The sequence below is a fragment of the Dyadobacter subterraneus genome, from assembly GCF_015221875.1.
Lineage (GTDB): Bacteria > Bacteroidota > Bacteroidia > Cytophagales > Spirosomataceae > Dyadobacter > Dyadobacter subterraneus.
This window is the reverse complement of the sequence record NZ_JACYGY010000001.1, coordinates 2,018,499-2,249,184: the sequence shown is the minus strand read 5'-3', so window position 1 is coordinate 2,249,184 and position 230,686 is coordinate 2,018,499. Positions and strand designations below refer to the sequence as shown.

At 41.1% G+C, this 230,686-nt stretch carries 200 protein-coding genes and 2 pseudogenes (1 of these 202 running past the window's edge); 109 read left to right on the top strand and 93 right to left on the bottom strand.

Translation table 11 applies throughout. The features are described 5' to 3' along the window. The 3 genes in view from IEE83_RS09315 to IEE83_RS09305 are tightly spaced (at most 41 nt apart) and all read left to right on the top strand, a layout consistent with a single transcriptional unit that may run on beyond the window. Positions 1–239 carry the final stretch of an NmrA family NAD(P)-binding protein gene (locus IEE83_RS09315; RefSeq protein WP_194120316.1) on the top strand. 742 nt of this gene lie to the left of the window's left edge, so only the last 239 of its 981 coding nucleotides appear in the window; its start codon lies off the left edge, out of view; its stop codon occupies positions 237–239. Positions 240–280: 41 nt separating this feature from the next. Then, on the top strand, positions 281–691 hold the full coding sequence (locus tag IEE83_RS09310) for a DUF2147 domain-containing protein (RefSeq protein ID WP_194120315.1): 411 nt from the start codon (positions 281–283) through the stop codon (positions 689–691). 31 nt (positions 692–722) lie between these two features. Further along, a complete protein-coding gene (locus tag IEE83_RS09305) occupies positions 723–1,643 on the top strand; it encodes a helix-turn-helix domain-containing protein (RefSeq protein WP_194120314.1) in 921 nt (306 codons plus the stop codon). A gap of 269 nt (positions 1,644–1,912) precedes the next feature. Here the strand turns inward: IEE83_RS09305 and IEE83_RS09300 are convergent, their stop codons facing one another. Further along, a complete protein-coding gene (locus IEE83_RS09300; RefSeq protein WP_194120313.1) occupies positions 1,913–3,325 on the bottom strand; it encodes a T9SS type A sorting domain-containing protein in 1,413 nt (470 codons plus the stop codon). Between the two features lie 434 nt (positions 3,326–3,759). Between IEE83_RS09300 and IEE83_RS33420 the strand changes: the two are divergent. Further along, positions 3,760–4,140, top strand: a pseudogene (locus IEE83_RS33420) (recombinase family protein). A gap of 398 nt (positions 4,141–4,538) precedes the next feature. Then, positions 4,539–4,808: a winged helix-turn-helix transcriptional regulator gene (locus tag IEE83_RS33555; RefSeq protein ID WP_369009344.1), complete on the top strand. Its 270-nt coding sequence runs from the start codon at positions 4,539–4,541 to the stop codon at positions 4,806–4,808. 14 nt (positions 4,809–4,822) lie between these two features. Here the strand turns inward: IEE83_RS33555 and IEE83_RS09285 are convergent, their stop codons facing one another. Both IEE83_RS09285 and IEE83_RS09280 read right to left on the bottom strand, forming a co-directional pair. Further along, positions 4,823–5,326 (bottom strand): nuclear transport factor 2 family protein, encoded by a 504-nt coding sequence (locus IEE83_RS09285; protein WP_228101745.1) that lies wholly within the window; start codon positions 5,324–5,326, stop codon positions 4,823–4,825. Positions 5,327–5,469: 143 nt separating this feature from the next. Then, positions 5,470–6,483 carry a Rossmann-fold NAD(P)-binding domain-containing protein gene (locus IEE83_RS09280; protein ID WP_194120312.1) on the bottom strand — a complete coding sequence of 338 codons (1,014 nt, stop codon included), beginning with the start codon at positions 6,481–6,483 and terminating at the stop codon, positions 5,470–5,472. A gap of 167 nt (positions 6,484–6,650) precedes the next feature. Here IEE83_RS09280 and IEE83_RS09275 point away from each other — a divergent pair, with 167 nt between their 5' ends. From IEE83_RS09275 to traK, 15 genes are all read left to right on the top strand, one after another. Then, positions 6,651–7,013: a winged helix-turn-helix transcriptional regulator gene (locus IEE83_RS09275; RefSeq protein ID WP_194120311.1), complete on the top strand. Its 363-nt coding sequence runs from the start codon at positions 6,651–6,653 to the stop codon at positions 7,011–7,013. Between the two features lie 289 nt (positions 7,014–7,302). Further along, on the top strand, positions 7,303–8,094 hold the full coding sequence (locus tag IEE83_RS09270) for a penicillin-binding transpeptidase domain-containing protein (RefSeq protein ID WP_194120310.1): 792 nt from the start codon (positions 7,303–7,305) through the stop codon (positions 8,092–8,094). A gap of 102 nt (positions 8,095–8,196) precedes the next feature. Continuing rightward, positions 8,197–8,376: a hypothetical protein gene (locus tag IEE83_RS09265; RefSeq protein WP_194120309.1), complete on the top strand. Its 180-nt coding sequence runs from the start codon at positions 8,197–8,199 to the stop codon at positions 8,374–8,376. 175 nt (positions 8,377–8,551) lie between these two features. Further along, positions 8,552–8,845 (top strand): HU family DNA-binding protein, encoded by a 294-nt coding sequence (locus IEE83_RS09260; RefSeq protein ID WP_194120308.1) that lies wholly within the window; start codon positions 8,552–8,554, stop codon positions 8,843–8,845. Between the two features lie 410 nt (positions 8,846–9,255). Continuing rightward, complete coding sequence (locus IEE83_RS09255) at positions 9,256–9,783, top strand: hypothetical protein (protein WP_194120307.1); 528 nt, start codon at positions 9,256–9,258, stop codon at positions 9,781–9,783. 154 nt (positions 9,784–9,937) lie between these two features. Next, complete coding sequence (locus IEE83_RS09250) at positions 9,938–10,201, top strand: DUF4134 domain-containing protein (RefSeq protein WP_228102014.1); 264 nt, start codon at positions 9,938–9,940, stop codon at positions 10,199–10,201. Positions 10,202–10,301: 100 nt separating this feature from the next. Further along, positions 10,302–11,507, top strand: coding sequence for a DUF4133 domain-containing protein (locus tag IEE83_RS32895; RefSeq protein ID WP_228101744.1), 1,206 nt, complete (start codon positions 10,302–10,304; stop codon positions 11,505–11,507). A 46-nt stretch (positions 11,508–11,553) separates the two neighbouring features. Then, positions 11,554–14,025 carry a TraG family conjugative transposon ATPase gene (locus IEE83_RS09240; RefSeq protein WP_194120305.1) on the top strand — a complete coding sequence of 824 codons (2,472 nt, stop codon included), beginning with the start codon at positions 11,554–11,556 and terminating at the stop codon, positions 14,023–14,025. 12 nt (positions 14,026–14,037) lie between these two features. Then, a complete protein-coding gene (locus tag IEE83_RS09235; RefSeq protein WP_194120304.1) occupies positions 14,038–14,715 on the top strand; it encodes a conjugal transfer protein TraI in 678 nt (225 codons plus the stop codon). A 13-nt stretch (positions 14,716–14,728) separates the two neighbouring features. Beyond that, complete coding sequence (locus IEE83_RS09230) at positions 14,729–15,367, top strand: hypothetical protein (protein ID WP_194120303.1); 639 nt, start codon at positions 14,729–14,731, stop codon at positions 15,365–15,367. A gap of 6 nt (positions 15,368–15,373) precedes the next feature. Then, the gene (locus tag IEE83_RS09225) at positions 15,374–16,000 is read left to right on the top strand and encodes a TerB family tellurite resistance protein (RefSeq protein WP_194120302.1); all 627 of its coding nucleotides are present in this window, start codon (positions 15,374–15,376) and stop codon (positions 15,998–16,000) included. Between the two features lie 13 nt (positions 16,001–16,013). Continuing rightward, a complete protein-coding gene (gene traJ, locus IEE83_RS09220) occupies positions 16,014–16,946 on the top strand; it encodes a conjugative transposon protein TraJ (RefSeq protein ID WP_194120301.1) in 933 nt (310 codons plus the stop codon). Between the two features lie 536 nt (positions 16,947–17,482). Continuing rightward, the gene (locus IEE83_RS09215) at positions 17,483–19,396 is read left to right on the top strand and encodes a reverse transcriptase domain-containing protein (RefSeq protein ID WP_194120300.1); all 1,914 of its coding nucleotides are present in this window, start codon (positions 17,483–17,485) and stop codon (positions 19,394–19,396) included. Then, positions 19,374–19,604: a TraJ family protein gene (locus IEE83_RS09210; RefSeq protein ID WP_194120299.1), complete on the top strand. Its 231-nt coding sequence runs from the start codon at positions 19,374–19,376 to the stop codon at positions 19,602–19,604. Before IEE83_RS09215 ends, IEE83_RS09210 begins: the two co-directional genes overlap by 23 nt. 45 nt (positions 19,605–19,649) lie before the next feature. Then, complete coding sequence (gene traK / locus IEE83_RS09205) at positions 19,650–20,267, top strand: conjugative transposon protein TraK (protein WP_194120298.1); 618 nt, start codon at positions 19,650–19,652, stop codon at positions 20,265–20,267. Positions 20,268–20,282: 15 nt separating this feature from the next. Here traK and IEE83_RS09200 read toward each other — a convergent pair whose 3' ends face one another. Next, positions 20,283–20,540 (bottom strand): hypothetical protein, encoded by a 258-nt coding sequence (locus IEE83_RS09200; protein WP_194120297.1) that lies wholly within the window; start codon positions 20,538–20,540, stop codon positions 20,283–20,285. 161 nt (positions 20,541–20,701) lie between these two features. Here IEE83_RS09200 and traM point away from each other — a divergent pair, with 161 nt between their 5' ends. The 8 genes from traM (at position 20,702) to mobC (ending at position 29,484) form a co-directional block, all read left to right on the top strand. Beyond that, a complete protein-coding gene (gene traM / locus IEE83_RS09195) occupies positions 20,702–22,030 on the top strand; it encodes a conjugative transposon protein TraM (protein ID WP_194120296.1) in 1,329 nt (442 codons plus the stop codon). Between the two features lie 34 nt (positions 22,031–22,064). Continuing rightward, entirely contained in the window at positions 22,065–22,901 is an 837-nt protein-coding gene (gene traN, locus IEE83_RS09190; RefSeq protein ID WP_194120295.1) for a conjugative transposon protein TraN, read from the top strand. Positions 22,902–22,940: 39 nt separating this feature from the next. Next, on the top strand, positions 22,941–23,702 hold the full coding sequence (locus IEE83_RS09185; protein ID WP_194120294.1) for a hypothetical protein: 762 nt from the start codon (positions 22,941–22,943) through the stop codon (positions 23,700–23,702). 33 nt (positions 23,703–23,735) lie between these two features. Continuing rightward, complete coding sequence (locus IEE83_RS09180; RefSeq protein ID WP_194120293.1) at positions 23,736–24,806, top strand: hypothetical protein; 1,071 nt, start codon at positions 23,736–23,738, stop codon at positions 24,804–24,806. A gap of 177 nt (positions 24,807–24,983) precedes the next feature. Further along, positions 24,984–25,784: a hypothetical protein gene (locus IEE83_RS09175; protein ID WP_194120292.1), complete on the top strand. Its 801-nt coding sequence runs from the start codon at positions 24,984–24,986 to the stop codon at positions 25,782–25,784. Continuing rightward, a complete protein-coding gene (locus tag IEE83_RS09170) occupies positions 25,784–26,215 on the top strand; it encodes a hypothetical protein (RefSeq protein WP_194120291.1) in 432 nt (143 codons plus the stop codon). Before IEE83_RS09175 ends, IEE83_RS09170 begins: the two co-directional genes overlap by 1 nt. Continuing rightward, complete coding sequence (locus IEE83_RS09165; RefSeq protein ID WP_194120290.1) at positions 26,196–27,470, top strand: relaxase/mobilization nuclease domain-containing protein; 1,275 nt, start codon at positions 26,196–26,198, stop codon at positions 27,468–27,470. The genes IEE83_RS09170 and IEE83_RS09165 overlap by 20 nt, the downstream gene beginning before the upstream one ends. A gap of 25 nt (positions 27,471–27,495) precedes the next feature. After that, entirely contained in the window at positions 27,496–29,484 is a 1,989-nt protein-coding gene (gene mobC, locus IEE83_RS09160; protein ID WP_194120289.1) for a conjugal transfer protein MobC, read from the top strand. A 94-nt stretch (positions 29,485–29,578) separates the two neighbouring features. Here mobC and IEE83_RS09155 read toward each other — a convergent pair whose 3' ends face one another. Together IEE83_RS09155 and IEE83_RS09150 are read right to left on the bottom strand one after the other, a co-directional pair. Next, positions 29,579–29,962 (bottom strand): DUF779 domain-containing protein, encoded by a 384-nt coding sequence (locus IEE83_RS09155; RefSeq protein WP_194120288.1) that lies wholly within the window; start codon positions 29,960–29,962, stop codon positions 29,579–29,581. A 90-nt stretch (positions 29,963–30,052) separates the two neighbouring features. Further along, on the bottom strand, positions 30,053–31,594 hold the full coding sequence (locus tag IEE83_RS09150; protein ID WP_194120287.1) for an aldehyde dehydrogenase family protein: 1,542 nt from the start codon (positions 31,592–31,594) through the stop codon (positions 30,053–30,055). A 274-nt stretch (positions 31,595–31,868) separates the two neighbouring features. Here IEE83_RS09150 and IEE83_RS09145 point away from each other — a divergent pair, with 274 nt between their 5' ends. Then, complete coding sequence (locus IEE83_RS09145) at positions 31,869–32,753, top strand: AraC family transcriptional regulator (RefSeq protein ID WP_228101743.1); 885 nt, start codon at positions 31,869–31,871, stop codon at positions 32,751–32,753. Between the two features lie 110 nt (positions 32,754–32,863). Here the strand turns inward: IEE83_RS09145 and IEE83_RS09140 are convergent, their stop codons facing one another. Then, positions 32,864–33,262: a response regulator gene (locus IEE83_RS09140; protein ID WP_194120285.1), complete on the bottom strand. Its 399-nt coding sequence runs from the start codon at positions 33,260–33,262 to the stop codon at positions 32,864–32,866. Positions 33,263–33,374: 112 nt separating this feature from the next. Between IEE83_RS09140 and IEE83_RS09135 the strand changes: the two genes are divergently transcribed. Beyond that, positions 33,375–33,758: a response regulator gene (locus IEE83_RS09135; protein WP_194120284.1), complete on the top strand. Its 384-nt coding sequence runs from the start codon at positions 33,375–33,377 to the stop codon at positions 33,756–33,758. Positions 33,759–33,960: 202 nt separating this feature from the next. On the opposite strand, the gene IEE83_RS09130 is transcribed toward IEE83_RS09135, so the two are convergent. From IEE83_RS09130 to IEE83_RS09105, 6 genes are all read right to left on the bottom strand, one after another. Next, positions 33,961–34,455, bottom strand: a complete 495-nt coding sequence (locus tag IEE83_RS09130; protein ID WP_194120283.1) for a hypothetical protein — start codon at positions 34,453–34,455, stop codon at positions 33,961–33,963. Positions 34,456–34,497: 42 nt separating this feature from the next. Further along, positions 34,498–37,467 carry a DEAD/DEAH box helicase gene (locus IEE83_RS09125; protein WP_194120282.1) on the bottom strand — a complete coding sequence of 990 codons (2,970 nt, stop codon included), beginning with the start codon at positions 37,465–37,467 and terminating at the stop codon, positions 34,498–34,500. Between the two features lie 71 nt (positions 37,468–37,538). Further along, complete coding sequence (locus IEE83_RS09120; protein ID WP_194120281.1) at positions 37,539–38,786, bottom strand: type II toxin-antitoxin system HipA family toxin; 1,248 nt, start codon at positions 38,784–38,786, stop codon at positions 37,539–37,541. Between the two features lie 4 nt (positions 38,787–38,790). Further along, positions 38,791–39,087: a helix-turn-helix domain-containing protein gene (locus IEE83_RS09115; protein WP_194120280.1), complete on the bottom strand. Its 297-nt coding sequence runs from the start codon at positions 39,085–39,087 to the stop codon at positions 38,791–38,793. A 599-nt stretch (positions 39,088–39,686) separates the two neighbouring features. Beyond that, complete coding sequence (locus IEE83_RS09110; RefSeq protein WP_194120279.1) at positions 39,687–40,004, bottom strand: hypothetical protein; 318 nt, start codon at positions 40,002–40,004, stop codon at positions 39,687–39,689. Next, positions 40,001–40,297, bottom strand: coding sequence for a hypothetical protein (locus tag IEE83_RS09105; protein WP_194120278.1), 297 nt, complete (start codon positions 40,295–40,297; stop codon positions 40,001–40,003). Before IEE83_RS09105 ends, IEE83_RS09110 begins: the two co-directional genes overlap by 4 nt. Positions 40,298–40,731: 434 nt before the next feature. Here IEE83_RS09105 and IEE83_RS09100 point away from each other — a divergent pair, with 434 nt between their 5' ends. From IEE83_RS09100 to IEE83_RS09075, 6 genes are all read left to right on the top strand, one after another. After that, positions 40,732–40,980, top strand: coding sequence for a hypothetical protein (locus IEE83_RS09100; RefSeq protein ID WP_194120277.1), 249 nt, complete (start codon positions 40,732–40,734; stop codon positions 40,978–40,980). A gap of 1,292 nt (positions 40,981–42,272) precedes the next feature. Next, positions 42,273–43,280 carry a S1 family peptidase gene (locus IEE83_RS09095; RefSeq protein WP_194120276.1) on the top strand — a complete coding sequence of 336 codons (1,008 nt, stop codon included), beginning with the start codon at positions 42,273–42,275 and terminating at the stop codon, positions 43,278–43,280. Between the two features lie 198 nt (positions 43,281–43,478). Beyond that, entirely contained in the window at positions 43,479–43,694 is a 216-nt protein-coding gene (locus IEE83_RS09090) for a hypothetical protein (protein WP_194120275.1), read from the top strand. A 618-nt stretch (positions 43,695–44,312) separates the two neighbouring features. Next, entirely contained in the window at positions 44,313–44,621 is a 309-nt protein-coding gene (gene tnpA / locus IEE83_RS09085) for an IS66 family insertion sequence element accessory protein TnpA (RefSeq protein ID WP_194120274.1), read from the top strand. A 1-nt stretch (position 44,622) separates the two neighbouring features. Beyond that, on the top strand, positions 44,623–44,964 hold the full coding sequence (gene tnpB, locus IEE83_RS09080; protein WP_194120273.1) for an IS66 family insertion sequence element accessory protein TnpB: 342 nt from the start codon (positions 44,623–44,625) through the stop codon (positions 44,962–44,964). An 81-nt stretch (positions 44,965–45,045) separates the two neighbouring features. Continuing rightward, complete coding sequence (locus tag IEE83_RS09075; protein WP_228101742.1) at positions 45,046–46,074, top strand: IS66 family transposase; 1,029 nt, start codon at positions 45,046–45,048, stop codon at positions 46,072–46,074. 143 nt (positions 46,075–46,217) lie between these two features. Here IEE83_RS09075 and IEE83_RS09070 read toward each other — a convergent pair whose 3' ends face one another. Genes IEE83_RS09070 through IEE83_RS09060 form a run of 3 tightly spaced genes read right to left on the bottom strand, consistent with a single transcriptional unit; the run spans position 46,218 to position 48,623 of the window. Continuing rightward, entirely contained in the window at positions 46,218–47,375 is a 1,158-nt protein-coding gene (locus IEE83_RS09070; protein ID WP_194120272.1) for a serine hydrolase domain-containing protein, read from the bottom strand. Continuing rightward, the gene (locus tag IEE83_RS09065) at positions 47,368–48,132 is read right to left on the bottom strand and encodes a hypothetical protein (protein WP_194120271.1); all 765 of its coding nucleotides are present in this window, start codon (positions 48,130–48,132) and stop codon (positions 47,368–47,370) included. Before IEE83_RS09065 ends, IEE83_RS09070 begins: the two co-directional genes overlap by 8 nt. Beyond that, on the bottom strand, positions 48,129–48,623 hold the full coding sequence (locus IEE83_RS09060; protein ID WP_194120270.1) for a MarR family winged helix-turn-helix transcriptional regulator: 495 nt from the start codon (positions 48,621–48,623) through the stop codon (positions 48,129–48,131). Before IEE83_RS09060 ends, IEE83_RS09065 begins: the two co-directional genes overlap by 4 nt. Before the next feature lie 420 nt (positions 48,624–49,043). Between IEE83_RS09060 and IEE83_RS09055 the strand changes: the two genes are divergently transcribed. The 9 genes from IEE83_RS09055 (at position 49,044) to IEE83_RS09020 (ending at position 61,291) form a co-directional block, all read left to right on the top strand. Further along, entirely contained in the window at positions 49,044–49,910 is an 867-nt protein-coding gene (locus IEE83_RS09055) for a helix-turn-helix domain-containing protein (protein WP_194120269.1), read from the top strand. A gap of 71 nt (positions 49,911–49,981) precedes the next feature. Then, positions 49,982–51,079 carry a hypothetical protein gene (locus IEE83_RS09050; protein WP_228101741.1) on the top strand — a complete coding sequence of 366 codons (1,098 nt, stop codon included), beginning with the start codon at positions 49,982–49,984 and terminating at the stop codon, positions 51,077–51,079. A 410-nt stretch (positions 51,080–51,489) separates the two neighbouring features. After that, a complete protein-coding gene (locus IEE83_RS09045) occupies positions 51,490–52,962 on the top strand; it encodes a serine hydrolase (protein WP_194120267.1) in 1,473 nt (490 codons plus the stop codon). Between the two features lie 327 nt (positions 52,963–53,289). Beyond that, positions 53,290–53,835 carry a hypothetical protein gene (locus IEE83_RS09040; RefSeq protein ID WP_194120266.1) on the top strand — a complete coding sequence of 182 codons (546 nt, stop codon included), beginning with the start codon at positions 53,290–53,292 and terminating at the stop codon, positions 53,833–53,835. A gap of 92 nt (positions 53,836–53,927) precedes the next feature. Next, a complete protein-coding gene (gene bla, locus IEE83_RS09035) occupies positions 53,928–54,794 on the top strand; it encodes a subclass B3 metallo-beta-lactamase (RefSeq protein ID WP_194120265.1) in 867 nt (288 codons plus the stop codon). A gap of 158 nt (positions 54,795–54,952) precedes the next feature. After that, complete coding sequence (locus tag IEE83_RS09030) at positions 54,953–55,681, top strand: hypothetical protein (RefSeq protein WP_194120264.1); 729 nt, start codon at positions 54,953–54,955, stop codon at positions 55,679–55,681. 104 nt (positions 55,682–55,785) lie between these two features. Next, positions 55,786–56,244 (top strand): serine hydrolase domain-containing protein, encoded by a 459-nt coding sequence (locus IEE83_RS33270; RefSeq protein ID WP_262893221.1) that lies wholly within the window; start codon positions 55,786–55,788, stop codon positions 56,242–56,244. After that, positions 56,220–56,885 carry a serine hydrolase domain-containing protein gene (locus IEE83_RS33265; protein ID WP_310588575.1) on the top strand — a complete coding sequence of 222 codons (666 nt, stop codon included), beginning with the start codon at positions 56,220–56,222 and terminating at the stop codon, positions 56,883–56,885. The genes IEE83_RS33270 and IEE83_RS33265 overlap by 25 nt, the downstream gene beginning before the upstream one ends. A gap of 1,004 nt (positions 56,886–57,889) precedes the next feature. Next, entirely contained in the window at positions 57,890–61,291 is a 3,402-nt protein-coding gene (locus IEE83_RS09020) for an ABC transporter permease (RefSeq protein WP_194120263.1), read from the top strand. A 1,556-nt stretch (positions 61,292–62,847) separates the two neighbouring features. Here IEE83_RS09020 and IEE83_RS32890 read toward each other — a convergent pair. Next, positions 62,848–63,063, bottom strand: coding sequence for a hypothetical protein (locus IEE83_RS32890; protein ID WP_228101740.1), 216 nt, complete (start codon positions 63,061–63,063; stop codon positions 62,848–62,850). Between the two features lie 463 nt (positions 63,064–63,526). Here IEE83_RS32890 and IEE83_RS09015 point away from each other — a divergent pair, with 463 nt between their 5' ends. Beyond that, positions 63,527–63,862, top strand: a complete 336-nt coding sequence (locus IEE83_RS09015; protein WP_194120262.1) for a DNA-directed RNA polymerase subunit alpha C-terminal domain-containing protein — start codon at positions 63,527–63,529, stop codon at positions 63,860–63,862. Between the two features lie 698 nt (positions 63,863–64,560). On the opposite strand, the gene IEE83_RS09010 is transcribed toward IEE83_RS09015, so the two are convergent. Beyond that, positions 64,561–68,862, bottom strand: coding sequence for a T9SS type A sorting domain-containing protein (locus IEE83_RS09010; RefSeq protein ID WP_194120261.1), 4,302 nt, complete (start codon positions 68,860–68,862; stop codon positions 64,561–64,563). 492 nt (positions 68,863–69,354) lie between these two features. Here IEE83_RS09010 and IEE83_RS09005 point away from each other — a divergent pair, with 492 nt between their 5' ends. From IEE83_RS09005 to IEE83_RS08985, 5 genes are all read left to right on the top strand, one after another. Continuing rightward, entirely contained in the window at positions 69,355–69,651 is a 297-nt protein-coding gene (locus IEE83_RS09005) for a hypothetical protein (protein WP_194120260.1), read from the top strand. 216 nt (positions 69,652–69,867) lie between these two features. Continuing rightward, positions 69,868–70,329: a hypothetical protein gene (locus tag IEE83_RS09000; protein WP_194120259.1), complete on the top strand. Its 462-nt coding sequence runs from the start codon at positions 69,868–69,870 to the stop codon at positions 70,327–70,329. A 651-nt stretch (positions 70,330–70,980) separates the two neighbouring features. After that, complete coding sequence (locus IEE83_RS08995) at positions 70,981–71,856, top strand: helix-turn-helix domain-containing protein (protein ID WP_194120258.1); 876 nt, start codon at positions 70,981–70,983, stop codon at positions 71,854–71,856. 63 nt (positions 71,857–71,919) lie between these two features. Further along, a complete protein-coding gene (locus IEE83_RS08990) occupies positions 71,920–73,041 on the top strand; it encodes an aldo/keto reductase (RefSeq protein WP_194120257.1) in 1,122 nt (373 codons plus the stop codon). 289 nt (positions 73,042–73,330) lie between these two features. Then, positions 73,331–74,173 (top strand): SDR family oxidoreductase, encoded by an 843-nt coding sequence (locus IEE83_RS08985; protein ID WP_194120256.1) that lies wholly within the window; start codon positions 73,331–73,333, stop codon positions 74,171–74,173. Positions 74,174–74,610: 437 nt separating this feature from the next. On the opposite strand, the gene IEE83_RS08980 is transcribed toward IEE83_RS08985, so the two are convergent. The 8 genes from IEE83_RS08980 to IEE83_RS08945 are packed head-to-tail and all read right to left on the bottom strand — an operon-like array spanning position 74,611 to position 81,012. Next, positions 74,611–75,027 carry a (R)-mandelonitrile lyase gene (locus tag IEE83_RS08980; protein WP_194120255.1) on the bottom strand — a complete coding sequence of 139 codons (417 nt, stop codon included), beginning with the start codon at positions 75,025–75,027 and terminating at the stop codon, positions 74,611–74,613. A gap of 41 nt (positions 75,028–75,068) precedes the next feature. Beyond that, entirely contained in the window at positions 75,069–75,575 is a 507-nt protein-coding gene (locus IEE83_RS08975) for a cupin domain-containing protein (RefSeq protein WP_194120254.1), read from the bottom strand. Positions 75,576–75,606: 31 nt separating this feature from the next. Next, entirely contained in the window at positions 75,607–77,871 is a 2,265-nt protein-coding gene (locus IEE83_RS08970; RefSeq protein ID WP_310588489.1) for a xanthine dehydrogenase family protein molybdopterin-binding subunit, read from the bottom strand. 15 nt (positions 77,872–77,886) lie between these two features. After that, entirely contained in the window at positions 77,887–78,870 is a 984-nt protein-coding gene (locus IEE83_RS08965; protein ID WP_194120252.1) for an FAD binding domain-containing protein, read from the bottom strand. Beyond that, complete coding sequence (locus IEE83_RS08960) at positions 78,867–79,505, bottom strand: (2Fe-2S)-binding protein (RefSeq protein ID WP_194120251.1); 639 nt, start codon at positions 79,503–79,505, stop codon at positions 78,867–78,869. Before IEE83_RS08960 ends, IEE83_RS08965 begins: the two co-directional genes overlap by 4 nt. 32 nt (positions 79,506–79,537) lie before the next feature. Then, positions 79,538–80,116 carry a DapH/DapD/GlmU-related protein gene (locus IEE83_RS08955; RefSeq protein WP_194120250.1) on the bottom strand — a complete coding sequence of 193 codons (579 nt, stop codon included), beginning with the start codon at positions 80,114–80,116 and terminating at the stop codon, positions 79,538–79,540. Between the two features lie 11 nt (positions 80,117–80,127). Continuing rightward, positions 80,128–80,610 (bottom strand): cyclophilin-like fold protein, encoded by a 483-nt coding sequence (locus IEE83_RS08950; RefSeq protein WP_228101738.1) that lies wholly within the window; start codon positions 80,608–80,610, stop codon positions 80,128–80,130. A 21-nt stretch (positions 80,611–80,631) separates the two neighbouring features. Beyond that, a complete protein-coding gene (locus tag IEE83_RS08945; RefSeq protein ID WP_228101737.1) occupies positions 80,632–81,012 on the bottom strand; it encodes a putative quinol monooxygenase in 381 nt (126 codons plus the stop codon). A 949-nt stretch (positions 81,013–81,961) separates the two neighbouring features. Between IEE83_RS08945 and IEE83_RS33415 the strand changes: the two genes are divergently transcribed. Beyond that, on the top strand, positions 81,962–82,051 hold the full coding sequence (locus tag IEE83_RS33415) for a helix-turn-helix domain-containing protein (protein ID WP_310588488.1): 90 nt from the start codon (positions 81,962–81,964) through the stop codon (positions 82,049–82,051). Positions 82,052–82,894: 843 nt separating this feature from the next. On the opposite strand, the gene IEE83_RS08935 is transcribed toward IEE83_RS33415, so the two are convergent. Continuing rightward, positions 82,895–87,151, bottom strand: coding sequence for a DUF8693 domain-containing protein (locus IEE83_RS08935; RefSeq protein ID WP_194120248.1), 4,257 nt, complete (start codon positions 87,149–87,151; stop codon positions 82,895–82,897). A gap of 665 nt (positions 87,152–87,816) precedes the next feature. Between IEE83_RS08935 and IEE83_RS08930 the strand changes: the two genes are divergently transcribed. Both IEE83_RS08930 and IEE83_RS08925 read left to right on the top strand, forming a co-directional pair. Then, positions 87,817–91,047 carry a histidine kinase dimerization/phosphoacceptor domain -containing protein gene (locus IEE83_RS08930; protein ID WP_194120247.1) on the top strand — a complete coding sequence of 1,077 codons (3,231 nt, stop codon included), beginning with the start codon at positions 87,817–87,819 and terminating at the stop codon, positions 91,045–91,047. 14 nt (positions 91,048–91,061) lie between these two features. Next, positions 91,062–91,802: a LytR/AlgR family response regulator transcription factor gene (locus IEE83_RS08925; RefSeq protein WP_194120246.1), complete on the top strand. Its 741-nt coding sequence runs from the start codon at positions 91,062–91,064 to the stop codon at positions 91,800–91,802. 1,543 nt (positions 91,803–93,345) lie between these two features. On the opposite strand, the gene IEE83_RS08920 is transcribed toward IEE83_RS08925, so the two are convergent. Beyond that, positions 93,346–93,633, bottom strand: coding sequence for a hypothetical protein (locus tag IEE83_RS08920; RefSeq protein WP_194120245.1), 288 nt, complete (start codon positions 93,631–93,633; stop codon positions 93,346–93,348). A 251-nt stretch (positions 93,634–93,884) separates the two neighbouring features. After that, positions 93,885–96,308: an ABC transporter permease gene (locus IEE83_RS08915; protein ID WP_194120244.1), complete on the bottom strand. Its 2,424-nt coding sequence runs from the start codon at positions 96,306–96,308 to the stop codon at positions 93,885–93,887. Between the two features lie 446 nt (positions 96,309–96,754). Here IEE83_RS08915 and IEE83_RS08910 point away from each other — a divergent pair, with 446 nt between their 5' ends. Genes IEE83_RS08910 through IEE83_RS08900 form a run of 3 tightly spaced genes read left to right on the top strand, consistent with a single transcriptional unit; the run spans position 96,755 to position 98,291 of the window. Continuing rightward, complete coding sequence (locus IEE83_RS08910; RefSeq protein WP_194120243.1) at positions 96,755–96,973, top strand: helix-turn-helix domain-containing protein; 219 nt, start codon at positions 96,755–96,757, stop codon at positions 96,971–96,973. Beyond that, complete coding sequence (locus IEE83_RS08905) at positions 96,973–97,302, top strand: HipA N-terminal domain-containing protein (protein ID WP_194120242.1); 330 nt, start codon at positions 96,973–96,975, stop codon at positions 97,300–97,302. Before IEE83_RS08910 ends, IEE83_RS08905 begins: the two co-directional genes overlap by 1 nt. Continuing rightward, positions 97,299–98,291, top strand: coding sequence for a type II toxin-antitoxin system HipA family toxin (locus tag IEE83_RS08900; RefSeq protein ID WP_194120241.1), 993 nt, complete (start codon positions 97,299–97,301; stop codon positions 98,289–98,291). Before IEE83_RS08905 ends, IEE83_RS08900 begins: the two co-directional genes overlap by 4 nt. A gap of 1,064 nt (positions 98,292–99,355) precedes the next feature. Here the strand turns inward: IEE83_RS08900 and IEE83_RS08895 are convergent. The 4 genes from IEE83_RS08895 to IEE83_RS08880 are packed head-to-tail and all read right to left on the bottom strand — an operon-like array spanning position 99,356 to position 106,462. Then, positions 99,356–100,900, bottom strand: a complete 1,545-nt coding sequence (locus IEE83_RS08895; RefSeq protein WP_194120240.1) for an alkaline phosphatase family protein — start codon at positions 100,898–100,900, stop codon at positions 99,356–99,358. Positions 100,901–100,937: 37 nt separating this feature from the next. Further along, positions 100,938–101,798 (bottom strand): glycerophosphodiester phosphodiesterase, encoded by an 861-nt coding sequence (locus IEE83_RS08890; RefSeq protein ID WP_194120239.1) that lies wholly within the window; start codon positions 101,796–101,798, stop codon positions 100,938–100,940. An 18-nt stretch (positions 101,799–101,816) separates the two neighbouring features. Then, complete coding sequence (locus IEE83_RS08885) at positions 101,817–103,295, bottom strand: SusD/RagB family nutrient-binding outer membrane lipoprotein (RefSeq protein ID WP_194120238.1); 1,479 nt, start codon at positions 103,293–103,295, stop codon at positions 101,817–101,819. An 11-nt stretch (positions 103,296–103,306) separates the two neighbouring features. Then, positions 103,307–106,462, bottom strand: a complete 3,156-nt coding sequence (locus tag IEE83_RS08880; protein ID WP_194120237.1) for a SusC/RagA family TonB-linked outer membrane protein — start codon at positions 106,460–106,462, stop codon at positions 103,307–103,309. Positions 106,463–107,092: 630 nt separating this feature from the next. On the opposite strand from IEE83_RS08880, the gene IEE83_RS08875 reads away from it, so the two are divergent. Further along, positions 107,093–107,440 (top strand): DEAD/DEAH box helicase family protein, encoded by a 348-nt coding sequence (locus IEE83_RS08875; protein ID WP_194120236.1) that lies wholly within the window; start codon positions 107,093–107,095, stop codon positions 107,438–107,440. Between the two features lie 389 nt (positions 107,441–107,829). Here the strand turns inward: IEE83_RS08875 and IEE83_RS08870 are convergent, their stop codons facing one another. Continuing rightward, the gene (locus IEE83_RS08870; protein ID WP_194120235.1) at positions 107,830–107,997 is read right to left on the bottom strand and encodes a hypothetical protein; all 168 of its coding nucleotides are present in this window, start codon (positions 107,995–107,997) and stop codon (positions 107,830–107,832) included. A 263-nt stretch (positions 107,998–108,260) separates the two neighbouring features. Here IEE83_RS08870 and IEE83_RS08865 point away from each other — a divergent pair, with 263 nt between their 5' ends. Next, positions 108,261–109,352, top strand: a complete 1,092-nt coding sequence (locus IEE83_RS08865) for an NAD(P)-binding domain-containing protein (RefSeq protein ID WP_194120234.1) — start codon at positions 108,261–108,263, stop codon at positions 109,350–109,352. A 233-nt stretch (positions 109,353–109,585) separates the two neighbouring features. Here IEE83_RS08865 and IEE83_RS08860 read toward each other — a convergent pair whose 3' ends face one another. The 5 genes from IEE83_RS08860 to IEE83_RS08840 form a co-directional block, all read right to left on the bottom strand. After that, complete coding sequence (locus tag IEE83_RS08860; RefSeq protein WP_194120233.1) at positions 109,586–112,006, bottom strand: GAF domain-containing protein; 2,421 nt, start codon at positions 112,004–112,006, stop codon at positions 109,586–109,588. 159 nt (positions 112,007–112,165) lie between these two features. After that, complete coding sequence (locus IEE83_RS08855) at positions 112,166–112,513, bottom strand: LytR/AlgR family response regulator transcription factor (protein WP_194120232.1); 348 nt, start codon at positions 112,511–112,513, stop codon at positions 112,166–112,168. Beyond that, complete coding sequence (locus tag IEE83_RS08850; protein ID WP_194120231.1) at positions 112,510–113,535, bottom strand: sensor histidine kinase; 1,026 nt, start codon at positions 113,533–113,535, stop codon at positions 112,510–112,512. The genes IEE83_RS08855 and IEE83_RS08850 overlap by 4 nt, the downstream gene beginning before the upstream one ends. 176 nt (positions 113,536–113,711) lie before the next feature. Then, positions 113,712–114,398: a DUF4397 domain-containing protein gene (locus IEE83_RS08845; RefSeq protein ID WP_194120230.1), complete on the bottom strand. Its 687-nt coding sequence runs from the start codon at positions 114,396–114,398 to the stop codon at positions 113,712–113,714. A gap of 102 nt (positions 114,399–114,500) precedes the next feature. After that, on the bottom strand, positions 114,501–114,947 hold the full coding sequence (locus tag IEE83_RS08840; protein ID WP_194120229.1) for a DUF2141 domain-containing protein: 447 nt from the start codon (positions 114,945–114,947) through the stop codon (positions 114,501–114,503). 376 nt (positions 114,948–115,323) lie between these two features. Here IEE83_RS08840 and IEE83_RS08835 point away from each other — a divergent pair, with 376 nt between their 5' ends. Both IEE83_RS08835 and IEE83_RS08830 read left to right on the top strand, forming a co-directional pair. Then, on the top strand, positions 115,324–116,322 hold the full coding sequence (locus tag IEE83_RS08835) for a lipid A deacylase LpxR family protein (protein WP_194120228.1): 999 nt from the start codon (positions 115,324–115,326) through the stop codon (positions 116,320–116,322). A 127-nt stretch (positions 116,323–116,449) separates the two neighbouring features. After that, positions 116,450–116,875, top strand: coding sequence for an ester cyclase (locus tag IEE83_RS08830; protein ID WP_194120227.1), 426 nt, complete (start codon positions 116,450–116,452; stop codon positions 116,873–116,875). A gap of 67 nt (positions 116,876–116,942) precedes the next feature. Here IEE83_RS08830 and IEE83_RS08825 read toward each other — a convergent pair whose 3' ends face one another. The 5 genes from IEE83_RS08825 to IEE83_RS08805 all read right to left on the bottom strand — a co-directional run bounded on the left by IEE83_RS08825 (position 116,943) and on the right by IEE83_RS08805 (position 124,523). Further along, positions 116,943–117,710, bottom strand: coding sequence for a LytR/AlgR family response regulator transcription factor (locus tag IEE83_RS08825; RefSeq protein WP_194120226.1), 768 nt, complete (start codon positions 117,708–117,710; stop codon positions 116,943–116,945). After that, positions 117,685–118,731, bottom strand: a complete 1,047-nt coding sequence (locus IEE83_RS08820) for a sensor histidine kinase (RefSeq protein ID WP_194120225.1) — start codon at positions 118,729–118,731, stop codon at positions 117,685–117,687. Before IEE83_RS08820 ends, IEE83_RS08825 begins: the two co-directional genes overlap by 26 nt. A 243-nt stretch (positions 118,732–118,974) precedes the next feature. Next, positions 118,975–122,103 (bottom strand): efflux RND transporter permease subunit, encoded by a 3,129-nt coding sequence (locus IEE83_RS08815; protein ID WP_194120224.1) that lies wholly within the window; start codon positions 122,101–122,103, stop codon positions 118,975–118,977. A gap of 10 nt (positions 122,104–122,113) precedes the next feature. Next, positions 122,114–123,175 carry an efflux RND transporter periplasmic adaptor subunit gene (locus IEE83_RS08810; RefSeq protein ID WP_194120223.1) on the bottom strand — a complete coding sequence of 354 codons (1,062 nt, stop codon included), beginning with the start codon at positions 123,173–123,175 and terminating at the stop codon, positions 122,114–122,116. A gap of 7 nt (positions 123,176–123,182) precedes the next feature. Further along, positions 123,183–124,523, bottom strand: a complete 1,341-nt coding sequence (locus IEE83_RS08805; protein WP_194120222.1) for a TolC family protein — start codon at positions 124,521–124,523, stop codon at positions 123,183–123,185. A gap of 409 nt (positions 124,524–124,932) precedes the next feature. Between IEE83_RS08805 and IEE83_RS08800 the strand changes: the two genes are divergently transcribed. The 3 genes from IEE83_RS08800 (at position 124,933) to IEE83_RS08790 (ending at position 126,647) form a co-directional block, all read left to right on the top strand. Further along, positions 124,933–125,520, top strand: coding sequence for a porin family protein (locus IEE83_RS08800; protein WP_194120221.1), 588 nt, complete (start codon positions 124,933–124,935; stop codon positions 125,518–125,520). A 123-nt stretch (positions 125,521–125,643) separates the two neighbouring features. Then, complete coding sequence (locus IEE83_RS08795) at positions 125,644–126,174, top strand: Crp/Fnr family transcriptional regulator (protein WP_194120220.1); 531 nt, start codon at positions 125,644–125,646, stop codon at positions 126,172–126,174. 131 nt (positions 126,175–126,305) lie between these two features. Beyond that, entirely contained in the window at positions 126,306–126,647 is a 342-nt protein-coding gene (locus IEE83_RS08790) for a hypothetical protein (RefSeq protein WP_194120219.1), read from the top strand. Between the two features lie 25 nt (positions 126,648–126,672). Here the strand turns inward: IEE83_RS08790 and IEE83_RS08785 are convergent, their stop codons facing one another. From IEE83_RS08785 to IEE83_RS08775, 3 genes are all read right to left on the bottom strand, one after another. Next, positions 126,673–126,876 (bottom strand): hypothetical protein, encoded by a 204-nt coding sequence (locus IEE83_RS08785; RefSeq protein ID WP_194120218.1) that lies wholly within the window; start codon positions 126,874–126,876, stop codon positions 126,673–126,675. Between the two features lie 527 nt (positions 126,877–127,403). Then, complete coding sequence (locus tag IEE83_RS08780) at positions 127,404–130,049, bottom strand: ABC transporter permease (RefSeq protein ID WP_194120217.1); 2,646 nt, start codon at positions 130,047–130,049, stop codon at positions 127,404–127,406. Between the two features lie 15 nt (positions 130,050–130,064). Continuing rightward, on the bottom strand, positions 130,065–130,400 hold the full coding sequence (locus tag IEE83_RS08775; RefSeq protein ID WP_194120216.1) for a PadR family transcriptional regulator: 336 nt from the start codon (positions 130,398–130,400) through the stop codon (positions 130,065–130,067). Between the two features lie 529 nt (positions 130,401–130,929). On the opposite strand from IEE83_RS08775, the gene IEE83_RS08770 reads away from it, so the two are divergent. The 8 genes from IEE83_RS08770 (at position 130,930) to IEE83_RS08735 (ending at position 138,786) form a co-directional block, all read left to right on the top strand. Further along, positions 130,930–131,988 (top strand): sensor histidine kinase, encoded by a 1,059-nt coding sequence (locus tag IEE83_RS08770; protein WP_194120215.1) that lies wholly within the window; start codon positions 130,930–130,932, stop codon positions 131,986–131,988. Continuing rightward, positions 131,985–132,677 carry a LytR/AlgR family response regulator transcription factor gene (locus tag IEE83_RS08765; protein WP_194120214.1) on the top strand — a complete coding sequence of 231 codons (693 nt, stop codon included), beginning with the start codon at positions 131,985–131,987 and terminating at the stop codon, positions 132,675–132,677. Before IEE83_RS08770 ends, IEE83_RS08765 begins: the two co-directional genes overlap by 4 nt. Positions 132,678–132,697: 20 nt before the next feature. After that, a complete protein-coding gene (locus IEE83_RS08760; RefSeq protein WP_194120213.1) occupies positions 132,698–134,440 on the top strand; it encodes a CocE/NonD family hydrolase in 1,743 nt (580 codons plus the stop codon). 261 nt (positions 134,441–134,701) lie between these two features. Then, the gene (locus IEE83_RS08755) at positions 134,702–135,496 is read left to right on the top strand and encodes an SDR family NAD(P)-dependent oxidoreductase (RefSeq protein WP_194120212.1); all 795 of its coding nucleotides are present in this window, start codon (positions 134,702–134,704) and stop codon (positions 135,494–135,496) included. A 16-nt stretch (positions 135,497–135,512) separates the two neighbouring features. After that, positions 135,513–136,427, top strand: coding sequence for a helix-turn-helix domain-containing protein (locus IEE83_RS08750; protein ID WP_194120211.1), 915 nt, complete (start codon positions 135,513–135,515; stop codon positions 136,425–136,427). 594 nt (positions 136,428–137,021) lie between these two features. Beyond that, on the top strand, positions 137,022–137,585 hold the full coding sequence (locus IEE83_RS08745) for a Crp/Fnr family transcriptional regulator (RefSeq protein ID WP_194120210.1): 564 nt from the start codon (positions 137,022–137,024) through the stop codon (positions 137,583–137,585). A 151-nt stretch (positions 137,586–137,736) separates the two neighbouring features. Further along, the gene (locus IEE83_RS08740) at positions 137,737–138,411 is read left to right on the top strand and encodes a type 1 glutamine amidotransferase domain-containing protein (RefSeq protein ID WP_194120209.1); all 675 of its coding nucleotides are present in this window, start codon (positions 137,737–137,739) and stop codon (positions 138,409–138,411) included. A 66-nt stretch (positions 138,412–138,477) separates the two neighbouring features. Then, entirely contained in the window at positions 138,478–138,786 is a 309-nt protein-coding gene (locus tag IEE83_RS08735) for a putative quinol monooxygenase (protein ID WP_194120208.1), read from the top strand. A 910-nt stretch (positions 138,787–139,696) separates the two neighbouring features. On the opposite strand, the gene IEE83_RS08730 is transcribed toward IEE83_RS08735, so the two are convergent. Further along, positions 139,697–139,975, bottom strand: coding sequence for a hypothetical protein (locus IEE83_RS08730; RefSeq protein WP_194120207.1), 279 nt, complete (start codon positions 139,973–139,975; stop codon positions 139,697–139,699). A 343-nt stretch (positions 139,976–140,318) separates the two neighbouring features. On the opposite strand from IEE83_RS08730, the gene IEE83_RS08725 reads away from it, so the two are divergent. From IEE83_RS08725 to IEE83_RS08675, 11 genes are all read left to right on the top strand, one after another. Then, on the top strand, positions 140,319–141,116 hold the full coding sequence (locus tag IEE83_RS08725; RefSeq protein WP_228101736.1) for a YoaK family protein: 798 nt from the start codon (positions 140,319–140,321) through the stop codon (positions 141,114–141,116). A gap of 957 nt (positions 141,117–142,073) precedes the next feature. Next, entirely contained in the window at positions 142,074–142,856 is a 783-nt protein-coding gene (locus tag IEE83_RS08720; protein ID WP_194120206.1) for an SDR family oxidoreductase, read from the top strand. Between the two features lie 10 nt (positions 142,857–142,866). After that, the gene (locus IEE83_RS08715; protein ID WP_194120205.1) at positions 142,867–143,301 is read left to right on the top strand and encodes a DUF2147 domain-containing protein; all 435 of its coding nucleotides are present in this window, start codon (positions 142,867–142,869) and stop codon (positions 143,299–143,301) included. Further along, positions 143,283–143,516 (top strand): hypothetical protein, encoded by a 234-nt coding sequence (locus IEE83_RS08710; protein WP_194120204.1) that lies wholly within the window; start codon positions 143,283–143,285, stop codon positions 143,514–143,516. Before IEE83_RS08715 ends, IEE83_RS08710 begins: the two co-directional genes overlap by 19 nt. Positions 143,517–143,519: 3 nt before the next feature. Then, complete coding sequence (locus IEE83_RS08705) at positions 143,520–143,876, top strand: hypothetical protein (RefSeq protein WP_194120203.1); 357 nt, start codon at positions 143,520–143,522, stop codon at positions 143,874–143,876. An 8-nt stretch (positions 143,877–143,884) separates the two neighbouring features. Beyond that, entirely contained in the window at positions 143,885–144,793 is a 909-nt protein-coding gene (locus IEE83_RS08700) for a helix-turn-helix domain-containing protein (RefSeq protein ID WP_194120202.1), read from the top strand. 568 nt (positions 144,794–145,361) lie between these two features. Beyond that, a complete protein-coding gene (locus IEE83_RS08695) occupies positions 145,362–146,000 on the top strand; it encodes a Crp/Fnr family transcriptional regulator (RefSeq protein WP_310588486.1) in 639 nt (212 codons plus the stop codon). A gap of 34 nt (positions 146,001–146,034) precedes the next feature. After that, the gene (locus IEE83_RS08690; RefSeq protein WP_228101735.1) at positions 146,035–146,937 is read left to right on the top strand and encodes an SDR family oxidoreductase; all 903 of its coding nucleotides are present in this window, start codon (positions 146,035–146,037) and stop codon (positions 146,935–146,937) included. 715 nt (positions 146,938–147,652) lie between these two features. Further along, on the top strand, positions 147,653–147,988 hold the full coding sequence (locus IEE83_RS08685) for an ArsR/SmtB family transcription factor (protein ID WP_194120201.1): 336 nt from the start codon (positions 147,653–147,655) through the stop codon (positions 147,986–147,988). A gap of 212 nt (positions 147,989–148,200) precedes the next feature. Further along, positions 148,201–148,449 carry an acyl carrier protein gene (gene acpP / locus IEE83_RS08680; RefSeq protein ID WP_194120200.1) on the top strand — a complete coding sequence of 83 codons (249 nt, stop codon included), beginning with the start codon at positions 148,201–148,203 and terminating at the stop codon, positions 148,447–148,449. 425 nt (positions 148,450–148,874) lie between these two features. Further along, the gene (locus IEE83_RS08675; RefSeq protein WP_194120199.1) at positions 148,875–149,111 is read left to right on the top strand and encodes a hypothetical protein; all 237 of its coding nucleotides are present in this window, start codon (positions 148,875–148,877) and stop codon (positions 149,109–149,111) included. A gap of 143 nt (positions 149,112–149,254) precedes the next feature. On the opposite strand, the gene IEE83_RS08670 is transcribed toward IEE83_RS08675, so the two are convergent. After that, positions 149,255–150,352, bottom strand: coding sequence for a Gfo/Idh/MocA family protein (locus IEE83_RS08670; RefSeq protein WP_194120198.1), 1,098 nt, complete (start codon positions 150,350–150,352; stop codon positions 149,255–149,257). Between the two features lie 84 nt (positions 150,353–150,436). Here IEE83_RS08670 and IEE83_RS08665 point away from each other — a divergent pair, with 84 nt between their 5' ends. After that, a complete protein-coding gene (locus tag IEE83_RS08665) occupies positions 150,437–150,586 on the top strand; it encodes a hypothetical protein (protein WP_194120197.1) in 150 nt (49 codons plus the stop codon). 740 nt (positions 150,587–151,326) lie between these two features. On the opposite strand, the gene IEE83_RS08660 is transcribed toward IEE83_RS08665, so the two are convergent. From IEE83_RS08660 to IEE83_RS08640, 5 genes are all read right to left on the bottom strand, one after another. Further along, on the bottom strand, positions 151,327–152,478 hold the full coding sequence (locus IEE83_RS08660; protein WP_228101734.1) for a cation:proton antiporter domain-containing protein: 1,152 nt from the start codon (positions 152,476–152,478) through the stop codon (positions 151,327–151,329). 36 nt (positions 152,479–152,514) lie between these two features. After that, positions 152,515–152,796 (bottom strand): hypothetical protein, encoded by a 282-nt coding sequence (locus tag IEE83_RS08655; RefSeq protein WP_194120196.1) that lies wholly within the window; start codon positions 152,794–152,796, stop codon positions 152,515–152,517. A gap of 73 nt (positions 152,797–152,869) precedes the next feature. After that, complete coding sequence (locus IEE83_RS08650; RefSeq protein ID WP_194120195.1) at positions 152,870–153,319, bottom strand: Hsp20/alpha crystallin family protein; 450 nt, start codon at positions 153,317–153,319, stop codon at positions 152,870–152,872. A gap of 1,019 nt (positions 153,320–154,338) precedes the next feature. Beyond that, positions 154,339–154,686 (bottom strand): helix-turn-helix domain-containing protein, encoded by a 348-nt coding sequence (locus IEE83_RS08645; RefSeq protein WP_194120194.1) that lies wholly within the window; start codon positions 154,684–154,686, stop codon positions 154,339–154,341. Between the two features lie 803 nt (positions 154,687–155,489). Beyond that, a complete protein-coding gene (locus tag IEE83_RS08640; protein WP_194120193.1) occupies positions 155,490–155,915 on the bottom strand; it encodes a hypothetical protein in 426 nt (141 codons plus the stop codon). A gap of 252 nt (positions 155,916–156,167) precedes the next feature. Between IEE83_RS08640 and IEE83_RS08635 the strand changes: the two genes are divergently transcribed. From IEE83_RS08635 to IEE83_RS08620, 4 genes are all read left to right on the top strand, one after another. Further along, on the top strand, positions 156,168–157,259 hold the full coding sequence (locus IEE83_RS08635; protein ID WP_194120192.1) for a hypothetical protein: 1,092 nt from the start codon (positions 156,168–156,170) through the stop codon (positions 157,257–157,259). Positions 157,260–157,688: 429 nt separating this feature from the next. Continuing rightward, positions 157,689–158,114 (top strand): hypothetical protein, encoded by a 426-nt coding sequence (locus IEE83_RS08630; RefSeq protein WP_194120191.1) that lies wholly within the window; start codon positions 157,689–157,691, stop codon positions 158,112–158,114. Between the two features lie 194 nt (positions 158,115–158,308). Continuing rightward, positions 158,309–158,824 carry a DUF4304 domain-containing protein gene (locus IEE83_RS08625; protein WP_194120190.1) on the top strand — a complete coding sequence of 172 codons (516 nt, stop codon included), beginning with the start codon at positions 158,309–158,311 and terminating at the stop codon, positions 158,822–158,824. A gap of 536 nt (positions 158,825–159,360) precedes the next feature. Next, positions 159,361–159,675, top strand: coding sequence for a ribonuclease E inhibitor RraB (locus IEE83_RS08620; protein WP_194120189.1), 315 nt, complete (start codon positions 159,361–159,363; stop codon positions 159,673–159,675). 359 nt (positions 159,676–160,034) lie between these two features. Here the strand turns inward: IEE83_RS08620 and IEE83_RS08615 are convergent, their stop codons facing one another. Beyond that, on the bottom strand, positions 160,035–160,508 hold the full coding sequence (locus IEE83_RS08615) for a helix-turn-helix domain-containing protein (RefSeq protein ID WP_194120151.1): 474 nt from the start codon (positions 160,506–160,508) through the stop codon (positions 160,035–160,037). A gap of 56 nt (positions 160,509–160,564) precedes the next feature. Between IEE83_RS08615 and IEE83_RS08610 the strand changes: the two genes are divergently transcribed. From IEE83_RS08610 to IEE83_RS08595, 4 genes are all read left to right on the top strand, one after another. Further along, on the top strand, positions 160,565–162,232 hold the full coding sequence (locus tag IEE83_RS08610; protein WP_194120152.1) for an ISL3 family transposase: 1,668 nt from the start codon (positions 160,565–160,567) through the stop codon (positions 162,230–162,232). Positions 162,233–162,407: 175 nt separating this feature from the next. Further along, positions 162,408–163,169, top strand: a complete 762-nt coding sequence (locus IEE83_RS08605; RefSeq protein WP_194120188.1) for a hypothetical protein — start codon at positions 162,408–162,410, stop codon at positions 163,167–163,169. A gap of 274 nt (positions 163,170–163,443) precedes the next feature. Then, entirely contained in the window at positions 163,444–163,980 is a 537-nt protein-coding gene (locus IEE83_RS08600) for a hypothetical protein (protein ID WP_194120187.1), read from the top strand. 171 nt (positions 163,981–164,151) lie between these two features. After that, positions 164,152–164,859 carry a hypothetical protein gene (locus tag IEE83_RS08595; protein WP_194120186.1) on the top strand — a complete coding sequence of 236 codons (708 nt, stop codon included), beginning with the start codon at positions 164,152–164,154 and terminating at the stop codon, positions 164,857–164,859. Positions 164,860–165,003: 144 nt separating this feature from the next. Here the strand turns inward: IEE83_RS08595 and IEE83_RS08590 are convergent, their stop codons facing one another. Beyond that, positions 165,004–165,591 (bottom strand): FEKKY domain-containing protein, encoded by a 588-nt coding sequence (locus IEE83_RS08590; RefSeq protein ID WP_194120185.1) that lies wholly within the window; start codon positions 165,589–165,591, stop codon positions 165,004–165,006. 196 nt (positions 165,592–165,787) lie between these two features. Between IEE83_RS08590 and IEE83_RS08585 the strand changes: the two genes are divergently transcribed. After that, a complete protein-coding gene (locus tag IEE83_RS08585; protein ID WP_194120184.1) occupies positions 165,788–166,045 on the top strand; it encodes a hypothetical protein in 258 nt (85 codons plus the stop codon). Positions 166,046–166,369: 324 nt separating this feature from the next. Here IEE83_RS08585 and IEE83_RS08580 read toward each other — a convergent pair whose 3' ends face one another. The 5 genes from IEE83_RS08580 to IEE83_RS08560 form a co-directional block, all read right to left on the bottom strand. Beyond that, the gene (locus IEE83_RS08580; protein WP_310588574.1) at positions 166,370–167,155 is read right to left on the bottom strand and encodes a serine hydrolase domain-containing protein; all 786 of its coding nucleotides are present in this window, start codon (positions 167,153–167,155) and stop codon (positions 166,370–166,372) included. After that, positions 167,143–167,769: a hypothetical protein gene (locus IEE83_RS08575; RefSeq protein ID WP_194120183.1), complete on the bottom strand. Its 627-nt coding sequence runs from the start codon at positions 167,767–167,769 to the stop codon at positions 167,143–167,145. The genes IEE83_RS08580 and IEE83_RS08575 overlap by 13 nt, the downstream gene beginning before the upstream one ends. Before the next feature lie 526 nt (positions 167,770–168,295). Beyond that, complete coding sequence (locus tag IEE83_RS08570) at positions 168,296–169,231, bottom strand: polysaccharide deacetylase family protein (RefSeq protein ID WP_194120182.1); 936 nt, start codon at positions 169,229–169,231, stop codon at positions 168,296–168,298. Positions 169,232–169,480: 249 nt separating this feature from the next. After that, positions 169,481–171,811, bottom strand: coding sequence for an ABC transporter permease (locus IEE83_RS08565; protein ID WP_194120181.1), 2,331 nt, complete (start codon positions 171,809–171,811; stop codon positions 169,481–169,483). 1,011 nt (positions 171,812–172,822) lie between these two features. After that, the gene (locus IEE83_RS08560) at positions 172,823–173,389 is read right to left on the bottom strand and encodes a recombinase family protein (RefSeq protein WP_194120180.1); all 567 of its coding nucleotides are present in this window, start codon (positions 173,387–173,389) and stop codon (positions 172,823–172,825) included. 437 nt (positions 173,390–173,826) lie between these two features. Between IEE83_RS08560 and IEE83_RS08555 the strand changes: the two genes are divergently transcribed. Continuing rightward, positions 173,827–175,164: a C10 family peptidase gene (locus IEE83_RS08555; RefSeq protein WP_194120179.1), complete on the top strand. Its 1,338-nt coding sequence runs from the start codon at positions 173,827–173,829 to the stop codon at positions 175,162–175,164. Between the two features lie 5 nt (positions 175,165–175,169). Continuing rightward, positions 175,170–175,622 (top strand): hypothetical protein, encoded by a 453-nt coding sequence (locus tag IEE83_RS08550; RefSeq protein WP_194120178.1) that lies wholly within the window; start codon positions 175,170–175,172, stop codon positions 175,620–175,622. A 714-nt stretch (positions 175,623–176,336) separates the two neighbouring features. Here the strand turns inward: IEE83_RS08550 and IEE83_RS08545 are convergent. The 3 genes from IEE83_RS08545 to IEE83_RS08535 all read right to left on the bottom strand — a co-directional run bounded on the left by IEE83_RS08545 (position 176,337) and on the right by IEE83_RS08535 (position 180,258). Further along, entirely contained in the window at positions 176,337–177,269 is a 933-nt protein-coding gene (locus IEE83_RS08545; protein ID WP_228101733.1) for a virulence RhuM family protein/type II toxin-antitoxin system death-on-curing family toxin, read from the bottom strand. Positions 177,270–177,523: 254 nt separating this feature from the next. Continuing rightward, on the bottom strand, positions 177,524–178,744 hold the full coding sequence (locus tag IEE83_RS08540; protein WP_194120177.1) for a site-specific integrase: 1,221 nt from the start codon (positions 178,742–178,744) through the stop codon (positions 177,524–177,526). Positions 178,745–179,034: 290 nt separating this feature from the next. Beyond that, on the bottom strand, positions 179,035–180,258 hold the full coding sequence (locus IEE83_RS08535) for a site-specific integrase (protein WP_194120176.1): 1,224 nt from the start codon (positions 180,256–180,258) through the stop codon (positions 179,035–179,037). Positions 180,259–181,793: 1,535 nt separating this feature from the next. Between IEE83_RS08535 and IEE83_RS32885 the strand changes: the two genes are divergently transcribed. From IEE83_RS32885 to IEE83_RS08520, 4 genes are all read left to right on the top strand, one after another. Continuing rightward, positions 181,794–181,982, top strand: coding sequence for a hypothetical protein (locus IEE83_RS32885; RefSeq protein WP_228101732.1), 189 nt, complete (start codon positions 181,794–181,796; stop codon positions 181,980–181,982). Positions 181,983–182,005: 23 nt separating this feature from the next. Then, positions 182,006–182,893, top strand: a complete 888-nt coding sequence (locus IEE83_RS08530) for an NAD(P)-binding domain-containing protein (protein WP_228101731.1) — start codon at positions 182,006–182,008, stop codon at positions 182,891–182,893. Between the two features lie 855 nt (positions 182,894–183,748). Then, positions 183,749–184,024: a hypothetical protein gene (locus IEE83_RS08525; protein WP_194120175.1), complete on the top strand. Its 276-nt coding sequence runs from the start codon at positions 183,749–183,751 to the stop codon at positions 184,022–184,024. Positions 184,025–184,169: 145 nt separating this feature from the next. After that, positions 184,170–185,210: an aldo/keto reductase gene (locus tag IEE83_RS08520; protein ID WP_194120174.1), complete on the top strand. Its 1,041-nt coding sequence runs from the start codon at positions 184,170–184,172 to the stop codon at positions 185,208–185,210. A 129-nt stretch (positions 185,211–185,339) separates the two neighbouring features. On the opposite strand, the gene IEE83_RS08515 is transcribed toward IEE83_RS08520, so the two are convergent. The 14 genes from IEE83_RS08515 to IEE83_RS08450 all read right to left on the bottom strand — a co-directional run bounded on the left by IEE83_RS08515 (position 185,340) and on the right by IEE83_RS08450 (position 197,282). Continuing rightward, on the bottom strand, positions 185,340–186,242 hold the full coding sequence (locus IEE83_RS08515; protein WP_194120173.1) for an NmrA family NAD(P)-binding protein: 903 nt from the start codon (positions 186,240–186,242) through the stop codon (positions 185,340–185,342). 89 nt (positions 186,243–186,331) lie between these two features. Continuing rightward, positions 186,332–186,607: a UBP-type zinc finger domain-containing protein gene (locus IEE83_RS08510; protein WP_194120172.1), complete on the bottom strand. Its 276-nt coding sequence runs from the start codon at positions 186,605–186,607 to the stop codon at positions 186,332–186,334. A 29-nt stretch (positions 186,608–186,636) separates the two neighbouring features. After that, a complete protein-coding gene (locus IEE83_RS08505; protein ID WP_194120171.1) occupies positions 186,637–188,298 on the bottom strand; it encodes an FAD-dependent oxidoreductase in 1,662 nt (553 codons plus the stop codon). Between the two features lie 6 nt (positions 188,299–188,304). Beyond that, the gene (locus IEE83_RS08500) at positions 188,305–189,720 is read right to left on the bottom strand and encodes a sensor histidine kinase (RefSeq protein WP_194120170.1); all 1,416 of its coding nucleotides are present in this window, start codon (positions 189,718–189,720) and stop codon (positions 188,305–188,307) included. A gap of 27 nt (positions 189,721–189,747) precedes the next feature. Next, positions 189,748–190,314, bottom strand: coding sequence for an antibiotic biosynthesis monooxygenase (locus IEE83_RS08495; RefSeq protein ID WP_194120169.1), 567 nt, complete (start codon positions 190,312–190,314; stop codon positions 189,748–189,750). A 19-nt stretch (positions 190,315–190,333) separates the two neighbouring features. Then, positions 190,334–190,804: a hypothetical protein gene (locus IEE83_RS08490; RefSeq protein WP_194120168.1), complete on the bottom strand. Its 471-nt coding sequence runs from the start codon at positions 190,802–190,804 to the stop codon at positions 190,334–190,336. Between the two features lie 101 nt (positions 190,805–190,905). Continuing rightward, positions 190,906–191,886, bottom strand: coding sequence for a quinone oxidoreductase family protein (locus IEE83_RS08485; RefSeq protein ID WP_194120167.1), 981 nt, complete (start codon positions 191,884–191,886; stop codon positions 190,906–190,908). Between the two features lie 62 nt (positions 191,887–191,948). Then, a complete protein-coding gene (locus IEE83_RS08480; protein ID WP_194120166.1) occupies positions 191,949–192,575 on the bottom strand; it encodes a cysteine hydrolase family protein in 627 nt (208 codons plus the stop codon). Between the two features lie 30 nt (positions 192,576–192,605). Then, positions 192,606–193,037 (bottom strand): OsmC family peroxiredoxin, encoded by a 432-nt coding sequence (locus tag IEE83_RS08475; RefSeq protein ID WP_194120165.1) that lies wholly within the window; start codon positions 193,035–193,037, stop codon positions 192,606–192,608. Positions 193,038–193,073: 36 nt separating this feature from the next. Next, positions 193,074–193,928, bottom strand: a complete 855-nt coding sequence (locus IEE83_RS08470; protein ID WP_194120164.1) for an enoyl-CoA hydratase/isomerase family protein — start codon at positions 193,926–193,928, stop codon at positions 193,074–193,076. Positions 193,929–193,974: 46 nt separating this feature from the next. Beyond that, positions 193,975–194,712: an SDR family oxidoreductase gene (locus IEE83_RS08465; protein WP_194120163.1), complete on the bottom strand. Its 738-nt coding sequence runs from the start codon at positions 194,710–194,712 to the stop codon at positions 193,975–193,977. Between the two features lie 173 nt (positions 194,713–194,885). Next, on the bottom strand, positions 194,886–195,689 hold the full coding sequence (locus IEE83_RS08460; RefSeq protein ID WP_194120162.1) for an alpha/beta hydrolase: 804 nt from the start codon (positions 195,687–195,689) through the stop codon (positions 194,886–194,888). A gap of 13 nt (positions 195,690–195,702) precedes the next feature. After that, entirely contained in the window at positions 195,703–196,443 is a 741-nt protein-coding gene (locus IEE83_RS08455; protein ID WP_194120161.1) for an SDR family oxidoreductase, read from the bottom strand. Positions 196,444–196,694: 251 nt separating this feature from the next. Continuing rightward, entirely contained in the window at positions 196,695–197,282 is a 588-nt protein-coding gene (locus IEE83_RS08450; protein WP_194120160.1) for a TetR/AcrR family transcriptional regulator, read from the bottom strand. Between the two features lie 575 nt (positions 197,283–197,857). Here IEE83_RS08450 and IEE83_RS08445 point away from each other — a divergent pair. The 7 genes from IEE83_RS08445 (at position 197,858) to IEE83_RS08415 (ending at position 210,252) form a co-directional block, all read left to right on the top strand. Beyond that, a complete protein-coding gene (locus IEE83_RS08445; RefSeq protein ID WP_194120159.1) occupies positions 197,858–199,363 on the top strand; it encodes a caspase family protein in 1,506 nt (501 codons plus the stop codon). Positions 199,364–199,745: 382 nt separating this feature from the next. Beyond that, positions 199,746–200,798, top strand: a complete 1,053-nt coding sequence (locus IEE83_RS08440; protein ID WP_194120158.1) for a hypothetical protein — start codon at positions 199,746–199,748, stop codon at positions 200,796–200,798. Positions 200,799–201,212: 414 nt separating this feature from the next. Continuing rightward, positions 201,213–202,892 carry a hypothetical protein gene (locus IEE83_RS08435; protein ID WP_194120157.1) on the top strand — a complete coding sequence of 560 codons (1,680 nt, stop codon included), beginning with the start codon at positions 201,213–201,215 and terminating at the stop codon, positions 202,890–202,892. Between the two features lie 21 nt (positions 202,893–202,913). Further along, positions 202,914–204,269, top strand: a complete 1,356-nt coding sequence (locus tag IEE83_RS08430) for a toll/interleukin-1 receptor domain-containing protein (RefSeq protein ID WP_194120156.1) — start codon at positions 202,914–202,916, stop codon at positions 204,267–204,269. A gap of 222 nt (positions 204,270–204,491) precedes the next feature. Then, positions 204,492–206,243: a CHAT domain-containing protein gene (locus IEE83_RS08425; RefSeq protein WP_194120155.1), complete on the top strand. Its 1,752-nt coding sequence runs from the start codon at positions 204,492–204,494 to the stop codon at positions 206,241–206,243. A gap of 155 nt (positions 206,244–206,398) precedes the next feature. Beyond that, on the top strand, positions 206,399–208,549 hold the full coding sequence (locus IEE83_RS08420; RefSeq protein ID WP_194120154.1) for a hypothetical protein: 2,151 nt from the start codon (positions 206,399–206,401) through the stop codon (positions 208,547–208,549). Continuing rightward, a complete protein-coding gene (locus IEE83_RS08415) occupies positions 208,534–210,252 on the top strand; it encodes a hypothetical protein (RefSeq protein WP_194120153.1) in 1,719 nt (572 codons plus the stop codon). The genes IEE83_RS08420 and IEE83_RS08415 overlap by 16 nt, the downstream gene beginning before the upstream one ends. 148 nt (positions 210,253–210,400) lie before the next feature. Here the strand turns inward: IEE83_RS08415 and IEE83_RS08410 are convergent, their stop codons facing one another. After that, complete coding sequence (locus IEE83_RS08410; RefSeq protein WP_194120152.1) at positions 210,401–212,068, bottom strand: ISL3 family transposase; 1,668 nt, start codon at positions 212,066–212,068, stop codon at positions 210,401–210,403. A 56-nt stretch (positions 212,069–212,124) separates the two neighbouring features. Between IEE83_RS08410 and IEE83_RS08405 the strand changes: the two genes are divergently transcribed. Then, complete coding sequence (locus IEE83_RS08405) at positions 212,125–212,598, top strand: helix-turn-helix domain-containing protein (RefSeq protein ID WP_194120151.1); 474 nt, start codon at positions 212,125–212,127, stop codon at positions 212,596–212,598. Between the two features lie 116 nt (positions 212,599–212,714). Here the strand turns inward: IEE83_RS08405 and istB are convergent, their stop codons facing one another. The 14 genes and pseudogenes from istB to IEE83_RS08335 all read right to left on the bottom strand — a co-directional run bounded on the left by istB (position 212,715) and on the right by IEE83_RS08335 (position 228,991). Then, positions 212,715–213,431: an IS21-like element helper ATPase IstB gene (istB, locus tag IEE83_RS08400; RefSeq protein WP_137344268.1), complete on the bottom strand. Its 717-nt coding sequence runs from the start codon at positions 213,429–213,431 to the stop codon at positions 212,715–212,717. After that, positions 213,421–215,016, bottom strand: a complete 1,596-nt coding sequence (istA, locus tag IEE83_RS08395; protein WP_228101730.1) for an IS21 family transposase — start codon at positions 215,014–215,016, stop codon at positions 213,421–213,423. Before istA ends, istB begins: the two co-directional genes overlap by 11 nt. Before the next feature lie 323 nt (positions 215,017–215,339). Then, on the bottom strand, positions 215,340–215,873 hold the full coding sequence (locus IEE83_RS08390) for a restriction endonuclease (protein WP_194120150.1): 534 nt from the start codon (positions 215,871–215,873) through the stop codon (positions 215,340–215,342). 1 nt (position 215,874) lies between these two features. Next, positions 215,875–216,771 carry a toll/interleukin-1 receptor domain-containing protein gene (locus IEE83_RS08385; protein ID WP_194120149.1) on the bottom strand — a complete coding sequence of 299 codons (897 nt, stop codon included), beginning with the start codon at positions 216,769–216,771 and terminating at the stop codon, positions 215,875–215,877. Between the two features lie 235 nt (positions 216,772–217,006). After that, a complete protein-coding gene (locus IEE83_RS08380; RefSeq protein ID WP_194120148.1) occupies positions 217,007–218,785 on the bottom strand; it encodes an ATP-binding protein in 1,779 nt (592 codons plus the stop codon). Then, the gene (locus IEE83_RS08375; RefSeq protein WP_194120147.1) at positions 218,772–220,184 is read right to left on the bottom strand and encodes an SIR2 family protein; all 1,413 of its coding nucleotides are present in this window, start codon (positions 220,182–220,184) and stop codon (positions 218,772–218,774) included. The genes IEE83_RS08380 and IEE83_RS08375 overlap by 14 nt, the downstream gene beginning before the upstream one ends. Positions 220,185–220,272: 88 nt before the next feature. After that, on the bottom strand, positions 220,273–221,286 hold the full coding sequence (locus IEE83_RS08370) for a nucleotidyl transferase AbiEii/AbiGii toxin family protein (RefSeq protein ID WP_194120146.1): 1,014 nt from the start codon (positions 221,284–221,286) through the stop codon (positions 220,273–220,275). Beyond that, positions 221,279–221,890, bottom strand: a complete 612-nt coding sequence (locus IEE83_RS08365) for a DUF6088 family protein (protein WP_228101729.1) — start codon at positions 221,888–221,890, stop codon at positions 221,279–221,281. Before IEE83_RS08365 ends, IEE83_RS08370 begins: the two co-directional genes overlap by 8 nt. Before the next feature lie 90 nt (positions 221,891–221,980). Then, complete coding sequence (locus IEE83_RS08360; protein ID WP_194120145.1) at positions 221,981–224,053, bottom strand: alpha/beta fold hydrolase; 2,073 nt, start codon at positions 224,051–224,053, stop codon at positions 221,981–221,983. Positions 224,054–224,094: 41 nt separating this feature from the next. Continuing rightward, positions 224,095–224,442, bottom strand: a complete 348-nt coding sequence (locus IEE83_RS08355; protein ID WP_194120144.1) for a hypothetical protein — start codon at positions 224,440–224,442, stop codon at positions 224,095–224,097. A gap of 179 nt (positions 224,443–224,621) precedes the next feature. Then, positions 224,622–227,399, bottom strand: coding sequence for a tetratricopeptide repeat protein (locus IEE83_RS08350; protein WP_194120143.1), 2,778 nt, complete (start codon positions 227,397–227,399; stop codon positions 224,622–224,624). 433 nt (positions 227,400–227,832) lie between these two features. Continuing rightward, a complete protein-coding gene (locus tag IEE83_RS08345) occupies positions 227,833–228,042 on the bottom strand; it encodes a recombinase family protein (RefSeq protein ID WP_194120142.1) in 210 nt (69 codons plus the stop codon). A gap of 12 nt (positions 228,043–228,054) precedes the next feature. Further along, positions 228,055–228,273 (bottom strand): annotated as a pseudogene (locus IEE83_RS08340) (recombinase family protein); the annotation flags it as partial. 112 nt (positions 228,274–228,385) lie between these two features. Beyond that, complete coding sequence (locus IEE83_RS08335) at positions 228,386–228,991, bottom strand: master DNA invertase Mpi family serine-type recombinase (RefSeq protein ID WP_194120140.1); 606 nt, start codon at positions 228,989–228,991, stop codon at positions 228,386–228,388. Positions 228,992–229,402: 411 nt separating this feature from the next. On the opposite strand from IEE83_RS08335, the gene IEE83_RS08330 reads away from it, so the two are divergent. Together IEE83_RS08330 and IEE83_RS08325 are read left to right on the top strand one after the other, a co-directional pair. Beyond that, positions 229,403–229,819, top strand: coding sequence for a winged helix-turn-helix transcriptional regulator (locus IEE83_RS08330; protein WP_194120139.1), 417 nt, complete (start codon positions 229,403–229,405; stop codon positions 229,817–229,819). 101 nt (positions 229,820–229,920) lie between these two features. Next, positions 229,921–230,667, top strand: coding sequence for an SDR family oxidoreductase (locus tag IEE83_RS08325; protein WP_194120138.1), 747 nt, complete (start codon positions 229,921–229,923; stop codon positions 230,665–230,667). The last annotated feature ends 19 nt before the right edge of the window (positions 230,668–230,686 follow it).

The following is a 230,686-nucleotide window of genomic DNA, read 5'->3' as shown; positions in this document are numbered from 1 at the left end:
GTAACGCCATCGGAAAGCCGTACTTAAAATGGGTGCTTATTAGCGACAAACAAATGAGCGACGCATTCAAAAAAATAGGGGCATCAGAAAAAATCGCCAAAGAATTTACAGAAATGAATGTTGCGATGCATGATGGCAGTTTGTTTGAGGATTACTTCAAAAGCAGACCAGCCATTTTTGGCAGGGTGAAAATTAAAGATTTTGCGAAAGAATTCGCCTTAAAATACAAAGAGCAATGAGACATCTATTTCTATCAATTCTATTCTTTAATTTTTCAACAATGTTATTTTCACAATCAAAAGCCGATGATATCGTTGGTGTATGGTATAGCCCTGTAAAAGAGGGCAGTGTGCAGATATTTAAGAGCGGTAAAAACTATTACGGCAAACTAATCTATTTAAAACATTCTGTCGATAATGATGGAAAACCCGTTTTAGATGTAAATAATCCTGACAAAGAAAAGCGGAAAATGCCATTGGTAGGAATCTTTTTGTTAACAGAAATTATATTTAATGATAAGAAGAACAGCTGGAAGGGAAAGCTTTATGATTATGATGGGAAAAAGGGAAATACCTATGATTCTTATCTTACCGTCACCAAAAATGGCGACCTAAATATCAAAGGCTTTTGGGGACTTTCTTTCTTCGGATTAAATCCCGGACTTACTTTGGAAAGAGTTGATGTGGAATAATCTTATTTTTAGATCTTTTAAACTAATCGGAATGAACCTGCAGCAGCCCTATAGAATAAAAACCATTAAAGAATATCATAAAATACTAGGTGTAAGCAATCCTGTAAATCCTATGATTAGTGTTATAGATCTAGCTGAATTAACACCTTATAAAAGTGAGGAAAGTATCAAGGTGATCTTTGATTTTTATATCATCTCACTCAAAAAGGTGAAGGTCGGAGATGTACAGTATGGTTACGGCCAGCAACAGTATGATTTCGATGAAGGCATTTTGTTCTTTATAGCACCTAATCAGATATTTTCATTTAAAGCGGATAATGATTTTAAGAGTGCAGGAAGTATGTTGCTCATTCATCCGGATTTCCTATGGGGAAATACATTAGCTAAAACCATCAAAAAATTTGATTTCTTCAATTATGCGATAAACGAAGCTCTTTTTGTGTCCGAAAAAGAAGAGCTTATATTGAACAGTTTTATCAAAAATATTGAGCAGGAATATCATGCACACATAGATAAATTTAGTGAGTCGATTATCATTTCTCAAATTGAATCACTCCTCAATTATTCAAATCGGTTTTATATGCGTCAGTTTCTCACGCGTAAAATATCGGGAAATCAGATACTGGATAAACTGGAAAAAATTCTTGACGACTATTTTAATAATGAAGCCATTATCAATAAAGGATTGCCTACGGTACAGTACATTGCGGGACTTCTCAATTGTTCTCCAAACTATTTGAGTGGAGTTTTGAAAACCCTTACCGGTCAGAATACCCAGCAGCACATTCATGAAAAGCTCATTGAAAAAGCAAAAGAAAAACTTTCGACGACTACGCTTACTATAGGCGAAATTGCTTTTGAGCTAGGATTCGAGTACCCACAGTCTTTCAGCAAATTATTTAAAAGCAAAACCGATCTTACTCCGGTTGAGTTCCGGGCGTCTTTCAATTAATTATAAATTATCAATTACTTTATGATCGATTTTTTAACATTATTGAAATCAAGAAATGAGTGCTTATTTTATTTTGGACTATTATGTCTGTTAAGTGCAGTTTTTATACTGACGAGTTCGAAATACACTATCCAAATAAATTAAAGAAAATTTCAACCACTCCATAATTCTGTCTTTCGTCATTTAGTATAATGAGGACGGTTAAAAAAAATCCATAGTATTCTGAAAGGCCTAATAATTATCTCTTAGGCCTTTCAGAATAATAATGATTAAAACTTGACAAATTTACTGGATATAATACCAACTTCGGTATGCAGGCGGATAAAATAAGTCCCCATCAATAAGTTATTTACAGGGACAATAACATTAATTTCGTTTTCCCGGATGGCAAGCTGACGTAAGAGTGTACCATTTGCGTCTAACAAATCCACCCTGCTGGTTTTTCCAGATAAAGGAATGGTTACTGTTTCCACCGCAGGATTTGGGTAAAGATAGGGACTTAATTCTGTAGGAGGCCCGAACCTTAGGGACTTGATACCATATTTTGTAGTTTTTCCATCGTAATCAATCTGGACAAGTCTATAATAGTTTGTACCGTTTAATGGCCGATTATCGTACCAGGTATAATCTCGCCTCACCGATGAAGATCCGTTTGCTTCAATAAATCCGATCATTTTAAAGTTTTTTGCATCGGTTGAATGCTCTATCTCAAAATGGCTGTTGTCTGTTTCGGTTGCAGTTGACCATTCCAGCTTAACAGCTCCCCCTTCTACCTTTGCAAAATAACGTGCCAATGAAACCGGCAAGGCCCCCATGTTAAAAAAGGTTATCTCTCCTGAACCAAACCCCTGGGTGAAGTTATATGGTGTATTGCCAGAAGTTGTATTATTCCATTTTGCCGGATTTGTAATATCGTCTAGCCAAACTTCTTTTGTCCCGCTTGTTAAAGTAGGGTTATAGATAGTATTGGTATAACGAGTATTGTTATTTGGGTTGGTCAAAAACCCAAGTGAACAATTGGTATTTAAACTTGTGGGTAATTCACAATATGCTGGAAAAAAGTTCGTTGGTTCAATACTGTCAGGATTTGTAAACCAGCCATTTGCCACATTTGTAGAAGAGGACCATCTTAGGTTATTAAAGGCATAGATAAATGTTGGATTGCTTTGTGTGCCCTGGTATATTAATATTTGATCGCCAGTCCCTGCTGGCCATGGATTAGCAGTAAGATTGATATTAGTCCATGTGCTCGGCAGTATGGACAGTTCTGCTGAGGGAAGTGCAATACCATCACCTTTTACCCCCGATACGACCCTTGCTGCGAGGTCAATTTTAAATGTGATTACCGTACCCGCAGGTATAATTGCAGAAGGTTTCCATTGAAAGGTCCCTTCGTTGGTGTAAGTTCCTGCTAATGGTGGATTAGCGAGCGAACCTACGAAATGAGCCGAAGTTGAGCCAAATGCATTCACCCATCCGCGGTCAGTAAAATATATTACCTCATCTTTAGCAATGCTGCTTAATGCAACCACTGCGAAACTCCGTTTTGTAGATGTAGGGTCATCAAAATCACCGTTCATTCCGATAACCGCAAGATCACCCTGAGAAAGGGCTGCATTCGCATTTGATATTTTTATAAGAAAGAGGGCTGCTAATAGCACTAGGCAATAGAATTTTTTCATAAAGTACATCGTTTTAGTAGAACTTATTTTACATGAGACCTAATTTAGTTCTATAATGAGAAAGTGACTGAATTATACTTATTACAATTATTTTATTTATTCTAAAATATCTTTTTTTAATCCAAGCTCATCAATCAAATTTTGCATCTCTCTTAAATTTTAAGCAATGCGTCGCTTAAATTTGAATTCCTATATGGCTTAACATGTACAAAATTAAAATTAGGATATGCCAGGGTGGATAAGACATATGTTTTTAAATAATCTGTCTTCCAGGTATTTCCAGCTAATACCCCTTACCATGAATATTCGTTTTTCTCAGCTCTGGATCCCGGCTTAATTTCTTTTGAAGTTTTGACACAAACATCTAGAATTGCTCCATAAAAATTTTGGTGAACTGATCCCGAGAGAAACGCTGATGCAGGAAGTCTGGATCAATGAAGGGGTCTTCACCGGTCGCAGCGGGGTTAAAGTATACAAAATTGAAAATCGGATATGCACGGGTATCTACCCAGGATCAAAATTTGAAAATGCAGCTAGATGCTTTGCAAAAAGCCGGGTGTTAAAAAGTATTTCAAGAAAGGGCTTCTGGTATAAAATCCGATAGACCACAACTTGCTGCTATGCGACAAATTCTTCGCAAAGGCGATGTGATTTATATTTATAAGCTAGACCGTTAGGGACGCTCCTTAAAACATCTTTTGGAAATGACCTCTGATTTTGAAAAGCGGGGAATCGGCCTTGTTTCCATAAATGATCATATCGATACAACAACTGCCCAAGGTAGGCTCATCTTTAATTTTTGCATCCCTCACTGAATTTGAAAGAGAACTGATCAGGGAGCGGACTAAATCGAGACTAGAAGCAGCCCGTGCACGTGTGGCCGAAAAGGTGAAAGTAGCCGTGGGCTTTCAAAAGAGGCTGAGAAAAAAGCTACGTTAGCACAAACGTTGTACAATGAACGCAAGTTGGGTGTGCATGAAATCGCCGCTGATCTGGAAATCTCGAAAATGACGTTGTACAAATATCTCAGACATCGTGGAATCTTAATTAATAGCAAAACATGGTTAATAACTGTTTAGTTAAGTGTAACCGAACAGTTATTAATCCGGCAAAGAAACTGAAAACGATACTGTAAAATACCTTATCCGGTTGTTAACGAACTAAAAAGTGGTATCCTGAAAGTAACAATGAAAAATAATTTAGATCATGCTCAATGCCCTGCTATAGAAACGATAGCTATGTTCGGAGAACGGTGGACAGTGCTTATTTTGCAAGTGCTTTCCAAGCATGCAGGCGTTTTGGGGAAATTAATGTCCGGGTGCCCTCTATCTCGAGAAAAGTATTAACTGAAGAACTAAGAGAACTTGAAGCTGATGGGTTAATTAGTACGAAACAGTTCGATGATTTTCCCCCTCAGATAGAGTATGCCCTCACCGAATACGAGGAAAAACTTTGCCCATTGCTATCTTATATAGCAGCATAGAACAAAGAAAAAGTTTAGGATTTCTTTTCTATGACAAAAGCTTTCAATTCTGCAATCTTTCCATTTTCGAAGCGCCAGATGTCGCAATAATCATAGTGGTTATAGGTTCCATTTGCAGCCTTCAAGGTAATTTCCCCCGTCACGGTTACATAATCACCTTCCTCAATGGTCATTTCGACGGTAAATACGGGCGGTTCGAAATAGAATTCCTGCATATACGCTCGTACTTTATCTTTACCCTCAAGGATACGTTCGCCTACAAAAAACCATTTGGTATTCTGTGTACAATAGGCTAGAAAACTTTCATAGTTTCCCTTTTTAACGAATTCGTTGGCTTTGTGTAATATCGTTGCGTTTTCCATTTTTGTTCGTTTTTTGATCTGAATCGATTTAGTAGTGCTTGCATCCGGTGTGCTTCCATATGATTCTATCGGTAAGCGCTCTTCGTTATAAATTACCTTCTCAGCACCGGAGTTATAACGATCAATGGGTGGTATATTGCCGTCCCATTTTCTCATCTTTTGAGAATTTAGAACAGGCTGAAATGTGTTTAGATTAGGAAGGTAACTTATCGGGTGTGCCATGATTTCGCTACCAACTGACAGTAAGATGGAAGTTGCTAATGTTAGTTTTTTCACGTTATTATTTTAATGATTAAGTTCTACAAACTTTCCAGCGTTTCTTCAATTATTTCGATGTCAAATTCTTTTAATCGTTTGCTGATATGATCAGTTGTGACAATCGTTTCCGGAAGATACAAACCGCCGATCTTTTGTTCAGATTGTCCATTCAGGCCCAATATCTTTTCTGTGATTAAATATACGCCCACAGCTGTGAGATGGGAATTTCCTTTTGTGCCGGATACGATCGTGCTGAGTTTTCTTTTTTCGCCGGATGGTAGGGTGCCAATAATAGTAATGTATAAGTCATGGGAAGCTTCCAGTCCCTTACTGGTCCCTATAGATTCCCCTGTAATAAAGTCGAACCGAATATTTTTCGCACCCGTAAAAGCGGCTATACTCGGAACATCCAGCGTGCTGAGTGGGTAACCTATTGCTGATGAATGATTGTACAAATCAATAGTTCTCGGGTTTTCTTTTGCCTGTAGTGATAGCCAATTTCCCCCCTTGCGAATGAGCGCCTCACCAACAAAACCACTAACTTCGTTTGCAACCAGCGGCCCTACGCTATCCTTTGGGTCATATAATCCTGCAAGTTCGATAGTTTCTATTTTACTGAATTTATTCGCTTGTTGTCTGACCATAAGGGTTAATATTCCCGCTTGCCAATGACCTGCGTATACAACAGGTGCAACAATCGTTTTGTGAAGGCCCAAAAATGCTGTGGGCGAGATTTGATCCGCTAATTCGCTTACCGCAATACATGCAATACCATTTAAGATAGCAGTTTCTCTCAATATATTACTGTGATCATCCACCGCTGATATAATCAGGTCAATTTTCTTAAAATCACTTAGTTCGAAGCCTTCTTCGAGATTGACATAAGCAGTTTCTGAATGATTTAATTCCTTAGCCAAAGGTATTCCGTTCTGTGGATTTCTACCTGCAAGAACAAGTTCAATATTCTTATCAGCTTGTCTGATTAGTCGTGCGATGTTACTTCCAACCATTCCATAACCGCCCACAATTAAGATTCGTTTTTCCTGTGATTCCATATTAAAATTTTTAAATTATGTAACTTCTATTTTGCAATCTTACACCAAGAGCGATTTTGCTTTCAGACGTGCCCCAGTCAACTCTTGTCTTTAGGACAAAGGTAAGGCTGCACATAAACTTTTGTATATTGCCCGCTAATTGTTAGGTACTATAAATAATGTAAGTAATGGGCGAGATCAAACAAACATCAACCAACTTCTCAAACAAGCTTGCGCTGAGCGATGAATGTTCGGAAGCATATGCATCAAATATCATCGGCGGACAATGGACATTGGTAATATGTTCGTGGCTGTTAAGTGGGAAACTAAGATTTGGAGAACTAAAGAAAAAATTACCTGGTATTACCGAAAGGATGTTGACCTTGCAGCTGCGTAAGCTCGAAGAGAATAAAATAATCATAAGGACTGTTTATGCAGAAGTACCACCGCGGGTAGAGTATGAGCTTACAGAAATTGGATACGCCTTAAAACCGGTCATCAAGGAGTTGGAAGATTGGGGGGGGCGTCATAAAAAGTTGACGAGTATATAACTTGAAATTTATTGACCAATCCTATTATTTCCTGTCAGCTAATGTGGCACTTATTCTAATTATTTCAAAAACTACATTATTGGTTATGCCAGTATGAAAAAGTTTACCGCCCCACAGATTAAACCAAATATAATAAGGACTTCAATATCGAAACTTAATATTGCGAGTTGAAGATTTGGTAAATAATATCAGTTGCAGAAATAAATTATCATATACATCTGTTTGACAAATACATTTACAATATGAAAGTGACTAAGTTTTTATTCTACTTTCTAATTATTTATCAGCCATGAACATTCGATTGCTTATCATATGCTGCGTCTTTGCAATGGATGCTCCGGCACAAAATCTGGAAACTCCTTTTCAAACATGCCATGTCAATGGAAGCACTACCATTTACGATTATAACAGCCATAAATGGACTGTCACGGATGAAGTTGATTCGCATCGAGGTAGTCAGCCGGCTTCCACTTTTAAAATAATCAATCTATTAATTGCGCTCGAAACAGGTATAATTAAAGATGAAAACGCCATCATCAAGTGGCCCGGCACAACGGATACCACCTTATATGGCTATCGTCCGGATATTTACCGGGACATTTCTGTAAAGGAAGCATTTGAATTATCCGCCGGATGGGCCTTCATTGAGCTGGCTAAACAAGTGGGCCGTAAAAAATATAAAACATATCTACAAAGATCAAACTATGGGAATGGAGACCTCTCAGAAAAAGGTGATGATTTCTGGAATTTTGGAAATTTCCATGTATCACCTCGCAACCAGATCGAGTTTTTGATCAGTGTATATGACAATAAGACTATTTTTTCAAAACAGAATATCGCTATTTTAAAAAAAGTGATGGTTACAGAGAAAACGACCGACCATACGCTCAGGTCTAAAACAGGATGGACCCGGGTGGAAGGAAATGATATTGGCTGGTGGGTTGGTTATCTGGAATCAAAAGGAAATGTATATTTTTTTGCTACCCGGATTACCAAACAACGATCGGTACCAAACCCTGGCTTTGGAGAATGTCGTAAGACAATTACCAGAGAATTTTTAAGGCAAATAAATGCTTTGTAACTATGGAAACTTTACTGAAAAGAATGATTGTAAGATTGATGATAATATCAATTTAGTATTCAGTACATATGAAATTGAAAAATCTGCGTTGCTTATATAGTAATGTTTTTTGTATTCTTTCTATCCTGTAAAAAAGAAGAAGAGCTGCCAATTCCTTCAAAAGTTCTTGCGCTTTCCATCAAACCTTCACAAGTCAATCTGGCAAAGGATGAGCCCTTCGGCAAGCGATTAGAACTTACCTTTCATAACAATGAGCCCGCAGAAAACCTGTCGGTCATATAAAGCTGTGAAAACCCCAGGATTGCCGATGTAAATATAGATGGTGTAGTGTGCCAAAAGGTGCAGGTGAAACCTATATAGATGCCCGGTAGCCTACTGCCTTCTTTACTTTAAACCGTTTCTATTTCACTTATCCAAACTCTGTTATAATTTTGCGGGCTGATAACCAATTTAAATTATGACAAAGGCAGACACCGTTCAAAAAATTACAGAAAAAACAGGTATCGAAAAAGAGGCTGTTGAAAAAATATTGGAATCGTTTTTTGTAACGATTAAAGACTCAATGACAGGCGGCGAAAATATCTATTTCCGCGGCTTTGGAAGTTTTACCAATAAAAAAAGAGCCCAAAAAACGGCAAGAAATATTTCAAAGAATACTTCGATGACTGTACCCGCGCAAATAATTCCTCATTTTAAACCTTCCGAAGAGTTTGTAAAGCTGGTTAAAGAAGCAGGTCTTACAAAAGTTTAACGTTATAGATACAAAACTTAAAAAAGGAAGCCTTGGCGGTAACGTTCAGGGCTTTTTTTGATAAAAAGTCAATGGTATAATACTGATAACGAATAACTTATTTAAAAATACTAAGGTAGCAAAAAGGTATTTAAGAAGTTGTACCCTTTTGCTACCTTAGGTCTGTTTCGGACTATTCTAACCACCCGTAGTGCTGCTGCCGGCGTCCCAATTTTACATTTTCCCTCAGGCCGTAAGCCAAGATTCTGGAAGGGTACAACATAAGTTGGACTTTATTGCTACCCTATCTGCCTATTTACTTTGTGACATCATTACAACAAGCCGCGCCGCTTTCCGGGCCAATTGCCTTGACCTAAGAAAGGAAACCAGCGGCGCAGGCAGGTCAGACCATCCAGTAAACCAGATGTATTATGTTCACTACAAATCCATGGGTAACCTACATTTCAGTAGCCGGCCCGCTGCTTGCCGGCTACTACCTTTTAATCGGGATAATTTTTTACCGGCACAGTCTGAAAGCCAGAGTCCATAGCTGGCGAAGCCCGCCAGTCTCAGTCAGCGAATTTACACAAGCCGGACAGGCCGAGGATCACAGCCAAAAGCGCAGCCAGCAGCCGGAAAGTGAACTGACTGGTCTGAACGAATATCAACAGGAAGATGATTACCCTTTGGAGGCTTCATGGGAAAACGAACCGATGATGCTTCAGCTCGAAGAGCTCTCGCTTCATTTAAAACAAACGATCCGGGAAGTTTATGAAAAAGATTATGACAAGGAGGAATTCATACTTCTTACCCAGATGACATTAAAAGAATATCCCGCCATATATGGCACACCGTTCCAGCTTTCGATTAACCATTTAATTGAAGCGGAACTGGAAAAATACGGCTCCATCCACCTGGACAGTGAAGACAGGATGAGGATTTGGAATCAGGCGGACTGATGGAGCAGTTGCTCAAGACTTGCTTCCCGCGCCATGCGGGAAGCTCTCTTAGGGCTCTTGTGAAATAGCATTTCATGTTCAACTTAAACAGATAGAGGAGATGAGAATCAGGAGTATATTTAAAAGCAGACAGTGGCTGCTTACCGGGAGCATTATGCTTGGCGCAATCATTTCAAAGGCGCAGGATGGAGCTGCCGGGATTTCTGAAGCCGACAGTCAGGTTAGGTCTTACTTTGAGCCGGGAACCAACCTGATGTATGCGATCGGTGCTGTTTTGGGCCTTGTGGGCGCTGTCAAGGTATTTCAAAAGTGGAATGCGGGTGATCAGGATACAAATAAGGTCGCCGCAGCATGGTTTGGAAGCTGCATCTTTCTGGTTGTGGTTGCCACTGTGCTTCAATCTTTTTTCGGCGTGTAGATCCGCCTATCCGCCGTTTTTAAAATCCATACGGGTCTGAGCTGCGCTTAGTGGATGCAGAAGATCAAAAGGCTTGTAAGAAACAGCTTTAATGGCTACTATGGCCAAAGCAAACCATCAATGGCCGCAGCAACACTTTTATAATGCAGCCGGCAACAGGCTTAATCCTGCCGGCTGTAATTTAAACCCACACACCGCAGTACATTCTAAATTAAAGACTATGGAAGAGCTACTAGTGGCAGATTGCCATCCTTACCTTTACCTTGATAATCCGGAAATACTTTTAAAGGATTCACAGGTCTTCTACCGGCCTGGCAGTTTGAATAACAAAGTAAAAAAAGCCTGTGGAAGAATCAGGAAAATGATCGCTTCGGGCCTCTCATCAGATGAGGTTATCGATCAGAGCGTCGAGCTGATCACAGCCGAACTCAGGCCTTCACGCTTTGGCTATGTTTGCGCGGTCATAGCCAGCGAGTTTCCAAAAACTTTTTTAGGATGGGTCAAGGCCAATGCACTGAAAGATCAGGTGCTCGATGTTGTAAGCGGCTGTGAGCCTATGTTCACCCTTCTTAGGTTTAGTGCCCGCACCGCTGAGCAGCACAGCATCTACATGACAGTTACAAACTTTATCGGCCATTATCTAAAAAGAAAAAGGGAAGAATCGGATCGTGAGCTGCTATCCGCTGAAATGAATAAACCAGCCGCTCGGGGTTTAGTTGCTGCCTCAGATGCAAACGCTTTTCAAGTGGAGCCAGCTGTCGTAAAAAGCGGGCTTTTTAAAACGGATGCTTTAATTATCCGGCCAGTTCTCAAAGAAGTGTCCCCGGCTGCGGCCGTGGCCCTACCTTGCCCGGTAGAAGGCCCCCCCGCGCCAGCACGGACAGTAGATTATTTCAAAAGCGAGCTGCTGGAGGATTCAGCCGGCATGCTCTATCAGTTGAAAGCGCCGCAGCGCGTTTCAGCTGATAATACAGAAACCCTAAAACAAACACACCTGATGGCCAGTAAACAATATTCAATCAACAAGGGAATCAACAAAAGCCTTGTCTTTAAAGGTCTTAGGGCACAATACATTGGCTACATGGGGCTTGGGCTTTTAATTGATCTTCTTTTTTACGCTGTGCTTTATATGCTTAGGGTCAATACCTACACTACGCTGCTTCTGACAGTCACACTGGGCGCTTTAATTACCGCTATCGTCTATCATCTGAATGCCACATACGGCGAGCATGGGCTGAGCAAGACCCTTGCTAAAAGAAAAACACCAAAAATAATCCGGTCATTTTCCAGAAGAATATTCAGGTAACAAGACCGCGCAAGGAACCTGTCTGAATCCTAAGTCCAATAACAAAATGGAAAAGCTACTCGAAGATTTGCTGCCGATCCTGGAAGTATCCGGTGGATGCCTGCTTTCCAAGCAGGGTGATGTAACCCTTGGATTTCAGCTTCAGCTGCCCGAGATTTTCACCCTCTCAGAGCAGCAGTATGAAGCCTTTCATCAAAGCTGGGTAAAGGCCCTAAAAATGCTTCCGGTCGGAAGTGTGTTTCACAAACAGGACTACTTTTTAAAAAGCACCTACAAGGCTGATTTCAGTAGGGACGACACCAGTTTTCTGACCCATTGCTCCGAGCGATTCTTTAACGAGCGGCCCTTTCTTGATCACCGCTGCTATGTATTTATCACCAAAAAGCCCACTGACAGAAAACCTTCCAGTTCAATTCTCTCAAATCTTTTACGGCCAAGCCTTTTTCCCAAAGAAAGCCTCGATGAGCAGGCCCTGCAGGAATTTCGCGGCAGCGCCGGCCAGTTCAAAAGGATCATGGAGGATTCAGGGTTTGTCAAGATGCGTCCGCTGGAAGATCAGGAGCTTTTAAGCACAGCGGCCAAACAGGGGCTTTTGGAACAGTACCTTTATTTATCCGAGAACAGCGGATCTAAGCTGATGCGCGACATTCATTTTGATAAAGGTATCAGGATCGGGGACCAGTACTGTCAGCTATTTACGCTGGCTGACGCGGCGGATCTACCCGGGGTTTGCAGCGCTTCGATCCCTTACGAGAAATATTCCAGTGAGCGCACCAAGTTTAGCACCGGATTTGCAAGCAGTCTTGGCCAGCTCTTATCCTGCAACCACATTTATAACCAGTTCATTTTTATCGAGGATCCTGATAAAGCCTTAAAGCGGCTGGAAAGCAAAAGGCTTCGGCTGCAATCACTGTCGCTGCACGCGCGCGAGAACCACCTGGCACTTGATGCGACCAATGAATTTTTAAATGAAGCGATCAAAGAGCAGCGAATGCCGGTGAAAGCACATTTTAATCTGATGGTATGGAGCGATGATCTTTCACAGATGAAGGAAATCAAAAACATGACCACATCGGCCCTTGCCCAGATTGATGCTGCCGCCCGGCAGGAGATCACCGGAGCTGCCCAGATCTTCTGGGGTGCGATGCCTGGCAACCAGGCTGATTTTCCCATGAACGAGACCTTTGATACCTTCACAGAACAGGCCGCCTGTTTTCTGAATCTGGAAACCAGCTACCGCTCTTCTCTGAGCCCGGTCGGCATCAGGCTTGGTGACCGGCTGAGCGGAAGGCCCATGCACGTGGATATTTCCGATGAACCGATCCAGATGGGGATCTGCACGAATAGAAACAAGTTTATTTTAGGACCATCCGGCTCTGGCAAAAGCTTTTTTACCAACCATATGGTCAGAAGCTACTTTGAGACAGGCGCCCATATCGTGCTGGTCGATGTGGGTCACAGCTACAAGGGACTTTGTGATATGGTGGGCGGTTACTATTTTACCTATGAAGAAAAAAGCCCCATCGAGTTTAATCCGTTCTACGTGCCGAAGGGAGAGCAGCTTGACACCGAAAAAAAAGAAAGTATCAAAACCCTTCTTTTGTCTCTTTGGAAAAAAGACGATGAGACCTTTACGCGCAGTGAGTATGTGGCTCTTTCCAATGCACTGACCCTGTATTTTTCACACCTGGATCAAAACCCGGACATCTTTGCCTGTTTTAACAGTTTCTATGAATTTTTAAAATTGGATTTTACCCGCATCATCCAGGCTGATAATGTAAAAGAAAAGGACTTTGACATCCACAACTTTCTGTACGTTTTGATGCCCTATTACCGTGGCGGAGAGTTTGACTACCTTTTGAACGCGAAAAGGAATCTGGATCTTCTGCACCAGCGCTTTATTGTCTTTGAGCTCGATAATGTGAAGGAGCACCCCATCCTTTTTCCCATCGTCACCATCATCATCATGGAGCTTTTTATCAGCAAGATGAGAAAGCTCGAAGGGACAAGAAAGGTCCTTCTGATCGAAGAAGCCTGGAAAGCAATCGCTAAAGAAGGAATGGACGAATACATAAAATACATCTTTAAAACGGTAAGAAAATATTTTGGAGAGGCCATCGTGGTTACCCAGGAGATTGAAGATATTATCTCCTCCCCTGTGGTCAAACAGGCGATTATCAACAACTCAGACTGCAAGATTCTTTTGGACCAGTCCAAGTACCAAAACAAGTTTGACCAGATCCAGGACCTATTAGGGCTGACTGAGAAGGAAAAGGCCCAGGTGCTTTCCGTCAATAAGGCCAACGATCCGCTAAGAAAGTATAAGGAAGTTTTCATCAGTCTGGGCGGTGTTCTTTCCAAAGTATACCGCACTGAGGTGAGCCCTGAGGAGTATTTATCCTACACCACAGAGCAGACAGAAAAAGTCAAGGTTAACCAGTATGCCAGAAAATACGGGAGCATAAAAAAAGGCATTCAGGTGCTGGCTCAGGAAATGCTGGCCGCGGCACGCCAATAAAAATTTTCAACCATGTTAAAAAAAATCCTATTGCTGCTGATGGTCTCTTTTGCCACCATCGCCCCGGCAGGCAGCGCACAGGCCGCTATTCCCTGGGCACAGATTATTAAAGAAGCGATCAAAAGGGTCGTTAAAGCGGTTGATCTTCTGATTCAAAGAAGACAAAATGCGGTCATTAAACTCCAGAATGCCCAGAAAGAACTTGAAAATACGATGGCTAAATTAAAGCTCGATCAGATCACAGACTGGGTCAAAAAGCAGCGGGATCTATATAAGGAGTATTACGACGAGCTTAAAAAAGTAAAGGCGGTAATCGCTTACTATTTCAGGGTTAAAGAGATCGCCCAAAAGCAGGTTTTGATCCTGGATGAATACCAGAAGGCCTGGAATCTGTTTCAAAAAGACAAGCACTTTTCGGCCGCCGAGCTTTATTACATGCAGAAGGTCTATGAAGGGATGCTGGATGAAACTTCTAAAAATGCAGATCTTCTCAACCTGGTAGTCAAATCGTTTTCCACCCAGATGTCCGATGCGAAAAGGCTGGAAATTATCGGCCGGGCAGCTACCCAGGTCGATAAAGTGTATGATGAGCTCAGCAGCTTTAACCATGAAAACAAAGTTCTGAGCCTTTCGCGTGCGAATAGCGAGTTTGACGCAAAGCTCGTCAAGGAGCTTTACGGAATCCAGTAAAAAAGCAGAAGCGATGAAAAAGACCTTCTTAACCATTTTGATTCTGGTGCTTACGACAAACCTATCTTTTTGCCAGAAGCTAAAAGAATGGATTCAGCAAAGCAAAACCCAGAAAGAGTATCTGATCGAGCAGATCGCCCAGCTTAAAATTTATCTGGAGCTCACAGAGAAAGGCTATAAGATTGCCAAGGAAGGGCTCACTACAATTGGTGAGATCAAAAGCGACGAATTCAAACTTCATAAAAACCACTTCGATTCGCTTCTGGTTGTCAATCCAAGGATTGGATCATCCAGCCGGCTGAAGCAGATCACTGACCTTCATGGCCAGGTCAATAAGACCTGCGCGCTGCTGCCAGCCCAGCTTGCGCCTTCTTTTAACGCAGCTCAGATGGATTATATCAAAAGCGTTTTAAAACTGGTTTATGATGACTGCCAGTCGGTGCTATCGAGTCTTTTTCTTGTGATCCGTGATGGCAATCTTTCCATGACAGATGATGAGCGCATAGCGCGCATTGAGCTCTGCCTCAGGCAGATGAAGAATAATTACAGCTTTGTAAAAAACTTCGATCAAAGAACAAGGCTTCTGGCTTTACAGATCCAAAGCGAGCAGGCCCAGATCAACACGGACAAAAGCATTCACGGTTTAAAGTAGGAAACAATGAAAAAACTGATTCTTCTTTTCTTTTTGTCTGCGCTTGCACCGGCTGCAAAAGCGCAGACTGCCGAGGTCACACAGCTGATCCTGAACATTGAAAAATTAAACCAGCTTCGAAAAATCTTAAAAGAACTTAAAGCGGGTTATGAGATCCTTTTTAACGGGTACAACACCATCAAGGATCTTTCCGAAGGAAATTTCAAGCTGCATGAAGCGTTTCTGGACGGGCTCTTACAAGTGAGCCCGGCTGTTAAAAACTATGCACGCGTTAAAGATATCGTCCAGGCGCAGCTTGCGATCATCAAGGAAGCCGGCCAGGCAAGGCAGCGCTTACTTTCTTCGGGTCAGTTTTCAAAAGATGAGCTTGATTACGCCGGCAAAGTCTATGATCAGCTCTCAGCCGCCAGTCTGAAAAATCTAGACGCACTTACCACGGTTGTGACCGCTAAAAAGCTGCGGGCCTCAGATGATGAAAGGCTTAGGATCATTGATAAGCTTTATGAAGAAATTACAGATCAGCTTTCCTTTCTCAGACACTTTAACGGAAGCGCCTCCGTGCTGGCAGCGCAGAGAGAAAACGAGCTTTCCGATACAAAAATGCTACAAGAGCTCTACGAGCTTCAACCCTAAACAGCTAAACCCAATGAAAATAAGGTTTTTAAGGGTCACATGCTATGTGACCGTAGCGGCGCTCTTGCCCAGCCTGAGCCAGGCACAGGGATTCTCAGAGCAGGTCCGCGGGCTGAACGGGGTCCTTGATACGCTGTATTCGGAGATGCTTCCGCTCTGCGCAAAGCTTATAAGCGTCGGCCGCGGCATCGCAGGCTTTGCAGCCATCTTCTACATCGCATCGCGGGTCTGGCGGCATCTGGCCAACGCTGAGCCCATCGACTTTTACCCGCTTTTCCGCCCCTTTGTGCTGGGCTTTGCCATCTTTATTTTCCCTTCTGTGATCGCGCTTATGAATGCGGTGCTTTCCCCCACAGTGCGCGGCACCGCAGGCATGGTCCAGGATTCAGACAAAGCCATTGCGCTGCTACTGAAAAAGAAAGAGGATGCGGTCAAATCTTCAAAGTTCTGGGAGATGTATGTGGGTGATGATCTGAAAGGGTCCCGCGAGAAGTGGCTCAAATACACCTACGGGGACAGCTACTCAGAAGGCTTCACAGACGGGATCTCCAATGACATCAAATTCTACATGGCCAAACAAAGCTACAATTTCAGAAACTCGGTCAAGGCAGCGCTCAGCGAGGTGCTGCGGGTGGTTTTCGAATCAGCGGCCCTTTGCATTAACACAATACGCACCTTTCATCTGATCGTTTTGGCTGTGATCGGTCCAATCGCTTTTGGCATCGCTGTCTTTGACGGGTTTCAGCATACGCTGACTGCGTGGATCGCACGCTATATCAACATTTACCTTTGGCTTCCGGTTGCCAACATCTTTGGTGCGATCATTGGCAAGATCCAGGAGAAGATGATCGCCTTGGACATCCGGCAGGTGCAGGAAAATGGCGATACCTTTTTTAACGCGCACGATATGGCGTATCTGATCTGTGCGCCCGTAAAGGTTGTATAATAAATGTGTCTTTGGCAAGACACTAGGCAAGTATTCCGATAGCCTATCATCAGCCAACTTATCTGAAAGGGAAACTGGACAGGGAGTGTAGCATGTTGGAAAAGCCATAAGTCAGAAAGTTATCATTCTGCGACTGAATGGCAAGATGAAATGATAGATATGAGGATAAAGTCCGAATTGATTGAATGGCAGTCCGAGCGGTCGGCGTAGGGACTCTGACGTAAGGTAACTAAACTCGTCAGATTACGATACTCCGCTAACGAAAATTAGTAGCAGGAGCAGGAATAAATCGTAGCGCGACCATGGTAAATGGTAAAGGACGGAAACCATATCCGACAATCTATCGAGCCATAGTTATTATACAGCTAAACGGGGATTACCTAAGTCGGAACGCCGCAAGGCTATGAGGTTGAGCCTCTGAATATCCGATACGGTAACGGAGCTTCCGTAGTAGTCCGAGCAAGGGAAAGCCGTGCACATGGCGAAGGGAAGCAGTTAAAGGTTTAATACAATTAAAGAACAATGTGAGAGACATTATGAGAAATTCTGAAAAAGTATTAAACGGTCTATCAAAGCATAGTCCGCAATTAGATTACCGGTATGAAAGGCTGTACAAGAATTTGTTCAACGAAGAAATGTTCTACACTGCCTACCAACGCATTTACGCAAAGGAGGGCAATATGACAGAAGGTTCCGACGGAAAAACAATAGACGGTATGAGCTTAAATCGTATCTCTGATTTAATCGACTTGCTTCGAACAGAAAGCTATCAGCCCCAACCTGCAAGGAGGGTGTACATTCCAAAGAAAAACGGAAAAATGCGCCCTCTTGGAATTCCTTCTTTTGACGATAAATTGGTACAGGAGGTGGTGCGTATGATGCTTGAAGCCATCTATGAAGGACAGTTTCTGGATTGTTCTCATGGTTTTAGGCCATACAGAAGTTGCCATACTGCACTGGTTAAGATTCAAAAGACCTTTACAGGCGCTAAATGGTTTGTTGAAGGAGATATTAAAGGGTTCTTTGATGAGATAAACCACCAAATATTGATTGGGATACTCAAAGAACGTATCGCCGACGACAGATTCCTGCGCCTAATATGGAAGTTCCTAAAAGCAGGCTATGTTGAAGACTGGACTTTTCACAACTCCTATAGCGGAACACCGCAGGGAGGTATTGTCAGTCCTATTTTGGCGAACATCTATCTGGACAGACTGGACAGGTACATGGTTAAATATGCCAAGAACTTTGACAGGGGAACAAAGCGAAAACCTCATGCAACGAGGTCCACTTTCGAAGTCAATAAGGCGCGGCTATTGCGAAAACTTAGAAAGGTAGAAGATGAAAACGAACGTGATGAATTAGTAAAACAAATCAAAGCTATTGACAAAGAGAGACTAACCATTCCCAGTTGCGATGAAATGGACGATGGGTACAAAAGGATAAAATATGTGAGATATGCGGATGACTTCCTAATCGGAATTATCGGGAGTAAAGAAGATAGTAAAAGGATTAAAGAAGACATCAGGATTTTTCTTGAAACTGAATTGAAACTGGAGCTGTCCGAAGAAAAAACCGTCATAACGCATACGGAAAAACCCGCCAAATTTCTTGGATATGAAATCCTGGTACGCAGATCCAATGCAGCAAAAAGGGACAAATTAAATAGGCTAGTCAGATTCCTGAACGGTACGCTGCAGCTCAGCATCTCAATGGAAACCATTAAGAAGAAACTACTCGACTTCGGAATACTTGAGGTCAAAATGACCCCGAAAGGAAAAGAGTGGTGGAAGCCCAGGGAACATACCAAAATGCTCAATAGCGATGATTTGGAGATCCTTAAAATGTATAATTACACACTAAGAGGGTTCTATAATTACTATTCTGTAGCAAACAACAGTGCTATATTGAATTCTTACGGATACATCATGGAATACAGCATGTATAGAACATTTGCCTGCAAATACAGGAGTAGTGTCCGTAAAATTCTTCGCCAATATGAAAAAAATGGCGTGTTCACTGTGAGCTACACCAATAAAAAGGGAGACGTACGTAACCAATCTTTTTACAAAGGTGGCTATAAAAGAAAGCTACCTTCTGCGGATGTGAATTTGGACAACTCCAAACCAGTCTACTACTCAGGCAGAACCAGTCTCATTGACAGACTTAAAGCCCAAAAGTGTGAGATATGTGGAGCAACAGAGACATTGGATATGCACCACGTCAGAAAACTCAAAGATTTGGACGGCAAAGGATTTGCCGACAAAATGATGATGGCTAGACGTAGAAAAACCATTGCGCTCTGCAGGAGTTGTCATCTGAAAACGCACGCAGGTTCGATAGACCGATCCTTTAATGGAGAGCCGGATACGCTGAGAGGTGTACGTCCGGTTCGGGGGCGAGCATTTGAAAACCTGCCATCGAAAAATGGTAAGGCGTCGGGTGCTTAGCCTACTTTTGATTATTGGTATAGTCGGCTACTTCTCAGTCCCTTCTGTGGCAGGCTACATCATTCAGGCCGGCGGCCAGAACACGCTGCTTCACAAGGTCACAACCCTTTTTGCCAATACAGCCCTGAGCGTGGGCAACTACGCTTTTCCGGCCGCAGGCGGTTTCGGGCGGCTGCCGGCGGCGCCCGATAAAACTTCGGTGAAATAGGCCGGTTTCTAAAACAGACAAGCTGTCTACTAATCATAGCACACCATGTTTCAAAAAGCAAAAAATATCGATGCGGCATTCAAACATATCCGCTCATTCACTTTTGTTGCCCTTATCAGCTCGGCTTTCTTCTGCTGCTTTACGCTTTACAAAAGTCTTAAAAGCGTTGAAGCAGCACAGTCCAGGGTCTATATCTTAGAATCGGGAAAAATCCTTGAAGCCTACGCCTCCCCCAGAGGTGAGAATGTTGAAGTGGAAGCCCGTGATCACATCGCGAGTTTCCACAGGCTTTTTTTTACGCTCGATCCTGATGACAAGTCCATTCAGTCAGCTCTTGCCAAGGCTTTGTATCTGGCCGACGGCTCAGCCAAAAAGCAGTATGATGATCTTCGCGAGTCGGGATATTATACCGGGATAATTTCAGGAAACATCAGCCAGCAGATCCAGATCGACAGCATCACAGTGAAGACCAGCACTTACCCTTACAGTTTTCAGTGCAGCGCTGTGCAGCGCATCATCCGGCCCACCAGTATTGTCACCAGAAAACTGCTCACCGAAGGGACGCTTCGCACCGTATCCAGATCCGATAACAACCCGCACGGCTTTCTGATTGAAAAATGGATCACCTTGGAAAACAAAGATATCGGCGTACAAAACCGCTGAGCCTGTCAGATACATTTAACCACTTAAAGATAACTGCTTATGTTTTACAGATTTAATGCGCACCGCCAAAGACCCCTTCAAGATCAAAGAAGCGGCCTGGCCACACAGATCTTTCAAAAACTTACCTTTCTCCAGCGCCGCTGGACCAGGGTGATGGCTCAGGCAGCCCAAAAGCTCTCCTTTGGATGGCTCAAAGCGCTCTGTTTGACTGTGATCGCTGTGAGCAGCGGCTACTGCATCTATCTTCTTTTCGACGGGTTTCACAGCATGCATGAACCTTTGGAATCTGGCAGAAGCCAGATCTTTCTCTTTGATCCATACGGGCTCAAAGCTCAGCTTCGGGCCCGATCACATCTGGACCATTACCTGGATAGCCTTGAAAAAGCACTAATAAAAGACAGTTTGAATCAAATAAACCCTAGCCAAAAATAAAGATGCAAGCCAAAACACATTCAGCAGCATTTCTTCAAAACAGAAAGCTCTACACCTTTCTGCCCCTTTTAGTGCTTCCTTTTGTGACACTGATCTACTGGGCTGTGGGAATTAAAATGATCTACAAACACCAGTCGGCCAAGGCTGGCCCACAGGGCCTTAACACAAGCCTTCCGGATCCGAAGCTCAAAGATGAGACTTCCTTTAGTAAACTGAGCTACTATAAAAAAGCGGCCGATGATTCAGCCAAAATCCGTGAACAGCTAAAAAAAGATCCCTACAGAAGCGGGGAACTGGCCCGGACCGACAAAGCAGTTCAAGCACTTACCATGCAGGGACTTGGCGCGCCTGAGGGCGCTGGGAAAGACCAAAAATACATCACTTATAAAGGAAGGACCTACTCTGGCAGCCGGCAGAGCCAAATCATCCAAAAACTTAAAACACTTGATTCTGTGCTGGCATCGGTAGATGGGCCTAAATTCGAGCCGCCAATCTTAAAAGAAGAAAGGTCAAAGAAGACCCTGGCACCCCTTTCACAGCCAGAGCCCGAAAAGCCTTATGATCTTCTTACAAGCCTTGACAGCCAGCAGCGGGCTGAGCCCGCAGATCCTGAGCTTGCCGAGTTAAACGGCATGCTTGAAAAGATCCTTGATATCCAGCACCCACAGCGGGTTGCTGATAAACTGCGCGCTGCCGGCGAAGATCAAAGAAGCGGTTCTTATCCTGTAAAAAGCTTCCCTGAGAAAACGGTGGTCAGCGGCTTTGAGAGCATCAGCGCCGATTCTTTAAACAGCACGGCTGATCAGATCAGCACTTTAGCCAACGGATTTTTCTCCCTGGATGAGTCAGTCAGTCCCAGCGAGAACAATGCCATTAAAGCGGTGGTGCACCAGGAGCAGTCCCTGGTAACGGGCTCAGTGATCAAGCTCAGGCTTACTGCCGATATCTACGTGGCTGGCACACTGATTCCCAAAGACACTTTTATCTACGGAACCGTTACTGTAAACGGCGAGCGGCTTTTGGTTGAGATTTCCTCCATACGGCTGAACATCTCGCTTTTCCCGGTCAAACTTTCAGTCTATGATCTTGATGGGCAGCCAGGCATTTATATTCCCGGCTCTATCTCGCGCAGTGTGGCCAAACAATCTGTAAGCCAGGACATTCAGGGAATTTCCTTGGGCTCAATTGATCCTTCGTTTGGCGCGCAGGCGGCCAGCGCTGGTATCCAGGCTGCTAAAACGCTGCTTGGCAAGAAGGCAAAGCTTGTGCAGGTATCGGTCAAAGCGGGTTACCAGATTCTTTTAAAAGACGGAAATTCTAAACCCATATAAGAAAATACATCAAGCTCAAAACAAAACCATGCTTATGAAAAACAGTTTAGCAAAAGCCGCCGGCCTATGTCTTCTGGCAATCAGCAGCGCTGCATCTGCCCAGGATGTTCAACTTTTTAGCATCGCGCCCTTTCCGATTGAGATCACCTACAATAAAACGGTCAACCTTATTTTTCCTTTTGCTGTAAAAAGTGTCGATAAGGGCAGCCGTGATATTTTGGCCCAGAAAGCCAAGGGGGTTGAAAACATTCTCCAGCTTAAGGCGGCGCGAAAAGATTTTGAGCAGACCAACCTGACAGCGATCACCTCGGATGGCAAGCTTTACTCTTTTGTGGTCAGTTACCAGCAGCAGCCGCTGAGACTAAATATCGAGCTGATCCAAACCGATTCAAGATCTTCTCAAACGCGGGCGCTTCTATCGGATCAAAGAAATGAAGCGTTTCTAAAAAACCTTGCAAGCCGCGCTGCGATCGAGCAAAGCCATCTTTACCATATCAAAGATTCTGCCCATAAAGCCCGGCTTGTTTTAAGCGGATTATACACCGCAGATGATGTACTGTTTTACCGGCTCAGCATTGATAACCGCTCCAATATCAGCTATGAGATTGAAAGCCTTCGCTTTTTTATCAGTGACAAAAAACAGGTAAAAAGAGCCGCCGCACAGCAGACTGAAATTATCCCCTTGTATGTGCATGACCATACCGGTAAGATACAGGCAAGGCAGTCCAGCCAGCTTGTTTTTGCCCTTCCCAAATTTACAACCTCTGATGCCAAGCAGCTCACCATTGAGCTCATGGAAAAAAACGGCGGCCGTCATCTTCGCCTGGCCGTTCAAAACAGCACGATCGTCAATGCAAAACCGATCCTTTGACCCCGGTAAAATGCCACTATATACCAATCATAAGAAATCATGAACGAGAAAAATTTCGAATATCTTACAGATCAGCTCAAATTCACCGGCTTTGATAAGGATTTAAACCGGCAGCTGAAAGAAAACATGGCCCAGGGCTCAGAAGAGTTCCGCCTGGAGCATACCACAGCATACGGACAAGATCAGCTGAGCTTTTCACTGCATTTTAAAAAATCAGCCCAAGGTGTTTTGTATTTTTTTAACAGCTATACCGCCTCGCTTAAAAAGCATAATCAGCCGCCTGAGCGCAAGCAGACCTTTTATGTGCATAAACAGGCATCAACCATCACGCAGAAGGAGGCATTTAATCTTTTGGACGGAAGAGCCGTAAATAAGGACATGCTCATTAGCAAGGAGGGAAAAAAATTTACCGCCTGGATCCAGCTTGATTTCAAAGAGACTGCTGTGAATGGAAATTTCAAATTCAAGCACTTTTCACAGGGTTATGGTTTTGACCTTGAAAAATCGCTTGAAAAGTTTCCGATCCGCGAGCTTTCTGATAAGGATGAGAAGACTCGGCTGATCGAATCACTTCAGAAAGGGAATCTGCAGTTGGTCACCCTCGCTGGCGGCAGTGGTGATCAAAAAGTGTTTGTGCAAGCCAATCCACAGTTTAAATCCGTTACCGCTTTTGATCAAAACCAGCACAGGCTGACACTTGACTGGCCCAAACAGACCGAAAACCAGACTCAGCAGCAGTCCAGCGGCGCGGATGACCTGAGCGAAGCGCCCCAAAAGAGCAGGGCTCAAAGACGGCTTTGAGCCCGGACTGTACCAACCAAAACAGACGAACCTATGGATACTAATATCAACCGGGTGGCTACTGAGCTTAACGAGTGGAAGGCCCGGGAAGAGCGTTTTGAAAAAATATTCTCCCCTTCTATCTTAAAAGACCCGGCCTTTTTAAGAGAGAAGTTAAGCTTTTACAATCATGTGCAAGCCAAATACGGTCAAAGTGCAAACGACGAGGAAAAAATCACGCTACGGATCCTGGCCGGCCAGCGCATGGAGCTGCGCGATCAGCTGTATCCAAGCCTTCTAAGAAAGCTTTATCATTTTATCACCAGGCCTTTCGAGGAGAAAAGAATCCAGCAGCAGGCAACACAGAAGCAGCAGGGTAATCTTAGAGCGCTGGGGGATTTAATGAAAAAGCACGGATTCGATCCGGCGCCAGACAAGCTTTTTGCCCATGTCAACCAGGGGCAAAAAAGCTTTACTATACCCATCTCGCATTTTGTAAGCGAATCCGAAAAGATCAATTATAACCTTTCTTTCAGTAAACAGCACGATGGCACCTACCGCTTTGATCACTACCAGGCATCGCTTCAAAGTGCGAAAGATTCAAGGCAGGTAGTTTCTCAGGTTTTTAAAACCGATGCCAAGGATGCCATCCGCGCCGAGCAGGCCCAGCATCTTTTGGCAGGAAGGGCGCTTATGAGAGAAGGTTTTGATCATAGTGGAGCGCCTAAGCCCAAATGGATCCAGCTTGATTTCACAGACAAGGATCCGTCAGGAAATCACAAAATCAAACAGTTTTTACATAGCTACGGTTTTGAGCTTGAAAAAGCCACCGAAAGATTGCTTCAAAATCAACACATCTCACAGGAAAACAAACAAAACTTTCTTGAAGCTCTTCAAAGGGGCGAAAGACAGCCCCTTACCATCACGCGCGGAAATGACTCTGTCAAACTTTTTGTTGAGGCCAACCCACAGTTCAAAACGGTTAACATCTTTGATGAGCATGCAAAAAAAATCAGCATTGGTGAGGCCCTGGGTGAGAAAGCTATAAAAGAACAGATCCGTGCGCTGGCGCCCAAGCAGCAGCTCAGCAGTCACAGATCCAAAAAGAACGGGGTCAGCATATAGCCCCGCAGGCCTCTAATAAGAAAACGCGCTTTGCTCTGAAACCGGCCATTTCCCCCTGCGTTTTTTTTAAGTATCCGGGCAGGCTGCCCTAAAGACGCGAAACACATTACCGTGGCCTAAAACCCAGCCGGCCCTGCCATTTTATCATTTTAATATTTCACGCCAACAGTCTGCGCAATGAACCAACGAAACTTAGACTATCTACAAAACCAGTTAAAATACACGGGTTTTGGAGAAAACCTCACTGACCAGCTTAAAGAAAACCTGGCCAAAGAAAATAGCAGGTTTGTGCTGGTCCACAAAGCACAGTATGGAAAAGATGAGCTGACCGCGGCTCTTCAATTCAGCAGATCGATGCAAAGTGAGCTTTATTTTTTTAACAGTTATAAAGCATCATTAGCCAAAAGCGGTCAAGGCGGCGGCCCTTCACAGAGGTTTTACATTGGAAAAGAGGGTTCCAATATTACCCTGAAAGAGGCCTATAATCTTTTGGACGGGCGCTCAGTGCATAAGGATATGACAACGCGGCAGGGAAGACTCTACCAGGCCTGGCTGCAGCTGGACTTTAAAAATACGCTACCCAACGGAAATTTTAAAATGCTTCAGTTTGGCAGAAATTATGGTTTTGATCTTTTCGAGTCTTTAAAAAAGCTTCCCATCCAGGAAATCCATGTGCAGGCTGACCGGGTCAAAATTCTGGACTCTTTAAAAAAGGGTAACCGCCAGCAGGTGACGCTTTCCGGGCCCTCGGATGGTCAGAAGGTCTTTATTGAGGCCAATCCTCAGTTTAAAGCCATCATCCTGTATGACAGCTCTTATCACCGCATGCGGCAATCACCCCAAGCCCCTGCAGTATCTGAGGAAAGATCGCAGGCGGTTAAGCAGGATGATAAGACGCAAAAAAACAGCGCTGATAGAACGCAGCGGTATGAGCAGAACGAAACTAAGAGCACCAAGGCAAAAGGGCTGTCCAGATAATGACCGCCGATCAACCCATGACAAGCAACAGCATATTGATGGAAGAAAATGCAAAAAAGACTCAGAAAATAATTTGTTTTCTTTCCAAGGTTGATTCACAGCTGCTAGAGAAAGAAGTACAACAAAGCACCGCCAGAAGCAGAAGTGAATTTATAAGAAACAAGCTGCTTGATAGAGCAGTTACTTTAAAATACCGTAACGTCTCCTTGGATGATTGTACAGAGCAGCTTGCGCAGTTGAAAGAAGAGCTAAAAACGGCCTGTTACAGCTTTGAGATGGCTGCACAGAAACTTCATCAAATGCCGCGAAGTACAGATGCTGCCCACTGGTTGATCAGCTTTGAGCTTGAACGTCGAAACCTTTTAAAACAGGCCGAAAAGATCAGTACATATCTTGAAAAGTTCAGCAGTTATGATTGGAAGAATCAGTAAGACAAGGCATTTAAAAAAGACCGTGCTTTACCATGAGAAAAAAGTAGAGGCTAAAACTGCGGTGCTGGTTGATGCAGGCTTTTACCTGGTAGATCCGGTCCGCCTGAGCCTGCAGCAGAAACTGGCAAGGTTCACCGATCGCAACCTTCTCAATGAAAGAAGCAAAGTGAATATGATTACATTTTCACTGAGCTTTAATCCGGCTGACAGGCCCTCAGATTTGCAGCTAGGACGAATTGCTTCTTTGTTTTTAAAAGAAGTGGGCCTTGACAAGCAGCCCTACCTGGTCTATGAGCATTTTGATACTGCCCAACAGCACATACATATTATATCAACCATGATCAGAGCTGATGGCATCCGCTTTGACGATAAGAAGCTATCGATAGGACATTTTGTGAAGTCATTAAGAACTATCGAAGCAGCTTTTAACCTAACAAGTAGCCATGCATACGCGGTAAAACCAGAAATGAATTCTGCCGGAGCAAATTTAGATCAGGGAGGTTTTCGTATCAGACAAATCAAAGCGGCTATCAACGAAGTTTTGCAGCATTACAGTTTTAGCAGCTTTTCAGAGTACAATGCCATTTTAAAACAGTTTAACGTAGCGGCTCTCCGCGGCAGTGAAGGCTCGAGGCTATTTAAATTAGGAGGCCTTCTTTACAACACCGTCGATAAGCGCGGTAAACGAAGCTGCCGCGCGATCAAAGCCAGTAATGTAGATGCACGCGCGACCTTGAAAGCACTTAAGGCTGAATATTTTTTTCTAAGGCCTGCCCAGCTTAAAAATATGAGCAGGCTAAAAAATACGGTTGATCTGGCGCTTATTGAAAACAGGGGAGCTGCACTTGATACCACCGCTGAAAAGCTTGCCTTGCAGGGCGTAAAAATGCATGTGAGCAGGCAGGATAAAGATGACGAGCTTGTTTTGACCTATCTGGATAACCGCTCAAAGTGCGCCTTTGACTCAGAAATGCTCGGCGAAAATTATAGTTTGAAGGCGCTTTTCGCAAGAAGCAAAGGATATGATCAAAAAGTGCTCACCGCAGCTACCGCGAGAAATCTGGCAGGCGATTCTGCTGACCTCGCTGCTGAATGGCAAAGCCGGGCCAAGGACTTTCCATCTTATTTGGAGGTTGGTTTAAAAGGCGGAGTTAATATGATGCTTGAAGATTTATTGGCCGCTTCGGCCGGATACGACCCTGTTCCCTACGCGCTTAGAAAGCCGGCAAAAAAAAGAAAACAAAGAAGGCTATAACATCACACATAAAACGATATAACCAATGCAGACCTCAGAAAATCAGCAGGCGCTGGGAAGGATTCTTGATATGACAAGGCTAATCAGTATTCTTCTGTTATCACTTCATTTCTACTACCAGTTTTACAGCGTCTTTCAGATCTGGAAGCTTGTCAGCCCCTTCTCTGACAGAATTCTTGATAATATTGTAAGGACCCGTCTTTTCGAAGGGTTCAACAAAGCCAAGTATTTTGCCCTTGGCTTTCTTTTAATTTCACTCCTGGGCGTCAAAGGCAAAAAAATGGAGAAGCTGCAAATTAAAAACGGCCTTCTTCTGGCTTTGGGCGGACTGTGCCTTTTCTTTGGCAGCAACCTGGCGCTCCATCTAAGCATCAGGCCGGTGGGGCTGTGCGTACTTTACATGGCTGTGACCATAGCCGGCTACACGCTCACACTTAGCGGCAGCACACTGATTTCAAGGGTGATATCAGATAAGCTCTCATCAGATATTTTCAACAGTGAAAACGAAACTTTCCCCCAGCAGCAGAAGCGCCTTGAAAACGAATTTTCCATTAATTTGCCTACCCGGTTTCAGCTGAAAAGTAAATTCTTTTCAGGCTGGATCAATATCATTAACCCGTTCCGGGGTCTTTTGGTGCTGGGCTCGCCAGGCGCCGGAAAATCCTATTTTGTCATTCGACACGGCATCACCCAGCACATTGCCAAGAACTTCACCATGTTTGTCTATGATTTCAAATACCCGGATCTGACCCTGATCGCCTATAACCACTGGCTCAAAAAGAAGGACAGCTACCCCACCGTCCCATCCTTTTTCTATATTGATTTTGATGAGCTGAGCTATTCGCACCGCTGTAACCCGCTGGACCCGGAAGCCATGCTTGACATTACCGATGCGGCAGAGTCGGCCCGTACGATTCTAATGGGTCTAAACCGGGAATGGATCAAAAAACAGGGGGACTTTTTTGTTGAATCCCCTATCAACTTTATGACCGCGGTAATCTGGTTTCTTAGAAAATACCAGGATGGCGCCTTCTGCACGCTTCCGCATGTCTTAGAGCTGATGCAGCTTGATTACGACAGTCTTTTTTCGATCCTTCTGACTGAGAAGGAAATCGATGTTTTGATTAATCCTTTTATGACCGCTTATCTGAATGATGCCATGGAGCAGCTTGAAGGTCAGATCGGATCTGCCAAGATCGCCCTGGCAAGACTATCCTCACCCAACCTTTATTACGTACTTTCAGGAAATGATTTCAAACTTGATCTGAATAACCCAAAGGAGCCAAAAATCATTTGCATGGGCAATAACCCGCAGAAAATCATGACCTATGGTGCGGTGCTGTCTTTGTATGTGAACCGGCTGATCAAAATTGTCAACCAGAAAGGAAAGCTTAAAAGCAGTTTAATCTTTGATGAGTTTCCCACCTTATATCTGAGCAACATCGATACGCTTATGGCCACAGCGCGCTCCAGCCAGGTGGCCACTACGCTAGCGATTCAGGATTTTAGCCAGCTAAAAAAAGATTATGGAAGAGAGCAGGCCGATGTGATCATGAATATTGCCGGAAATATCATTAGCGGCCAGGTCACAGGCGATACGGCCAAGCAGCTCTCTGAGCGCTTTGGCAAGATCATGCAGGACCGTTCGAGCCTTTCGATCAACCGCTCAGACACGTCGGTCAGTAGGTCCAAGCAGCTTGAACTTGCTATTCCGGCTTCGAAGATCTCAACTTTGAGCTCGGGTGAGTTTGTCGGGATCGTGGCAGATGATCCAACGGAAAAAATCAATCTGAAAGCCTTTCACAGCCAGATTCAAAATGATCATAAAGCGCTTAAAAAAGAGATTGATCAGTATGTTGCGCTTCCCAAGGTACGCCAGGTGAACTCCTCGATAGTCAATCAAAACTACCAAAATATCAAAGAGGATGTGCAGAATATTTATGATCAAAAGATGAGTCAGATCCTAAGTGATCCGGCCCTTTCGCACCTATTGGTCAATAAGAAAAAGCGGTAGCTTTAAAAAATAAACCTGCCAAAGAATAACATCCCTTTGGCAGGCTCAACTGGTTAATTAAATAACAAATTATCTTTCTATACTCGTTGACACCTCATTCAACTGCAACACCACTTCTGAGCTCACTTAAATTCTCTTCTTCCGCTGCGGTGTACATTCGTGAATGCGTAATAAAGCGGATGCCCATCGGGATTTCCAAGGAAAAACTTGATCCGCGCCCCGGGGTCACACCAATGGTCAGCTGGGTATGTTTCCAGTATTCAAACTGATCACGGCTCATAAAAAATTCGCAGCCTGCAATTTCTCCCAGCAAAACATCACTTTCCCCGGTTTTAAATTCGCCCTTTTCAAAGCACATCGGCTGAGAGCCGTCACAGCACCCGCCGCTTTGATGGAACATCAATTCTCCGTAACGCTCTTTTAATTGATCCACAACCTTCACAGCTTCAGCGGTTATAAGCACACGGGGCGTTTTCATGTCTGTTGATTTTAGGTAATTAATGTAACAAAAGCTGCTGCTCACAACCGGGCGCCTCTGGCCCGCCGTGAGCAGCGTTATAAATCAGTATCAGAAAAAGCCCAGCGCGTTACGGTCGTAAGAGATCAGCATATTTTTTGTCTGACGGTAGTAGCCCAGCATCATTTTATGGTTCTCACGGCCAAAACCAGATTTTTTATAGCCGCCAAAAGGCGCGTGGGCCGGATACGCATGATAGTTATTGACCCACACACGGCCAGCCTGGATCGCCCTTGGTACCTGGTAAATTTCATGCGCATCACGGGTCCAGACGCCGGCTCCCAAACCATACATGGTATCATTGGCAATCTGGATGGCTTCTTCCACCGTTTTAAAGGTGGTCACGCAAGCCACCGGGCCAAAGATTTCTTCCTGGAAGATGCGCATCTTGTTATGCCCTTTAAAAAGCGTCGGTTTGATATAATAACCACCTGAAATCCCGTTTTCAAAAGTCTGCGCTTCACCGCCTGTTAATACTTCGGCCCCCTCCTCCTTACCGATTTTTAGATACGAGAGGATCTTTTCATACTGATCATTCGAGGCCTGGGCACCCATCATCGTATTGCTGTCCAGCGGGTGGCCCATCCGGATCGCTTTGGTGCGCTCAATGACGCGGCTCATGAATTTGTCATAAATACTTTCCTGCACAAGGATTCTTGACGGGCAGGTGCATACCTCTCCCTGATTCAGAGCGAACATCACGGCGCCTTCCACAGCCTTGTCAAAAAAAGCATCATCCTGGTCAGCTACAGAAGCAAAGAAAATATTTGGAGACTTTCCGCCAAGCTCCATGGTCACAGGGATCAGGTTTTCAGAAGCATACTGCATGATAAGCCGCCCTGTTGTCGTCTCCCCAGTGAAAGATACCTTGGCCACTCTTGGCGAGGAGGCAAGCGGTTTTCCAGCTTCTGTTCCAAATCCGGTAACAATATTTAATACACCTGCCGGCAAAATGTCGCCGATCAGTTCCATCAGACACATGATCGAGGTTGGCGTCTGCTCAGCTGGTTTTACCACCACACAGCAGCCCGAAGCCAGTGCAGGTGCGATTTTCCAGGTCGCCATCAGTAGTGGAAAATTCCATGGTATAATCTGGCCCACCACACCAAGCGGTTCGTGCAAAACAATTGAGACCGTATTTTCATCGTGTTCGGAAATTCCGCCTTCTTCGGCTCGTATCACCCCGGCAAAATACCGGAAGTGATCTACGCACAGCGGAAGATCAGCTGCCCTGGTCTCACGGATCGCTTTTCCGTTATCGATTGCTTCTACCACTGCCAGATATTCTAAATTATCTTCAATGACCTGGGCAATTTTAAGCATCAGATTACTTCTGTATGTGGCCGAGGTCTTGCCCCAGGTTTTAAAAGCTTCATGCGCAGCATCCAAAGCAAGCTCGATGTCATCTTTCCCTGATCGGGCTGCTTTGGTAAATACTTTTCCGTCAATGGGCGAAATGTTTTCAAAATATTCTCCTTTAACCGGAGCCACGAACTTGCCACCAATAAAATTTTCATACTGGGCTTTGAATTCAGGTCTTTTGGCAATGGTTGAACTCACTTCTGATTTTTTTTCTACTTCCAGGGTTTCCATAGACTTATCAATTTTGTTTCGTGAATTAATAGCACAAACTTAACTGGTAGCCCGGTTGCACACTGGCACTATTGATTCAAATAATAGGATAATATTCTCAAAAAAAATAAAATAATCCATAACTTTATAAAGCTTTCAGGCGTTACTATTTTAGCGCCTGCTTCGCAACCGCAACGTGAAAGCCAAGCCATCCTGACCCAGTTCATACTTTACTGCCGCTGTTATGCCACAAGGATTTAAGTTAAACCAAATTGCTGTTTCCGCTCAAAAGTCAATGAAGACACTTGTTGAAAACAGGCGCGCTTTTACGCTTCAAAACTGTGAGCTGAATCTGTTTGAAACGCAGCAAGCCTCGTCGCTGGTGCCTTTGCGCTTTTCTGATTTTGTGGTCACCAGCATGCTTAAAGGAAAAAAAGTGATGCACTTATTTGATCAGCCCGGCTTTGATTATCTTCCGGGAGAAACAGTGCTGGTGCCCGCGCACGTGACAATGAAAATTGATTTTCCCGAGGCCACAGAGCTGAATCCCACGCAGTGTATTGCACTCGCACTTGATCAGACCAAGATCCAGCAGATTGTTGACCGGCTTAACGAGCAGTATCCACGCCAGGGGCGGGATCAGTACTGGCAGCTGCACCATAACCAGTATCATTTTCTTAACAATGTCGACCTTGCCCAAAGCATCAATAAACTGATTCATATCTGTTCAGGCAATGCGCTTGGAAAAGATATCCTCGCTGATCTGACATTGCAGGAGCTTGTGGTGCACATCATTCAAACCCAGCATCTTTACTCCGCGCAGCAGGGTATTTATGAGCAGCATGACAGCCCTTTGGCCTATGTGCTTCACTACATCAGAACCAATATCGGTGAGAAAATCCAGGTCGAGGACCTAAGCCAGAAAGCCTGCATGAGCCGCGCCTCATTTTACCGCGCTTTTAAGCGGGAATTCAGCATCAGCCCGGTTGAATTTATTTTGAAAGAAAAAATAAAAAAGGCAAAGTCCCTGCTCTCGGATTCAAAGGCCACGATCTCGGATGTCTGTTACCAGCTTGGTTTTTCAGACCTGAATTACTTCGGGCGGCAGTTTAAAAAATCAGAAGGCATCTCCCCTTCCCAGTACCGGCATGTCTCGGGGACGCACGAGGAAAAATCTTAGTTTTTTAACGCAGTGCTGGGGAGTAACTACACAGATTGCCAGGAGTTATCGATTGCATATTTACATGTTGGCGTTAAAGACTTAGTGATATGCGGAAATCCACTAGACTTTTATTTGAAGAACTTAAGGAAGATTTTTTTTGCGATATCAATCAGGGCAATAAAGGAATTGGGTTTGGTAAAATAATCTGTTGCGCCGGCCTCAATTGCTTTCTTTTTTAAGTCAGGATTATTGGAAGTGGAAAGCATCACTGCGGGTACGTCGGGTATCTGACGATCGTCCCGGATCGCTTTGATTGTTTCAATGCCGTTCATCTTGGGCATATTCATGTCCACAACCACAACCGTATCATCCAGATCATCGGAATTTTTAATATTGTCGATCAGCTCTTTGCCGTTCTGCGCCTCTACAACCTTGATATTGGGATCTGCCTCCTGCAAGGCTTCTTTGAATAACATTCTGTCGTCCTCATCATCGTCGGCCAGATGAACAGTTTTGTTATCATCCATATTGTATAAAATCTTCTACATTATTAAATTTATCAACAAAAGTACGAAAATATTTTTTGTGGAATGATATTTTGAATATTTAGAAAAACTCCAAATTAATCAAGTCTGCGATATGAAAAACCGAGCATTTCTTCTGATCGATGATGACCAGGATGATCATATCATCTTTGCGGACGCTTTACGCATCGCCGATCCGGATGCAACCTGTGATTATGCATTCAACTGCCCTGATGCAATTGACTTTTTAAAAAAGCAGGTAATAAGCATTCCGGACTATATTTTCATGGACTGGAGCATGCCATATATGGATGCGATTGAATGCATTCAGGCGCTTCGTCAGATACCGGGAATCGATAAAACGCCTATATATATACTTTCAGGTTCAAGGCCCAGTTTTGAGATTCAAGATAAAGTGGGACTGATGATCCAGAAAGTTTTGGTTAAACAAAATTCTATTGAGCAGCTTGCAGTTGAAATACAGGAGGCAATCGCTTGAATTTAATTCCTGTTAGTCGTAAGGCTGGCACGGGTTCGATTCCGTTCCCGGTACAAATGGCACTGACGATAAATCAGGGCCATTTTTTGTTTTAGCATCCGGTTAAAATTGAAAATAAGGCACATTTTGGTTCGACTCCGGCTAAGGTCTTTGCAAATTAATACAGTTAAAGACTTTTAAACTTCTGCACTTTGAAAACAACTTACCACCTGCCCTTTTCTTTCAAAAATTCGATCCCTTTAAAAACTGCAACTTTCGCCTTTTCTATTTTATCAAATGCTTTTTTACCAAACGTATCGCCAATTTTGACCTTGTATTTACTTGTTTTTTTATCTTGAAAAATGAGTAGCAGACGCTCCTCTATTTTCAAATAGTGAGTCCCGTTCTTACTCTTCTTCCATTGCTTTTTTGTCCAATTCAGTAGTCTGCTTGATCTATTTCTTATCTCTTTCTCTCGTCTTGCTGGATTTACGTAATCCTCGGTCATTTTTTCAGCACAACTACAGCCAACTCGGAATTCGCTGCTCATTTCAGAATGTTCGACGACATGGACATACCTGATTTTTTCATTACCACACATCATACAGGTTTCATAATTAGTGTCGCTCTCCGACTGGTCATCTTCACGAATGTCGATTACATCCAGCAATATCCATCCTTTTCTTGGTATACCCGGCTGCTTCCAGTAGTTAGCCATAAATGAATTTTAAGGATTCTGTGATTTTGATATTACTAGCAATCATATCAACTGCTCTTCCAGCCCATCTCTCCAGATAATAAAGCCTTTTCGATCATCAGAATAATCATGAAGAACCCGGCTGAAATTGAATGGAACTGATTTCAAGAATTCCTGCCTGCCCTCGTTACGAATTTTACCTAAATCCTGCTCTATGGCTTGAAGGCTATTTTTAAGCTCTTTTATGTCCTTCGGAACGTGCCATAGATAAGTTGCTTCCTGAGTATCGAGGGTCTCTAGAATTACATGATATTGCTGGTCACCTGATAAAAGAAAAACAAATGCGAACGGACTCAAGACAAAACGGACCTTCAATACACTCCCTTCGTGTTGCTCCGATAAATATCGAAGATGCTTTTGATGTCGGAAGTTACCTTTTAGTAGTACATCATTCAATAATTCCTCACCGGATGGGTAAAGTGACTTGTTGTCTTGCTCGGATTTTATCTCCTGTTGAAGTTCAGGCTGACCGCGTATTAGACCATTTTTCCGAAAAAAGGTTTTTTCTACAAAACGGAAACGCACACCCTCTATAACTTCTCTGTTAAGTTTGTTTATATCATCTGATTTGGCCGATTGGGCGATGATCACTGCATTGTCGATGATGAGATTAATGTTGACAGAAATACTTTTCGATTTTAATATCTTTTCAAAGTATGGTTTCAATACCTCGAACTCGGGACGGATATTTAAATTCTCAATGTCAAATAATATGGTCTTCTCTAAATGTGGCAGCTGAAAATAAAACTGGACACTTCCGTATAGGAAATCAAGTGTATCAATCGGTACTTTGACATTTTTCTCAATTGTTTTTTCCTCATTAGACGTAATAGCAAAATCCCTTTCTTCTGGCAGGTCGAATAGTGTCCGCTGCATTTCCAGTTTTCTGTAATGAATATTCCTTTTCAGAAACATTCGGTTCAGGTAATCAATCTTAATGTCGCGGTAATCATAAATAATAGGTGTAATTTCTGAGCGTTGAACGCGGCCTATATACTGAACCAGTTTACCTTCAAAGGAAAAAGGATAAATCAAAAACAAACATTGGGTATCATGCAGATCGGTTCCCTCTCCGAAGTACTGTCCGGTTGTCAGCAGTACCTGGTAATTTTCTGATTTCAACTCTTTCCATTTTGCTATGCGACTGCTTTCCGTATCATCACCACTTAGGGTAATGGTTTCGAAAGATTTTTTCAAGAGCTGAAACATGGAATCAATATGATCCTTTCGCTCTGTAAGTATTACAACCTTTTTTCCATTATCAAGTTCTCTGGTCACATCGGCCAGGATCAGCTTATTTCTTGCCGAATCATGCACTAGCATTTTTGACAATGTCTCGAAATGATCCGTCTTTGGATTGTAAGGCAGGTCCAGGCCCGTATTGCGAATAATGATTTCAGGATGCTTTCTGGTGCTGATATCACCAGTTTTAATTTCTGAAATAACATCTCCTAAATGTATGAATATCAGTTTCCCATCAGTGTATTTTCTAAATGGCGTAGCAGTCAGGCCGTAGCAATAATAGGAATTTAGCTTACTAAGTGAATTGTAAAATGTCTCCGCTGGAATATGGTGGCATTCATCCACAATAATAAGACCGAAAGCGTTCTGTAATTCCGTGGTATCGATTTTTGACAAACTTTGAATGGTTGCAATGGTTATTTTTGTGCCAATCCTTACTTTACCCTGGCCAATTTTTCCAATTTCTCTTTGCGCAATACCCATAAAAGCTTCAATTCTTTCAGCCCACTGCTCAGCCAGTTGTTTTCGGTGAACAACTATCAGGGTGGGTTGTCGTTTGTCAGCTACTATTTTCAAGGCGATTACTGTTTTACCCGAGCCGGCAGGCGCAACAATCACCCCGATATCCTTTTTGCTGGATGCATGTATGGATGAAATCTGATATTCTCTGACAGCAGCGTTAAAAGAAAACCCTATACTGTTATGGAGTTTTCTTTTGTCAAGAAACTTGTAGGTGATTTTATTATCCAGACAAAAGCGCAGCAATTTACCTGTGAATCCCCGGGGCAAAATTAATTGATTATCCGATTCCTCTATAAAGTTGAAGTATCGTTTTGTTTGGAAGGTCGTTTTCCCGCTGTTCTTTTTAATAGCAAATTCTGTGTTAAAAATGTTTAGCTCTTCTGTTAAAAAATTGCTCAGTTGTACAGTCACGCCGCCACTATTTAAACGAAGTTTGCTGTCTAATGATACGGTTAATTCTCCGTGCTGGCCAGTCTCTTCATAATTACTCCCTGTAACTTTTAAATGGATTTCGTCCAGCCTTTCGGTGGGTACACGCTTGATGCCTTTTAAAAATCCCCACTGATCTGTGTAAGGAATCAATGTGTCCGGATTGATAAAACAACTGTTTCCTTTTTGAAAGGAAGGTTGAAACAATGGAAGAGCAATTAGATTTCCCAAGCCTTTTCCGGTTAACTTGTCCTGATTTGGAAATAGCCTGTCGAAACTTGAATTTTTATCAAAGATCGAAAACGTGCCGGATTCTGTTAACAAGGACATTATAACCTTCCGGCTTTTATGAGCGGGATACGGCTGGTCAAAGAAAATCCAGACATGGCCACCATTTCCGGATCGGGATCGTTCTAAATATGCAGGAATAGAAGAATCGGTGCAGACTTTGATAAACATCCTACTCTGTTCTATCCAATCCATTTCGTCAAAGTCTGCTGCAATAAACCAGGAAGAGTTATTTGTTAGTAGTGGATATAGTCCGATCAGCTGTTGTCCGTTGATATGTTTTGACAGCTCTGCATCCGTCAGTTTAACAGGAGATTTATCAGGATAATCTTGAAAAGTACCTCCATTTCTTTTGTAAGCACGGAACAAATATGGATCATAGCTGTACTTAGGCGCATACCCCTTTTTGCCATCTTTTTCCCAGTACGTGGCAAATACGTCATCGCGTCCTTTGAAAAGCGACTTGAATATATCCAGCTTTTGTTGAACCATATTCATCTTCCTTTTTGTATTACAACGTCTTTTTACAGTGAAGCCAATATTCTCGTTACAAATACCAAATGTTACAACCGGAAAGCGGGTGCCATCATTGTCTGTTCAGCTCTTGAAATCCCAATTTCACCTGCCAGTTTTTGCCATTGTGAAACGGATGATTTGACCTGATCTATGATTTGGTCCATCTGTTTTTCTCCCAGCCGAAAATACACCCCAACTTGTTTTGCTATCTCAATATCAAGTTGATTGTCTTCCATGTCAATGTTGATTGCCAGACCATCTTTATCTATGAATGGATTAATGTCAAAAGCGGGAGACAGACGCCACCCTTTGGAAGTCAGAATGAATCCGTGATTTCTCAGGTGATCATCGGTATTGGATATTGTTATATTAAACACCATTCGCCGCCAGAGCTGACTAAGATCTTCGTCTACACTACTTCCGGAAAATTGTATAAATTCAACCATATCCAGATACGACGGTGCATCGTCCCGGATAAGTTCTTCATTTTTTCCAGTCATTGTCATGGCAGAGGCAAAGTGGACTCGCGCCTGTCTGTCACGGTCAAAACGTTTGGTGAAAAAAGTATGGTACTTGCCGGCTACATGCTCCAATTTACTTTCCGCCATCTCTATACCTGCATGAACCGCCAGCTGGTAAGCGAGATATTCCCATGCAGCTTTGTCGGTGCTGTCATTTTTTGAAGGAAATTTGGCAATCCAGGGCTGTCCCAATTCATCAACAATATTAGCCTTGGGCCTGGCTCCTCCCAAAGAAGATCCTGGAGCCATCAGCATAGCCAGCCATTTCCTGACCTCTGCGGTGTCTTCGTTGGACTCAATCAGGGATGCTCCGTGTTGCAATTCACGTATAGTGGTCCAGGGAGGAGTGGGAGACACAGGATCGTTGTCAAGAAAAGATCCTTGTGGATCAAGTTTAAAACGCAAAGCTCCCATGCGGCTTTCATCATGAACGCCCAGAAGAAAATCAATGTCATACAATGTCTTCGATGGATTACCTTTTTCTTTGGCCTGAATAGAGGCTCTTCTTTTCATCAGGGTACGTCCCCAGGTATCTGGCATTGAATCCAGAAATACGCCGAAATTTTCTTTCTGATTTGGATATTGAGCACCGCCAAACCAGGCAATGTCCGGGTCCAAAAGAAGTTGCTCAGTTGATTTGATCCAATCAGGATCGTATGTGAAACTAAATGATTTTCTTCCTTTTGCTCGCTGGGCAGCCAGTATACCGATGCATTTTGGACCAGATATTCCTACCCAGTCAGCATAAACCCAAATGTCTGTCTTATCTGCCATATTATTATGATTTGCCGATCAATTCCAAATCTTGCAATTTTCTTCCAAAAGTATCGTCAGCGGCTAGTTTCAAAAAATCATCCTGTAATCCGAGAACTCTCAGTACATTGAAATATGCACCTAATGATACACTTGGATTTCCTTTTTCAATATGATATAATGTGGTCCTGTCAATACCAGCTCTTTCAGCTACCTGTATCGTCGTAAGTTTGCGTCTCTTCCGTGCCAGTTTGATATTCTCACCCAGCTGTTCAAGGATTTTTGTAAATTTGGGAAGAAGAATCTGTTTTCTATTGCTCATAAATGTTGTTTATAATCAACAATAATAAATAATTTGTTGATTATAAACAACATTTACTGAGATTATTTAATATTTATTAACCACCCAAAACGTCAACGTCTGTAAATTGAAATAATACACTTGATTAAATGTCTTTTCGAACAAGGGAAAAATCATCTTTACCATTTAAAAGATACCAGCTACAATCGTAACTGATATCAATTGTTTATGTTATCAGCTTAACTATTTTTTCTAAATCTTCTAAAAAGTGTTTCGACAACTGTTCGGGAAGGGGTACAAAAGCTTCTCAACGCAAGTTGACGGGCTTTTGTGCTTTTAGAAGCACAATAAATTACAATTAAAGGCATCTATCCTACTATTTTATTACCATTTGGGTTCGACTTTGGTTTTGGGAACCAAGCCGGAGTCGAATCGGTGCACATCTCTTGCAAAAAGAGCAATCTCTCGCTTATTCCACCTACCCCTTCTGTTTCCCATCCTTGTCTTCGAAATATAATGCCTTCACATAGGGATCATTTCTTATCTAAATAGATTGCAACTCCCAAAGACTCACAACTGTGTCTGATCGACGGAAGCAAAATACGTTTTGCCACGTTCAGTTACTGAGAAAATGGGCCGTTCGCTCTGACCACCAGCCCCACTACCGTCAGATTCCGTTCGATAATCAAGGCCCAAATAATTTCCCGGACTATGGCTTGGTCACCGAAAATGATCTCACCGTCATAGATAGTATTCGGTTCCGCTTTGAATCCAAAATTTTTTTCGATTAAGACTTGTGAGAACTGCCTTACAAAATTTATAAAGTTATAAGTGCCCGGGGACTTCGCAAATATCCGCACCATCATATCCCTAATCTCCTCGCTTGTAAGAGTCAACTTCGGCAGAGGACCAGTCATTGTTTTACTCATATTGATCATATCGGGTTAGTTTTAAACCACTCGGTAACATAGATTCCATATTCAATAAACGACAGGTTGCCCCGATCCCAATTATTGACAGCGCACAGATTTGGAAGTTCAGCAAGAAATCGCCGAAAACGTCCATGAATAAAAGCCCCACTAGCGATACTCTTACGCCGGGAATTAACAACTAGAAAACTTCTGATTTTTTCGATCAGCGTCTCGACAGAGTTACCGTGACTGGCGATGTCAGTCCCTGCCAGATCAGATATAAAAATCTGGTAGCGGTACTGCTCACTATCCAAGATCATGAGTTTTTTGTCTTTGTTATGGTGCCCTTTGAGTGCGACCCAGAGCTATATTGAGCTCGGCTTTTCGGATACTGATTTTTAACATGAGATAAATACGTCAATGGGACCGGCGTCCAAGTGCATATGGAGAACGCCAGTGATTGAGATTTTTGACAGGTTCATTGAGTCATATCTTGAACTTTTATAAACGATAGTTTGCTGAAAAGGGGATCATTTGCCGAGTGGGAACAGTTCAAACTCATTTATACCAAAATACCGATGGTATTCGCTAATGACCAACCGGAAACCCGACCGCGGAAAAGGAGATTTCCCTGCGAATTTCTGACGGATCTGAAAATTCCACTTATGTTCTCCAAATCGTCCAAACCGGTAAACTAAAAGTAATCAGTGAAGTCCGCGATCTCACTTTTTCAAGAAAAACGAAGCGACTTGAAATGAGCTTGCAAGTTGAAATTTTGTATACCAATCCCAGCATTACCACGCTCATGTTTACAAATCTTGCAACCGGCGCATCTGCGCTAACCAACGCCGATGCAGCCTGCCTCAATTCCTGTAAAAGTACCGCTCCAAATCAGCTAATTTTTTCGCTCGGCTCGCCGAGCGAGCACGATTTGACCCCGGGCACTTACAGCATTGCTTTTAATGGTTTAGAATTCCCTCAAAAGCTTATTGTCACAGAATAACACAAGAAATTTATAGAAATCGTCTCTGACTTTCGCCATGTTGCCGAAACAAATTAGAGTATAGGGTTAACTAAAAAAATGCGGCAGCGAACTCTGCCGTACTTTCTTTTAATCTAACCCATTATCATAAAATTACTTATACAACAAAGAAATGGTGTTCCAACTAATGCGTAAGTTTTAGGGTCTTATTGAGAAATGGACTTTCACTTATGAGACAAGCACTTACTATTCTGGTACTGTTGCATTTGCAGCTAGGCTGCAAAAAAGGCACTGACATCAAGCCAGGTGAAATTGAAGCTACTATAAAAGGGTATGTGATCTCCGATAACTGGGACAAAGGCCGTAGTAGTGAGGGGTTTGAAATTAAAATTAGCGCTGATAGCTATTTAATTAGAACTCAATTCCATCCGATTACGAAAACCCAAACTCATGTCCGGTATCAGTCTGGATACGCTACGAATCAGCCAGTCCAGATAGTGCAATTAAGCCACGAATCGGATTAAAATTCTGTCTATTCGAAAGAAATTATAATTAGAATATTGCGAATTATAAGTTGAAAGGGTTAATCCTCTAGTTCAGAGCACTTAGACTCTTCATAAATAAGGAAAAGCGGCATTCCCATCCTGGTACCTGATGAATGATTGGCTAAGTCAGTTTGCGTCTAAGGTTGACTTTTCGTGGTAGCTGATTGCTTTTACAGGCATAATGTCTATATGATAAGCTTTCAGACCATCAAGGCGGCCTTAATGAATCCTGTTCAATCATTAAGGAGCGAGGTAACCAGCTAGGGGATTAGGTTCTTACAACCGGGATGAAGGCCTAGAAAATCCTTTACACGAAAGTCGTGACGGTTTTTCGCCGTTCTTTTAATTTAATCCGTTTTAAGCAATCGAATTGTATAAATAGTAAATAGCAAATGGGAACATGTTCTTCTTGATACTTACTGAATATTTATTAAAAACCAGACCATGCCGGAACAAAGCAGTATAGAGGAAATCTTTTTCAGATATCTCTTGCAATATCAATTTGAAAAAACTGCTTAGCCTATTCCATGGCAATAGGTATACATCTATATCTGAAGCCCCCTTCTGTTATAAGTAATTCAAGTCTATGGTTTTTTGACGTCTACAAAAGACAAACCTTTTTTATTCTTTGAATTTCAGGAAGCTGCCAGGATTTACTATGAGAAAAGCGAACAGCATTTTTGTGAAACCAAAATTCACGAAAAAGACAGGCGGAATTTGAGAGTCAACCATATCAAATACTTTTACCATTTCTAAGCTTATTAAATTATGCAAGCAAAAACAGTATTATCAGTTTTATTAGTAATCTTTGGAACATCATTCCAATCATGCAAACGAAATAATTCAATTGTTCCAAGAAGTGATCTGCACGTCCCCAAAATTGAGGAAATACTAAAAGGTAACGACCAAAATCTGGTCAACCTACTCAATAAGGTAAGGGGAAGCGTTGGAAGACGAGGCGCAGGGTCAAAAACCATATGGAGTAGAAAAAACGATTATGGCTTAGGTTTGTATATAAGTGCTAATCATGTTTATAACATATCTGGATGGAATTCCCGAAATGCCCAATTCTTTGATTTATCATCGGAAAACCTTGGCATTTTCGAAACTTCACAAATTCCTCCAGTTAACGGAAGCATAGCCTTAGGCAATACGCTGATAGCAGATTTTCCTCTCATGCATTTTAATATTTCTTCTGGTGCCACCAATAAGACCCTATTACCTATAGAGGACTTTTATTTGGGCATCATCGATAATCAAAGGGCTGAGCAAGGACCGTTACCCAAATATCCTGAACTTATTAAAACCTCTGCAACATTACAGCTATATGATCCCGAAAACCGTACAAAAGCAAATCAAACATGGAATACCTCTATTGCAGGTGAAAAAGTAATTGCAGTTGGCTATCCTCAGGATAAGACCAACTATCCCAATGGGGCAGCTGCTTATGGTAAAATATTATCAGATACAGAAGCTACGCAAGCCATCCAAAAATTGAAGAGTGCCGGAGATGCCGAAGGAGATATTGCTTATAATTCGAGCGCCGAATTTTTTGTAGAAGCGCAAGCAATAGCTGGTATGAGCGGAGGGGGCGTATTTAACTCAGATGGGCAATTATTAGGGATCATGGTAAGAGCGAGCGATAATGAAAATGCCCCTAAGATCATCAGAGTAGTTAAAATGTCTTATATTAAATCTACAATGAAAGATTTTTACAATAGCTTATCTGAAACAGACAAGAGCAAAATAAGGCCGTTTATAAATGGTGAAATATGATCAGGCATGAGATTAAATAAGATGAATTTTGGCATATGTTGTTCTTTAGAACGAGAGCATCAAAAAGTGTGGAAACCTCATGCCGCCTGCTGGATGGTATCAGGATCCTTGGGTTAGATTACATGTAATAGCCAATACTAGTGTTAAGTTAACTGTGATATGACGTATAAAGACTGTATCTTAGTCAAAAAATGGCTCATGATACGGTATCATATAAAACTGACCAAGACAGAAGTTGAAGAGTTAATGCAGGTTATCAATAAAGGCTCTCATAGCACACAGACTTTTAGAGCAGCGTATGTTCTCTTGAATAGCGATGAAGGAGAATATTCTCAAAAAGTAACTAATGAACAAATCAGTAATGTGTTGCGTATTGGAATGAAAACAATTGACAGGATAAAAAGAAGTTTGTAGAGGATGGTTTTGAAGCAACTTTGGAACGCCGGAAGACTACCCGTATATATGAGCCCAAAATAGAGGAAGAAATAGAAGCAAAACTGGTGTCACTCAGTTGCAGCGGCCCACCAACAGGTTTTGCTAAATGGTCTTTACGGCTTTTATCGGATAAAATGGTGGAATTAAAATTTGCTCCGGAATATCCAGTAAGTCTTCTAAAAAGTGTTTCGACAACTGTTCGGGAGGGGTCTCGTAAACGTGATTGCCGTGAACCCAATGCTACTCGAACCAAGCCTTACCAGTAAAATTCTTTAGATCACAAATTCTTCTTAAGATATTGATGTAGGTTTAAATCAGCGATTAAACGCAAATCGGGCAGTAAATCGTTCGAGATTTGTAAAGTTGCCACCACAATCGTTCGCAAGTTGCTAAACACTTGCGAACGATTTCAAATTATTCTATTACATGTTATTTTCATATCGTGATGTACATTAGTGATATTTCTAAAACCAGAATGGTTGCAACAGGAATTATTTACAGAATTAATCTTATTACATCTCACCACTACTCTGTTTCTTTGTATGCGTCCGATAAAACCATATTTTAACAGATCCGCATAGTTCGTAATCTTGTTTCATGAAAAATGAGACAGAAAAAATGCGTGAGCTGTACGATCAGTGGCAGACGCAAGGCATAAGCAAACAGGCTTTTTGTAATCAAAATGGTATGGGATACCATAAATTCAATTACTGGGTGAAAAAATTCCGGCGGAACGATGTGACCGCCGCAATTCCAATCCGTGGGTTCAGCCAGATACCAGTTCAACAAGCGGATTTAATTGAGCAAAACCAACAGGCACTGGCCGCCATTACTTTTCCATCCGGAGCGCGTATAGAGCTGTTCGGATCTCTTGACGCATCTTTTATCAAGAAGCTCATTCTTTAATATGCTGGCTTTACCTCATAGTTGCCGGTACTTTTTGTACCGGAGCCCGACGGATATGCGTTTTGGCATCTATAGCCTGGCTGGCTTGGTCAGAAATGAACTGGGCTTTGATCCGTCAAGTGGTGATGTTTTCGTTTTTCTGGGTAAACGGCTTAATCAGATTCGTTTGCTCCAGTGGGATCGGGACGGGTTTGCGATGTATATCAAAAAGCTGGAACAAGGCACTTTCGAATGGCCAAAGGGTGAAGATATATCCATCACCAGCCAGCAGTTGACACTTCTTCTGCAAGGTGTAATGCTGGATTCGGTCCGCCTCAGAAAACGGTATCAGCACGTAAATTAGGCCAATAAAATATGTAGAAAACTCTATTAAAAAGTGCCATATAACGTTGTATGGCTAGTTTTTATTCCTTATCTTCGAGGTATGAAAGACGCAGCAACGGACTATAAATTACTTTATGAACAGGCACTTGCTGCGCATCAAAAGGTAGTCGCTGAAAAGGATGAACAAATCCAGGCGCTGAACTTTGAGCTTGATAAATATAAGCGGTATATATTCGGAAAAAAGAATGAGAAATTGGCCAGCGTACACACGGACGTAAACCAGATTGATCTCTTTGAGCTGGGAACAAGTCAGCAGCAGCAAGAAGAACTTTCACAGCAAGCGGCTGACATTGTGAAAGAAAAAGCTCCTGCTAAAAAACGCGAAAAGGGGACTGGAAGAATGATACTTCCTGAGAATCTGCGCCGTGAGATCATCATTATTGAACCTACCGAAGACGTTACCGGCTGCACTGTAATTGGAGAAGAAGTCACAGAGGTTTTGGATCTGATTCCTGCTGAGTTCTACCGTACGACGGACCGTGTAAAGCGTTATATCCGTTACAAATATGCCCGTGCTAATGGTGAAGGCATCATAACGGCATCACTTCCCGACCGTGTGATCGAAAAAGGCATTCCTTCCGAAGCAGTTATTGCTCAAATGGTGGTGGATAAATATGTTTTCGGTCTTCCGCTTCACCGGCAGATTGACAAGTACAGACGGTTAGGAGTAAATGTTCCTGCATCCACAGCCTCTGACTGGATCATGAAAGGCTGGCAGCACCTGACCCCTTTATGGGAGCTTTTAAAACTCCTGGTTCTGAATCAAAAGTATTTACAGTTGGATGAGACGCCGTTGAAAGTGCTTGATAGAGACCATAAAAATGGGATCCATCAAGGCTATGTATGGATATATAATGCCCCGTGTGATAAGTTGACGCTGTTTGATTACCGGAAAGGCCGCGACCAAAGCGGCCCTAAACAAATGCTGGAAGGGTATGCCGGTATACTTCAGGTTGATGGATACTCTGTCTACGAAAAGCTTTTTGGCGATCATCCTGACTGCTACCAAACAACTGGGAGAAGTTCAGAAATCTCGAAAATTAACCCAGAATTACTTTTACCAAATTAGCAAGACGGGTATTGTCGGAGCGATACGTTTCTTTGCGGTATTAAGCAAGTATATGGAAAGTTTAAGAGAAAGGGAACTTAAACCATCCCGTAACAGGCGAAGACCCTTCTATAATGGCTATACGTATCGGTGCATAGTGAGCGTTAGTTAGATCCATTTGTACTTTTACTGATGATGCTATTTGATAACTCATTCAATTTGCTTTGGGAATCGGCTGTCACAATATTAGTTACTATAAATATGCCAATTTTTTGATCCGGATATAGCGCAATCCAGGAAGAATGGCCAAAGGTGCCTCCGTTATGGTATAACATTTTGTTCTCTTTGTCATAATTATACGTATTCCAGGCATACGCTCTTCCATACTGGACATCGCCAGCCAACCGATCCATTGCCTGTTTAACGACTTTGTCATTACTCTCCAAATACATCTTCATATAATTAAGCATGGCACTTGTTGAAGATTTTAAGCCTCCTGCATAATTGTAATACCCATTTATTATGGGCATAGGCGCTCCCTCATTATTTTTTCCGACAGACACATTAGAATTTCCATCATTTTTCAACTTCGAAAAAGTGTTTTGTTCACCCGAACGGGAAAAGATATATTTTTGAAATAGTTCATGGAACGACGATTTGTAAACATGCTCTAGAATATACCCGGTCAACTGGATCCCAACACCTGAGTACTGATAATTTTTACCCGAATTGTTAGTTAGTTTGACATTTTTTAATTGTTTAAAAAAGTCTTCTTTTCTAAAAAGTCTAAAGCAATCTAATTGTTCATCTGTTGTTTGCGCACTGTCATTACAGTTGATAGTCGGGGGAAGTCCTGATGTATGGGTAATTAGATGACGAAATGTTATCGGCTTGTTACCGCTTAAAATCAGGTTTGGATAGTTATCATCAAGATAAGATCTTATATCATCATCGAGGTTGATTTTATGGTCATATACAGCTTGGGAAAGCAACAATCCGGTATAGGTTTTGGTTATCGAGCCTATTTCATATATCGTATTACTGTCTGGTGTTTTACCATTACCTATTTTGCCATAATGAAATTGGTGTATTTTACCTCCTATATACATAGCGCCCGACACCACTGTGTAACCAGTGGATTTCATCAACTTAGCCACTTCCTGAGTTATTATTCTTTCTATTGAATCCTGAGTAGGATTTCGTCGTTCAGAAATTGGATACGGCGTTTCACCAAATACACATGGTATGGAGAGCGACAGGCAAGCAAAAAAAAACAGAGTCTTAACTTTTATAATTGATGTAAATGATCTTTCGCTATTCATAAATTACATAATTTACTTTATCAACGCCTGTATTACCTGTCTTTTCGTTGTAAGCGTACAAGATCAGTTCGTAGTTTCCTGCTGCATTTAGAAGGTAATCGCCCTCAAATAGATTTGTCGATATCAATGACATTTTAATGTCTTTGATATGTTTTCCATCTCTTTTTAGTATGCCGATCACTTCAATCTCATCGGAGTTCCAAACGCCCCCTTTTTCAACAACGCATCCGCACATCATCACAACGTTAGCCTGAATTTGGAAGGGCCTGTCTTTAACGGTGTTCAGGGGGATGTACTGGTGGGTACGCGGTTTTAAAATATCAAAGATGAATCCCGGAATTTCCAGGATGATTCCATCTCCTAAAATATCCCGACCGGGAATCAGCCATAATTCAGTACTAACTTTTGCTTGTGCCTGCTTGTGATTAAATGGAGAGACCACCTCAATGCTAACGAATACGGGTTCGTCAATATCAATTTTGGCTAGGAAACCTGCTGTTTGGGCATCAACGACTATACCTCTTCCTGTTTTAGGATTTTTCATGATCAGATCTGTATTACCCGTACTGCTGGTTGTTTTACCTTCAGCCAAAATCTCCTGATTTATCTTATTTCTGATAATTACATAAGCCCCGCCAATAGAGCTGCCAATAAATTTTGCATCTCTCGCTTTTGCCCTTACTATTATTTTTGTTTCGGTGGCAGAAACAATGTTACAATAGAAAAGAAATGCCGTAACAAAAATCAGGACCTTCATTTGATATTTGTTTTTAAGAATTCTTCCTTGAACCTATTATTAAAAGACTTGTTTTTCAATTCCATATCTATGCTGTCCAGGTAGTGAAGGATACCCAGATCATCAGCTAACATTTTTAAGATCGCTCTTTCGCAACTTTGCCAGATCTGCTCTAACTGCGGCAACATTTTCATTGCTTTGTCTGATAGTGAAACCATCTGCTTTCGCTTGTCTTCACTGTCCTTTTTAACATGCAGATAGCCTTTTTCTGCCATCTTTTTGACAATAATCGCTACCGAAGGATGCGTATATCCCAAGCACTCGGCAATAGCTGCAATGGGTATTTCTTCCGCGTTTTGCAACAGCATAAATATAAGGTACCAATTTGGCTCGATATCTATACCGAGTTCTTTATAAAATCTTCGCACATCATGGGATATGCGATCACTGATCCTTTTCAATCTGCTATCGAGTGCCTTGTACCCCAGATCTTTGATAAAGTCAGAATTCATTTAATGTTTATTTTGTGACCACAAATATATATAAAAAAACAAAGTCAACTATATAGTTAACTTTGTTTTTTTATGATATGGTAAATCTCTCTTACATCAAACCTGGAGGCAGAGATAATGTTACATATTCCGGAGCCATGGTCAACGCGTTCCTAAAAAGAATTCAGCGCGTTACGCTACACTTTGACCATGCTAACTTGCTGATTTAAATACTTAGATTTGATGATTATAAACACAAATCATTGGTCTAATTCGCATGAAACAGCATGGTCAAGCATGCAGAAATGTCCAGGTTGATTGTTTCCATGGAACTTTGTAGTAAGGTAGAGTTGATTAAATTTGTTCGAGTCTACAAATATAGAGAAACTGAGAATTCGTATTTTTATCAGTATAATTTGAACTACTATAGATTTTAAAAAAATGGGATCAATCCGACCAATTAGAACATATCATTTTCTACCTTATAAATATGGTTTAGAATTGTTATTGGATATCGGGCATATTGAAACGTTGAAACATTATGTGTTAGACAGCACATTACATCAAGTTAGTTTTTACGAGATCATTTTTATCCAGGAGGGATCGGGAACGTTTACCCTGGATGAAAACAAAATGTCGATAGCCCCGCGGGCAATCATTTTCATCAGCCCCGGGCAAGTTCGCCGATGGGAAATTGAGGAGAAGGTAAAAGGCTACACCCTATTCTTTGACAAAGATTTTCTCCATCTATTTTTTTCGGATGAACTATTTCTGTACCGGCTTCAATACTTTCATCAGTATCTACATCCTGCCGAAATGCATATAGCTGAAAGATCATTCGGGAAATGTCTGGCACTTTTACAGGAAATTGAGCAGGAGTTTGAACAGATCCAGAATGATAGCAATCATTTGATCAGATCAATTCTGTATCAGCTTCTTATTGTGCTCAACCGCTATTATGCGGATGTTTACGATGTTCAGCGCGATACGTATATTCAACCCGATTTCTATAGATTCCGGTCTTTACTGGAAAAAAGATTTTTACAGGACCAGACTGTTGAAACCTATAGCAAAATGCTCAACGTCAGCCCGGGATATCTTAATAAAATTTGCAGGCAATTCAGCGGGTCATCAGCGAAGCAAATGATCCATAACAAGTTGATTTCAGAAATAAAGAAAGAACTGCGTCAAAACAAATCTGCAAAGGAGATCTGCTACCAATTTGGATTCTCTGATCCATCTAATTTTAATCGTTTCTTCAAAAAGTTCACCCAAGTAACGCCTCATCTGTACCGGAAAAAAATATAAATGACAATTTTAAATACAAAATGACCTTTTTGCACGGTATGAATATTCCCAATTTTACAAAAAAAAGGAATATGATAAAATTCACTGCACTTTGTCTTTTATTCGTAGTTTTAAACCTGCTTCGGGTAAAGGCAGAACAATTATATGTAAATCCCCAGGCAGGTAAAGACACCAATTCCGGATTAAAGGCCCAGCCGTTAAAGACACTGGCTGAGGCAGCCAGGCGCGTCAACCAAAACAAAGCGCAGGAAGAAACAACGATCATTCTTTCAGAAGGTGTTCATCTGCTCACACAAACCGTCCTTTTTAACAATGATAAATATAGCCTTAATAACCGTCTCATCATCCGCGCGGAAGGGATGCCTGATGATACGGGCTGGACCCCTCGTAAAATGCCGGTCGTCATAACCGTCGTCCCCCTTGAGCCTGGTGTTGGCGGAGAAGAAGCAAAAGGTATACAACCCGAGGTAAGCCATGTTACTATTGAAGGGCTACGGTTTACAGGCAGTCCAGATTATACTTATCTCGATGAAAATAATTTACGGCGATCTTACCCGATATGGCGCGATGGAAAAAAGCTGGATGATTTGCTTGTAACACAATGTCTGTTCGCTGGAAACGTAGATGTATTACCGTTACATGTCGGAGTTATAGCCAATGGCTATGGTCTGGTTATCGATCATTGTGTTTTTTTCAATTGTAAAATTCCGGTTGTTTTTTGGAAAAACGATGGAAAGACAGGCGGCCGTGGCGCAATGAGATATTCATTGGTATACGGTGGTTATTTCTGTGGTGTTTGGACCACACAAGGTACCAATGGGGATGAGTTCGACTTTCATCATAATATCATAGCTAATACGAGTACGATATGGATAAGAGAAAAAGGAAGCACGCGCCGGTATAAAGCTTCTAATTGCATTTTTGTCAATTATGATAAATTGGCAGGATATGGAAGTGGCCCATTGAGCGGAAATGATGCCACTTCAACAGATTTTTTGGAAATGAAAAACATACAAATAACTGGAACTGTAACCATCGAAAAGGATCAGAGTAAACGCAATTACCTTCAATTAGCAGAAGGTTCGATAGGTTCAGGCCTAAAAGCAGGGCTTTTCAAAAAATCAAATATTTTTCAACCTCCAAAGGCTGGAAATGACCAGTTTGAGTAGATCTAAATCCAGTTGTATACAGGGCCTTACAGTCATATATGCGCTTCAAAATATCGATAGGAAACGTAATAAGCATAACCTATACAAAGTGAAACAAACAACTCCAAAGGCAGGGGGTGCAATATTCAAACTTAACGTAGCAGCTACCAGACCACAAATTGATTGGAATTTAAAAATAATAAACCCAATTTAATCATTCAATACTATGAAAAAAATCATGGTCAATTGTGCGACGCTTTTATCATTCAGCATCACAACCCGGGCACAAGCAGTTCTGGACAAAAACCATGACGCATCAGATAAAAATGGTGAAGCATTCAATTAACAATACAACAAATACAAGAGATAGATTCATTTTCATTTCTCTGAATGTCAAAACATTGACAGTTAGCAGCAATCAAGTTTAAAATATGAAACATCAATCTAGTAAAGCTTTCTTTTTGTTGCTCCTATTAATGCTTTTGTGTGTTACACTTAAGTCACAGACAAAGAGCAAGTATTCAGATGGGGTTAAAAATAAAATAGCACAAGTTGAAAATAATTTAGCCAGTTGGGTAGAAATAGAAAATACGCCTAAATGGAATTTGCAAGAACGTATGAACTTCTATAAAATAAAAGGGTTAAGCATTGCCGTCATAAAAGATTGTAGACTTGAATGGGCTAAGGGTTATGGCTGGGCTGATTCAGCAGAAAACAGGCCGGTCACCCCTTTTACTCTCTTTCAGGCGGCTTCAATGAGTAAATCTCTCAATGCATTAGGCATGTTGAAGTTAGCAAAAGACAAGAACATCGACTTAAACAGCGATATAAATAGCTATCTACGTTCTTGGAAATTCCCTTATGATTCAGTATCAAGGGGCAAGAAGATCTCTATTTTGAATCTACTAAGCCATACAGGCGGTATAAATATTAGTGGCTTCGATGGCTATGCGAAGACAGATTCAGTACCAAATATCATCCAGATCTTAAGCGGAAGTAAGCCTGCAAACAGCGATGTGGTAAGGTCTGTTTTCGAACCTAGTTCAAAATACAAGTACTCAGGTGGTGGAACAGTCATCTCCCAATTAATTATTGAGGATGTATCCGGCAAAAATTATGCTGATTACATGGAAAGCAATATTTTGAGACCTATTGGGATGCAAAATAGCTTTTACACGAATACAATATCAAAAAGCAAATTAAAGCAGTTAGCTACAGGTTATAATGGAGACCAGGAGGTAACGATGAAATATCATATTTATCCGGAAAAAGCAGCAGCCGGATTATGGACGAATCCGACCGAATTATCAAAATATGTTATAGAAATCCAAAGATCATTAATAGGCAAATCAAATAAGTTACTTACACCAAAAATGACGAAACTTATGCTTACGCCTTATCTGGATAATTCCTCAGCATTAGGTGTTTTTATTGAGGATAAAGATGGCACCAAGTATTTCAGGCATGGTGGCGTGAATGAAGGTTTTACAAGCCTGTATTTTGGTAGCGTAGAAAATGGAAATGGCGCAATAGTCATGTGCAATTCTACCGATAAGACGATTCTCTATGAAATCATCAATAGCATTGCAATAGTTTATAAATGGAAAAATTACTATAAGCCCGTATTGAAAAAAGTTATAAAAATTGACAGTAGTGAATTAACGAAATATACTGGCAAATATACTTCCAATGATCGGGAGTACATCATTTCGCAAGACAACGGAAATTTATTTTTAGAGTTAATGGGACAAAAGTGGCAAGTTTATTTTACTTCCGACACTGATTTTTTTATGTACCAGGCTCCTGGAATTAGCCATCAATTTATTCAAAGCAATAACAGAATTAAAGGATTTCAAATTAAACTTGAAGGAGGCAAAGATATTTTCGTCAAAAAAGTGGTATAAATACTATAAAGGTATCGTTGGGCCTATTAAACTGCTCACCAGTTATTGAAGCTTATTTCGTTAACTTATAATATTTGCTACTGAGTAGTCGCCATAATGAGACTGTGCCCATTTTTTAACACCAAATGATTATCTATCAAAAAAAACTATTAACGAACATTATCAGTAGTACCGGAACTACGGCCAAAACGGTTAACACACCTAGGATGTTACCGTATATGCTGATCATTTTATCAACTTTGCGGCCTGTTCAAAAGATAAGGGCGGTGGACAAAACCCCTCGGGTGATATTATCGCTTTGAGCGTTATAAATAAAAATATAAAATCATGATATTACTTAAATCTATTATAATCACAGGCTTATTTCTTGGTCCTGGTTATCTATCAAATGATCACAGGCATCAAAAGAATGATATCCATTCCCACCTAGTGGAAGGGCATTTCACTGCAAGTGACCGAAAAGAATCAATTTCTGTGATCAAACCCAAGCTCAATGCTGACGGAACCGGGTGCGATGGAAAATGTGTACTTAGGCTACGTTTTTCAGACGAACATACACCTCCAATTGAGATTGAAGATTGTATTGGCGGGACACCCGTCAATCTGGGAGATCTCGATGGTGATGGGAAAGATGAAATCGGCATACTCCGGGAATGGTTTCATAGTTGCTGGCACAATTACAACGTGTACACTTTTAAACATGGGCAATGGGAGTTTGCAGTTCCGCCTATACCTACACATTGCAATCAATGGGAAAGCGGGCTAAATCCTATTGTAAAAGATCTGGAAAAGAAAGGGTATTCTAAAATCAACTACAGTGTTATGATCAAATCCAACATTATAACTGAAAGTAAAATCTTAAAAGTTAAATAATTTAGCCCATGAGCTGTATTTACTGAATGTTCAGGAATTCATTGATTTCGGGTTAGTCCTGGCAAAATATTTTAGACCTCTAAATTCCCATTATGAAAAAGTGCCTGTTACTCCTGTTGATTTTACATAGTTACTCCCTGGTACAGGCACAAAAAGTAGTAGAACCATCTACAAAGACGCACCCCGAATGGTCGAGGCCTTTTCCACCGTTTCAAATTGTGGGTAACCTGTATTATGTAGGTACTGCCGATCTGGCTTGCTTTCTTATCGTAACGCCTAAAGGCAATATCCTGATCAACACCGGGTTGGCATCGTCTGCGCAACTGATCAAAGCAAATATTAAAACCCTGGGCTTTAAACTTTCAGACACAAAAATACTGCTGACCACCCAAGCGCACTTCGACCACCTTGGGGCGATGGCAGCAATTAAAAAAGTCACAGGTGCTAAAATGATGGTAGACTACGCCGACGCGCTGGTTGTAGCCGATGGTGGCCTTTCTGATTATGATCTTGATGGAAAGGTTCGTGTATTTGAACCAGTAAAAGTTGACCGCCTATTACACAATTCGGATAGTATTAAGCTGGGCGGCATGAAATTAACGATCCTCCATCATCCCGGGCATACTAAAGGATCCTGCAGTTATCTATTTGATGTGAATGACAAAACGCGAAAGTACAGGGTATTGATTGCCAATATGCCTACCATAGTTACGGAGAAGAAATTCCCGGATGTACATACTTATCCAGATATCGCTAAAGATTACTCGTATACACTGGATGCGATGAGGCACCTGAAGTTTGATATTTGGCTGTCATCACATGGCATACAGTTCGATCTGTTAGCAAAGCACCGGCCCGGCAGTGCTTACAACCCGGCTGCCTTCATGGATAAAAAAAATTATGAAGAGCAAATTGAAGATCTGCAAAAGGAATATGATCAGAAAGCCGGCCAGCTATGATATTGAAATCTTTCATGTGATACAATTCAGGGAATAAAATGCCTCTACGCTTATGGCGCAACCTTAGAAAACGTGGTAAAAAAACTTTACCACAACAGAAATTGCGACAATGGAAAAATGCAACGGGCGCAGAGATAGGAATTTTAAATAACTTTTTGATGAAAAAACGAATCAGATTTATTTACATGTTCTCTTTGATGTTGTTACCCTGCTCGCTACTTGGGCAGACGCGGCAAACCATCGAACTCGCGAACCTGTACAACAGCGCGAATCCTAGGGCTGCCAACAGAGACGTCCAAATTGTTTCGAGTGATACAGGAGCTTACCTAAAGATATTGGAAAGTAAAAAGGAAGGTATTGTGTGGCTACCATTCAAGGACTTTAAAAACGGTACAATTGAAATTAAAATGCGGGGAAAGGATGTTTTTCAGCGGAGTTTCATTGGGATCGCCTTTCACGGCGTCAATGATACCACTTATGACGCCGTCTATTGCCGTCCCTTCAATTTTTTTGCGGCTGATTCTGTCAGGCGAATTCATGCCGTGCAATATATTTCACAGCCTAATTTTACCTGGGAAAAATTAAGAAAGGAAAAAAATGGGGTCTTTGAGAAAGAGATCATCGATCCGCCCCACCCCAACGATTGGTTTACCATGAAACTTGTGGTTGACAACAGAACTGTTAAAGCGTACATTAATAATGCATCCCAAGCTTCACTAACAGTTGAGAAACTCAATGATCGTACATCAGGAAAAATAGGGCTTTTTACAGCAGATAGCAGCGGCGGAGATTTCAAAACAATTAAAATAAACCATAGAAATTTGCCAAAAAAAATATTTCCGGTCTATAAAAAAGCAACCAAAAGACGGGTTGAAGTGCTAAATTGAACTTTTGTGCTTCTATCAAAATTTATATATTCACTGAACTAAGGGCATCAAATCCCGCCTTTGAGCAATAACTGCCCGTCACAGACAATTCTAAAGAACACTTTATGAGAAGAACATTTTTACTGATTACAATTGGACTGTTATTATTTAATCTCACATTTGGTCAATCAGCACAATATAAGCAACTTGACAGCTTAGTTAACTCTCTTTTTAAGCAGAAAATGTTCAATGGAAATGTGCTGATTGCAGACAAAGGGAAAATCATATTTGAAAAGAGTTATGGCCTTGCTAATGAGAAAACCGAGCAAAAAATTAATGACCATACCATATTTGAGTTGGCATCTGTTTCCAAACAATTTACTGCTATGGGAATTGTTTTGTTGGAAAAACAAGGAAAACTGAACTATGACGACAAAATTTCAAAATATACTCCCGAACTAGCTTTTTACGGAAACATCAGCATAAGAAATTTACTAAATCACACTGGCGGGCTTCCCGACTATATAGAATTTTTTGAACAAAAGTGGGATAAAAAAAAATTGCTACCAATCAGGATATTGTAAATGTCTTCGCGAAATACAAACCGGAAGTTATTTTTCAACCCGGCGAAAAATACGAGTACAGTGATACAGGTTACACTTTATTAGCGTTGATAATAGAAAAAGTATCAGGTAGAACATTTGGACAATTTTTGAGTGAAAACATCTTTCAACCATTAAAAATGAAAAATACGTTTATCTACAGAAGTAGATTTGAACCAAAAAAAATAAATAATTATGCTCTTGGTTATGTTACAGATAGCTCAGGACACAAAGTGCTTCCCAATACTTTTGGGAAAGAATTTTACACTTATTATCTGGATGGAATCGTGGGCGACGGAACAGTAAACGCTACAACAGCGGATCTGTTAAAATGGGACAGAGCCCTTTATACCGATAAATTGATAGATTCAAAAGAAAAAGAACTAATATTTAATTCTGTAAAAACCAACGATGGAAAAGAGAGTAATTATGGATTTGGGTGGTTCGTAGGGAATTCGAAAGAATATGGCAAAATCGTTTATCATTCTGGAGGTTGGCCAGGTTATTCCACTTATATAGAAAGGCATTTGGACAATGACAAAACTATAATAATCCTGCAAAATCATTCTAACGCGAAAATAAATTCATTTTTACAAAAAGCAAGAACGATATTGTATAATTAATCTTAAAAAAGTATACATTCAGTGATTGAATTCGTATGGTTACGAATCGTTACGGAGAACCGCATATTAAAGTTGGGCCGAGTATTAGTCTTGGCTATGCTAACATCTCTAAATGTAGCAATTCAATAATTTTTCATGAACGGTATTGTTTAGTAATGCAATTAAATTTAGATTTTTATACAAACATTTATATTTAAATCATTGTTTTTGCATACAAAAAAGTTTTAAAAAATAGGTGCCTTATTCGGGGAGTTCGAATTTCAAAACCACTCTAAAATATTGCAAACGTTGATTTTAGCACTAGGTGCAAATTCCAGCGAGATCACGTCAACGACGATTTACTTGGTCCCACTGAGATTCGAACCGCATAAAATTGTATGAGCATCATTTAAATATTTAGCTCTTTAAATACGTCAATGCACAACCAATTTAGATATTTTTTGTAAATCATCGAGGAATTGGTTCGACATCTGTTCTGGAAGGGGTATAGAAGCCCACAGCGAACAGCTAAGGGGTATTTCGGTTTTCTTCCTTTTGGAAAGTGCTTTTTTAGCTTTACCAAGCATGTTTTGTTCGATTCCGATTCAGCACTTTACGAGTAATCTAAATTCTGATCAAAAACTTCCCACGGCACAAAATGAAAGATGCGGACGCGCGGGAATATTTGAAAATCTGATCAATCGGATGGTATCAAAGCCACCCCATACTTGTAAGATGATTATCAATTCAAAGCCTAATTGAATGTGATGATTCTCCGAAATACCACCGACTTCGGGCACTCGTAAACCGCCGATTCATTGGTGGGTAAACTAAAAAGATTTGTCAGTTTCCATAAGCATTGAATAAGTCATCTATTCTGGCCCTAGATTCAATTCCGGTGAAACATTTTACCCACTATATAATTTTTCTATATATCAATATTCTATAAATTTGAAACAGCGTTTGATTATCCTAATTACTTGAATTCATATATATTCCATACCAGCCTGTTTAACCTGGCCTCCATGGGGACCCTATTCTCTGGGCTGACCCTTGCGCTGCTTTTAGTATTTGCAAAAAGGAATGGGCAAACATCCAACCTGTTTTTAAGTTTGGCCTTAGTCGTGATCGTACTGAAGACTGGCGGGCTTACGCCTATTTTTTTACCCGCGCTAGGTCCAGTGTTGTATTTTTATGTACAACAGCTAATATCCCCAGACCGGCGGTTTCGCTGGAAAGATATGTTGCACTTTTGCCCTTTGCTTGTCGCATATTTGATGCCGGCTTGGCTGGTCTTAATTTCCGTTATAATCTATTTGTACCTGTCGCATCGGTTGATACAAGATTTCTATAGTCGCCAGCGGCCGGTGCTGATGGACAGGACTCGTTCCACTTTCAGACGGCAGGACAACGCACTGCTCTTGCTCGGCTTATTTTATGTGTTATCGCTGTTTAGTGGCACCTTTTATTTTACAGTTGCCCTTGTACTGATCGGAATGGCCGCAGAAGCGATACTAAAACCGGACGGCAGTGTACAACTGGCCATTCCGATAACTGACAGATCGGATGAAAGGGAGAAGGGGCGAAGAATAAAGGAGGCAGTGGTTGCAAACCGCCTTTACGAGGATGCCGAACTGACATTGACCACATTGGCGGTGAAACTGAAGATTCATCCACATGACCTGTCCCGAATCATTAATATGGGGCTGGAAATGAATTTCAGCGATTTTATTAATGAATTTCGGGTTCGTGAAATTGCTCAAAAAATGCAGGACCCGGCTTATGACCGGCTCACGCTGCTGGGTATTGCCTATGAGTCGGGGTTTAATTCTAAAACGACTTTCAACCGGGTTTTCAAAGAGATGACTGGCAGAACCCCAGCGGAATACAAGAATAGCTTAAAAAAAGAGGTGCCAATTGATAAGTTGGCACCCCGGGTAAGAATACTGCCGGTAATATTGCGTTCGGGAAGCCCGCCAAATTGGGCTTCTGAAAAATCAAACCGCAATTATATGTTTAGAAATTATTTAAATGTCGCCTTAAGGAACCTTTGGAGACAAAAAGCCTATTCTGCTATAAACATAGCCGGATTAGCACTGGGTTTGGCGGTTTGTTTCCTTATTTCACTTTTTGTAATTGATGAATTAAGCTATGATAAGTTTAATTTAAAGGCAGACAGGATTTTCCGTGTTAATGCTGACTTCAATGTGAACGGAACTCAATTTAATGCCAGACAGACGCCCCCAGCGATGGCTTCCATATTGCTTAAGGACTATCCACAAATTGAAAATGCGGTTCGCATTAAAAGTAATGGGAAAATATTAGTTAAAAAAGGGAATGAAATCTTGAGCGAGGCTAATTGCTTTTATGCAGAGAATGCATTGTTTGATGTATTTACATTACCCATGATTGCTGGAGATCCTAAAAGTGCTTTGTCACATAATAATTCACTGGTGATTTCAGAGAATATTGCAAGAAAATATTTTAATAGTATAGATGTGATAGGTAAAACTATGCATATGGCTAATGCACAAGACTATGAAATCACGGGGGTAATTGAAAACACACCTGTACAATCCCATTTGCATTTTGATTTTATTAAATCAATAAATGAATTACCAGATAGCAATTTCCCTGACTGGTCCAATATAAGTTACGTTACTTACTTGTTATCACGGCCTGGTGTTACTCAAAATGCATTAGACAATTACCTCAGAGAAGTGACAAAGAAACATGCGGAACCTATTTTGTTAAGAGATCTTCATAGTTCATTTTCGGAACTTGAAAAGAACGGTGGGCATTTCAGGTTTGTAACGATCCCCTTGACAAAAATTCATCTATACTCTACATTAACGGATGAACAAGAGCCATCGGGTAATGCAGAATACGTCTATATATTTACTGCAATTGCCATTTTAATATTATTGATCGCTTGTGTCAATTTTATGAACCTTTCAACAGCCCAATCTGCGGGTCGCGCAAGAGAAGTAGGGGTTAGAAAGGTTCTGGGATCTAACAAAACCCAATTAATTCGGCAATTTTTAATTGAATCAATTACAACAAGCTGTTTAGCAGTAGTTATTGCTATTATTATAGCTATTCTTTTGCTTCCGTATTTCAATGATATGTCTGGTAAGCAAATCACGTTGGGCTGGCTACCTAAAATATGGTTTATACCGGCACTAATATCAATTATATTGATAATTGGTGTTATTTCTGGTTTATATCCGGCATTTTTCTTATCCGCCTTTCAACCCATTAAAGTTTTAAAGGGTAAACTGGCGATCGGCTTTAAAGGCAGTATGCTTCGTAACGGTTTGGTTATTTTTCAGTTTTCAACTGTAATAATTCTAATAGTTGGTACGCTTGTCATATACGAACAATTAAAATACATTAGCAATAAAAAGTTAGGCTATAACCGCCATCAGGTGTTGATATTAAAAAACACAAGCGCATTATTCCCGAATGCAAAATCTTTTTTAAAAGATGTGATAAAAATGCCGGGTATTAAGTCAGGGACAATGACCTCTTGTCTTCCTACATCTATTAATAATTACACTCAAGTTTACGGAAAGGATGCGGCTTTAAGTAAAGACCAAACAATGGCATTGGCCACTTGGTCTGTTGATGAAGATTATATCCCGACATTAGGGATGCAAATGGCTGATGGAAGAAACTTTTCCAAACAGATGTTGACAGACTCCTCAGCTGTTATTATCAATGAAACAGCTGCAAAATTGCTTAAATACCGACAACCATTAAATAAGTTCATTTATGGACCAGGTGGGGTCCCTTTCCATATTATTGGTGTAGTTAAGGATTTCAATGCTGGCTCGTTACGTAGTAAAATATCCCCCCTGGTATTTAGAAATGTATTAGATAATGGAGCTATGGCTTTTCGAGTCGAAACACAAAACCTCTCAACGCTTATTTCTGAAATAAGAACATTATATCATACAAAATACGCAAATATGGCCGGCCAGCCATTTTCTTATTCCTTCATGGATGAGGAATACAACCACCTCTATCAGTCTGAGCAAAATATTGGAAGAATATTTATTTCATTTTCCTTTTTTTCAATACTTATCGCCTGTCTTGGCCTATTTGGTTTAGTTGCCTATGCGGCTGAACAACGCATAAAGGAAATTGGCATTCGAAAGGTACTGGGTGCCAGTATAGCTAACTTAATACTGATGCTTTCCAATGATTTTTTGAAGTTGATCGGTATTGCTGCCCTTATTTCTTTTCCGATTGCCTGGTGGGGAATAAACCTATGGCTTCAAGACTTTGCATATAGGACAAGTATTAGCTGGTGGATATTTGGCTTAGCGGGATTTTTAGCTGTAACCATAGCAATGATTACCATAAGTTATCAAGCATTAAAAGTCGCTTTAGCAAATCCCGTAAAAAGTTTACGATCGGAATAATTCTTCTCTAGGTAAAGCTCGCAATCAATCGTGACGTTATAATTTTCAGCAATCTAAGGTATAACTTAAAAGCCAATATTTTAGATGGTAAAATGTAAAGTGTAGACGAATTCCGAAACCGTTTTCACAAACACCGACAATACATAATGGGAGAAAAATTCATTATTCTCCAGACCTTGCCAAGCTGCTGCCTGTGCAAAATCTGAGCGAAATGTTAAATGATCTTTTAGCATTTTGAGTTTGTAAGACAGGATTTAGCTGAGAGCTGGAGAATTCGGACGGTATGACCATCGGATTCCGTGGCAGATTTGACCAACTGGAAATTCCGGCGTACTTGGGTTCTTCTTCAATTTTTGTGAAGTTTTTAATGCCTGCGGAACCGGTTATAATTGAATAGCCCAACGAGTTGCCATAATTTCCATGAAATGGGGGGCAAACGGCAGGAATTTTCCAGCTCTACTCGCGAGGGATGTGATTGCCTCGAAATCGAATATATCGAAGCATACAAGGTACCCCGCGTGTTTTTCAAAAAGTAAAATGTGATTTGCATAAATAAGAGATGGGAATGAATCCATATTCATACATACTACTATTGTGTTTTCTACTTGCTGTAATTCCTCATTGATCAAGCTTCTATCTTTTGAAATAATGTCATACTTTGCCTTATTTGTTATAGCCTCTTTGCATGTCTTTCCTTGAATGTACGCACTTTCAATCGCTTTGCCAAAGTCAGAATGTATCGACTCTATATTACCTTGGCGACATACTGATGTTAATTTTTTACTTTTAACCTACACGACGATCGCAGTTTCGTGATAGATAGCCAGTATATCTATATCACTGACAGTTGTTCTCTTGTCACGAGTGGTTTTTTTATTCCTCGATATGTAAGGTGATCAGAGTAAACATTTCTAAATAACTCAAAAACAATTTTTTCGTCGGCCTTTCCCCGGTTATTCAGGCTGGTAGCCTTGTAGTCAACGTTAGATATCATCTGGTAGAATGGCGACTGATACATAGACTCAGCTAAGAAGTATGGTATTGGTATGAAGTATGTACCGTCCGGTAGGTGAACAATTGGCTTGACAAAAAATTCATTTTCGTCGTCAATCAAATTGAAATTTTCATTTATTTTTTTGCCTAATCGGCCAGTAAACAATTTAGTAATTTTTCGATAGTTTGGATTTGTAGAATGAAGCTCTGCTTCGCTGAATATGAAAGGATTCTGATAGATATGGGTGCCGTTTAATATATATCTACGCTTCCTCTTTTCTCTTCTGATTTTATAATCTATTCGTGCTTTAACAAACTTAAAATATTCTTAAAACTCATTTAGTCCTACTTCTGTGTGTTTCTCAATCCATTGCCTATCATATTCATATTTCCTAGGGAGCATTCTTGTGAACTGAAAATCATATGCGGAGGTAGATGTGTAGAAGTATGCTTCACGAAATGCGTTTCCGGTGAAAGCTTGTTTATCCGCCGATGTATGTATAGATTGGTGTAGGTCATCTAAAAGTATTGTCAATTCATTGGTTGTAGTTGTATCTATGAACTTAGCGTTTGCTGAATGGCTTGATACTTTTTAGCCATTTGCCTACCAGCATTGCAGCTTCATAGTAGTTTAGAGCCTCTTTCGGTCTCTCCTTTCCAAGAGCCCCAAGCGTTCCCGCAAAATCTCGTAAAATAAGCTCTGTTACTACGGTCCTAAAGTTATTGGCCGTAGCACAAATCTCGATCTTATCTATTAAGCGTTGCTCGATTTCTGTCATTACAATGCTTCTCTTCCAAACTCATTTTTCTTATTTGTTCTGGCTTCCTTGTAAATTATCGAATCAGAATTTGACGTGTATGAGATCGCAATAAATTGTTTAATAGTAATTGCATTCTTATTCAGTGGTAACGTTGCGTCATGATTGGTTGTTTCCAACCAAGTTAGCGGTCCATTCTCTTCTAAGTGGTATTCGAACTGGTCTTCTCCTACTCTATAATAATGAAGCTCTTGGTCTGCGTCTTTCTGTCTAGTAGGACGACGCGCCTTGCCGACTCAGGAAACAGCACTACATTGGACTTTTTGCCATTTTGCTGAACCGAAGGATATATAATACAACGAGATTCGTCTGGAGGTTCAAAGCATCGCTGAAAGTGAGCTTGAACGCATTCTGGAAGATCCCGCACTGACTCATCTAATTATTCAAAAAAACAAATCCAGATATTAACCAAAACAACCATGTCATGAAATACAAAGAGGAACAAATCATCGAAGCCATCGCGCTTTTAGAAGCATTCACGACCGATCATAATCCGTTAATTGTCAAAGCTCAAACACTTATAGAGCGTTCGTTTTTTCACTCTCCTCATCTTGTTATTAAGGAACGTTACCATGAGGATACATATTTCGATCTTAGTTTGCGCGCAATTAAGGCGCTACAAGAATCAAATTTGAAAACGCCCCAGGATTTGGTAGCATTTTGTAATGCCAAGGGGCTTGAGGGCCTGGCCAGACTTAGCAAGGTAGGGCATAAAAGTTACACGGAAATAAAGGAGTTTTTATTCGTTATCTGCGTTTAACAAGTCAAAATTGCTACTTGTTTCCTGTTTGATAAATTGAAGGTGGATTTATTTTGATTTTTAACGCTGTAAGAAATCAATTTTTTAGCTTTGGTGAGCAGTCACCCTCCATCCTGAGCAGACATAAGATGAGTATTTTTGATTTCTTTAAAAAGCGTGAGCTAGAGCGGATCGCTCAACTAGAAAAGCTTTTCGAGTCTTACAGTCCTATCATCGACATTGATAATGAGATGGTTTCTCGTAGAAAAGATCTGTCGGATATGATCTCGAAACGAGAAGAATTAAGTGCTAACTATAATTGGGGACATGAAACGTCTACCCGGCTGAAAAAAAATCGGTCTTATCGAATCCAAGCTTGATCTTATTGAATATGGTATTTATGAGCCTGTATACGATTTTGAGAAATCTGACGAGTATCGTCAGGAGCAAAAACGCGTTATCGATCAACAGAATCTGCTGATCAAAGACACGAATAGAGATCAAAAAAACGGAGCGAAAATCAAATCTCGCTCCGTTTTTCGTTTCAAGCTAATTAACCATTATGACTTTTCGCTCTTTTGTATATATGAACTTTTTCAAAGCATAACAAACTAACATTCAAATGGCTATAAAATCCAAACTAGTTCACATGAATGGCTGCAATTCAAACGCTAATCCATTGTCATTGATGGCAAACCGCTGCGAGCACCGGCTACCTGTTACAACTTCACGACCCTAATCACCTTTGTCATTCCTTTTTCCTCTATTTTCAATAGATAAATACTGGAAGCGTAGCCTGAGAAGTCTACTACTGCTTCCTTCCCATAAGAGGCGAATTGCTGAATCTGAGTTCCGGCCGAAGTATATAGCTTAATTGATCGTTTTGCAACCGAGACAAATTGGACCCGGAGCTGACTTTGTACCGGATTGGGGCCGATCTTAATTTCTTCTGTCAATGTATTTTCAAATCCTAATATAAGTGCTACACTTACCGATGATGGTTCGACGATTTTACCTGCTCCGCACACATTAGAAACCGATAGAAGCTTATAGGTTTGGATATTGACATTGGACAGATACAACGTATCCGCCGGGGTGAGTGAACTTTTCTGATGAGAGCCCAAATCGTTGGAATAGGTATACGTCCAGCTACCAGTCCCTTCCAGTTTGACGACAATTTTTGCCATTCCGTCTTTATCGGCAGTAACTGTATTGCTTAAGAACGAGGCTGTTGGTTTTGCAGAGAAAACAATGGGCCAGGCATTGTCAGAAGAACTTGTATTTGCATCCGTTGCCACTACACGGAAACGATAAGTGTTAGATGCTGCTAACCCGGTTGGCACAATCACTTTCAAGGGAGACTCTTGCCCTATTGACACAATACCTTCGATAACCTTACCCTGATTATCATAAAGCTTGGCCACAAATCGATTACCAGCCGTGAATGTTCCGGTTTTGGTAAAGTAGACCTGCACGGTATCTGCCTCACACGTCACATAGGCCCTGCTTCCAACTACCGAGTTAATTTTAACGGACCGCACTGATGCCGGGTTGACGATTACCGTGGCACTTCCAGAAAACGGTACTGGCCCACAGAAACTCTCTACAGTTTTGATTGTGTAAGTTGTGGTCGCGTCCGGGGAAACAGTAATGTAATTGCTGCGCAATTCTGAAAAATAAAGCTCCTGCGAAGCTCCATTTGAAAGCGTTAAAGTGACAGGCTTCCCGCCAATTTCCTTCGGCCGTACTTCGATATTGGTTGTTTCACCTGCATTAATAGTCGTTGTTCCAATAATTTCCAAAGCGGGCGCCTTGTCCAAATAAATGGGTTCAGAATTGGCAACTTCTTTAACTCCTGTGATATAACACGTCAAAACATAAGCTCCGGGTGCCAGATTTGATGGAATTGGTAAGTTGACGGAGCCTGACTTATTGGATACAAAACTCAAATCCACTTTCTGGTTATTTGCTGCGGAGAGATAAAAACCAATCTTCTGCGCCGATTCCAGGTCCCCTTCCACTGAGTACGTGGCGGTAATTGATCCGCCAATACACCTCGTGTTCGTTTCAGCGGTCATTCTTTTAACCAAAGGGGTCACTTTGGCGGCGACACTCCCCGAAAACGTTCCATAACCGCACTGGTTTCTTACCGACTCTATCTGATAAACCCCACTACGAACAAACTGATATCCCTCCTCATAACTAGAACTATTAACTTCAGTCTCACTGAATCCTGTGGTTGAAACAACATAGGGCTCACCACCTGTCAGATTGTAGACCAAAGTAACATAACTCCCGGCAGGAATTCCTTCGGCAGGGTTTGGAGAATCCTTTCCCAAGGCAATCGTTCCTGTTGGTTTAGCAATTATCCGCAAGTTGTAGCTTCGTGAATAATTTCGATCATCGGATATTACGCGTACCTCATAATTACCTGTTGCAAGCTCAGGGATTCTGACGCGGAACTCACCAGCCGTATATTCGACGCTGGAAATTGTTTGGAAATTTCCGTTGGCTTTGGAAAGCTGTAGGTTGAATTTTGTGCCCGATGGAGGTATCCCACCGGTAACACCAAACCGTGCGATCATTTCTTCGCCAACGCAAAAGCTGCGTGTATTAACAAAATCGATAAGATTTATTTCATATCCTTTCCACAAAACATATGCGGTGTTGTTGAACTCTGTTGTGCCACATATATTGGTGGCTGATTTCAAAGTATATGGAGTTACTACCGATTTAGGAGGATCTATATAATTATTCTGACTAAGATCTAATCTTGTGAACGAATAATTCTTACCACCTCCCGAGAAATTAACAGTGATTGGAACATACTGGTAAAATGAATTGCTTTTGATTCCCCACAGGTCTGCATTAGGTCTGTCATAAGAATTGACCAAATATGGATTTTCTGCACTGTTGGCATTATTGCCGTCTGTCACAAGATAAGGTTTTACTTCCCTGTATACTAGCACAGTACTTTCGTCCCTGACTACCGGGCTCGTTGAAATCACTCCTATCCTATGAAATTCAGATGCCTGTTTATCCGTAAGTAGAAGTTTATACCTACCCGGCTTTTTAACCGTCAGCAAAGGGGCATTAGGATTGTCGGTTAGGTAAATTTTAAATTCGTTATTATCCGCAAATTGCCCCAGGGTCTCAAAGTACACTTCTACATCTCCGTTATCACATATCACTCTTTTATCAGAAGAAGGGATGACTGTGATCACCGGTGCAATACTGGTATAGTTTTCAACGGTTAGATTGACTGGTGGAATGGATTCAGCATTGTAGCACACATTACGAATAGATTTGGGTTGATAATTCCCAGTCTTGTCTACAAATATATCCATGACCATATCGTTCCCTCCCCAATCCTCATTGTCGTTTTGATCTGAGATCCAAAACGTGTCCCCTCCAGTGATCCGCACGTCGTAGGTATACTTCTGTGCATATGGTAAGGTTGTTGGCATGTAAAAATTATACTTTACCCTGGGAATTCCGTAAATGGGAAAACCATACACCTCCTTGGAAGAATAAGTCGGGTTCATCGATTTGGCCCTGAATTTTTTAATACTGAAATATCCTTCCTCCACCCATTCTTTTGGAGAAGCAGGTATAAAAAACTCAATAGAATCGCCCACAATCTTCGCATCAAACTGATAAACTTTATCATTTTGAGTAATGCCTTCAATGATAAACTTTGTTTCAGCAGGCAACGTAACATTGGATTGGAAAGGCAACCTTACTTTCTGATTTTCGCATTTGTAAAACGTTCTGTTGTCAAACCTGTTGTTTTCGGTAATGGGCAGATAAATTCCCGGCTCGACAGTTGCAGTCACACTTTGTTTTGGAACATCTGTGGTAGTCCCACACGCAGATTTCAGGGATTTGATGGAATAAGTCTCTGTTTTTAGAGGTTTTACGTTTGTATAGATGTAATCGCTGTACTGCGAATAAGCAACGTCGCCATTACTAAGCTCCAAAGCAAAAGGTCCCGGGCCTGAAACTGAAAATGCCAACCCAAATTCATCTCCCATCGAAATAGTTTTACTTTGACTCGTTATGGTCGCAACTGGCTTTCTATATATTGTAGTGTAGCCAAGAAATGGACTCACTAGATTCGGCGACTCTACAATTATTGCCATCCTGTAAATTAAGTCTGCATTTTGTGTAACACTCTCTGGAATAGTCGCCACCAATATGCCATCTGATTTACGAGTTGCAACTAGTTCAAAATTAGGATAACCGACTATGTTCTCTTTGTTTAGCTGTTGAAAACGGAGCCGGAACTTTGCTGAAGCCGGAATCGCCCCGCTGTTCGTTGCATAACTTATTTCGATCTCTCTTCCTGCACAAACCGCGGTATTATTTATTTTAAGAGGAATTATCGAGATCGGGTTGAGTTTATATGTTATTTTCTCCGGAGAAGGAACCTGAACTCCGCAGCCGTTTTCGGCTTTTACGATAAAAATTTCACCTTTTGCCGAAGCAGAATAATTCTGGTAAATATAGGATCTCGCTGGAACTTCAAACCTCGAACTGTCATTCATCGTGACGCTTACCGGCACATTGGACGTAGTACTGAACATGGCTGTGATTCTGCTACCAGGGTTTAACGTGTCACCAACCTGCCCAGGCATAGTCATGGAGATTGACCCCCGATTATAAAATCGGTACCCATAAGCAACGTTGCTGGTCACCGTGGGACTTGAGGCAGAAATTCTGAAATCTATCGAAGTAATCGTTGCTAAATTGTCATTGTTTATCGTAAAAAGGAAATATCCAGTTTCATATACAGCTGGATAGCTGGCGATAACCCGCCTTGTTGCTGCTTCAACAAATTCGACAGCGAACCTATTATTTTCATTGAAACTACCAGTGAAGTGTCCGGGAATCTTCATTTCCTTATGAGTACAAACAGCTTCAATACCTGATATTTGGATCGTTGGTGTATCCGTGCCCTGAGCTCTTACAAACTGAAAACCGATAAAAAAAACAATACTTAGTAAACTTTTAAAATTCATATTTTAGAATAGCGATTGATTTCAATTTGTCTAACAAAGGTCACAACTAATATTTTTACTCACAACTTACCGACAAAACATCGTGACAAAGTAATGTTTTCCAAACTAAGATCTTAGCTAGCGCCCTGTCCGAGCGGATGGCCTCGGTATGCAAAAACCGTGTAGTCCAACACCATACACTGGTAATAAATGACTCTAAATTACTGAAACCTCATATCCTCGTTTCGAATGCTGCGCTGCTAAACAATTACGTGATTTAATGTGCTCACGAAAGCCCATTTTATCCAAAATCTGACGCAAAAATACCATTCCGACCCAAGGCGTAACTTCCATATTAGTAAATGATAGTGAGTAATCCATACCTATATTTTTTCCAACGCTGACAAGGCGAGATTTGACGCTTTAACTTCTGTCTCCTCGTCCATTAATCGGTTTGTTTCAAAATGCAATAACCTTACTCATCTAGGCAATTTCAATCAGGAGCTATCGACTATGGCGTTGATTGAGGTAGATAGCATCTACCGCGAAGTGATGGATAAAGTGTATGAAAATTTACCTTGGTGCGGACCTGAATTTACGGAAGAAGGTATAAAAGTAATTGCATTGTTCTATGGTTATTTCCGATCAATATATAGCTTTCCTACAGAAAAGATTGGAAATGACTTTTTTTTCAACGCAAGGAAGGCATTGAACAAGCTATCAGAAGATATTCCGATTCATATCCGAAAGTTTCACATTAAAACAGGAATTGCTGAGAATCGCTGGGTTAAAGTTGTCATTTTACTTTAATAGATCAAGTTTCTCATTGAGTTTAAATGTACGATTATATCTTTACAGCAACGTTTATAGAAAAAAGCAACCAGTTCATTCGTATTCCTTATAGAAGCTGATAACATGTTGTTTTAATTTATATCTACTTCGAAAATTAAGCTGCTTCTTATTGGGACAAACGTAGCTCTTGGTGTCAGGACCCTAATGCGAGTAAAAAAGGAGGTCCTTAAAGGCATGGTATCAGGACATACACAGGCAATAGATTCCGCACCTGTAAAAGCGAATGCATCAATGGAAAACCTGGAATTGAAAAAGCCAGTTCAATCTGTTGAAAAATACTTTACGATTGTAGCTGCTGAAAATCAACCGGATATAAACAATGAAAAATCTATCGCTTCTAAATTGATAACAGCGCCTGAGCATCAGCTCAAAAGGTTAAAAAAACATCAGGATAACCTGCGTGACAATTCTGTTGGTACGATCGGAGCATCGCATGAAAAAGCAGAACTGCTCAGTAACAAGACGCATTACAATTCGCATGATCCGGATGCACGTATCTCCATTAAACCCGGTAAGGCAAGAAAACTCAATTACCACTACAGCATGTCAGTGGACACTACTCAGGGCGTTAGCAGCCACATACAAGCGGATTTTGCCGATTGCCGTAACAGCCAAGTATCTCCCAGGTTTGGTTAGCAGAGTGCAAGACAGGCTGGTGAAAAAAGGAATGATTTATTGGCGGACGCGGGTTACTCTAACGGATGCAATTACCAGTTTTTGGAACAGCATTCGGGGCTTTAATTATATTGGGATGTTTTCGTACGTAGAACCTTTGTATGTATGTATAAGTGAGCTTGGCAATAAGGTTAAGGTGCACGATTTAGACTATATTAAACTTTAAGACCCGTTCATCAGCTCCAACCGTGCATTGATGTATTCAATCTAGATTACGTTTTAATCGCCGAATTTCAGACAGCTAAAAGCGGTTACAAAAATAGACTTTACTACGATCCGGATCGAGGGGACCCAAAACGAAAAATGAATGCCTCTTTCCAAGTTGTTCATCGCGTTTGACAGATCTGGCAAAGAGCTGTTACTGCACCAATACCTTACATGTATTATTCCCCACAACCGAGATCCATCATGTTATTATAAGTCGAACTTTGCCTTTATGGAATTAAAATATTAGGGTTCGACAATGCCCGCGGTTAGTAATTTGTAATATGCAGGATAAGTATTCGGAAATTGATAGTGATAATATCGAGAAGGAAGAGAACATCACAGCAGCATCAAATGATGTTGTAAATAAATACTAGATAATATCTTTGTTTTTCTTAGTTTTGCAGTATGAGCATTCAAGAGAACAACCTCGTACCGGTATCTACTAGTGAACTTACACTGAAAGGGTTTAAAGTTTACAAGACAGATAGCAGATTAGGTGGTTACAGTTACAGCCGGAAAGATTTTTATAAAATCAATATTACAACTGGCAGGTTTCTGTTCAATTATGCTGACAGGAGCATTGAAACAGAGGATACTTTCCTGTTTTTCGGAAACCCACGTATCCCTTATTCATGCGAACCAAGATCAGAAAATCATTCTGGCTATACCTGTCTTTTTACTGAGGATTTCATAAACCCGAATCAACGTTCGGAAAGCTTGATGCAATCGCCGCTTTTTAGATTAGGCGGAACACCGATTTTTGGCGTCAATGAAGACCAAAAAATTAAGCTGACAGGGCTGTTCGAGGAAATGATCAAAGAGCAGGAAACAGAATATGCTTTTAAGGATGAATTGATTAGAAATTACATGAGCTTGATCATCCATGAGGCGTTGAAAATGCAGCCTTCCGAAAATAACATTAAACATAATAATGCGTCGAGCAGGATCACATCTGTATTTCTTGAATTATTAGAGCGCCAATTTCCTGTCGAAAGTACGGACCGGCCACTGATGCTGAGAACAGCTCAGGACTATGCCGGATACCTATCCGTGCATATCAATTATCTGAACAGCGCGGTCAAAGAAATAACCGGAAAGTCAACATCCACTCTAATCAGTGACAGGGTTGTTGCTGAAGCAAAAGCCCTGCTGCAACATACCGACTGGAATATAACCGAGATAGCCTATGCACTTGGGTTTGAATATCCAACCTATTTTAATAACTTCTTCAAAAAGAAAACCGGAAGCATTCCAAAGGCTGTAAGAGCCGGCCACCTTTGATTTTCATACTTTTTACTTTGTTTTTCTTTATTTCTGGACTTCGGTTATCATGACCTTTGTGTCATGATAACAAGGCGTAATTTCTTAACAAACACAGCACTCACGGGATCGGCCATAGTACTGGCTCCCATTTCTGCTGCATTTGCCACCGGCAAATCAAATCCAGATAGAAAATCAACATACAAAGTAGAACCAAAGATGAAGACTCGCAAACTAGGAAACCTTGAAGTTTCAGAACTCGGCCTGGGCTGTATGAATATGGCAGGAAATTATAACCCACCCGCCGACCATCAACAATCTATAAAAACGATTAGAACAGCATTTGAGAATGGTGTTCGCTTCTTTGATACTGCGGAAGTTTATGGTCCTTACACCGATGAATCGCTTGTTGGAGAAGCGCTTCAACCTTTTCGTAATCAGGTAAAGATTGCCACCAAATTCGGATTTGCAATTGATGGAACCATTGCACTCGACAGCCGGCCAGAGAGAATTAAAAAGGTCGTTGAAGAATCTTTAAAGCGCCTGCGTACAGACTATATTGATTTATATTATCAGCACCGCGTTGATCCAAACGTACCTATAGAAGATGTAGCCGGTACGATCAAAGACCTCATTCAGCAAGGCAAGGTTTTACACTTTGGCCTTTCGGAAGCAAGCCCTAGAACAATTCGTCATGCCAATGCCGTGCAGTCCGTGAGTGCTGTGCAGTCAGAGTATTCGATGTGGACACGCAATGTTGAGTTAAATGGTGTGCTTAAAACCTGTGAAGAGTTAGGAATTGGCTTTGTTCCCTGGTCGCCATTAGGATCGGGATTTTTAACCGGCAAATATGATACGACAACTTACTTTGATAAGGAAACAGATTTCCGTGCAGGTTTTCCACGCTATTCAAAAGAGTTCTTGCCAATGAATATGCCTTTAATCGAATGGCTTAAGGGTTATGCTGCCACAAAAAATGCCACCCCATCACAGGTTGCGCTTGCATGGTTACTGGCAAAAAGCCCAAGCATTGTACCCATTCCTGGTACGCGTACCCAGGACCACTTATTAGAAGATCTAGGTGCTCAAAACCTTGTTCTGACCCAAAAGGATGTTCAAGATATCGATACCATGTTATCTAAGTTCCCCATTTTCGGCGAACGTATGGGTGAAGCCCACATGAGCTCGATTGACTATACATTATAAAACAGGCAAAGATTCTATGAAAAACACAACCGAAGAAAACGGCCGACTAACATTGCCATACTGGGCGTGAGCGCAATACTAGCCGGTTCTATGATATCCTGGATGGAAGGAGTTGCTAAGATGTTTTTCATAACAAACACATCAAGCAAGACCTGGAACAATATGCAGCCCATTTTGCAAAAGTTTAAGGCACATAGGTCACAACTTATGGTGAGAAGGTTATCAATTACTCATTTTTTATCTGGCTGCTAGTTGCTGCCAATAAATTTATTTTAAATAAGACCGAATCATGGATAAACAAAAAAAAGTGTGGCTTATCACCGGCGCCGGGCGCGGGTTGAGCCTCGATATCGCAAAAGCAGCACTTGCAGCAGGTCATCAAGTGGTTGCAACAGGACGCAATATGCAAAAAGTATCTCTGGCCATCGGCCATTACGATGACCTGCTTGTTGTTAAACTTGACATCACCAGTGAATCAGATGCAGTAGCAGCAATCAATGCGGCGGTTGAAAGGTTTGGCAAACTGGATGTACTTGTCAATAACGCGGCTAATTTCAATGCTGGCTATTTTGAGGAGCTTTCAATGCAGGAAATTGAATCGCAGGTTTCAACAAGCCTTTTTGGTCCAATGAAAGTCACGCGCGCTGCCCTTCCCGTGATGCGTAAACAGGGAAGCGGTCACATCATTTCAATCTCATCAACGGCAGGTCTGGTAGGCGGCGAATTCTGTGCGGCTTATGCAGCTTCCAAGTTTGGTATCGAAGGTTGGATGCAATCTTTGCAAGTTGAAATTGCACCGTTCGGTTTAACTACTTCAGTTGTTAATCCAGGATTTTACCGTACCGAACTGCTTACAGAGAAATCAACACAATATACTGAAAATGAGATAGCCGACTATCACGAGCGCCGCGTGGAGCAGATGAAATTCTGGAAAGGCGCAAACGGCCTGCAGCCAGGTGATCCTGCAAAACTGGCCAAGGCGATCATTACTATTGCCGGTGCGCCGCAGCCGCCCCTTCGCTTCCTCGGCGGCGCAGATGCCGTAGGCACAGCAGAGCAGATCATTTCAACATTACAACAGCAGACCAACGCTTATCGTGAATTGTCAAGTTCGTTGGCATATGATCAGTAAATGGTTAAATCAGAAAAGCAATAAGATCAATAGCAGTCAGCCTATGAAGTAAATGGTTTGGCTGCTATTTTGTTTTATATTGTTCTTGCGAAAAGGATCTCAACTATCACAAGCACTTACAATTCAAAAAGTATCGTTTCCCGCCAACTCTTTGATAGTGTTTTGCAACTTGATTAAGTCAAAGTTCAGATTAAGGCTCCCGAAAGTGATTCTATTGTGAAATTTAGCCTATTCACGCGAATAAGTGGGAATGTATGTCCAGCCGTTTAGTTTACATTTTAATGACCGTATAATCTTGTAAAATGATTATAGATTTCTTCTATTACAAAGAACTGCTGATCTGGAGTTTCAGGAGTTTGACAAAATTTAATAGTTTAATACTACCTTATTAAAACGCAGCCGGTGACATCGAAACATTCTAAGTTGATCTGCTTCCTTCAGTTTTCATGGCTCTTCACAACTTCGTCATAGTCAGCAGCTCCAACTTTTTCCATCCAATCAACAACCTTGCCATCCAGCAGTTCGTGAATTGCAATATGCGTCATTGCGACCGTAGCGGTTGCACCATGCCAACGCTTTTCCCCAGCTGAAAACCAAATGATATCTCCGGGAAAAACATGTTCAACTCTACCTCCCTTTCTTTGCACCAAGCCCACGCCAGAAGCCACAATTTGCGTTTGACCCAGCGGATGTGTATGCCAGGCAGTTCGTGCGCCGGGCTCCAAAGTGACACTTGCTGCCTGCGGCCGCCTGAATTCGTTGGGTTGAAACAAAGCGTCGATGCCTACCTTCCCTGTGAACCAATTATCTGGCCCGACAACAGATGGATGAGAGCCTATCCTTGTAAGTTTCATAGTGATCTTTCTTTACAAATTTGACTTACAGGTCCGGGACGTTATTTTAATGCATTGTATTCTTTATCAGTTACTGGTAGCAGCCATTCAACAATTCCCTTTTGTGTATTGGGAATAATGTACATTTGATGCAAGCTGCTGTCAGGGCTTGCCCCATGCCAGTGCTCTACATTAGGTGGGCACTTCACCACGTCGCCTTTCCTCATGATCTCTATTGGTTTTCCTTTCTGCTGATGATATCCAACGCCAGCTGTTATAATAAGGATCTGGCCTCCCGGGTGTTTGTGCCAGTTTGATCTCGCGCCGGGTTCGAAAAGCACATTTCCAATCAATGTATTATACGTAGAATCGCTATCTACTAATCTGGTGGAAAAAGACTTACCCGTAAAATTATTAGCAGGACCTTGCTCACCTTTTGGAAAAATAGCTTGTTGGGTAAGCTCATCTGACTTGGCCTTCGATTGTGAAAAACCATCAAGGGATATCAAAAAGGCAGCAGTAACCGCCAGTGTCAGCCTAATCGTCAACTTATATACTATCTGGCTCATTTGACTTACTAGTTAGATTATTAAGTAATTTTTAAAGAAGCTTATCCGGTGTAATGGGTAAGTCCCGCACGCGTTTCCCAGTCGCATTAAAAACTGCATTGGCTATCGCGGGAGCCACACCAATGATGGCAATTTCTCCAAGCCCTTTACTGCCTACCGGATCGGCCAATAGATCGGGTTTGTTTACAAAATAGACATCTATGTCAGGAACATCGGCATGAACAGGGACGTGATAATCGCCGAAATCCTTGGTTACATATCGACCGTACCGGTGATCCATTACCGCATCTTCTGTCAATGCCATACCGATCCCGCCCGTCGCCCCGCCAATCATTTGGCTTTCCGCTGTTTTAGGACTTACAATCGATCCGGCATCTGCGCAGCAAACTATTTTCTTCACCCGCACCTGTCCGGTAAAAGGATGCACATGAACCATCGCGAAGTGCATAGAAAAGGCATTCATCGAATATTTTTTGCCATTTTCGCTTGGTTTTGATTCCTGTGTAGTTTCGATTTTTTCAACATTGTTATGTTTAAATAAATCAGCAAGTTTGACTTTTACAGAAGACTTTGCTGTAAGCAGGATCTCTGTTTTTTCAAACATGATATCATCCGGTTTGGCAGCGCCGAAATCCGAACTGCTTTTTGCTGCTGCCATTGTAATTAGTTGTTCTTTCAAAGCATTACAAGCAGCCTGGACAGCAGGCCCGACGCTATTAACCGTGGAAGATCCGCCTTGCAAACCCGCATTTGGGAATTCAGAACTGCCCAGGTGAAATGTTATTTTTTCCGGTGCAATCCCGGTGGTATTGGCTGCGACCTGCACCATTGCTGTCGCAGTCCCAGGGCCTATATCCGTGATGGCACAATGCATCACAAGATTCCCTTCCATATCCAGTTCTGCCCGCACGGTTGCCGGGCCACGGTTTGCTCCGAAAGTCCCTGTTCCCATGCCATATCCTACCAGCCACTCTCCTTCACGCACCGAACCAGGCTTTAATTTCCGGTTCTCCCACCCTATCCGCTTTTTGCCTTCCTCATAACATTCACGCATATATTTGGTCGACCAAGGCATATTCTTGTCCGGATCGGTCTCGGTATAGTTGGCAATCCTGAATTCAATCGGATCCATTTCAATGGCGTGCGCCATTTCGTCCATGGCCGATTCCAGTGCAAAAGCCCCGGTCGCTTCGCCCGGCCCGCGCATCCAGATTGGCGTCGCAACATTCAGCGGCAGGAGCCGGTAACGCGTGCTAACATTTGGCGAAGCGTACATCATCCTAGTCTGCATGAGCGTCGATTCTGTAAACTCTTCATAGGTCGAAGTCTGACCAATCGAATGATGGTTGATCGCAACCAGTTTGCCATCTTTGGCCGCTCCCATCTGTATTTTTTGCCACGTGCGTGGCCTGTAACCTACCATGGTAAACATCTGCTCGCGGGTCAGCACCAGTTTCACAGGTCGCTTCACCTGTTTGGCTGCAATGATGGCAGCCGATTCATGCGGCCAGCTATGCAACCCGTTTCCAAAAGCACCGCCTACAAACGTTGCAATGACCTTAACGTTCTCTTCAGGCACATTCCACTCTTTGGCAAAAGTCTTCTGTGTTGTCTTTGTCCCCTGCACTTTATCGTAAATGGTCAGCCGGTCGTCTGCTTCCCAATGCGCAGTAATCGCCTGCAATTCCATCGGGTTGTGCATTTCAGTCGGCAGCACATATTCAGCTTCTATTTTGAATGGTGCAGTTTCGTAGGCATTCGTTTGTCCACGGTTGTAATCGGCTGTCGGGGATTTGGGATTTTTCTTAGCGGCAGCAGCGGTCACAGCATTTTTAGCATTCGCTTCAAAGTCTGTTTGATGCTGCTGCTTATCATATTGCACTTTGACCAGTGACGCGCCATACTGTGCTTTTTCAAGGCTGGTTGCGACCACAATCACAATCGGCTGGTCATTGGAATAGACTTTATTGTCAAAAAACACACGCAGTGGCTGTCCGCCGGTTGCAGGCTCCGAAGGATGCTCACCCTTAGGCGCATATCCCGGTACTTTAATCACATTCAAATGTGAAATAACAGCTAAAACGCCCGGGGCACGCTCAGCTGCTTTTGAATCAATACTTTTGATTGTGCCTTTGGCAATCCGGCTTCCTACGAGCACACCATAAGCCATGTTGGGCAAAACATATTCTGCTGAGTATTTGGCGGCACCCGTAACTTTCAAACGGCCATCGACCCTTTCAAGCGGTTTGTATTCTTTTTTATCAAAAAATGCTTCGTTCATAATTTTTTCTTTCAAGGATTGATGATTTGCCTACACAATGCCCGCAGCATTTTTTAATGCTTCCACAATCACATTCGAGCCCAGCTGTAATTTGAAGGCATTGTGTTTATAGGCCTTCGCCCCTTGCATGGCAATTTCAGCCGCCCGCCTGAATGTTTCTTCGTTGGCCGGTCTTCCGGCAAGTGCTTTTTCAGCCTCCTTCAGTCGCCAGGGTTTGTGAGCCACACCGCCCATGGCAAGCCTGGCTTCTTTGATGGTTTTACCATCCATATCTAGCGCCGCCGCTACCGAAACCAACGCGAAAGCATAAGAAGCACGGTCGCGAACCTTGAAATAATGGGTGTTTTTGCTGAATGCATTATCGGGAATTTCAACTGAAATAATCAGCTCGTCTTTTTGCATCGTATTGTCTTTTTCGGGCTGACTGCCGGGTAGGCGGTGAAAGTCTTCAAATGGGATGCGCCTTTCTCCCTTCGGTCCTGAAACGACAACAGTGGCGTCCAGTGCCACCAAAGCCACGCACATATCACTCGGGTGCACAGCAATGCATTGTTCACTCGTCCCAAAAATTCCATGCATCCGGTTCACACCTTCCAAAGCACCACAGCCGCTGCCGGGCTCTCGCTTATTACAGGGAAGCGCCGTGTCATAAAAATAAGAACACCTTGTGCGCTGCATGATATTACCTCCGACGGTTGCCATATTTCTGATTTGTGCAGATGCCCCGGCATTTAATGCCTTTGAAAGCAACGGATGTTTTTCCAGGATCAGTTTGTCATCGGCCACCTGGCTATTGAGCGCCAGTGCTCCAATGATGACCTTACCGTTCTGCTGCTTGATGTTTCTGAGTGGAAGGGCGTTAATGTCAACCAGTTTTGTGGGAGCCATTACGTTGCGTTTCATCAGATCAACCAGGTTCGTACCTCCCGCTATGATTTTGGCATTGGCATTGTTGGCCAGCGCGCTTACCGCCGCTTTCGTTGTTGATGCGCGTTCGTATTGAAACTGTATCATGATTGTTGCCCTCCGTTTTTAACTTCCTGAATCGCCTTCACAATGTTGGGATATGCCCCGCAGCGACAGATGTTGCCGCTCATAAATTCCTTGATATCCTCTTTGCTATTTGCATGACCTTCGTTAATGCAGGCAATCCCGGACATAATCTGGCCGGGCGTGCAGTAACCGCATTGGAAACCGTCGTGTTTGATAAATGCCTTTTGCATTGGGTGCAGCTCGTCGCCTTTGGCAATCCCTTCAATGGTAGTAACCTGTTTGCCTTCTTGCATTATCGCCAGGCTCAGGCAGGATAGCACGCGCTGGCCGTCCACATGCACCGTGCATGCACCGCATTGCCCATAATCGCATCCTTTTTTGGTCCCGGTCAAATCCAGTTGCTCACGAAGTACATCCAAAAGCGTCGAACGTGGTTCCACGGATAACTGCTTTTTCACACCATTGACGGTCAGGTTTACAGGAGTTGTTTCAAATGCCGTACTGATTTTTTCTCCCAAATTATACTCCGCTGCTTTGGCAACCGTAGCGGGAGCGACGGCAATGGCAGTCAAAATAGAAGACGTTTTCAAAAAGTCCCGTCGGGATTCGTGACTATCTACCCTTTCAGGCTTATCTCTTGATTTATATTTGTCCATGGTGATGTATTTTAATAACAGGGATTTCCTTATTACTGAATCTGCTTTACAACTTTCGCAGGAATTCCTGCAACGACGGTATTGGGTGCTACGTCGCGGCTTACTACCGCACCGGCTGCTACCACTGCATTCTCTCCAATGGTAACCCCTGGCAGTATCGTTGCACCTGCCCCGATCCACGCATTTCTTTTGATAAGAATCGAGCCAAGCAGCAATGTCTTCCGGTCTGCGGGATTTAGCGGATGATTTTCGGATGTAAGGTTGACCCTAGGGCCGATTTGTACGTCATCTTCAATGGTGATCCCGCCAATATCCAAAAATGAGCAGGCATGGTTGATAAAAATGTTTTTACCAAGGCGAATCGACTGGCCGAAATTGGTATAAAAGGGAGGAAATATGGTTGTAGAATCGTCTATCTCAGTTCCTATGATCTCCCCTAACCACTTACGGACATCATCCAGACCATTTGCTTCGGCATTCATTTGAACACAAAGCCTGATGGTCCGGGAAACCACTTCACCAAACTTTCCGTATTCGGGATCATCTTTCCGGATTGGTTTGCCAGCCTGTATCCGTTCGAAAATATCTGCTTCTATTAATTGATTATTCATAACTTCTTTTTTTACTCCAACTCAAATGTCACTGTCACATTCCCGGCACCGGCAGCCGATGCCGCTAATGCTGCTTCAAGCCCGGAAGGATCTGCTATTCTCCCTAGTCTGGTGTACGAATACGATGTTGCAAAGCTTTTGTAGAACAGTACAAGCACATTGGAACTGTAAATCATTAAATCACCGGTATTTATCGTTCCTGGATTTGAGGCATTGGTTGGCAGGTTTGCAGGGAAATTATAAAGCTTCTCGTTTCCGTTTAGCTCGCTCATGGAAATCGTCAACGGCAGCCTTGCTTTAAAAGCAGTGACTGTGGCATTGTCAAGGAGCATGGCATGAAACGTTTTTGAGCCAATCTTGATTTTTAGCCGGTTGCTCATTGTATCAATGGTATTTTCATTGTTGTTCTCCAAATTCGGACTGGCAATGGTCGGCTCATCTGTTTTACAGGCTATACTTCCTATTACTAAAAAAAGTCCAAACAGCAGTATCATTAAATTTTTCATTTTTATATCCTATTCCAGTTTTTTAAAAATTGCTGACATCGTTTTAGGATCAAGGGCATACATATCAACCAGCTTTAAGGCCTTTACCATTTTGAGGGTAGTTGTCTTGTAATGTTGAAAATGCGGGGTCTTTAGATGCGCCTGATAGGCTGAGCTGTCGGCGTAGATCTCTACGATCCTGATCTGGGTTGGCTCTTGCTTGATACTCATTGGAAAAATGGCCACCACGCCTTTCTCTTTTTCGACAGATGCTGCCGCCTCTTTTTTCAGAATGGCATTATAGTCGGCCCAGTATTCCGGCAGGATTTCGATTTCAGAGATCCGTACCATCATCGTTTGTGCATTCGTCATCGTCGCGCTAAAAAGCAGTATGCCAAGTATAATTTTCATGATTGTATGTTTGCCGGTCATTTTGTATAGCAAAGGTCGATCCAGGACAGCTTCCATTTTTATACAGATTACTGGTTTATTTACCACTTTTACGGATTTGGCCTTCAATAAGAATATATTGGTTATGGCGTGACTATATTTGAAATCAAATTGTTGAGATATGGAAAAAGTAGAAAGGATAGATACGGTAAAGCAGTACAATAATTGGACTGGGGCCGACACGATGCACCCTTTGGTAAGTGTGATCAATTTCAATGAAATACCAACCGTGCAGCATTTCAGGCGTTACATGGGTGTCTATGCCGTGTTCTTAAAAAATATCAAGTGTGGCAACATAACATATGGTTGCCAGCTTTTATGATTATGAAGACGGCACCTTGGTTTTTGTAGCACCCGAACAAGTTTACGGTATTGACAGCAAGGGAGTTGCTACTAAACCATCGGGCTATGCGCTCATTTTCCACCCCGATCTGATCGCAGGCACCCACCTGGGCAAAATGATTAAAGAATATTCATTCTTTTCTTACGAGGTCAGCGAAGCCTTGCATTTATCGAAAAAAGAGAAGGAAACAATTGTCGATTCCTTCGAAAGGATAAAAACGGAAATATACCAGAATATTGATAAGCACAGTAAAACGCTGATTGTTTCCAATATCGAATTGTTTCTTAATTACTGCATGCGGTTTTACGACAGGCAGTTCATCACACGTGTTAATGCCAATAAAGATATTTTAGCACGGTTTGAAGATCTGCTAAATGATTATTTCAGTTCAGGAAAAGTGCAAACATTAGGTCTGCCGAGCGTGTGCTACTGTGCAGAAAGGCTTTATTTATCGCCTAACTATTTTGGCGATCCAATTAAAAAAGAAACCGGAAATACCGCTTTGGATTTAATACAATTAAGAGTCATCGAGGAAGCAAAAGTGAAAATTTTTGAGGCTACATCTCAATGGGCGAAATTGCCTACCAACTGGGATTTAAATATCAACAACACTTTACACGGCTCTTCAAAAAAATGACCGGAGTTACTTCCAAATGAATATCGGAGCTTAAATTAGAAAAATCCGGGTATCTGAGAAAACGTATTTGAATATGATCAATCAATAACTGTAGAATTACAGTTCAACGGATACTGCTCTCACCTTTCAGGTTAATAGCACATCGCTAGTTATCCCAACAAAACGGTCAATCTAACAAAATCTGTCGTGTACGTTGAAACAATGACGACCATTTGTAGGTATTTACAGTTTTATTAAGCAGAGTACAGATTAAGGTGTCCGATGGAGGCTATATTGTAAAATTTAGCTCATTTACAGCCATTAAGAGGGAATGTACGTCTCTTGCATAGTTTACTTTAAACCGCGATTTAAGTGTACCACAAAGGATGATTACGTTGATTCGCCATTTGTTTCACCACTCATCTGGCCTTTCAATGCTTTAAAATCTAAACAACCATCTTAGCAATTTTCTGTAAGTCTTCTAAAAATTGGTTCGACAACTGTTCGGGAAGGGGTACATAAGCTTCTCAACCCAAGTTGACGGGCTTTTGTTCATTCAGAAGAAAATAAGCTACGATTAAAGGCAGCTATCATACTATTTTATTACCATTTGGGTTGAACTTTGGCTTTGGGACGACACCGGTACAAATATCGAGTCATGTTTATGATGATTTAAGACTTTTATATTGTTTGATAAACAGTGAATAAGGAGGTAATATGCAACTCCATCATTTATTAGAACGCAGCATATATTGCCAGGGGAAGGTTATTAATTAATTTAAAAATGAACGACTTTACACTCCTGGCTTATTGACGGGAACTTAAGAGCATCTATTGAAAAAATAGGAAAGTTTCTTAAACCGAAGTTTAAGTTTGTAACAATCTTACTGTAAAATCACTTTACGTGTGATAACCTCGCCTTCGGTCCAGACCTGTATCAGCACAATACCGGAAGGTCCACCGGAAAGATCCAGTGTTGTTGATTCAGACGACCTGGCTATCACCTGGCCAGAAAGGCTCATAACCGTAACCCGCTGAATTGGGCTATCCGTTATGATATGGGCGGTACGTGAAGCATCAGCCCAAATGACCAGTTCGTCGCTGGTTTTAGAGACTTTGCAGGCGCTTATATGTGAATATTCCATTGTGCCGTCCAGGTCGACCTGCCGTAGGCGGTAGTAGTTGATACCGCCTTTTGGCGAATTGTCATCAAACATGTAGCTTCTTATTCCCATTGCCGTGCCATTGCCTTTAAGGAAACCTATCTCTTCCCATTGTCGCGCATTTATGCTGCGTTCGATGTAAAATCCTGAGTTATTAGTTTCGCTGGTGGTTTGCCAATCAAGTCTTACTGTTCTTCTGAAAGCACGGGTCGTGAAATTGATCAACGTTACAGGAAGTGGGTCGAAGTACCGAAGTTTTACCGTATTTTCTGTGTAAATAATCTGCCATTTTTCAGATTGTCCGGAAACCATACCGAAGGTGCCCGATATCGAAGTGGCACTCAGGAGAATAATTTCATCATTTTTATCAGGCACATAGGCTGAACTAAGATTTAATGTTCCTCCGAGTGTTGCTGTACCGTTCACAATAATCTGATCAAAGTTTACCCCGGGAGTGCCAGGCCCGCTAATTTCAAAATCCATTATACTGCTGGTGAAATCCTGATCTCCGGTAAATGTGATGATGCCTGGAGAATAACCTGGCGACAATGTTCCGCCAGCATGCTGTAGGGCATTGCCGGCAACTGCGCCAGTCCCTTTGAGAATGCCTCCGTCACTATTGGAAAAAATACCGGTGCCCTGCTGTGTGATCAAATCTGCAATGGCTGTTGTTTGTCCGATGGTGACCGTTCCATGATTTGTAAAAGTTTTTTCTTCTGCGAAAATTCCTTGCGCAGCATTGTTCACCATAATCTGACCGGCTGAATTATTATCAAAAGTTGCCTGATTACGAATGCCGTAAGTTCCCAGGCTAGCCTGATCCCCAAGAATGATCGATGCAAAATTGCTGAAAGTGCCATTGAAATTTCGCAGCGCTGCCAGGGCTGTACGATCGATTTTAATTTGGCCGCCCTCATTGTTTTTAAAGATTGTTTCGTTGAAAATACCATGAACACCGACTGCCGCGCTGGCGCCAATTGTTAAGGCACCTGCATTTTCAAAGCTACCAATGGAATAATTGTAAAGACCGGTATCACTGCTTCTATCAATATGTATTTGAGAGCCGGCGTTATTCTTAAAAGTTCCCCGGTTTACCAATCCGTAAACTCCGACATCATAAGCGTCACCAATTGAAATGCTCCCATCATTTGTGAAATCCGCTTCGAAATTGATCAGACCAATATTGGTTGACCGGTTGATGCGGATATCACCGCCTGCATTATTGGCAAATTTTGACCAATTATAAATGCCATGAGTTCCGGATGACGTATTGGCTCCAATGACGATAGAGGCCGAGTTGGAGACAAATCCCCCGTTGAATACATAGATCGCGTACTGACCCGCTCTGTCAATATTAATATTACCATCATTGTTGAGTTTTCCCTGCGCCACAATTCCCCAATTTCCGGTAGCACTTTTATCGCCTATTGTCAGGTCTGCCGTGTTGTTGAAAGTTCCACTCTGGACATTTAATCCAATGTAGGCGGTGCGGTTGATATGAATATCGCCGCCAGCCAGATTATTGAAAGTTCCGAGCAATGTAATGCCGTCCTTTCCCAGCGCCGCTTGTCCGCCGATTGTGATCCTTGCTGAATTATTAAATGTTCCGGCACTCCGTATTCCAATTTCATTAGCACGATCTATCTGAATATGACCACCGGTTTTATTATCAAACCAAGCAGTAATAATCCCGTTAAGGCCGGGACTTTCGATTGATCCTACAACGATATCTCCTGTATTCGTAAAATTTTGAGCAACCATTGCCGACTCGGTGGTACGATCAATATATATAGCTCCACCTGTATAGTTGAAAAATGACGGTATGGGAACAGCATTTGACGTTCTGTCGCAGATCAGGCCATTCACACCCGCGGAGCCAATATTTCCGATCCTGATCGTCCCGTAATTGTCGAAGTTGCCTGATCTTTGTGCAAAGCCAAAATTGCTAACCCGATTAATCAGGATTTCTCCCCGGTTGATGAAATTAGCGCTGCTTGTCATCCCCGAGCTGCCAATTGATGCATTCGAACCAAGCAAAATGGAGCCATCGTTTGTAAAAACACCTGCCGCATGGTACAACCCGTACAGAGTGGACTGATCAATTGCAATCATACCCTGTGTTTTATTATTAAATTCTGACTGATTTTCGATCCCGGCATTTCCCGGGCTTACATGAGCCCCCAGCGTAATTGCAGCAAGGTTATTAAAAGTTGCGGCTATGGATTTAGTGGCATCGGCATTGTTCGTTAAAGCGCTCAATGAGGAGCGGTCAATCTGTATACTGCCTTCATTATTATTGAAAATTGCATCGTTCCAGATTCCGTGATATCCAACACTAGCATCGGCACCGATGATAATGGAAGCCTGGTTGGTAAATGTGCCGGTGGCATTGTACAATCCGGTATCTGTCACGTCATCTATCTTAATTTCTGCGCCCGGTTTGTTATTGAAAACACCTTGATTGACAACGCCGTACATTCCTGCGGAGGTAGCGCTGACAAGTTTTCCTGAATTATTGATAGTTCCCAGATTATTGAGTGCTGCGGTGTAATCAAATGTAAACGGTGTAGAATATGCTGACAGATATGAAAGCGTCAGACTAGCATCTGCTTCTATATTCAACGTTGCACCTTGCTGCACCTCTACGGATTTTGCCAGTGCCGCAATCCCGTTGCCGATGGAAGCTGCCACTCCTGTACTCGCAATAATTGTCGTCGAATAGGTGTTAGGAATACCATTTGACCAGTTTCCAGCATCATTCCAGTTACCGCTGATTGCACCTGTCCAGGTAGTCAATGTTTCAGGTGCTTCGGAGCGAAAAGTATTATAAGTAAATGGAACAATGTATGGGCAATTTCCGCTCGAAAGACTGACTTTCGCATAAAGTGTTTGAATTCCCGGCGGTAAAGATTCGTCATGGACAAATATATTTTGACTGTTTAAAGTTCCGGCGGAGAGTGTGCCCTGAGCATCTTTGAATATGCCTTGAATATTCGCGGTAAATCCGTCAGGATAAGTAAAAATGGGTGCCGGAGTGTTTCCTATGATGATCTGGTTATTGGAAACACTCCCGCTCACTGCAAAATATTCGAGCACCCCGTTATTGGTAAAAGAACCTTTATTTACCAGTTTGTTTGTGATCTGAACCAAGCCGTTATTAGTCGTGGTTTTTGCTGTTTCATTATAAAATTGTCCCCTCAGCAAGAGTATTTTTCCGCAGGATTCAATTGTCAGGTCTGCCCTGTTTTCAATACCGTTTTCGCCTACATCAGCGTTTGTGCCGATTGTAATGGTACCAGCTGTCGCGAAGGTATGGCTATTGTTGACAATGGCCCTGAGCGAAGAACGGTCAATGCTGATCGTTCCTCCCGGGCTGTTAATGAAATTTCCATCGTTCCATATTCCATGAAACCCGACTTCCGCCTGCGCGCCGATAACGATATTTCCTTTATTAGTAAAGTTGCCGGCGGAAACAAACAGCCCTGTGTCGGTAGAGCGATTAATGCTGATCAAACCTGACGCCTGATTGGTGAAATTGCCCTGACTATTAATTCCATACCATCCAAGTGCGGTGTTTGGACTGATTATAATTGATCCGCTATTTACAATTTCTCCTAAATTGACGAGTGATGTGCCGAAATAATTAGAGTTAGGAGAGCCTATTGAACCATCCAAGGTCAGACTGGCTGTTTCCTGAATGGTCAGCAAGGCTGATTCCTGTACAGCTATGGCTTTTATATTTACCGAGACGCCAGCGGCAATAACCGGATTATGACGGCTGGCAGCAATGGCTACTTCCTGACCGGGATAGGGCAATCCGTAAGACCAGTTTCCCGCATTATTCCAGTCTGAGTTGATAGCGCCGGTCCATGTAGTTTCTGCAAAAGTTTGGGTTACACCCGAAAACATTATTGTTGTTAAAAACAGAAACCGGCAGAGCATGTTATAAATGCGGGAAGGAAATATATTTGTTTTCATTTTTTTGATTAAGGTTCTGGTATTAAAGTCATTTCGCAGACCGGTTATGTCAAACTTAAGTTTTCAGCATGATGCAGTTGTTTCCTGTTTTATAAAAATTAAGAGTGTCAGGCCCGATACGCGAAACTCGGCCATCATTCATTGATCACGGGATCTTGATTTGTTTGACATTAAACCGCTACCGAAAGTGGTACAAGGCGCCCAAAAGATCAAAAAAAAGGGATGAAGGCCGGGAAATCAGGGACGAAGACCGGAATGTTAGGGAAGTTGTAGAATAAAAATTTTCGTTGGCAGTAGTTGATTTCCAACTGGAATTTAAACATCTCGCCGGTAAATCTATCTGTAACTGCTTTTGATAATTGTAATTACTGATAAAAAACGGTGGTAAAGTGCGTTTCTATCCTCTGAGACAAATGTAACCGGTGAATAAATTTTGTCATTTTGTACGAGCCGAAATCAACTTTATTATTACTTTGAACTAAAATTCACAGCTTCGGTTCCACTCTTTTTACATCGAAAAAATGTTGAACAATTAGGAAGGCAACGATTGTGAGTAGTCTTCTTTCCTCATCTTCAAAGGTCAAACCAAACTATTTGAATGTAGATGAAGACCCCATTTATTCTGACAGGTTATTAATAGTTTCCATGCCTAAAATTCAGGTGGAATGACACGTGGACTTTTCATTCACTGTATGCTGACATTGGTACTTGCATTTGCCTGGACTCTTTCGCAGGCGCAGCAGGTAGCAGTAAATAAGGGGCCCAAATTTACGATTTCTAAGTCTATTTTGTCTGTCGAAGACGGACTTGCATCTCATGAGGTTTTTTGTGGCATACAGGATGATGCTGGTTTTTTATGGTTTGGCACACGCAACGGACTTAGCCGGTTTGATGGTGAAAATTGTCTTCTATTTACCCATCAAAGGCAAAAGCTGCAAGATAATAAAGTGGTGTGCATGGCGAAAGACGATGCAAATCACATTTTTGTTGGATATGGAAGCACCGGTTTTAAACTTACGACGAATGGGAAAATTGATGTGATAGATGCAAGTACACATCAAATAAAGACTCTGGCGGCAGCATTTCCCAAAATGCCTTTCAGAGAGCAAGACGTTTACTGGTTATCGAATGATGGTACTGGGGAAATTGGATTTTTAACTGCAAACCCTTTCAGATATTGGAAGTATTCCTCAAAAAAAGGTTTTAATCTTCGCTGCGAAATGAAAGATTGGGACAGTCCGGATGTAGTGTCTTCACTGGATTACAGGACAACGGGACCCTTTTGTATGTTTGGTGAAGGTAAAGCACTATTAAAGATTTTTAACCAATTCAAACAGTATCTGGTTACAAAAGATACGGTGACAGCTTTTACACAAAAGGATGCACTCAGATCGCTACCGATCGGTTTCAGTAGCCAACATGAACTTCTCCTGACGTACATGACCACAGCTGAGCCCAATAAATTCAAGATTGGAAAGCTAACAGCAAATGGCTTGCAGGAAATTACATCTCATAATAACAGATTTAATACAGACCAGCTAAGAGGGAAATACTGGCAACAGGCAACAAATACAATGGATGGAAAATCCAGTGTATTCTATGCAACACGTGACGGCATCTACCTTTGGACTGAAAAAGCATTTTTAAAAATTATTGAAAAATCGGCACACAAGGCTTTTGAAAATTTAACTGTATATCAGCTTCTTACCGATAATCTTAAAAATCTTTGGCTTTGTACTTCCATTGGTGTTTTGAAATTCAAAATTGAAACAAATCGCTTTGCGCAATATTTCACCGTTAACCAGCAGAAAATTGAAGCTAACAATCAGGTCAGGGGAATTTATGCTGACGACAGCGGTAAAGTGATGGCTAACGTATGGTCACACACTTTTCTTGAAAACCATGGAAAAATGCAAAACGTAAGCAATACAAAACATGAGATAAATTACGGATTTGTGAAACATGGACCTCTTTTATATCTGGGTGGTTATGAATTATTCGCTTATGATCCGTTGAAAAACAGCACGCAGGCGATTCCAAAAACGCGGGGCTCAGAAATATGGTCTATTTTTTCTTTGAACGACACATTATTATTATTGGGAAGGTCGGACAGACTTTCTCTTTTCAATTCCAAAAGTGGGAAATCTGACTCAGTCCCATACACCGGTAAAAACAGTTCTGTGGCAAAATTTGTTTACCGCTTTTTCCGGGGAAAAGACAAGAGAATTTGGGCTGTTGCGGAAAATGGGCTGTTTAATATCAATGGGGCACTTCCTGCTAAAAACAGTAAGTCAGCTACCGCTGATAGTAAGCGCTCGCTTCTTGGTTCACAATGGTCTGCCAGTAAAATCCAGTCTAAATTCATCGACAGGCTGAGCCTTCTGGACGCCTATGAGGATTCCAGTGGTATTTTCTGGCTGGCGACCCATGGTGATGGACTTTACCGCTGGGACAGGGCTGATAATTCTTTCAGACAATTTAATATGACCGCCGGTTTGCCATCTGATATACTTTATCGTATTGAGCCCGGCAGCGCGGGTGATCTTTGGATTAGCTCAGATTACGGATTAATTCGGTTCGATACCAAAACTTTCGGAGTACGCACGTACACGACAGCCGACGGGATTTCCAACAATGAATTTAACAGAACATCTTCTTTCAAAGCGGTTGACGGAAGGCTATTTTTTGGTGGACTGGACGGTGTGAATGCATTTTATCCAAAAGATTTTGCTGCTGATACTAATGCCGTGGATATTCCTCTGCGAGTAATTTCTTTCAGCCAATTTGTGGATGGTAAAAATGGCCTTGTCAATAAAACACTCGAACTGCTCCACACCAATCAAATTACGCTGTCACCGGATGATAAATTCTTTACACTTGAATTTCAACTGCTGGATTTTGCAAAAGAAAAAATGCACCGTTACGCATATAAAATAGAGGGAGTGGATAAAGAATGGATATTTATCAATGAAAACTCGCTGCGAATCAGTGGATTGCCTTATGGGAATTTTATTTTGCACGTGAAATCACAAAACCGTGAAGGCGTCTGGAGTCGTAGTGAATTAGCAATTCCAATAACTGTTTTGAAACCGTTCTATTTTCAGTGGTGGTTTCTTTTATTCGCGGCCCTGTTAATTGTTATGGCTGTTTATTTTTTGTTGCAAATCAGGCTAAGGCAACTCGCCGTTGATAAAAGGAAATTGGAACAGGTCGTGAGTGAAAGGACAGCCCAGTTGAAAAGATCACTTTCCGATCAGTCTGGTCTTCTCGCTGAGAAGGACGTACTGATGAAAGAAATTCATCACCGTGTAAAAAATAATTTACAGGTTATATCCGGCCTTTTGGAGCTGCAGGGCAAAATGCTTAGTGATCAAACCGCAAAGAATGCGCTTCGGGAAGGTCAGAACCGGGTAAGAAGTATGGCGCTGATACATCAGAATTCATATCAGTTTGATAACCTGAGTACCATTGATTTGAAAAGGTTTGTGACCGACCTTTGCAGCCAGATAGAAAGTGTATTTCAGAAGCAAAATCGAATAAAAACCAGCATTATTGTACCTGAACTGCATTTGGATATTGACACAGCTGTCCCGCTGGGTTTGATCATGAATGAATTATTTTCAAATTCTTTCAAATATGCCTTTAAGGACACACTGTCGGGAGAGATCTCGTTGGTTGTTGTTTGTAAGGATCAGGGCAAATTTCAAATGCAGTATCGCGATAACGGGCCCGGGCTGCCTGCTGGCTTCGACCTGACAAATGCCGCTAGCCTTGGCATGCGGCTGATTCATGATCTGACCAGACAAATTGGCGGCACTCTACGGTACGAAAATAAGGGGGGAGCATTGTTTACTATCAATTTTACCAACCGGGAAATCCGGAAAAATCAGGATTAGAAGATCCTAAACGTATGAAATCTTTGGAAATAGGCGTTGTAGAAGATGAATTGGTGATTGCAAGAACCATCATAAATACACTGGGCGAACTGGGATATTCGCACTGTGGTCCTGTCATAAACTATACTGAGGCAATCCAGATGATAGAGGAGAATAAACCTGATCTGGTACTGCTGGACATTCAGCTCGCAGGGAAAAAAGACGGAATAGATGTGGCTCAGAAACTGAATGAATTATATGATGTTCCGTTCATCTTCCTGACTGCTAACAGTGATATTGAAACAATAGACCGCGCAAAAAAAGTTAAACCGTATGCTTATATCGTTAAACCATTTACCAAGGAGGAATTATATGCAACGATAGAAATTGCATTTAATAATTTTAATGATAAAAGGTTAGAAAGGAAGACCGACAAATTCGAAGAAAAACCTTCGAAAGACTTCCTTTTTGTTAAAGTGGGGTACGTTTTTAAAAAAATATTTTTGAGCGAGTTGTTATTTATGGAAAGTGATGCCAATTATGTGACCCTGCACCTTAAATCAGACAAAAAAGTGATCGCCCGCTCGACACTTAGTGACTTTATGGAGCAAGTTGGCCAAAAAATATTCGTCCGCGTGCACCGAAGTTACTGTGTAAATATCAATTTAATTGAGGACATTTTTCCAACCGAATTAAGTATTCAAGGTATGCAAATACCGATTGGGAAGTCCTATAAGGAGGAGCTTTTCAAGAGTTTGGGGATAGACCAGGTTTAATCACTGCGTTACTAATGAATGTACCAGTCCGTCTGGGATTAATTGCCAATTCCAGCAATCTGGATGAAAGAAAAAAAAAAACTGCCAACTATTAATTTCCAGGTTTTTTATCTGGATTATTAGTGATCCAACTGAGATCGAACCTCATAAAAATCCTAGAAGCATTACCCCTACTATTTAGTTATGTAAATATATCAAAGCACAAATAATTTAGAAATGCTCTGTAAATCATCTAAAATTGTTTGACATCTGTTCGGGTCCGGGTAGCTGCCGATTTAATGGAATCCGTACCGATTGGATGAATATCCAGTTGTCTTCAATCCTACCTAGTTAAGCCTTAAAAAGTAATCAAGTAGGTGTCGCTCGGCCCTTATTGTCTTTGAAGCCAAGTTGGTATTTAAATGCGGCTTTATGCGAGTTTCCCGACAATGCAATGCTAGCACCAGATTGTAACTTTGCAGTGTCACAGCATCCGCGAGAAGCAGCGACTGCTTAGCGGTGGTTGCGCGGGACCGGTCCCATTCACATTCAACTGACTTGAAATTAAATGCCACTCATTGATCTTATAACTTAATTCGTAGCCCAGCTACACGCTCCGCTGCCTCGACCGCCTGCCACTTCATCAACCAGGGCAGAAAGCATTTGGGGTGTTGTCTGACAAACTTTTCTTAGAAAACCTTCCCTCGTTTTTAGGAGGTTTTTTTAGGCTATTATCAACTTTGTCCACTTACCGTTTTCTTTTCTTTTGTAAAGCACTAAATTTGAACATCAGGTATCGAAACCTGATGTGAGAAATATTGCAAAAGAGTACTGGAAATTCCGGTGCTCTTTTCTGTTTACTTGTCACATCTATGGCTTGACAAACTTAGGGTCTGGCTATTGAATTTGTAGGGCTTACCATACAAAAGTATAGAGTTAGTGTTTTAAACAACACCGAAAATTTCGGTGCTTTTTTTATAATTACCTTCTGAATATGAGACACTTGACAAATGCAATCTGGCATTTTACATTTGGATCCGTTTTCTTACTGGCAATAACGTCAAGCTTAAATGGCGCTGGAATTTCCGGCGCCATTTTTGTGTCCAACTTATTAAACGGTCTTGACAAAAAATATTTAGAGTTTTTAATTTTATGCGCTTATGTTTCAAATTACGCACAAAAGTGATAAATGGCACCGGAAGGTCTGGTGCCATTTATTTTTTAAATTAAACATTGGCAGATACACCGGTTCGACAGTGAAGATCAATACGCCTGTTGCACTCACCTGGTCAGTAAGTGGGGAAATGATTTGAGGAATTAAGGGCAGATTCGTGACCAATCCATCAATGCTATTTTCAAAGTGATATTTGACCGATCAATGGCATTAGTCCGTCGAATATCTTGCATAGGGAGCGTCATAACGTCAAGCAGTTATAACCCAAATTGATCAAGGACAAGCGCAATCAGAGGCAGACTTGAAGTATTAAAAATCAGTAGTTAACAAGTAATTTTAATTAACCGATACCCTCAGTCAGTTGCAGTTGCATCTAATGCCTAAAATCACTCAGTCACCTTGACCAAGTTTAATCGCTTTTATGGTAACGGGAGCGCCGTTAAAGACAAAATAAATGCTCTTTAAGCCAAACGCTGCATGATTGGCAACATTCAAAACCATTTTATCACTGTATTTACCTGAAAACCTTCCTAAAAAAATTCCATTTACAGCATTGGCACGTACTTCAATCTTGCCGGAATGAAGCATATTCCCATTCTGGTCCGGTACACTAAGGATTTCGATTTTTTTAATGTTTGTCAGATCGATTCTTTCAATTTTAAAAAAGCCCCGATTCATTAATCAACGCACTAGTATTGTCATCGCTAAATCTTACTTTATGCGTCTGATCCGCCTGAGACACCGGCAAAAGCGGATTTCGCAGTATAACAGTGATAGGCTCCAACTTCTTAAAATAGTTCGTAATTCAAAAAATCTCAATAACGACAGTTTAAACGAACCTATCATTAGAAAATATCTGTGTTAAACCAGTGTATAATAAATCTAAAATTCACAATTCTAATGAGGGAAACATAAGTAAAACTTCAAACCTATTCGCTACGTAAGTTCTTGACGGGATTCGTCAGCGCCGCTTTGACACTTTGAAAACTTACGGTTAGTAGGGCAATTCCAATTGCCAGTACACCAGCAACCAAAAATGTCCATAACTCGATGTCAGTTTTATATGCAAAGTCCTGTAACCACCAGGTCATAGCGTACCAACCAAGGGGCGAAGCTAATAGAATAGCCAGACCCACCGGCCTGAGAATATCCCTTGACAATAGCATGGCGACGCTGACAACGCTGGCGCCCAGCACTTTTCGAATACCAATTTCCTTTGTGCGATTTTTAGCTGTGAACATCGCCAAACCCAAAAGACCTAAACAGGCAATACTAATTGCTACCAGCGCAAACCAACTAAACAGATCAGCTATCCGTTCATCGGATTCGTACTGCCTTTGAAAATGATCATCCAGGTAAAAAAATTCAAATGCATTGCCGGGAAATGCTTCCTGATAGTCTTCTTGAATCATTGCTATTGATTTCCCCATATGATTGCTTCGCAATGCAATCGTCAGAAAGCTACTATTCCAGGGTATATGCTGAAAAATAATGGGACGATTTGCCGCTTTCAGGGATTGCTGATGGAAGTCATTGACGACTCCGACAATTTTCTTAGGTATCACGTTGCCAATTTCCTGATTAATTGCCTGTTCAGCGGATGCAAAGCCAAAAGCCTTTAAAGCACTTTTGTTAACAATAACCGATTCGTTATCAAGCACTAAATCCTTACTGAAATTTCGTCCCGCCACCAGCCTAATATTATAGGTCGGTATAAAATCTTCATCGACAGCCAGTATACTGCATAGTTTAAATTCGGCGGCAGGCTGATGGAACCGTTGCCATTCTACTGTCCAGAAAATTTCCTGTCCCGGAACTTCGGAGGAAGCAGTTACCTGGCGTACACCGGTATGAGATAACATCCGGTCCTTAAAAAAGCGAATGTCATTGGTAAAGCTGTCTGTTCGTAATATTTTGGGGGCTTTGACAATAAGCTGCTGGTTGATGTTCATCCCCAAATCCTGCTGCTGCATGAAAGTAAGCTGCTGATTAATGACAAGTGTGGCAATAATTAGGAAAATCGAAGCTGTAAACTGAAACACTACCAAGGATTTACGGAACGATTCGCCACCAGTTTGCTTTGGCAGATACCCTTTTAAAATTGCAATCGGTTTAAACGAGGAAAGAACAAAAGCAGGGTAAAATGCGGGAAGAAAAAACCCGAGAAAAATAACGGTTAAGGATACGATCCAAAATAAGGAATTCAGAAGCATGGAAAAGCCATTGGTAGTCCGAATCCAATCAGAAAAGATTACCAATGCGAGTAAAAAAACACCAATTCCGATGAATACTGATAACAAGTTAAAACCCAGAGACTCAACAAAGAATTGCTGAATCAATTGCCGTTTTTCACAGCCCAGTGATTTGCGTAGACCTACCTCCTTAGCCCGTTCGATACCTCTGGCCATAGATAGGTTTATATAATTTAGCCAGCCTATGGCTAAAATCAGAAAAGCAACCAGAATAAGCACATAAACGATACCAATTTTTCCGTTTGGTTCTATTTCTGATGCTGTTTGAGAGTAAAGGTGAATGGAACGAAGGGGTTGTAAAACGAACGTTTGTCTGACCTTATACTTCTTCAGCTGTTTACCAATATGTTTTTCGATTATACCAGACAGCCTACTCTCCAATGCTTTTGGCAAGGTACCTGGTTTAAGTAGAACATAGGTATAGAAATTGGTCCAGTACCAGCCTCCATTGGCAAACTGTTGATTTTTAAGCAGATTCTGGATGGCAAAAACAAAATCGAAATGGATATGACTGTTCACTGGAATATCAGCAAACACCCCTTCCACGATGTAGTCTCCTCCCTGCCAATCTGAACTTAACGAAAGCGTTTTGCCAACCGGATTTTGCCGGCCAAAATACTTCTGGGCCATTGTTTCTGAAATTACAACGGATTCAGGCCGACGCAGCACCTGATTAGCAGCACCTTGAAGCAACGGGAATGAAAATACATCGAATAAAGAAGAGTCGGCATAATATGCCTTTTTCTCGTGGTGGCTGACCAGTTCTCCCGATGGTTTCCGGTAACTGATCATACCATCTGCCCGGTGCAGCCGAACGAAATTTTCAACCTCAGGAAAGGTTTCTTTTATGGCCGGAGCTTCGGCATGGTAGCTAATTACACTGCTGTTGGTCAGAACGCCCTGTTTATAATCATCGAGTCGAATCCGATAAATGTTATCTGCACTGGTATGAAACTGATCGTAGCTAAACTCAGAGAATACATATTGAGTAATCAAGAGAAAAGCAGCTATACTAACAGCCAACCCAAAAATCATAATGAACGAAATTGCCTTGTTCTTCAACATATTACGCCAGGCAACTTTAATGTAATTTTGTATCATAGCAACATGATTTTAACCAGACAATAAGCTTGTGTTCTATCTAAATCACAAAAACTTAAATATACAACTTATTAATTAGTTAATAAACTAATTAATAAGTTGACTTAAATGTTGCTACATAGTTACCAAATTAAAAATTTACATTTTTTGCTTTTAAAAATCTGTACTTTGACCTTCAAAGACACCTTGTGCATCGTTCCTTAAAAAGCTTGCAGTAGTTTAATTACGGCTCATCTATCAACGGAGATGAGTTCTTTACTAAGCAGTGAAGCCCTATTCCGACAAGGAGCTCAAATTAAAAAGGGAATTATAATACCCTTTTAATAGCAGTTTCATGAAATAAAAGTATTTTTCCGCTATTTCGGAATTTTATTGCCGCTTTTGTTGTATTAGCTACTAATATAATATATATTTTACATAAAGCGGCAGTTTAATTCCCATTATTTATGGATACAGAAGCGCAGCAAAAAGAGACTATTGGAAGGATTATTCAAAAAAGACGTAAATCCAGACATATCATCCAGGGAGACTTGGCCGATATTGCCGGAATTTCGCCCAGAACCCTGCGTAACATAGAAAAAGGCTTGGCCAATCCTGAACTTGAAACCCTCATGCGCATTTGTAATGTTCTTGGAATGGTCATTAAATTAGAAATAGTTAAGTGATGGGAAGAAAGGCCGAAATCTACAATAACGCAGTACTGGCTGGCATTCTTGAGAGAACAGACTCTCAGCAATATGTTTTTACATATGACAACGCCTACTTCGAGGATTCTAGCCAATTCGCTATTAGTCTATCGCTACCAAAAACACATCAACAATATTATTCTGATGTTCTCTTTCCTTTCTTCTACGGATTGCTTTCCGAAGGGGTCAACAAACAGACTCAATGCCGCCTGCTACGTATCGATGAAAATGACCATTTTGGTCTTTTATTAGCAACTGCAAAATCAGATACAATAGGATCAATAACCGTTAACGAAATTTTATCATGAATTGCTCTGGATGTTTTAAAGAGGTAGCCGTGGAGGGGTACTGTAAAAAGTGCCTTAAAGAATTATTTGACGGCGAGAAGGTGAGTCACATCCTGCCATTCCATTCTCCTTACACGGAAGATTCAGAACTTTTCAACGATTTGACCAAAAAAATGTCGATCTCAGGAGTTCAGGTGAAATACTCAATGAAACTGGAAAAAACCCAACTGGTTCTCACGGACACAGGGGGGCAATTTTTGCTGAAGCCTATTCCAATAGGTCAGTTTAAAAATATGGATCAAGCCCCTGCCAACGAGCATTTGACGATGCAACTAGCAAGGCAACTTTTCAGGATCGCAGTCCCGCCCAATGCGATGATTTATTTCAGAGATCGAACACCAGCTTACCTGGTAAAAAGATTTGACGTTAAGCAGGACGGCAGCAAGTTCCAACAAGAAGACTTCGCACAAATTGCCCAAGTTACAGAGATTACACATGGAAGAAATTTCAAATATGATCTTTCCTATGAAGAAATAGGCGCATTAATGAAAATCCACGTTTCATTATATCCGGTAGAAATTGAAAAATTCTTCAGATTGATACTGTTCAACTATATCTTTTCAAACGGTGATGCACACGTCAAGAATTTTTCTGTTATTCAAATTGAAACAGGTGACTACGTTTTAACACCGGCCTACGATTTGCTTTGCACCCGCATACATTCGCCCAGTGAGTCAGACATGGCGCTCATGCTTTTGAAAGATCGCTTTTCGGACGCCTATGATGCCCAGGGCTTTTATACTTATAATGACTTTTTACAGTTTGGGAAGGTATTAGGAATCAAAGAGAGCCGGATTATTAAAATTATTTCGGAGTTTAACCAAAAAGAAGAAAAAATCGATTTCCTAATTGATAGTTCTTATTTAAACGAACGAATAAAGGATGAATACAAATCATATTATAAAGACAAAATTAAACGAATTAATATGGAATGGCCGCGAAGATCATGATATCGTAAAAACCCGCGCGTGGGAAAATAAGATTGGAGGCGGCGCGCAAATCAAATCCTGGCACAGTTCATCATACCCTCCCCAATCCTTCTACCAAAGACAATTAAAAATTAGGCTTAAAATGCGGATCCCATAAATCATAGTACAATTAAACGTGTGTCACAACGAAGCAAACGGTACCATAGGTGTAATAGGCAACACTATATCTGATAGTTGAGCTTTTTAGGAATTACTCAGAAAGTGAATTTGAAAAGGGGCCGGGAGATTTTTAGCCCCTTTTCGTTTTGCGTCGTTTGTGAGTTTTTGTCTTTACTGTTTATATTATTTTAATAAACAGATAACTGTATCTGAAACATCTGACCTAATAATTTGAAATTAGGCTTAATAATTCCTATTTAGCACACTAATAATCAATTTCTTAGCCGTCTCCATCTCCACAGGTTTACTTATAGCAGCAAAAAGGGTCAGACTTTCAAGCGTTACATTGCTTATGATTGTACCCCCAGATTTTGTTTTCTGAATATCATTGTTTTCTAAAAAAAGTAAAAGCAAGCAGCTGCAATTCTCTTATTCCCATCAGCAAAGGATGGTTCTTGTGTTGGGATGCCCTTCGAATACAATTTTTAATGATCGTAATCGTCAAGCAACCCATGACCTTTGGCGAATTGGTCGAGCAATTTCAGACCTGCATAGCCCATTTCAATTGGCCAGCCTAATATCCAGATTCCATCCCTCAATTAAGTATTGTATTGAACTTTCATCCTAAAAAACATTGCACCAGCAATTATACGCTTGTATATACGCAATATTGACGTTTTGGATTTTGCAGGTATTGTCAGAATGAGCGCTCTGATTTATCCAGGCCAGATTCGGCCACTGACAATGTTATATCCAAAAGCCTAAAAAACTGTCTCTTGATAAGCTCGTACCGTATCATTCCTTCGTTTGATTATTTGCTTTATAAAGGGTGTCTGCTACATTAGGTTCTTGCAATTTGCACCACTATAAAAGGTTTTTCACCTGACTTATAAAGAAGTTAGCTGAAAAACCTTTTATTCTACCAATCACTTATTAGTTCTCTCTACCTTACTGAAATTAAAATACCGGTACTGATCCATTGTAGACATACCAGCAGAAAGTTTGTAAGTACCCCAGGGATATTGCACTGTTGTTTCGATTTTATCCTGCTTAAACTTACCAGCAGGCTTTGCCGTTTTGGCTAAAAATTCTGTCATAATTCTTCCATCCATTTTTGATGGCACCGGCAGATTATATATTCCCAGCACGGTTGGCGTAATATCAATATTGGAAGTTGGCAATGCGCCGGTGTAACCCTTTTTGAAATCCGGGCCAAAAACCATTAAAGTTATATTGATTTCATAAGGACTTGATCCGCCATGACCTGCGACACCCATTGAAAAATCAGTTCCTGCATAACCTTTATCGTTACGTTCATCATTCCAGTTGTTTGCAACCAGAATATCGCCCGATCGTTTTGGATGGTTATAATGAATGGCTTCAAAGGATAGCGTTCCTTCCACCCAGCCCTGCATACTATCTTTTTTCTTAGGTTTGGTAAACACGGCACCGATCCACTCCTGTTTGTGAAGTGCTTCTACAATTTGTTTGATCTTGTCTTCATTATGGTCTTTCACATAAACTGCGCCTTCTGCTAAAACCACGTCGTCAGAGTCCTTATCTTTTTTCAAACCTTCTTTTATCAGAAATTCCCCCAGGCTTTGTTTGCCCTTGTGGGTTACAAATCCGTGATCGGTCGAAATAATGATATTGAAACTGCCAGTCAGATTTCTGGTTTTTAATGAGTCAAGTACCCGTCCAAACTGCTGGTCTACAAATGCCAGTGCCGAAACAGCCTGTGAAGAGCCAATTCCATATTTATGAGCAGAACCATCCGGATCAGAAAGCCAGGCAGCACTCACCAGCGGACCATCATTTTTTAAACCAAAACTGATCAGCGCATCAGTAACCCACTTATGTTTGGCAAAACCACCGTTTGCTGATTTTTCGGGAAGCTCACCAATGGCTGCTATAACTTCGGGTTTAAATGATTCGGGCAAAATTAAATCAGGATTGATTATCGCACCTTTGCCAACTTTATGATTTTGCAAAAAAGCCTGACCCGTAGTACCCGAGCTAAAAACCATCATTTTTTCACCAGCTGATTCGAGCACTTCCCCTAACGAAACTGCGGTCAGCAACTGATTGGATTCTGTGGCCTGCACTTTCATCAGATCTTCATAGGTGGTTCCGATGGCCTTTGAGCTGACCGCAGGAAAATATATCCCATTGCCCAGCAGACCATGCGTTCCAGGATAAGAACCTGTTGCGTATGAGGCTGAGTTAACCCGGGTCACGGTTGGGAAAACACTATGATGATGGGCGCCAACCGAAGATTTTTGTTTGAACGCAAATAAATTCGGCATAAGTTCGGCCGTGATGTAATCCGGCCTTAAACCATCAAAAAAGAAAATCAGCGTTTTGTTTTTGGCAGGTTTATTTGTCTGTCCATAGGCACCTGAAAACACCAGGTTTGCTGCAATAAATATGAAGCAAAAATTTACCGATAACTTTAAAAAATATTTCTTCATTTCGGATCAATTTCTTCTAAAAGTAATCATTTAATTATTAATTCTTGTATACCGGTTTCAGGGTTTTGATACCCAGCTTTTGAGTTTCCGGCAGCAAAGCACCCACATTGTTTACCAAAATAAAATCTACGCCTTGCTTATACAAATCGGCAAGCTCCTGAGCCTTTTCAGCATAGAAAAAATTAATTTTGACATGATTATCTTTCAGCGATTTCATCAAAACACTCCTGTCTTCCCCGGCCTCCGGACGCAGAAGCTGGATAAACTCGGCTTTCATTTTAATGGTCGCCTCAACATATTTAGCAGTATTTTTCCGGTAGCTATTTTCACCGTTACAGATCATTACTTCCGGAACCTGCATTTTTGCCGCTTTGCCAGCTTTTTCAGAACAGGTCAGAAATGCCTGATGCAGCCTTCCTGATTTTTTAAGCATCGCAGCTGCGGCTTTTCCAACCGCCTGATCTCCTTTCAAATGACAGTTAAGCCAGACATTCTCAGGCAGCACCGCCAATGCCTCTTCAAAGGTAGGAATTAGTGTCCCTTTAAATTTCTCAGACTTTTTTACACCGGCATCAAGTGAACGTAGATAATTATACGTCAAATCCGCAACATTTCCGGTCCCCGTGGTGGTGCGGTCAACATTATCGTCGTGCATAAGTACCATCACACTGTCTTTGGTGAGCTGAATGTCAAACTCAATCATTTGGGCACCCAGTCTTGCAGCCTCCTGTAAAGAAGGTAATGTATTTTCAGGATGCGTGTCCATGCAACCACGGTGTGCACATAGCCCGCGCTCCGGCATTTTTACTTTTGAGTGCTGGGCCTGAACATTTGACAACAACACTAAATTCAAGGTTAATAAACCTACAATCCAGCAAGCTTTTATCGTTATTTTCATTTGATCAACTTTTAAAAATTATTTATCCCACCAAACTTTAATATCACTGTTATCACCACCCATAGAAGTCACTGCGGTTTTCAACGCCTCCGGATTAAGCGACTGCAGATAAGTTGGATAAGGCACACGGGACGGAAATTTATTTTCTGCCGGAATCCCTGCGCCACGAGGCAAAACCGGATATCCGGTTCTTCTCTTTTCAAACCACGACTGGTAGTCGACAAAGAAATAAGCGTAGTATTTTTGCAGCATGATCTGTTCAAGCTGATTTTCTGCCGGGGCATTTGCGTCATAGAGAACGCCCGGCTGTTTTGTAAAACCGGAAGGCATACTTGCTCCCCATTGGATCATGGATGCCGAGATACCCGTTTCATAATGTTTCTCAGGCGTTGATCCGGTCGTAAATCCTTTCAGCGCAAGCTCTGCTTTGATAAATTCAACCTCTGCCAAAGTCATCATCACACCCAGCTGCGGTAATGTCTTCAAACCATCCGAATAACTTGAATTACTGCCCACCGGATATTCCAGCGTTGTTGGGTAACCGCTCTCAATTCCCTGGTAAACGTTTTCAGTTCCGGAGTTCACCTGCGTGGCCCACACCGCTCTTCTGGGATCATTGATCTGATTCATTTTGCCGATGAAGAATTTGGTAAAATAATTACCATCGCGCCAGTCTACCTGACGGGCATTGTAGAATGGATTGAAAAAGGGAAAGGTGCCTGGATATCTGAAAATCGCCTCATCGCTGTTTGCAGTAAAAACAGGATTTGCAGCCGGATCCGCAAGAATTGCTGTGATCTGTTCTTTTGCGTTCACCTCACCATCCCTTTTTAAAACCCGCATCAATAACCGTAAGCGCAACGAATTACAAAACTTTTTCCATTTTAAAATACCCGGGTTTTTCCCGCCTGAAAGCGCATTTGCACTGTATAACATGTCACCTGCATAGGTCAGTGCTTTGGTATCATCCAGCAGGCTGTTGGCCGTCTGGAGATCTTTCAGGATTTGAATATAAATATCCTTCTGTTTGTCAAACGTAGGTTTGAAATTTCCTTCAAGCGCCTTGGTCGCCTGTGAATAAGGCACATCCCCATACAGATCCGTCAGAATAGAATAACTCCAGCTTTTGTAGATCAGAGAAATGGCTTTGTAGTTGTTCTCATTCAACCTATCTGCAATGACATAAATATCCTGAATGTCACTTAAATAGGTATAAAAATTTGTCCATACGCCAGTTCCTGGGTTTACCAGATACCGGTGCAACCCACCTCCGCCGGCACTTGCGCGTGGCGCATCGACCTGCATCAGCTCATGCGTAAAATTACGGCTTGCGTTAACAGTGCTGTTAATGATTTTATATTGAAGCTGCCCCAGCATAACGCCCGGAGTAATTTCCTTTGGACGGTTTGGATCTGTATTGAGCTCCTCAAAACCATCGTTACATGCCATTAGCAGCCCTGCCAAAAGCAAAATTGGAATATATATCTTTTTGAACATTTCTATGATAGTTAAAATTTAAGGGTAAGGTTCATACCCATCGTTCTTGTCGATGGAAACTGGGCAAGTTCAACGCCTGGCGTGAGTGTCCCGTTGTTCAGATTTCCGCCCTCGGGATCAAATCCTGGAAATTTGGTGAAGTTGAAAAGGTCTCTTCCAAAAAGCGCCAGGCTGGTCTGGCGTACGCCAATCCTGTTAAGCAATGCCGCAGGCAAATTAAATTCAACCCGGGCTTCTCTGATTTTCAGGAATGAAGCGTCAAAAATATTGGTTTCTGCATTGGCAATCTGGTAGTAATTGTCGTAGTATGAGCTGGCAGCGACTTTCACGGTGTTAGGAGTAAAACTTCCATCAGGCTGTTTTACGACACCCTGACCAACAATTCCGTCTTCCCGGCCCGGCAGGGTAACTTTTGTTTTCCCAAGTGTATTATTTTTATGGTTGGTCTGAGAAAACATACTGCCACCTTTCTGGCCGTCAAGCAGAATACTGACACGTATATTTTTGATCGTAAACTCATTGGAAATACTCGCCTTCCAATCTGCAAAGGCATTTCCCCATTTTTTAGTAGTCGGGTCCAGTGCTGCCGGCAATCCTACCGACGAGTAAATGATCTGTCCATCAGCAGCGCGCTGGAAACCGCGTCCATACATATCGCCCATCAAACCACCCACCCGGGCTTCAACTGAAACGTTGGAATCATGTGCATATATTACCTGATTGGTGATTCCGGAAGCAAGTTCCCGGACAAAACTTCTGTTTCTTGACCAAAGCAGTGTGGTGTTCCAGCTGAAATTCTTTTTTGTGACAGGTTTACCAGTCAGTTTTACTTCAACACCACGACTATTGATAAGTCCAGCATTGATCAGCGCATTGGCATATCCCGAAACCGGATCAAGCGGAATGGCAAGAATCTGGTTACGGCTGTTGTTGTTGTAGTAAGCCACGTCCAGTCCTACCAGATTTTTCAACAAACGCAGATCAAGACCGAATTCATAACTTGCTGTGATTTCAGGCTTTAAATCTGCATTAAAAAGTGTGGACGAATTCGTGAAACTATTGCCATATACCCTGTCATAATAACGGGCAGTCTGGTAAGGCCGTGTATCATTTCCAACCTGTGCCCATGAAGCCCTCACTTTGGCAAAGGAAACCGCGGCTGGAAGCTTGAAGATTTCATTCAATAAAAAACTGGAACTTAACGATGGGTAAAAGAAGGAATTATTCCCGTAAGGCAGCGTACTCGACCAGTCGTTACGGCCAGTTACATCCAGAAATATCTTTTCATCATAAGAAAACTGCGTGGCGGCATACATACTGTTGATCGCTTTTTTCGTTTTCAAAGGGTCTGCCACAGCCTGATCCAAACTGTTGGATATCTGGTAGATACCCGGCTGCGCAAGCTGATCGGCATAAAGTCCTGCAAAGTCATAGGACTGGCGCATCGCATTGGCTCCTACCGAAGCAGTGACATCAATCAGACCGGCTATTTTGTCTTTGTAATTTAAAAGAAAATCCGTGTTGGATTCATAATTGAACACATTTTGTTCGCGGTACATCCCTCTTGGATAACGCGTCATGCTGAAAGGACGCTGCTGAGAGCGGAACTCATAGGCCATATCCAGACCGGTACGCACAAGAAAATCCCATTTGCTTGAAATTTCATAGGCGGCCGAAATATTTCCAATCACACCATGTTTGTTCATTTTGTTAAGCATCTCATACATGCCCAGATAGGGATTGTCCGGCGTTGGATTAAAGGGATTTCTTTGCTGAATATTTTCCTTCCCTGCCACCCAGTAAGGTTTAAACCATTCTGGTTTTATATTCGGCGCTGTCCCCAAAATCAAAAAGTACATCAGCGACTGGTTGTTGTAACCAGCCATCGGAAGGTTATCGCTTTTCTTATTGGTATAGTTAACTTTCCCATTAATTTTCAGACGTTCTGAAATTTTTTGACTCAAAGAAAGTGCAACATTCAAACGCTCAAAACCCGTGTTAGGAATGATCCATTTGTTTTTCATATGCGTTAAAGACAGCCTTGCAGAGCCCTTTTCTGTTCCGCCTTCCAGCGAAACGCTGTTTGAAAATGTAGTTCCGGTCTGGAAAAAACCTGAGATGTAGTCTTTGTTGGCAACCCAAGGCGTGCGAACCGTAGGTTTTCCGTCCGGCGCGTCAGGGTTGTATTGAAAATAGGACTGACCGTCAAATTTCGGTCCCCATGCTCTTCCTGCTGCAACGGTTGTCGCCGTGTTAGGGCCATCTTCACTATCCAGGTAAGAAAAATATTTATTTGTCCGGCCTTCTCCGTATTCAAACTGGTAATCGGGGTAGCGGTTTATCTGTTCAATACTAAAATTTGAGTTAACTGTTACGCCGATTCCTTTGTCTTTACGGACACCTGACTTTGTTGTAATAATAATGGCACCACCAGCAGCGCGGCTTCCGTAAAGTGCTGTTGCCCCTGGCCCTTTCAGCACGGTAACCTTCTCAATATCATCCGGATTGATATCAGACAAACTTGATCCGTAATCCACCGGGCTGTCTGCTGAAAGATGGGAATTAAATCCTGTTCCTGTAATTTTGCTGCTCACCGGCACACCATCAACCACGATCAGAGCCTGGTTATTGTCCAGATTAAGAGAAGATTCACCGCGCAAAGTGATACGCGCAGATCCCATCGGCCCCGCACCTGCACCCTGGATATTTAGGCCCGCTACTTTCCCGGAAAGTGTGTTGACCCAGTTATTGGATTTTGCATCTTTCACCGCATTTTCATTGATTGTCTGAGCAGCAAAGCCCAGCGATTTTTCTTCTCTCTTGATACCAAGCGCAGTCACCACAACCTCGTTTAACATTTTGGTATCTTCAAGCAAAACGATGTTAATAACGCTTTGTTTTCCGATCATTTTTTCCTGGGAAATAAAGCCGATTGCAGAGAAAATAACAGCTTGACCCGGTGAAGGTGCGTCCAGTGCATACCTGCCCTGAGCATCTGTTGTAGTTCCGGAGCTGGTTCCTTTGATCAATACATTTACCCCCGGAATGGGGTCTCCGGACTGAGCGGTTACGCTACCGGAAATACGGATCAGTTGACCATTTGAAACGAAGGGCACAAATAGGCCCAACAGCAAGGCAAAAAATGCCGGCAGTAGTCGTTTTTTCATATTTATGAGTGGTTCTTTAAAACAGCACCAGTAAGGGCTGTTATGCAACAGGTTGTTTGATAGGCAAAGGTAGCCGCTCAGTAAAAAGGTGGTATTACCTGTGGGTTAAGGAATTATTATATTGGTGTGAGTAGCCGGTTGGTTCTCTTGGGAATATTAACTGCGCGTTAAGTACTGTCAACGCTGCCAGAATACACGAATAGTACTTTTTTAAAGTTTGACCTTGGTAAAATATAATTTTGGAGGTTTGCTAAATGACAACCGTGGCGTTTTTTGCTCTATTTTTTAGCTTAAAAACACTATTTTCAAAACATACCAATAAGAAATTAAAATGGGTTCACGTTAGGTTCCCACCTAAAATCTATTGTGACGCTGATAACGCCCGTCCAACGCTGTACGTTTGCAGGCCAACACCGGTTGAGCGTAACAGTGCAGAAAATTCTAAACCTAAAGCTGCTGGAAAGGTGATAGAATATTGTAGAAATTATCTAAGTTTTCGAAAAGAACGGAGTCCAAGTATCCAAGCGGAATATTAATAAATCATTGCCTTTTTTTAAGGCGTTAGGAATGTCCTTCTTTTAAATTCATATTTATTTCAAAAAGTGAAATATACTTACCCAAATGAGCAGTATGTCAAGCTATGGCTTCGAAGTCCAAGTAAATGGCGAACAGTTGTGCAGAGCAGGAATTGATTCCGGTCGCCACGTCGTTACGTGCATACTCGATGCACTGCGCCGGCTAAACGAACCGGATGAACTACGTCTTTCAGTCTCCGGACTTAATTCGGTTACGGATGAATATCCTGAGTGGGTAAATCAGAAATTGAAGGATGGGGACACTATTACAATCAAAGTAATAACCCAAGATTTTGAAACCCCGCACAGGATACGGCCAGCCATTTCAAAAGAGAAGATGCTCGAAAACAAGTTACAATATTATTATCAATTAAGGGAGGAATTGAAAGGACATCTAGGGTGAAATCGTGGATTAGGCGAAGGGTTACCGATAGATTTCAATACATTCCAGATTAGAAAAACAGGCCGCAGATCCGGTAAGCGAGAAAGATTTATAATCTCAGCTTCTAATCAGATTCTCAGATATAACACCATTTAGATTGGACAGCGGTAGCCGTTTGATTACATGTCAGTACTTCTAATTTCAAGAACAAATCATTGTGATTAAAATTTATTAGATTAAAAAGATTATTGCAAATGGCAGTTACTTGGAATTGCACATTAAAGCCCTCCAGAAATGAACCATAATCAAAAAGTAATATTTTTGTCAACAAAAAATTAATTGTGACCTTATGCCTTTGGGCTGCGGTGGCCTCCTGCAGCGGCCTTAGCAATAGATCCGATCATCACGCATTATGCGGAAGTAAAAGATCCAAGTCCTGACACGGTCTTCTCAATCTCCAATGAGAAATTGTGAGTCCTGGCTGTAATAACATTGCAGGAAACACCATCAGATACAGATCTGGCTTCATTTTCCAGCGGAATATCTTTTTTATATAAGTGCCAATTTTTTCTTCCCATGAAAATCCTTCTGGAATCAGCATCAGCGGGCTTGTGGGTGATTCGCTGCTTATAAAGTAACAGCCCTACAACAAGCTAATCTGAGGTAATGTCAGCATTGGAGTCACTTTTCAATAAAGATAAAACCACCGTTTTTAAACGCCACAAACCCTGCGAAGGTCAAAGTCAAACTACTTTATATTGTCAAGTAGGCAAAATATATGCGCATTCATTGCTGGATATTAGCTTTGTCATCAGAACAGCTCAGAGAAAAGGAAGTATAAATGCCAGATAAAATCCGATACAAGACAAAGATTGCAGTCATAGGTGCTGGTCAGGCCGGCCTATCCGCAGCTTATCACTTAAAGAAATTGGGGCTAGCAATAGGACCTGATTTCATCATCCTTGATGCCGCGCCTTCCGCAGGCGGCGCTTGGCAATACCGTTGGCCCTCGCTAACGCTGAGCACCGTAAACAAAGTACATGATCTTCCGGGTATGTCTTTTGAGGAAACCCTCGAGAAAGCCGATAAGACCGTGCAGGCCAGCATTGCTGAACCACATTATTATGAGCTATACGAGCAAAAATTTGGCATTGAGGTCTACCGCCCAGTGAAAGTAGAAAATGTTTACCTGCGCAACGACCGGTTTTATATAGACACTTCCGAAACGCTATTTTCTGCAATGGGAATCATCAACGCAACCGGAACCTGGGAAAATCCTTATATTCCAAGCTACCCCGGAGCTGATCTGTTTCATGGCGAACAGTTACATACGAAGGATTTCAAAACTGCGGATTACTTCAAGGGCAAGCATGTTGTGGTGGTGGGCGCGGGTATATCTGCTATCCAACTGCTCGACCAGATTTCAAAAGTGACCACAACGACCTGGGTGACCCGCCGCCCACCCGTGTTTAGAGAACTTCCTTTCGACGAAGCCGCTGGTCATAACGCTGTGAGTTTAGTAGATGAAAGGGTAAGAAATGGTTTGCCGCCATTATCGGTCGTTTCCGTTACAGGACTTCCCCTTTCACCAGAAGTCATAGACATGAAAAAGAGAGGCGTAATTAACCGCTTTCCCATGTTCAGCGAAATCACAAGGGACGGAGTAAAATGGGAAGATGGCAGAGAGCAAAAGGCCGATATAATTCTATGGAACACCGGTTTTAAAGGAGCGCTGCAGCATTTGGATGCGGTTTTACCCAGAGAGCAGAGCGGTGGGATTATAATGGCTGGCAGATTAGCGACCATGGTTGCAAAAGAGCCACGCATCCATTTGCCCGGATACGGCCCGTCGGCTTCCACTATTGGAGCAAACCGCGCGGGATCAGTTGCGGTGCGGGAGCTGATGACTACGTTAGGTTTGGCTGTAAAATAGCAGTCAATGTTCCGCAGTGGATTTTTCACGGTGAGATTGATGACATAATCAACCCATGGCCGGATAGAAGCGTGATTAAAGCATCACGCTGGAGCGCTGCAAAAAAAATAGGAAGTACGCGGGCTTATAACATAATATTACGGAGAATGTATTTGCTGAGCTGGATTTGCTCCATGGTTATTTTCAATTAAAAAATAAGGTTTAGTAACAGGCCGACACCTGAGCGGATCCTGTCAATTTTGCCGATTAGCCGGATTCACCCCTACCCGTAGCGCTTTAAGACCTGAAACACCTTGAAGCTCCTCGAGCACTAAAAATTCTAGATCTTCTGCAAGAATATTTTGCGCCTGCAAAAATCGGATATAATCCAGATGATCCCTGACCGAGTTTTCCTGAAAGTAAACAAGTGCGATTTTCCCCGGTTGCGTCAGGCGCTCGCCAGTACCGCTGATATGAACTTTATCAATCCGCTTTTTGATAACCTGATACCGAATGTTATAAGCACCTTCAACGTCAAAACGTCTTTCATCGTCCCGGAAGCTAATATCTATCGTTCCCGAATTGACGAAAATGAGCTGGGTTGTATGAAGTTGTACCGGCATAAATGGCAATAACTCTCTTGTCAATTTAATGATTGAAGCCATGGAGCTGATCTGCCAGATCCTGATGTTCTTGAGATAAACAGAACTAAATTTTTTGTCCGGATCTATGGACTGACCCGTATAAATGTCATATTCGACGCCGTCCGTCCTGAATTTTTCGAAATAGACCGGATACAGGGGCTGAACTTGAGTTTGGAACTGATCCAGCGCATCGTTAATGGTCGAATTGATCATATTCATTGATTCCTCCAAATCCCGCCGGTTTGCAAAGGCCGTGCCTGTGTCGGGGTCAATCGTCTCAAAATAACGCTGGATAGACAAACTTACGTGGCGCTGCTTTGGAGATATGTTATCTTTTGTTTTTGACTTCTCCTCACTTCCCAGCAGAAAGTGATGTAAAAAAGGATGAAGATCAGCTTCCAGAAATTCGGCAACCTTCATCTCATCCAGCTTCCCGCTTTCATTTGTGATTTCTGATAAAATATTCTGGCATTTATAGGCCATTTCCTGGCCCAATAACAAATTAATTTCCTGCGAAATAGTTTTTAAAAGATCAACGATCGAGGCAAACTGGAATTTTAAATCCTTTCTTAACGAATCGTTCCTCAGCAAAGTAGAATCCCGAATATCAACAGCCCCATAGACCGGATAGACATTCTTGAATACTATTTTCCCAATGGCCGCGGGTCTCTCCTGACTGTTATCGCGGATAAAATGCCAGGCCGCTTCGCGAAATTTCCACTGAACAGACTGTTGGATCGACGTGAATTTTTCCTGTATTACGGTTTCTATATTCTTATTAAAATGATCTATGGCATTCTGGAAAAATTTTGAGATCAACGGTTTTGCCAGGTTTATTTGTGATAACGCCTTTTCATCTGGCACTAGCTCCTGAGTTGAATAAATTTCAAATAAACCAACCACTTCTAAACCGTTGTAAACCGGCTGCATCGAGTAAAAGTGTATTCCTGCACTTTTAATCGCATCAACAAATCGGGTCAGCTGCTCATCTGTCGGGCTCCCTGTTGAAAATATCGCTTCGGGGTATTGTTCAAAATGTGTTGCAAACAACAAGTAGATATCAGTCAGATAATCTTCGGGCAAATCAACCGATACCAGTTTGCTGTGAAAAATAGTTTTCCGGTCCACAGTAAGCTTATTGTTCACGCGAAGCTGCGGGATAAAACCAAATTCAAGTCCGGGATTTGCACCAATAGTTCTGAGTGAGTCTGTCAAATGCCGAAAAAAAGTTTCATAATACAATGTATCAACTTGATCCACCTTATCCATCTTAATCGAAATATCCTTTATTTGTTCAAGTGCGTATTCAAGGGTGACATCGGTCAAAGTAATGATGGAAATTCCCTCAAAACGAAACTGGTTTACAGGAAGCAGCTTAAAAAGCTGCCTGAAATCGCCATTTCCTACCAAAAGCTCTTTCACTGTCTGCTCATTTATTTCCGGAAGTGTTCCCGCAGCAAAAACATCCGTAAAACGATGATCGATATTGATTCGAAAGTACTGCGGCAGCCGCGTTTTATACTCCGTGATACTGATTATCAGGGGCCGGTAAGCCTGTGTATAAATTCCGTACAACCGCTCAAGAATCAGTGCATACATGGGAAGCACCTTATCGTACTCCGACAATCCCGCCGAATCTTTGGTTATCATCTCACTTCTCAGCTCTTCTGTTTCAGGATCCAACACCATCTGATAAAATCTGTCTGTCCCATAAAACATAACCGGACTCAGCGGCTGTCCAATAGCCCAAAAAATACTCTCCTCCTGCTCAAGATTTGGACTCAAAAGCTGAAAAACTACGTCCAGCTGATCCAAATATTCGGAAGCCTGCTCTATCGTCTCTACTTCTGAAAAGCCTTTCTGTGATGTCAATATTTCAAGGGCATTTTCAAGAAAAGTCAGCCTTGGCCCATGCTCAGCCCGAACCGCTTCTTGTACAAAACCAATAAATTTCCGAAAGCTCACTGAGCTTGACAACACGTTTATATCGGTACCGGAAGCTTTTGTCAGATCCAGAATAATGGCTTTCATTTTAAATCTTAATCAAAAGGGAAAGTTATTTTGTTCAAAGATGTATTATTTTGAAATAAAAAAATACATCTTTCTTAGCATTAGAAGTTCTCTTTATTAACATTCCATTAGGTCTTTTTTTCGGACAGCTTTTCCCATTTGTTATTTATAAGACTTAATTCACATATATTTAGTTAAAACCCGCAGAAGCATTTGGCAAGTGAATGGTTTAAGAATATAGTCAACCTGACTTCCCGGAAAAGGATTGAAAGCCTGCTCGTCATAAGCAGTACAAAAAATGACCGGCACAGCCGCCTTTAAGGTTGCCAGGATGTCAAAACATTTGCCATCACCCAATTGAATATCGCTCAGAATCAGGTCGGGAAGCGTGGCAGTTTTAAAATAGGCGATTCCATCACTGACACTATGAATCTGCGAAATACAAACCGATGCCCCGACAAGCTTTCTGATATTTCTTTCAAGCTCGTCTGCCAGAAGCCTCTCATCCTCTATGATCACAATATTCATTCAGACAATAATTTTAAACTTACTGAAAATTTATTTTCTGTCATTTCAATAATCACCTCACTTCCCGACATAAGCTTATAACGCTGTGAAAGGTTGGCCAGCCCGCTGTTGGTCGAATCTGTTTTTATCAATTTCTTCTGCAGATTATTTGATACCACAATCCATTCCTTTTGCTGCTCTACCAGCACATGAAGCGGTGCATGTTCAGTCAGCTCGTTATGCTTGATGGCGTTTTCCAACAAGGGCTGAAGAGAAAACGAAGGCAGGTAATAATGCTGCAGACTTTGCTCGGGCAAATCAATTACACAGAAAAGCGCAGCGCCAAATCTTATTTTCTGCATTTGCAGATAGTCTTCAAAAATCATCAGCTCCTGATCGAGTCTTAATATACTGGCAGCGCGGTTGAAGATAGAGGCACGAAGAAAGCCCGCCAGATGAACCAGATAAGTATCTCCCGAATCCAAATTCTTATTGTAGAGCACCTTGACTGTATTAAGGGCATTGAAAAGAAAGTGCGGATGAATCTGCTGTTTCAGCAGCAGGTTCGCAGCCTCGGTGTGTGCTGCCTTAAGTTCAGTCAGTTCCAGATCCAATTGCATCTTCTGGGAATGCATCAATATGGTGTCATGAAGCACCAAAACAACCGAGTTAATAACAATGCTGCCTGCTGCAAACACCGCCATCAATGTCCAGTCATCGTATATCCAAGGCTTTGTAGAAAATAGAGAAATGGTTGCCGGCCAGACTATGAGATATATGACTGCGCTTGCCAAATAGGTAGATAAAAAACGGAAGCGTTTGAACTTACCCGGATTTATGTCTTTTTGCTTTGATAGAATGACCATAACTTTCACGTGAACAAATCCTATCAATGCGATGGTAAATGCGGTCAGCACCGTGTACAAAACGGCTTCCCTATATCTTTTTTCATGCAGCAGAATCAGACAGGCAATTCCACTCATTAACAGCGCAAGCATCCAGCTCAGACGGTTCAGGCTTTTTGACAGAACCTTATTTTTCATAGTATTTTGACTATATTTTTCTGATGAGCTCCTGATTGCCTTTCGAAAACAAGATCCCGCTTATTGAGAATATTAAATAGTTTTTACCAACTAAAAAATGTCTTCATAGTATCTAAAAGCCGAAGAAAAAGGGAGAAAAAGCAACAAATATACGCGGCATGTTCTCCCTTCATTTCCTAGTTGTGGATAACCTGGTGCACTTCAATATCTGAAGAATTTGAGCCTGTAAAGTAGATTGTGTAAATTTTACCAGCTTTCAGATCCGGAATCTGATAGTCCCCGATCTTACCTTTTTTGACAAAGTCATATACTTTGAAGGAAAAGGTCCCAGGCGTCACATTCAGGTATTTACTTTCAATATCGCGTGTCAGTGTATTAATCAGATCATCATCTGACGAGTTCTTAACCGTCAGCAGCGATGGCGCCTCGTTGCTGAAATGGATGAATTTAATTCTGGCCATTCCACTTGCGGGAGAAGAAAGATCATCCTCATATTGTTTGACACGTTCATCGCTACCTTCACCGGCCAGATAAATTGTGTAACTGTCCCCATCCGATAGATAAGCCCAGCCGGTAGCAGTCAAAGCCGAAGACGACACATTTTTAAACTCAGCCACCAGGTTCTTACCCGAATTGGTACTTATGTAGTCCGAAGCTTCGGTAAAATTAAGACCTTGGTTTACCAGCGCATTGTCGACCAAAAAAAAGCGCTGGGCAGCCGAGTTAGGTGATGCATTCACAACTTTAATTTTGGCCATACCCGAGGCGTCGACATCGTTTTCGTCACAAGACCACAGTAATACAGATAATAGGGAAAGACCGGCTAGGCCAAAAAGTCCGCGAAAAAGTGATTTAGTTTTCATAAAATAAATGATTGGGGTGATCAATTGATTGGTTTATTGATGTGTACTGACTAAGACACAAGATGCAGTGAGACTGCCGGGTAAGAAATTTATTACTTTGAACTACATGTATTTTACCCGGATAGCGAACTGATTGTCCTGATTTTTTAGCTGCATTTTGAAGTCATCAAAAGATGGTTTTTTTAGCTTTTCCATAAAGAAATTTGAAAACCCAAAACCTTCTCTGGGCATACGGACCATATTTTTATCCATTATGCCATTTCCGTTCTCATCATCTAACAGTGTTACGCCGTAGGTTCCGGCTTCCAGCGTGCAGTGGATCACCAACTTTCCTTTGTCGAGCCCTTTTTTGTCTACTTTAATTTGTTTATACGGCTGCTCTTTCTGATAGCTCTGTTCATCTTTAAAAACATTCAGCACGATCTGCCCTTTTTCCGAGCGGATATCGGAAATTGTCACCTGCGTGTTTTGCGTTTGAGCATTAGCGCCGTTTAACATGAAACAAAAGGCCATAAACAGGTTGATAAAAAAAACATTTCTCTTTTTCATACGATACATTTTTTAGAAGTTGAATTGATATTTACCAAACGAAGGTATGTGGCCAGTTTTAATGGTTTTCTTAAAAAGGCTCCCAAACGGGCATTTTTGAGCCGGAAATGACCATAGATTATCTGAATTTTGCCCCGAAAAGTCAATGATAATCTTAGCTAAATGTGCTGATTTGATTCCGAGAAAATCGCATCGAAAATTCACAAACCGAAATGTCCGGTTCATCCACAAAAATTTAAAGCGACAAGCCGAAAGGGTTGATATTTGATCGGATAATATTCTGATCAATTAAAAAAGCAATCCGCCGCCCAAAAGGATGCTGGACTAGGCATAATGCCAAAACAAAATAACAGTCGTACACCGACTGTAAGCCGCCATGAATAAAATAGCTTTTTACATTGCATTCTCATTGCTCTTTGTTTACACGAACCAGATTAGCGCCCAGCCAACAACCCCTACCCGACTACTGAGTATCTATGAGGACAACGACTATCTGAATCTTGCCGGAAAAGGTACAGACAGGGCATACACCAATGGCCTGAGAGTGGAGTTCTTTTATGAGACGAAAAAGCCTTTCCTCTTGCATTTGGATGACTGGCTGCCAAAGGCAGGAATCAACAGTATAGATACCTACGGATGGGCCTTAATGCAAATGATGTTTACACCCATGGATCTGTCCAATCCTAATTATCAGGCTGGAGACTACCCTTATAGTGGAATGCTACTGCTGACACATTCAATGATTTCTTACAATAAAACAAAAAGATATAATTTTCGAACCCAGATGCTGGCCGGCATACGTGGCCCCGCAGCACTTGCTGAGCAGTCCCAAATCCTGATACATCGCCTTACCGGTGATCAGAAACCAAAAGGTTGGCAAAACCAGTTAGATACTAAACTTTTATTAAATCTCAGCTTTACGGCAGAAAAGCAGCTGGCCAATATAAACACCCTGGCAGAAATTATCGCAGGGGCCAGCCTATCGGCCGGCACTGTTACCAATTCAGTAAGCGTTTATCCGCTAATCAGGCTAGGAAAGATGGCTCGCTACTTTAATGGGTTTTTCAGCCAGTACAGCGGCGGTTATGCAACAGGTAGGAAGCTGCAGTTTTATCTTTTTACCAAACCCATAATCAGCCTGGTCGCATCCAATGCGCTGATGCATGGCCAAATCGGGCGCTCACCAGGAACGCTTTGGAAAGACCATCCCCCTTTCACTGCACCTGGGAACCATTTTACTGCCGAACTTCAATATGGCTTTGTTTTTGTTATAGGGAAAACCAGCCTTTCTTACACACAAAAACCAACGACCGCTTACAGCAGGGGAATGTACAGTCATAATACGGGAAACATTTCCCTTCGCATAAGCTGGTGATGTTTTGCTGGCTAAAATTCCGGCTCCTAGATGATTTTGCCCGCTTCACGGTCCTTTTGCTTTGGAATGAGGTCTACAAGTTTCAAATTTGTTGTAAACCCAGGCTTTGGGATCAAATATCAAAAGAATGTCAAGGGAGCCTGCCCATGAAAAAGAATTAGGTATGAAAAAAGAAACGGATCTTAATAAGGCCTGTGTTACAGACTTTATAGACCAAGTATGGAACCAACGATCGTTTGAAAATCTCTCAAACCTGATCACAGATAATTTTGTAGACCATTCACAGCCCTATACGTGTGTAAAAAACGTAGAGGGGCTTGTTCTTTACATGACGCATCTGGAAAAATACATGAATCATTATTCGATAATTAAAGAAATTACCTGTGTTGGTGAGCTGGTCATCGCCCGGATAACGATGCAAACAAGCCTGGCGGACGGATCAGAAAAAGCGCACAAGCTTGAGACTTTTGATCTGTTAAGAACGTTCCGCGTCATCAATTCCCAAATTGCAGAACACTGGGAAATCATTTTAGACTTTCAACAAGATAGTTGAATGACAATCCGCTCTAACAAGCGTGCCTGGTAGTACCCTTGACAAATGTAAATCATGCACTTTAAATTTATCCCGTTTTTGACAACCATTCCAAAAATTGGGGTGCTTTCGCCTTACTGACGATTACTTTGTCTTTCAATGGCAACGTCAGATTCAAGAGCAGTTTTCTGGAAAAAAAGCTGGATGCGTCCACAACGGCACTTCTTGAAATCAAAAACTGCCGGTTAGCCCTGAAAAAATAACTACCGGCGATACGTTCAAGTTCATCGAGCGGCTTATTGGGATAATATGTTTTCCCATCGTGTGTGACTAATTTGGTAACTTCTCCCTCCAAAAAAAACAAGGCAATCTGCTCCATGCTGACCGGAATGATCTTATCCTGGTGGTAAACAATGACCGACGCCGCTTTGGCAGAAGGCCTGTCGGTAAGCATCTGCATCATCTGATGATACTGCTGACTTTGATCGGTCAAAAAAACCTGCTTCAATTGACTATACTTATTTAATGCCTGCTGAAGCATTGCACCGGTAAAGGGCTTGAGAATGTAATCGATCCCGTTGACCTTGAATGCTTCCAGCGCATACTCGTCATAAGCCGTGCAAAATATCGTGGGAACCGGTTTACTTAAAGCCGCTAAAATCTCAAAACTAAGCCCGTCTCCCAGCTGGATATCACTGATGATCAGATCCGGTGGCAGCGATGAATTAAAGTGGGCTATCCCATCACTGACGCTGTGAATCTGGGTAATGACAGCGGCAGGCCCCATCAGTTTTCTGATATTTTTTTCAAGGTCATCTGCGACCAGTCTCTCATCTTCTATGATTACTATGTTCATCAGATAATAATTTTATACTCACTGAAAATTGGTTTTCTTTTTCTTCAATATCAACCTGATCGCCCGACAAAAGTCGGTAACGTTCGGCAAGGTTTGCAAGTCCGCTGTTGGTAGAATCTGTTTTAATGGATTTTCGCTGCAGGTTATTTGCGATGACAATCCGGTCGTTGTGCTGGGCGATGGTTACAAAAAGCGGACACTGCTCAGTAAGCTCATTGTGTTTGATGGCGTTTTCCAGCAAAGGCTGAAGTGAAAAAGATGGCAGATAAAAGTTGGTAAGACTTTGCTCCGGCAAATTGATCTTGCATTGTAACCCAGCGCCAAACCTTATCTTTTGCATCTGCAGGTAATCATCCAAAATCACCAGCTCCTGGTCAAGCCTTGCAACCTTGGCTGTGTGGGTATAAACTGAGGCCCGAAGAAACCGGGCCAGATGTACCAGATAAGTATCACCGGATTCCAGGTCCGTATGATAGAGTGCTTTAACCGTATTGAGTGCATTAAAAAGAAAATGGGGATGAATCTGCTGTTTTAAAAGCAGATTGGCCGCTTCTGCATGGCTGGCCTGCAACCTTGAAAATTCCATGTCAGCATGCACCTTTACAGTATATAAAAGTACCGTATTATGAAGCATAAGCAGCAGCGCATTCAAAAGCAAACTTCCTGAAATGAATGTAACAACCAGCAGCGAGTCGTAATATACCCAAATTCCGTGTGTAAATTTATAAATGACAACCGGCCAGATGACCAGGTATACAAAAGCACTTCCCAAAAAGGAAAAAAGGTAGCGGTAGAGCTTAAACCGGTAAGAATTCAGTTCATATTTTTTGACCAGAACTACCAATAGATAAATATTGAAATAAGCAATGGATGTAACTGTAAAAGCGGTCATCCCCGTATAGAGCATAATCTGATCCCCCCTTTTATCATGCAGCTGGATCAGAAAAACAATCCCGCTCATCAGCAAAGCAACCATCCAACTCAAACGGCTCAGACTTTTTATCGGTATTTTTATATTCATCCTATCATTTGAATAATTTTAAACGGGATCACTCGCTGTACGGGCTCTGGGATACCCCAAATTAGCTTGGATATCATCGTATTTCCAGAAAGTAAATAAAATGGATATATTCTCTAAAACCTAAAACGTTTGTGAAGTACGGTTAGTGGACAGACTGATTTTTATATCAAAATTTTTTGAAGTTCCCCACAGCTTCGGAGTTCACCTGTAACACTACGACCGAAGTGTTACAGGTGGAAACATTTAAGCATTGTACATTACAAGTGCTTGACTTTCAGGCGGTGTTTTCTTACCAAATTTTATAATGAGCTTGTCAATGATCAAATACATGGACGGCACCACAAAAAGGGTCAGAAGCATGGAGCTGGTCAGGCCGCCAATGATAACCCAGGCCATTCCATTTTTAATTTCCGATCCAGCGCCACTGGCCAGGGCGATCGGAAGCATCCCCAGTATCATGGCAAGCGTCGTCATTAAGATCGGACGGAGTCTTTCTTTGCCGGCTTCTATAAGCGCATCGTGGGCGCTATACCCTTGGCTTTTGAGCTCATTGGTGAAATCTACGATCAAAATCGCATTTTTTGATACCAAACCCAGCAGCATAATCACCCCGATGATCGAAAAAACATTCAGCGTCTCCATGGCCAGAGCAAGTGCCAGAAAGGCGCCGATTAAAGCAACCGGTATAGAGAAAAGCACCACAAAGGGATAAACCATGCTTTCATAAAGTGCCACCATAATCAGGTACACTAAAAGAACAGCGGTGATCAGGGCAAGTCCCAGGCTTCCGAAAGCGTCTCCCTGGTTTTTGGTATCGCCAAGAAATTCAATCGTTACACCATCAGGAAGTTTGATTCCCTTTGTTTTTAATGCGATCTCTTCGGAAACAGAACCAACAGGCCGGCCCACCACATTGGCATTTACTGTGATTGCATTTAAACGGTTATTACGTTGTAAGACGCTCTCTCCCAGCGCATCGCCAACTGTTGCAAACTGGCTGAGCACAAAACTTTGCCCGTCACCGTTGGTAAATGATAGATTTTTGACATTGGCGATCTGCGAGCGATTGTACGAATCCAGCCCAATTTTGATATCATACTCATTACCAGACTGTTTGAACTTACTTTTATCGTTACCGCTGAAAGCATTTTGAAGTGCTGCACCAACCTGGCTGGCATCAAGTCCCAGCAGTGTCATTTTCTCACGGTTAAGCTTTACGTCCACCTCCTGCTTTTGATCTTTCACCGAAAGTGCAACAAACTGGGTTCCCGGAATGCTTGTGATAGTATCCTTAAATTGTGTGGCGACTTTTCTGACATTAGCCAGGTTAATTCCTTTGATGGCCACTTGGATCGGCGCTGAACTGTTGCCCGATATGCTCATGGGTGTAACAGAAACCTTGATGCCAGCGATAGCCGCACTGATTTGTTTCTGCATTTTTAATCCAAATGCATCAGGATTAAAATCTCTTTCCTTTTTATCAACCAAACTTACGGTGAGCTCCGCCAAATTGCTATTATTGGCAGCACCTGAAACACTTCCTGTCACAAACCCAATACTGGAAAAAACATTGAGTACTTCCGGCTCTTTCATAATCATTTTTTCAACGTGCTGAATGACCATGTTTGTCTGATAAATGGTAGCAGACGGGTCAAGTTCAACTTTCATAATTACTTCACCCTGGTCGGCCGCAGGAATAAAGGTTGCACCGATGAACCCTTTGGCAACAAGCATGAGCGATCCAACGATAAGAATCAGCACAGCAGATAAAATATAGCGTTTTTTTCTCAGCGCTTTTTCAAGAAGATATCCATAGTCTGCTTTGAGCTGATCGATAAAACTTTCGAAGCCAAGATTGATCCTTCCCCACCAGGTTGTGGAATTCATCTCTTCAATTTTTCCAAAACGGCTTGCAAGAAGCGGCGTCACGGTGAAGGAAACAAAAAGACTCATCAGCGTAGAGATAACCACGACAAGCGAAAACTCCTGAAGGATCGAGCCAATGATGCCGCCCGAAAGGGCCAGTGGAAGAAATACTACCACATCGACAAGGGTAATGGCCAGGGCAGTAAAACCGATTTCACTCCGACCTTCGAGCGCTGCAGCTGCGCGGTCTTTACCCATCTCCAGATGCCGGTAAATATTTTCTAAAACCACAATAGAATCATCCACCAAAATTCCAACGACCAGCGACATTGCCATCAAAGTCATCAGATTCAGCGAAAAGCCCAGAAAATACATGGCAATAAACGTAGGGATGATTGAGCATGGAAGTGCGATCAAAACAAACATGGAGCTTCTGAAACTATGCAGAAAAGCTAGCATCACAAAGCCCACAATGATGATCGCGAGCACCAGGTCTTCCATCACCGCGTGGGCCGATGAGAGCGTATAAGTGCTTTGATCACTGGATACATCAAATTTGACAGCCTGGGATTTATACTGTGATTCCAGCGAAATAAATTTTTCTTTCACAAGCCTGCTCACATCAACCGCGTTGGCATCCGACTGCTTGACAAGCTGTATGCCAATGGAAGGAATGCCGTTAATGTGGTTGATCGCGATTGTTTTGGCGGTGCCATCCACCACTTCGGCAACATTTCCAAGGTAAATCACGCCACCAACACGCTGGTCCCGGGCTATGATCAGTTTCCGGATCTGCTCAACGGATGCCACATTAGCATCATAACGGATCGAAAACTGCTGGTTTTTTGTCTCGATCTGCCCGGCAGGAAACGACTGGTTCGCCTTGGCAACTGCCATGGTTATCTGGTCGATGCTCAGATTATAACCCTTTAATTTGGCCTGATCGATATTGACCTGTATCTGACGCTCGTTTCCGCCGATGATATTTACCTGGCCTACTCCCTCAATATTCTGAAGCAGCGGGCGCACCTGCAGATCGATCAGATCATACAGTTCCCGTGGCGCTAGTTTTGAAGTAACCCCGGCTTTGATCACAGGCGTTTCTTCAAGACTGACTTTATTGACAAGTGGTTTATCAATGTCATCCGGCAGCTCATTTTGGGCCTGATCTGCTTTTCGCTGGATATCACGTTCAGCCTTATCGACATCGGCGTTACTTTTCAGCGTCACCGTTATTTGTGAGACGCCTTCCTGGGACGTGGAACTGATCTGGTCCAGACCTTCAATTGAAGCAAAGGCATCTTCCAGTTTTTTGGTGACCGAGCTCTCTACCTCGGCGGCAGACGCCCCTGGGTAAATCGTACTGACACTGACTACATTGACCTGAATTTTGGGCAGTAGATTGTAGTTAAGAAGAAAATAACTCTGCACGCCAAAAAGTATGAGTACTGTAAAGATTACAACGATTAACAAGGGCCGTTTGACGGCGATTTCAGATACTGACATATGCCTTTGATTAATTGGATAAACTGACTTCTGTTCCGTTTTTCAGATTGATTTGTCCGGATGTAACCACCCGGTCGTCCGCTTTCAACCCGCTGGTAATTTCAATGAGGCCGCCGATTTCCATGCCGGATTGTACTGGTGTAAGCACTACCCGGTTATCCTTCCCGATCACATACACCGAAGCATTTTTCACGCTCTCGGTGAGCGCCTCACGGGGAATTACAATTACATTTTGTTTTGATTTCACAGAGAAATCTGCGTAAACAAAAGTGCCTGACCGAAGCAGGGTTTTGGCTGTATTGTCAACGATAATTTCTGTCATATAGTTATGGGTAATATCTGCCTGCGGACTGATGAAAGTCACCCTACCGTTAAATACCGCGCCAGCATATACGTCGGTTGTGATTTTTACTGTTTGCCCGGCTTTTACCTGATATACCTCCGCTTCTGTCAGATTAACCTGCACTTTGGTTCGCGAGAGATTTACGATGGTTGCTATCTCTGAACCCGCATTGGCAAATACACCTGCTTCCATGCTTTTTGCTGAAATGGTGCCACTGGTTGGCGCCTTGATAGAAGCGTCACTGATTTGTTTTTTGAATTGATACACCTGCACCAGCGCATCATTATAATCCTGGCGGAGCTGGTCAAGTTTTTCTTTGGTCGCAGCCTTTCCCTGGTAAAGTTCTGTGTAAGTCTGGACGTCTGATTTCAGTTTGGCAAGATTGCTTTCTGCTTTTTGAAGGTCCAACTCTGCGGCTCTGTGATCGATTATGGCCAAAACCTGCCCCTGACGCACCTGGTCGCCAAGCTCAAAACGAACATCCTTCAAAATTCCGCTGGCGGTTGTGATCACTTTTGATTCTTTAAAGGGCGCTAGATTTCCCGTCTTGACGATACTGACCTCGAGCAACTGCTGCTTGGCTTCGGCATATTTAACCGGGATTCTCACTGCCGTTTTTCTCTCGGGCTTGTTATTTTTATCGAGGGTCCTTTTGTTAGCGGTCAGTTTGTAAGCGATCAAAAGGATCACGCCCAAAAGCACTATGGAGATGATGTATTTTCGTTTCATGTTGTTATTAAAGCGAGTGGTGAAAAGTTGTCAAAGTTCCGTTGGCTTTTTCCAGGTCGATTTTGGCGATCAGGTAATTATATAATGAGCTCAGATAATTGCTTTGCGCTTCTTTTAATGAGTATTGCGAATTAAGCCAGTCAGTCAGCCCGGTTACGCCTTTCTGGTATTGCAGGTCGGTACTTTTAAAAACCGATTCTGCCAGAGCGATATTTCGTTTGTCGTTATCCAGACTAGCTGTGGCCTTGATGAGCTTGGTACGCGCATTTTCATACTCCAGATTGAAGTTCTGCTGGTCTATTTTTAAATTTTCCCTTGCGTTCACCTGTTTGATGCGGGCCTGATTATACTGGGCATTGCGTTTAAATCCATCGAAAACAGGAATGGAAAGCTTGATACCTAAGGCGGCGTAATCGCTGATCGACGAAAAAGATTCGCCCAGATTATCGCCAAAACCTATACCGCCGTATTTGGCGTAAGCGCTCAGTTTAGGAACAGCCGTTGCCCTGATTCTGGCCTGGTCAATATCCAGAAGTGCGATATTGATTTCAGAAAGCTTAAAATCGATCCGATTGGCTGCGCTGAACGACGGAAAGCTTCCGACACTTAACTGTGTTTGAGCAACAACTGGATCATCCAGATCGAAATCTTGGATTCTGACCGAATCGTCCAGCTGATAACCCATCGCGTTTTTCAATTGATTATATGCCAGTTCAAGATCACTTTCGCCCGCCAGAACATCAGAATAGATATTGTTGTAATTGACCTGCACTTTATTAACATCCGCCTCCATGGCCACACCTTTTTCCAGTTGCAATTTTGAAATGGCAAGCTGCTGTTTGTAAGATTCCAGATTCGCTTTTAGAAGTGCCAACTGCTGGCGGTAGACCAATATCTGATAATAGGCATTACTGATATTGTAGATAAGTATCTCCTGATTCTGCTCACCGCTGAGCTGCGCTTGTTTCAGGGAAATTTTATTGGCTTTAAGTCCTGTTAGTAAAGACTTATCAAAAATCGTCTGCTCCGCCTGGGCAAAGTGATTGCTGCTAAAACGCTTGGTAAAAGCTACCTTCACGTCGGTCGGGCCGAACACACCTGCTGGTATCACCTGCTGCTGTACCTTGATGTTATCATCGATTGTGCTGGTAATATTAACCGCCGGAAGATAAGCGGACAGCGCCTCCTTTGCCTTATAAGTGGCCGCATCCACATCATTTTTATAGACCAGAACGCTGCGGTGATGCATCAGGCCGTAATCGATGCACTGCTTTAAAGTCAATTGCTGCTGGGCCCAGCTGAGCAAAGGAAAAATGGCAAAAACAAGTATATAAAAAGACTGCTTCATAGGAATATAGAGCACATCATGTGCATGTTTAATTCCTTCAAAATTGCGTTAATACCAGTCAAGCTTGTCACAATTCGTGACCGAAGCGGGCAAATTAGGCTGGGAAACGCATATAGGAGAGTTGGTTTTACCGTTCACCAAAAAGCACAACACACATTTCGATAATTCAGCCGTACCGTCAAGGATTTTAAATCCACGAAGATAAAAAAGATCATCAGTCGGCGCCGGATGCGAAAAAATACAAAATTGACAACGACCATTTAATTTCAGGTCATTTAATTCCGCCTCGCTTTTGACTTTGCCCGTTTCCCCTTCCTTTTCTTTTTGCCAGTCCCAAGTAGTTGCAATCTTTGACCCAACAAAAATCAGGCAGGGGCCTGAAACTTTACATTTTAAAATTAAACTGATCATGAAAAAATTACTCTTTCTTACACTGATGTTTGCATCTGCAAGTAGCTTCGCACAGAGCCAAAAACAAAGCATAATGAAAAGAATTCAGGTAGGGATTACTGCCGGAGGAGATTACAGTGACTTTATGAATGCTGACTTTGATACTGAAGGGTTGCCTGGTTTTCATGCGGGGCTGATCTTGGGTTTTAAAATCAATGACAAACTATCTGTTCAGGAAGAAATTTTATTTTCCCAGCAGGGGGCCAAATTGAAAGGGGACTTCCTTGGCAAACAAGATTTGAAATTATACTATACCAGCATACCTATTCTATTGAAATACCGGACCAGTTCAGGGTTCTACGTTGAAGCAGGTCCTCAGGCCAGTTTTAAAATCAAAGAGGATGTTGTGGGAATTACAGATGGCGACTTTGCCGAAAAGCTGGATTTTGGTGCAGCGGGTGGGCTGGGCTTTCAGTCGAAGAGCGGTTTTGGTATTGGAGCTAGGTATGTCTACGGGTTTTCTCCTGTTGGCGCATTTAAGAGCTCTGTCGTAAAGAAGGATTTCACCAATGCAACTGCCCAGGTAAGTGTCTTTTATATTTTTTGATGACACAACGCAGTAAGCACGTTGAGGCCCTGAGTGATAACGGCTAATAATTTTCACAGAGGCCTTTTATTTGTATATTTGACAATGACCAATGTCAAACTGCTCGAGTTTATTAGAAAATTAATGCCTGACTCCGGGGATGGTTTACCGCTGCTTGCAAGCATTTTTGAAGGTGAGACCCTTAAAAAAGGAGAGGTTGTTTTGAAGGAAGGTGAAATTTGCACTGCGTTTTATTTCGTTGAAAGTGGCCATCTGCGTACATGCTATCAAAATGATGGCACTGAAATTAATCTATACTTTCACCTGGAAGGTTCCATTACCTCGGATCATCGAAATGCGAAGAATAGTATTCCTTCAAAATTCACCATCAAAGCGGGTGAGAAAAGTAAAATTTGGATATTGAACCGAAAAAAGCTGGAAGAGCTTTGTTATGCGAACGATCAAATTATGATTTTCGGAAGAAATCTGGTGAGTCATATAGGACTGAATTTGCACGACAATGATGTTTTATCTAAAATGTACTCTCCGGCGGAACATTACGCCTATATTCAGAAAAACAATCCCGATCTTTTACAACGGGTTTCTATTTCCAACCTTGCGTCCTATCTAGGGATAGACCGTAGAACGCTTACGCGGATCAGGGGAAAACGATAATATTGGGACTTTTGTCTCAGGATGAACTCGTCCCAATCTGCTAATTTTGAATTTATCAGGTAACAGCGCTAAGTCTCCCCTCAAAATAGAGACCCTGATAAACCATGTTCGAAACCATAAGCAGCAGATAAATGGATTATCCTTCAAATGAAAACCCGCTTAAGACCCGGTGGTATCACTATATAGCCGCCTTCTTCGCAGGCGTATTTTTAGTGAATATCATCCCACATTATATTCACGGCATAACCGGAAAGCCATTTCCAACACCCTTTGCCGATCCTCCCGGCAAAGGTTTATCATCTTCTGTTCTTAATGTTTTATGGGCAACGATTAATTTTTTGATCAGTTTTTCAATTTTTTATCTTGGCAAAATCAGCAAACGTTCAAAATGGATTTGGATCGCTATTTTTGCTGGTGGCATTGTCATGTCTTTTTATCTGGCTCATTATTTTGGTTCTCAGACAACCCTATGATCAGACAATTAGTTTATGTAACAATTTACCTGGCACAAGCAGGTTCCCTTTGCTCATATCCTTCATAACTGGCCCTGCCCAGATAATACGATAGCTGAAAATAAGACCCGTTCGGTGTTATTTCGTATAGCGCCAGCCCGACTTCCATGTCTTTTTTATTGATGATCGCTTTAAGTTCGCCCTGTAAAGCGCCGCTCACCGAAACTGCTTTTTCCAAGGGGCGGCTCATAAAGAAAAGCCCGTTGCTTCTGTCGACTTGCTTTCTGACAATTGGGTCTGGATAATAATCATTGTTGAATGATTATGATTCGCCCAAATCGACTTTCTGGAATAGAATACCTGGCTTCAAAGGTCTTTTTGCGGTGAATACAGGCACTGTGGCCGGAATGCTGTCAAGTAAAACCGGACTTTTGGGTTCTATCTTTTCCAAAGAAGATGCATGTTTTTAGATGCTAGCGCGATTTTCCTCGAAGATACTTTCAATGTCAACCAGCTAAATTTATTCTTCCTAAGTCTAATAATAACAGATAATAACGGTTCGAAACCATACGGTTTTAGCTGATTAAATAAGCCCAGAACCGATCTCCACGCAGTTTTTGCTACACCGTCTTGGTGCACTGACTTCTCTTTTTATCTTCCCGCGCCTCCCGCAATGCGCTTTCAAATCACCGGATTTTCCTCTCAAAACTTGGTGCAAACGGCCTGGTTAACAATGAAGGAAAGCCTTCGCAGTTGCCTTGGTTTCTTTCCTGGTGCTTACTCGCTGCGAAGGCTATTGACCGGGTTTGCCAAAGCGGCTTTTACACTTTGGAAGCTTATCGTTAATAAAGAAATCATAATAACAATCATGGCCGAAAAGGCAAACAACCACCCGTTCAGCGCAATCCGGTATGGATAATTTTCCAGCCATTTATTTGCTGCCAGCCAGGCAAGGGGTATTGCCAATAGTAAGGCGATCAGGACAAGTTTTAAAAAATCCCTTGACAAACTGGCCACAATACCAGCAACTGAGGCGCCCAATACTTTACGGATACCGATTTCCTTTGTCCGGGTCTCAGCAGAGAGCACCGACAATCCCAGCAGACCAATACAGGATATGAAAATGGTTAAAATAGCTCCGAACAACAATATTTGTTTCCATTTCCCTTCCGCTTCATAACTCTTTAGATTTTCCTGGTCTTTAAAACCATAAGAATAAGAATCGAGCGGAAACATGTTTTTAAAAGTTTCTGCAATGTATTTTAAACTACTGGTTTCACTGCCGGGTTTAATTTTGATATAGAACATCCCATAGTCGCTGCCCGGATTCATTGTAAATAGTTGGGGTTCGATTTTTTCGGTAAGGGGTTTAAAATGATAGTCTTTCACCACCCCAACTACCCTGTATTTTTCATGGGTATCAAAAAAAGCAATTTCCTGACCGACCGGCTCCTTCCAGCCGGCCTGTTTCACAAATGCTTCATTGACTAAAACCGAATGGGTTGAATCGGAAGGATAACTGCGGGAGAAATTTCGTCCTTTCAAAACAGGAATTTTTAGTAATGGGATAAACGAGGCGTCGATCGTTTCATACGTAATATTTACCTTTTGATCTTGATTTACCTTTACGGTATTGCCCGAATAACCATTGTTCTTAAATGCGACACCAGTAATATTTGAATTCTTCATTAATTGTTCCTTAAATAATGCTGCCTGATCGTGTTTAGTGCTCCATTTCTCAATGGTTATTAAATCACTGTCATCATAACCCAGCTTTTCGCTGGTCAGAAAATCGAATTGTGAAAAAATTACAAACGTTGAAATAATTAGAAATGAGGCCAGGCCAAACTGTAAAACGACCAGAGACTTTTGAAGGTAGTTTTTCCCGTTCAAAGTAAACCTGGCATTAAGCGCACGAACAGGGTTATAGTCCGAGATAATTAGTGCGGGATAAAATCCTGCGAGCAGTACCGTACTGATAAAAAGAATAATATACCCGGCTATGAGTTTAAAATCAACAAGGTAAGAAAGCGCCAGCGCCTTGCCGGATAACTGGTTAAAAACCGGAAGAACTACTTGCACCAGCAAAATTGCAAGTACAAAAGCGGCCAGACAAAGCAGAAACGACTCGCCCAGAAACTGTACAATCAGCTGATTTCTGTTACCCCCGATTGCTTTTCGAATGCCAATTTCCTTGGCACGTTTTATTGACCGCGCTACCATCAAATTCACAAAATTAATGCAGGCTATGATCAGGATAAAAAGGGCAATACCGGAAAGAATGTAGGAATAAGCCGGATTACCCGCGTCCGAAAGTCCATCACTTGCCGGTACATTCTCACTTAGATGGATTTCGGTAAGCGGCTGCAGGAAAAAAGACAGGCCGACATCTGCCAAGCCGTATTTTTCGCGGATCATTTTGATAGATTCTGCTGCATCTGCCTCGAAGACTTTTTGCATCTTAGCGTTTAGGGTTTGTACATTCGTATTAGGAGCAAGAACGACGAAAGTATTCAGAAAAAACCTAAACCAATTTTCGTTAACACTTTCTTCACTGGCTGAAACATTCAAAGGACGTAAAACCTGGAATTTAATCGATGAATTCTGTGGACAGTTTTTGGCAACCCCTGTGACGGTAACAGGGTTGAACCCTTTGCCATCTTTTAAAAATATGGTTCTGCCCAAAACATCTGTTGTACCAAACTGCTTTTGTGCCATGTCTTCTGTAATGACTACCGAACCCGGGTCAAGTAGAGCGGTTTTGGCATTACCGCTGATCAGTGGAAAAGTAAATACGGAAAGGAAATTGGAATCCACCAGGCTCACAGCTTGAAGTTGAATTTCCGTACCCATTTTCATTTCCACCTGAGCCTGTTGCAGCCGGACAAAAGCTAAAATTTCCGGCACTCCTGCCGAAAACCGGGATCCCTGAAAATAACCGGTATAACCACTGTTTGCGGCAATTCCTTCCGATTTGATTATTTTTCTGTCCACACGGTAAATCTGACTGACCCCTTCATGGAATTGGTCGTAGCTGATTTCATCTTTGGTATAAAGCATAATAAGCATCGCTGCGGCCAGCCCGATGCTCAGCCCTGCTACATTGATGATTGAATACAATTTATTTTGAAAGAAAGTCCTGTATGTGATTTTGAGGTAGTTTTCAAACATGGCCGAGTCAAGTAAAAATGTTGAGGGAAACGCTTCTTTTTGTCTTTTTATAAATGCCGGGCGAAGGTAGGCAAGCGATTCAAGCCAGTATCTTCTGCCGGCTTTCGCTGCTCCCTGCTGCTGCATCCGCCGGTAGTAACGCTCCTGCAAATCACCGAGTATCTCTTCGCGAAGATGCGGAGCGACCAGCATTTTTATAAAGTTTGTAACAAACCGTGGTGGCGGGCCTGGCGCGGACTTTTTTGATTTCATGGCTACAAGAGATGATCAGCTCCATTCCAGGCGAATAGACGGAAGAATCCGGTCCCACAGCCGGCTGCGAACCGCCCTTGCTTCCTGCAATACCCGACCGCCCAGTGCTGTTACTGCATATAGCCGTTTTCTTCTGCCTCCCCTTTCGGCAGTTGCTTCTCCCCAGACAGACCGAAGATACCCCTTCTGTTCAAGCCGCTGCAGGGCTGCATGTACGGCACCGGAAGTAACGAGATTGCCAGTTTCGCTTTCCAGCTCTTCTGCGATAGCTACCGTATAAGCGTTGGGCGACAAAGCTGCAACCGCCAGCAGCACCACTTCTTCAAATTCTCCTAGATCGCTTCGTCTCATCAGTAAAGCAATGTTTAATAAAATATGACTATATAATCTATTTCTGTATAACAAACTATGTGCCAGGACGAAAAAAGTGCCATTGCAGCTTAGGAGCCGACATTTTCATAAAAACGTTAAACCGAAATTGTCCAGAATCGAACAATTGCTGTTCGTCTCTGGACAAATAGCAAAGATTGGTACAACTCAATGCCATCGGCTACATAAAAAGTGGTTGAACGGCAACAATTGATTCTGCTGGCAACCAAATAGCATCTTTTTTATTCTATGTTTTGACAATAGTTAGAGATATGGTCTGCGTTATGTATTAAAGATCAGGATTACCACCGAACTTGAGGGTACTCGACCCTCCCTATTGTACCCAGCTAGTTAAACTTTTGATGGCTATTTCTTCTCTACGTATTGTCGGCAGGCGGAAATAAAAGATCTTACCAGGCATACCGCGCTTACCCACCAAAATTCTGCGCTGCTGTACTTTATCTTTTTTATTATCCCAAGTCTTTGTTGTTTTGTTTCAGACAAAGCAATTTTGGAAAACAAACCTTTCATATCACATTATTGGAAATGCCAGCTTATAGGCTGGACGAGCGCTTCTTTGTACTGGACGGTCCAGGGCTATACTGGCAGCGGGTTCAGGTGGGATTTGGCATGGGTGCATCTGTTATCAGACGTGCTCATGTATATTGCCATCACCCATCTATACCGCAATTTTGCATTAAAAAACCGGTGGCAGCAGCTTCCACTCGACCATTTATTGTGGCGTATGCTTCTTGCCATACCAGTTATGGGCGTTTTCTATACGGTCGTTACGCTCGTAAAGCTTTACTTGATAAGGGGCCTTTTCCTTCAAAATTACCAGCAGCGCTTTGGCGATTTTTTCGAGCTGAACGGACTGGGCATTTTCATAGGGGGCATCCGGTTAATGGCGATATGGCTGCTGGCTTATCATTTATATCATTACGCCAAAAGGGAAATCCGCTTATCGGGCGAAAATGCAAGGCTCGAACTTGGCTTTAAGCAGGCGCAGCTGGATAATCTTTCCGCGCAGCTTAATCCTCATTTTTTATTCAATTCCCTTAATACCATCAAATCGCTCATTTATACCAATCCTGATGCTGCGGGTCGTGGCATCGATTTATTAAGCGAACTGCTAAGAAGCGGACTTTACAGCGGGCCATCCATGCTGATCAGTTTGGAGCAGGAAATGGAGCTGGTCAGAGATTATCTTGAACTCGAGCAGTTGAGAATACAGAAGCGGCTGACTTATGACCTAAATATCGACAAGTCACTTTTAAGCCAAATGGTGCTGCGTCTGAGCATGCAGGCTCTGGTTGAAAACGCGGTGAAACATGGGATCGCGCCTCGAAAGGAAGGCGGAAATATTGATATTTCTGCATCGAAAAAAGAGGGATATTTACATCTGAACGTCACAAATCCGGGCATACTGGAATATAACAATAGCCATGAGGGCATTGGTCTATTCAATCTGAGGGAAAGACTGGAAATGACCTACCAGGGACTAGCATCCTTGAATTTAGTTCAGCAGGGTAAAAAAGTTTGTGCGCAAATTAAGATTCCGCTCCTATGAAAGCCATTAAGGTAGTGATCATTGACGATGAGCGCAGCGCCAGACAGGAACTACTCCGGATGCTGAAAGCATATCCGCAGCTGACGGTTCTGGGAGAAGCGGCCGATGCCGATCAGGCTGAGGGATTGATTAAATCTTTGCGCCCAGACCTTATTTTCCTTGACATCCAGATGCCTGGCCGGTCGGGCTTTGAGCTTTTGGAAACGCTGGACCACTTGCCGCAGGTGATCTTTGTTACCGCTTTTGACCAATATGCGATCAAGGCTTTTGAGGTAAGTGCCATGGATTACCTGATGAAGCCGGTACGTGAAGAACGCTTCGCAAAAGCGGTAAACCAGGCTATTGAAAGAATCTGTGGGCAAAATGAACCATCCGTATTTGTGAAGGACAAAGGCAGGTACCATCTGATCAAATGGAAGGATGTACAGCTGATCGAATCAGTGGAAAATTATGCCAGGCTCTGGTTTGGAAAAAACCAGGTACTTCTGAAAACTTCACTCAATAAGCTGGAACAAAGCCCGGATTGCAGCATGTTTTTCAGGGCCGCAAGAGGTCAGATGTTCAATATAGATTTTATCAAATCTATATCAAGAGAAGATAATGCGATGACCGTGGAGCTTACCACGGGCGAGCTGGTCCATCTTTCAGAGCGGCAGGCTGCCAAATTCAGAAATCTCAAAAGACAATAAAACAAAACTTACTGATGAATATGAAATCGAAAAAATTCGGTGTGGCCCTGCTATGCCTTTTAATCAGCATTGCGGGCTTCGGTCAGCAGAAAACAGACTTGCCAGATACGAGCAGCTATCTGATCCAGGACAGTGTGATGATCAAAACCAAATATGGTATTACGCTCTCAGCGGTGGTGGTAAGGAAAAAAGGGCCAGAGCAAAAACTGCCGGCAGCTCTTTTCTATTTTATTTATTCCAACACAAACAGAAGTCTGACAGAAGCGAAATACGCGGCCGATCATGGGTATATAGGTATTGTTGCAGATGCCCGGGGAAAGCGGCTCAGCCCTGACAAACCAGAGCCCTACGAGCATGAGACCAAAGATGTGAATGCTGTGATCGACTGGATTACTTCTCAGCCATGGAGCGATGGCAGGGTTGGCATGTATGGAGGCAGCTACTCAGGCTTTGCACAGTGGGCAGCGGCCAAAAACCTGCACCCTGCCCTTAAAACGATTGTGCCTTATGTGGCAGCGATTCCCGGCCTGGGGCTTCCGATGGAAAACAATGTATTTCTGACGGCAAATTATCAGTGGGCGTTTTATGTGACCAATAGCAAATACACGGATGATGCTGTGAATAGCGACAATGCCCGCTGGCGCAGGATGAGAGGCAAATGGTGGGATAGCGGCGCGGCTTACAACAGGATCGACAGTATCGACGGAACGGCCAATCCATGGCTTCAGAAATGGCTGTCGCATCCAGACTACGATGCTTACTGGCAGTCAATGGTGCCTTATAAGAAGGATTTTAAAAACATAAATATACCGGTACTTACCATTACGGGTTACTACGACGACGGGCAGGTTTCGGCCTTGGAATATCTTCGGCAGCATTATAAATATAATCCGGCCGCAGAGCATTACCTGATCATCGGTCCCTATGATCATTTCGGCGCGCAGCGTGGCGGTACTGCCGATTTGAGAGGTTACAAAGTGGATTCACTTGCTTTGATCAGTACCCGGCAGATCACCTATCAATGGCTGGATTATGTTCTAAAAGGCGGAAAGAAACCTGAATTGTTAAAAGACAAGATCAATTTTGAAGTAATGAGCGCTAATATTTGGAAACATACACCCTCTTTGGAAAAGATGGAGCCCCAAAAAGTCAGGTTTTACCTTGACAGCACTGTGGCCACAGCGCCTGTGCTCACGCAAAAAAGACCATTGAAGCCAGGTTTTATATTCCAAAAAGTTGATTTGGGTGAAAGAAAATCATCCAATAATGATTACTATCCGGACCCAATTATCAAAAAGGAAATCGACAGAAGCAACGGAATTTTCTTTATGAGCCGCCCCTTTGAAAAAGCAGTTTCGGTGAGCGGCGCTTTACAGGGTGAACTTAAAGCGGTCATCAATAAAAAAGACATCGACGTCGGGCTGGTGCTATACGAAATAACGCCGGACGGATCCTATTTTCAGCTATCGTATTACCTGGGCAGGGCCAGTTATGCGCAGGATATGAGCAGAAGAAAGCTGCTTTTGCCGGGAAAATTGGAAACAATTCCTTTTTACCGGTCAAGGCTTTTTAGCAGGCAACTGCAAAAAGGCAGCAGGCTTCTTTTGGTTTTGAACATCGATAAAAACCCATTTGCCCAGATCAATTATGGAACAGGTAAAGACGTAAGCTTTGAAACTATAAAAGATGCAGGTGATCCGCTGGAAATCAGATGGTCAACCCAGAGCTTTATTGAGCTGGGTTTTTCTGATACTGATTTTTGACATGAGGTAAATGCGTCAATGGTACCGGGATCGAAGGACATATGAAGAGCGCTGGCGATTAAAATCCTCGGGTAACAAGTCCGGAAGGAAAAAATCTAATTGACGGCCCGGGTGCATAAAAATTTTGCTGCAAACCGAAGATAAGTGTTGATATAACAGGACTACACCGCACAATCTGTCATTTGAACACAACCAACCGAGTTTAGAACACTTTTAAGTACATAAACTATCTCAACTTTGCTGCATAAATTAAAAGAAAAAATGGAAGTAACATTAATAACAGGAGCCTCAAGTGGAATTGGTGAAGCGCTCGCATTCAAACTTGCAGAAAGAAAACATAATTTACTGCTCATCGCCCGAAGCGGTGACAAACTGGAAAAACACTGTAAGCACCTTACGGACAAATTTGGCATTAACGCACAATATATTGCAGCAGACCTGAGCAGACCTGACAGTTCCAACGCGGTGTTTGAAGAAAGCAAAAAAAGAAATCTTTCCGTAACGATGTTAGTCAACAATGCTGGTATCGGCTCAAGCGGTGAGTTTGTGCGCAATAACCTGCAATCGGAACTATCAATGCTTCAACTGAACAATGCTTCATTGGTGGCTCTTTGTCACCTTTTTTTACCCGATATGATAAAGAGCAAAAGTGGCAGTATCATCAATGTGGCTTCTCTGGCCGCTTTTTTCCCAAGTCCCTATATGGCTGTTTATGCTGCATCAAAAGTTTTTGTGCGCTCGTTTACACAAGCATTAACCGAAGAATGTAAACCATATGGCGTGCACGTGCTGCTATTCAGCCCAGGATTTACTGCCACCAACTTCATGAATACGCCTGCTAATGACAATGCCTGGGGAAAAACGCTTACCGAAGGCGCCTATACGCAAACATCCGAGCAAGTAGCCCTTGAAATGATACAGGCATGGGAAAAGAAAAAAACGTTTCATGTATCAGGCCGCTTTAATTCATTTGCCACCAAAATAGGGGCTCTAATACCCAATGCTGTCATTGCAAAGGTATTTGCCGGTAGCAAAAGAAAGAAAATGAATTTATAAGGGCGTATATTTAACTATGGCAAAAGATAACCTACAAACGATCGAGGTAAAATCCATCGCCCAAAGCAATCAGCTACTTGGACTTGGAAAGCCCAAACATCCATTATTCAGTATTGTAAAATTTGAAGATATCGCTCAAATTATCAATGGCCGAAGGGTGCGGTTATTTTTTAATTACTACCAAATTGTTTTGAAAATTGATTGTCCGGGAAAGCTACAATACGGGCAAACCAGCTATGACTTTGATGAGGGTGTTATGTCGTTTTTTGCACCGAGACAAGTGAATATTTTAGATGAAGGTGAAGTTTTGGCAAAATCAGGTTGGTTGCTAAACATCCACCCGGATTTTTTAAGAGCACATCCCTTAGGTCAAAAAATAAAAAATTATGGCTTTTTTGAGTATGCAGTAAACGAAGCCCTGATACTTTCAGAAGAGGAAGAAGAGTCGATCCGGCGAATATTTGAGCAGATTGAAAAAGAGTATAACCTGCCGATCGACAATTTTAGCCAGGACGTAGTAATTTCAAACATTGATTTGCTGCTCACCTACTGCAACCGCTATTATAACCGCCAGTTCATTACACGAAAGCCCAAAAACAGCGAGTTTCTTGATAAAATTGAAAAAATATTGATCGAACGTTTTGAAAACACATCCGAAAAGGGTTTGCCCATGGTGAATTCCCTTGCTTCACAAATGAACCTGTCGCCAAAATATTTAAGCGATTGTTTAAAGCAGCTTACCGGGCGAACCGCCCAGCAGTACATCCACGACAAGTTAATTGACCATGCAAAAGACATCTTAACCAGTACCAAGCTTTCAGTTAGTGAAATCGCTTACCGGTTAGGGTTTGAATATCCGCAGTCGTTCAGCAATCTATTTAAAAGCAAGACAAGTAAAACACCGCTGGAATACAGACAATCATTCAACTAATAAAGCTAGTTATTGCAGGACAAACTAATGTTGATCATGATAGAACCTGAATCACATCAATTTGGCTGATACTAATGATACAGATGATGTATGCATTTATATCCCAAAACGAAAGTGAAAATGGGGAAACCTGCGCTGAATATTTTACGCGATGAAATACCACAGATAAGGAAATTATGAAATACCACAGATAAGGAAATTATTATGTAATATGGGTACTACTCGGCCGGTGCCCGGTTGCATATGGTCTATCTTGCTACACTTTACATTCAAGATGAAAGCTGCCCGAAATCCATGATGTGATCTTTAAGCAAATGACAAATCGGGCATCTTTGTAAGTATAGAGTATAAGAAGAATTCATTACTTTGCAGATCTAGAATTGGAAGGAATACAATCAACATAGCGGATTTTTTATACACTCCTACCCAAAATTTTTAAAGATTCAGCTACATGGTAAACTAAGCAAATCGTCTCAGACCATTGAATAATATCCGTAGTCTCACCGGAAGCTGCTATGATTATTCTAACGCAGGCAATCTATCTTGCTAACGGCCAGATTAAATCTGGAAAAATTTGAACACAACTATTACCTGATGGAAAGATTACGGAAACATATCGAGCAAATTGCCCAGATCAGCGATCAGCAGTTTGAATACATCAAACCTTTTTTTGCCATGAAGCGTGTCCGAAAAAACCAGTACCTGATCAACGAAGGTGATGAGGTGAAGTATGAATTTCTGGTATTGTCAGGCATCTATAAGGTTTTTTATGTGGATGCACAGGGTAAGGAATTCATCGTACAATTTGCCCAAACGGATTGGTGGATGTCAGACTATCAGGCCTTTTTCAAAAAACAGCAGGCCACCATGCATATTCAGTGCGTTGAAGAAGGAGAGGTTCTGTTTTCCACCCTTGAGGTCAGGGAACAACTAGCTTCCGAGCTTCATCAGATGGAGCATTTTTTCCGCGTAAAACTTACCAATGGCTACGTTGCCCAGCAGCAGAGAATCAAATTGCTGCTATCCAGCACCCCCCAGCAGCGCTATGAGGCTTTCTCAAAACTTTACCCGACGCTGTTGCAGCGGCTCCCTAAAAAAGTGATTGCTGAATATCTTGGCGTAAGCCGCGAAACACTCAGCCGGCTGTATTCGAAATAACGAAATTTCTAATTCAACTTCCAAGTGTGATTCTGATCACACTTTTTTTGTGACTACGCTCCTTCCTTTCAGGCGCCTTACGGTGGTAATTTTGACTTACAATAATTAGTCAAACAAAGAACATTTTCTAACTTCTAAAACTGTAGAAATCATGGAAAAGAAAATCTTAATCATCGTTTCCAACGCTAACGCGATCGGACCTTTTAAGAGAAGAACAGGAACATTTTTGCCCGAAGTAGCGCATCCCTATGCAGAATTTGAAAAAGCGAACTACCAGGTGGATTTTGCCAGTTTATCCGGCGAGACGCCGTACCTTGACGCGCTGAACCTTGCCGGCGATCCCGACAATTTGAAGTTTTTAACCGGAAAAGGCTGGGAAGATATGCAGAAGGCCAAAAAACTCGAATCCGTTGACGTCAGCTCATATGATGCGATTTTTATACCCGGAGGACTGGCGCCTATGGTCGATATGCCAGAAAATCCCTTGCTGAAAAAAGTGATTGCCCAAACCTACGAACGCGGCGCGGTAGTTGGTGCAGTTTGTCACGGACCGGTTTCGCTTTTAAATGTGAAATTAAGCGATGGCTCCTATTTAATTGATGGCAAAAACATTGCATCATTTACCACCGAAGAAGAGGATAACTATGCCAGAGCGGACGTGCCTTTTGATCTTCAAACCGCCTTATCACAACAAGGAGCCATTTTTCATGCGGCCGAGCCTTGGTCTGAAAACAGTTTAGCTGACGGAAAAATTGTAACCGGACAGAACCCGGCATCGGCAAAAGGTGTAGGCGAAAAGATCGTTGTCCTTCTTGACGCTGAATAATTGTCTAATCCCGGAAAGTACCCCGGGACTGATGCTAATATTTATTAAAGATTTACTATTTTAAAAATGAAAAAGAAAGCTGTTTATACATTTGCCAAATGGCAGGTTCAACAAGGTCAGTTACAATCGGTACTAAGCCTTCTTCCCGAACTGATCGAGAAAAGCACCAGTGAGGAAGGAAATTTGTTCTATAAAATCCATCAGAGTCTTGCTGATCCAAATATTTTGGTCTTATACGAGGGGTATAGCGACGAAAACGCGCTGGAAACTCATAAAAGTTCTGCACATTTTCAGCAGGTTGTAATCAAGCAAATTGTTCCGCTTCTGGAAAAAAGAGAGGTTGAAATTGCAAACGAGATTTTCTCTGAAGAATGATTAGGGCAAAGGCGAATAAAGCAAAGCAGAGTTTTTTCGGCTCGCTTAATTCGCCTTTACTTATTGAATACCGGAAAATAAAGTTATATATTCTTAACATTCAGCAAATTAAACCCCTCTCCTAGCACCTACTGCCAGATTCACGCTTTCCAATAAGGCGCACTTCACAACCGCTAGATACAGGTTTTGATGTTCCGCTCCTCGTTGAAGTGGATACTGGATCCATTTTATAATTTATTAATTCCCCTACCCTTTGTATTACACAGGATCCTCACGCTCTTCCAATAGCAAACTTAACCTGCTTACTCATGCTGGATGTCCGAAATATCAGTTTATAAAGCCTAATCAAACTATTTCTTGAAATAAGTTTTTTAGCGGCTGAATCAGATATCTTTTTATGTTAAATTGCTAGTGAAAAACCCATCACTGTTTAAATTATACTTCGTCGCTTTTAAGATAGGCTTCGGAGTTACCAAGGAAACATGTTTTATATTTTTATATTGGATCAGTTTCGTGATTTAGTTTTCGAAACCGAAGAAGTTGATTTTAACTCCTTCATGCTCAGATGTCATAATTTTTGTCAGACCGGAAGTTTGGAAAATCTGCATGTGTCCTATGTAGGGCCAGATGATTGTCTTTACCATATACCAACCGTTGGCATGGAAAAAATGTTGCAGTATTGGATATCTTCCACGATTCTCAAACGCAAAATTCATTACAAATTTCATTAAAATTCAAAACCCTCTACATGAACGCATTCCAATGCCGACATTTTCAAATTGATAATGTTCGTAAGATGCCGGCATGCCCATTGACATTCAAATGGCGTTAAAATGATGGGGGTTTGTATCCTAAGATACACACGATGATCCAGAAACTGCTGAGTTTCATAATTTAGCAAATGAACTATTTAGTCTTGGTTATTCACTTCAGCCGAGTGGCCTGTTTTAAGTCTGCTACCAGGAACAAAATCACCTGATATCCAGCGAACAAAATTTTGCGCATGCTCCGTATACATTTTTTTTGTCAGGGGCTTCATTGTCGTCAATTCAATTTCTGATTTGTAGATCAAAAGCAGATCATTAATCACGGATACATTTTGGATATCGGTTTTCATTTTAGCAGAAGGGTATATGTTTTGATTATCTAAATGCAAAGATAGCAATTCGCAAATGCTATCAGATCTCATATACTGATATGAGTTGCTGTTTTTATCAAAAAACAAAGTGAATTATCTTCGTTGCAACCAAGTAGACCCGGAAGCAGCTTTTAAAAAATTCCGAAAATAGTCAGTTTCCGGATTCAGCAGGGCAGAGATCAGTCGGTTATCAGCTGGTATAATATTAAGCGCTCCTCCCTTAAAATCGATGATATTTTTGTCTGATCTTGTTGCCTAGTTAAGGTCTTTGTATTTTTCAGCGCTTTGGATATGGCTCCTTTTCACTATTAGCACGTTAGTAGTGCGACTGAACCGAGCTTGTTTGCTGGCCATAATTTACGAAGCATGATTGGCACTGAACTGTTTTAAGTCAATGCTTAAAACTTTAAAGCGACAACTGATTAATCAACAGATATGTATCTTTGTTTTATCTACCAATCCACTAAGTATGCTAAGGCACCTGGGCACTAAAAGAACTTATGCGCACAATGTAAAGCTGGCCTCTTTACTTGGCATTACTGCCGGATTTGTCAACGCAGCAGGATTTTTAGGCTTCGCTGTATTGACCACTAATGTTACGGGTCATGCGGCATTGTTTGCAGAACGCATCGCATTTCAGGACTGGACTACTGCCAGGATCGTTGCCCTATGGATGTCTCTTTTTCTTGCAGGAGCCTTTATCTCCAGTTTAATTGTTTCCAGCATAGGTCGTAATCAGCAATATTCTTATGTAATTGCCATTTTTATTGAGATCCTCATTTTATTAATCGTGGCATTGTTGGGACATCGATATCATGGTGAGCTCATAGCAAAGGAATTTTTTGCCGGCAGTCTTCTTTTTGCAATGGGTATGCAAAACTCGCTGGTTTCTATGGTATCCGGCTCAGTGGTAAGGACAACACATCTGACAGGTACATTCACGGATCTGGGTATTGAATTGGGGCAACTCTTGCGGAAGAAAAAAGAGGAGCGTATGCAATTAAAAGCCCGGATAAAATTGCGCATTGCCATCATTCTGTTTTTTATGTTAGGGGCGCTTGCAGGGGCGCTATTGTTCCGCCGAGTTGACTTTTCTGCTTTCTTATTTCCAGTGATGATTTTATTATTCACATTATTATATGATATGTTGCGTCTACGGATCAAACGGTTCTACCACCATCACAAAACGTAAGCAGTAGTTCAGACACAATGTTTTATATCAAAGCTGATTCACGCCTGCCTTTTGGGAGAACAAGAGAACTGTACCATCTATTTATGGCGTAAAGATCAATACCATTCTATCGAATGCCACCTTCAAAAATTTAATTACCGAAATTTTACCATTTTCCGGTCGAACTTGTTCAACTGGTTTAAAAGGCTGAAATCAGGTATATGCTGTTTCCTTCTTTTGGATGATAAGACGGCTTGTAGCGAATATAACCAACTTCACCAATACACTTTGGCAGATGATTATATTTCTTATATAGGAATGTTTTAAAATCTTATTCGGGTCATAGATACCTGATTTTGAATCCATCCTGATGCCACAGTCCAAGCGTTGCAAAATACATACCCATATCCCAGAGGCTTCTGGATTCTTTTGAAAGAAGTGCCAACGAATCAATTGGCGTGTTCGAATTCATATCCGGCCTTCTTCCCGCTGCATTCCTGCCAGCAAGCCAATGACCTTATTATGTCAAAAAAGATAAGAACCATTGATCTAGTTTGTTCTTAAATGCCTATCAGCACGAAGATTTTGTAGTGTTCCCGGCGAAATCTTTCCATTTTTGTCACTTCTGAACTTCGAAGTCATTCTTTATTAAACCATAATCAATTTGTTTTAATCGCGCTTTAAAATGATTTAATAACTGGATTCTTAAAGCGCGCAGCCGCTGTCAACTGTTACTGTTTGACCAGTCAGGTAATCCTGCTCCATTGGCCGGACATGTTAGCAGGCCGCATCGTCCGGCCTGACCGCTATCTCTGTGGGCATTAAGAAGGCGGTGCTTACCGACATTTAAATAAAGCTGTCATACAGTTTACTTCTCACGAAAGCCCGTAATCTTCCTTTTTACTACAGTCTCGCGACTTTTGGATACAATTGCTAATTGCCATTGGCTGAACTTTGCATAAATAACAGAGACGAAATATGGACTTAAAGAATAGCACCATCCTGATCACAGGAGGAACCAGCGGTATAGGTTTGGAACTTGTCAAACAACTTATCCAGCAGGGATCAACAATCATTGTTACAGGCCGTAAACAAGAGGCCTTAAATGATACAAAAAGGCGTTTCCCCCAAGTAAACGTCTTTCAGAGCGATGTAAGCGATCCTCAAGATATTGAGCGTCTCTATAAAGAAGTGACACAACAATTCCCTGATCTGAATATGATCGTTAATAACGCAGGCGAAATGCGGTTGCTTGACGTTCAGGACGCCAGTAAGGACCTGGAAAACATGACCCGCGAGCTGGATATCAATCTCACAGGAACGATCCGGATGGTTCATCAGTTTTTGCCGCACCTGATCAAAAAGCGTACAGCGGCGATTGTGAACGTTTCATCCGCTATTGCTTTTATGCCTTACTCTACTGCTCCGGTTTACAGCGCTTCCAAAGCAGGAGTTCATGCTTACACCCTGGCTCTGCGCCTGCAATTAGAAAAAACCAGTGTCAGGGTATTCGAGCTGGTCCCCCCGGGCGTCAATACCAATCTGCAGAATGATTGGGTGCTGCCACCTAACCCAGGCCAAATGATGGATGTGGATAAACTGGTAAACGTAGCTATCAAAGGACTTCTGAACAATACACCTGAGATCAAGCCACTGCTGGTGGGTGTGATAAAATTTCTAAGCAGGCTGATGCCAAACCAATTGATGAAATTAGGACACAGGGAATTTGAAAAATTCAAAAAATTGAATAGTCAACAATAAATAATCAGATATGAGAAAAACAATTTTAGCAGTGTTTGCGCTGCTGTTATCACTGGCATCTTTCGCGCAGAAACCATCTGCGGATAATATCATAGGAGCCTGGAAATGTGATGATTATAAGATCGAGGTATTTAAAGCAGGCAATACGTATTCAGCCAAGCTCTTATGGTCGAAAAAGATGCTCGAAGCAGATGGCAAAACGGTAAAGAGGGACGTTAAAAACCCGGATGAAAAACTTCGGGGCAGGTCCGTGCAAGGCCTTACGCATATCACCGGTCTTGTTTTTAAGAACGGCGAATACGTTAACGGAAATCTGTATAGCGTAGAGGATGGAAACACCTATGGTTTCAAAGGTGAACTGAAAGGCCCTAATGATCTTGAAACCCGGGGTTACAAAGGTATCCCATTAGTAGGAAAATCATTTAAATGGAAAAGAGTCCAGTAATCATAAAAGCAACGCTAATGAAAGATAAAAAAGACGATCTGTCCAGGTTTTGGTTCATTATTTCCAATGCCCTTCCCCCAATTGGCTTTCTGCTTTATCTCAGACACCGAAAGCAATATCCCAATAAGGCCAAAAGCGCTTTAAGAAGCGCAGTAATCGGCGTGCCGATAGCAATACTAGGTGGTTACATCATGAACACTTTTATCCTTTGTTAAACCATGATAAAAAACATAATTTCTGCACTGCTACTGCTCATCTCGGTAACGCTAAGTTTTAAACATGCCTGGGATACCCTGCATTACAAAAACAATCCGGAATCTGTTAAAATGATGGAAAGTTTAGGAATCAGCGAAACGTTCATTCCCTATCTGGCTTGTGTAGCCTTAGCTGTCGGCGTACTTTTGCTGATCCCCGGCACCTTTTTCCTGGGCAATATGCTCAATACGATTCTGATCGTTATGATCATAGGACTGGCGCTGCAAGCAGGAAATTACCGCATGGCGCTGATGGAGATTCCGTTTTTAGTCATGCCATTAGTCATGATATGGCTTAAGTATCCGTTTAAATTCAAATAACTTGCAGTATGGCAAAAAGCAAACCCTACCGGATCAGTTCCATAACGGAGATACACCGTTTGATGGGGCTTCCCAAACCTCATCATCCGCTGATCAGCATCGTTGACCTTAAAGGCCTGAGAAATGACACAGGTATAGAAGCAGTCGTTTTCGATCTGTATGTGATATCGATGAAAAGAGGCTGTGACGGCCTGCATTACGGGCAACAGAAATATGACTTTGACGAAGGGCTTATGGCCTTTTTATCTCCCGGTCAGATCCTGCGCGGTGAAGAGAATGGTATACCTGTGGATCTGGACGGCTGGATGCTTTTCGTGCACCCTGATTTTCTTTGGAATACACCGCTTGCCAGCAGAATCAAGCGGTACGAATATTTCAGCTATACGACCAGTGAGGCGCTATTTCTCTCAGATAAGGAAGAAATAATGATCAATGACCTGGTTAAAAATATAAAAACGGAATATTATTCCAACATGGATAAGTTCAGCCAGGACATTATTATCTCGCACCTGGAGACTTTGCTCAAATATGCCGAACGATTTTACCAGCGTCAGTTCATCACCCGAAAGATTACCAACCACCACGTGCTAAGCCAGGTGGAAGAGCTTTTAACAGCCTATTTAAACGATGAGGACCTGCTTTCCGACGGCCTGCCAACGGTAACATACTTTGCCGATGCTTTGAACATGTCCTCAAAGTATTTAAGCAGCCTGTTAAAACAACTCACTGGCCAGACCATGCAACAGGTGATCCACGAGAAACTGATCCAGAAAGCAAAAGAAAAATTATCTACGACCAGGTTGTCGGTCAGTGAAATTGCCTATCAGCTTGGTTTCGAGCATCCTCAGTCTTTCAATAAATTATTTAAAAGCAAGACCAAACAAAGCCCACTGGATTTTAGGCAGTCCTTCAACTGAAATGCATATGCAACCAACCTAAGAATAGAATCACAAAGCATAGATCCTGATTCTGTCCCTATGCAACGTTCAACCCAAACGCCGTTTCTTTGGACCGCTCAATAAAGACATTTGGACTTTTCAGGAATGCGATGTGCATGGTGCTTGACCTATAGATGATCACTTTGTCATACCGATCCTATTGCCAGGGACTTTCTTATTTATTCCCCACAGAAATTAATTTAGAAGGCTATATGAACCGAAACTTTCGGTTCAATGTCAACCTGGAGCGCTTTGCTTACAGGAAGCAGCCTTTTTGGGTTTAAGCGCGCTTTTAAGCCGGCATTTAAGGATCCCTCAGCCGTTGGTTGATAAGAAAGCGTTTGCAAGAGGCCTCTTTTGTTTTACAAAATCAAGGCCTAAGCCTTCGGATATTTATCTTGAACTCGGTTTTGAATCCTTTTCTCATTTTTCTGTTGCCTTCAAAAAGAAGTTTGGAATAGCTCCAACCCTGCTTAAAAATAATAACATAGCAAATTGGTAAATCTATGCATGGTAGTTAGTAAAAATTTTACGGGTCTAGCCGCTTATGACTGCCTTCCCTGATTTTTTACCATTTGGTAAATCAGTGGCGCCTGCCATGTATTATCTTTATCTAATGGAAAAAATGATCGATTTTATCCTGCAATTTGGTGACCTGAACAAACAGCAGATCGAGTTTTTGCTGAGCAAGGTCGAAATGCTGGAATTAAAAAAGGAGGACTACCTGTCGGAAGCCGGGAAGGTACCCCGGTATGTGGCTTTCGTTTTAGAGGGCGTATTCCGCTTTTGTTATTATAACAACAGGGGCGAAGAAATCACCAGTTATTTTGTGGATGAAGGCAATTTTGTAGTAGACAACGAAAAATTCGAATCGCAGATTGCCGCTTCGGAATACGTACAGGCCGTAACCGACTGCAAAGTATTGGTTTTCAACAAGAAGAGCTGGGATGAGATATCTAACACCATTGTTGGCTGGGAAATGATGAAGGCCAATATGGTAAAAAAATGTCTTACGCTGGCCATGGAGCGGCGCAGTCCGCTGGTTTCAGAGGACGCTACGACGCGCTACCTGTCATTCATTGAGGCATTCCCAACCCTTTTGAACCGCATCCCGCTTTCGCAGGTTGCTTCTTATCTGGGCATCACCCAGCAATCGCTGAGCCGTATACGCCGTAAAATACGCTAAGGACGCTTTTTACCAAATGATAAATGTTTTTTAGTTGCCATTTTCAACCTTTGCTTATTCATTTAAAACTAAAAAGATGAGCAGAAAGATTGTATTGATAACCGGAACAAATAGTGGTTTTGGATGGCTTACCGCCCACAGCGTGGCCGCCCTAGGGCATCAGGTATACGCCACCATGCGCGATACCCAGGGCCGTAATGCAGATAAGGCCCAGGCTCTGGCCGCGGTAGCGAACGTGACCGTTTTGGATGTCACCCTGACCGACGAGCAGAGCGTGAAGCAGGCAGTGGAAACTATTTTGACCAAAGAAGGCGCTATTGATGTGCTGGTGAATAACGCAGGTTACGCAATGGGCGGTGTAGCTGAGAGCTTTACCACCGCTGATGTGCATACCACTTTTGACATCAATGTTTATGCCCCCTGGCGATTGATCAAACAGGTACTGCCCGCCATGCGTAACCAGGCTGATGGGCTGATCATTAACGTGACCAGCGGCTTTGGGCGGGTATCTTTTCCGTTTGCTACCATTTATTCGGCCTCCAAATTTGCGCTGGAAGGAATAAGTGAGGGACTGCATTATGAGGTAAAGCGTTTGGGCATTGATGTTGTCCTTGTCGAGCCGGGCGCTTTCCCAACCGAAATGCAGCAAAAAAACAATCCCGCATCGGATCAGGGGGTATTTGAGGGCTATGGCGCAATTGCTGATATACCCAACAAAATGATGGCCGCATTGGGCGGAGAAATGCAGGCTAAAAACCCGGACCCGCAGGACGTGGCCGATGCCATCGTAAAATTGATCGGCACGCCAAAAGGCACCAGGCCATTACGCACCGTCGTTGATCCCATAACCGGCCAATACATCGAAGCCGCCAACCAGGCCGTAGCCGAACAGTTTGCCAAAGGATTGGCGGTATTCGGGATGGGTGAGCTATTGTAAGTGGAGCAGATGTGATGGGAACGGTAGTGGCGTTGCTGCTACCGTTTTTATTTTATAGCTGCTGGTTCAATTCAAAGTGCTGCAGTATTCTGATGGCCTCAAGTTGGATTTCAATTTAAAAAGCTGCTCAATGGCTGCAAGCCCTGAAAAGCCAAACAGAAAGGCAATTTCGCTGACGGACAATGCAGCTCAGATAGTTGTTCTTTTGCGGCTTCTATCAGCTTGCCATCCCTATGCCGCTTAGCCGAAGCCCGGTATGCTGTCTGATTAGATCGCTGAAATTTTTCGTACTTTTCACATCTATACCCCCATTTGTAGCGTGATAGTACTTTGGAAAATATTCTATTCAAATATGCTAACAGGATGCAAGTTAGCAACAGAAGCCAACCTTGCCAATGTAACCACCTTTATAGGTTTTTAATATCCACTGAATTACGGGAAACAATTTCATAACTGAGTCAACCGCACGGTCTGGCATATGGCCTATACCTACTTCATTTTCTACTGATACATTGGCTCCTCAAGAAATATTACCGAAATCAGCGGCTGCTACGCTTGTAACTTCGTAAAAGTGATCATTAAGCGTTCCCCAAAGTAAAATTTGACGGCCTACTGTTAACAGGCTGAAAGAAGTTACTGTGTTTACGGTTTAACAGAAAATTCATTTGATGCATTTATTATTTTATTATATTTGTATATACTAATATAACAAGATATGAATTCTCCCTTACATATTTATAAAGCGGAATTTTTTAAGGCACTGGGTCATCCGGTGCGCCTCGCCATATTAGATGCGCTAAGAAACGGACCACTTTCGGTCACAGCGTTGCAAGTAATTGTTCAGGCGGATCAGTCGATTCTTTCTCAACACCTTGCAAGGCTGCGTTCGACAAATTTTGTCACCTGCCGCCGGGAGAAAACAACGATATTCTATAACGTGCAGGACCAGGAGGTTTATCTTTTTTTAGATCTTGCAAAAAATATATATGCCCGTCAGCTTCGTCTTTCGGAAGAAAGTCTCGCTGAGCTGAGGATAGCTATGCATAATTGATAATCGTAAGGATCTATCTCCTGCCATAGGTAGCGTAATTGTGTATTTAACAGTCCTACGCCCAAAGGGCAGCTGAAGCCAGCGATGATTAAGCTATTTCCAAAGCCGAAATTCTCAGAATAGATTACCGCGTTTATAGGTACTTTCTATTACCATTATTGTTCAGGCGCACGGTAAGAATGATAAAAAGTGCAATAAAAGCCTTTCTGAAAATGAAAACTATAGAAGACAAAGTAATAACAATTCTCAAAGAAAGATTTGCTTCCAGATGCGATCCGAATGATTTGTCCGTTCGTTTCAAAAACGATTTGGGACTCGATTCTCTTGATACTGCTGAGTTAATTATGGTGGTGGAAATAGAATTTGATATTTGCATTACCGATGATGAGGCTGATGAAATTCATACTGTCGATCAGTTGATAAACTGTATTAAAAACAAACTGAGCTTAACTAACGCATAGCTAAATCCGGCACGGTTGATTGAGGCTAAGCGTAATAAAAATGCCTTGTATGTCTGCTATGAGAGGACAACATCAAGCACTTTTAATACTAGCCTCCGCTTGAGCTCTTTTACTTGTACTTACCTTCCTAAAAAACATTGTTTATGCTAACTATTAAAAGTGTGTGTCCCTTTTGCAAGTCAAAGGATATAGTCAGGCGCCCAAGGCCACTTATCATTAGAATCACTTTTATTCCGGTTACTTACTATCAATGCGAGCGATGTCTTAGACATTTTATAAAAACTTAATAGCCGCAGAAAAGATGTACATATAGTGGCCTACGTCTCATTTTTTCAAACCGACCCTTGAATTCAAGTTCCAATAGGAAGTTGTGCTGCTTGGATGAAAGAAATTCTTGATTTAAGAATAATTAATAGATTTTAACGATGTCATTGGAGATTTGGATTGCCTGTGTTTTCCTGGCTGTGCTTACCATGTGTATTTTTCTTGACGAATTTGCTGATTTTAAACGATGGCATTCCGTTCTTTACAATGTACAGGCGGTATGTTTGGGCATCTGCGCGGCTTTATTTATCTCGGCAGCAACAAATTCCTTTATTACTGCCGGAACGGTGGGGGTGATTTTACTTTTCTTTTTTTGGTATACCAAACAATCTGGGTAGTCAGAACGTAAAAGGGGCTGATTAAAAGTAAATTTAAATACCTAAGCATGTTCTGTACAAAAATTTTTCTCCGATAAGTATCCGGATGAAATACGTATATGTCGGACTTTTTGACCAAGCCCCAGATTATTATCTATCACAAATCAGAATATTATATTTTTTCCTTCCTGAGAACTTTTGACAATATTATCCAGCAATTTATGCATCTGAACACCATCTTTAAAATCAGGGACAAACTGTGTGCTATTAACCAGATCAGCCCATACAGCCTTATAAGCGTAATACATACCGTGTACAGGTTGGGCAGGCACTGCTGCTCGCTGCGTTAAAAATTCGGCAGGAACTTCCATCGGTTCAAGTTTTTTTCCACTAGCTGCATAGTGTAATTTCACCGGGGACAACTGGTAGTGCCCTACCTCACCGGTAATCACAATATCACCTTTGGTACCGTTGATTTCCCAAAGAAAATTCGTACCGGCAGACATTCCGCTGCGGTAATGAATATTACCAACTGTTCCACTTTCCAAAATACCCGAAAGAATGATTTGATCATTGGTCAGCAGTGGGAATTTTTCCCCCGTTGTTAAAAGCGTCACTTCCTCTCTGCGGCGTGCCAATGTGCTGTTAATGGACTTGAAATTTCCCAGAATATCAACAAACGCGGCAAGGGTATGAGCAAAAGGAATGTCCAGCATCGTGGCACCGTTTGCAGGGTCCAATAAGTAAAGGTCTTCGGGCGTCTTGGCTGCCGCCCAGCCGCCCGCGGAACCAATGATGCTAGAAGATAATATTTCGCCTATCAGACCTTCCCCGATTGCCTTTTTCAAATAAATGGTCTCTGGAAGTGACAGTGCCTGCAAGCCGGTAAATGTCCGTATACCTTTGACTGCTGCCAGTTCCGCCAGCTCCTGAGCCTGCTTTGTTCCGTTGCCCAGCGGCCATTCACAATAGATCATTTTCCCTGCATCAATTGCAGCCTTGACTAATTTAAAATGAAACGGCACTTTAACCGCGATCACGACCAGATCAACGTCCTGGCAGCTAACAAGATCATTCTCATTGTCAAACGCATGCCTTACACCAAACTTTTCAGCCGCCTGCTGAGCCGAAGTCATTTTGGTAGTACTGACAGCAGTCAGCTCAAATTCGGGAAGTAATTGCAGTGCCGGGATATGTGCGCGTGATGCCCAGTTGGTTGAATTAGCCCCAATAATTCCCACGCGTACTTTTTCGTTTTTCATCAGAATGTCATATTAATTTTATCAAAATTATAGATAAATTACTTTCCTTTGTTTATCACTTTCCTTTCGGAAAGTAACTTAATTATGACAAATAAAATACCTTACCCGGCTTGCAGCGAAACACTGGTACCAATCAGAAATGCATGGAAAGTACTCAGTGGTAAATGGAAGACGCCGTGCATAGTAACGATGAGAGCAGGCAATAACCGTTTTAGATCTATTCAGGAAGTGTAACCCGGTATCACGCCCAAAACATTGGCTAAGCAATTAAGCAAAATGGAAATCCATTGGCTGACCAGGCGCGACACTGCTGATCGTTACCCGGCAGTTATCACTTGCAGCCTTACACCTTAGGCAGCTAGCTTGAAGCCAATTATAATCGCCTTAAAAGATTGGGGCCAAAACCATAAGAATGAGCTATGGAAACAAGATCCTGACTTTTCGATCATTTACTCTTCCTTGGGCGCCTATCCGCATCACAGTCAACATGAGGAAGTATAAACGGGCCTAACTTAGAACGTGACACAAATCGTCTGAAGTTATAATTTCCGCGCGTTATTATTATTTTTTAAGAGCCAGCGCAAGCTCCTACCAAGGAAAATATTGTCCTAACTGGGGTTCAGCACCAGATCAGGCGCGTTGTTTTTTCGCAGCGGCAAACTGATTTTGAGATCGAAATAAAGCTTCCAACTTTTTGAATTAAATAGAGCAGAACCATTCTACTTTTACAAAAGTAATGCCTGATATTCGGTAGAAGCTATAAAATATCATAAGTAATAAAAACGACACTTGCATCAGTCATAACGAATTTCCGGTGGCAATGAGGGAAATAATTGCCGCAATGATACCCTTCGTTACCTACCCTATCGCTGATAAAATGGCCGACCTTCAAGAATTAATAGAAAAGCAGGGTAATTTAAATAGCCTCCTTTCCTTTGTAAATGGATGAGTCAGCCTTTGCCGCCTAGGACATTCTATTTTTTAGCTATTACCCATTGTCTGAGCATCGTGATCCAAACCGTAGAAAACAGTAGCGACAGGGCTGTGATGGCCACACCCGTTTTGAAAAGATCGTGCCCTATGACCTGCATTTTATAAGCCAGAGAGCAGGCAACAATACCAAACTCACCGATCTGCGAAAGCAGCGCGCCACCGTAAAGACTTTCGCCCCAGGAATATTTCAGGCCTCTGAAAACAACTGCCGAAAGAAGGCTGTTAACTAAAAGAAGCAGCATCGTGCCCAATCCTATGGTCAGTAAATGGGCTTTGATATAGAACAGGTCCAGGCGAAGTCCGATGGAAACAAAGAACAGGGCGACAAAAAAGACTTTAAAAGGGTGCAGGGATTTTTCAAGCCAGTTGAAAGCATCCAGCCTGCCTATGAAAATACCAGCAATAAAGCTTCCCAAGGCGCCGCTCAGCCCGGAAAGCTCTGCAAGCAGTCCGAAACCCAGACACAGCACGCTGCCTGCAAAAACCTGAATTTCATGATCATCCTGCAAAACACTTTGGAGCCGAAGCTGGATAAAATCCCGGTTGCGGATTGCCCGTAGCATAAAAAAAATCAGTACCGATGCACCGGCGGAAATAGTGATGCGCGGCCAAGAAAAGACTCCGCCGCCCATGAACTGGAGCAGAGTCAGCACCGGCGCCAGCATCAGGTCCTGCAATAACAGGACATTTAAAATCATTTTACCAAACTCAGAATTCAGTTCCCCATTCTTTCGAAGGTATTCGCTGACCACAGCAGTACTGTTGAAGATCAGCAGTATGAAAATTATTGCAGCCGTCAGAAATGGCCAGCCCGCCAGCCACGATACTGCGAAGGTAAGCACCAGCGTCAGTATTATCTTGGTGCCCTGTGCCACAAGCGGCTTGAAAAGCAGTGAGCCCCGGTCCGGAATTTCGATTTCCATTCCCAAAAAAAACATCAGCAGCAAAATGCCGATCTCAGCTACGGGTTCAATGGTCTCGGCTTGGGGTAACAGGTTGGCCACATGCGGTCCGATTAAAAGGCCTGCGATGATGTAGGCAATCATATAAGGCTGCCTAAATTTTTTTAGCAGCACAGTCAGCAGCAGCACAAGCAGGCATAAAACGCTCACCGGCAATAAAACCTGGTTCATATCCAAATATTTATTGAGGTCTTTGATTTCTTCTTTCTATTCCAGGTTCACGTATTTGAATGCATCCCTGGTAATGATGCGTACGTTTTCTGACAGCTCCTCTAAATTACAACTTTTGTTAGCCAGAGGTAAACTTCCGCTTGGTCCATGTTCAAACAGTTCCATGCGCAACGTTGATACCTGCTCATCCGGCCGGCCGACCAGGCTTTCGAAAGTGGATACTGCCTGTTCTTTATGATAACCCGATTGAAAATACCCAAAGGTTAACCAGCCTGTGACAGCCCTCAGGCTAATGATAATTTCGTAAGAAGTCTCCATAATCGACATGCTTAGGATTTTTGTATCTGGGACTAAAAAACAGAAGGCTTGCCGGTGGCAAGCCCTCTACGGGTCAGGCGATTTCAATCAACCTTGGGGCCTTTTGCTTTGCCTGTTCTTTTTTTGGAATAGTCAGATAAAGCAGCCCGTTCTCGTAACGTGCAGCAATGCCATTGTCATCAACGACATCCTTAGGCAACACAAAACTCCGCTGAAAGGACTCGTAGCTGAACTCTCTTCGGCTATAACCATTGTCCTCACTTTTCTGCTCCTGCTCTTTATGGGAGCGAATCGTCAGGGTGTTGCCGTCCAGCTCGATCTTAAAATCATTTTTATCCATGCCAGGAGCCGCCATTTCGACTTCGAAATGCTCGCCGGTTTCGCGGATGTTGACCGAAGGCACCGTTGTGCTGGTCGATGAGAAGTTACTGTTGTCCCAGTTAAAACGTTCGCGGCCAAAGAAATCGTCGAACAGCGCCGGGAATCCTGTGGGCAGAAGCCCATTCCTTTTGATGAGTGACATAATTAACCTGTTTTTAAAAGTTAAACAATATACCCGCTTTGTGCTTTATCGCCAAAGCTATCATGCAAAAATCAAAGGTCATGCCAGCTGCAGAATTGACTAACTTCTCTTAGGCAACGCTGTCATTTTTTCCGGTAGAAAAGGACGATCCTGTCAATTTTTAAGTCTAGGAGTGACAAAATTTCCCGGCCAGCGTGCTGATCAATCCTGATAAATAGTTGTTTTTGTTTTTTACCGGCATTTAGCCAGCCCTGATCACCGAGGATTAAGTATAATCTGAACTGTCATACACACCGTCAGCTTGGCATGCCTACAATCGCAGACCGCGTCGTTCAAAGCCTGGTCCAACAAGTAGTGAAACCGCTTCTGGAGGCTAGATTTGAGCATGTTTCTTATGGATTCAGGACTTTAAAGGTACTTCATGAACATTAGAGCATATCGCACCGCGATCAGGCCAAGAGGTAAGAATCCAGAAAATGGGAAACGGGATCAGATGCCTTATCAAAGGGTTATGGAAGCCGATATTCAAGGGCACTCCGATAGTATCTTTTATGACTTGCTCATGGAAAGGGCGCGAAGCACGCTTGTGATCGAAAAGTGAACCAATTACTTGTAAAGTTTTCTGAAGGCAGGGATCTTAACAAAATAGCAATTCTAAAAAATGAGACTGGTACCCGCAAGGGGGTAGCATCTTTAACAGGTGTCAGGTATGACCTGGACCTGATAAGTTTGTAATAATTGATCTGATCAGTTGATTCATTTGAAAGAAGGGATTCTTTGTAAGTTAATAAAATGGATTGAATGAAATTCCAATACAGAACTTAAAGTGTATTGATTGTCAATTAGTTATCTACTTTAAGGGACAAATGGGAGACAGAAAAAAACTAAATATCCGCAAACAAAAACAACTAAAAAGAACATTACTCAATTGAAAAAAAAACTTGTCCAAAGGTAAAAAAAATTCTTCGTGAACATAAAAATCATTCTTCCAGTTACAAAATTTATAGTTAAAAACTAAATTACCACCTACGCTTACTGAATTTGTTTAGATATCCCTCAGCTTCTAATTGAATTTCATCCGTCGTTTTTCTCCTTCCCTTTTTCACCCAATAGGTGAGTTCTTCCCGATCGAAGTAAAGTTTCTTTCCCTTCTTACTGACAGGGATTTCATTCCGACAAACCATTCCATAAATAGTGGACTTAGCCAAATTTAAAAAATCCGATGCTTCGGTTATTGTCATCAAAGGATTTTTAACTTCGGAGGGATTTATAGGATTAATGAGATTAAGACTTGACTCAATTCTCGCTAATCGATCACGAATCTCCGCTACAACAGCAGGTAATTGGTCGAATGTTATATGTTCCATGATTTACATATAAAAAAGATGTATAAAGTTTTTTAGCATCCTCAATGAAATAACATATGCAACGGATTGATTTTAGAATAAACCTCTTAATATTATCGCACTAAGGAACAATAATGTTTCGACAAAAATAACTTATTGGTTACAACTTAATCTCATAAAAATTTTCACAGGATTAATTATTCAAGAAACCAAGCGCCCTGTTAGAAATCTTAGCGTTATATAATTGTAAATATGGAGCTACTTGATGACGGTGTAGTCACTTAAAAAAAGGTGAGAGTATATTTTTTTGCGGAGCTGGAATGGATGCAAATTTTGAAGCGAGAGATTTGACCCCTTACCAATCCAAGCGTATGGGCAGAGTTCTACTTCGGAAAATCTTGATTTACTTCAAAAATGGATTTGTATACAATATTCCAATGCCTTACAAAAACGAAAATTGCGCCCTTTGTGTTAGACAAAAATTTTCACGAAGAAAAAAGTATGTATCTAACGCTTCAACAACGGACTTCTTGGCAAATAACTCATTGCTAGGGAGAGAAAATGAATAACTAAATTAAAAAAGAGGGGTTTCGCAATGAAATCCATGTAAGAGACGGAGGAATTCGAACCTGACTTTTAAGTAATTAATTTTCAAACACTTATGAAGCCCAAAATAGTTAACCAAAGCCTCAGAGGTATAATTTATTTGCCGGATTACTTTTTGTGATTTGGGGCAACAGGTAGATTAAGAGAATAATCAAACAGATATTATAGGTTACTTGTTGATTCTTCCGGATTCAGGTGTTAAGCCTTTTCATTATAAATTACTTTCTGTAAATCTTGTTTTTCAATTTTGAAGTATTGTATTCACTGGTAATGGTAATATCATAATCGAAAATGTCATTTATCAGGTATGCTTTGCCAATGACACTGTACTCTAACTGATCAAAAACAAACTGATTATTGAAATCCAGAACATTATTTTCAGAAACGGTTACATCGGGAATATAAATATCGTATTTAGACCGTGTAACATCTCCATTCGGATAAGTATTTGTAAAATAAAAAATAACATTTACATGGTTTACATCTTGTTTGGCTATTTTCCAATTTTCGGTTGTAACAACGATACTGTCTGTTTTTGAGCCATAGTAGTCACCTACAAATTTTTCTGCCAAATCTGGCTCTGGGTTTTTCCTGCAAGAAGTTAGTGTGAAAAAGATCAGGGAAAGTAAAATTAAGTTTTTCATTCAAAAGGGGACTGTCGCTTGTGAAGCGTAAATATAGATAATGCCTGTCTATTTAAAATGAACGGCTAAAAATTAGCATGGTGAAGAATTGATTGTCAGAAAGAGTTCATTTGGTCTGCATCACGAAAATGAGTTCTTTTTGTGATTTAAGAAAAGCGTATCTTGTAAATTGAATTTATATAATTTGTTAAAGCATAGTAGTATTTCCAGGCGAACACAAGCAGTCGGGTGGTTACTTGGCAAATTGTGAAGATGCGTGTACCTTTGGAACTTAATAAATCCTTGGACATTTTCATACCTTCTGTGAAAAACACATATCGCATTGTAATTATTTTTCTTTTTCTGTTCTGCTTGTCTTGCAAAAAGAAGCCGAACCAAGATGTAAATCCTGACCTACCAGTAGATGTCTTTGTGACTTTTTCAAACACTTTTAGACCATATGGCCAATATTGGAAAAATGGTGAGATGGTAGAACTCGCCACCCCTAATGTATTTGCAAGTACCAGGGCCATTTTTGTTTCAGACAACGACATACACATTGTGGGCGATGCATCCTCAGTGGGTACTAATATCATATACTCCTCTTCTACTGGGCAATATTGGAAGAACGGTGTTGTATCAAATATTGAAAATGGTATACCTGCGAAGCTACTTTATGATGTTGCAGTTTCAGAAGGAGATGTACATATCTGTGGAGATGGACTTAACAGCAAGCAATTAAAATTGCAAGCTGCTTACTGGAAAAATGGCGTGGCAGTACCACTCGATGAAGCTGCAGTTAGAGGTTCTCGCGCACGGGCTATTTTTGTTGCTGGAAAAGATGTATACGTCGCAGGTTCACTCGCCTTCCAAAATGAAACTGCCGTCTATTGGAAAAACGGAACAGTTGTAACTTTGGGAGATCCTCTCAACACTTCTTACGCAAACTCAGTTGCAGTGGCAGAAAAAAACGTATACGTAGCCGGAAGTGAAGGGTTTAAGGGTGGATCTAGGGCTAGATATTGGAGAAATGGAGCAGGGGCATATCTTACAGATGGCTCAGAATACAGTTCAGAAGCAGTTGATATAGCCGTTTCGGGTAAAGACGTGTATTGTGTTGGAAATCTGCAGTATTACGACAATACCAGAGTCGCAAAACTTTGGAAAAATGGAATAGTCCAGAACCTTCCCGGGGCCATTCGGGTTTCCAGTGTCTTAGTGTTTAACAATGACGTATATGTGGCGGGTGAGGGTAGTGATAACGGTATTAAAAGTCCGATGTATTGGAAAAATGGTGTACCGGTTCTATTACCCAATGATAGTAATGGACCATTTGCCAGTTCAATATTTGTGAAAAAACGGTAGTCACTGTACGAATAGATGCAGCAGAGTTTACAAAGTATTGCCGCAGAGTCAGTCCTATTGGAAAGGCGGAAGGATATGCTATTCCGCTCCCTGCCCCCGTTAAGGCGTCAATTTACAAGTCGAAATTTTGTTCTTTTGCACCACCGCTGCAGTCAATACCCTTGCCTAACCTAATAATATAGATAGTCTCAAAAACTCATGTTTTTCAAATATATAGAAACTTGATTACCGATACAAGTTTTTGAGACGGCCAAAAAACGAAACATGGATTAATGATGTATGGAAGCCTCAGTTTCGGTATACCTCCGTTTTCTGAGTTGGAAATTAAAAACCAAATAAATCATTCAATGCTTTAATAGACGGGGTGTTAATTTAAAAATCCTTCCAACCAAAAAGGATCGATATGCATCTTGTTAAAAACTTCAAATTATGAAAAACCTCTTACTTGCGCTGATGTTAACCCTTGTCTTAATTGCTTGTAAAAGTGATAATCCAAAACCAGCGATAGAAATCGAAGGCATTGTGGGCTCATGGAAATATGTTGCTACGGAAAAAATTGTAAACGAGATCCCAACATGGGTTGCTGTCAATGGAGAATACGATGTCACTTTCAGGCAAGATGGTGTAATACTTGATTCAAGGGGATTGCCGAATTGCTGCGCACCCAAAGCGTATATAGTGAACGGGTTATGGTTTAAAGTAAAAAATGAAACAGCACAAGAAATTTCCAAAAAATGCGGGCTGGTCGATTGTATGGGCTGTCCCACATGGAATATTTCGCAATCGGGAGATGAGCTTCTTGTATTCTCCGGTTGCCATCCCCGCGTGACAACGTCCAAGTACATTCGGAATTAATTTTAGCTGTATAAGCGTTGGTTGTAAAGGTCTCATTCAGTTGGTGCCTCAAAAACAGTCGATTTAAAGAGCATTTCACAAAAACCTCGGTTTTTAGCTATCTACAAACTGAGGTTCCAGAGAATCGACAGATAAGCATTGTGAGTATATCTTCTGATAAGCTTCCTCTTTAACCTATTTAATATGCCCATAAGATGAATGCAAAGGAGAAACAAACACAATTTATTAAAAATTATTTGAAGCCGACTTTGAAAAAATCTGGATATCTGACCAGTGGACAAACTTGGTGGAGAGACAAAGGTGATTTTTTTAATGTCATTAACCTTCAAAATTTCTCTTGGAACTCTAAAGACAGTGTTGATTTTAGATTTAATATAGGTATTGCATTAAAAGCTACCGTTAAAGACGAGCTAAAGAAAAAGGCGACTATTTATGATTTAACAACTCATATTAGTCATGAAGCTTTTATTCCAGATTGGAAAAGTAGAGATTTGGATAATAGTAATAATAATAACTGCTATTCTATAACTGAGACAACGGACTTGACTGATTTTATTTTATCAATGCAGCATGATTTTGAAGAACATATTCTGCCAGGACTTGAGGAACCGCAAAATTTAACTGACTGTATGAAATTTTACGAACGATTTCCTTTGCATCTAAACTCTTTAAAAAGAGCAATAACAGAAAACAAACTTCTACAAATTTGAGGAATAGATACTTGCATATTATGTGTTGGTTACTTATAATCCAGAACGCAGTGGAAAAGTGCTTTCGCCTGGTACTATACCAAGAACTTAACTTAAAAGCCCATCATCCCCTTGTTCTATGTTCCGTCACTTAATATAAAAAGCGTTGTTAATCATAAATGACTTTACAAAGACTTCGTGGAATTCATCGTATGCTCAAATTCCATTGCGAGTCTCAGTAATCCACCGTTTAAATACCGATAAAACGACATTTTGTGCGTTTGTTAATAGCCCCACAAGTATATTTAACAACATATTACTTACAACAATACAAAGTGCATATTTTGTATGGAAAATGCGTCAATGGGCAAGTTACAAGGAACAGTATGACGACCGTGCTGATCTATGACATGAAAGAAAAATAATTGCAGGACTGACTTTACTAACGACAACAGTAATTCTAATGGGAATATTTGACTTTTTAAAAGCAAAATCTAACAACAGGCAAATTTGTTAGCGAAGCTTCTTTCAATGGGAATCGTGACAAGCAAATGCAAATGACACTGCAGACACTTGATCAATTAAGAAAACTTAGCGTCCCGGCTGACAAGGAATTAAAACTTGAATATTTCTTTTACACCAACACAGAAGACAAAGCCGAGCAACTGGCGATTGAAATCGCAAAATTAAATTACATTGTACAACACGGTGCTTCCGCAGGCGATAAGAAACTATTTATAGTAACTGGTTGGACAGCTAGAATGAAAATGGCAGACGACGTTGTAAAACAGTGGACAAAACAAATGTGTGAACTAGGCTATAAATTTGACTGTGAATTTGACGGTTGGGGAACAGAACTAGACCAAGAATAATTATACAATATTACACGGACGACAATAACGGCAGCTTGTTAACAAATGACAGGTTTTAGTTTCATTCTTCACCTCCTTTGCACTATCCCACGAACTTCACTGAAACACAGAAGAGCCCCTTGTTCTGTGTTCTGTCATTTAACATAGAAAGGCTATAAAATACCAATCATTTCACAAAAAAACTATTTGTGAGACATTCATCGTATGGTCAGCTACCAATGCAAGTCTCACAAATACCACCGTTTTAATCTATTTTTTGTGAGACGGCCAAATACGCTGGATATTCCGGACCAATGAGAGCCACTTTTTCCTCGGAACTTGGGCTCTTCGTCAATTTTGGTGAAAAATATCTTTAAATATTACACATTATTTTTTGCTACATATCCTTCCTCTTTCCGGAATTCTACACCAATTCTGTTTAGTAATTTATAAACCTGGGCACTTTGATATCTTGTATTATAGGTGCTATTTATCCATTCCAGTAATATCGGCCCTGACCATCTTTTTCTGTCATACCCGTATTTCGTTGGCAGTTCTTTCAAGACAACAGATCTGATATTTTCCAGATCCGATTCCGATAAAATTGACTTCCGCCCGCGACCAGATAAATCGTAAAGACCAATTACTCCACTTTCCTCAAATCTGTGTACCCAATTTGTAACCTGCTTAAAGCTTATGCCATATATTTTCGCCACCTCTCGGCTAGATAAGCCCTTTGCAACCTGATACACCATATTTAACCGGGTTGCTACGACGAAACCAGAATCACTGTTTAGTAACTCCTTGATCTCCTCTGGTTTGGATCGTGTGATTTTCAGAACTGGTTTGCCCATATTTTTGATTTTAGACTTAAATATATTAATTATATGTGTACTTAATTAATATAATAATGTCGATATCTCATTTTGTACTTCCTGCTGGTATCCGTTTCGGACAGGTATCTATCAAACATAACAGCTCCGGTGTATTAATAACTGCCCTGTCTGCCCAAAAGTATTCGCCATGTCCCATCTGTAATGTGCGAAGTAAAACTATTCATAGCTATTACCATCGGAAGTTGGCAGATTTATCAATTGCAGGAAATAAGGTTCAGGTCTTGCTGCATTGCAGAAAGTTTTTCTGCGGTAATACAAAATGTTACCGAAAAGTATTTACTGAAAGATTTACAAATGAGCTATTAACTTATGCAAGACGATTTTGCAGAACTACAAAAACACTTGCAAAAATTGGGTTAGAACTGGGTGGAAATAAAGGATCTGCAATAAGCAGAGCTATTGCCTGTCCGATAAGTCCGGCAACAATGATAAGAACAGTCAAAAAAATTTGTTATTGTACGGATCAGCAGACTTCCGGAGTGATTGGTGTCGACGACTGGGCCTTTAAAAAAGGGAGAAATTATGGAACTGTCATAGTTGATCTGGTTAATGCCAGAATAGTCGATTTATTAGGTGACAGGGAAGCTGAGACTTTGGCCAACTGGCTTGAAAAGCATCCGGAAGTACATACTGTTTCGCGTGATCGCGCCAGTGCCTATGCGCTCGGAATTCGTAAAGGGGCGCCACAGGCAGTCCAGGTGGCTGATCGCTTCCATCTCCTTGTTAATCTACGTGATGCACTTCAGCGATCGTTTCACAAACACAGTGCCGTTTTAAAGGCGGCTTTTAAAGAATTTACTGAACAAAAAAATCCTGACAAACCGCAGTATGTTGAGGAAATTAGCGAACATTCCATTATTAAACCAAGTGTCCATACCCCGGAAAATACCTCATTATTTACAGGTAATGTAAGTTTACAAAGGCAGTTTAAATTTGAAAAAGCCAAAGAACTTTATTCTAAAGGTTATGACATCGGACCTATTGCCAAGCACCTTAACGCAAGTAGGAGATCGATAAGAAAATACATTCGTCTCGATGTGTTGCCAGCAAGAACAGAGCCTGTTTACTCTCCATTAATGAGTAACTTTGACAAGTTTAGGCAGTACTTAAGTGCAAATTATAAGCCGGGCCTTACAACATACAGACAATTGCATCAAACTATTGTTGCAAATGGATTTAATGGGAAATACAGCAGCTTTTGTGACAGGATGAACCAACTTGTTAAAGGGGGAGAAATGCAATTTGTGTCTCAAAACGAAAACATAGCTTTAAAACCACTGCCTGACATTAAAATTTGGTCAATTACGAAATTGTCCTTTATGGCCCTTTCCGATGTGGATAAACTAAACGTCACAGACAAAGAATTTCTTGATTTTTTATACAGATCATCCAGTATTATAAGTGAAGCATCAGAACTTGCAAGTCAATTCAAAAAGTTATTTTATACAAAGGAACCCGGAAGTCTACAAAAATGGATTGAACGAGCGATAAAGTCAGATTCAAGCCTGAAAACATTTGCAAAAGGAATACTCCTGGATTATGAAGCTGTGAATCAGGCCGTCATATCGAGTATCAGTAACGGGCAAGTTGAAGGACAAGTAAATAAACTTAAAACCATTAAGAGAAAAATGTACGGAAGGGCTGGATTTGACCTTTTAAAGACAATGGTACTCGCAAATTAATTCACCAAAATTGAAGAAGAACCCAAGTATCCCGGAATTTCCAAATACGCATCATGAGTAAATTCTCCATTCGGCTTCTTTTGAAAAGTACAAAATACCCATTACATATTTGGTGTTAAAAGTACATCAATCGGCGAGTTGTGCGTCAGCACATGTAGCACCTAAACGAATTAAAATGCATTTAATCGAAAAAACAAAACAATTCTTCAAGGAAAAATTGGACACAATTAGTCAACTTGACTTTGGGTGGGATAATAGACTTTATGACTTTTACTTAATATTTGGACAGAATGAAGAGAACAAATCCCCTTGGATAACAACTAATTGGGAATCAGATTTTGAGCCCTATTTTAACTTGCTCATAAAACAAACCGCATGTTCTAATGATTCAGGAATAAGAGCAACAAAATACAAATCTGAAAAGAGATTTTCCAAAAAGGACAATAAGGAATTTATTTATCATTCAGATATAAAATTAGGAAGATTGAAATGGGACAATAAATCTCACGGTAAATGGACGACACCTGACAATATTGAAAACTACTTTCTCAATTTTGAACTATGGACACCCATATGGACAATTTGCGACAAGAGGCAATCTCCTCCTGACATTTATATCTCAATGTCCAATCAAAGGGATTTTGAAAACAAGCTTGATATTAAATTTGGGTATTTCATTGTTGTTGCAATCGCTAAGAACTTACAAATTGATTCAAAACCCATTATAAAGAAGTTATCAGAAAGAATAAATTCGAAAGCGACAATTTTGAAAACAAGAAAATGGGATAAACCTGAGAAAGCAGGAGACTGGACTTTTTCAAATTGGATTCAAGACACTTTTAGCAACGGTATTTACAAAGGACAAAGTTTACACACCTTTGACTTTGGCGAATTAGAATTTGAACCAGTATGGGAAATAATATATCGGCAAAAATAGAATGCTGGACCCATACATCGATGTCTGTTTTACACAGATTTATTTCAATTGAGGCGGATTGGAGAGGGATGTGTTTCACGATACCTAAAAAGCACAATTGCCAGTGTCGATAAATTCCTCACGAAGCCCTCGTTCGTGAGACAGCCTCCAAATGCTCAGCTAACGATAGAATTCTCAGATAAACCACCGTTTAAATAGAAGTCTTTGACAGGCAACATTTTGATATTAAATTGGTTGCACGGAATTTTGAAGCAAGCCAAATCAGTTAACAACGATGAAAAAGCGCATTGTGAAAATTAGTAATTTTATTTTTAAGAGTATTCTCTTGATTTCACCCCTTCTCTTTATTGAGAGTTGTTCTCAAAAAAAAGAATTTGTAGAGATTGCGTCTGGCTTTTGGGAAGATCCTAGTATCCCTAAGATGGCAATCGAAATAAACCTTAACGGAGACTGTTACTACCAAGTTATCCCAGAAAATGATACAGGATCGTATTATTATAGTAAAATTTCTTTGAACGAGGCAAAGGTAATTTCTGATTTTGTAAAAAGTAGAATTAGTTCAACTGATTCCCTTTCAATATTTCAAGATAACGATGCTGTGGTTGCAGAATTTTTGATATACAATGAAGAAAGTTTTCGGCACGGATTTAAATACTTTGTGACAGGGACTGACGGAGATTCAATTAAAAATTTTATAAAATTGATTAAAACATCGCCTGATTTTAAGCTAATACCTTTCCACAAGTTTTATACCAAGATGCAAAACGAGACACTTCCTGTACCTCCTCCCGCACCTATTCCTGATAGATGAATAAACCATATGATAAACGACAGTTTAAATAGAGCTAATGACAGAATACGCTGTTAATCGTTTCAACAAAATCCTTATGTATCAATGATATGTGCCCTGCATTTACATTTTCTTATTTAAAAGAAAGTAAATTGTCACATTATCTGCAAATCTGAACCAACACTATCATATATGAATTTCAAAGGGGGCGTAATAATTATAGGTTCTTTACTTTGGGAGGAGACACCTATTAGACAAAAATGGAAGGCTTTGAACCTGCAAAGTGTAGACTTCAAACAAATGGTTTCAGTACCCATTCGTTATGGCAGGCAATCGTCAATGAGGAGTGATACCTTTACCATAATTTTTTCTAACCACATTTCGACCCAAAAAGGACAAGCCTATATCTTAGGCTTCAAAGAGAGAATTAAAAACGCCAACAATTTACAAAGCCAAGCTTTCGCCCTGGGAGCAGTAGAAGGTTTTTGGGAAACAGAAAATCCATCTATAAATAAAAGGTGGGGTACGGTTGGATTATTAATAAATCCGAATATTGATTTAAAAGATAAAAAGAATGCAGATGTTATCCGCAATTGGTGGACAAAACTATATCAAACATATACTGAGACTTTTGACAATTCACAATACCGGATTGAAGACAGCGAAGCCCCTGTTATTGACAAAAATGGTTTTTTACAGATACCGTGGACAAGCGAAATGGATGACTTTGACTTTTTAATCGCAACACCCATCGCCCCTAAACCCCACAAGCTCTTGACCTCAAAAGAAATTGCACTCCAAATGATAGCGAAAAATTACCGCACGTACTTTGACAAAAACAGAGAGAATAAAATTCACACCTTTCAAGACTTAGAAATTTTAAAACATCTAGACAAATGAAAATAATATCGCCGTGTGAATAGAAATAATGATCTTGGGGCTATCTTTAAATTCTATTTTGTTTAAAGTTTTCTCTCTAAAACGACCGTTTAAATCGACGTTTACGGAAATGAAATATTGATGTTAAATACTTCGGAATAATATTCATTTATATCCTGGTACGTTGGGACGAAAATCTTTGCGCCAGTGTCTTCCAAATTTATTATCTAAATGTTGAAAAACTGCTTGGTTGTACATTACCAAACAGTCAAATGGATATTGAATCAAATCCCCAAATTCGTAAAACTGGACTTTATACTTCTTACTAAAACGCTTTTGACTAAAGTAAGTAATGGGAGGATCACCACTCTGTAAGAACAATTTTAACTTACCAATACTAATATCGAATAGAGCGCAGTTCTGATTTATTTCAGTGCAACTGGTATGGACTGGCCAATCCAAACCAAGGAGGTCCGTATTTCCTATAGTTACAAGAGTATCATTACTGCCTCGATCTAAGGCTTGAAAGTAAATTTTATAAACACCGGAAGGTAAATCTATAATTTGAAAATTGCCTGAGCTGTCACTACGTGTACCTATATTAGTTTGATAGGTAATCTGACAATATGGAATTGGGTCACCGGTTAACTCTGAAACGACCAGACCTGATATTTTTAGCGATCCAGTGGATAACGTTTGAGCACTCGACGCGAATGATATAATTAATAAAAACGATGATAGCAGCTTACGCATTTTCATTGCTTATTTATAAGTGATCGATTAAACTTACAAAAGTTTAAATATAAAAGCCATTAAACCTTGTTTCTTGCAGTAAGAGTGCACAAACTGTCTATTTAACGACCGTTTTTGCGGACTCATGATAGAGTATATATTTATATAATTTAATAAATAAATTCAAAGTTGATTAGAATTAAACCTAATTTCAAAAATGAATAATAATGTTACCATGGCAGATATAGATCGCTCCCTAACTCCAGGAGACCGATTGTTTATTCAAACAGGAAGTCAACTTGGCTGGCTAAATCAAGCATTTCAGGGATTCGGAGATTTTGCCGACTGCTATCAAAATTGCGCACTTACTTTAATTGATGGTGCATTGCAAGATAGGTCACAAAGGGACTACAACATTTACCCCATCCTGTTCTTAATTAGACACTATGTAGATCTTAATCTTCTCTTTTGTTGAAGGAAGTTTCCCCTTTCTCATTTAAAGGCTCTCAATTTTCAAATGGTTAGATTTGATCTAAAAAAAGTGTTGTACAAACAAACGTTGCTTAGAATATACAAGCAAACGGCCTTTTTAATGATTGAAGAAATCTCGAAAAATCAATAAAGGGCAGGTCGTTTTGCCTTGAATTGATTGATTTAGTAAATAATAATAATTATTTAGCACACGGAAGGCAATAGTCTATTAATGGTCAATCTGCCGCGGAATTATATGTTCAACACCTCAGTTCAAAGACTGGCTGCAAAGCCGCATACAACGCATAGTAAGAAGGCAGGTAGACGATTAACGGTAATTTGTAAACCCCTTCAGAATGTATTTGGCTAAGAGCTCATCAGCCGGCGACTGCTGATTAAAATTGCCACCTGTAATTATTGTAACCATGTTTTGCGCAGGCCAAATATAAATTCGCTGACCTCCATTACCCTGAGCGGCGAAACCATCAAACCGTGTGCCCCCGGCGTTCAAATATTTCAACCACCACAAATAACCGTAATTTACATTTTGTACTACCGAATGCTTTGTTAAAGATGCAGTAATCCAATCCTCAGAAATTAGTTGTTTATTATTCCACTTACCTTTGTTTAGGTATAACAGACCGAATTTAGCCATATCTCGTGGGCGTAGTGAAAGCTGACAATAGGTTTCAGCACTCGAAGAATCTGGCTGAAAGTACCAATCAAATTTGGTAATGCCTAGTGGCGAGAACAACGTTTGTCTTGCAAATTCAGGAAGCTTTAACTTAGTTTGCTTTTCAATAATTCGTCCAACCGTTATAGGGTTGCCGGAGCAATACATCCCCTTACCTCCCGGGACATCACTCATGGGTAAATCCAATGTATATTTTACCCAATCCGCAGAATAATCCATATCGGTTTCACTGCCCACCGCTTGTGAATTGGTTATATCACAATCCAGCCCACTTTGGTTAGCTAATAGGTTTTCAATGGTTATCCTCTGCTTTGCATCTGAGTTGTTGTTAATCTGGTATTCAGGAAAAAAAGGTAAAACAGGGTCACTTACACTTTTGATCAATCCCTTGTCAATCGCTATTCCGGTTAAAGCAGAAATAAAGCTTTTAGTAGCAGATCTAAGCTGATGCAGCGTCTTTTGGGTATATTCATAAAATACTCCTCAAAAATTAACTTGTCATCTTTTATGATCAGTACAGAGTGAATATTAGGATAAGTTCCGTTGATAATTTTTCGAGTCATCTCATTCAACAACGTAGAATCTAAACCTACCTGCCAGAGATCGCCAACATTTAACCCATCTTTTGCTGCAACAGGTCGGTGATAATTGTAAGTTTTCGCGGATTGTCCAAGCCGGGGATACCACATCTGCGTTGGAAAATGAAGCGTGTCGCTTAGTTGTTTAAACTGCTGTTTTTTAACCGAATAAGCTATAACTTTCCCATCTGAATTTCTTTGAAAACTGATGGTATCGTGACTTTGATTTCTAAACAGGTTGAGATCAATGGGAAACAATGGGTAGCGGCTCTCTGCAATAATGGCGTACAACAAAGAATCCCGGGGTGACGCAGCAATCTTAAGCGTCGTTTGATTTTGATATTGATATAGGCCCTGGAATTCCTGAAGTTTTTGGTAGGATCTAAAAGCAGGTTCCTGGGCCCGACCGGTAAAAGACAGTATTAATAAGACATAAAGGATTAAATACTTATTCATATGCGGGATCAGTAGTAATTATTGGATTCGCCTCAATTAATCAAAGACTGTACCAAATAAATAAAACGCCCCAGCGTATCATTATTGCATTAATTTGGTTTAGGTCATGTCCGTTACCGGACACTACTGTTCGATTTTAAATTCCAGAATAAACGAAGCGAAAACCACTGTGTTCTCTGTATAAAAATACGTTGTTTTTAGACGGATATGGCCTTCTCATGTAACAACCGTTAAATAAGATTGTCAGAGGTAAACTAAACTATATAATATATAATTTGCTGTATATCAATAAATTATATTATAATTTACTTTTGACCCGAATCGGCAGTTAAAAAGTTACACAATGTGTAACTTTTTAACAAGTACGAATAGATAAACTTTGAAATGATGATATTACTTCCTCTTTGATGGGTTTACAGTTCTGGCTGTGGTTATTCTGATTGGGGTTATTATAAATCTTGGGCTATACAGGCGCAAGCAAGCAAACTATGCAAGGGGTTTTAATACGCCATTTCCCAAGACCCATTCATAAGCCTAGTTTATCCATCATCGGCCTTTCATAAACAACATCTTCTGCCGGGTATCGCAGCACACCTTCAAATTTACCGGATTGCTTTGCAAGTGCCCAGACAAGGCTTTCTCCCGCCGGAACGATAGAAGGCATTTCTTGGTAGATTTTATCTTGATAAGCCACATCAGCATCTACGACTTCCCATCCGTTTTCTTTAAAATGCTGGATCAAATCGTCCAGGAAGAGAGCAGCAGCCAGGTTATGATGTAGCAGTATGACGTGGCTTATTTTTCTACCAGTTAGTTTGGTCGAAAGTGAATCATAGTATAAGGCGCGGCTCATCAGGTGATCCTTATAGTAAGCTCGGTACCCCGAAACATCAGCTTTGGGATTCTCCCTTAACCGCTTTACCAGCCGACTGTCAATGTACCAATCAGATGCATCGATTGAAACATGCCCATTTTTGTATCCACTTTTCTTCATAACCTCCCTGAACCCACTTACTTTTCCAGTTGTATTACCTTCTTTCAGATAGGGAAACCGAAAGTAGGGATAGAAATTGGAATACTGCTTGATGATCGAATCATTAGCTACAAACTCCCGCTTGAAATCATCAAGACTGGTATTCTTGCTGTTGAAATTGGGATGGGTCAATGTGTGATTTCCAATCAGATGTCCCGCCTTGTTCCAGCTCGACAATACATATTTCCCCTTTTCATCGGTTTTATTGGCACCTGATGAAAAAAGGATAACTTTCACGCGATGCTTTCGCAAATGGCTGATCAACAACTCGTTCCATTCTACCAATTTATATCCGGGAAAATCGTTTGTTTGCCCGTCGTCAAAAGTAAAAGCTATTTTGGGCCTGTTATTGGAGACGACCTGAGCGTCTATCCCAAATCCAGCAATGGAATACATTACCAGTGTTACCAGCAAAAATTCAATTTTCATAAGAGTGATGTTATTCGGATTTGAGGCTCTTAACCGGATTGACAATGGCAGCTCTAAAAATCTGATAAGCTACGGTAATTAATCTAAAATGCCTAATAATGAATATGCTCATAGAGCCGCGAATTCTGGCCAGTTCACAAGGCCGCTTTCCCTCCAAGAATCGTAAACATAATGATCGACACCGCTACGATTTTGAAGTGAGATTTTAACGGTAACTACATCCAGCAACGACGTTTAAGAATTTTGGACTCAATCACTCCTTAAATTGTCGATCGGGTTAGCTGCCGCCGCCCTTACGGATTGAAACCCGAGGGTAAGGCCGGTCATTATAAACAGCACAAAGGCCGTAATGCCATAAAGCCAAAATGATATTTCAATTTTGTAGGCAAAGTCATTGATCCATTTATTAGCGATGATAGATGCCGCAGGCAATGCCAGCACGTAAGAAGCAATTAAAGGATTTCTAAATTCTTTACTGAGCAACAAGACGATGCCAAGTTCGGAGGCACCTAAAACTTTGCGCACGCCTACCTCCTTGGTTCGATTAAAAATAGAGTAAGCAACAATGCTAAATAATCCGAATCCAGAAATAATTACAATCAAAATGCAAAACACGAGAAAAACCCTACTGCTTGTCGTATCGGATTTATGCAAAAGGTCGTACCTGTCCTTCAATGTATCGTATTGAAAAGGTATTTCCGGATTGTTTTGTTTCCAGATCATCGATATCTGTCTCAACACTTCTTGCCGAGATCTTTCCGGTGAGAGCCGAAGCGCCATTTCGAATCGGTGATAGCCAACCTTCATAACTACCGGTTTCACCACCTCGTGAAGAGATCCAAAGTTAAAATCCTTTACAACACCTATCACTTTATAAGTGGCGTAAACCGAATCCCGTTCGTTTTGTATGGATAGTTCAAGCGCCAGTGGATCTTTTTCTCTGGCGTTCTTCGTAAAATGTCTGGCAGCTGTTTCATTGATAATAATTGACTGAATATCATTTTCATGGACGTGAGAGAAGTTTCTTCCGGAAATCAGCTGTATTCCCATTGTTTGGATAAAGCCCTCGTCGACAGTCAGCCAGTTCGCGGGCGCGGCCAACCGGTCATGCTGATCTCTGGAAGGAAAAGTTACCTTGGGACTGCCCCATCGGTTCTGCGCAGGAGTATAGCCCGTAATTGAAGCATTAATAATACCCGGTATTGTCAGCAAATGGTTTTTGAATGCAACAATCTTATCGATTGATCCAAGCATGTAAGGATTGGATAGGGTTATGATGTTTTCCTTATCAAATCCCAGACTTTTGTTATTGAGAAAACTGACCTGATGGTAGGAAACCACACTCAGCGTAATCATAATGGTGGAAATCGAAAATTGAAGCACTACTAACCCTTTTCTCCACCCAAAAATGGAATGCTTCTCCTTTACTTTACCTTTCAATGCATCCATGGCTTTGTACGAGGACAGATATAGTGAAGGGTAAAAACTGGCTATGATAGGTATAACAACAAAAAACCCAAATAGCAGGGACAAAATATTCGCATCGAGCAAACTTTCCGGAGCAAAGCGCTTGGAAGTCATTGCGCTGAAATCCCTTAGAAAAAACAAGACTACTAACACTGCAATAAGTATTGCAAGTAAGGTACTTATTGCAGTCTCCAAAAGAAATTGATATCGTAACTGCCTGTTAACCGCCCCGATTGCTTTCCGTACGCCGATTTCTTTTAACCGTCCAAAGGATCCTGCCGTATAGAGGTTGACAAAATTTGCCAACGTCATGATCAACAACAATAAAGAGACGAAAACAAGCGAATAGATATTTTTGATATTGCCGACGTACCCATTTTCATCTCCAAAGTTTGAAAACAAGTGGATTTTTGTGATCGGTTGCAGATTGAGCTCTGTATTGCCACTCCCCGATAATTCCTTATGCATTTTAAGTTTACTTTTGAGGAGCTCAACATTCGCATTTGTTGCCAGCAACGCATATGTATAAACCTTGCTTTTGTCCCCCATCCAATCCCTGTGCCCGGTTGGCACCGAGGCAAATAGCTCCGATTCAAAGTGGGAATGGCTCGGAAAACTTTCAAACACGCCAGTGATGTTTAATGGTATGCGGCCGTCCAGGGACAATGTTTGCCCAATTACCGATTTTTTTTTCCAGCCATTGCCAAACAGCCTCTTTGCAATTTTCCTACTGATTATGATGGAAGATGGATTGATGAGGCATGTCGCCTGGCTTCCCGCTAAAAGATCAATCGCGAATACCTTGGTAAAAGATGAGTCGGTGTAAATGATCCCTTCCTTAAATGCAGTTGCATTGTGATAAAGAAAAACATCGTCCTTTGATAGCAGTCGGGTAGTACGCTCAACTTCCGGGAATTTTTGCAGCATAGTTGTTGCAACATTCCCGTCTGTTTGTGCAGAAAGATATTCTGAACCTTCTTGCTTATACTTTGAAGTGATCCGAAATAAGCTGTCTTTTCTTTTATGGTACTGATCATACTTCAACTCATCCGCGACGTAAAGCGCAATCATGAGCGCTCCTGCAATCCCGAACGTAAGGCAGGTTACGTTCATTATGGTAGAAAATCTACGGTTGAGTAAAGACCTTAGTGCTATTCTGAAATAATGTCTGATCATAATGTTCAATAAAACGGCCTAACTATGTTCAATTTGCGGAACTAATTATGGGCTACACGCCGGAGAAAAGAACTTATCTGTCTTTCCTGTTCCTTCCTTCACAATTCAGTAAGTGCGGTCCGCGAATGGAAGAAAAAAAAGTCTTTTAGAAAGCGTTAAAAAACTATACCAGAACGAAAAATTTACTGAATATCAGTGCGTTAATACCTTTTTTCAGTATAAGTTTTGTTCATAATTGAACACTGTTGTCCGGTTTCAAAATCATTAATTTGCCTTCCGACGGAAATTGGCCTGAAAGGGAATCCTCAGTCGCCGATCCAGAGAGCGGATAAAATAACCAATCTTTATAATCTTGCCTGGTAGGTTCTGTTTTATGGTAATAATGCATAGCTGAGTTACTATGACTGAACAGCTGAGAATATTCGTACTTTTTCGGATCAGACAAGCCTTCTAAAATTTTAGCCTGGTTCTCATATAGTTTCAGATCAGGGTGTTTTTATATAAAGCAGTTCCTTTTTGATAGGCAATTAAATGAAAAAGCAAGAGAATATCACCAAACGGGTTGGCTATATGCAAGGGTATCCACCCCGGATAAAGAACAAAATCCTGAAACCAGCTGAACCAGTTAAGGGATTACGCCCAAAGGCGAAACTTTGAAATCATTGGCAAATATATAGATTATGCATCCGGTCGGAAGTTGCTTACGGAACGGTATTATAATTATCTGGCTAAGAAAAAGGAATAATATCAAACCGCTATTTCCCGTCCAGTTGTAACGAAAATCTCCATATCAACAGACTGGGAAAATATTTGTTTAATACAAATCCAGATCTTGGCGACAATGGTTTACGGCCATTAATAAAGTCAAAACTAAAAACGTAGTTCCTTAACGCCGTTTTTCGCCCATTTGTAAGAAAAACCTCAAAGTTGAGAACAACGCAAACTCAATTAATTTCCTTTTCCTAATTGTTTGCGATATCGTTTTACACTGGAAATACTAACACCAGTCAAATTTACAATTTCGGTAACCGAAAGCCCTTTCTCAAATCCTTTTTTTACTTTTTGAAAATTAACATCATTAACACCACTAGGCCTGCCAATGTGTTTTCCTTTTGCCTTCGCCAACAGCTGGCCCGCTTTCGTTTTTTCAAGAATCATTTCTCGGTCATACTCTGAAAGCGCAGCAAAAATACCGATAACCATTTTTCCGGCAGGAGTCGAAGAATCGATCCCAAGATCCAAGGCTTTAAAAATGATACCAATTTTTGAAAATTCACCGACCAAATTAATGAGGTGATCCCTGCTCCTACCTAACCGCGAAAATCGAGAAACAACAACAGTATCTCCTTCCCTCAATATGGCCATCATTTCATCCAATTGAGGACGTTTAACTGAAAGCCCACTGATTTTTTCTTGGTATATTTTATCGCAGCCAAATTTTTCCAAAGCCTCAATTTGTGTGTCCGTATTTTGATCAACGGTAGAAACCCGGGCGTATCCAAAAACTTTATTCATTGGTATCAAAAAGTTAGTCTCACAAATATAAATCAAAATTGGTGACTGAACCTACTTTTTGAACCCGATTTTAGGATGACTTTTTTATTTTGTGAGCTACAATTTGAAAGTCCAGAAAGGTATGGCTTTTTGAGCTAATTAATTAAGTACTGATAACGTCAAATAAGAAGGGACTTCATTTGACCGAATTCTGATAAAACCAATTTTAACGGAATACACCCCAAGCAGCGGATAGGAAATCTTTTACCGTAAAATAATTTTATTAATAATAATTAGAATAATAGTCATAACTATAATAAACAATTAGTTACATTTACCGATAGAATACTTTCACTTAATGTGTAAATTATATTTGATAAATTGGTAGAAGTAGTTGTATAAAGTAGTTATTTGTTTAAGTCAATTTTCTATTTTTCTCACTCTTTCCCTTCCCTAGCATGAAAAAAATTATAGTCCTCTTTTTTATTTTTATCTTATCAGTATCATTATTTAAATGTAAACAGGAAATAATTTCTGATGATTTAGTCAATAATAAATCTTTGAGAATTTCAAGTTTTGAAGTTGATAAAGAAACTGCATTGAAAGTCGCACACAAAATTTACAGAAGTCAGCAAAATTTGAAAAATGAGCGATTATCCAATGAGATTGATACTACAAGCTTCGTAAGTACAACAAAGCAAGTGAAAGATAAAGAAGGAAATTTAATAATGTATTTAATTGAAATTTCAAGGTTTGTTAAAGACTCGTCAAATTCAAAATATGAAGAGCGTTTTTTTGTAATTTCCGCAGATAGAAAAGTCACGCCCGTATTGGCAATGGGTGAGAATAAAATTGACTTTGATGGTGATAATCCGGGACTGAAAATATGGAGGGATTATGTTGGTGGAATTATTGTCGATGCAAAAAAGACCTTATCAAAACCTAATCCTGAAATTGACGCTCTTTGGCAAAAATATGCGGAAACTGGTGTAACGGCCCGTCTGATGGGTTCTCCATATGATGATTGTACAGACCCTCCTTGCCCAGGTGGGCCATGTCCTTTGGATGAATACTCTGAAACCTCGGTACTATTACCGACGAGTTGGGGCCAAGGAGAAGTTTACAATTATTTCTGTCCAACCAAGTCTAGTTGCGATTGTGGTAAAACAACTCCGGGATGTGGAGCCGTTGCGGCAGCTCAAATTATGAATTTCTATCAAAAGCCAAATACTTATGTACAAGGCACGAGTAATTATAATATCTATTATCCACTGCCAAATTCTGTAACCTACAATAGTGTTATTAATTGCTTACCAAACTCTTCTGAGATAATGATTGCGGGGTTAATTAAGAGGGCGGCCGGAGATATGTATATGACTTATGGTTTTTCTGGATGTGCATCATTTAATTGGCGAGAAGACACAAAAAAGGCTTTTCAGGCTGCTAGTTATTCCAATATGGGCACCAGAAAAAGTTGGAATGATTACGGGGTAATTGATGCAATAAGATACGAAATTGAAGGGGGGCACCCAGCAATAATGGATGCTACTACTAAATTTCTAGGTTTTAATGACTGGCATATTTTTGATCTAGACGGCTTCCGACGTTATAAAACTTATTATAAGCAAGATCCGAACAACCCGATGAGTGGCTGTTTGGGATATGAATATTACTATTTCCATATTAATTGGGGGTGGAATGGAAGTGATAATGGTTTTTATGGATTAAATAATTTTACTGGTAGTGGAAATGTTTATGACACAGCGTTGAATGTTACTTACGGAATGAGACCTTAATCTATATGGAAAAGATTTTAACAAAATATATAATTTTTTTTGCGGCTATCAGTATGATTTCATGTGAAAAAAATTACAGACTAGAAGCCAATAACCGACTGACACAGAAGAGTTATATTGCTACTAAAACGTATAATACAAATACAAAAGTGAGCACTGACCTTACTTCTAATATCAAGCAAAATTTGACCTTTGGAAGCGCGGATACCTTAAAAGTCATAAGAAATGATTCGGTTGTTATGCAGTTGACAAATTATGGTTTTGTCGAATGGATTGGAAATGAAAAGGACGGAAAGGCACTGTACAGTGGGATTAATTCGGAAGGTAAATGGTTTGTCTTATTTACAATAGATTTTGACGAGCCGAAAACATCACCTATTACAGCCGGAGTGTTCATGCAAAATGAATATCGGCCCAATGCAGACACATTATGGACTTATTATGTTCCTGGGCTGTAACTTTGGCATAAATCACATTTCTAAATAATATGAATTCTGGGAAAGAATTTATATTATTTCCCAGATATTAGAAAACCGAATTCAATATCAAAATTTTATTAACAAACCGTTGCAAAATCATTCTGCAACGGTTTTCTTTTAATTTATCTTATTTCAAGAACTTTAAACCACATGTAATGAAGATTGCGGCGTTCTATCTATAGTATGTGTACGAGTTCAGTTCTAAATTCCTCCCATTTTAAAAGTTTACAGTCTAACAGGACTATCCGCTTCAGATCCTAAATTTGCAAAATTTGGGAAAAGTAAAAAACGCAGGTAATTATGTAAGTGTCCATAATTATCAGACAGTTTGAAAGTACAGGAAAACCCCGATTTTCTCTAGTTTTTAATTGTCCAGTTTGCCGGGGGGAGGTCATTTGTTACACTTTGTTAAGACATTCATACACTTCAAGATCTTAATTGAATCTGCAATTTCAGCTAAAGTGCGAGTTATCTGTAATAGTCAACCCTAGATCTGACAGCGAGTTTTTTTAGAAATTTTTGAAAAGAATTTAAGAAGGGGCCGGGAAATTTTCGGCCCCTTCTTAATTTACATCGTTTGCGAGTTTTTGTCTTTACTATTGATATTATTCAACCAATCGGGTAATGAATCCGAAGCATCGAGCTTAAGAAATTGAAATTAGGCTTAATAATTCCTATTTAGCATACTAATAATCAATTTCTTAACCGTCTCCATTTCCTCAGGTTTACTTGCAGCAGCAAAAAGGTCAGACTTGCAAGTGCTTCATTGCTTATGATCGTAGCCCCAGATTTTGTTTTCAAAATATCGTTATTCTGTAAAAAAAGCAAAAAGCAAGCGGTAGCGATTCGCTTATTTCCGTCAACAAATGAATGGTTCTTAATGATCAAATAGAGTAATGTAGCTGCTTTTTCTTCAATTGAAGGATAGAAGTCGATATCTCCAAACCCTTTACTGATTTGTGCCACGGAGCTCTGAAAGCTATCATCCTTTTCCTTACCAAAAATATCAGAGTCGAAATCCCTTCTCAAGCTTTCAATTATATTTCTGTAATCCGATAAATCCGGAAATTCCTCCTGCCGAGTTGTGATACCTTTCGAATCCAATTTTTCATGATCATAGTCGTCCAGTAATTCAAGACCTTTGGCGAATTGATCAAGCAAGGTTAGGTCTGCATCCCCCATCTTTGTTTCAATTGCCCGGCTTAATATTCGGATTCCGTCCTTTAAGGTCTGAACCTCTTGTTGCTTTTGATTCAACCGTTTCTCGTTAATCGCATAACCTTGGATCAGATAATCTTTTAAACGCTGTGTTGCCCATTGCCGAAACTGAGTTGCTTTTGTTGAATTCACCCGGTAACCAACAGATATAATGACATCCAGGTTATACAAATGCATCTTTCTTTTCTTTCCGTCTGCTGCAACCTGTTCCAAAATGGAACAGGTTGCAGCAGGATCTAACTCACTAGATTTGTATATATTATTAATATGTTTTACGACAGCTGGACGTTGAACAGAGAATATCTCAGCCAACGAATGAGCGTCAAGCCATACGGTTTCTTCTCCAAATTTTACTTCTATTTGAGTTTGTCCGTCCTGGCTTTGATATATTTCAATTTGATTTTCCATTTTCTGGATTTAAAATTCAAGTTTACAATAAATTTATAATCTTTCTGGAGCAAGTTGCAGCCGGGGCTGATTGGTCAACACGCTGCCCTCAGAAGTCTTATATTTCAGAGAAAGTCTTCGATTTTTTCTCTGCCGCCCCCCCACAAATAAAAACAAGTACATGAAAGGCACCCATGTATGAATAAGATGTTTGTAATTATAACATCATTTAGGTACCGCAGGCATATTAACACCACCTGCGATACCAGTTAGTCTTAAACGTCTCTTAACTTCTCCTTGAGCGCCTTCATATCCTCACTGATCTTCACATCCAGAATCTTGGCATAAATCATCGTCTGCTTCAAAGATCGGTGTCCAAGCATTTTCAAGACCGTTTCAATAGGAACCTTGTTACTTAGCGTTACTGTGGTGGCGAAAGTGTGACGAGCAATATGAAACGTGAGTGTTTTTGAAATTCCGCATAAAGTAGCAATCTCCTTCAGGTAGGCGTTCATCTTCTGGTTACTTAAGACCGGAAGCACAACTCCCCGGTTACTACACAACGGATCATCTTCGTATTTCTTCATTATTTCCAAAGCCGTTGGGAGCAGCGGAATCCTGGTAGCAGCATCAGTTTTTTGTCTGGTCGTATCAATCCAGAGATCCCCATCCATTCCGCTGACAATGTCGGTACGCTTCAACTGCTTTACATCAACATAGGCAAGGCCGGTATAACAGCAGAAAAGAAAGATATCACGGACGTTACTAAGGCGATCCATTTCAAATGCCTTTTCTGTTAGGCGTTGAAGCTCCGCCCGCGACAACGGATTTTTTACAACTTCTTTTTTAGTCAGTTTGAATCCCTGGAACGGATCATTTTTCAGCCATTTGTTGTTAACGCAGATCAGTACAATCTTTTTAAGGTTAGACATGTACTTGATGGCTGAATTGCGATTGCAACAGCGGGCGCTTCGAAGCCAAAATGAAAATTCGGAGATGAATTCGAAATCAAGGTCGCGGATCTGCCGGTCATCCATTTTATACTTCCACTGAATAAATGAGCGCGTATGCTCAAGGTCGGTTTTGTACCTGCTTAATGTGAGTGGAGCAAACTCTTTTCCTACAAGTGCTGCCATCTGTTCGTTATGGTATTGAAAAACTTCCAGGATCGTCCTTGTTTCACTGCTTTTTCCAAGCAAAATATTTTTCAAAGCCTCGGCAGATAATTCTTTGTCATCTTCGATAAGCATTTTCTTTGCCTGACACACTTTGGAGCTCAGAGTGTCCAAATACGCGTTAAGGGTTCTTGAATCCTCCTTGTTGCCGATTGCACGCCCGGCGTCAATACTCCAGTTGGAGGGGCTCCAAAGCTGCTTTGTAGATAATTCTGCCGATTTCCCGTCGACTGTGATCCGAAGGTAAACATAACGTAAACCATCTTTTTGATTCTTGGCGTGTTTTAAATAAAACAACATACCGAAACTGTTTTCCAACATGACGCTAGCGTTTAAGTGATAAATATCGAGCCGCTGCGCTTTCAAATCAAGATGTGCAACAAATGAACATCTTGCAAATCAATAAGTTAACACTCCACAGCGTCTTTTTTTCGTTTTTCATTGAACTCCACGAATGACGCTGGAAATGATGGGAATTTTGGGATATCCCGAAAAGCAAAAAATGCACGTAAATCATTGATTTACAGGCATTTTATTGACTTTAAAAACTTCTAAATGGGAGGGAGACGGACTTAGAACCCTCGACCTCTGGAATGCCGGTTCCGCACGGGTTATGACGTTTTACTTCCGAGCAACTCTTTTAATTTATTCATATCATCACTAATTTTCTTATCAACAACCTTCGCATAAAGCTGTGTAGTTTTCAAATCCCGGTGGCAAAGCATTTTCGAGACGCTTTCAATGGGGACACCATTAGAAAGTGTTATAGTTGTTGCAAAAGTGTGTCTGGCCAAATGGAAAGTTATCGTTTTTGCGATGCCGCATTGATCAGCAATCTCTTTTAAATAAGAGTTCATTTTTTGGTTGGACAGGACTGGCAATAGCTGACCTTTGTTTACACACTGCGGATGATCTTCATAACGTTTTAGTAAGTCAATAGCCGTGGGAAGAATCGGTATACTGGACCGGGACTCGGTTTTTTGCCTTTTAATCAGAAGCCATTTCCCACCGTCAATACCATCAACAATTTCTGACCGTTTTAGTTTGTGAACGTCTGCGTACGCAAGTCCGGTGTAACAGCAAAAAATAAAAATGTCCCTCACCTGGTTTAAGCGATCCGCAGCAAATTTCTTATTAATGATATCAGATAATTCTTTTTCAGTTAAAGCCGTTCTATCTACCTCATGCTTTTGCATTTTGTAGGCGAAGAAGGGATCTTTTTCCAACCAGTCATTCTTTACACAGATCAAAACAATTTTCTTAAAATTAGCAAGATATTTCATTGTCGAATTGTGACCACATTTTCGAACACTTTTCAAATAAAATTCATAGTCGGTTATGAATTTAAAGTTAAGTTTCTTTAGGTCGATATCATTCTCCTTGAATTTCCATATTAGAAAATCCCTGGTATGCTGTAAAGATGTCTGGTATCTCTGAAATGTTCCATAAGCATAATCTTGCCCTACGAGCTTTTCCATTTTATCATTATGCTCCTGAAAAACCTCCATTAACATTACCGGCTTTTCGGCAATACCAAACCATCGATCTTTAAAAAGTTCGATCGAAATTGACTTTCCCTCTTGAATTATGGCTCTATGAATGGCATGGGCCTTTCCTCGTAAAGTATCCAAAAAAGAGTTTATGGCTTTTGCTTCACTGGATGTTCCTTTTACTTTTCCCGTATGCACTGACCACTTCTCCTCAGAAATCAATTGCTTGGTTGTAAGCTCGCACCGCTGTCCACCGATGGTTACCCGTAAATAAATTGGAACCAAATTTCCCTTAGTAGCCTTTAATTTTCGCGCATGAAAAATCATACTCATTCTTTTTTCCATAATCTCCACCTTTTTTATTCTAAAATGAAACCTCTTTTAATGACCTGGCAAGATGTTCACATGCCGTACATCTTACTGATTTTCAAAACTTTAAAGCAAATTCGGATACCTGGATTTGGAACTATCTTCGAGTACCCGAATTTCCCCCACAGGGATTAATAAAAATTGAATATTTTGGCTGTTGGAGAGAAAAGAAAAAGCCCGTAAATCGTTGATTTAGGGGCTTTTAAGTAATTTTGATCTTTCAATCAGTGGAGACGGAGGGATTCGAACACCCCATCTATATATCTAATAATCAACAAGTTAAAACAACAACAAAATGACTACTCACCGAATTGCTCACCTGAATATTAGAGCTACAATCTGATAGTAAAATTAATATTTTTCATTTAAGTATCCAAGGGTTCCAATCTTAATAACATATCAAAGAAAAATTTTATGTCTAAACAGGCTTGTTGTGGACGGGACTCGAACCTAACCAATATACTACTGTACATCAATTGATTACAAGCTGTGAATGTTCAAGACTACACGATTTACGCACTGGATTTCATATATTCTAATTGAAAATCTAAGTGCCCTGCTATAAAAAATATCCTGTCAAATTTATCTCGAATTGTTTGTAGCAATTCTTATTGTATAAAAATACCAAATGATGTCGAATGTTGCAATTCTTAACTCGTAAAAATATTATCACTCAAACTGATTGTTGAACATGCGGGTTAAGTGCCTTAAACATGTATTCGACTTTACTTAATATCTAAGCAGATGTCTAGCGCCTTCCTAATCATGACAAAAAGTATTTTTCATTGGAATCTCTCCCAACAAATTACTAAACCTAAACATTACTTATTTCACAAAACTCACTTTCTGAGGTAAAACTTAAAATTTGATTTCGCAAACAGCAAGATGAAACAATAAAGACACAAACTTCACAGATTAAATGAAAAATAATTTAGATTTCATTTAATCGATCGTTTTCGCGAACACGTAAAACCAGGTGTTGAAACGAACAATTTTACCGAAATCTGAACTAATTTACCATTAGCCCATTTTGGTTCAACAAAGTAAAGTTAAATTAGTCCTTGATTTAGGAGGAAAATGATGTGATATCCATGGATGCACAACATTGGAGCACAATACCAAAGATCGGTCCTTTTTATACCCTAAGCTGATATCAGAATGCTGATCACCCACTATGGCAGGTGTAGTATTTCGGACAACCGCTTTGAGGTTTGAAAGAAATGGTTGCCATTTCAAAATATAGTAGTATTGAGGGTGATCAAATATTTCATAAAATGGGATTATAGCTTCGCCTGAGATAAGGAAATCGCTGCCGAAGATTTAAATGTGCAGACCTTCTTCTGGTCTTTTGCAACAAATTCGAGTACTAATAGAGTTATTAGTATCAATGCTAAATTCTCACGCCGCTTTCAACGAACCAAACCGCGTTCAAAAAATTGATTGATTTAGCGGTGATGGATTTCGACACTCATTACGGTTCAGGATTGGAACGGTTCTAAAAGAAATGATAAATGGCAGATAAAATCCGATATAAGACAAAGATTGTAATCATAGGTGCCGGTCAAGCAGGCCTGTCCGCCGCTTACCATTTAAAGAAGCTCGGCTTGTCAATCGGCCCCGATTTTGTCGTGCTGATGCTGCGCCTGCGGCAGGTGGTGCCTGGCAATTCCGTTGGCCGTCACTCACCCTTAGTACTGTAAACCGAATCCATGATCTGCCCGGTATGTCTTTTGAAGAAACGCTGGATACGGGTAGCGAGACAGTACAAGCTAGTATAGCGGTGCCGCACTACTACGAGCTTTACGAGCGGAAATTTGGAATCCAGGTTTATCGCCCATTGGAAGTAGAAAATGTTTATCTCCACAAGGAGCGGTTTTACATTGATTCTACCGAAACACTGTTTTCTACATTAGGCATTATTAATGCCACCGGTACCTGGGAAAGTCCCTACATCCCTACCTACCCGGGAACTAATCTCTTTGGTGGTGAACAACTGCACACACGGGATTTCAAATCTGCCGACTACTTCAGGGGCAAGCACGTTATCGTGGTGGGTGCCGGAATATCCGCCATTCAACTGCTCGACCAAATTTCAAAAGTGACAACCACCACCTGGGTTACGCGCCGCGCTCCCGAATTTAGAGAACTGCCTTTTGACGATGTAGCCGGCCATAAGGCAGTGGCTATGGTGGAAGAACGGGTTAGGAATGGGTTACCACCTTTGTCCGTCGTGTCTGTTACGGGCTTACCCCTTTCGCCGGAAGTCTTAGACATCAAAAAAAGAGGAGTGCTCGAACGCTTTCCAATGTTTAGCGAGATCACAAGAGGCGGGGTAAAATGGGAAGATGGCAGGGAAGAAAAAGCCGACGTCATTCTATGGAACACTGGCTTTAAGGGAGCGCTGGAGCATTTAAAAGCAGTGTTACCCAGAGAGGAAAGTGGTGGCATACTGATGGCTGGCCGGTTCGCAACAATGGTTGCCAAAGAGCCACGTATCCATTTGCCCGGATACGGCCCATCGGCTTCAACTATTGGCGCCAACCGAGCGGGACCGATAGCTGCCAGGGAGTTGATGGCCACATTGGGTCTCGCCGGCAACCGGGAATCTTAATTAAAACCGCCGTCTAACAACGACACTGTTACGGTTAATCATGCGAGGTATGAATTCGTTAATTTGATCATATTCTCGTGTACAGCCGCCGTCCTTAGCGTAGAATGATGTATTAAAGCGCAATTTCAAAAGATTGTTATAACAATGTTAGAATACATAAATATAGCTATAAAACAAAATAATATTTGGCTTAAAGTTATAATAATTGCTATACAAAGTTCATGAAACAAATTTTATTTTGTTCCATGATTTAAGTTATGTTAAATAGACTTTTTAGAGCCATTGTAATTTTAAGAAGCCCTACTAACAAGAAATTTATTAACTACCTTCCCTACTATACTTTTCTATTCCTTTTGAAAGTGGCTATATTCAGTTAAATTGAAGGATTGTACATAAATGACCAATAGCATGGTAAGTTATACAAATAGTTGTATATCCTGAAAAAACCCTAAGCACAAATCACATTTATCTGCAAGCATTTTTATATTCGTTATAAAACTCTCCTTTCGCAAAGTCTTTATGGTGCCAATATGCAGGACATTTATCAAATTCCTGATCGCTCATTCCAAATGTATTTTAAACGATTTCTCTCAATCTTTCAATATTTCCCATCCCATAATCTACTATTATTAAAACTTTGCAAGAATATACAATCCATTCATTTTCTATCTATTACAAGATATTTCCTATATCTGAACATCTCCCTGTCAAGGTATTACATTCCTGTATTTCAATAAGTTAATTCTAATATAAATAGACTTTTTTGTATATTTATAGACTCTTTTATCTATTTTTGCAAGTAAACTAATTATAGGACGCTGGGCGAGCTGCTGGCAAACATTAAAATACTATCTAATGAAATTATTTATAGCCGTTATAGCCGTAAAGCCTGAGATATCTCATCACGAGTTAGCCGGATACGCCGTAGAAGAACGTGAGCATTTTATGGATTTGGTCAGCAAAAAGAAGATTGACCATTATTATGAAAAAACAGGGGTTCTAAAATTCTGGTGCATTGTATATGCACCTGATATGCAGCAGGCCGAGACTATTTTGCATGGATTACCTTTCTATCAAAAAGGCTTTTTGACAATTGATATTGATGAAGTAGAGCAGAAAGGAAATATTTAACCGTACATAGACCTTTTATAGTTGGCCCTTATTTCGAAGTATTTAAATGTTGCCATCTGTTCAGATGTAATTACTATACCTTAACATATTATCATAATAGACAATTTTATCTATTACTAACAATAAAAAAATTAAATACATAGAAATGGAATACAGACAGCTAGGTAATTCAGGATTACGAGTACCGGTCCTTAGCTTTGGAACAGCCACGTTTGGCGGGGGAAATGATTGGTTCAAAGCATGGGGAAGCACTCAGGTTGAAGAAGCTTCGAGGATGGTGAACCTTTGCCTGGATGCAGGCGTAAACTTTTTTGATACAGCCAATGTCTATTCAGCAGGAGCATCTGAACAAATACTTGGAAAAGCTATTTCGGGATTGCGTGATAAGGTTTTAATCTCCACCAAGGCTGTTTTTCCGACTTCATCAGATATTAATGATTTTGGTTCTTCCCGGATAAACCTTAGAAAGTCCTGCGAAGAAAGTTTAAAAAGACTTGGAACAGATCATATCGATGTATACCATTTGCATGGATTTGATGCAAATACCCCCATGGAAGAAACAATCAGAGCACTGGATGATCTGATTCAATCAGGCAAAATCAGATACATTGCATGTTCCAATTATTCCAGTTGGCATTTGATGAAATCCCTTTCCATTTCGGAGCGCTATGGATGGTCAAAATTTGTTGCCCACCAGGTTTATTACTCCTTACTTGACAGAGACTTCGAACTGGATCTGATGCCTGTAGGCATCGATCAAAATATCGGCTCTATTATCTGGAGCCCTCTTTCAGCAGGAAAATTAAGTGGAAAGTATAACCGCAGGAGTGGATTTCCTGCTGATGCAAGAATTGCACAGGGTGGCAGCCCGGTCCTTGAAGATGACAATCAGGATCGGTTATACAAAATTGTTGATGTACTCGAAGAAGTTGCCGGGCAGACAGAGAAGTCTGTAGCTCAGGTTTCACTTAACTGGTTATTAAAGCGGCCTACCGTATCAAACATAATCATTGGGGCCCGCAATGAAGAGCAGCTTAAACATAATCTTGGCGCAGTTGGATGGAGCTTAACCATTGAACAGGTAAAAAAATTAGATGCCGCAAGTGAAGTTCCCCGGGTATATCCTTACTGGCATCAAAAGCAATTCCCATTGCTAAATAGTACAGTGGATTTATATAAAGTCTAACCTGTATTTAGTTTACATTTCTGAGATAAAAAAGGAAGGCATTGCTTAATGCCTTCCTTTTTTAATTTTGTTGCAAAAGAATCTGCCGGTTAAATATCAACAGTAGTTTAACTTACCACAACTCACAATTTACTTTGCGGCTTGTGCAAGCTCCTTTTTATGGATCATTGCCCATTGTCTAAACGTTAACGCAGCTTCACCTGTAATGAAAGGAACGTCATTACGGATGGTTCCGATATATCCCATTTCTCCGTTACTTACCTGCCTGGTAAATTCAATGGCACCTTCAGCATACCAATCTTCGACTGCCACACTTCCACCAATGAAAACAGCTTTAAAATCCTGGTGTGATTTAACTTCCCCTTTAATGTCTTGTCCTAAAACTTCCGTAAGTATGGCAGCAATACCTGAGGCATCCAGTACCTCTGTACTCATCCAGTAGTCTTTGCTGCTGTGTTTTTCAGGTCCTTCCAGTAGTACCTGGGCCGCTACGGTGGCAATGTCCTGCCCGGCCACCCATCCCATTCTTTGATCCCCCCAATAGGTTGTAAATTTACCATTCTTTGGAGCAAAAAAAGCAAGTACATTTTCCATGAACATGTTCGGATGCAGGTTTGTCCATTTCATCCCACTTGTTTTCATATAACTTTCAATGAGTTGATGCCATGCAAAATGGGGATCAGTACAATCCCATTCCCCAAAGATTCCCAGATGCACTATATGCTGCACACCTGCTTTTTTTGCTGAGTCGATTAATACTTTACTCTGGGTAAGCATGGCAACCGAATAGCCGGTTATAAGAAAAACCCTGTCCACGCCGGCAAGTGCTGCTGCAAAAGTCTCTGCCCTATCAAGATCAAGGTACGCAATATCGATACCTTTTGACTTCAGCTGCTCGTATTCGGCGCGCCTGCGAGACGTTACCCGAACTTTTACGTCTGTACGATCTTTTAACTTCTTAACAATTAATTGGCCGATCTGTCCGGTAGAGCCTAAAACCAGCACCGTTGGTACTTTTAAAGAATGTGACATCGTATTGTTTTGAGTTAGGGTAAGGATTGCTTTTAAAAGTGATAGATATTATTTACATCTGAAAATTCTGATATCAGTGCTTTACACTTCTAATATTCAGCCATCTGTTTGTCTTTAAAGCACCAAAGCCAACGCTCTTTGGGTTCAGCTGAAATAGCCACTGGATGGCCTTTTTCAGCTGCATGCTTACTCATGTGTTTGTTGGGCGAAGAGTCGCAGCAAAGCGTTTCCCCACAAGCCTGGCAAGTACGCAGGTGTACCCAGTTACCGCCGGTTTTCATGCATTCGGAGCATTCATGTTTTACTGGAAATTTCAGTTCTGTGATCGCTTCCAGATGGCCGCATATGCTATTGTTATCTGCCATAATATTCCATATTTCAGTTCCTTGTTGTCTTAGTTTTCGGCAAGGTATTTGTGCACAAAGGAAATTGCCATCGAACCTTCGCCAACTGCCGAAGCAACCCTGTTCATAGCTCCGGCACGGACATCGCCAGCGGCGAAAATACCCGGCATACTTGTTTCCAGAAGGAAAGGATCTCTTTTTAACTTCCAGGCTAGTTTGAAATCAGTATAGGCCACGAGCTCATGGCCGGTTTCAATAAAGCCCTTTTGGTTTCGCTGAATGGTACCATCCAGCCAGTCAGTAAACGGTTTGGCCCCTATAAATATGTACAGTGCGGCAGCATCTCCGGTTGATTTTTCGCCAGTTGCAACATTTTCAAGGGTGAGCTGCTGCAGATACTTCTCTCCTGAGGCTTCCCTGATTTCGGTACCGGTGAGTACTTCGATGTTTGATATATCCGCAATTTGCCGGATCAGGTAGGAAGACATGGTATAGGATAAACTGTCTTTGCGAATAACAATATAAACCTTATCCGCAAACTTTGAAAGGTACACCGCCGATTGTCCGGCAGAATTTCCCCCGCCAACAATGTAGACATTTTTATCCTTGCATGCTGCGGCCTCTGTCATTGCAGCCCCGTAATAAACCCCTGCCCCTGTGAAATCTTCTACCCCAGGTGTTTCAAGTTTACGGTAATCAACCCCGGTTGTAATAATTATTGCCCTGCTGTTGAGCTTGCTGCCATCTGTCAGCGTTATGATTTTGTAGTTGCCAGCATTCTTTATCGATACAACTTCTTTAGGAGATAAAAATTCCGCACCCAGGCGCCTGGCCTGACTAATTGCTCTTCTTGCCAGGTCTGCTCCGCTAAGTCCTGAAGGAAAACCCAGATAATTTTCTATCCTTGAACTTATTCCGGCCTGTCCGCCAGGCGCTTTCCGTTCAATGACCAGTGTTCGCAGCCCCTCGGAAGCCCCGTAAACTGCTGCAGCAAGTCCGGCGGGCCCTGCACCGATGATGACCACATCATAGATTTCTGCCGTGATTTCAGGGTTGGTTCCTATGCTTTCAGCAAGCGCGAATATATCGGGCTGCTTCAAAATCACTCCGCCATCGAGCAGAACAACGGGCAGGCTTTCTTCACTGAGACTGTTGAGCTCAAGCAATTTGCGTGCTTCCGGATTTTTCTCAATGTCCAGCCAAAGATAAGGTACCAGGTTGCCTGCCAAATAATCCTTGATGTTGTGTGAGAAAGGTGAATACTGGTAACCAATTACACGGATTCCTTTAAAATCTGGTTCATAATTGCTCTGCCAGTCTACAAGCAGATCATCAAGCAGCGGATATAACTTTTCCTGTGGCGGATCCCAGGGCTTCATCAGATAATAATCCAGCTGGACCCGGTTTATGGAATTAATGGCGGCCTCAGTGTCCGAATAAGCTGTAAGTAAGATGCGCTTTGCCTCCGGGTAAATTTTCATGGCCTTCTCCAGAAATTCAACACCTTCCATTTCAGGCATGCGCTGGTCACAAACAAACATGGCTACCGGCTTAGCCTCGTTTTTAAGTTCAGTAATTCTTTCCAGTGCTTCTTTTGCGGAAGTAGTGCTGATAATCTTATACTCGGAAGCATAGCGTACTTTTAAATCCCTTGCAATGGCATTTAATACCTGCCGGTCATCATCTATTGAAAATATTATTGGCTTTTCCATGTTGTCTTATTTTTTATTGGCGGCACTGTAGTCAACCGGTAAGCAGACAGTAAAGGTGGTTTCACCCGGCAAGGACTGTACTTTGACAGTACCTTTGTGTTTTAGCACGATCCGCTGTACGGTTTCCAGGCCCATGCCAGTTCCTTTGCCGACGTCTTTGGTAGTAAAAAACGGATCAAAGATGTTTGATCTGATCGTTTCAGGTATACCCGGGCCATTGTCGGTAATCATGATTTTAACAAATTCACGGTCTTTTTGGGTTGAAATGGTTAATTTACCTTTCTTATTCACCTGCATACTGTCCAGGGCATTATCAATAAGGTTAGTCCACACCTGATTGAGCTCCCCTGTGTAGGCCATAACCGGTGGAAGCACTCGATCGTATATTTCATCAAGTTCGATGTTTCCTGCCCGGAGTTTATGACCTAAAATGCTAAGGGTATTGCTGATTCCGCTGTGGATATCCGAAGCTGATTTTTCCGCCCCCCGATCCATATGGGTATAAATTTTAACGGATTTAATCAGTTCAGAAATCCTTGAGGATGATACCTGAATATCCCGGATCATTTTTTCAGTTATAAAAATGTGATGCATCCAATCAAAAACAGATGACCTGATTTGCTCAGGGATGAATCTTTCCAACAATTGAAGATTTTCAGGGCTAATATTAAAATCAACAAATATTTCCGACAAATCCTCGGAATTAGTCACTTCATGTTTATCCAGCCAGCCAGCAACTTCTTCTTCTTTTCTGGATCTTTCCTTCAGACTTAAGCCTGCATTATATTTTGATGCCATGATTCTTAGCAATTCCTTATTTACGTCCCGTGCCTGTGAGGGTTCCATACCCAATGCGGTAAGTTCTTTAAGTGCTTTTGTCTCAAAATCCAGGTGCAGGCGAAGTGAAAGTGCATCGCTAACCAGGGCAGCAGCAGGATTGTTCAATTCATGTGCCAGGCCGGCAGCCAATTTTCCCAAGGCGGCCATTTTATCATTTTGCTGTTGAAGTGCTGTAAAATCACGCACCCTGTTATTCATCATATGCACCAGTGCCTGGGATAGTTCAAAATGATCCCTTATCATTATACGTATCTCTTTTGTATTGAAAGATACTATTCTTACCGGCCCAATAGCCTGTACAAAATAACTTGCATGCGTACTTCTGGAATAAGGCAGATAACCAAATATTTCACCTTCGCCCAAGGTCACAATTTCCCTGTTTTCATTCCCCTGTTTCATAAAGAGAATGACATGGCCTTCCACAATGAAATGCGGTCCGTCGATATCTGTGCCTTCAACCGTTATAAAGTCACCATCAAAATAATTGAACACTTTGCTATGTTGCTCTAACCATTCCAGCTGAGAAAGGGGAACACCGGTAAGCGCTCCAAATTGCTTTAACTGATCTTTATGTTGTGCCATTTTGTTTCATTAATTGTGATTATGTTATCACTCTACTTTGGCAGCCTGTTCATTTTTAGCCTCTTTAAATAACCAGAAAGAAAACATTTTTGTTATCCGGGGCATAATGATATAAGTTAAACTCAAAGTCATTACAATCGTCATAGAAAACAACCTTATCACTAAGGGGATATCAGGGGCTATGGTATTAATAAAAAGCGTTAAAAAGCAAATGAGCGTAAAGACAGCTGACCAGGTCAGTAAAGCCATTTTCCACTTTGGAGCAGTGAGGTTAGCAGGCCGCAGCGGGGTCGAAAACCAGAATTCCACGCCTTGCTCATAGTGGATTTCCCCTGCTTTGGCAACGAGTGTATCCAGCTTTGAAACCCAATGTCTTCTGATTTCGGAAGATTCCCATTGCAGTCTGTTCCTTTTATCATCGAACCGCACAGTAAGTGTATATTCATTGCTTTCATCAAATGGTTTAATAATATTAATACCCTGATAGCCTTCAAAGTTTACAGCATCGTTTACAATATCATGAATCCACTGTTCAAAAGCTTCGTTGTGGCCTTTTTTTACGGTATGTGTAATGACAGTAATATCAGTTTTCATTGGGTGATTATTCTTTGGTTTACTGCTGCACTTTTTCTTCCTTACCGCTCTTATAGAAAAACTTGTCAATGCCCAGTCCTATACCCAGTGTCAATCTCCACCTCCCTTTAAATGCATCGTAAAAAAGGGGAGTTGAAATGATATAGTGTTTATATTGAAATAAAGGACCAAAGGCTAAACCCGGCGTAACAGCTGACCTTCCGGGTACTCTCTGTGATGTATCCCATAGGTACCGGAATGCTGGATATACATTAAGTGCAACTGCCGAATTTTTAAATTTATATTTGATTCCACCTGCTACAAAATTCAGGTATAAGGAATGTATATCCGTTGACACCAGCGCCTGAGCCGTTAGCTCACCTGACAACGCCACTTTTTTATGATCCTGAGCCAGAACGGACTGGATTTCTAAAAACAGAAAAAGTGTTAACACGCATTTCAGCAGGTGTAGCTGATAGGCTGAGCTGTAATAGCTTGTAAATTGTATCATCAATCTTCTAAAATGAGTTTATTTCAAGTGCTTTTTATAGCTGTGCCCATGGCCGTTATGGTAACCGGTGATTGCTTCTCTATTCTAAAAACGGGTTACAATCAAAAGACAAAAAAACGCTTTCCTTTTTCCGGATTTTGAATGGTGGCTTCTACTGCGGACCTGAAATCTTCCAGTTGATGTTTACCGCCAATATGTACATAGAAATCTGGCTGCTTTGTTATTTCTATAATATCACTAAGCATTGTAAAGTCACTACTTTGAACAGGTGCAAACAAGTAACGGTAAATATGAGCCTGGATCGTAAGATTGGTCATCAGGATATCAAAGTTATGCAGCTCAAATTTTTCCCTGCTCATCCCGCCATTAACAATTAACTTGCTGCCGAAAGCAACAGATTTAATCAAATCAGCAAGTTGAGGGCCACCCACATTGTCGATAATTCCGTTAACACCCCAGCCACCTGTAACTGCCATGATCTTATCTTTTAAAGACCCTTCTAATTTTGAGAGCTCTATGGTTTCCGTTGCTTTGGTAAGCTGGGCACCTAATTCAGGTCTTTGCTTTCTGACGATGGATACTACTTTTATCCCCCTTTGAGCTGCATATTGGGAAATAATTAGGGAGAGGGAAGAATTTCCTGCTGTTAGGGCAAGCCACTGCCCTTTTTCTACTCCGGAATCAGTAAGCAGATCCCAGGCGCTAACCAGATTATTAATCTGTGCAGCTTTTTCCAGTGGAAAATCCTTCGGAAGCTCGATCAGATATTCGGCAGGAACTGCCACATATTCTGACCAGGTATTGTAATAACTGAAAGCTACAAAAGCGCCGGGTTTCAGCATGACATTCTTACCCACTTTTTCTATTGTTCCAGCTCCATGGCCTCCACCAACCTGATGGGGGAAAACCGGTTTTTTAGGCTCGGGATACAGGTTTTGAATAAAAAGAAAATCTCCTGGGTTGATTGATGCGCCAACCATACGAACAAGCACATCGTTATCGCCAATGACAGGAATTGGCAGCTCAGCCAAATAAAGCACCTGCTGTGGAATGCCAATTTTATCAAAAATTAATGCTTTCATGCTGTTAAATTTTATTTTAAGAAATTAACCCGGATCTTGGTGACACGGGTTAATCCAAGGTCCTATGCCACAGATGTCTTTAAAGCATCGATGAATTCTGCGATGGTAAGCACGGCATGACCAAAGGCAGGATACGATATTTCAATGGCCATATCCTGGGCACGCTCGGTAAATTCTGCCACGCCATCAGTCAGGAATGTCACGTGGTATCCTGATTCAAGCGCATGCCTGCCGGTACCTTCAACACAAGTCTGGGAGGTAAAGCCTGCCAGTACCACATACTCTATTCCATTGTCACGAAGCTGCTTGTCAAGATCAGTATTAAAAAACGAATTGTAGATATGATGTCGTTCTGCAACGATATCACCTTCCATCGGATAGTAATCCTGATAAAAGTCAGCACCTTTACTGTCTTTCCAAAACACCTTATTATCTTTTCCCCATTGCATCCGGGGTAGTACATGAGAGAGATTCTCAAAACTATGCTCGTCCAGGCCATGCGGCGCATAGACAATTTTAATGCCTGCCTGACGTGAGGATGAAATCAGATTTTTCAGATTTGCCTTTAGATCCATTTTTTCGATCATGGGCTTCACTCCCGCATTCAGCTTGCCGTCATCTGCCAGAAAATCATTCAGAACGTCTACTAAAACAAGCGCTGTTTTGTCAATTTGATAGGTGGTCTTCATTTTAATCCAAGTTAAATTAAAATACTTCTGTTATTTTATCAGGGTTGCCGTAACAGTTCCTTTCACCTTGATAATTTTTGAAATCGTACAGCTTACACTAGCTCTTTGGGCAAAGTCCTGAAACTGCTCCTCGGTGGCATTTGGAATACTGGATTGCACATTAAAATGCAGACCTTTGATTTCAGGGTGCCCTGTACTTTCTTCAAATCCAAGTTCAACTTCAACTTCGGTATTGATACTTTCTGTTTTCAAGTTGTTCTGCCCCGCTATATTGGCCAGCGCCTGATTAAAGCAGGCCGCGTGTGCCGCTGCCAGTAGTTCTTCCGGACTTGCTCCGGGAGCACCTTCAAACCTGCTTGAATAACTGACCGGAGCATTGGTCAAAATGGCTGATTTTGTTGAAATTGTCCCGGTTCCTTCTTTCCAGGTGCCTTCCCACGTTGATTTTCCTATTGCTTTCATAAACAGGTTATTTACAGAATTATTGATTTATATAATTTATTCAGCTAAGGTGCCCAGGTAATGCCCCAACCTTAATTCGGTATCTGAATCTTGTTGAAAGCCCATGTCCATTAACTTTTCAAGCCTTCTCTGAGATTCAGGCCTTTGGTACAGGTCGAAGAATTTTCTTGTTGACTCCATGATCTCAAAGGGCCCCGGACCGCCGCCAGACCTTTGCAGGATTGTCGCTTTGGTTGCCTGCAACGCGGCCATTTCAAATCCGGCAATGCGCGCTGCCAGATTGTTAACAAAGCCGTCCAGCTCTACATCGTCAAAAGCCCTGTTGATCCAGCCATATAGTTCGGCAGTCTCAGCCGTATAATCATCCGAGCTTACGGCAATTTCAAGTGCCCGCGCATATCCTGCACGCAGTGGCAGGTATTCTGTTGCTCCGCCACCCGGCATTAAGCCCATCCCTACTTCAAGGTGGCCAAAAATTGCTTTCTGCTTACTGGCAAAACGCATATCGCAGGCAAGAATAAATTCTGATCCAATACCACGGACACGCCCCCTTACCGATGCAATGCTGATTACACCTGAGTTGTGGAGCCTGTTGGAAACATCGACCCACTGCTGAACGCCAAGCTTCCCTGAAACCATTGGTACTTCTGCACCACGCAGTACATCAAAGTGAGAGACAAAATATTCCTTGTTGGCACTGTCGAAAACAATGACTTTTAATTCCTTATCAGCCTCAATCTGGTCCATCAAAAGCTGAAGGCCGGATATCATATCAGGGCCCATCAGGTTGATTGGCGGATTGTCCAGTGTTACCCTCCAGAATGCAGGGCTATGCTTTGTTATTAACAGCACTTTCTTTTCAAGATGCGGATACGCTGTTTGATTGTTCATTATTTATTTGTTTAAAGGTGATACAATGGATGTCTTGCTGGCCAGGTTACCAGCTTATTACTTCTCCCAAATGATAGAATTTACCAGACGGGCCTTCATCATCAATGAGTGCAAGTTCTACGCTGGTCTTGGCGCCTTCGGCAATTTCCAGTTGTGCATCAGCCGAACCCATTTCTGTTTTTACCCAGCCCGGATGTGCAGAGTTGACCTTAATGCCAAACTCCTTTAATTCCTCAGCCAATAAAATGGTAAACATGTTCAAAGATGCCTTGGAAGCATTATAGGACAGGGTACGAAAAGCAGCCAAAGGACTATCTGCCATAGACTGTATAGATAATGAACCCACACCGCTTGAAAGATTGACGATCCGGCCCGAATCGCTTTTCTTTAAAAGTGGTAAAAGTGCACTGGTCAGGTGCACTGCACCAAAGAAATTAGTCTTGAAAACCCAGTCAAAATCCTCAGGTGTAGTTTGGATATTCACTGATTTTTTCAGCATATCCTTTGGTGCTACCCCGGCATTGTTGATTAGTATGTCCAGTTTTCCAAATAAATCTTCAATGGTCTGAGCCGCTGCCAACCTTTCTGATTCCCTGGTAATATCAAGCTGAATGCCATGTGCATCTATCCCCAGTAATTTGAGTTTAGCCGCCGCCTGCTCGGCATCGGCGAGTTTTCGTGCAGCTAGAACCACAATAACATTTTGCTCACCCAGTTGTTTGGCCGTTTCAAAACCTATCCCGCGATTGGCACCGGTGACAAGCGCAATTTTTTTGTTAATCATTATTCGAGTTTATTTAAGAAGGCATATTTAATTGGTCATAGGCCTTGTAACCGCTAGCGGTCATCTGCCTGAAGTAACCAAGGGGAGAAAAACTACCGTATGCCGTTGGTAAGAAACTACATTTGCCAGGGCTTGTGACAATGCATTTTTCACCTCCGGCAGTCAAAGGCGGATTATTTGGCTTCTTTTAAAATGATCTTGGCCAATTCTGACGGTGCGGAGATAAATGGCGTATGACTGGTCGTCAGCGTGTACGTATTGGCAACTTTTGACCCCTTCACCATTTCCAGTTGGTATGGGTAGCTCACTGCATGGTCTTCTGTGGTGAAGATGTACGCTTTCTTTATACTGCCAAAATTTTTATCGGTTAGGGTAACCTTATCTGCAAACGGGGCAAGCGGTTCATCGGTCCTGAAATTGGCCACGACGTAATCAGCAACTTTTTTAGGAGCATCCGCTACAAACACATCAGTAACCAGTTCTTTCTTAATAATACCCCGGCCATGCTCCTGGTCAATAATTAGGTTTTTGCCAAGATGCGAACCCGCGTCTTTTGTAGAAAGAGACAACAAGCTCTCACCCGTATGCGGCAAATAAGCAGCCAGATAAACAAGTTTTTTTATTTGTGACGGTATTTGTTCGGCCACTTCACTGATTACAACCCCGGCCATACTGTGGCCGACCAGGACAATGTTATTATTTTCACCGATGGCAGCCTTTACAACGTCAACATAGGTTTGCAGCTTTATATCGGCAAAAGAAGTCTGGTCTTTTCCGTGGCCCGGAAGGCTGACGACTATCACCTGATACTGCTGTGCCTTAAGGAGCGGTGTAACTGCATCCCAGGCGCTGGCATCAGACCATGCACCGTGAACCAGCACAATTATACCGGATTTACCTGCCTTCGTAGTTTGCTGTGCTTGAACGGAAGTAATTCCGAATACTATCATCGCAAGGAAAAGAATCGTTTTTTTCATCTTAAATTGGTTGTTATTGGTTAATTATATTCAGAGCTTCCAAGGGGTTTGATGCATACAGATTATAAAGTTCCTTTGCAGCTCCTACATAAATTTCTTCTTCGTTATTTTCAATTCCGTCGATCAGTGCCTGAGCTACCTGAATTGGCGGCATTCCATTTGTTTCACCACCGATCGCTTTTGTAAATTCTGTATTTACAAGCGGTGGCAATAGTTCAAAGACACGTATGGAAGTATCTTTTGCCAGAGTACGTCTGAGCGTGATGGTGTAAGAATGAAGAGCTGCTTTACTATCAGAATAAGTTGGTATTATGCCAACAGGGAGAAAAGATACGACGGAGGTTACATTGACTATCGCTGCTTCAGTCTGGGCACTCAGCAAAGGAAGGAATTTCTCATTCAGACGAATTACTGACAGATAGTTGGTGAGCAGTTCTTCTGTGGCTTTTTCAAAAGCTTCAGAATTCTGTCCATGGGAATAAACAGACGAAACCGCTGCATTATTGATCAATACATTTAAAGATCCAAACTCTGCTGTAATTCTGGCAACTAGCTCTTTTACATCTTCTGCAACGGTGATATCACTTGTCATTGCAGTGATGTTTTCGAGTCCTTCAACGGCTTTTTTTAGCTTTTCAGGTTTTCTTCCGGTAATAATTACCCTATTGCCTTTTGAAGCCAGCAACTTTGCAGTATCCAGGCCTATTCCGGATCCGGCACCTGTGATTAAAATTGTTTTACCTGATAGAATCATTGGAATAAAACGTTTATAAATGTTGAAAAATATATTAAAATAGACAATATTATCTATTTTAACTCCTAAATAAATAGACAAGTATATATAATAATAAATATTATTGTCTATTTTTAAAATTAAAAAAATGCCTTTATGTTAAAATAAGAGCATATTGCGACAGAAAGCTTTCGTTCTTGAATAATAGACAATTTCGTCTATTTTTTAGTTCCAGCCTATAAGGCATTCCCATTTGCCGGAAGCGAATAATTTTATTTTTCGAAAGTTTTAAGTTCTGATTTAAGACTTTTAATCAGTGCCCGCATAGGCTGTGCGCTTCCCAGCGTGCGGCCTATAACGATGCCACCTTGTACAGATGAAAATAATTTTATAGCGAATTCATCCGGATTTAACGAATCTTTAAATTCCCCGTTCTTAATTCCTTCGTCTAAAATATCAGAAAGAAATTTTTGGGCAGCAATCATGTTTTTCTTTACTTTTTCTTTGATAACAGGGTTGTTGTCATCTGCCTCAGCAGCCAAATTCATTATCGGGCATCCTCCCTGGATAACGGTGTTCAACGGATCACTATTGAATTTCAGATAAGCATGAATCCTGCCTTTAGCGGTTTTTTCCTTGGTCACAAACTCTATGGTTTTCCTGTCATTCAGGTCTAGTAAATAGTCTGCCGTTTCGTTACATAAGGCATCTTTATTCAAAAAATGGCCGTAAAGGCAGCCTCTGGCAACATCGGCAGCTTCAAGAACACTATCTACCGTAGTCCCTGAAATTCCCTTTTCATTTAGAATAATTGATGCTTTTTCAAGAATGTATTGTTTGGTCCTTTCTGCCTTCCCCATCGCGTTAAATTATAAACAATAAATTTAATAAATACTATTGTCTTTTATAGTATATTTTTGTCTATTTTTTAGTAATTGTATGCTACGGAAACCATTGATAGTTTGAACTAGCCTACCCTTATGACTTTTTACATATACTACCTAGCATGACATAAGACGCTATACGTATCAGTTGACATAACCACTGTTATACAACAAAATATTATTTGGTAAACTAGTGTTGATAGCACCCCTTCTACATTCCCCACTTATAGTTACTCCACTTTGATTTCTCTCGTTTTGAACTGTGTGTCAACTTATATGTAAATATGAGAAACTCATAAATATTTTTGGTTAACTAGTCATGCTTGATATTGCAAATGGCTACTGCAATAATATATTACTGCACAAAAGGGCAACTTTCGAGTTTTGCCAGCAGGCTTTAACGTTAGTGCAAATTATTATACACCTAAGGCTTTAAATTATAGCTCAGTTACGGATAGAATAGGTTTCAAAATGATGTCTTTTCTTTCTTCGGCGGTTAGGCGATCATTTTTATCGTTAAATTGGTCACTAAATAAGAATCCTCCCTTAATATGAAAAAATCGCTAGCGCTCATTATTGGTAATGCCGACTACAACGATAGGAAACGCAACCTTGTTAACGCAATCAATGACGCCAATGCGATTGCGGAAAAGTTGCGTACAGTTGGTTTTGATGTCATACAACAGAATGATTGCGATGGAAAGGCATTTGAACAGGCGGTCGCCGACTTTGGCACACGGCTAGCTGACTATGATGTCGGGCTGTTTTATTTTTCCGGCCATGGACTTCAAATCGAGGGTGTCAACTACCTCACTTATGCGAGCACCAATTTCTTCGACGATACCGCAGTTCCGGGCACGTCTTACCGACTGGACCGGGTCATCAAATATATGGAGCGTACCGAGGCGGTGATCAAGATTCTGATTCTGGATGCCTGCCGGGATAATCCCCTTGAAAACAGGTATCGAGGAGCGCAAGCCACCGGTCTTGCGCCGATCTATGCGCCAAAGGGTACGATCATCGCATTTTCCACCTCACCAGGTGAATCTGCCCAGGATTATGGAATGGGAAATAATAGCATCTACACAGGTTCCCTGCTTCGCCATATTGACGATCCGAATATTCCTATCGAAGAGGTCTTTAAGCGCGTGCGAACTTCCGTCTACTCACTTACTCAAGGCAAGCAAACCAGCTGGGAGCACACCTCCCTGATCGGAGATTATTATTTCAACTTTGGTCAAAGGGTGGTTTCTCTGCAACTACCTTATAAGCCTCATTCGGTTGCCGACGGAAAATACATTGCCGATGATTCAACATTTGGCAAGATAATCTCAGGTCTTAGGTCACACACCTGGGAAACGCAACGCCAGGCCATGGCTTCTATAACCAGAACCAGTGCTCGGGAATTAGATGACGATTCTTTGTTCATACTGGGACGAAATATCCTCCAGACAGCAGAGGGTGGCTGCTTCAATGCAGAAGATTTTATCAGGCGACTTCCCGATAGCCTGTCGATGTTTGGTTCTTTCAGAGGCGTTCACCTGATCAACGGGATGCTTTTTGAGGTATATTTTGACAAAACGGGCGCTTTTCGTGAAGAGCAGTTAAAATCAGAGTGGTTGCAGGAACTCCTTAAACTTGAAAGCCACAGCCAGTTTCGCAGTTCGTTCGATCTTATTTGGGCCAACCTGCGGGGATGTGATGATACACTGTTCTATATACCTGGAAGCAATGCAATGCCGGTCGCTGTTGAGGCAACGTTTCAGAAAAGTGTTGAAAGTAACTATTTTAGCGATGAGCCCTCGGCTAAGGACTCCTACAAGCTTTCTTCATTGAAATTTCAGGATAATGAGCTGCTGATTGAACATGGAATTATAAAAGTGCCGATCCAGTTCAAAGATCTCCCGCAAACAGTCGCAATTTGGCTTTCTGTGCCCGAATCCAAAATCACAGTCAGCACCTCCATGCCTCTGCAGCCCACCGATGAAGTCTGGGTACCAAGGGGGCTTCGGCTTTCAAAAAAGGTTAAGCCTCAGGACGAAGATGACTTGTTCTAAAGTTAAGTTTTTTGCAGCAGCGCCTGATAGAAGATTCGGTCTGCTTGCCGCTTGCCCGGTTTACGTTTCAGAATGATGCCGCTTGCCGTTTTGAATTCGAAACTATCCCAGGCCAAGGCAGCTTTGACCACTGCTGAATTTGAGGGGGTTTGATTCCGGCGGTGGCGATACTTTTAACCGGAATTACCTAGTTTTTCCTATTTTATTCTGTTATTAGCATTATCAAAATCCTTCTTCAAATATTTCAATTGAGGGAAGCACAAGTATGCTTTCAGCAGATCTGACAACCTGCCACGTGAAGAATATAGAGTCACTGTAGGCACCATTGTCGCTCTGAGATAACTGTTATATATCTTAAAGACATTTCAAACAAATAAAGTGAATGAACTATATCAACGAGAAGTACGTACACAACCTCCTTGCTAATCATTATTCCCTAGGTGTCAAACATTTGATCACGCTCCTCGAACGCCTTTTATCTGATCTTGAAGTTGAAGGTGACCCTATGCCAAGACAATTACTGCAACATAATTTATCAGGTCATCGGAAGCGAGAGTTGAGCGAATTCGCAAAAATCGATGTAGATGTGGTGATAGAACTTGATAACGCCAGTAAAAAAGTTTCTGTTAATTTGAGGGATTATAGAAAGCATAAGGAATTTGAACGCACTTTTGAAGAAAGGCGTGTTGTAATGCATATTGTAAATAAGCATTCTGAAAAAACTACTTGGGTTATTCACCTTCCCTTACAAGCGATGATGAAAGGATTCGGCGACCCAACGGAGGGGTACCAATGCTACTCTCATGCTATCACTATGCTCGATGAAGATGGGAAAGTGCGAGGGAAGGAGATGTTTTACTGTGGGATAACTTCGCGTAGCTGGTTGACCAGAATGGCAGAACATTTCAGAGAAATAAACAGCGGCAGCAATAAGCTTTTTCACAAGCAATGGCGCGAGTTTCAAGGAAACGCATCTGTAATTTTAAATTCCGAGCTTATTGCATTGAACCATAGTTACGACGCTGCTATGGCTTGGGAGGAGTGGATTGTGGATCGTTATATGAACGAGAATTGCTCCTTGAATATGATTCCAGGGGGATTTAAGGGTCTGAAGTACTTGCACAAACTTGTCTACTTGTCTAGGTTGGATTCAGTCTCCCTGAAGGACCGAGAGGCCGCTATCTCAAGATATGCCCAAGAGCACCCTCGTGCAGGTGTTCCGAACCTGTTAATCGGCCAAATGTGGTTGAACGATGAGTACTATGCCAAAGTTATCGGCAGTAGAGGAAATACATTTTCAGCAGACGACGTAGCACTGATAAGATCACTGGCTCAAAGTGGCAAGTCTACCCATGAAATTGCACACCAATTTGGCATCGAGAATACCCAAAGAATAAAGAATGTTTTACTTGGGAAGACCTATTACCGGATGTAATGTATTGAGGAGACAATACTGATCTCTGGCCTGGGAATACTCTGGTAGCCTTCTGAAGCCCAAAAATTTTTAACCACTTCGTTCATCTCGCTGGGTGTCACATTAGATCGTAAATTCAGATATGTCTGGATGTAAGGATGATGCTTATATTACAATTACTCTAATCTTATTGCAATAGGCTACAACTGATATCACAGTATGCTCATAATCTGTAAAAATAGAATATGGTCAAGGGTTATCGAGGGTTAAAATACGCTTCTGACCTAGGCTAATTAGATGTAACTTATTGATTGATTAAGGTTGACATTGCAAAATCACTGGCCAGCAAGGGCGTAAGGCTCGGTGAGGAGGAAAATCCTTATCGTAGCTTATAAGAAAAAATAGAAAATTTGAGCTAACAAACAATCATTGAACATGCCTGTACACGTAGTGAAAGAAAAATACATTGTTTTCAAAGGAGAACAGTCTTCGGAGAATGGACATAGAATTCATCTTTCAGATGTATTACGTGCCAAATTTGGAAATGGACCATACGACTCTACAGTCGTCGGAGATGTAGTTTTATTCAGTTTGGAATATTACATGAGCGAATTTATTAAAATCTGTCAGGATGAGAAGTCAGTTATATTTTATCAAAGGGTACTTGAACTTCACGAAAATGCAATAGAATTGACGGCCTATTATCAGCATCAAGACATTTCTGACGAAATCACACTCAGTTACATGGCCGAATATAGGCGAATATTGAAATATATTTTAGAGTGCGGTTGCGACATTCAAATGGTAGGTGGAGAAATGATAACTGACGACTTTCTCATAAGATCTGATCAAAAGATTGATGAACTACTTTTTTTGGGAACTATGATCATAACGTGCGTAGAGCTTGTAGCAGAGCAATCGATGATAGAAGACGTTGCAGATGTTTCCTTCGACAATAACAGTTTGTATGTTTTCAGCAGAAAGCATCACTACGAGTTGATTATTAAAGAGATAATGAGAACATATGAAGAAGACTTTGCGGCAGGTGTTAATGATGAAACAGCGTTTGAGGACTTGAAAGATGCATTGACCAGCTGTTTCGGAATACCTTACGAGGTTGTTGGTCATTTGATTGCCTGGATACATGATCAATTAAAAGATCAAGGAGGATACTTGATCGGAGTATCATGGGAGAATTTTCCAGCAAATTTGAATAGGATGATAGGTGTATCACTGGAGATAGCAGAAAGTTTCTTTAAGGGTTTGACGTTGGACAAGAATAATAAAATGGATCTTCTGAGCCTTGCCTGCAAACCGCACAACATTAATAGGTATATGTATAAACCTATTTTGATTTGGAATGTCGATGATATTGATTATGCTTTTTTAGGGCCTGGCGCTTGGACGGAAGCAATTATTCACTATGGTACAAATGCAATACCTTGGGGTAAAGCGCCTGCTGAGTGGCTCGCAAATAATTGTTTTAAAACATATGTTCATGCCAAGGAGGATCAACATGATAAGTGGTTAGAAAATCCTGTTGAACACATTACAAATGAACTAGGACTTTTTTACGATCGGAATGTAAAAACAATAAGACATAAAAATGGAACATTTAAAATTGACTCTCCCGGTTTAGGTGAAGTTGATTTTATCATCGTTGAGCCAATACTTAGAAAAGTTTACATAGTTGATTGCAAGCATTTATTGGCTAGATACGACATGGTGAACCAAAAGAATGATTTTTGCGCATTTGTGAAAAATAAGAAATCGTATAATGAAACTCTCGACAAAAAAATGATTTGGTTTAATCAAAATATTCCGTTTTTGGAGCAACACTTTCAGTTAAAATATTCAGACAAGAATTTTTCCTTGGCAGATTTTGAAATTGAGGGAATTTTTATAGTCAATACTCCAACATTCTATATGTTCAATTCGAAATTTAGGATCTATACTTTATCAAAGGTTCAAAGTTTGCTTTCCGGAGTTTACACAGACTTTTCCTTTACGATTGTTTCTGATCAGGATGAGCAAATTGAAGTTAGTAATATTACATATCCATTTTTTCAGGTTCCAGTACAGTCGGCGTCAGACGCTTTTTCAGATCAAGAGTAAATCAATGCAAAATTCATTAATATGACCGTCAATGTAAATAATCCGGAAATTTATATTTCCTATTCTTGGGAGGCAGAAAGTGAGAAAGTCATTGAGCAGTTAAATTCAATTTGTAATTTGAATGGTGTCAAAATCGTTCGAGACAAGACAGAAATTGGTTTTAAGGGCTTGATATCGGCATTCATGAAGAGATTGGGTAAAAGCGGATCGGTAGTGCTTTTGCTATCCGACAAGTACCTAAAATCTGAAAACTGCATGTTTGAATTGCTAGAAATTGTTAGACACGGAAATTTCTATGATCGAATTTTTCCAATCGTACTAAGCTCTGCTAAGTTTTACAAGCCCATCGATCGAATCAAATACCTCTCGTTTTGGGAAAAGGAGATTGATGCTCTCAATAATGAAATGCTTACACTTAAAAGCCAAGCAAATCTTCAAGGGATCAGGGATTCGTTAGATAGATACACAAAGTTTAGAGCGATGCTTGCGGAATTGACAACCGTTCTGAGTGATATGAATAATTATACTTTGCAGCATCATCTTGATACGGACTTCGCGGAACTACTGAAGATTGTTTTGAAGGAAGGTGCTGATAGTGGTGAAAATAACATTAGTAGTATGGAAGATACTACTCCTTTTTTCTTATTGGAAAGTAAGTATGAGACGGAGCGTGGCAAGATCGCAAATGAAGGCGTAGTTCAAAAAATAACTAGTAAGGCTTATTGGGAATTTTGTGTTCGTCCAATGAAAGATAAAAAACTCAATATTTCAGACATCAAAGCAGCGATCGAAAGGTCTAGTACCGGCGACGGGTGGAATTTCCCCCATATTCCAGGCTATAATTCAGAAGAGGAGCTTTACAGAAATGGAGTTGATTTTTTGGAGTCGGTCTCAGATTTAGGAACAAGGAAGGAATTCTGGCGCATGTACAAATCAGGCCATTTTATAGATCTCTGGGCTCTTCCAGAAGATTGGTATGCAGATTCGGAAATGTATTCAAGTTTGAATAAGAAAGTTGTTTCTGAAACAGTTGTAAATCTTCACGGCTCCATCGTATTCTTCATAACTGACTCAATTAGTTTTCTTTCTAAGCTATTTGCAGTCGGTTTCTATAAGGAAGACCTAAAAATTAATCTCACTTTAAAGAACGTACTTAATCGCAAGTTAAGAGTTGATGGTGATAGAAGAGAACCACTTCATAATCCAAGAATCACCGGAGAGCATCAAATTGTTCTGGAATACACATTGTCATCAGCGGACATTGTTGCAACTCATATGGACATATCAAAGGAGTTAATTATCATGGCATTGGAGGCATTTGGATTCGCGGGGAGTGAAGAAGATATAAGGAGTGAGCAAAGGAAACGTGTCCGTTAAACGACTAAAATTTTATTACTCACCATGTTTAGAACGAAGTCGATATCATCAAATTAAGAATTTAAAGAATAAATAAAGCTGATGTTCATTCCTCCAAGTTTGTCCGTTAATACAGTCTGTATCATAGATAGAAGCAATGTTAATCTGGCTGCTGTAATATCTTCATATCTCAATAGACCTAACAACTACTTACCAATATTTGAATTTCCGTATACCAGGCCGGTGAATGATCCTGAAATGAATGATGTTTTTGATGAAGACTTTATTATGAGAAGGCGTGCTCTTGAATTCAATTTTCTAGTTGGGAATAAAGTCAAAGATATCGGTGATGTGGTAAACTTAGTACTTGGAGGGTTATCTGGAGAGCAAAGGAGCTACTTATCATTTCTAGATCATTATAATGTAGTTGAAATTGAGTCGATTGAGGTTGTGCCCATTCGCTTAGCAGGGTTGTCTGAGAGTAGAGATACAATTTTAAGTTTTAGATCTAACGATGTTCTGGCCGCCTTATGCTTGGCAAATAAGTTAAACGCTTTGTTACAACTTGATGACCATGCGGATATAATTGAATTTTCCAGCGTTGAAGATGCATCCGGTATAGTCATTATAGAAAAGATTCCAGCTGTATCTGTTGTGATTGCCTTGAACTACGCTTTGTCTGTGAAAGCGCAAGTGGTGCTGGTTCAGACATCAGAAACATATGACCATAACGACATCACCAACTTAATTTTTAGATGGCGGAGTGCCCAACAAATGGCATATGATGAATTGTTAGCAGAAGTAAATGATCGTGTTGGTACGATTTCCTTCAATTCGTATAGCTGCGCCAGTTTTTTCACTACTGGCTTACCATACTCACTCCTTCTCGAGAACGAAATTCCGATGTCACACATTCACTTACACGCAAGACCAGATTTTTTAATTGTTAATAGTCTAATTGTATCGGATAGAAATTCAAGCTCAGCGGTGATTTTTTCACCCCGATTTTTTGCGGATGAGGAAGTAGAATTTATCTCGGATGTGTTGACCGACAGAAACTATTATGTTCGTGAGCTTTTTGGAAATAGCGCAACTGTATACAATTTAGAAATGAATTTGACTGAATTCCCTTTCGATATTTTTCACATTTGCTCTCACGGTGGTACAGCAAGCGGAGCGTCCGTGACGGAAATTTTTATTGACAGAGATGGTATCCGTCACGAGGTAGTCTACGACAGCGTGCTTGGTTTGATGCGGGTTCCCAACGAAGAAAAGCTTAAAGTCACTGTGCTTATGTATCGAAGATTTCTTGATGGCGTTTATTGGGGAAGCGATGAATTTAGAGCGCTCGGATATGATCACAGTTTTTATATAGATTTGCAGGTTTCTTTGAACAGTAATAACAAGGATAATAGGCTCAACGTAACTCCCAAATCATCTGTGCCGGGATCAGAGTCTATAAAGGCATCTGATTCCAATTATTTTCCTACATTTGATTTTTTAGGTAGCCTGGAGTCGCCTTTTATTTTTAATAATAGCTGTTGGTCTGGTCGGAATATTGTTGATCACTTTCTCAATGCTGGTGCAAAGGGATATGTGGGGACTCTATGGGATGTCGAGGAGGACGTAGCGACCTACACAGCTAAGCTTTTTTATCGCGAAGTGGACAGATTGACTATCAGTGAAGCTCTACAAGACTGTCATCAAGAATTACGCGGAACGCGTTCCGACAACATTTATATTTATTGGGGACTACATTCAACAAGGATTTTACCAAGTGAAAGTAGCACCCAGGCAAAGAGAATTGTTGCCGAGAAGTTATTAAATTCTCACTATGAATATTCCGACAAACTTGAACAGCAATTACCAGAAAATGCTAAATTTGACCTTAGGACGAAATCAAATTGGTGTAACGACCAACTATTTGAGACCTTTGAATTGGAGGTTCGTGAAATAATCTTAAATAACTGGCGGAGCGCGCTTTTAGGTGATTAAATACATCTTGTCCAAACTTCAGATGTCAATTGTAATCTTTGTATTGATATCTATATCACGTTGCTATAAATTGTGGTGAGCAAATCTTGTTTGATCGATAGTATTCTCCACATAGATTATAGTTTTTTTAAAGAAATGGTGTATTTTCTTTAAAGATGTCGGAAAAAGGTGGAAAGGATAGCTGGCAAGGGCAGTGGGCATTGAGTTTATCGATCTTTTCTTTGTTTGCCAATCTGAGTGGTGTAAATTGCTTTCCAACATGTGCCTTGTTGCATATCAGGAAAACCATTTCGATTACTATGATTTTTGCACGGACTCAAAAAGAAATACTTTCTGACGAAAAGCTTCATAACCTACTTCAAACACTCTATCGCTGTTATCTCGACAAAGGGATGATCTTGAATAAAGTGATTGACGAAGATGCCTTCGATTGGGAAAGAGCCAGTGAATTACAGCTTATATCATTTGACGAGGATTATAGTAATTGGATAATTGAGCCGAACTACCTTTTCGCATTCACAGTTCTTGACGGTAAAATTCTGGACTTACAATCCAAAGTCCCGAATGATGCAGCTGAACTAGCTGAGTATTTTGAAATTGCAACTAAGTTATCAGAAGGAAAAGGAAGAACGGGAATCACGTTGCTGGCTGACAGAATAATGGAGCTTCTCTTGGCTTTAACTCACGAGACAACAGGTGAAACGTTTTATGGTTGGATAACTAAGCTCGATGAGCAAGAGTTAGTAATTAAATTTGAATTTTTGCAGGCTTATTGTAAGATCGCAGACATCCTACCATTAGACGCCACATTGATAGTGCATGCTTGTCATCACTTTTTTACATGGAATGACCTAGCCATTTTCCCAAATGTAAATCCGCTTATTGACCGACTTGTTGCCCGTGATATTAACGAAGCTGAAAGACTTACGATAAATTTGCCTGCAGAATTCAGGATCGTAAGAACAATGCTTTTGAGTTGGTTGATTAAACATGCTTCGGATGCGGCCTGGTCGTTAATCCAAAGACAGTTTGATAATTCAGAAAATCAAAGCTATATCTTGGGGGCAATTCATCACTTCGAATTTAATAAAGAGGCACGTGCATGGGAAGCTCTCGATTTAATAACAACATATAATTCGACAATGGATGAAAGCCGCCGACATGTACCTTACGCATTGACGCGCATACTTATCCAAACGAACTTCGAAGATATGAAATTTGTAAACCAGTGCTTCCAGATACTAAAGGAGATGGCGGGGGCGGCTGATCTAGAGACTGTTAAACATATTTTATCATCTTCTAGTGTATCTGCTGAGAAATATCCGTCTCAAACAACTGAGTTGATGATAGAACTGTTGAAAAACATTAATGTTACATATGAACATCTGGCAAGTCAGAAAAACTTGATTAGCTTCGATAACGTTCTAGCGGAGATTTCAAATGTCAAGTTGATTTTCAATTTTTTCAAGGAATTTGCTCTCCTTCACCCATTCAAATTTAATCGTGATATCTTTCTGGGCACAGTCCATCATTTAAGTGACATTACCGAGGGTGTCGCAGAGCTTTGTAAAGAAGTCATTAGTCTTGTTGTTCACGACGAAGGAGCAACACGTTATTTGGGGATTGAAATACTTAACTCTTTCAGATTTGAATCGTTTCAAACAGAGTTTGCTCAAAATATTAAAGAGTTAGATCCAATTCTGCAATACAAACTTTGGATGTCAATTCTGAGCATGGAATCTTCTCCCAAGAACAGTTTAGTGTGGCTATTGCCATTATTGGATAGCAAGAATGAGATAGTTTCAGAAGCCCTTCTTTGCAAATTAGAAGAGCTTACTGAATCTTATCATGAAGAAATTATTACAATTGTAGAACGGTATTCTGAAGAGAATGCACAGATAATTCAGAAAGCTGTAATGCGACTGAAAGCGCATTATGCAGGTTTTTGTAAAATGCTTGATCGAAAGAATAATATTGTGGAATTTCATCCGTCAATTTGCCAATCACAGTATTATGATAGATTTCGAGAACTTCATAGACACACCATGAATAAGCAAATCAACAATATCTTAAATAACCGTGAAGGCATTATGAGTTTTGCAAAAAAAGTTGTCTTAGTAAAAGGCGGTGGCTGGAAACATCGAGACCGAGATGAGATAACCAAATTGGGCAGATTTCAGTCTTCATATTCCTGGCCGCGTCTTCACTTGTTAAATCCTGAAAGGTTTGATTTGGAGCGAAGAATAAGTTTAGCATCTAATTGGAAATCAGATAAGACCGATTTTGAGGAATGGATAATAGATTAGTGATTAGGGAATATCTCGAGAGTCTAACGGAAGATCAAGAGCTTGACGCAATTTTCCCATTGCTTTTAGTTGCCAAAGGATTTCGGGTGTTGGCCACACCCGCTAATTCGAAAGGCCAGTCTCAATATGGGAAAGATATCGTTGCAATTGGTAAGGACGAAAAAGGCGTTGTATCCAGATTTTACTGTGAGCTTAAAGGCGGGAGAAATCGAAATGTCGATGATCACACTTTTTACGACAATGATGGCATCCGAATGTCGTTGCTCGAAGCTAAGGACACGCCATTTCTCCATGCGGGAGTGCCAGCTTTTGAAAAACTCCCGATAAAATATGTGTTAGTACATAATGGGGATATAAAGGAAAACATTAGGCAGAGTTTTGAGGGATTCACTGCTAATACATTTCCGGATGGAAATTTTGAAAGGTGGGATTTGGACTGGCTTACCCAAGAGTTTGATAAATATCTCTTCAATGAGCATCTCATTCCTAATCAAATAGATAGCCGTCTTTTTCGAAGGGTATTGTTACTGATAGATACACCTGACTACAATCAAGTTGATTTTCGGCAACTTGTCAAAAATTTGCTGGCACGGCTTCCCGACCCGAAGCAAAAGCGAAAATTTAGATCCGCCTGGGCTACACTGGCTCTTCTCGGACGCATTGTTTGGAATAAGTGCCGTCAAAATGAGAATCTCTATCCAGCTATCGATGCTCTTAACTTTCTGCTATTGGAGTCTTGGGCTGAAATTCTGCGTAGAAAATTCGATACAAGTAAGAGTGTACTGAGAGAATTCAGACGACTCGTCAAATTGCACTTCAGCTTTCTTAGGGAGTATTTTAAGAAAACAAGTAGTGCAGCAGCACTTCCAAATGGTCTATTCGTAGAACGTAGTGGGCCATTTGAGGAGATAGGTTATCCGATGCGTAGCTTTGAATATCTCGGCTTACTGATATATTATTTTGAAGCGAGCCGCTGGTTTCCGGATTTTGAAAGCTGCCAAACTTCACAGAGAAAAAATAGATTGGAAGTATTTCACAAGAGATATTTAAAACAACTTCTTGAATCAAATTCGGGTTGCCAGCGACCACTATTGGATTCACACAGCATTCCGATTTTGGCTACCGTACTGTACATACTAAGTTGCGAGCAGGTTAGCAAGGTCGATAGGAAGATTGTAGGTAATTATATTATCGGCAATTTGGATTCGATATTTGTCATCAAAGATGTTAGTGGGCGTTTCCCTTCAATATCACTTAACCTGAATCCACTAATTGAATATGTGGCGACCGCAAACAGACCGTTCAACTATTCGGATGAATCATCCCTACTAATCCCAGTTCTCTTAGATCTAATGGCATTTCTAAATCTTGATAAAGCCTGGGTTGACGGATTGAAGTTACTTCATAAAATTGAGATAGATTTTCAGGTCGCTATCCCGAACGAAAGTGAATTCGATATCGAACAAAGGCTTTTTGAAAACCATCTGGATGAAGAATTTCATATTGAATCCTCGATTGAATATCCCAAAACGGCCCAAGAGTATCGTGATTCGAGTAAAAATGAAAATTTATCACCGTTAGTGTATCGGACTGATAAAGCTGGATTTCCATTTTTGCGAACATTAGCACATGTTTACTACAAATCTGAGTTTTTCCCAGCCGACGTGAAAGCTACGCTATCGGCTACTGCGTCGATAAAATAGGATTTTGATAATGCCCTGTTAATAGGCGTGAGCATAGATTGTACTAAATAAACATCTAAGAAATTAACTTATTGTTATCTTTATGGAAGTCGGCAATACCTCACCTGGATATTCCGTTAATGCTGGGTTCTTCTTCAATTTTGGTGAATTAATTTGCGAGTACCATTGTCTTTAAAAGGTCAAATCCAGCCCTTCCGTACATTTTTCTCTTAATGGTTTTAAGTTTATTTACTTGTCCTTCAACTTGCCCGTTACTGATACTCGATATGACGGCCTGATTCACAGCTTCATAATCCAGGAGTATTCCTTTTGCAAATGTTTTCAGGCTTGAATCTGACTTTATCGCTCGTTCAATCCATTTTTGTAGACTTCCGGGTTCCTTTGTATAAAATAACTTTTTGAATTGACTTGCAAGTTCTGATGCTTCACTTATAATACTGGATGATCTGTATAAAAAATCAAGAAATTCTTTGTCTGTGACGTTTAGTTTATCCACATCGGAAAGGGCCATAAAGGACAATTTCGTAATTGACCAAATTTTAATGTCAGGCAGTGGTTTTAAAGCTATGTTTTCGTTTTGAGACACAAATTGCATTTCTCCCCCTTTAACAAGTTGGTTCATCCTGTCACAAAAGCTGCTGTATTTCCCATTAAATCCATTTGCAACAATAGTTTGATGCAATTGTCTGTATGTTGTAAGGCCCGGCTTATAATTTGCACTTAAGTACTGCCTAAACTTGTCAAAGTTACTCATTAATGGAGAGTAAACAGGCTCTGTTCTTGCTGGCAACACATCGAGACGAATGTATTTTCTTATCGATCTCCTACTTGCGTTAAGGTGCTTGGCAATAGGTCCGATGTCATAACCTTTAGAATAAAGTTCTTTGGCTTTTTCAAATTTAAACTGCCTTTGTAAACTTACATTACCTGTAAATAATGAGGTATTTTCCGGGGTATGGACACTTGGTTTAATAATGGAATGTTCGCTAATTTCCTCAACATACTGCGGTTTGTCAGGATTTTTTTGTTCAGTAAATTCTTTAAAAGCCGCCTTTAAAACGGCACTGTGTTTGTGAAACGATCGCTGAAGTGCATCACGTAGATTAACAAGGAGATGGAAGCGATCAGCCACCTGGACTGCCTGTGGCGCCCCTTTACGAATTCCGAGCGCATAGGCACTGGCGCGATCACGCGAAACAGTATGTACTTCCGGATGCTTTTCAAGCCAGTTGGCCAAAGTCTCAGCTTCCCTGTCACCTAATAAATCGACTATTCTGGCATTAACCAGATCAACTATGACAGTTCCATAATTTCTCCCTTTTTTAAAGGCCCAGTCGTCGACACCAATCACTCCGGAAGTCTGCTGATCCGTACAATAACAAATTTTTTTGACTGTTCTTATCATTGTTGCCGGACTTATCGGACAGGCAATAGCTCTGCTTATTGCAGATCCTTTATTTCCACCCAGTTCTAACCCAATTTTTGCAAGTGTTTTTGTAGTTCTGCAAAATCGTCTTGCATAAGTTAATAGCTCATTTGTAAATCTTTCAGTAAATACTTTTCGGTAACATTTTGTATTACCGCAGAAAAACTTTCTGCAATGCAGCAAGACCTGAACCTTATTTCCTGCAATTGATAAATCTGCCAACTTCCGATGGTAATAGCTATGAATAGTTTTACTTCGCACATTACAGATGGGACATGGCGAATACTTTTGGGCAGACAGGGCAGTTATTAATACACCGGAGCTGTTATGTTTGATAGATACCTGTCCGAAACGGATACCAGCAGGAAGTACAAAATGAGATATCGACATTATTATATTAATTAAGTACACATATAATTAATATATTTAAGTCTAAAATCAAAAATATGGGCAAACCAGTTCTGAAAATCACACGATCCAAACCAGAGGAGATCAAGGAGTTACTAAACAGTGATTCTGGTTTCGTCGTAGCAACCCGGTTAAATATGGTGTATCAGGTTGCAAAGGGCTTATCTAGCCGAGAGGTGGCGAAAATATATGGCATAAGCTTTAAGCAGGTTACAAATTGGGTACACAGATTTGAGGAAAGTGGAGTAATTGGTCTTTACGATTTATCTGGTCGCGGGCGGAAGTCAATTTTATCGGAATCGGATCTGGAAAATATCAGATCTGTTGTCTTGAAAGAACTGCCAACGAAATACGGGTATGACAGAAAAAGATGGTCAGGGCCGATATTACTGGAATGGATAAATAGCACCTATAATACAAGATATCAAAGTGCCCAGGTTTATAAATTACTAAACAGAATTGGTGTAGAATTCCGGAAAGAGGAAGGATATGTAGCAAAAAATAATGTGTAATATTTAAAGATATTTTTCACCAAAATTGACGAAGAGCCTAATGCTGACCCCGTACCGGGCATGCTGACCCCCTTAATTTAGGTTTTGATCTGAGAGATTCTGATGGGCTGACAATTTTACCGTTTTTTTCTTAAACTTTCACCTTTTAGTTCGATCCGGTATGAAGTATGGACTAATCGATCTAATATCGCGTCGGCAACCGTTTCCTCACCAATTACATCATACCAGTTTGCAACCGGTAATTGACTTGCAATAATGGTGGACCTTTTCGCGTGGCGATCCTCAATAATTTCCATCAGGTCCATGCGCTGCTGCTGTTCTAGCCGGGTAAGTCCAAAGTCATCCAGAATAAGGAGTTCAGAACGTGATAGTCTTTCCATGAGCTTGTAAATGCTTCCGTCGACCCGGCTTAGTTTCGTTTTCAACAGCAACTTTTGCAGGTTGTAGTACTGGACTTTATAGCCCTGCGCACAAGCCTGGTGGCCAAGAGCCGATGCTAAAAAGCTCTTTCCAGCGCCGGAAGCGCCACTGATCAGGATGGCTTCGCCTTTGGACAGATAATTTCCGGTAGCCAGTTCTGTGACCAGCGAACGGTCAAGTCCTCTGGAACTATCCATATTTAATTCTTCGACGGAAGCCTGGTAGCGGAACTGTGCGTTCTTCTGTAACCGTTCAAAACGCTGGTCACTGCGCTGCTGGTGTTCTGCCTGCAGAAGGAGTTCAAGACCTTCGGCAAGATTGAGCTCATGATGTCTTCGGGTTTCCAGCAATGCCTGCCAGCTGCTGCACATACCATGCAGACGTAGTTCTTTTAATTGCACTTCAATTTTCATTTTGTAAAAAGTTAATGGTAGACTGTATGTAATAATCTTTGCCCCGGATGTTATGATGTGCCGGTAGCGTTTGAGGCTGAGTTATCTCATCTTGATGATCGGTCATGTTATTTTCCAGGATCTTCTGAATGAATCGGTAAGAGTAAATTCCGTTATCTATGGCGATCTGGCAGGCCTTTGCAAATTTATCCGGATTGCTATCGCGGTGCAGACGAAAAAGACCATCGCAGCTTCGGTAGAGCTGCTCGGGATAACGGTCCTGCTGGAAGATTTGCTCGACCAGAAGATATAAGTCTTCGGATTTACTTCTGGCCTTTTGAAGGTAATAATTAGGGCTACGGTCCAGATAGGCCTGATTCTGAGAACTAAGATGTTCTTTTACAGAAGAATATCCTCCCTTCAAATAGCTGCGAATATGAACAGCGACCATCTTGCCGTGCGCATAAATGTTGACCATATTACGGGTATAAACAACCTTTACCCTTATGCCCGTCAGCGCGTAGGGAACACTGTAAAAGTGCTTCATGATACAGACGTGACCACTATGGGCAACCTTGGGTTCACAGTAATACTTCAGCTCAAAGTGCTGCTCAGGCAATGGTAGCAGCAGTGGTTTTTCTACGGCCAGGAACCGTTCCTGACGGCAGTAATCCTTGCGCTGCATGCGTGTCTGGTTATGCTCGTTGATCTTTTCTTTTATCGCTTCATTTAAGGAAGTGATATCAAAAAACTGACGGTTACGAAGCTTGGCATAAACCCGGGTGTATAAAAGCTTTACCTGGTTCTCAACCTTACTTTTGTCTTTAGGTTTTCCCGCTCTTGCCGGTACCACCGACATATTATAGTGATTAGCGAAGTCGTCCAGGCTCTGGTTAATCTGAGGTTCATAACGATCAGCTCTTATCACGGCAGACTTTAAATTATCAGGAACCAAAGCTTTTGGTACACCACCCAGTTCGTTCAGACAACAGGAAAGAGCATACAGGAAGTCGCCGATCCGTTGGCTGGGAACTGCCATAGCAAATGCATAATCCGAGAAAGGCAAACAGGCAACAAACACTTGACACGCAATCACTTCGCCAGTCTGCTTATCAATATAATGCATTGGCTTGCCCGCAAAATCTACCATAAGTTTATCTGCGGGTTGGAAAACAAGAACCGAAGACGACCTGGCTGCCACAAGCTGCTGGTGTAAATGGAAGCAAAACTGAGAGTAGCCATATCCCTGCGGGAAGGTCTGAATGTATTCTTCCCAAAGTAACTTTTTAGTTACGCCAACTTTTTCAAGCTGACCCCGGAAGTAATCAAGCTTACCCTTCAGATGCACATACCTTGGATCTTTATAAGCGGGATTGCCTGCATGAAACTTGTTTTCCAGTGCAGGGTCTTCCAGCTGCAATAATTCCTGCGGCTCGATATTCACTGATTCCAGTTTGCTTAAATACGACTTCACAGTATTCTTGCTGATACCGAGCGTACGGGCGATAGCCTTAATGGAATAGCCTTGAGAATGTAATCGTAAAAGTTGTTTAATCTGGCTCATAGGTCTTGGTTTTCCAGCCATCAGTGATCTGCTTTTAGTCATTAAAAGATCACTAAATAAACCAAAACCAACGCTAAGAGGGGGTCAGTATCCTCCGGTACACCATGTCGAAATCCGTTTTAGAGGGGTCAACATGCTCCGGTACGTTCCGTTCTCAACTTTTAAGGGGGTCAATATGTGCCGGAATGGCAGGCGATTCCAGCGAATCAGGCTACTTTAACATTCCAAAACATTCCGGCTTTTAGGGGTCAACATGCTCCGGAATATCCACCTCACCTACAGGTCCGCTGCAATTTGCCTGTTAAGGGGCTTTAAAGATAATTTTAAATTCGACTTTTATCGAGGTGTAACAAAGTTCTATATATTTACGATATGCGTCCTCCTACTGCCAGAAGGCAAAGTTTATTTTTTATTAGAGTAATCATTTCCACCGTTGTGCTTAGGGAATTAATCTCTGTTCTTGTTATCACTACCAAACGCCTCTTTTGACTTAGATGCATTGCTATTGTATTGTGAGCAGCGTCAAGATCTGCCTGATTTCCAGTGATTCCATTGTTTGCTATAAGGATTCCAAAATCAAGACCTCTGGATTGAAGCTTTTGACAAAACCAACTAACCTCAATACTAGAAACTGGCTTAGTCCAGTTTTTACATTCTATCAAGATTACATTTGGTAAAAAATGAATACCCCTTGCCACACGATCGTTCCATATAGCCACATCAATTTCTTCATTGTCAAAGGCGTTCATTTGATTCCTCATCGCAATACTTACCCCAGGTAGATTTTGGAAAAGATAGCATGCCAAATCTTCAAATGCTCTTCCCTTATCTTGATTTGTGGCTGCGTTGTCACAATTATGAAAGTGGCCAGCTAATGTGTTCTGTGAATAGTTGGCCATTTTAAATGCTATGTACTAGATTGTTTCTAAACTTTCTAATTGATGAAGCAAATCCATGAGAATCTAGTTCTTCTATTAGCTCCGGAATTGCAATAAACAGATGGCTTGGAGTAATAGGCAAATCTTTTCTTGTAATATTTCTCAAACTATCATACAATATGAGAACACTGCTGGTGGGGTTAGTTGTGACCAACTTTATTATGGTATTTGCAAGCTCGTCGAGATTTCTGTTGTTTATCTCAGGTTTAATTTCAACAATAATTGGGTTGCCAAGTATTGGAGCCAAAAGATCGCTCCAAATTGAAAAATCTGGAAGCCACCCTGAGGTTTGTGAATTAATATTTGAGTTTTTTACTGCGTTTACTGAATATGCTAGAAAAATTTCTTCAAAAAAACGCTCCAAAGCAATGTCTGACTTATCTTTAATTCCATTGTATCGTTCAACAACATTAAAATGGCTTTTATTTGGAATTGCTTCTCCACCACCATAATAATGCGAAGATCGTACCATTACCAGAGGATTCTTCTTCTTCTTAAATATTGTATTCTTCAAAAATAATTCAAAACTGAACCTAATCTTTTCAACCTCATTAGGATGTGCATGCACATAAGTCGAATCCAACAAAAATGTATTCTCGTGGCCTCCATTAAGAATCGAGAAGATCGGCTTATTCACTGCGACAGCAACGCCTGCCTCAAATGCAATATATAAGTTATCCTCCGAATAATTGAATATAAGAAAATCGCAGCTTTTGATCGCGTCTTTTATACTTTGCTGAAATGATTCTCCTGTTTTAATATCAAACATTGAATCGAAAATATCAATATCTTTTTCCATCAACAGCTCCTTAATAGCCGTTATATCGTCACCAAATCTATATGATACAAATGCGCGCATAAATTAAAGTAAAAACTGATTTTGTTAAAATTATGAAATACTTTCACTAATAATAATCCTTTAATGCGAGAATATTTACGGCGCAGTAAGACCAAATTAAAATCCACAATTATTCAGGTTGTAAACAAAAAAAGAACGTAATATCAATATTGGAAATTGAACTAGGTCCATTTAAGTAAAGAATGTATAAGTCGATCTTACCCCTTTTAAGATTTATGAAAATATTCTTAAAAAATTAAAAAACTGATGGTGTTCCGGAATCCGGTTTTATTGCAGGTTGCTGTATTTTTAGAATTATTGGCATAGGAAAATCCACTCCTGTCAACATTGCTTCACCTGAACCTAGTATTGGTAAAAATGAAAGTGAAGATTTATTAGCCTCAGAGCAAGCATACTCAATTGCTTCCCGGTCTTGCTGATTAATCAAGCGGTGAACAATAAATGTCCCCATTTGACTTAATACTCCTTTGGGAATATCTCTGGGCATTTGAGTAGACAGAACTAGGAATAAGCCGAACTTTCTGCACTCCTTTGCAATTCGCTCAAACGCATCTAACTCAACTTCTATTGAGTATTCATCCCGTATTCTTTTGTTTAAAAACAAATGGGCTTCGTCTAAAAACAGGAGAACACTTCTTTTTGGATCAGCTGGAGTCGACTTCTTAAACTGCTTAGATATTGCCTTTTCCAACAAAAAGCGGCCGATTGAATTTACTAATATCTCACGTAACTTATGTTCGGAAGGCACTTCGGCTACGGATAGGATCAGTACATTTTTTTTTGAATCAGCGTGAAGAAATTCATTTACTTTTGAAGAAAACTCGCTATCGGGTTTATTTTCATTGCCAAAACCAAAAGTCTCCTTGAAAGATTTACTGTTGACAGTTACCAGTATTCTTGAAATAAGTGTTTGGCAGAAACCCAATGCGTTTGTGTCAGATGACCCAAAATTGTCATTATTAGAAAATTCCTTAACGCACTCATTGTTTATTTGCAAAGCCAGAGCGGATATATCAAACTGACAATCAACATTATATACTCCAAGATTTTCTTTATATGCCTTAATTAGTCGATTTCTTGAATTAGAGGCCTTTGCAAGAAGTGTTACTCCTTGGTGTGGATGCACATCCCAAAATTTTTGGGGAGCATCTGGATTACTGATTTCATTATCATTTGCCGTCTTATTTCCCTTAGTAGCTAAGATTTCAATTAGCCTTAAACTCTTCATTGCTTCTTGGAGCTTGGGGATTTGAGCCTGCCCGGTAGGTCTAAACAAGGCATACAAATCAGTTTCTCGAAGACCTTTATAATTAAAATAAATACCTTCTTCCGGATTTCCGCTATTAAACCTTAAATATTCTATCTTTTCATTTGACTGCAAGGTTGAATATTCGCCAGTTGCATCAATCAAAATTGCCTTTCCATTTATCTTAACTACCTCTTGTACGAGTTTTGCTACGGTCCAACTTTTTCCTCCACCTGTTGTTCCAACAATTGCACAATGTCTTCCAAAAAGAGCCTGTGCGGAGACATTGATATAATTGGCCTCGTCGTTTGGCAAATGAGCCAACGAAATGAAAGTATCGTCTTTGCCCCTGCTTTTCCCGAAATCAATTAACAATGACCTTAAAAAATCATTCGAACACAAATATACCTTGGCCCCAACTGGCGGAAGTTGGTCTAATCCTTTTTGGGCTTGTAATTCATAGTTATTAAAGCACAGAACAATTTCAATCTTACCAACCGGATGAAAGTTATCCTTTTCAAACCGAGTCTCAGTTAAATTAAGCCTCTCCTTTTCAGGTAACGAGATTTCTATAATTTTACCAATAAAACCATAACCCGATCCTTCTATAACGATATACTTACCAGTCAAGGCATGAAAACCCTCATCCGCATTAAAAAACTTCTTAAGCAATACAGATGATGGGAAATGAACACTGGTGACATAAGGTGCTACCATTGTTACAAATCCGATGAACCGACTATCTGAGTATGGATTATGCTTGTTCATCGCGTAGTTTAAGTTGTTTTAATCCTTCGTTAAGGGATTCTAATACGTCAAGGCGATGATGAGCAATATTCTCTGGATAGTTATCCGTAAAATCTTTGAAAGTCTCAGCAACAAGGGTTATCCTACTTTGCAATTCTGAAATACGATGTAATTCACTTTGATATAATTCTTGTTTGCTTACTACGTCCGGATAAGTTAGTGCTATGATATTTAATGAAGAATTTTGTTTTAGCGATTCAAGAATTACAGAAGATATATGCTTGTCGTAAAAACTAAATCCGATTGTGATTAATAAGGTATTCTCTGTTCTAAGCGCTTGTTGAAATCTTGCCATCATTTCAAAATATGGCTGCTCATATGAATGTTCATACTTGTTATTTTGCGGGAAAATCATAACCTGATTGCTAATCGGGATGTTTCCTTCAAACTGCTCAATTTCATTATCTTGGGTTTTCCAGTTTAAAGAACCATGCATTTTAAAGAGGTAAAACAGTTTTGCAATGGTACTGTCTTTTTTGTCTTGGCGATTGTGGCGGGTTTCTATTATATCATAATCAAAGTATTTCCCATTAAAGATTCTGGGATTTGAAAAAGTAAATCCGTCAATTACGGTAAATCTTTCCTTTACCGCAGCCTGCTCAAATAAGGTGTCATAGTTTAATGTAAAAATTTTTATCCGAGGATATTTTTGTGGTCTTAAAGCAACCTTGTTAAGGAATTGGGCATGTGGGGCAAACTCGTCTAGTTTAAGATGTAACTCTCTTACAATAAACGATTTAATAGCATCTATTGATTTCTCTAAATCCAGATCTTTATCCGCACCTTGATGTACGGCATTAAGCATACCTGCTTTTGATAACAATAGTTCCAGGTCTTTCTTAACACTTTTATCTATTTGCTCGTTTTCATCTAACGTGCAGTATTTTGTCTTCTTAATAAGTGATATAAAGTGTATTGAATCACCACTTATTGCTAGTGAATCCCAAAGGTTAGCCATTGTAAGACCTTTTTTATCTAGGCCAATACCAACGGATGAACCTGCACCCGAAAGAATTACAACATTTTCTATCTCGTTATATTTGCCTTGTATTAACTGCTTATAAAAAGTTCTCTTTTCTTGGTTTGCAAAATCAGATAATTTAATTTTTTTTCCACCAAGTTCTTGATTATCGGTAATATAACCCTCTTCATCAGACGCATATAAGACAGGTGGGGAATTTTCCCGCTCTATTACCAAAGTTTTTATTTTAACTTCCGTTTCAACTTGTTCCGCTGGAATTTTAGTAACGTCATTTAGAACATCCACATTAGCAATTTCAATTGGATCAACCTTAGGTTTGTCAGCTGTAACGATTTTTATCTTGTAGCTTTTATTTTTTAGAATGTAGATTTCTTCCATAAATATGAACACACGTCAGATTAAAGCTTGATTCTATAATTAAGTTACCTTTTTCACTTTCTACTATGATGTTTCTTATTAAAGACTACTACTCCATTTCATTAATACGATTCTGTAATGCCAACAATTTCTCAATTAACACTGTAAAAGTGAGACTTTCCCCGTAAATCATGTTTTCCTGCATTTGTTGGTAATCGGCCTCCCAATCTGGAAGCAAATGAGGAGGTGGAACAAATGCAATTTTATCCGGGCTGTGGTGATCATAGTTAACTTCTGCCAGGGCTGTAAATCTTCTGCGGTGATCAACGATCGTTTCATACAATACTTTATCTAAAAATGCACGATCAGCGAACGGTGATTGACTCAGCTTTTCAATGTCATATAAATGCCGGCTTAAGCGGTCAACCCTTATTTTTTCAGGAGCCCGCTGAAACTCTTCATGCAAAAGAAAGATCTTTTCCAGAAAGGTCCGTTCCGGATTGACGACCGGTATCTCAATGGGTTTATCAGCAAATGACCGCTCGCTGAAATTCTCACCCACCAGTGTTGTAAAGCTTTTTTGCGTGATTGGTTCTTTTAGTGAACGGCAACCCACTTCTACCAATACACCGGGCTTAAGATAGGCTTCTTTTTCGGTTAGCTTCGGATAGTAAATTTCTATAATGATTGGATCTTGATCCGACTCCCCTGTTTTGCGGTAGTCTATTGTTACACCTTCAAAACCGGCTTCTGCAAATTTCTCTGTAAGCTCGTCAATGAATGTTGTTGTCAGGAAAGCATGTGACGCTCTTCGCAGCTTTTTAATTTGCTGCCGGTTTAAATCGTCATTAAAACCCAGGTAATCCCGGTCTATTGCCAAATCAATATCCTCGGAAAACCGTTGAATGAGCCCCCACCCTTTGCTTAGTGATGTGCCGCCTTTAAAAATCAATGCGGGCGCACAGTTCATAGAAAAAATCAGAGCTAGTGTTTGCACCACCCACCAGTCTTTCTCGACGGCTATGCCGGGAAGCCCCATCTGGCGACCTGTTTCATTGAATATATTTAGCCGGGTTGCCTCAGGCAATTGTAACCATACCTTTAAACTCGTCAAGTCAATCATGAGTATCCTTATTTTTAAGTGGCCGCATAAGCTGTCTGATCCATTCCGGAGCTACCTTTATATCATGCTGCAGGTGATAAGGCTTTTCATCTTTAAGCCTTTCCCTGATTATACGCATCTCTTGCTCAGTTACCTTGCCTTTGCCAATAGTTCGCAGCGCCTGAATGACCAGCTTACTAATTTCGCCAATAGCCGAAACGTTGCGGGCACTTGCCTTTTTGAAGGTAATAATTTGCTTGCCCACTTTTACTTGCCGCTGAGAGGAATCTGTATAATAAACAATATTCATTGGCACTTGGGTAGTCAAACCCAATTTGTAAAGAGCATAGCTACCCGTTGGAACAGCACGCGCTTTATCACGCTTAGCTATAGCTTCAGCTATCTCTTCAATGCTAGGCAGTATCGGACCCATTATTTCATCTTCAATGGGCCGCACGTACATGCCCGTAGCTGCCCGTTGTAATTTACCAGATTGCACAAATCGCTCTAATGCCTTGGCAACGGTTTTTGCATTGGAAATATCTAAAAAACTATCTGTAAAGAACACCCTACCCCTCGGTAAACGCTGTATCTTCTCAATAATTTGATCATCAGTACTTTCCATCTGTTTTAGATATACGTTTTGTCGCAAATTTAGTTAATATTTGCGACAAACCTTTTCTGATAACTAAAAAAAAGATATTAGTACGTTCCCCTATTCTACAACGATTTTTTTATAAAACTCAATTTTGCCAGAATTTACTTTCAAAAGATATAATCCGGGTTGTCTACCTAAATTTAGGAGAATCGGCTTTCCACCTAGGTTTCGTTTCATGCTACTTATTTCTTTTCCATTGATATCAGTTACCGTAAAAAGCAAAGGTCCTGTCAGAGGACTGGTAATTTGAAAATTGCCATCAGAAGGATTAGGGAAAACGATAGTTTCGTTTTGGATACGGTCATCTTCAAGTCCTGTAATGGTAAATACATCTGATTCAGTACTACAATCGTTTTGCGTAACTTTTACTGTATACGCACCTGCTCCTACCATGTTTAAAACTTGACTAGTTTCACCAGGTAATGGCATTCCGTCGTGGAACCATTGGTTACCGGTTTGAGAACTGGACGACAAACCGCCTTTAAGTACCAATATTTCAGGCTTAGAAGGCCTGGCTTTCACATCCAATTTAAACGTGTTAATTGATTTTTCCGCTATCCCGCATTTTTTTCCTTCCACATAATAAGTCCCTGCCTTATCTGCTGTAAAGGATGGTCCGGATCCTACCAGTTTATCGTTATAATACCAGTTATAGGAATCATAGCCCACATTATTAATTTTTAGCGCTACCGACTCACCATCACAGACCTGACTAGTCCCCTGGCTTGCCAGAACCGGAAGTTCCGGCAATGTGCAAAACGAAGTAGAAAATTTGTAAGGGACAAAATGTAAAGAATAGCCAGTTGATGCACCCGTGGAACCATTTATTCCAATATAATATACACCCGAATCTTTGATTTTTGTAGTCGGTACACTGGCTAAGTTCTGGATCATATACCCTTGCCCATCTATGAGCTGCACTCCTCCATCCTTACCAAGATTAGAATTAAAACTTAATATGCCTCTTTGAGGAAGCGTAATTTTGTACCGATCGTAATCCAGGTCAGTACTGCTCAAATGGGGAGTTAAAAAACCCCTATAACTTCTATCAGGCTGAATGTCATAAGCTAATTCCAGCTCGGAAGGCTCATCCAGTGCATATTGGTTCTGAAAAACTTCTTCTGGCAATTTGGTATGCCACACCAAATCAAGGGTTTGATTCTTTGAGGCATCCGCATAAAAAATTTCCCCTTTTAACGGGGTGGCATATTGAATATTAAATAAGTTGGCACTGTAAGCGCTTACAACGTCATCGTCGTCTGTCCCCAAAATACCCAATAAGCTTTGTCCACCAATGCCTATAATACAAGCGAAGTGAAGGCCTGTATAATTATCTTTTTGATTTAATCCAATAATGTAATTAATCATACCATTACAGTCAACATCTTTATTACCATAGGAATTTGATACCGCGGACTCATAACCACCTTTTAAATAAATACTTGTACTATAATCCCTCAAATCTCTTACTGCTTCTGAAAATTCATCTGCCCCAGTAAAAGCTTTTCGTAAATTCAACAACGAAGCATTGCTACCAAAATGGGGGGTCCCCGAGGTAATCAGTTTGGCCACATGATGCTGGCTGTCATTCATGCGCCAGTTGATAGGATTTTGAAGATATTCACGGATTGCCAAACCACCCATACTATGACCGAACAATACAACTTTTTCAGCTCCTGTTGCACTTAATATTTTTTTGATTGCTAAACCTACCGCAAATCCCTGTTTGGCCACTGCAGCCTGATTGCTTTGGAAACCGACGGCATCCACATCAAAATTTATTACGAAAACGTCATTATCAGGATTCACATAAGAAACTTTGTCCAATACATCACCGTACCTGGGGCCTGTATTGGCCCGCTCAATTATCGAAGTATTGTTGTTATAGTCTGCATTCAACATAAACTCTATTAGGCTGCCAGCACCAGCTCCCTGCCGGATGTAATCAATATCAACATTTAAATTTTGTGATTTTAAAGTGAGCAGCTCATTGTACCAGGTTTGATCCGAGCCTGTCCACCCATGTACAAATAAGATCGGGTAAGGCGTGTTTCGTTTGCTTTGGCTATGTGCTGCATAACAGATGATGACCGCAAGAAAAGTAAATAGAAAAGTAAATTTTATTTTCATATGAAGGGGAAAGAAAAAAATCAAATAGGTAAAATGCAGACTTAAAAGGACAAACTGGCATAATCAAGAATTTGTCCTACTACTTCCCTTCTTGCTTGGGGATTGCGCCAAAGTTTTGTTTCAACAATAGTAATATAAACCTCGGGTAAAATTAATAGGTTGTCGATAAAACCGGCGTTCGTACTTACTTCCCTACCGTTGGAAATTGCGGGTGCAAAGCCTGATCCAATACCAGCAATGGGAAGAATACTCGCATTTTCATGTATTAACTTCTGTATCCAGCTATCTGCTAACTTATTATTGTAAAAAGGAATTTGTTCAGCATCACTTACCACGCGATTCTTTATCAGCAGTTGTCGCCCGCTTTGTCTGTTTCCTTGCGTGATCATTATTTTTTAAAGTATGGGCTGATAAATTAATATTCCTTAAATAATGAAAGTGCAGTAAGGCTCTAATAATTATACATAATTCGATTTATTCTAGTAATAATTAATTTTCATGACTATTACTAAGAAATTTGATTTCAGGAAAATAACATTTTAAACAGTAAATATTTCCTATTCTTGAGCTATAATAGATCGACATAGAAATCAAGTAAAGACTGACAGTTAATTGTATGTGGATGATTTTCAGGAAGGTTTCCTTTGAAAATTTCAAGAGATTGATTCAGCAACTGAATTGCTCCTTCTTTATCTCCATTAGATCCAAGAATCTGTGCCAGAAGCATCTGACGTTGAGCAACCATACTATGATTTTTACCATAATAACGAATAGCGGTTGCTATTGATGTTTCAGAATGAGAACGAGCACGAATATAATCGCCTAAGCGATGATAAATTACAGCAAGGTTATGTTGACGAATTGCGATAGCGGGATGATCCTTGTCCAGGTGAAGCATATCAATTTCTAGCGCTCTTTCCATCAATTCCCGACTTATTCCAAATTCGCCAAGCATTTCTTGTATACCCGCCAAATTGGATAAGCGTCGAGATATCCCCGCGTGATTTTGACCGTACTCAGCGATGTCTGCTGTTAAGGCTTCCTGTAAAAGATTTTTCGCCATGAGAAGTTCACCTGAATCTTGATAAACAATAGCTAAGTTAGATTTAAATTGTGTTAATCTTGGATCCATCTCTTCAAAATGCTGCTTACCTTGCTCTAATGCCTCTTCACCGACTATTACAGCTTTATCGTATTCACCCAGGTCTCTATAAATCAATGACAAGTTAGATTTTGCAATACTCGCCTTTGGGCCAGAATCGTGAACCTGAAATATAGTAATTGATCTTATAATTAACCGTTCCGCCTTCCGTGCGTCTCCGAAACGTCGGTAGTATGTCCCTAAATTATTGTAAAAATTTCCGACCTTCATATCCTGAAAATGAACTGGCAAATTATTTTGAAGAGCGTCTGCATAGGGCAGCAGATAAAAAAACTTGGTGAAATCTGTTTTAACATTAATATGCAGAAGCTCTGTAAATGTCTCAATTAGACTCGATACCGCAGTAAAATCAATTTCACACTGGTAATGAACCGTATCCTGAACCATCCTGTGTATACTATATAAAGCGTTTCCCTCCTTGTCCTCCACTCGCTTCAACCAACCTTTTGTCTTTAATTCTTTTAATGCCTTCATAAATGACATATCATCATCCATTCTAAGCCAATTAACGAGGTTATTTACGGAAATCGGTTGGGGTGGAAGTACTGAAAACACTTGTAAAACCCATATTTGATAATCAGTCAGATTTGCTATGGCGAAAGTTGTCAGCAAATGTTCGTACATCGTGGCATCTTTAAGGTCCCAATGGCTTACGTTAATTATTTCTTTCATTCGTCTATCATCTAACTGCCTGCTTTGCAGCTTTGCAATTACTTCCTCAAACCTGAGATTACTATCGCTCGTCGCCATCGTTTTTGCAATGAGTTCAATAGTAAGAGTATGAAAATCAATTTCTCTTAACAGAATATTGAGATTTTCAGATTCTGTGTCTGGAACAGGTTTTCCATAGTAATCGTTAAATAATGCCGCGGCATTTTCATCAGAAAGTCGATCGATCTCAATGCTTTTAAAAGAAAGGGAAAGACGAGAAGTAAGAATAATTTGCCACCTTGGATGCTGTGGCAACAATTTTTTTATATTTTCGACGTCCTGCTCCACATTATCTATTACCATCAATCCTGCTCCATCCACCCGATGAAACGCTGAAATTATTGCTTCAAATTTCTTTTCAATTGTTTCTTTGCTATTCTTTAATGTATCAAATTGCTGGTCTATATAAATTGTATCTATAAAGGCATCCCGGATATTTTTATTAATACAATTAATCCATACAATATGCTGAAAATCGTGCTGATTTTGATTTACAAAGGTACGTGCCAGACTGGTTTTCCCTATTCCACCCAGACCATTTAGTAGCACTGGCCTCTGGTGAATAAATAACTGTTCTTTCAGCACTTTTAATTCTTCATCTCTGCCCAACAGAGTACCGATTTGGGGTATTTCTGTAATATAATTGGCAAACGGATGATTACTTAACAAACTTTTGTAGTTCTGGCTATTACTTTTCCTATCATTATCTTGTGATAAAAGCAAGGTGAGGTTCCTTCGAATAGCGTTCATTAAGGCCGTGTCATTAGCGTTTGGGCGGACTACACTGGTATGGTCATCCTCCGTTCGCACAACTTCATAATCGTCCTTTGTCCTACCATCTATTGCTATCGCTGAAATTGGCCCTATAATATTATCATATATTGCATGAACATACACTGTCCTTGGAAGCGTGTCTTTATATTCAATCCATTGATCATGCATTCCATTGAGCTTTTGATTCAATGGAGTTAAATTTTGAATCTGAGGATTTTCCAAAAATAGCTTTCCGAAAGTTGCCATTTCGGCCCCTCTATGAGGTACGGCCAGTGAAATGAATAATTTTACAGAAGTCATCCCATTTTCTATAATCTCATCTAAAATGAATGATTTTGCAACAAGCCCACCCATACTGTGAGCAATAAAGACGATGCGCTCATAATGGATTAGCTGATTATCTAATTCTGATTTCAGCAGTTGGCCAATACTCTCAATGTTTATATTGAACTTTCCTTTTCCTGCTGTCCCCAAAAGTGAATTAATTGCATTCAGTGGTTTTTGCAAGACATCAGAAACCTTCGTAAAGTAGTCAAAAGTGGCAATATCGTAATTCTTTCCAATACTCTCATCACCTGTTAGATAAGTTAAAATAGTATTGGCTTCATCCTCTCTAAACCATGTAGTTAACCCTCCAGTAAAACCATGGATGAATACAATGAGGTTAGGTTGGCCTCCGCTATTTATAATATGTAACATGTGAAGACTAAGTTTGGCTATAATACATTTAGATATTCGAACACAGATATGGCAATTGTCCAATCATTCTAACCAATAAGTTTAAGGATTAAAATTTATACAATATCCTTGAAGGGAACGAATCAAAGATGATAAAAAATTGGAAGAACTGAAGTCAGCAATTCGGAAACATTTAAGTATTGACGAAAGATGGAAGTCCATTCAAGAAACAACAAATATACCGATGATGAATGTTTGAAGTCAGTTACCAAAAGATTATTATCATTTTGTAAGGCTGGGTATTTATTGATGCTGACCCGTACTAGGCTGTGTCACCCAGTCTTCTCAAAGGGGTTCTAATGTAAGTGATTTTGTTAAAAATTTTGTCATTTACCGATCATAAATACAAAGCTATAATTTTTTGATTTTTTTACAGTTACCCTCTCTTTGATGTTTATACCCTCATGTCTAAATAATTGTAAAGCGTTGCCTTGGTTCCAACCTTCAACTGCTCACAAATCTGATTGGTTGTATATTCTTTGCTTAAATAGAGAGTTGCAGCCAGGCCAGCAAGCTCCTTTGATTTTTTGGTTAACCCTTTCGGTCTACCTCCTACCTTACCCCTTGCTCGCGCAGCTTCCATGCCGGCCACGGGCCGCTTCATCAAGATCTCTCTTTAATTTTCAGCAAAGACTAAGCTAAGCATATACCAAAGCCGAACCATTTTTGTAGAGGTATCAATCACTCCAGAAATACTCAAGAACTCCACTCCCAGTTCTTTCCACTCCACCATTAATTTGATCAGCTCATAGGTTGTCCTTCCAAACCGGTCAACTCTCCAAACCACAATAATATCTCCTTTTCTTAACTCGCCAACCATTTTCATATATTCCGGTCTTTGCTTAGAAGCCCTGAAAACTTTTTAATGAAACACTTTCTCGCAACTGTAATGGTTAAAACCAATTCCCGAATTTAGCCAAAACGAATTCAGGAATTCGCGGTATTTGTTAATCTTCTCTGAGCTTCCTGCTTTTAATATAGTTTTCTACTGTTAAGCGGTTAACGCCTAAAATCCTGCCGATTGTAGAAACAGCGACTTTCTTACCTAATAATTCCCGGATCGTATCATCTTTACCAGTCAGTTTAGTTTGCTTGGATAGCGCACCAGCCGGACGGCCCACAGACAGCCCTTCACTTTTCATCCTGGCCATTGCCTCCTTGGTGCGCTGCGATATCAGGCTGCGCTCGATCTCGGCAGAAAGAGAAAAAGCAAAGGCCAGCACTTTGGAGGAAATATTATTGCCCAGTTCATATCCTTCTTTAATGGCATATACCTTGCTTTCTTTCTGCATGCAAATATGCAGGATGCTCATGACCTCCATCAGGTTTCTGCCTAAGCGGGAAAGCTCACTGACAATTAATATGTCATTTTTCTTTAAACCGGTTAAAACGCTCCCCAGCTTACGATCTTCCGAGCGCTTGGTGCCACTAACCGTTTCTTCAATCCATTCGTCCACATGGATCTTTTTACCGGCTGCGTATTTCAGAATTTCATAGCGTTGGTTGACGACCGTCTGTTTGTCTGTAGAAACGCGGATATAGGCATAAATCATAGCAAAAAGCAGAAAGTTAGGTTAAGGGCATAATTTGGTATTTATTTATACAATTATACTATAAAATTAGGGTATAATCTACCACCTTAAAAATAGCTTACTTAAAGGGACCTTTTTTATAATAAACTGCAACTGAATTGCCACATTCTAAAACAATGACACTGAAGCCATCTTGAATTATTCAAAAAAACAATACTGCGTAAAAGTTTGTGGGATTTGTTTACTGATGCCACAGGCTATCTATTCTGCATGTAGGTGGTATGGTAGATATAAAAGCTCCTATTCTGCCAGGTTGCTTAAATACCTGTAATGCTATTATAATATAGTCAACAAGCTATCTTATACGTCTTAAATTTAATGAAGGAATAAAATTAACTTGCATAATACAAGTTAATTTTATTCCTTTGTATTATGAAAGTAATTAAACAGCGTTCAGACTGCCCTATCAGTTTTACATTGGATTTTATAGGAGATAAGTGGACACTACTAATATTAAGAGATATCATGTTGTATGATAAGTCAAGCTACAATGAATTTCTTAAATCAGACGAAAAAATAGCGACTAATATACTGGCAGACCGTCTCGAAATGCTTCAAAACTGTGGTTTTATTATGGGTAAAACTTCGGCTCATAAAAAGTCAAGAACGGTGTATTCCATGACAGAAAAAGCCATTGACCTCGTACCGCTAATAATCGAATACAACATTTGGGGAGCAAAATATAACAGCACCGGTAACCCTGGGATCATGGATGAAATCCTGGCAGATAAAAATGGCACAATCGAAAAATTCCAGAATAAATTAAGAAACAGTGATCTGAGTAAATAAAACGACTATCCGCATATGGCATTAAAAATATTAAATGAAAATATACCGTTTGGTATATTTAGTCTTTTGAATAATAAACATGTACTTAATAAATAAAACTTATGAAAACTAATGGTAACACAATCCTGATCACCGGCGGAGGTTCCGGGATAGGTTTTGAAATTGCAAAAGAATTTTCTGAAAACAATCATGTAATCCTAACCGGCAGGACAGATAAAAAACTGCTTGAAGCCGCGTCTCAGTTACAAAATGTGACAACGGTCACAATGGATGTTACGGATGAAAAAGACATCGAACAGCTGGCAGAATATCTGGCCTCAACATTTCCAAAGCTAAATGTGCTGATAAATAATGCAGGGATGGCCTATGCATACGACATGACGGTCCCAGGAATTGATGCTCATCAAAAGGCGTTTGAAGAGATCAACACCAACTATCTTGCAGTTATTCGGCTTACTGAAAAACTGTTGCCTCTACTCGGTAATCAACAAGAAGCAGCCATTGTAAATGTATCATCAGTAGGTGCATTTGTTCCTGGGAAAATTTTATCTACCTATTCTGCGAGTAAAGCTGCGCTTCATTCTTACACACAAACTTTACGACTTTCTCTGGCCAATTCTGGTATCAGCGTGTTTGAACTTATGCCACCGCTGGTCAATACTGAGTTTTCAAAGGAAATAGGTGGTGAGCATGGAATTCATCCGCAAGTAGTTGCCCAGGATCTCATGAATGCATTTATTGATGACAATTTCGAGATACATGTAGGCCAGACCGCCGATCTTTACAAACTGCATCTTTCATCGCCTTCGGATGCTTTGGCAGTTATGAATAATTTTTTAGGCAGTTAAGCATTGGTAATTAAAATGC

Bases quoted from the DNA above. Each gene is read 5' to 3' on its own strand.
- IEE83_RS09310 (WP_194120315.1), top strand. From the start codon at position 281: ATGTTATTTTCACAATCAAAAGCCGATGATATCGTTGGTGTATGGTAT.
- IEE83_RS09305 (WP_194120314.1), top strand. From the start codon at position 723: ATGAACCTGCAGCAGCCCTATAGAATAAAAACCATTAAAGAATATCAT.
- IEE83_RS09300 (WP_194120313.1), bottom strand. From the start codon at position 3,325: ATGAAAAAATTCTATTGCCTAGTGCTATTAGCAGCCCTCTTTCTTATA.
- IEE83_RS33555 (WP_369009344.1), top strand. From the start codon at position 4,539: ATGCCCTGCTATAGAAACGATAGCTATGTTCGGAGAACGGTGGACAGT.
- IEE83_RS09285 (WP_228101745.1), bottom strand. From the start codon at position 5,326: ATGAGAAAATGGGACGGCAATATACCACCCATTGATCGTTATAACTCC.
- IEE83_RS09280 (WP_194120312.1), bottom strand. From the start codon at position 6,483: ATGGAATCACAGGAAAAACGAATCTTAATTGTGGGCGGTTATGGAATG.
- IEE83_RS09275 (WP_194120311.1), top strand. From the start codon at position 6,651: ATGGGCGAGATCAAACAAACATCAACCAACTTCTCAAACAAGCTTGCG.
- IEE83_RS09270 (WP_194120310.1), top strand. From the start codon at position 7,303: ATGAACATTCGATTGCTTATCATATGCTGCGTCTTTGCAATGGATGCT.
- IEE83_RS09265 (WP_194120309.1), top strand. From the start codon at position 8,197: ATGTTTTTTGTATTCTTTCTATCCTGTAAAAAAGAAGAAGAGCTGCCA.
- IEE83_RS09260 (WP_194120308.1), top strand. From the start codon at position 8,552: ATGACAAAGGCAGACACCGTTCAAAAAATTACAGAAAAAACAGGTATC.
- IEE83_RS09255 (WP_194120307.1), top strand. From the start codon at position 9,256: ATGTTCACTACAAATCCATGGGTAACCTACATTTCAGTAGCCGGCCCG.
- IEE83_RS09250 (WP_228102014.1), top strand. From the start codon at position 9,938: ATGCTTGGCGCAATCATTTCAAAGGCGCAGGATGGAGCTGCCGGGATT.
- IEE83_RS32895 (WP_228101744.1), top strand. From the start codon at position 10,302: ATGGCCAAAGCAAACCATCAATGGCCGCAGCAACACTTTTATAATGCA.
- IEE83_RS09240 (WP_194120305.1), top strand. From the start codon at position 11,554: ATGGAAAAGCTACTCGAAGATTTGCTGCCGATCCTGGAAGTATCCGGT.
- IEE83_RS09235 (WP_194120304.1), top strand. From the start codon at position 14,038: ATGTTAAAAAAAATCCTATTGCTGCTGATGGTCTCTTTTGCCACCATC.
- IEE83_RS09230 (WP_194120303.1), top strand. From the start codon at position 14,729: ATGAAAAAGACCTTCTTAACCATTTTGATTCTGGTGCTTACGACAAAC.
- IEE83_RS09225 (WP_194120302.1), top strand. From the start codon at position 15,374: ATGAAAAAACTGATTCTTCTTTTCTTTTTGTCTGCGCTTGCACCGGCT.
- traJ (WP_194120301.1), top strand. From the start codon at position 16,014: ATGAAAATAAGGTTTTTAAGGGTCACATGCTATGTGACCGTAGCGGCG.
- IEE83_RS09215 (WP_194120300.1), top strand. From the start codon at position 17,483: ATGAGAAATTCTGAAAAAGTATTAAACGGTCTATCAAAGCATAGTCCG.
- IEE83_RS09210 (WP_194120299.1), top strand. From the start codon at position 19,374: ATGGTAAGGCGTCGGGTGCTTAGCCTACTTTTGATTATTGGTATAGTC.
- traK (WP_194120298.1), top strand. From the start codon at position 19,650: ATGTTTCAAAAAGCAAAAAATATCGATGCGGCATTCAAACATATCCGC.
- IEE83_RS09200 (WP_194120297.1), bottom strand. From the start codon at position 20,540: ATGCATGCTGTGAAACCCGTCGAAAAGAAGATAGATGCAGTAGCCGCT.
- traM (WP_194120296.1), top strand. From the start codon at position 20,702: ATGCAAGCCAAAACACATTCAGCAGCATTTCTTCAAAACAGAAAGCTC.
- traN (WP_194120295.1), top strand. From the start codon at position 22,065: ATGAAAAACAGTTTAGCAAAAGCCGCCGGCCTATGTCTTCTGGCAATC.
- IEE83_RS09185 (WP_194120294.1), top strand. From the start codon at position 22,941: ATGAACGAGAAAAATTTCGAATATCTTACAGATCAGCTCAAATTCACC.
- IEE83_RS09180 (WP_194120293.1), top strand. From the start codon at position 23,736: ATGGATACTAATATCAACCGGGTGGCTACTGAGCTTAACGAGTGGAAG.
- IEE83_RS09175 (WP_194120292.1), top strand. From the start codon at position 24,984: ATGAACCAACGAAACTTAGACTATCTACAAAACCAGTTAAAATACACG.
- IEE83_RS09170 (WP_194120291.1), top strand. From the start codon at position 25,784: ATGACCGCCGATCAACCCATGACAAGCAACAGCATATTGATGGAAGAA.
- IEE83_RS09165 (WP_194120290.1), top strand. From the start codon at position 26,196: ATGATTGGAAGAATCAGTAAGACAAGGCATTTAAAAAAGACCGTGCTT.
- mobC (WP_194120289.1), top strand. From the start codon at position 27,496: ATGCAGACCTCAGAAAATCAGCAGGCGCTGGGAAGGATTCTTGATATG.
- IEE83_RS09155 (WP_194120288.1), bottom strand. From the start codon at position 29,962: ATGAAAACGCCCCGTGTGCTTATAACCGCTGAAGCTGTGAAGGTTGTG.
- IEE83_RS09150 (WP_194120287.1), bottom strand. From the start codon at position 31,594: ATGGAAACCCTGGAAGTAGAAAAAAAATCAGAAGTGAGTTCAACCATT.
- IEE83_RS09145 (WP_228101743.1), top strand. From the start codon at position 31,869: ATGAAGACACTTGTTGAAAACAGGCGCGCTTTTACGCTTCAAAACTGT.
- IEE83_RS09140 (WP_194120285.1), bottom strand. From the start codon at position 33,262: ATGGATGATAACAAAACTGTTCATCTGGCCGACGATGATGAGGACGAC.
- IEE83_RS09135 (WP_194120284.1), top strand. From the start codon at position 33,375: ATGAAAAACCGAGCATTTCTTCTGATCGATGATGACCAGGATGATCAT.
- IEE83_RS09130 (WP_194120283.1), bottom strand. From the start codon at position 34,455: ATGGCTAACTACTGGAAGCAGCCGGGTATACCAAGAAAAGGATGGATA.
- IEE83_RS09125 (WP_194120282.1), bottom strand. From the start codon at position 37,467: ATGGTTCAACAAAAGCTGGATATATTCAAGTCGCTTTTCAAAGGACGC.
- IEE83_RS09120 (WP_194120281.1), bottom strand. From the start codon at position 38,786: ATGGCAGATAAGACAGACATTTGGGTTTATGCTGACTGGGTAGGAATA.
- IEE83_RS09115 (WP_194120280.1), bottom strand. From the start codon at position 39,087: ATGAGCAATAGAAAACAGATTCTTCTTCCCAAATTTACAAAAATCCTT.
- IEE83_RS09110 (WP_194120279.1), bottom strand. From the start codon at position 40,004: ATGATCAATATGAGTAAAACAATGACTGGTCCTCTGCCGAAGTTGACT.
- IEE83_RS09105 (WP_194120278.1), bottom strand. From the start codon at position 40,297: ATGATCTTGGATAGTGAGCAGTACCGCTACCAGATTTTTATATCTGAT.
- IEE83_RS09100 (WP_194120277.1), top strand. From the start codon at position 40,732: ATGAGCTTGCAAGTTGAAATTTTGTATACCAATCCCAGCATTACCACG.
- IEE83_RS09095 (WP_194120276.1), top strand. From the start codon at position 42,273: ATGCAAGCAAAAACAGTATTATCAGTTTTATTAGTAATCTTTGGAACA.
- IEE83_RS09090 (WP_194120275.1), top strand. From the start codon at position 43,479: ATGATACGGTATCATATAAAACTGACCAAGACAGAAGTTGAAGAGTTA.
- tnpA (WP_194120274.1), top strand. From the start codon at position 44,313: ATGAAAAATGAGACAGAAAAAATGCGTGAGCTGTACGATCAGTGGCAG.
- tnpB (WP_194120273.1), top strand. From the start codon at position 44,623: ATGCTGGCTTTACCTCATAGTTGCCGGTACTTTTTGTACCGGAGCCCG.
- IEE83_RS09075 (WP_228101742.1), top strand. From the start codon at position 45,046: ATGAAAGACGCAGCAACGGACTATAAATTACTTTATGAACAGGCACTT.
- IEE83_RS09070 (WP_194120272.1), bottom strand. From the start codon at position 47,375: ATGAATAGCGAAAGATCATTTACATCAATTATAAAAGTTAAGACTCTG.
- IEE83_RS09065 (WP_194120271.1), bottom strand. From the start codon at position 48,132: ATGAAGGTCCTGATTTTTGTTACGGCATTTCTTTTCTATTGTAACATT.
- IEE83_RS09060 (WP_194120270.1), bottom strand. From the start codon at position 48,623: ATGAATTCTGACTTTATCAAAGATCTGGGGTACAAGGCACTCGATAGC.
- IEE83_RS09055 (WP_194120269.1), top strand. From the start codon at position 49,044: ATGGGATCAATCCGACCAATTAGAACATATCATTTTCTACCTTATAAA.
- IEE83_RS09050 (WP_228101741.1), top strand. From the start codon at position 49,982: ATGATAAAATTCACTGCACTTTGTCTTTTATTCGTAGTTTTAAACCTG.
- IEE83_RS09045 (WP_194120267.1), top strand. From the start codon at position 51,490: ATGAAACATCAATCTAGTAAAGCTTTCTTTTTGTTGCTCCTATTAATG.
- IEE83_RS09040 (WP_194120266.1), top strand. From the start codon at position 53,290: ATGATATTACTTAAATCTATTATAATCACAGGCTTATTTCTTGGTCCT.
- bla (WP_194120265.1), top strand. From the start codon at position 53,928: ATGAAAAAGTGCCTGTTACTCCTGTTGATTTTACATAGTTACTCCCTG.
- IEE83_RS09030 (WP_194120264.1), top strand. From the start codon at position 54,953: ATGAAAAAACGAATCAGATTTATTTACATGTTCTCTTTGATGTTGTTA.
- IEE83_RS33270 (WP_262893221.1), top strand. From the start codon at position 55,786: ATGAGAAGAACATTTTTACTGATTACAATTGGACTGTTATTATTTAAT.
- IEE83_RS09020 (WP_194120263.1), top strand. From the start codon at position 57,890: ATGGGGACCCTATTCTCTGGGCTGACCCTTGCGCTGCTTTTAGTATTT.
- IEE83_RS32890 (WP_228101740.1), bottom strand. From the start codon at position 63,063: ATGACAGAAATCGAGCAACGCTTAATAGATAAGATCGAGATTTGTGCT.
- IEE83_RS09015 (WP_194120262.1), top strand. From the start codon at position 63,527: ATGAAATACAAAGAGGAACAAATCATCGAAGCCATCGCGCTTTTAGAA.
- IEE83_RS09010 (WP_194120261.1), bottom strand. From the start codon at position 68,862: ATGAATTTTAAAAGTTTACTAAGTATTGTTTTTTTTATCGGTTTTCAG.
- IEE83_RS09005 (WP_194120260.1), top strand. From the start codon at position 69,355: ATGGCGTTGATTGAGGTAGATAGCATCTACCGCGAAGTGATGGATAAA.
- IEE83_RS09000 (WP_194120259.1), top strand. From the start codon at position 69,868: ATGGTATCAGGACATACACAGGCAATAGATTCCGCACCTGTAAAAGCG.
- IEE83_RS08995 (WP_194120258.1), top strand. From the start codon at position 70,981: ATGAGCATTCAAGAGAACAACCTCGTACCGGTATCTACTAGTGAACTT.
- IEE83_RS08990 (WP_194120257.1), top strand. From the start codon at position 71,920: ATGATAACAAGGCGTAATTTCTTAACAAACACAGCACTCACGGGATCG.
- IEE83_RS08985 (WP_194120256.1), top strand. From the start codon at position 73,331: ATGGATAAACAAAAAAAAGTGTGGCTTATCACCGGCGCCGGGCGCGGG.
- IEE83_RS08980 (WP_194120255.1), bottom strand. From the start codon at position 75,027: ATGAAACTTACAAGGATAGGCTCTCATCCATCTGTTGTCGGGCCAGAT.
- IEE83_RS08975 (WP_194120254.1), bottom strand. From the start codon at position 75,575: ATGAGCCAGATAGTATATAAGTTGACGATTAGGCTGACACTGGCGGTT.
- IEE83_RS08965 (WP_194120252.1), bottom strand. From the start codon at position 78,870: ATGATACAGTTTCAATACGAACGCGCATCAACAACGAAAGCGGCGGTA.
- IEE83_RS08960 (WP_194120251.1), bottom strand. From the start codon at position 79,505: ATGGACAAATATAAATCAAGAGATAAGCCTGAAAGGGTAGATAGTCAC.
- IEE83_RS08955 (WP_194120250.1), bottom strand. From the start codon at position 80,116: ATGAATAATCAATTAATAGAAGCAGATATTTTCGAACGGATACAGGCT.
- IEE83_RS08950 (WP_228101738.1), bottom strand. From the start codon at position 80,610: ATGATACTGCTGTTTGGACTTTTTTTAGTAATAGGAAGTATAGCCTGT.
- IEE83_RS08945 (WP_228101737.1), bottom strand. From the start codon at position 81,012: ATGAAAATTATACTTGGCATACTGCTTTTTAGCGCGACGATGACGAAT.
- IEE83_RS33415 (WP_310588488.1), top strand. From the start codon at position 81,962: ATGGGCGAAATTGCCTACCAACTGGGATTTAAATATCAACAACACTTT.
- IEE83_RS08935 (WP_194120248.1), bottom strand. From the start codon at position 87,151: ATGAAAACAAATATATTTCCTTCCCGCATTTATAACATGCTCTGCCGG.
- IEE83_RS08930 (WP_194120247.1), top strand. From the start codon at position 87,817: ATGACACGTGGACTTTTCATTCACTGTATGCTGACATTGGTACTTGCA.
- IEE83_RS08925 (WP_194120246.1), top strand. From the start codon at position 91,062: ATGAAATCTTTGGAAATAGGCGTTGTAGAAGATGAATTGGTGATTGCA.
- IEE83_RS08920 (WP_194120245.1), bottom strand. From the start codon at position 93,633: ATGAATCGGGGCTTTTTTAAAATTGAAAGAATCGATCTGACAAACATT.
- IEE83_RS08915 (WP_194120244.1), bottom strand. From the start codon at position 96,308: ATGATACAAAATTACATTAAAGTTGCCTGGCGTAATATGTTGAAGAAC.
- IEE83_RS08910 (WP_194120243.1), top strand. From the start codon at position 96,755: ATGGATACAGAAGCGCAGCAAAAAGAGACTATTGGAAGGATTATTCAA.
- IEE83_RS08905 (WP_194120242.1), top strand. From the start codon at position 96,973: ATGGGAAGAAAGGCCGAAATCTACAATAACGCAGTACTGGCTGGCATT.
- IEE83_RS08900 (WP_194120241.1), top strand. From the start codon at position 97,299: ATGAATTGCTCTGGATGTTTTAAAGAGGTAGCCGTGGAGGGGTACTGT.
- IEE83_RS08895 (WP_194120240.1), bottom strand. From the start codon at position 100,900: ATGAAGAAATATTTTTTAAAGTTATCGGTAAATTTTTGCTTCATATTT.
- IEE83_RS08890 (WP_194120239.1), bottom strand. From the start codon at position 101,798: ATGAAAATAACGATAAAAGCTTGCTGGATTGTAGGTTTATTAACCTTG.
- IEE83_RS08885 (WP_194120238.1), bottom strand. From the start codon at position 103,295: ATGTTCAAAAAGATATATATTCCAATTTTGCTTTTGGCAGGGCTGCTA.
- IEE83_RS08880 (WP_194120237.1), bottom strand. From the start codon at position 106,462: ATGAAAAAACGACTACTGCCGGCATTTTTTGCCTTGCTGTTGGGCCTA.
- IEE83_RS08875 (WP_194120236.1), top strand. From the start codon at position 107,093: ATGTCAAGCTATGGCTTCGAAGTCCAAGTAAATGGCGAACAGTTGTGC.
- IEE83_RS08870 (WP_194120235.1), bottom strand. From the start codon at position 107,997: ATGGGAAGAAAAAATTGGCACTTATATAAAAAAGATATTCCGCTGGAA.
- IEE83_RS08865 (WP_194120234.1), top strand. From the start codon at position 108,261: ATGCCAGATAAAATCCGATACAAGACAAAGATTGCAGTCATAGGTGCT.
- IEE83_RS08860 (WP_194120233.1), bottom strand. From the start codon at position 112,006: ATGAAAGCCATTATTCTGGATCTGACAAAAGCTTCCGGTACCGATATA.
- IEE83_RS08855 (WP_194120232.1), bottom strand. From the start codon at position 112,513: ATGAATATTGTGATCATAGAGGATGAGAGGCTTCTGGCAGACGAGCTT.
- IEE83_RS08850 (WP_194120231.1), bottom strand. From the start codon at position 113,535: ATGAAAAATAAGGTTCTGTCAAAAAGCCTGAACCGTCTGAGCTGGATG.
- IEE83_RS08845 (WP_194120230.1), bottom strand. From the start codon at position 114,398: ATGAAAACTAAATCACTTTTTCGCGGACTTTTTGGCCTAGCCGGTCTT.
- IEE83_RS08840 (WP_194120229.1), bottom strand. From the start codon at position 114,947: ATGAAAAAGAGAAATGTTTTTTTTATCAACCTGTTTATGGCCTTTTGT.
- IEE83_RS08835 (WP_194120228.1), top strand. From the start codon at position 115,324: ATGAATAAAATAGCTTTTTACATTGCATTCTCATTGCTCTTTGTTTAC.
- IEE83_RS08830 (WP_194120227.1), top strand. From the start codon at position 116,450: ATGTCAAGGGAGCCTGCCCATGAAAAAGAATTAGGTATGAAAAAAGAA.
- IEE83_RS08825 (WP_194120226.1), bottom strand. From the start codon at position 117,710: ATGAACATAGTAATCATAGAAGATGAGAGACTGGTCGCAGATGACCTT.
- IEE83_RS08820 (WP_194120225.1), bottom strand. From the start codon at position 118,731: ATGAATATAAAAATACCGATAAAAAGTCTGAGCCGTTTGAGTTGGATG.
- IEE83_RS08815 (WP_194120224.1), bottom strand. From the start codon at position 122,103: ATGTCAGTATCTGAAATCGCCGTCAAACGGCCCTTGTTAATCGTTGTA.
- IEE83_RS08810 (WP_194120223.1), bottom strand. From the start codon at position 123,175: ATGAAACGAAAATACATCATCTCCATAGTGCTTTTGGGCGTGATCCTT.
- IEE83_RS08805 (WP_194120222.1), bottom strand. From the start codon at position 124,523: ATGAAGCAGTCTTTTTATATACTTGTTTTTGCCATTTTTCCTTTGCTC.
- IEE83_RS08800 (WP_194120221.1), top strand. From the start codon at position 124,933: ATGAAAAAATTACTCTTTCTTACACTGATGTTTGCATCTGCAAGTAGC.
- IEE83_RS08795 (WP_194120220.1), top strand. From the start codon at position 125,644: ATGCCTGACTCCGGGGATGGTTTACCGCTGCTTGCAAGCATTTTTGAA.
- IEE83_RS08790 (WP_194120219.1), top strand. From the start codon at position 126,306: ATGGATTATCCTTCAAATGAAAACCCGCTTAAGACCCGGTGGTATCAC.
- IEE83_RS08785 (WP_194120218.1), bottom strand. From the start codon at position 126,876: ATGAGCCGCCCCTTGGAAAAAGCAGTTTCGGTGAGCGGCGCTTTACAG.
- IEE83_RS08780 (WP_194120217.1), bottom strand. From the start codon at position 130,049: ATGAAATCAAAAAAGTCCGCGCCAGGCCCGCCACCACGGTTTGTTACA.
- IEE83_RS08775 (WP_194120216.1), bottom strand. From the start codon at position 130,400: ATGAGACGAAGCGATCTAGGAGAATTTGAAGAAGTGGTGCTGCTGGCG.
- IEE83_RS08765 (WP_194120214.1), top strand. From the start codon at position 131,985: ATGAAAGCCATTAAGGTAGTGATCATTGACGATGAGCGCAGCGCCAGA.
- IEE83_RS08760 (WP_194120213.1), top strand. From the start codon at position 132,698: ATGAAATCGAAAAAATTCGGTGTGGCCCTGCTATGCCTTTTAATCAGC.
- IEE83_RS08755 (WP_194120212.1), top strand. From the start codon at position 134,702: ATGGAAGTAACATTAATAACAGGAGCCTCAAGTGGAATTGGTGAAGCG.
- IEE83_RS08750 (WP_194120211.1), top strand. From the start codon at position 135,513: ATGGCAAAAGATAACCTACAAACGATCGAGGTAAAATCCATCGCCCAA.
- IEE83_RS08745 (WP_194120210.1), top strand. From the start codon at position 137,022: ATGGAAAGATTACGGAAACATATCGAGCAAATTGCCCAGATCAGCGAT.
- IEE83_RS08740 (WP_194120209.1), top strand. From the start codon at position 137,737: ATGGAAAAGAAAATCTTAATCATCGTTTCCAACGCTAACGCGATCGGA.
- IEE83_RS08735 (WP_194120208.1), top strand. From the start codon at position 138,478: ATGAAAAAGAAAGCTGTTTATACATTTGCCAAATGGCAGGTTCAACAA.
- IEE83_RS08730 (WP_194120207.1), bottom strand. From the start codon at position 139,975: ATGAGATCTGATAGCATTTGCGAATTGCTATCTTTGCATTTAGATAAT.
- IEE83_RS08725 (WP_228101736.1), top strand. From the start codon at position 140,319: ATGCTTAAAACTTTAAAGCGACAACTGATTAATCAACAGATATGTATC.
- IEE83_RS08720 (WP_194120206.1), top strand. From the start codon at position 142,074: ATGGACTTAAAGAATAGCACCATCCTGATCACAGGAGGAACCAGCGGT.
- IEE83_RS08715 (WP_194120205.1), top strand. From the start codon at position 142,867: ATGAGAAAAACAATTTTAGCAGTGTTTGCGCTGCTGTTATCACTGGCA.
- IEE83_RS08710 (WP_194120204.1), top strand. From the start codon at position 143,283: ATGGAAAAGAGTCCAGTAATCATAAAAGCAACGCTAATGAAAGATAAA.
- IEE83_RS08705 (WP_194120203.1), top strand. From the start codon at position 143,520: ATGATAAAAAACATAATTTCTGCACTGCTACTGCTCATCTCGGTAACG.
- IEE83_RS08700 (WP_194120202.1), top strand. From the start codon at position 143,885: ATGGCAAAAAGCAAACCCTACCGGATCAGTTCCATAACGGAGATACAC.
- IEE83_RS08695 (WP_310588486.1), top strand. From the start codon at position 145,362: ATGACTGCCTTCCCTGATTTTTTACCATTTGGTAAATCAGTGGCGCCT.
- IEE83_RS08685 (WP_194120201.1), top strand. From the start codon at position 147,653: ATGAATTCTCCCTTACATATTTATAAAGCGGAATTTTTTAAGGCACTG.
- acpP (WP_194120200.1), top strand. From the start codon at position 148,201: ATGAAAACTATAGAAGACAAAGTAATAACAATTCTCAAAGAAAGATTT.
- IEE83_RS08675 (WP_194120199.1), top strand. From the start codon at position 148,875: ATGTCATTGGAGATTTGGATTGCCTGTGTTTTCCTGGCTGTGCTTACC.
- IEE83_RS08670 (WP_194120198.1), bottom strand. From the start codon at position 150,352: ATGAAAAACGAAAAAGTACGCGTGGGAATTATTGGGGCTAATTCAACC.
- IEE83_RS08665 (WP_194120197.1), top strand. From the start codon at position 150,437: ATGACAAATAAAATACCTTACCCGGCTTGCAGCGAAACACTGGTACCA.
- IEE83_RS08660 (WP_228101734.1), bottom strand. From the start codon at position 152,478: ATGAACCAGGTTTTATTGCCGGTGAGCGTTTTATGCCTGCTTGTGCTG.
- IEE83_RS08655 (WP_194120196.1), bottom strand. From the start codon at position 152,796: ATGGAGACTTCTTACGAAATTATCATTAGCCTGAGGGCTGTCACAGGC.
- IEE83_RS08650 (WP_194120195.1), bottom strand. From the start codon at position 153,319: ATGTCACTCATCAAAAGGAATGGGCTTCTGCCCACAGGATTCCCGGCG.
- IEE83_RS08645 (WP_194120194.1), bottom strand. From the start codon at position 154,686: ATGGAACATATAACATTCGACCAATTACCTGCTGTTGTAGCGGAGATT.
- IEE83_RS08640 (WP_194120193.1), bottom strand. From the start codon at position 155,915: ATGAAAAACTTAATTTTACTTTCCCTGATCTTTTTCACACTAACTTCT.
- IEE83_RS08635 (WP_194120192.1), top strand. From the start codon at position 156,168: ATGCGTGTACCTTTGGAACTTAATAAATCCTTGGACATTTTCATACCT.
- IEE83_RS08630 (WP_194120191.1), top strand. From the start codon at position 157,689: ATGAAAAACCTCTTACTTGCGCTGATGTTAACCCTTGTCTTAATTGCT.
- IEE83_RS08625 (WP_194120190.1), top strand. From the start codon at position 158,309: ATGAATGCAAAGGAGAAACAAACACAATTTATTAAAAATTATTTGAAG.
- IEE83_RS08620 (WP_194120189.1), top strand. From the start codon at position 159,361: ATGACACTGCAGACACTTGATCAATTAAGAAAACTTAGCGTCCCGGCT.
- IEE83_RS08615 (WP_194120151.1), bottom strand. From the start codon at position 160,508: ATGGGCAAACCAGTTCTGAAAATCACACGATCCAAACCAGAGGAGATC.
- IEE83_RS08610 (WP_194120152.1), top strand. From the start codon at position 160,565: ATGTCGATATCTCATTTTGTACTTCCTGCTGGTATCCGTTTCGGACAG.
- IEE83_RS08605 (WP_194120188.1), top strand. From the start codon at position 162,408: ATGCATTTAATCGAAAAAACAAAACAATTCTTCAAGGAAAAATTGGAC.
- IEE83_RS08600 (WP_194120187.1), top strand. From the start codon at position 163,444: ATGAAAAAGCGCATTGTGAAAATTAGTAATTTTATTTTTAAGAGTATT.
- IEE83_RS08595 (WP_194120186.1), top strand. From the start codon at position 164,152: ATGAATTTCAAAGGGGGCGTAATAATTATAGGTTCTTTACTTTGGGAG.
- IEE83_RS08590 (WP_194120185.1), bottom strand. From the start codon at position 165,591: ATGCGTAAGCTGCTATCATCGTTTTTATTAATTATATCATTCGCGTCG.
- IEE83_RS08585 (WP_194120184.1), top strand. From the start codon at position 165,788: ATGAATAATAATGTTACCATGGCAGATATAGATCGCTCCCTAACTCCA.
- IEE83_RS08575 (WP_194120183.1), bottom strand. From the start codon at position 167,769: ATGAATAAGTATTTAATCCTTTATGTCTTATTAATACTGTCTTTTACC.
- IEE83_RS08570 (WP_194120182.1), bottom strand. From the start codon at position 169,231: ATGAAAATTGAATTTTTGCTGGTAACACTGGTAATGTATTCCATTGCT.
- IEE83_RS08565 (WP_194120181.1), bottom strand. From the start codon at position 171,811: ATGAACGTAACCTGCCTTACGTTCGGGATTGCAGGAGCGCTCATGATT.
- IEE83_RS08560 (WP_194120180.1), bottom strand. From the start codon at position 173,389: ATGAATAAAGTTTTTGGATACGCCCGGGTTTCTACCGTTGATCAAAAT.
- IEE83_RS08555 (WP_194120179.1), top strand. From the start codon at position 173,827: ATGAAAAAAATTATAGTCCTCTTTTTTATTTTTATCTTATCAGTATCA.
- IEE83_RS08550 (WP_194120178.1), top strand. From the start codon at position 175,170: ATGGAAAAGATTTTAACAAAATATATAATTTTTTTTGCGGCTATCAGT.
- IEE83_RS08545 (WP_228101733.1), bottom strand. From the start codon at position 177,269: ATGGAAAATCAAATTGAAATATATCAAAGCCAGGACGGACAAACTCAA.
- IEE83_RS08540 (WP_194120177.1), bottom strand. From the start codon at position 178,744: ATGTTGGAAAACAGTTTCGGTATGTTGTTTTATTTAAAACACGCCAAG.
- IEE83_RS08535 (WP_194120176.1), bottom strand. From the start codon at position 180,258: ATGGAAAAAAGAATGAGTATGATTTTTCATGCGCGAAAATTAAAGGCT.
- IEE83_RS32885 (WP_228101732.1), top strand. From the start codon at position 181,794: ATGGCAGATAAAATCCGATATAAGACAAAGATTGTAATCATAGGTGCC.
- IEE83_RS08530 (WP_228101731.1), top strand. From the start codon at position 182,006: ATGTCTTTTGAAGAAACGCTGGATACGGGTAGCGAGACAGTACAAGCT.
- IEE83_RS08525 (WP_194120175.1), top strand. From the start codon at position 183,749: ATGAAATTATTTATAGCCGTTATAGCCGTAAAGCCTGAGATATCTCAT.
- IEE83_RS08520 (WP_194120174.1), top strand. From the start codon at position 184,170: ATGGAATACAGACAGCTAGGTAATTCAGGATTACGAGTACCGGTCCTT.
- IEE83_RS08515 (WP_194120173.1), bottom strand. From the start codon at position 186,242: ATGTCACATTCTTTAAAAGTACCAACGGTGCTGGTTTTAGGCTCTACC.
- IEE83_RS08510 (WP_194120172.1), bottom strand. From the start codon at position 186,607: ATGGCAGATAACAATAGCATATGCGGCCATCTGGAAGCGATCACAGAA.
- IEE83_RS08505 (WP_194120171.1), bottom strand. From the start codon at position 188,298: ATGGAAAAGCCAATAATATTTTCAATAGATGATGACCGGCAGGTATTA.
- IEE83_RS08500 (WP_194120170.1), bottom strand. From the start codon at position 189,720: ATGGCACAACATAAAGATCAGTTAAAGCAATTTGGAGCGCTTACCGGT.
- IEE83_RS08495 (WP_194120169.1), bottom strand. From the start codon at position 190,314: ATGAAAACTGATATTACTGTCATTACACATACCGTAAAAAAAGGCCAC.
- IEE83_RS08490 (WP_194120168.1), bottom strand. From the start codon at position 190,804: ATGATACAATTTACAAGCTATTACAGCTCAGCCTATCAGCTACACCTG.
- IEE83_RS08485 (WP_194120167.1), bottom strand. From the start codon at position 191,886: ATGAAAGCATTAATTTTTGATAAAATTGGCATTCCACAGCAGGTGCTT.
- IEE83_RS08480 (WP_194120166.1), bottom strand. From the start codon at position 192,575: ATGAAGACCACCTATCAAATTGACAAAACAGCGCTTGTTTTAGTAGAC.
- IEE83_RS08475 (WP_194120165.1), bottom strand. From the start codon at position 193,037: ATGAAAGCAATAGGAAAATCAACGTGGGAAGGCACCTGGAAAGAAGGA.
- IEE83_RS08470 (WP_194120164.1), bottom strand. From the start codon at position 193,928: ATGAACAATCAAACAGCGTATCCGCATCTTGAAAAGAAAGTGCTGTTA.
- IEE83_RS08465 (WP_194120163.1), bottom strand. From the start codon at position 194,712: ATGATTAACAAAAAAATTGCGCTTGTCACCGGTGCCAATCGCGGGATA.
- IEE83_RS08460 (WP_194120162.1), bottom strand. From the start codon at position 195,689: ATGAAAAAAACGATTCTTTTCCTTGCGATGATAGTATTCGGAATTACT.
- IEE83_RS08455 (WP_194120161.1), bottom strand. From the start codon at position 196,443: ATGATTCTATCAGGTAAAACAATTTTAATCACAGGTGCCGGATCCGGA.
- IEE83_RS08450 (WP_194120160.1), bottom strand. From the start codon at position 197,282: ATGGGGAAGGCAGAAAGGACCAAACAATACATTCTTGAAAAAGCATCA.
- IEE83_RS08445 (WP_194120159.1), top strand. From the start codon at position 197,858: ATGAAAAAATCGCTAGCGCTCATTATTGGTAATGCCGACTACAACGAT.
- IEE83_RS08440 (WP_194120158.1), top strand. From the start codon at position 199,746: ATGAACTATATCAACGAGAAGTACGTACACAACCTCCTTGCTAATCAT.
- IEE83_RS08435 (WP_194120157.1), top strand. From the start codon at position 201,213: ATGCCTGTACACGTAGTGAAAGAAAAATACATTGTTTTCAAAGGAGAA.
- IEE83_RS08430 (WP_194120156.1), top strand. From the start codon at position 202,914: ATGACCGTCAATGTAAATAATCCGGAAATTTATATTTCCTATTCTTGG.
- IEE83_RS08420 (WP_194120154.1), top strand. From the start codon at position 206,399: ATGTCGGAAAAAGGTGGAAAGGATAGCTGGCAAGGGCAGTGGGCATTG.
- IEE83_RS08415 (WP_194120153.1), top strand. From the start codon at position 208,534: ATGGATAATAGATTAGTGATTAGGGAATATCTCGAGAGTCTAACGGAA.
- IEE83_RS08410 (WP_194120152.1), bottom strand. From the start codon at position 212,068: ATGTCGATATCTCATTTTGTACTTCCTGCTGGTATCCGTTTCGGACAG.
- IEE83_RS08405 (WP_194120151.1), top strand. From the start codon at position 212,125: ATGGGCAAACCAGTTCTGAAAATCACACGATCCAAACCAGAGGAGATC.
- istB (WP_137344268.1), bottom strand. From the start codon at position 213,431: ATGAAAATTGAAGTGCAATTAAAAGAACTACGTCTGCATGGTATGTGC.
- istA (WP_228101730.1), bottom strand. From the start codon at position 215,016: ATGACTAAAAGCAGATCACTGATGGCTGGAAAACCAAGACCTATGAGC.
- IEE83_RS08390 (WP_194120150.1), bottom strand. From the start codon at position 215,873: ATGGCCAACTATTCACAGAACACATTAGCTGGCCACTTTCATAATTGT.
- IEE83_RS08385 (WP_194120149.1), bottom strand. From the start codon at position 216,771: ATGCGCGCATTTGTATCATATAGATTTGGTGACGATATAACGGCTATT.
- IEE83_RS08380 (WP_194120148.1), bottom strand. From the start codon at position 218,785: ATGAACAAGCATAATCCATACTCAGATAGTCGGTTCATCGGATTTGTA.
- IEE83_RS08375 (WP_194120147.1), bottom strand. From the start codon at position 220,184: ATGGAAGAAATCTACATTCTAAAAAATAAAAGCTACAAGATAAAAATC.
- IEE83_RS08370 (WP_194120146.1), bottom strand. From the start codon at position 221,286: ATGATTGACTTGACGAGTTTAAAGGTATGGTTACAATTGCCTGAGGCA.
- IEE83_RS08365 (WP_228101729.1), bottom strand. From the start codon at position 221,890: ATGGAAAGTACTGATGATCAAATTATTGAGAAGATACAGCGTTTACCG.
- IEE83_RS08360 (WP_194120145.1), bottom strand. From the start codon at position 224,053: ATGAAAATAAAATTTACTTTTCTATTTACTTTTCTTGCGGTCATCATC.
- IEE83_RS08355 (WP_194120144.1), bottom strand. From the start codon at position 224,442: ATGATCACGCAAGGAAACAGACAAAGCGGGCGACAACTGCTGATAAAG.
- IEE83_RS08350 (WP_194120143.1), bottom strand. From the start codon at position 227,399: ATGTTACATATTATAAATAGCGGAGGCCAACCTAACCTCATTGTATTC.
- IEE83_RS08345 (WP_194120142.1), bottom strand. From the start codon at position 228,042: ATGAAGCGGCCCGTGGCCGGCATGGAAGCTGCGCGAGCAAGGGGTAAG.
- IEE83_RS08335 (WP_194120140.1), bottom strand. From the start codon at position 228,991: ATGATTTATGCCTATATCCGCGTTTCTACAGACAAACAGACGGTCGTC.
- IEE83_RS08330 (WP_194120139.1), top strand. From the start codon at position 229,403: ATGAAAGTAATTAAACAGCGTTCAGACTGCCCTATCAGTTTTACATTG.
- IEE83_RS08325 (WP_194120138.1), top strand. From the start codon at position 229,921: ATGAAAACTAATGGTAACACAATCCTGATCACCGGCGGAGGTTCCGGG.